General features: G+C 44.6%; 181 protein-coding genes and 2 pseudogenes (1 of these 183 only partly in view). 68 read left to right on the forward strand and 115 right to left on the reverse strand.

All coding sequences use genetic code 11. The annotated features are described in order from the left end of the window. The 12 genes from J6I44_RS00565 to J6I44_RS00620 all read right to left on the reverse strand — a co-directional run. Positions 1-1,993: the 5' portion of a SusC/RagA family TonB-linked outer membrane protein gene (locus J6I44_RS00565; RefSeq protein ID WP_265763979.1), read on the reverse strand. Its footprint begins 1,403 nt before the window's first position; 1,993 of the gene's 3,396 nt are visible here — the first part of the coding sequence; its start codon is at positions 1,991-1,993; its stop codon lies beyond the left edge, outside the window. Positions 1,994-2,007: 14 nt separating this feature from the next. Further along, the gene (locus J6I44_RS00570) at positions 2,008-3,084 is read right to left on the reverse strand and encodes a FecR family protein (RefSeq protein WP_265763980.1); all 1,077 of its coding nucleotides are present in this window, start codon (positions 3,082-3,084) and stop codon (positions 2,008-2,010) included. A 130-nt stretch (positions 3,085-3,214) separates the two neighbouring features. Next, positions 3,215-3,805, reverse strand: coding sequence for an RNA polymerase sigma factor (locus tag J6I44_RS00575; protein WP_265763981.1), 591 nt, complete (start codon positions 3,803-3,805; stop codon positions 3,215-3,217). Between the two features lie 356 nt (positions 3,806-4,161). Then, positions 4,162-6,789 (reverse strand): PQQ-dependent sugar dehydrogenase, encoded by a 2,628-nt coding sequence (locus J6I44_RS00580; protein WP_265763982.1) that lies wholly within the window; start codon positions 6,787-6,789, stop codon positions 4,162-4,164. Between the two features lie 68 nt (positions 6,790-6,857). Continuing rightward, positions 6,858-7,568 carry a 3-keto-disaccharide hydrolase gene (locus J6I44_RS00585; protein WP_265763983.1) on the reverse strand — a complete coding sequence of 237 codons (711 nt, stop codon included), beginning with the start codon at positions 7,566-7,568 and terminating at the stop codon, positions 6,858-6,860. A gap of 14 nt (positions 7,569-7,582) precedes the next feature. Continuing rightward, on the reverse strand, positions 7,583-8,389 hold the full coding sequence (locus J6I44_RS00590) for an alpha/beta fold hydrolase (protein WP_265763984.1): 807 nt from the start codon (positions 8,387-8,389) through the stop codon (positions 7,583-7,585). Between the two features lie 55 nt (positions 8,390-8,444). Beyond that, entirely contained in the window at positions 8,445-9,275 is an 831-nt protein-coding gene (locus J6I44_RS00595) for a sugar phosphate isomerase/epimerase family protein (RefSeq protein ID WP_265763985.1), read from the reverse strand. Between the two features lie 70 nt (positions 9,276-9,345). Continuing rightward, positions 9,346-10,563, reverse strand: a complete 1,218-nt coding sequence (locus tag J6I44_RS00600; protein WP_265763987.1) for a cupin domain-containing protein — start codon at positions 10,561-10,563, stop codon at positions 9,346-9,348. Positions 10,564-10,663: 100 nt separating this feature from the next. After that, on the reverse strand, positions 10,664-11,707 hold the full coding sequence (locus tag J6I44_RS00605) for an aldose 1-epimerase family protein (protein ID WP_265763988.1): 1,044 nt from the start codon (positions 11,705-11,707) through the stop codon (positions 10,664-10,666). A 69-nt stretch (positions 11,708-11,776) separates the two neighbouring features. Further along, the gene (locus J6I44_RS00610; RefSeq protein WP_265763989.1) at positions 11,777-12,931 is read right to left on the reverse strand and encodes a Gfo/Idh/MocA family protein; all 1,155 of its coding nucleotides are present in this window, start codon (positions 12,929-12,931) and stop codon (positions 11,777-11,779) included. Positions 12,932-12,966: 35 nt separating this feature from the next. After that, the gene (locus J6I44_RS00615; RefSeq protein ID WP_265763990.1) at positions 12,967-14,010 is read right to left on the reverse strand and encodes a sugar phosphate isomerase/epimerase family protein; all 1,044 of its coding nucleotides are present in this window, start codon (positions 14,008-14,010) and stop codon (positions 12,967-12,969) included. A gap of 253 nt (positions 14,011-14,263) precedes the next feature. Continuing rightward, complete coding sequence (locus J6I44_RS00620; protein ID WP_265763991.1) at positions 14,264-14,755, reverse strand: RNA polymerase sigma factor; 492 nt, start codon at positions 14,753-14,755, stop codon at positions 14,264-14,266. A 435-nt stretch (positions 14,756-15,190) separates the two neighbouring features. On the opposite strand from J6I44_RS00620, the gene J6I44_RS00625 reads away from it, so the two are divergent. After that, on the forward strand, positions 15,191-16,150 hold the full coding sequence (locus tag J6I44_RS00625) for a sugar-binding transcriptional regulator (protein WP_265763992.1): 960 nt from the start codon (positions 15,191-15,193) through the stop codon (positions 16,148-16,150). 128 nt (positions 16,151-16,278) lie between these two features. On the opposite strand, the gene J6I44_RS00630 is transcribed toward J6I44_RS00625, so the two are convergent. Genes J6I44_RS00630 through J6I44_RS00645 form a run of 4 tightly spaced genes read right to left on the reverse strand, consistent with a single transcriptional unit; the run spans position 16,279 to position 23,205 of the window. Beyond that, positions 16,279-19,794, reverse strand: coding sequence for an efflux RND transporter permease subunit (locus tag J6I44_RS00630; protein ID WP_265763993.1), 3,516 nt, complete (start codon positions 19,792-19,794; stop codon positions 16,279-16,281). A gap of 12 nt (positions 19,795-19,806) precedes the next feature. Beyond that, entirely contained in the window at positions 19,807-20,889 is a 1,083-nt protein-coding gene (locus J6I44_RS00635) for an efflux RND transporter periplasmic adaptor subunit (protein WP_265763994.1), read from the reverse strand. 25 nt (positions 20,890-20,914) lie between these two features. Further along, entirely contained in the window at positions 20,915-22,456 is a 1,542-nt protein-coding gene (locus tag J6I44_RS00640; protein ID WP_265763995.1) for a TolC family protein, read from the reverse strand. Between the two features lie 38 nt (positions 22,457-22,494). Continuing rightward, positions 22,495-23,205, reverse strand: coding sequence for a TetR/AcrR family transcriptional regulator (locus J6I44_RS00645; protein ID WP_265763996.1), 711 nt, complete (start codon positions 23,203-23,205; stop codon positions 22,495-22,497). Between the two features lie 183 nt (positions 23,206-23,388). Between J6I44_RS00645 and J6I44_RS00650 the strand changes: the two genes are divergently transcribed. Beyond that, a complete protein-coding gene (locus tag J6I44_RS00650) occupies positions 23,389-24,327 on the forward strand; it encodes a DMT family transporter (protein WP_265763997.1) in 939 nt (312 codons plus the stop codon). Between the two features lie 21 nt (positions 24,328-24,348). Here the strand turns inward: J6I44_RS00650 and J6I44_RS00655 are convergent, their stop codons facing one another. Next, the gene (locus J6I44_RS00655; protein ID WP_265763998.1) at positions 24,349-25,311 is read right to left on the reverse strand and encodes an aspartate carbamoyltransferase catalytic subunit; all 963 of its coding nucleotides are present in this window, start codon (positions 25,309-25,311) and stop codon (positions 24,349-24,351) included. Positions 25,312-25,313: 2 nt separating this feature from the next. Beyond that, a complete protein-coding gene (gene pyrR, locus J6I44_RS00660; RefSeq protein WP_265763999.1) occupies positions 25,314-25,865 on the reverse strand; it encodes a bifunctional pyr operon transcriptional regulator/uracil phosphoribosyltransferase PyrR in 552 nt (183 codons plus the stop codon). Between the two features lie 195 nt (positions 25,866-26,060). On the opposite strand from pyrR, the gene J6I44_RS00665 reads away from it, so the two are divergent. Continuing rightward, positions 26,061-27,764 (forward strand): capsule assembly Wzi family protein, encoded by a 1,704-nt coding sequence (locus tag J6I44_RS00665; protein ID WP_265764000.1) that lies wholly within the window; start codon positions 26,061-26,063, stop codon positions 27,762-27,764. A 629-nt stretch (positions 27,765-28,393) separates the two neighbouring features. On the opposite strand, the gene J6I44_RS00670 is transcribed toward J6I44_RS00665, so the two are convergent. Further along, entirely contained in the window at positions 28,394-29,263 is an 870-nt protein-coding gene (locus J6I44_RS00670) for a DUF4382 domain-containing protein (protein ID WP_265764001.1), read from the reverse strand. A 224-nt stretch (positions 29,264-29,487) separates the two neighbouring features. On the opposite strand from J6I44_RS00670, the gene J6I44_RS00675 reads away from it, so the two are divergent. After that, entirely contained in the window at positions 29,488-30,033 is a 546-nt protein-coding gene (locus tag J6I44_RS00675) for a D-glycero-alpha-D-manno-heptose-1,7-bisphosphate 7-phosphatase (RefSeq protein WP_265764002.1), read from the forward strand. Between the two features lie 223 nt (positions 30,034-30,256). Here J6I44_RS00675 and J6I44_RS00680 read toward each other — a convergent pair whose 3' ends face one another. The 3 genes from J6I44_RS00680 to J6I44_RS00690 form a co-directional block, all read right to left on the reverse strand. Next, positions 30,257-31,207 (reverse strand): flagellin, encoded by a 951-nt coding sequence (locus tag J6I44_RS00680; protein WP_265764003.1) that lies wholly within the window; start codon positions 31,205-31,207, stop codon positions 30,257-30,259. Between the two features lie 433 nt (positions 31,208-31,640). Next, entirely contained in the window at positions 31,641-32,600 is a 960-nt protein-coding gene (locus tag J6I44_RS00685) for a flagellin (protein WP_265764004.1), read from the reverse strand. Positions 32,601-33,277: 677 nt separating this feature from the next. Beyond that, positions 33,278-37,705, reverse strand: coding sequence for an FkbM family methyltransferase (locus J6I44_RS00690; RefSeq protein ID WP_265764005.1), 4,428 nt, complete (start codon positions 37,703-37,705; stop codon positions 33,278-33,280). A gap of 602 nt (positions 37,706-38,307) precedes the next feature. On the opposite strand from J6I44_RS00690, the gene J6I44_RS00695 reads away from it, so the two are divergent. From J6I44_RS00695 to J6I44_RS00715, 5 genes are all read left to right on the forward strand, one after another. After that, positions 38,308-38,628 carry a flagellar export chaperone FliS gene (locus tag J6I44_RS00695; RefSeq protein ID WP_265764006.1) on the forward strand — a complete coding sequence of 107 codons (321 nt, stop codon included), beginning with the start codon at positions 38,308-38,310 and terminating at the stop codon, positions 38,626-38,628. A gap of 45 nt (positions 38,629-38,673) precedes the next feature. Next, entirely contained in the window at positions 38,674-40,083 is a 1,410-nt protein-coding gene (gene fliD, locus J6I44_RS00700; RefSeq protein ID WP_265764007.1) for a flagellar filament capping protein FliD, read from the forward strand. A 1-nt stretch (position 40,084) separates the two neighbouring features. Beyond that, complete coding sequence (locus J6I44_RS00705; protein WP_265764008.1) at positions 40,085-40,429, forward strand: hypothetical protein; 345 nt, start codon at positions 40,085-40,087, stop codon at positions 40,427-40,429. 40 nt (positions 40,430-40,469) lie between these two features. Next, complete coding sequence (locus J6I44_RS00710; protein ID WP_265764009.1) at positions 40,470-40,820, forward strand: hypothetical protein; 351 nt, start codon at positions 40,470-40,472, stop codon at positions 40,818-40,820. 370 nt (positions 40,821-41,190) lie between these two features. Further along, the gene (locus J6I44_RS00715; protein WP_265764010.1) at positions 41,191-42,618 is read left to right on the forward strand and encodes a sigma-54-dependent transcriptional regulator; all 1,428 of its coding nucleotides are present in this window, start codon (positions 41,191-41,193) and stop codon (positions 42,616-42,618) included. Between the two features lie 100 nt (positions 42,619-42,718). Here J6I44_RS00715 and J6I44_RS00720 read toward each other — a convergent pair whose 3' ends face one another. The 10 genes from J6I44_RS00720 to J6I44_RS00765 all read right to left on the reverse strand — a co-directional run bounded on the left by J6I44_RS00720 (position 42,719) and on the right by J6I44_RS00765 (position 51,440). Continuing rightward, the gene (locus J6I44_RS00720; protein WP_265764011.1) at positions 42,719-44,071 is read right to left on the reverse strand and encodes a tetratricopeptide repeat protein; all 1,353 of its coding nucleotides are present in this window, start codon (positions 44,069-44,071) and stop codon (positions 42,719-42,721) included. Between the two features lie 177 nt (positions 44,072-44,248). Beyond that, the gene (gene flgL / locus J6I44_RS00725; RefSeq protein WP_265764012.1) at positions 44,249-45,133 is read right to left on the reverse strand and encodes a flagellar hook-associated protein FlgL; all 885 of its coding nucleotides are present in this window, start codon (positions 45,131-45,133) and stop codon (positions 44,249-44,251) included. A gap of 3 nt (positions 45,134-45,136) precedes the next feature. Continuing rightward, positions 45,137-46,507, reverse strand: coding sequence for a flagellar hook-associated protein FlgK (gene flgK / locus J6I44_RS00730; protein WP_265764013.1), 1,371 nt, complete (start codon positions 46,505-46,507; stop codon positions 45,137-45,139). A gap of 2 nt (positions 46,508-46,509) precedes the next feature. Beyond that, on the reverse strand, positions 46,510-47,013 hold the full coding sequence (locus J6I44_RS00735) for a hypothetical protein (RefSeq protein ID WP_265764014.1): 504 nt from the start codon (positions 47,011-47,013) through the stop codon (positions 46,510-46,512). A 42-nt stretch (positions 47,014-47,055) separates the two neighbouring features. Further along, positions 47,056-47,340 (reverse strand): hypothetical protein, encoded by a 285-nt coding sequence (locus J6I44_RS00740; RefSeq protein WP_265764015.1) that lies wholly within the window; start codon positions 47,338-47,340, stop codon positions 47,056-47,058. Between the two features lie 45 nt (positions 47,341-47,385). Next, the gene (flgI, locus tag J6I44_RS00745; protein ID WP_265764016.1) at positions 47,386-48,513 is read right to left on the reverse strand and encodes a flagellar basal body P-ring protein FlgI; all 1,128 of its coding nucleotides are present in this window, start codon (positions 48,511-48,513) and stop codon (positions 47,386-47,388) included. Between the two features lie 30 nt (positions 48,514-48,543). Next, positions 48,544-49,167 (reverse strand): flagellar basal body L-ring protein FlgH, encoded by a 624-nt coding sequence (locus tag J6I44_RS00750; RefSeq protein ID WP_265764017.1) that lies wholly within the window; start codon positions 49,165-49,167, stop codon positions 48,544-48,546. Next, positions 49,149-49,871: a flagellar basal body P-ring formation chaperone FlgA gene (gene flgA, locus J6I44_RS00755; protein WP_265764018.1), complete on the reverse strand. Its 723-nt coding sequence runs from the start codon at positions 49,869-49,871 to the stop codon at positions 49,149-49,151. Before flgA ends, J6I44_RS00750 begins: the two co-directional genes overlap by 19 nt. A 12-nt stretch (positions 49,872-49,883) precedes the next feature. Continuing rightward, entirely contained in the window at positions 49,884-50,681 is a 798-nt protein-coding gene (gene flgG / locus J6I44_RS00760; protein ID WP_265764019.1) for a flagellar basal-body rod protein FlgG, read from the reverse strand. A gap of 21 nt (positions 50,682-50,702) precedes the next feature. Next, on the reverse strand, positions 50,703-51,440 hold the full coding sequence (locus tag J6I44_RS00765) for a flagellar hook-basal body protein (protein WP_265764020.1): 738 nt from the start codon (positions 51,438-51,440) through the stop codon (positions 50,703-50,705). Between the two features lie 248 nt (positions 51,441-51,688). Here J6I44_RS00765 and flhB point away from each other — a divergent pair, with 248 nt between their 5' ends. The 5 genes from flhB (at position 51,689) to J6I44_RS00790 (ending at position 57,570) form a co-directional block, all read left to right on the forward strand. After that, positions 51,689-52,879, forward strand: a complete 1,191-nt coding sequence (gene flhB / locus J6I44_RS00770) for a flagellar biosynthesis protein FlhB (RefSeq protein WP_265764021.1) — start codon at positions 51,689-51,691, stop codon at positions 52,877-52,879. Between the two features lie 9 nt (positions 52,880-52,888). Next, positions 52,889-54,991, forward strand: a complete 2,103-nt coding sequence (gene flhA / locus J6I44_RS00775; RefSeq protein ID WP_265764022.1) for a flagellar biosynthesis protein FlhA — start codon at positions 52,889-52,891, stop codon at positions 54,989-54,991. Continuing rightward, the gene (locus J6I44_RS00780; RefSeq protein ID WP_265764023.1) at positions 54,988-56,481 is read left to right on the forward strand and encodes a P-loop NTPase family protein; all 1,494 of its coding nucleotides are present in this window, start codon (positions 54,988-54,990) and stop codon (positions 56,479-56,481) included. The genes flhA and J6I44_RS00780 overlap by 4 nt, the downstream gene beginning before the upstream one ends. Positions 56,482-56,566: 85 nt before the next feature. Continuing rightward, positions 56,567-56,803 (forward strand): hypothetical protein, encoded by a 237-nt coding sequence (locus J6I44_RS00785; RefSeq protein WP_265764024.1) that lies wholly within the window; start codon positions 56,567-56,569, stop codon positions 56,801-56,803. Further along, the gene (locus J6I44_RS00790; RefSeq protein WP_265764025.1) at positions 56,800-57,570 is read left to right on the forward strand and encodes a sigma-70 family RNA polymerase sigma factor; all 771 of its coding nucleotides are present in this window, start codon (positions 56,800-56,802) and stop codon (positions 57,568-57,570) included. Before J6I44_RS00785 ends, J6I44_RS00790 begins: the two co-directional genes overlap by 4 nt. 213 nt (positions 57,571-57,783) lie before the next feature. Here the strand turns inward: J6I44_RS00790 and fliR are convergent, their stop codons facing one another. The 21 genes from fliR to J6I44_RS00895 all read right to left on the reverse strand — a co-directional run bounded on the left by fliR (position 57,784) and on the right by J6I44_RS00895 (position 76,053). After that, positions 57,784-58,560, reverse strand: coding sequence for a flagellar biosynthetic protein FliR (gene fliR / locus J6I44_RS00795; protein WP_265764026.1), 777 nt, complete (start codon positions 58,558-58,560; stop codon positions 57,784-57,786). 31 nt (positions 58,561-58,591) lie between these two features. After that, the gene (locus J6I44_RS00800; protein WP_265764027.1) at positions 58,592-58,864 is read right to left on the reverse strand and encodes a flagellar biosynthetic protein FliQ; all 273 of its coding nucleotides are present in this window, start codon (positions 58,862-58,864) and stop codon (positions 58,592-58,594) included. Between the two features lie 13 nt (positions 58,865-58,877). Then, a complete protein-coding gene (gene fliP, locus J6I44_RS00805) occupies positions 58,878-59,672 on the reverse strand; it encodes a flagellar type III secretion system pore protein FliP (protein ID WP_265764028.1) in 795 nt (264 codons plus the stop codon). A 1-nt stretch (position 59,673) separates the two neighbouring features. Next, entirely contained in the window at positions 59,674-60,234 is a 561-nt protein-coding gene (locus J6I44_RS00810; RefSeq protein ID WP_265764029.1) for a flagellar biosynthetic protein FliO, read from the reverse strand. Further along, a complete protein-coding gene (gene fliN / locus J6I44_RS00815; protein WP_265764030.1) occupies positions 60,218-61,222 on the reverse strand; it encodes a flagellar motor switch protein FliN in 1,005 nt (334 codons plus the stop codon). Before fliN ends, J6I44_RS00810 begins: the two co-directional genes overlap by 17 nt. An 8-nt stretch (positions 61,223-61,230) precedes the next feature. Next, positions 61,231-62,169 (reverse strand): flagellar motor switch protein FliM, encoded by a 939-nt coding sequence (locus tag J6I44_RS00820; RefSeq protein WP_265764031.1) that lies wholly within the window; start codon positions 62,167-62,169, stop codon positions 61,231-61,233. A gap of 31 nt (positions 62,170-62,200) precedes the next feature. After that, positions 62,201-62,686: a flagellar basal body-associated FliL family protein gene (locus J6I44_RS00825; protein WP_265764032.1), complete on the reverse strand. Its 486-nt coding sequence runs from the start codon at positions 62,684-62,686 to the stop codon at positions 62,201-62,203. After that, a complete protein-coding gene (locus J6I44_RS00830) occupies positions 62,676-63,440 on the reverse strand; it encodes an OmpA/MotB family protein (RefSeq protein ID WP_265764033.1) in 765 nt (254 codons plus the stop codon). Before J6I44_RS00830 ends, J6I44_RS00825 begins: the two co-directional genes overlap by 11 nt. Then, positions 63,398-64,282 carry a motility protein A gene (locus tag J6I44_RS00835; RefSeq protein WP_265764034.1) on the reverse strand — a complete coding sequence of 295 codons (885 nt, stop codon included), beginning with the start codon at positions 64,280-64,282 and terminating at the stop codon, positions 63,398-63,400. Before J6I44_RS00835 ends, J6I44_RS00830 begins: the two co-directional genes overlap by 43 nt. Positions 64,283-64,452: 170 nt before the next feature. After that, positions 64,453-66,087, reverse strand: a complete 1,635-nt coding sequence (locus J6I44_RS00840; protein ID WP_265764035.1) for a flagellar hook protein FlgE — start codon at positions 66,085-66,087, stop codon at positions 64,453-64,455. An 84-nt stretch (positions 66,088-66,171) separates the two neighbouring features. Further along, on the reverse strand, positions 66,172-66,855 hold the full coding sequence (locus J6I44_RS00845; protein WP_265764036.1) for a flagellar hook assembly protein FlgD: 684 nt from the start codon (positions 66,853-66,855) through the stop codon (positions 66,172-66,174). Positions 66,856-66,876: 21 nt separating this feature from the next. Continuing rightward, positions 66,877-69,027 (reverse strand): hypothetical protein, encoded by a 2,151-nt coding sequence (locus J6I44_RS00850; protein ID WP_265764037.1) that lies wholly within the window; start codon positions 69,025-69,027, stop codon positions 66,877-66,879. After that, the gene (locus J6I44_RS00855; RefSeq protein ID WP_265764038.1) at positions 69,027-69,629 is read right to left on the reverse strand and encodes a hypothetical protein; all 603 of its coding nucleotides are present in this window, start codon (positions 69,627-69,629) and stop codon (positions 69,027-69,029) included. Before J6I44_RS00855 ends, J6I44_RS00850 begins: the two co-directional genes overlap by 1 nt. A 5-nt stretch (positions 69,630-69,634) precedes the next feature. After that, entirely contained in the window at positions 69,635-70,063 is a 429-nt protein-coding gene (gene fliJ / locus J6I44_RS00860) for a flagellar export protein FliJ (protein WP_265764039.1), read from the reverse strand. Between the two features lie 16 nt (positions 70,064-70,079). Continuing rightward, complete coding sequence (locus J6I44_RS00865; RefSeq protein WP_265764040.1) at positions 70,080-71,408, reverse strand: FliI/YscN family ATPase; 1,329 nt, start codon at positions 71,406-71,408, stop codon at positions 70,080-70,082. Next, positions 71,405-72,106, reverse strand: a complete 702-nt coding sequence (locus tag J6I44_RS00870) for a FliH/SctL family protein (RefSeq protein ID WP_265764041.1) — start codon at positions 72,104-72,106, stop codon at positions 71,405-71,407. Before J6I44_RS00870 ends, J6I44_RS00865 begins: the two co-directional genes overlap by 4 nt. Positions 72,107-72,112: 6 nt before the next feature. Beyond that, positions 72,113-73,150: a flagellar motor switch protein FliG gene (gene fliG / locus J6I44_RS00875; RefSeq protein WP_265764042.1), complete on the reverse strand. Its 1,038-nt coding sequence runs from the start codon at positions 73,148-73,150 to the stop codon at positions 72,113-72,115. Between the two features lie 6 nt (positions 73,151-73,156). Then, positions 73,157-74,803 carry a flagellar basal-body MS-ring/collar protein FliF gene (gene fliF, locus J6I44_RS00880; RefSeq protein WP_265764043.1) on the reverse strand — a complete coding sequence of 549 codons (1,647 nt, stop codon included), beginning with the start codon at positions 74,801-74,803 and terminating at the stop codon, positions 73,157-73,159. A gap of 11 nt (positions 74,804-74,814) precedes the next feature. Further along, positions 74,815-75,132 (reverse strand): flagellar hook-basal body complex protein FliE, encoded by a 318-nt coding sequence (gene fliE, locus J6I44_RS00885; RefSeq protein ID WP_265764044.1) that lies wholly within the window; start codon positions 75,130-75,132, stop codon positions 74,815-74,817. 65 nt (positions 75,133-75,197) lie between these two features. Further along, positions 75,198-75,698 (reverse strand): flagellar basal body rod protein FlgC, encoded by a 501-nt coding sequence (locus J6I44_RS00890; protein WP_265764045.1) that lies wholly within the window; start codon positions 75,696-75,698, stop codon positions 75,198-75,200. A 16-nt stretch (positions 75,699-75,714) separates the two neighbouring features. Further along, positions 75,715-76,053 (reverse strand): flagellar basal body rod protein FlgB, encoded by a 339-nt coding sequence (locus J6I44_RS00895; RefSeq protein WP_265764046.1) that lies wholly within the window; start codon positions 76,051-76,053, stop codon positions 75,715-75,717. Between the two features lie 345 nt (positions 76,054-76,398). Here J6I44_RS00895 and J6I44_RS00900 point away from each other — a divergent pair, with 345 nt between their 5' ends. Beyond that, the gene (locus J6I44_RS00900) at positions 76,399-77,403 is read left to right on the forward strand and encodes a sensor histidine kinase (protein WP_265764047.1); all 1,005 of its coding nucleotides are present in this window, start codon (positions 76,399-76,401) and stop codon (positions 77,401-77,403) included. Positions 77,404-77,566: 163 nt separating this feature from the next. Here the strand turns inward: J6I44_RS00900 and J6I44_RS00905 are convergent, their stop codons facing one another. The 12 genes and pseudogenes from J6I44_RS00905 to J6I44_RS00960 form a co-directional block, all read right to left on the reverse strand. Next, on the reverse strand, positions 77,567-77,965 hold the full coding sequence (locus J6I44_RS00905; RefSeq protein WP_265764048.1) for a response regulator: 399 nt from the start codon (positions 77,963-77,965) through the stop codon (positions 77,567-77,569). A gap of 37 nt (positions 77,966-78,002) precedes the next feature. Further along, positions 78,003-78,410: a hypothetical protein gene (locus J6I44_RS00910; protein WP_265764049.1), complete on the reverse strand. Its 408-nt coding sequence runs from the start codon at positions 78,408-78,410 to the stop codon at positions 78,003-78,005. A 113-nt stretch (positions 78,411-78,523) separates the two neighbouring features. Further along, entirely contained in the window at positions 78,524-78,943 is a 420-nt protein-coding gene (locus J6I44_RS00915; RefSeq protein WP_265764050.1) for an energy transducer TonB, read from the reverse strand. Positions 78,944-79,369: 426 nt separating this feature from the next. Next, positions 79,370-79,708, reverse strand: a pseudogene (locus tag J6I44_RS20990) (methyl-accepting chemotaxis protein); the annotation flags it as partial. A 1,555-nt stretch (positions 79,709-81,263) separates the two neighbouring features. Further along, a complete protein-coding gene (locus tag J6I44_RS00925) occupies positions 81,264-83,285 on the reverse strand; it encodes a methyl-accepting chemotaxis protein (protein WP_265764052.1) in 2,022 nt (673 codons plus the stop codon). 53 nt (positions 83,286-83,338) lie between these two features. Continuing rightward, positions 83,339-83,842, reverse strand: coding sequence for a chemotaxis protein CheW (locus J6I44_RS00930; RefSeq protein ID WP_265764053.1), 504 nt, complete (start codon positions 83,840-83,842; stop codon positions 83,339-83,341). A 404-nt stretch (positions 83,843-84,246) separates the two neighbouring features. After that, a complete protein-coding gene (locus J6I44_RS00935) occupies positions 84,247-85,305 on the reverse strand; it encodes a protein-glutamate methylesterase/protein-glutamine glutaminase (protein WP_265764054.1) in 1,059 nt (352 codons plus the stop codon). Between the two features lie 180 nt (positions 85,306-85,485). Next, positions 85,486-85,968, reverse strand: a complete 483-nt coding sequence (locus tag J6I44_RS00940) for a chemotaxis protein CheD (protein WP_265764055.1) — start codon at positions 85,966-85,968, stop codon at positions 85,486-85,488. An 11-nt stretch (positions 85,969-85,979) separates the two neighbouring features. After that, a complete protein-coding gene (locus tag J6I44_RS00945; RefSeq protein WP_265764056.1) occupies positions 85,980-86,768 on the reverse strand; it encodes a CheR family methyltransferase in 789 nt (262 codons plus the stop codon). A gap of 98 nt (positions 86,769-86,866) precedes the next feature. After that, the gene (locus J6I44_RS00950; protein WP_265764057.1) at positions 86,867-89,308 is read right to left on the reverse strand and encodes a chemotaxis protein CheA; all 2,442 of its coding nucleotides are present in this window, start codon (positions 89,306-89,308) and stop codon (positions 86,867-86,869) included. 12 nt (positions 89,309-89,320) lie between these two features. Next, on the reverse strand, positions 89,321-89,818 hold the full coding sequence (locus tag J6I44_RS00955; RefSeq protein WP_265764058.1) for a chemotaxis protein CheX: 498 nt from the start codon (positions 89,816-89,818) through the stop codon (positions 89,321-89,323). An 11-nt stretch (positions 89,819-89,829) separates the two neighbouring features. Then, positions 89,830-90,282 (reverse strand): response regulator, encoded by a 453-nt coding sequence (locus J6I44_RS00960; protein ID WP_265764059.1) that lies wholly within the window; start codon positions 90,280-90,282, stop codon positions 89,830-89,832. Between the two features lie 401 nt (positions 90,283-90,683). Here J6I44_RS00960 and J6I44_RS00965 point away from each other — a divergent pair, with 401 nt between their 5' ends. Beyond that, positions 90,684-91,133, forward strand: coding sequence for a hypothetical protein (locus tag J6I44_RS00965; RefSeq protein ID WP_265764060.1), 450 nt, complete (start codon positions 90,684-90,686; stop codon positions 91,131-91,133). 78 nt (positions 91,134-91,211) lie between these two features. Here the strand turns inward: J6I44_RS00965 and J6I44_RS00970 are convergent, their stop codons facing one another. After that, complete coding sequence (locus J6I44_RS00970; protein ID WP_265764061.1) at positions 91,212-91,604, reverse strand: hypothetical protein; 393 nt, start codon at positions 91,602-91,604, stop codon at positions 91,212-91,214. Between the two features lie 277 nt (positions 91,605-91,881). Between J6I44_RS00970 and J6I44_RS00975 the strand changes: the two genes are divergently transcribed. From J6I44_RS00975 to J6I44_RS01000, 6 genes are all read left to right on the forward strand, one after another. Beyond that, positions 91,882-93,888, forward strand: coding sequence for an ATP-binding response regulator (locus J6I44_RS00975; RefSeq protein WP_265764062.1), 2,007 nt, complete (start codon positions 91,882-91,884; stop codon positions 93,886-93,888). A 197-nt stretch (positions 93,889-94,085) separates the two neighbouring features. Continuing rightward, complete coding sequence (locus J6I44_RS00980; RefSeq protein WP_265764063.1) at positions 94,086-95,129, forward strand: porin; 1,044 nt, start codon at positions 94,086-94,088, stop codon at positions 95,127-95,129. A gap of 217 nt (positions 95,130-95,346) precedes the next feature. Next, the gene (locus J6I44_RS00985; RefSeq protein WP_265764064.1) at positions 95,347-96,357 is read left to right on the forward strand and encodes a DUF5050 domain-containing protein; all 1,011 of its coding nucleotides are present in this window, start codon (positions 95,347-95,349) and stop codon (positions 96,355-96,357) included. A gap of 301 nt (positions 96,358-96,658) precedes the next feature. Then, positions 96,659-97,867 (forward strand): ADP-forming succinate--CoA ligase subunit beta, encoded by a 1,209-nt coding sequence (gene sucC / locus J6I44_RS00990; RefSeq protein WP_265764065.1) that lies wholly within the window; start codon positions 96,659-96,661, stop codon positions 97,865-97,867. Positions 97,868-98,007: 140 nt separating this feature from the next. Further along, positions 98,008-98,820, forward strand: a complete 813-nt coding sequence (locus tag J6I44_RS00995; RefSeq protein ID WP_265764066.1) for a sulfotransferase — start codon at positions 98,008-98,010, stop codon at positions 98,818-98,820. Between the two features lie 273 nt (positions 98,821-99,093). Continuing rightward, on the forward strand, positions 99,094-99,834 hold the full coding sequence (locus J6I44_RS01000) for a hypothetical protein (protein ID WP_265764067.1): 741 nt from the start codon (positions 99,094-99,096) through the stop codon (positions 99,832-99,834). Positions 99,835-99,856: 22 nt separating this feature from the next. Here the strand turns inward: J6I44_RS01000 and J6I44_RS01005 are convergent, their stop codons facing one another. Then, entirely contained in the window at positions 99,857-100,351 is a 495-nt protein-coding gene (locus J6I44_RS01005) for a hypothetical protein (protein WP_265764068.1), read from the reverse strand. Further along, positions 100,335-100,730 carry a hypothetical protein gene (locus tag J6I44_RS01010; protein ID WP_265764069.1) on the reverse strand — a complete coding sequence of 132 codons (396 nt, stop codon included), beginning with the start codon at positions 100,728-100,730 and terminating at the stop codon, positions 100,335-100,337. The genes J6I44_RS01005 and J6I44_RS01010 overlap by 17 nt, the downstream gene beginning before the upstream one ends. Positions 100,731-100,920: 190 nt before the next feature. Here J6I44_RS01010 and J6I44_RS01015 point away from each other — a divergent pair, with 190 nt between their 5' ends. Then, on the forward strand, positions 100,921-103,182 hold the full coding sequence (locus J6I44_RS01015) for a TonB-dependent receptor (RefSeq protein WP_265764070.1): 2,262 nt from the start codon (positions 100,921-100,923) through the stop codon (positions 103,180-103,182). A gap of 4 nt (positions 103,183-103,186) precedes the next feature. Here J6I44_RS01015 and J6I44_RS01020 read toward each other — a convergent pair whose 3' ends face one another. The 4 genes from J6I44_RS01020 to bshA form a co-directional block, all read right to left on the reverse strand. Then, positions 103,187-104,089 carry a DMT family transporter gene (locus J6I44_RS01020; RefSeq protein WP_265764071.1) on the reverse strand — a complete coding sequence of 301 codons (903 nt, stop codon included), beginning with the start codon at positions 104,087-104,089 and terminating at the stop codon, positions 103,187-103,189. A gap of 62 nt (positions 104,090-104,151) precedes the next feature. Then, positions 104,152-104,958 (reverse strand): MBL fold metallo-hydrolase, encoded by an 807-nt coding sequence (locus tag J6I44_RS01025; protein ID WP_265764072.1) that lies wholly within the window; start codon positions 104,956-104,958, stop codon positions 104,152-104,154. Positions 104,959-104,994: 36 nt separating this feature from the next. Continuing rightward, a complete protein-coding gene (locus J6I44_RS01030; protein WP_265764073.1) occupies positions 104,995-105,342 on the reverse strand; it encodes a VOC family protein in 348 nt (115 codons plus the stop codon). Positions 105,343-105,346: 4 nt separating this feature from the next. Next, a complete protein-coding gene (gene bshA, locus J6I44_RS01035; protein WP_265764074.1) occupies positions 105,347-106,492 on the reverse strand; it encodes an N-acetyl-alpha-D-glucosaminyl L-malate synthase BshA in 1,146 nt (381 codons plus the stop codon). Positions 106,493-106,707: 215 nt separating this feature from the next. Here bshA and J6I44_RS01040 point away from each other — a divergent pair, with 215 nt between their 5' ends. From J6I44_RS01040 to J6I44_RS01065, 6 genes are all read left to right on the forward strand, one after another. Then, a complete protein-coding gene (locus J6I44_RS01040; RefSeq protein ID WP_265764075.1) occupies positions 106,708-107,469 on the forward strand; it encodes a YebC/PmpR family DNA-binding transcriptional regulator in 762 nt (253 codons plus the stop codon). Between the two features lie 62 nt (positions 107,470-107,531). Further along, the gene (locus J6I44_RS01045; protein WP_265764076.1) at positions 107,532-108,275 is read left to right on the forward strand and encodes a tetratricopeptide repeat protein; all 744 of its coding nucleotides are present in this window, start codon (positions 107,532-107,534) and stop codon (positions 108,273-108,275) included. Further along, positions 108,259-110,037: a BatD family protein gene (locus J6I44_RS01050; protein ID WP_265764077.1), complete on the forward strand. Its 1,779-nt coding sequence runs from the start codon at positions 108,259-108,261 to the stop codon at positions 110,035-110,037. Before J6I44_RS01045 ends, J6I44_RS01050 begins: the two co-directional genes overlap by 17 nt. A 2-nt stretch (positions 110,038-110,039) precedes the next feature. After that, positions 110,040-110,819: a hypothetical protein gene (locus J6I44_RS01055; protein WP_265764078.1), complete on the forward strand. Its 780-nt coding sequence runs from the start codon at positions 110,040-110,042 to the stop codon at positions 110,817-110,819. A gap of 78 nt (positions 110,820-110,897) precedes the next feature. Continuing rightward, positions 110,898-112,268: a dipeptidase gene (locus J6I44_RS01060; RefSeq protein WP_265764079.1), complete on the forward strand. Its 1,371-nt coding sequence runs from the start codon at positions 110,898-110,900 to the stop codon at positions 112,266-112,268. Positions 112,269-112,307: 39 nt separating this feature from the next. Further along, complete coding sequence (locus J6I44_RS01065; protein WP_265764080.1) at positions 112,308-113,288, forward strand: glycoside hydrolase family 43 protein; 981 nt, start codon at positions 112,308-112,310, stop codon at positions 113,286-113,288. A 75-nt stretch (positions 113,289-113,363) separates the two neighbouring features. Here J6I44_RS01065 and J6I44_RS01070 read toward each other — a convergent pair whose 3' ends face one another. From J6I44_RS01070 to J6I44_RS01090, 5 genes are all read right to left on the reverse strand, one after another. Next, positions 113,364-114,467, reverse strand: coding sequence for an alkaline phosphatase (locus J6I44_RS01070; RefSeq protein WP_265764081.1), 1,104 nt, complete (start codon positions 114,465-114,467; stop codon positions 113,364-113,366). Between the two features lie 109 nt (positions 114,468-114,576). Then, positions 114,577-116,325 carry a RagB/SusD family nutrient uptake outer membrane protein gene (locus J6I44_RS01075; protein ID WP_265764082.1) on the reverse strand — a complete coding sequence of 583 codons (1,749 nt, stop codon included), beginning with the start codon at positions 116,323-116,325 and terminating at the stop codon, positions 114,577-114,579. A 99-nt stretch (positions 116,326-116,424) separates the two neighbouring features. After that, complete coding sequence (locus J6I44_RS01080; RefSeq protein WP_265764083.1) at positions 116,425-119,445, reverse strand: SusC/RagA family TonB-linked outer membrane protein; 3,021 nt, start codon at positions 119,443-119,445, stop codon at positions 116,425-116,427. Positions 119,446-120,118: 673 nt separating this feature from the next. Then, positions 120,119-123,799, reverse strand: a complete 3,681-nt coding sequence (locus J6I44_RS01085) for a porin family protein (RefSeq protein ID WP_265764084.1) — start codon at positions 123,797-123,799, stop codon at positions 120,119-120,121. Between the two features lie 62 nt (positions 123,800-123,861). Then, the gene (locus J6I44_RS01090; protein WP_265764085.1) at positions 123,862-135,048 is read right to left on the reverse strand and encodes a CshA/CshB family fibrillar adhesin-related protein; all 11,187 of its coding nucleotides are present in this window, start codon (positions 135,046-135,048) and stop codon (positions 123,862-123,864) included. A 382-nt stretch (positions 135,049-135,430) separates the two neighbouring features. Here J6I44_RS01090 and J6I44_RS01095 point away from each other — a divergent pair, with 382 nt between their 5' ends. Further along, the gene (locus J6I44_RS01095; protein ID WP_265764086.1) at positions 135,431-139,390 is read left to right on the forward strand and encodes an ATP-binding protein; all 3,960 of its coding nucleotides are present in this window, start codon (positions 135,431-135,433) and stop codon (positions 139,388-139,390) included. Positions 139,391-139,695: 305 nt separating this feature from the next. On the opposite strand, the gene J6I44_RS01100 is transcribed toward J6I44_RS01095, so the two are convergent. The 4 genes from J6I44_RS01100 to J6I44_RS01115 form a co-directional block, all read right to left on the reverse strand. After that, on the reverse strand, positions 139,696-141,090 hold the full coding sequence (locus tag J6I44_RS01100; protein ID WP_265764087.1) for a Gfo/Idh/MocA family protein: 1,395 nt from the start codon (positions 141,088-141,090) through the stop codon (positions 139,696-139,698). Positions 141,091-141,394: 304 nt separating this feature from the next. After that, the gene (locus J6I44_RS01105; protein ID WP_265764088.1) at positions 141,395-142,882 is read right to left on the reverse strand and encodes a TolC family protein; all 1,488 of its coding nucleotides are present in this window, start codon (positions 142,880-142,882) and stop codon (positions 141,395-141,397) included. Further along, positions 142,875-144,236, reverse strand: a complete 1,362-nt coding sequence (locus J6I44_RS01110) for an ABC transporter permease (protein WP_265764089.1) — start codon at positions 144,234-144,236, stop codon at positions 142,875-142,877. Before J6I44_RS01110 ends, J6I44_RS01105 begins: the two co-directional genes overlap by 8 nt. A 63-nt stretch (positions 144,237-144,299) precedes the next feature. After that, on the reverse strand, positions 144,300-145,694 hold the full coding sequence (locus tag J6I44_RS01115; protein WP_265764090.1) for an efflux RND transporter periplasmic adaptor subunit: 1,395 nt from the start codon (positions 145,692-145,694) through the stop codon (positions 144,300-144,302). A 434-nt stretch (positions 145,695-146,128) separates the two neighbouring features. On the opposite strand from J6I44_RS01115, the gene J6I44_RS01120 reads away from it, so the two are divergent. Beyond that, positions 146,129-146,335 (forward strand): hypothetical protein, encoded by a 207-nt coding sequence (locus tag J6I44_RS01120; RefSeq protein ID WP_265764091.1) that lies wholly within the window; start codon positions 146,129-146,131, stop codon positions 146,333-146,335. Positions 146,336-146,429: 94 nt separating this feature from the next. Here J6I44_RS01120 and panD read toward each other — a convergent pair whose 3' ends face one another. From panD to J6I44_RS01170, 10 genes are all read right to left on the reverse strand, one after another. Continuing rightward, complete coding sequence (gene panD, locus J6I44_RS01125) at positions 146,430-146,849, reverse strand: aspartate 1-decarboxylase (protein WP_265764092.1); 420 nt, start codon at positions 146,847-146,849, stop codon at positions 146,430-146,432. 9 nt (positions 146,850-146,858) lie between these two features. After that, positions 146,859-147,710 (reverse strand): pantoate--beta-alanine ligase, encoded by an 852-nt coding sequence (panC, locus tag J6I44_RS01130; RefSeq protein WP_265764093.1) that lies wholly within the window; start codon positions 147,708-147,710, stop codon positions 146,859-146,861. Positions 147,711-147,821: 111 nt separating this feature from the next. Continuing rightward, a complete protein-coding gene (sucB, locus tag J6I44_RS01135) occupies positions 147,822-149,582 on the reverse strand; it encodes a 2-oxoglutarate dehydrogenase, E2 component, dihydrolipoamide succinyltransferase (RefSeq protein WP_265764094.1) in 1,761 nt (586 codons plus the stop codon). A gap of 145 nt (positions 149,583-149,727) precedes the next feature. Next, on the reverse strand, positions 149,728-150,321 hold the full coding sequence (locus J6I44_RS01140) for a TlpA disulfide reductase family protein (RefSeq protein ID WP_265764095.1): 594 nt from the start codon (positions 150,319-150,321) through the stop codon (positions 149,728-149,730). Positions 150,322-150,335: 14 nt separating this feature from the next. Continuing rightward, on the reverse strand, positions 150,336-150,824 hold the full coding sequence (locus J6I44_RS01145; protein WP_265764096.1) for a DUF411 domain-containing protein: 489 nt from the start codon (positions 150,822-150,824) through the stop codon (positions 150,336-150,338). A gap of 82 nt (positions 150,825-150,906) precedes the next feature. Then, the gene (locus J6I44_RS01150) at positions 150,907-151,392 is read right to left on the reverse strand and encodes a hypothetical protein (protein WP_265764097.1); all 486 of its coding nucleotides are present in this window, start codon (positions 151,390-151,392) and stop codon (positions 150,907-150,909) included. A 25-nt stretch (positions 151,393-151,417) separates the two neighbouring features. After that, a complete protein-coding gene (locus J6I44_RS01155; RefSeq protein ID WP_265764098.1) occupies positions 151,418-152,542 on the reverse strand; it encodes a trans-sulfuration enzyme family protein in 1,125 nt (374 codons plus the stop codon). 304 nt (positions 152,543-152,846) lie between these two features. Next, on the reverse strand, positions 152,847-153,356 hold the full coding sequence (locus J6I44_RS01160) for a hypothetical protein (RefSeq protein ID WP_265764099.1): 510 nt from the start codon (positions 153,354-153,356) through the stop codon (positions 152,847-152,849). 59 nt (positions 153,357-153,415) lie between these two features. Beyond that, a complete protein-coding gene (locus tag J6I44_RS01165; protein WP_265764100.1) occupies positions 153,416-153,994 on the reverse strand; it encodes a porin family protein in 579 nt (192 codons plus the stop codon). A gap of 293 nt (positions 153,995-154,287) precedes the next feature. Further along, on the reverse strand, positions 154,288-155,517 hold the full coding sequence (locus J6I44_RS01170) for a M48 family metallopeptidase (RefSeq protein WP_265764101.1): 1,230 nt from the start codon (positions 155,515-155,517) through the stop codon (positions 154,288-154,290). Positions 155,518-155,832: 315 nt separating this feature from the next. On the opposite strand from J6I44_RS01170, the gene J6I44_RS01175 reads away from it, so the two are divergent. From J6I44_RS01175 to J6I44_RS01185, 3 genes are all read left to right on the forward strand, one after another. Further along, on the forward strand, positions 155,833-158,178 hold the full coding sequence (locus J6I44_RS01175) for an amino acid permease (RefSeq protein ID WP_265764102.1): 2,346 nt from the start codon (positions 155,833-155,835) through the stop codon (positions 158,176-158,178). Positions 158,179-158,446: 268 nt separating this feature from the next. Beyond that, positions 158,447-160,843 (forward strand): TonB-dependent receptor, encoded by a 2,397-nt coding sequence (locus J6I44_RS01180; protein WP_265764103.1) that lies wholly within the window; start codon positions 158,447-158,449, stop codon positions 160,841-160,843. A gap of 41 nt (positions 160,844-160,884) precedes the next feature. Further along, positions 160,885-162,162, forward strand: coding sequence for a DUF4374 domain-containing protein (locus J6I44_RS01185; RefSeq protein ID WP_265764104.1), 1,278 nt, complete (start codon positions 160,885-160,887; stop codon positions 162,160-162,162). A 148-nt stretch (positions 162,163-162,310) separates the two neighbouring features. Here the strand turns inward: J6I44_RS01185 and J6I44_RS20725 are convergent. Then, a pseudogene (locus tag J6I44_RS20725) lies at positions 162,311-162,412 on the reverse strand (GxxExxY protein); the annotation flags it as partial. 16 nt (positions 162,413-162,428) lie between these two features. Here J6I44_RS20725 and J6I44_RS01190 point away from each other — a divergent pair. After that, a complete protein-coding gene (locus J6I44_RS01190) occupies positions 162,429-163,658 on the forward strand; it encodes a PepSY-associated TM helix domain-containing protein (RefSeq protein WP_265764105.1) in 1,230 nt (409 codons plus the stop codon). A gap of 154 nt (positions 163,659-163,812) precedes the next feature. Here the strand turns inward: J6I44_RS01190 and J6I44_RS01195 are convergent, their stop codons facing one another. From J6I44_RS01195 to J6I44_RS01205, 3 genes are read right to left on the reverse strand one after another with little or no spacing between them, the layout of a single operon-like run. After that, a complete protein-coding gene (locus J6I44_RS01195; protein ID WP_265764106.1) occupies positions 163,813-165,429 on the reverse strand; it encodes a PepSY-associated TM helix domain-containing protein in 1,617 nt (538 codons plus the stop codon). A gap of 1 nt (position 165,430) precedes the next feature. After that, complete coding sequence (locus tag J6I44_RS01200; RefSeq protein WP_265764107.1) at positions 165,431-165,712, reverse strand: hypothetical protein; 282 nt, start codon at positions 165,710-165,712, stop codon at positions 165,431-165,433. After that, the gene (locus tag J6I44_RS01205) at positions 165,702-166,022 is read right to left on the reverse strand and encodes a hypothetical protein (RefSeq protein WP_265764108.1); all 321 of its coding nucleotides are present in this window, start codon (positions 166,020-166,022) and stop codon (positions 165,702-165,704) included. Before J6I44_RS01205 ends, J6I44_RS01200 begins: the two co-directional genes overlap by 11 nt. Positions 166,023-166,291: 269 nt before the next feature. Between J6I44_RS01205 and J6I44_RS01210 the strand changes: the two genes are divergently transcribed. The 8 genes from J6I44_RS01210 to J6I44_RS01245 all read left to right on the forward strand — a co-directional run bounded on the left by J6I44_RS01210 (position 166,292) and on the right by J6I44_RS01245 (position 174,284). Beyond that, a complete protein-coding gene (locus tag J6I44_RS01210; RefSeq protein WP_265764109.1) occupies positions 166,292-166,702 on the forward strand; it encodes an Rrf2 family transcriptional regulator in 411 nt (136 codons plus the stop codon). Positions 166,703-166,765: 63 nt separating this feature from the next. Further along, positions 166,766-167,419 (forward strand): NAD(P)-dependent oxidoreductase, encoded by a 654-nt coding sequence (locus J6I44_RS01215; RefSeq protein ID WP_265764110.1) that lies wholly within the window; start codon positions 166,766-166,768, stop codon positions 167,417-167,419. 111 nt (positions 167,420-167,530) lie between these two features. After that, a complete protein-coding gene (locus tag J6I44_RS01220; protein WP_265764111.1) occupies positions 167,531-168,253 on the forward strand; it encodes an SDR family NAD(P)-dependent oxidoreductase in 723 nt (240 codons plus the stop codon). 18 nt (positions 168,254-168,271) lie between these two features. Further along, on the forward strand, positions 168,272-169,567 hold the full coding sequence (locus tag J6I44_RS20730; protein ID WP_265764112.1) for an FAD-binding protein: 1,296 nt from the start codon (positions 168,272-168,274) through the stop codon (positions 169,565-169,567). A 205-nt stretch (positions 169,568-169,772) separates the two neighbouring features. Continuing rightward, entirely contained in the window at positions 169,773-170,699 is a 927-nt protein-coding gene (locus J6I44_RS01230) for a ring-cleaving dioxygenase (protein WP_265764113.1), read from the forward strand. Between the two features lie 262 nt (positions 170,700-170,961). Further along, positions 170,962-172,533 carry a cation:proton antiporter family protein gene (locus J6I44_RS01235; RefSeq protein WP_265764114.1) on the forward strand — a complete coding sequence of 524 codons (1,572 nt, stop codon included), beginning with the start codon at positions 170,962-170,964 and terminating at the stop codon, positions 172,531-172,533. 6 nt (positions 172,534-172,539) lie between these two features. Then, entirely contained in the window at positions 172,540-172,821 is a 282-nt protein-coding gene (locus J6I44_RS01240; protein ID WP_265764115.1) for a UBP-type zinc finger domain-containing protein, read from the forward strand. Positions 172,822-172,910: 89 nt separating this feature from the next. Next, a complete protein-coding gene (locus J6I44_RS01245; RefSeq protein WP_265764116.1) occupies positions 172,911-174,284 on the forward strand; it encodes an amidohydrolase family protein in 1,374 nt (457 codons plus the stop codon). 266 nt (positions 174,285-174,550) lie between these two features. On the opposite strand, the gene J6I44_RS01250 is transcribed toward J6I44_RS01245, so the two are convergent. Further along, positions 174,551-175,069 carry a GNAT family N-acetyltransferase gene (locus J6I44_RS01250; RefSeq protein ID WP_265764117.1) on the reverse strand — a complete coding sequence of 173 codons (519 nt, stop codon included), beginning with the start codon at positions 175,067-175,069 and terminating at the stop codon, positions 174,551-174,553. Positions 175,070-175,168: 99 nt separating this feature from the next. Further along, positions 175,169-175,621: a MarR family winged helix-turn-helix transcriptional regulator gene (locus J6I44_RS01255; RefSeq protein ID WP_265764118.1), complete on the reverse strand. Its 453-nt coding sequence runs from the start codon at positions 175,619-175,621 to the stop codon at positions 175,169-175,171. 103 nt (positions 175,622-175,724) lie between these two features. Here J6I44_RS01255 and J6I44_RS01260 point away from each other — a divergent pair, with 103 nt between their 5' ends. Beyond that, positions 175,725-176,321: a YczE/YyaS/YitT family protein gene (locus J6I44_RS01260; RefSeq protein ID WP_265764119.1), complete on the forward strand. Its 597-nt coding sequence runs from the start codon at positions 175,725-175,727 to the stop codon at positions 176,319-176,321. Between the two features lie 38 nt (positions 176,322-176,359). On the opposite strand, the gene J6I44_RS01265 is transcribed toward J6I44_RS01260, so the two are convergent. The 5 genes from J6I44_RS01265 to J6I44_RS20735 form a co-directional block, all read right to left on the reverse strand. Continuing rightward, entirely contained in the window at positions 176,360-176,710 is a 351-nt protein-coding gene (locus J6I44_RS01265) for an antibiotic biosynthesis monooxygenase family protein (protein ID WP_265764120.1), read from the reverse strand. Between the two features lie 67 nt (positions 176,711-176,777). Further along, complete coding sequence (locus tag J6I44_RS01270; protein ID WP_265764122.1) at positions 176,778-177,203, reverse strand: MarR family winged helix-turn-helix transcriptional regulator; 426 nt, start codon at positions 177,201-177,203, stop codon at positions 176,778-176,780. A gap of 102 nt (positions 177,204-177,305) precedes the next feature. After that, positions 177,306-179,771, reverse strand: coding sequence for a glycogen/starch/alpha-glucan phosphorylase (locus tag J6I44_RS01275; protein ID WP_265764123.1), 2,466 nt, complete (start codon positions 179,769-179,771; stop codon positions 177,306-177,308). Between the two features lie 423 nt (positions 179,772-180,194). Then, positions 180,195-181,067, reverse strand: coding sequence for a 4-(cytidine 5'-diphospho)-2-C-methyl-D-erythritol kinase (ispE, locus tag J6I44_RS01280; RefSeq protein WP_265764124.1), 873 nt, complete (start codon positions 181,065-181,067; stop codon positions 180,195-180,197). An 89-nt stretch (positions 181,068-181,156) separates the two neighbouring features. Then, positions 181,157-182,590 (reverse strand): CCA tRNA nucleotidyltransferase, encoded by a 1,434-nt coding sequence (locus J6I44_RS20735; RefSeq protein WP_265764125.1) that lies wholly within the window; start codon positions 182,588-182,590, stop codon positions 181,157-181,159. 147 nt (positions 182,591-182,737) lie between these two features. Between J6I44_RS20735 and J6I44_RS01290 the strand changes: the two genes are divergently transcribed. Further along, positions 182,738-183,670, forward strand: a complete 933-nt coding sequence (locus J6I44_RS01290) for a cation diffusion facilitator family transporter (protein ID WP_265764126.1) — start codon at positions 182,738-182,740, stop codon at positions 183,668-183,670. A gap of 163 nt (positions 183,671-183,833) precedes the next feature. Here J6I44_RS01290 and J6I44_RS01295 read toward each other — a convergent pair whose 3' ends face one another. Further along, on the reverse strand, positions 183,834-184,841 hold the full coding sequence (locus J6I44_RS01295) for a sugar phosphate nucleotidyltransferase (protein WP_265764127.1): 1,008 nt from the start codon (positions 184,839-184,841) through the stop codon (positions 183,834-183,836). A gap of 125 nt (positions 184,842-184,966) precedes the next feature. On the opposite strand from J6I44_RS01295, the gene J6I44_RS01300 reads away from it, so the two are divergent. Next, positions 184,967-186,631: a UDP-N-acetylmuramoyl-tripeptide--D-alanyl-D-alanine ligase gene (locus J6I44_RS01300; RefSeq protein ID WP_265764128.1), complete on the forward strand. Its 1,665-nt coding sequence runs from the start codon at positions 184,967-184,969 to the stop codon at positions 186,629-186,631. 226 nt (positions 186,632-186,857) lie between these two features. Continuing rightward, a complete protein-coding gene (locus J6I44_RS01305; protein WP_350356664.1) occupies positions 186,858-187,691 on the forward strand; it encodes a TolB family protein in 834 nt (277 codons plus the stop codon). 79 nt (positions 187,692-187,770) lie between these two features. On the opposite strand, the gene J6I44_RS01310 is transcribed toward J6I44_RS01305, so the two are convergent. From J6I44_RS01310 to rpmH, 6 genes are all read right to left on the reverse strand, one after another. Beyond that, positions 187,771-189,102 carry an aminopeptidase P family protein gene (locus J6I44_RS01310; protein ID WP_265764130.1) on the reverse strand — a complete coding sequence of 444 codons (1,332 nt, stop codon included), beginning with the start codon at positions 189,100-189,102 and terminating at the stop codon, positions 187,771-187,773. 75 nt (positions 189,103-189,177) lie between these two features. Continuing rightward, positions 189,178-190,005 carry a type I restriction enzyme HsdR N-terminal domain-containing protein gene (locus J6I44_RS01315; protein ID WP_265764131.1) on the reverse strand — a complete coding sequence of 276 codons (828 nt, stop codon included), beginning with the start codon at positions 190,003-190,005 and terminating at the stop codon, positions 189,178-189,180. Between the two features lie 394 nt (positions 190,006-190,399). Continuing rightward, positions 190,400-192,205, reverse strand: coding sequence for a membrane protein insertase YidC (yidC, locus tag J6I44_RS01320; protein WP_265764132.1), 1,806 nt, complete (start codon positions 192,203-192,205; stop codon positions 190,400-190,402). Positions 192,206-192,219: 14 nt separating this feature from the next. Next, positions 192,220-192,447: a membrane protein insertion efficiency factor YidD gene (gene yidD, locus J6I44_RS01325; RefSeq protein WP_265764133.1), complete on the reverse strand. Its 228-nt coding sequence runs from the start codon at positions 192,445-192,447 to the stop codon at positions 192,220-192,222. Next, positions 192,444-192,878, reverse strand: a complete 435-nt coding sequence (locus J6I44_RS01330) for a ribonuclease P protein component (protein ID WP_265764134.1) — start codon at positions 192,876-192,878, stop codon at positions 192,444-192,446. The genes yidD and J6I44_RS01330 overlap by 4 nt, the downstream gene beginning before the upstream one ends. Next, complete coding sequence (rpmH, locus tag J6I44_RS01335) at positions 192,859-193,014, reverse strand: 50S ribosomal protein L34 (RefSeq protein ID WP_265764135.1); 156 nt, start codon at positions 193,012-193,014, stop codon at positions 192,859-192,861. The genes J6I44_RS01330 and rpmH overlap by 20 nt, the downstream gene beginning before the upstream one ends. Before the next feature lie 232 nt (positions 193,015-193,246). Between rpmH and secA the strand changes: the two genes are divergently transcribed. Further along, the gene (secA, locus tag J6I44_RS01340; RefSeq protein WP_434084222.1) at positions 193,247-196,630 is read left to right on the forward strand and encodes a preprotein translocase subunit SecA; all 3,384 of its coding nucleotides are present in this window, start codon (positions 193,247-193,249) and stop codon (positions 196,628-196,630) included. A gap of 69 nt (positions 196,631-196,699) precedes the next feature. Continuing rightward, positions 196,700-197,464: a polyphosphate--glucose phosphotransferase gene (gene ppgK / locus J6I44_RS01345; protein WP_265764137.1), complete on the forward strand. Its 765-nt coding sequence runs from the start codon at positions 196,700-196,702 to the stop codon at positions 197,462-197,464. A 5-nt stretch (positions 197,465-197,469) separates the two neighbouring features. On the opposite strand, the gene J6I44_RS01350 is transcribed toward ppgK, so the two are convergent. Next, complete coding sequence (locus J6I44_RS01350) at positions 197,470-198,144, reverse strand: class I SAM-dependent methyltransferase (protein WP_265764138.1); 675 nt, start codon at positions 198,142-198,144, stop codon at positions 197,470-197,472. A 142-nt stretch (positions 198,145-198,286) separates the two neighbouring features. Between J6I44_RS01350 and mtgA the strand changes: the two genes are divergently transcribed. From mtgA to J6I44_RS01365, 3 genes are all read left to right on the forward strand, one after another. Then, on the forward strand, positions 198,287-199,027 hold the full coding sequence (gene mtgA / locus J6I44_RS01355) for a monofunctional biosynthetic peptidoglycan transglycosylase (RefSeq protein WP_265764139.1): 741 nt from the start codon (positions 198,287-198,289) through the stop codon (positions 199,025-199,027). Positions 199,028-199,159: 132 nt separating this feature from the next. Beyond that, entirely contained in the window at positions 199,160-200,446 is a 1,287-nt protein-coding gene (locus J6I44_RS01360) for a serine hydrolase domain-containing protein (protein WP_265764140.1), read from the forward strand. 159 nt (positions 200,447-200,605) lie between these two features. Further along, the gene (locus J6I44_RS01365; protein WP_265764141.1) at positions 200,606-203,053 is read left to right on the forward strand and encodes a TIR domain-containing protein; all 2,448 of its coding nucleotides are present in this window, start codon (positions 200,606-200,608) and stop codon (positions 203,051-203,053) included. A 79-nt stretch (positions 203,054-203,132) separates the two neighbouring features. On the opposite strand, the gene J6I44_RS01370 is transcribed toward J6I44_RS01365, so the two are convergent. After that, positions 203,133-204,197 (reverse strand): MBL fold metallo-hydrolase, encoded by a 1,065-nt coding sequence (locus J6I44_RS01370; protein ID WP_265764142.1) that lies wholly within the window; start codon positions 204,195-204,197, stop codon positions 203,133-203,135. 316 nt (positions 204,198-204,513) lie between these two features. Between J6I44_RS01370 and J6I44_RS01375 the strand changes: the two genes are divergently transcribed. Both J6I44_RS01375 and J6I44_RS01380 read left to right on the forward strand, forming a co-directional pair. After that, complete coding sequence (locus tag J6I44_RS01375; RefSeq protein ID WP_265764143.1) at positions 204,514-207,234, forward strand: TonB-dependent receptor; 2,721 nt, start codon at positions 204,514-204,516, stop codon at positions 207,232-207,234. A gap of 54 nt (positions 207,235-207,288) precedes the next feature. Further along, the gene (locus J6I44_RS01380) at positions 207,289-208,626 is read left to right on the forward strand and encodes an APC family permease (protein WP_265764144.1); all 1,338 of its coding nucleotides are present in this window, start codon (positions 207,289-207,291) and stop codon (positions 208,624-208,626) included. 31 nt (positions 208,627-208,657) lie between these two features. Here J6I44_RS01380 and J6I44_RS01385 read toward each other — a convergent pair whose 3' ends face one another. Together J6I44_RS01385 and J6I44_RS01390 are read right to left on the reverse strand one after the other, a co-directional pair. After that, entirely contained in the window at positions 208,658-209,530 is an 873-nt protein-coding gene (locus tag J6I44_RS01385; RefSeq protein WP_265764145.1) for a MerR family transcriptional regulator, read from the reverse strand. A 225-nt stretch (positions 209,531-209,755) separates the two neighbouring features. Then, complete coding sequence (locus J6I44_RS01390; protein WP_265764146.1) at positions 209,756-210,670, reverse strand: fasciclin domain-containing protein; 915 nt, start codon at positions 210,668-210,670, stop codon at positions 209,756-209,758. A gap of 193 nt (positions 210,671-210,863) precedes the next feature. Between J6I44_RS01390 and J6I44_RS01395 the strand changes: the two genes are divergently transcribed. Then, positions 210,864-213,278: a TonB-dependent receptor gene (locus J6I44_RS01395; RefSeq protein ID WP_265764147.1), complete on the forward strand. Its 2,415-nt coding sequence runs from the start codon at positions 210,864-210,866 to the stop codon at positions 213,276-213,278. A gap of 24 nt (positions 213,279-213,302) precedes the next feature. On the opposite strand, the gene J6I44_RS01400 is transcribed toward J6I44_RS01395, so the two are convergent. After that, a complete protein-coding gene (locus tag J6I44_RS01400) occupies positions 213,303-215,387 on the reverse strand; it encodes an alpha/beta hydrolase family protein (protein ID WP_265764148.1) in 2,085 nt (694 codons plus the stop codon). 746 nt (positions 215,388-216,133) lie between these two features. Between J6I44_RS01400 and J6I44_RS01405 the strand changes: the two genes are divergently transcribed. From J6I44_RS01405 to J6I44_RS01465, 13 genes are all read left to right on the forward strand, one after another. Beyond that, positions 216,134-218,272, forward strand: coding sequence for a M3 family metallopeptidase (locus tag J6I44_RS01405; RefSeq protein WP_434084218.1), 2,139 nt, complete (start codon positions 216,134-216,136; stop codon positions 218,270-218,272). Positions 218,273-218,783: 511 nt separating this feature from the next. After that, positions 218,784-220,751: a DNA polymerase III subunit gamma/tau gene (gene dnaX / locus J6I44_RS01410; protein WP_265764150.1), complete on the forward strand. Its 1,968-nt coding sequence runs from the start codon at positions 218,784-218,786 to the stop codon at positions 220,749-220,751. A 69-nt stretch (positions 220,752-220,820) separates the two neighbouring features. Continuing rightward, the gene (locus J6I44_RS01415; protein WP_265764151.1) at positions 220,821-221,162 is read left to right on the forward strand and encodes a YbaB/EbfC family nucleoid-associated protein; all 342 of its coding nucleotides are present in this window, start codon (positions 220,821-220,823) and stop codon (positions 221,160-221,162) included. 72 nt (positions 221,163-221,234) lie between these two features. After that, entirely contained in the window at positions 221,235-221,843 is a 609-nt protein-coding gene (gene recR / locus J6I44_RS01420; RefSeq protein WP_265764152.1) for a recombination mediator RecR, read from the forward strand. 84 nt (positions 221,844-221,927) lie between these two features. Then, positions 221,928-223,814 carry a M1 family metallopeptidase gene (locus tag J6I44_RS01425; RefSeq protein ID WP_265764153.1) on the forward strand — a complete coding sequence of 629 codons (1,887 nt, stop codon included), beginning with the start codon at positions 221,928-221,930 and terminating at the stop codon, positions 223,812-223,814. A 153-nt stretch (positions 223,815-223,967) separates the two neighbouring features. Continuing rightward, positions 223,968-224,780 (forward strand): helix-turn-helix domain-containing protein, encoded by an 813-nt coding sequence (locus tag J6I44_RS01430; protein ID WP_265764154.1) that lies wholly within the window; start codon positions 223,968-223,970, stop codon positions 224,778-224,780. A 94-nt stretch (positions 224,781-224,874) separates the two neighbouring features. Continuing rightward, positions 224,875-225,222, forward strand: a complete 348-nt coding sequence (locus J6I44_RS01435; RefSeq protein WP_265764155.1) for a VOC family protein — start codon at positions 224,875-224,877, stop codon at positions 225,220-225,222. Between the two features lie 253 nt (positions 225,223-225,475). Next, a complete protein-coding gene (locus tag J6I44_RS01440) occupies positions 225,476-225,856 on the forward strand; it encodes a VOC family protein (RefSeq protein WP_265764156.1) in 381 nt (126 codons plus the stop codon). Between the two features lie 131 nt (positions 225,857-225,987). Beyond that, positions 225,988-226,689 (forward strand): HAD family hydrolase, encoded by a 702-nt coding sequence (locus J6I44_RS01445; RefSeq protein WP_265764157.1) that lies wholly within the window; start codon positions 225,988-225,990, stop codon positions 226,687-226,689. A gap of 1 nt (position 226,690) precedes the next feature. Continuing rightward, the gene (locus J6I44_RS01450; RefSeq protein ID WP_265764158.1) at positions 226,691-227,188 is read left to right on the forward strand and encodes an NUDIX hydrolase; all 498 of its coding nucleotides are present in this window, start codon (positions 226,691-226,693) and stop codon (positions 227,186-227,188) included. A 219-nt stretch (positions 227,189-227,407) separates the two neighbouring features. Continuing rightward, entirely contained in the window at positions 227,408-228,214 is an 807-nt protein-coding gene (locus tag J6I44_RS01455; RefSeq protein ID WP_265764159.1) for a helix-turn-helix domain-containing protein, read from the forward strand. Positions 228,215-228,294: 80 nt separating this feature from the next. Beyond that, on the forward strand, positions 228,295-228,678 hold the full coding sequence (locus tag J6I44_RS01460) for a VOC family protein (RefSeq protein WP_265764160.1): 384 nt from the start codon (positions 228,295-228,297) through the stop codon (positions 228,676-228,678). A 328-nt stretch (positions 228,679-229,006) separates the two neighbouring features. Further along, positions 229,007-229,477 (forward strand): VOC family protein, encoded by a 471-nt coding sequence (locus tag J6I44_RS01465; protein ID WP_265764161.1) that lies wholly within the window; start codon positions 229,007-229,009, stop codon positions 229,475-229,477. Positions 229,478-229,968: 491 nt separating this feature from the next. Here the strand turns inward: J6I44_RS01465 and J6I44_RS01470 are convergent, their stop codons facing one another. After that, entirely contained in the window at positions 229,969-230,667 is a 699-nt protein-coding gene (locus tag J6I44_RS01470; protein ID WP_265764162.1) for a DNA-binding domain-containing protein, read from the reverse strand. Between the last annotated feature and the right edge of the window lie 19 nt (positions 230,668-230,686).

Below are 230,686 nucleotides of genomic sequence, written 5' to 3' on the forward strand. Positions count from 1 at the left end.
TTCCCAGATTATTGTACTCAAAATAGTCATCCAAAAAGCCTTGTGTAGATGCCGTTGAAATTTGAGCTGAGGAAACCTGTATTGATTGTCCTAACAAAGCATTAATGGAATGGACATCATTAAAATCGTTGGTATAATTCAATGTATTTTCGAATTGCCAGTCTTCATTATTTTCACCGGTAATACTGGCCGTCCCATTCGCATTACGTGATAAATAGGGAATCGTTCGCCCATTATAAGTCCGTACATCCTGATTGACAATATTCGCACCAACTAATGTTTTCAGATTCAGCTTCTCTGAAAAAGTAATATTCGTATGAAAACTGGCAACAATATTTTTAGTCGTGTAATTATTGATGGCTTCTTGCGACACCCGCTGCTGGTTGGGTCCCCCCTCCATTCCGGGATAATCTTCATTGCCGGCCCATGTACCATCCGGATATTTTACAGGTACAATGGGTATCGATTCATATAACATTCTCATGGACCATCCATGAAGTCTCTTTTGCTCTTGATTACTATAGTTAAGGCTACCTCCTGCACTTAACCAGTCATTCACTTTTGTTTGCAAATTAAACTTGCCCGAATAACGCTTAAGCCAAGAATCGGTCATTACCCCTTCCTCATCTCTATAGGATAGGAAAGCACCATAGGTGGTTGCTTTATCTCCTCCGGAAATGGACAACCCATGATCCTGTGTAATAGCTTCTCTAAAGGCTACATCCTGCCAGTCTGTATTATATATGGGATTTCCGTTTTCATCGAAAAGTCGGGGATCATCTCGTTTGGTAGTTGGATTTGTATATTTACCGGCCGCAAATCCCGATGGATCGTATTTGGCAGCGTTTTCATAGGCAATCTCTTCAACCCGCAAGAATTCTTCAGCATTTAAGACATCAATTTTTTTAGAAACCGTTCCCACACTGACGGACCCGTTATAGTTCACTCGTACCCCTTCCTGTCCCTGCTTGGTTGTAATAATCACCACCCCGTTGGCTCCACGAGCTCCATAAATGGCGGTTGCTGAGGCATCTTTGAGCACTTCTATAGACTCAATACTACCCGGGGGTATGGAATTGATCGGACTTATCCCACCCTGCATATCCTCTACATTCATGATCACCCCATCGACGACATACAGCGGACTGTTGGTATTACTTACCGAGCTACTACCGCGTATTCTAATGGTCGGTTGTCCCCCGGGGGCACCAGAGCTTAAGGAAATATCCACTCCTGATACCTTACCAGCCAAGGCTTCAGAAATATTTGTTGCCGACTGTTGTTCTATAGCATCAGCGTCTACTGTACCTACCGAGCCCGTCAGGTCCGATTTTTGCAAGGTACCATACCCGACCACAACCATTTCTTCGCCTTGGATTGCCTGAGACTGTAACTCAATGTTTATCTCTGTTCTGCCGTTAACAGGTAGCTCTTGCGTTTGATAGCCTACAAATGAAACGATCAGTGTATCTTGGAGCGTAGAAACATCAATCTCATATTGGCCCTCGCTATCCGTAGATGTTCCCATCGTAGTTCCTTTGACTATCACATTAACACCAGGCAGTGGCATGCCATCCTGAGCATCCGTTACCGTTCCTGTTATAGTTTCATCCTGGGTCACAAAACTGGAAAGAGAAGGTTGCTTTTTTTCAACAAGAACATAGGTCTCTTCATCGATCTGCCAATAATTGATATTAAGCATTGTTAGAATATGCGCCAGATCATTACCTGTTGAATTTTCACCAAAAGACAGCTGTTCTAAATCTACATATTTGTCAGCAATGACTTTATCTTCATAAAGAAATGTAACATTGTAGTCAGCTTTGATATCATCAAGCACTTCTTCAAGAGATACAACTTGTCCCTTTAGCTCTAAAGCTGAACTGGCTAATAACGGTTTTTCAATATCCTGTCCATATATCTCTCCCGTTGATACTAAGGGGATAAAAACTAATACAAGTAAAAGGTGCCATATGCTTTGTCGTTTTTTCATAATTATAATCCCTTTTATTTTTTCGTTTCTGTGCGACCTATTTCAATTGTACTATCTGCTTGCTGTACAACTGGCTCATCCAATATTTTGGACAATGCTCTTTTTAAAATGTTGAGGTTGGTGCTTTTTATTGATCCCGATAGAACCCTTTGTTTTAGTTCAGTTCTACGGAAAATAACTCTTACGCCATAGATATCTTCTATACGTTGAGCGATCTCTTTTAATGGTGTCTTATCGAAATGCCATTCATCGTTTACCCATGAGGTATAAACCGAGGCTTTGACCCTTTGCAGATCTGCTTTAAGATTTCCTGATACATAATGAGCCATTTCATTTGGCTTCATAACAAATGATGTATCAGATTGTGTAGAATCACTGCCGATCTTTATCCTTATCTTTCCCTCACTGAGAACGGTCCGGGTTCCTAAAGAAGAAGATTTGACGACAAATTCAGTCCCCACAACTTCCACCGTTCCATCAGATGTATGCACCCTGAATAATCGTTGGTCATCACCTGTCAGTTGAGTAATATCAAAATAGGCTTCTCCTTTCAGCCAAACATCTATACTCTGTTCTGACCGGGCAGAAGAAGTATACTCTAAACTGGAATTTGCATTTAAAATGATGACAGATCCATCACTGAGTCTAAATGATTTTTTCTCTCCATAAGCAGTACTAAACGCCCCGTTGACGGCCTGCTGCTCATTTAAATGATCAGCACTGTTGGTATTGAAGGCCGAGTAAAAACCGACTGATACAACCAAAATTATCAAGGCGGTGGCTACTGCTCCCAAAAAAACCTTGGGGGAATATATTGAGGTTATATTGCTTCCTCGTTTTGTATGTTGTTGGCTCCCTGAATATATAGAAGTCTCAAACTTCTTGAGTTCGGCCTGTACATCCGGTACTGTCAACTCATCCGATCGGGTTAAACGAATCAGTTCTTCTGCCTGATGCACTATTTTTTCCCGCTCTTTATGCTCTGACATCCAGTTTTCCCAATATGCTGCCTCTGCCACTGAGCTCTTTCCTTTTATCCACCGGACAAAAGAATCGTTTGTTAATAATTTTTCTATTTTCGTATCGGGCATCACGGAAAAATTTCTGGCTGTTTTCTACAATAGACACAGCCAAAACTCCTTTGTACCGGATTTTCTATTATTTAATACGAAATTATTTCTGTAGCAGGTAAACTGGACAGTATGATAAAGCCTAAATGCTCTACGAGAGGTGACTTTTTAACCTTTTAGTAGCCTCATATATAAGATTACGTACTCGTTGATGAGACAAAGCCATTACATCAGCAATCTCCTTATTCCGTAAGCCATGCTGCAGTCGCAAGAAAAGAGCCTCTTTTTGTTTATCTGTCAACACCTTATAGGCTTTCTCCAAACGCTCTTTTTGTTCTACTTTTCGTTCTGCTACAACAATTTCATCTTCAATTGTTCGGGGTAAAGAAATAAAGTTCTGCATGTATTCTTTATTTCTCCGACGACGAGATTTCAACTGTTTCTTTTTTCGGAATAAAATCCTTCTCAATGACTTAAGAAGATAAAATGTAACAGATTCTGCCCGCCCAATATCCGCCCTATTATTCCATAGCTTCAAAAAAAGTTGTTGAATACCATCTTTGGCAGCTTCTTCATCAGATAGAAGTTTCATCCCATATCGGTATAACTTGGCATAATATCGTACAAAAAGCTCCGATAACGCCTTCTCATCTCCGCCGCGAAACGCCTCCCATAACTCTTCCCGGGAACATTCGTCTCGGCTATCAATGTAACTCGATTGTATATACCTAGCTTCTTGCATTATTACCTTTAAACAGTTTCTCTTCCGTTGAAAACCGGAATAGCCAATTGACTGTAACCGGAAAAATCACCCTTTTCCACTAATTTTCCGAGCTACTATGCTGTAAAAAAACAGCCATGACATGTAACTGATCTGATAAACTGAATCATATATCCATTATCCTCCCTAATCATTACTAAAGAGACAGCGGAATAATAGATCTACTTGATTTATTATTTTATTTCGACATTCAATATTTATGGATATATAAAAAGGTTTTGAAGATATATACCTTTCATTTTGGCTTATTAATAAAAAAGCCCACTACCCTCAATTTTGAGGGAGCAGGCTTATGGTGTAAGGAAATCGTTTTCTCGCTATTCTTCTGTTTTCTGAAACATATCGTCATCAGGATTTCCACCAGATTCCAGATAAGCCACCAAATCTCTTAGCTCTTCTTCATTGAGCGTATTAATGAGTCCGGCCGGCATTTGGGAAACGTCCATCGGTTCTACAGACGTTACCTGTTTTCGTGGAATGATCCTGGGTTCCTGATCCGGATTTCTGCTATAGACTTTTAGCTGGTTCTCTTCTTCTATAATTAGGCCAAATACCGTACTTCCATCCTTAAGGGTGACTTCAGAACTACTATACTGATCTGAAATAAGTGCACTGGGTTTGATTACCGCTTCCAGTAACCCTTCGGTTGAAAATCGATTACTCACCGTACCCAAATCCGGGCCAATGTTTCCTCCATAACCATCAAACCGATGGCAGGTAGCACAGCTTACGGCGAAAAAGGCATTGCGGCCGTTTTCAAAATCCCTGTTTTCGAGGTGGCCCTCTACCGCTTCTTTAGCTTTAGCAACTGTCCACTCTCGTCCGGGACCTTCTGGTGGTTGAATTTCAAAGTCCGGTTCTTTCGATAAGCTGACGCCTGTCAAATCTGAAACCGCTTCTCGCTCTTTTTCGGAGGCATTGCTTAAGGCTTCCGCCCTCATATTGGTAAGGAAACCGGTATAACTTTCTCCTCCCATACTGTCGGCCGCCTGATTGATGAAGGTAAAATATTCGCGCCGTTGATCGATAGACCAACCGTTACGAAGATTCCGCAACATAAACGCATATTCCAGCTTATGGGTTGGCGGAGGATTATCAATCATCTCCTGGATAGTGCCCCCATAATCCTCATTTCGATCCAACAGCCCACCCCAATCCGGGGGAGGGGTATTCCCCTCTTTTTGCATCAGCGTCAGTGCTTTTTCAATAACGCGATCATCTTTCAGGTAAACCAATACCCGTATCAATTCGGTATTAAGCCGTTTGTCATCACTGGGCAATTGCTCCTGCAAGACATCAACTATTTTGCTTCGTTCCTCTTCATTTGGATCACCCAATCGCATAAATATGAGCGCCATCGCCCGTAAATAACCGAGCTTTTCTTCCGTATTCAGTGACGGGAGGTCAAGTTCCAGCAGTGCATTTATAGCCTCAGAGCGCTGTTCTTCAGACCCGGTGCGAGCCAGCGCAACCAAACTGGTTATACGTGCCTGTGGCCGCTCTTCTGCCAATGCTTTATCAACCCAACTGCTCGTGGATTGCGACTCGATGGCTACCCGAGCTGCGTTTCGCAACAGCCGATCTTCACTATCCAGGTAGGGCCAGGCCGTTGCAATAGCCTCGGGATCTTCATTCCCATGGAACGATTCCAGTTGATGACGCAGCTCGCGTTGCTTTTCTGCTTCGGGATGACTCTCAGGCTCAGCGGGAGCTGTCGATTCATCTCCGGTATATTTCACCCGGTATAGTTTGGAATCCTGCTCTCGCCCACCGGTGATAAAATACATGGCTCCATCTTTGCCAATGACGGCATCCGTCAAAGGCAATGGACTACCAGATAAAAATTCTTCGGCTTCGGCCGTATAGCCTGCTCCCTCGGCCGTCAGGTGAAAGGCATACATGGTGCCGAAGGTCCAGTCGAGTCCAAAAAGAGCTCGCTGATAGCGCGCCGGGAACTTCGCACCCTTACCGAATAATAGTCCGGTAGGTGAGCCCGGCCCAATATTAAGCAGCGGAGGCAAGCTATCTTCATAATACGGTTTCCACTTTCCACTTCCACCGCGCCATCCGTAATCGCTACCGCTTACAACGTGTACCAGCCGAGTGGGGCGATACCAGGGCAGCCCCATATCCCATTCCATATCTGAATCATAAGTAAACAATTCGCCATCCGGATTGATCGCAGCGTCATAAATATTACGATATCCCATGCTTATCATTTCCCACTGGCTGGCATCAGCGTTGATGCGAGCGATATATCCACCGGGCGCCATAATACCACGCGCATGCCCCCGAGCATCCCACTGGCGGGGCAACAGGATATCTTCTTCCCAATTGGCGACTCGGCTTTTCGTCAACTCTGGGGGCGGGGTATGGTTTCCATTAACCACGTACAATCCTTCACCATCGGGAGTGGGCACAAGCGCATGATTTCCATGCTCTCCTCCTTCTCTGGGACCTCCCAGATACTCCATGACATCAAAGATGCTGTCATTTTGGGTATCCTTTAACCGAAAAACACCTTTTCCATTTAGATTCGTATAAAAGTGATCGAAAGCCCAAACCATACCCTGTGCTCCTGAAACAGGCATTGTCAATTCTTCGACTTTAACATTCGTCGTACCGGAACTATCTTCTACCGTCACTTCATACATGCCCTTTCCCTGCTGGTCAGACGCATACAGTTGTCCTTCAGGTCCTACCGACAAACTGACCCAAGAGCCCTGGCTATTTCGTGGAACGCTGTAGACGAGCTCTACCTCAAAACCAGATAGCGTTGTAATCTCTTCAGGATTAGCGGATTCTTTTTGCTCTTCGCTTTCCTCCTCCGCCCCCTCTTGTTGTTTTTGTTTACACGCAAATAATAGAAATCCCGATAAAAAAAGGATGGCCAACGACTGGACGCTTATTGGGGCTGGGAACCATTGATTTATTTTAATACTCATTTCGCAGAGGCTGAAATTAATATTTAAACACTTTTAGTGGCGATCCTACAACACTTTTCCTTTATCTCTTAAAGTTCTTTTAGACGAAGGTTACGATATTCAACCTTCATGGCGGGACCTTGATGAATTTGGAGCCCCAGCAATCCCTTACCTGCTGCTTTTGATCCATCATCCGTGGTTACGCTCATCACCTGGCCGTTCAGAATATGGATCAATGTATTCCCCCGCGCAATCAGATGAAATTCATTCCAGCCATCTTGGTTAATAACCTTTCCCAGTTCTTCCTTTTCTCCCAATGACCCTATTTCATCCGGCACATTATCTTTACCAACATGTGTTATTTGTCCACGCAACGCCAGAAATGCACGACCTTTTTCCTCATAAAGCTGACCGCTCCATTTATTGGGACCGTCTAAATCGGCCTGGTAACCTTTTAAGATATCTTCTTGGCCATTCACGGTTTTACTCCGGTAATTGATGCCGCTGTTTCCTTCCGGCGAAATCCGGTATTCCACCTTAAGTTCAAAATCTTCAATCTCCTGCTCCCAAACTAAAAAGGTGTTCTCATCCAAGAGACCATCTTCTTTCACCTCGCCAACCAAAACGCCATCTTCAAACCGCCAGTAATCCAGTTTACCATTCCAATTGTCAAAAGTTTCTTCGGTTAGTATCTGCTTAAAACCTGCATCCTCATCGGCGGCCGGCTCTGGAAACTGAGCATATAAAGAAGAGCTGGAGATAAAGATGATTCCAAATACGATTAAAATAAATTGCTTCATAATATCTTTATTGATTACCCATTATTATTTAGCCACTCACAGACGCGGGGATTAAAATCTTCTATATTTTCCCAGTGAAATGCATGACCAGATTTTTCATATAAAAAAAGTTCAGAATTAGGCATTGCTTCGGCCACTTCATGAGCCATCCACGCAGGAGTAAACATGTCTTCCTCTCCGCCAATCACCAGGCACGGCTGTTCAATATCTGGCAGTTCATCCAATACGTCATGATTGATACATGCTTCGGCCTGACCTTCCAGCCCGTGCAGAGGTTGCGGTTCGGGATCTGTGGCAGCCTCCTGCTGTCCATCGACCATATCCTGGTAAAATTCATCGTCATCCCAGCTCGTTTTGTCGAAAATGAGCAGCTGAATAAAATGCTGAAAGTGCTCGGGCCTTAAACGAGCTTTGGCCCGCACCATATGCTCGAAAATAGCTTTAGCTTTGCGATCACACCGGGCCCAGGGACACATCTGTACCATACAGCTCACTTTTTCCGGATGCCGCAACGCTAACTGCTGGGCAATAGGACTGCCCATAGAAACACCAACAACTCGTGCCTCAGGGATCTCTAATGCGTCCAGAAGGCCCGCATAATCATCGGCCATCTGGGCCATGGCATAAGGCGGTTCCGGCTTGTCAGAACGGCCGACCCCCCGGTTGTCTACGAGGATGCACCGAAAATGCTCTTCCCAATAGGCTGCATGATCTTCCCACACTGAACCCGGCGCTGTAATCCCCATGATCAGCAATAAAGGATCACCGCTGCCACGCTCTTCATAGTGAATTTTTATTCCATTTGAATTGACATAAGGCATAAAAAAAGTGTTTAATTAATGCTTTTCTGATATCAGGGATTTCCCAAGGTTCATACTATTCAATAGCCGGGAGCAGGCTGTTGGTTATCCATTCACCGTCATGTAAGGTTACCTTGTCAGGATTTTCTACTGCCAGGGGCGCCTCGTCCTCACAAATGATCCAGCCGTCGTAGCCTATATCTTTAAGCCACTGCGTAATCCCAACGAAATCCACTTTGCCTTCCCCCATGAGAGCAAACTCATGTTCCCCGGCCCAGTCTTTGTAATGCACCAGGTTAATTAAGGACTCGTATTCCTTCATCTTGGTCAATGGATCCATCCCGCCATTAATGATATGACCAACATCCGGGGTCCATCCGGTAGCTTCAGGATCTAATCCCTGCAATATGATATCATAATCTTCTTCGGTTCGGGTGATGGAAGAGGCCGGAGAGTTCGGATGAAACGTGCATTCCACTCTTTTTTCTGCTGCTCGTCTCGATACGCGATTCACATTTTTGATTAAATTCTGTCTTCTTTCGACAATATTATGGCGCCCCACCGGATTATGAACCGTACAAAGCAAGGCATCGGGGAACTGCTGCAGCAGTTCAATAATTTGATCCGCCTTTTCCCGCTCCTCTTCAGTTTCCCGGGGGTTATTCCAGTCTAACGTCAGGGCAATGGCAGCCAATTCAATATTCTGCTCTTTCAACTTAGGCTCAAGACGATTGGGATCTTCAAGCTCTCCCATCCAGAAAGCAATCGGCTCAATACTTGAAAAGCCAGCCCGGGCCGTTACTTCAATCATGTGCCCAAGCTGTCCCTCGTTCCCTTTGCCATTGCCGTCCATAAACCAAGTATAAACTTCAGCACCAAAGCGAAAAGAGTAGTCGTTTTCTATCATATATTGTTATGAGTTAAAATTTTCTGATCGGATTCGCATATTATTCTTCGACCGTATGCATTACATACTGTTATAAATTCAAGTCAGGGTTATTGGGACCGAAATGCTTGAGCATCACGATCGGATCGGTTTGCGAGTGATTTACAATTTTAACGCCCTCGGCTGCCGCTTTTTCACTGACAAAGTACTCATCGTGCGTCAGCTGATCGAACCGAATCAGGGATGGGGTTTCGATATCCCAAACACCCATTTTCCCATGGCCTTGCATCATAATCATGCCATAGGCTGCCGCATCTTCGATGACTACCGATTCACCGGGAAGTACCGTCAATTCTTTGGCGCTAAAGGCTTCCGATTTGTAGCAAATCCATTTCTCGACGTAGCCTTCAGTTTCCATTTGGTCAACTGGCTTCACAGGCTTTGGATCCATAAAACATTTTTCCTGAAGGTTAGGATCCACATTTAGATCCCAATCTAGCACATCTATTAAATGTTGATAGTTACCCACGCGATCTTCAGGAGTATCTTTCCACAGAAGTTCTTCCGGCACAATAGCATCGCCCACCAGTGATTGATACATGGCAAAAACATCCGAAGCTTTTTGGGGCTCATAAGTACAGAGGCTTCCGGGCGCGTGAAGCAGTCCAGGAGGAACATTCCAGCCTGTCCCCGGCTGCAAGCGTTGGGCGGAGGAGAGATTCGTAATTTTATTGTCGCCCTCGGTAAAATTTTTCAAGCATTCCAGCACTTGCTCTTTCGTCGTCCCGGGATTCAAGCCAAAAAAGGTATATGGAAAGTCTCCGCCGTGATTATTGACCTGCGGTGGAAAATAATAGGCTTCCGGCTTCCCGTTTTGGCCCGTTAATTTTGCATGTTCATCGCGATGATGTACGTGATGCGGCAGGGCGCCTTTGTTGTCAAAAAATTTGGAATACATGGGCCACGACTCATATTCATCCCAAATGCGATCGCCGAGCAACTCACCTTTCAACTCGCTGACTGCCTCCTTCAACAAGATGCGTTCCGTCGTTCCGTTGTGTTCGAAAATGACTTCGCTCAGACCCTCGATCTCGCCGGTCAATGGACCATTATCAGCAGGTGTAGTAGAAGAAAACCACCGTTCGTCGATCCCTCCTCGTTCGCCTCCCAGCGCATAATAATCATCGGGGTGTAGCTTAATTCTGCGTCCCGGCACACAAAAAGAGCGAGGCACCCAGTTTGGTGCCAACCGTAAAATTCCTTCTCCCTGTTCAAATGCCTGCTTTGCTATGCTTGAATTGTTACTCATTGTCTTCCTAATCTATTTAGTTATGTATAATCTTATTGCGAAAAACTCCACTATTTTTTCCGTTGACTAAACACCTATTAACTATTAACAAGTAACTAATTTAGTCCTCCACGGTTAATGTAATATCATAGGTTCTGGTTTCACCCACATTGAGCTCGATGAGGGTTCCTTCTTCGCGCGCTTTTGATTGCCCAATGGGCGGATGGGTACAAGGTTCGAGCGCGGTAACATACTCCTTCTTACCCCAGTGTTGCCAGTTGGTTAGCCAAGGGAGCTGCTCTTTCTCAAACTCCATCGAAAGCCTCAAACCCAAGTTTGTATTTTGGATTCCACACCGGCAGATTCCCTCCTCATCAGTTTTAGCATCAATAAAAGCCACGGCCTCGGCGCTTCCGCTATGTGTGTCCAAAGGAGGACTGCATTTTTTAAAGTCATTAAATTGATTAAATATCTGTCGACTTTGTTCATTCGGAGCTTCCCAGTCGCCTTCCCAAAGTAGCTTAGCCCCTTCATCAACCAGTGGCCAACCAAAATTACAGTGATATAGAATCATATGTGGCGCCGGCTCATTTCCGAGGTTGGTCACCTCATCATGGATATAAATGGATGATTCGCCAAGCCTGGCCGAAATTGTTCTTTTAAGTTCCAGATGGGGACCAAAAACCGTACTCTGTACCATCCGGCCCGTAATACTCATTTCCGGTTGCTCGGCTTTCAGGTCAGGTTGTAGAATAGACTCTATCGTTGCAGGGGTATGGCTGATAGTATCGTGAAGCCCCCGTACACCGTGCTCGTCTTCTTCCGGTCCGCCCACGTGGGTAAGTCCGCAGGTGGTGAGCAACCCTCCTCCAAAAGAATCGAGCCAGGTTGCTCCCTCTACAGCTGCCGGATTGGGAGGCGTTACCCCCGAATGACTGATCCAGGCTAAGCTGTGGGCACCGTAAAAAGCCCCGGCAATATCCATGGCCCGGTCTAACACTACCTTAAAACGAAGACCGCTCCCCGTATTGATCCAGGCTACCCTTGTTCCTTTGCCTTGCCCATTATCAAGGATCGCTGTTTCAATACCACCCACCTGTTGATGATTTGATACTTTTTGTCTCCATCCTGTCGAGGCAAAGCGGGGTTTCTGAGGATCTGACATCAAGAGTAATTAAATTAAGGTTATCACTAAACTAATCATGTGTTTCATTAATCCTAATGAGCACAAAATCTACCACTCAACGCCTGTTTCTTTCCAGCTTCCCGAAGCGGCAGAATCGAGGATAGCTTCACATACTTTCTGCGTCTCCTGGGCATCCTTAAATGTTGGATGACAAGGCTCGCCTGTCTCCAGGCTTTCCAAAAATTCAGCTACCTGGTGCAAGAAGGTGTGCTCGTACCCAATTGAGGTCCCGGGTATCCACCATCGATCCATATACGGATGCTCACTCTCCGAGACATGGATTGACCGCCATCCGTGCACTTTGTCATCATCCTCGTAATCAAAAAACTCCAGGCGATTCATATCATGCAGGTTCCAGCGGAGCGATGCATTTTCTCCGTTGATTTCCAGGGTAAATAGTGCTTTATGACCTCGGGCATAACGTGTAGCTTCAAACAAACCCAAAGAACCATTTCCAAAATGGCACTGGAAGGAACAGGCATCGTCAATTTTGACTTCTTTCTCTTCGCCTGTCTCCTGGTGAACCCGTTCCTTGACAAACGTTTCGGTCATCGCTGACACATCGTCGATGCTTCCGTTAAGCCACATAGCGGTATCTATGCAGTGGGCTAACAGGTCGCCCGTTACGCCCGATCCGGCCACCTCCTTATCCAGACGCCATAAGGCTTCTCCGCCCTGGGGCACATCCGGACTAATGGTGAAATCCTGCAAGAAATTAGAACGATAATGAAATATGCGCCCCAGCTTACCTGAATCAATAATATTTTTGATTAAGGTGACCGCCGGAACACGACGGTAGTTATACCAAACGGTATTCGGAACCCCTGCTTCTTCAACGGCCTCCAGCATTCGCTTTCCTTCCTCAACAGTACGTGCCAGTGGCTTTTCGCAGAGAATCATCTTCCCTGCCTCGGCCGCTGCAATAGCAATTTCGGCATGCATATTGTTGGGCGTACAAATATCAATGGCATCAATATCATCCCTGGAGACCAGTTTTCGCCAGTCGGTTTCGATAGACTCATATCCCCATTGATCCGCAAAAGACTTAAGCTTATCCTCAGATCGAGCGCTTACGGCCTTGAGTACGGGTTTATATTCCAGCTCTGGGAAAAAATTGTTAACGTTTTTATATCCATTGGTATGAATTCTGCCCATAAGGCCATATCCAATCATGCCAATTCGCAGTTCTTTCTTTTCTGCCATCGTATTCAGGTATTTAATTTGATATGTATTTCAATTTATTCTGACCAGCCGTGCTGTTCGCGCACCGAAATCATTGCCGCTAAAATGTCATTCCAGGTTTGTTGCTTCTTCATAACCTCGTTGGGAAACATGCAGCCGTCCCAGCAGATATGCTTAAATGCTTTGGTCAGCTCACCATCCTCATCCCGGAGCCAATGGCCTGCATCTTTGGCGATGTCAAGCCGTCCGTTGGGATCATCAGGCAAACAGTGCCGACCCGTTTTGTCGTGCGTTCCGGAGCCGAAGACCGATCCATCGTTCTGGGCCACATGGAAGTCGATGGTCCACGGACGCAGGGCTGCCGTCATTTTTTTCAATCCCTTCTCAAGCTCATCACGATGATCCCACTCAAAATCTTCCGGCAGGATGCGATCATCGGGCTTGTTATATCCAAGCAGGTACAACAGCGTATGGGCCATATCGGCCTGGAAACCAATATTAGGTCGATCAACGGCTTCCAGGGTATTGACCATCGTCTTCCAACTTTGCATGCCGCCCCAGCAGATTTCACCTTCAGCAGCAAGTTGTTCCCCATAGTCAGCTGCTACATCACAGGCTCGGCGCCATGTTTGAGCAATGCGCTTCGTATTCTCCACCGGATCTTCAGCCCAGCTCGCTGGGTCAGTAGCTGAATCAATTCGGACTACCCCGTGTGGACGAATGCCATGATCGCGCAATGTCTTCCCGATCTTGCACGACTTTTCTACTTGCTTCACAAAGTTATCCCGATCCTCCTTGCTTCCCATTGCCGATCCGCCACCAATATCCGGCCAAACGGGGGCTACCAAACTTCCCACCTCTAAATTTCTGCCTGCAATACTGTCGGCCAATTTTTTTATTTCACTTTCCGTACTGTCAATATCTATATGAGGATCGAAAAGAAAGAGGTCGATTCCATCGAACTTTACACCATCGACTTCTACAGCTGCGGTAAAATCAAGAAGAGTATCGAGCCCAATAGGTGGTTCCGAATCAGGACCTTTGCCTACTACGCCCGGCCATGCTGCATTATGTAGTTTCGGATAAGTATGTTCTTGCATAGGTAATAAGTTGAAAGGTTCAAGAGCTTGTTCTTATTCTAATAGAAAAAAGCCTCCCTTTATTAAGAGACCCTAATCCCTATTTTCTACTATAACAATTTTCTTAAAATATTTCCCTTTTAAAAAATACCAGGCCCTGACCATGAGAATATCATAGCCCTGGGAGCCTGGCATAATTAGCTATAACCCAAAGGGGGATAAGAAAAGGTTATAGCAAATTTAAATCCTTATTGCAGTTCACTGTAGCTATTATTTATTGCTCTACTACATTCTGCATTTTGATAATAGCCTTTGACACATGATTATAAACACTCTGCTTATTAATGCTCATCACCTCGGCAATCTCATTATTTGATAATCCCCTATAATATTTGAGGTGTATAGCCTGCCGCTGTCGTTTACTTAGTGCCTCAATAGCTATTTTCAGCTGTTCCTTTTGGCTGTTCGAACATTCATGGCTAATGATTGACTGCTCAATATTTTTTTCGTCTTCAAGGAAAGACTCCCGATAATCATAATTTCGTTCGGATCGGTTTCTCTGCTTTTCAAGCCTCCTGAAAATTATTCTTCGCAATGACGTTATGAGATAAGACCTTACCGACCGAGCCTCATTAATAGTATCCCGTTTATTCCAGATAACTAAGAACAGTTCCTGGATAGCATCTTTTACTAAAGACCGCTTGGGAATAATGCGGTATCCATACTTAAATAACCATGAATACGAAGTGTTGAATAACTGGGACAAGGCTAACTTATTTGATCCTCGAATACCAGACCACAACTCATCTAGATTCGATCCCCTATTATTCGTTCTTCCCGATAAACCTTGGGCCATCCCTACACTCAAAGACATATATACAAAAAGTTTATTGCAAAAAAATTAAAAATAAATATCAATAAATCCCCCTGCTTCATCCGCCAAAATAAATTGCTTATAGCATTTTAATGGCCTTATCACTATGTTTTGAACATATGTTCAGTCATTGAACTTTTGTTCTGCTAGTAATTTATAAAAATATTTTCCAATATCAACAGAATTTTTTTACCCTGCTTTCAAAACACCTTTATGTTTGCATCGGGATATAAAATCGCAACCCTGTATTGAAAGTTTTTCATTACTGAATCATGCCTGTTTGGTATAACAGTGTGTGTTTTGAGTATTTATTAATTTACGTTGCTTATGAAATCATCAAACAAAACAATTGACAACAGGCTGTTAGCCAAAGTGAGCTCAATGTATTATGAACAAGATTTTAATCAGCAGGAAATCGCTAACCGATTGCACCTTTCGCGTCCAAAAGTCTCTCGCTTGCTCAAAAAGGCCCGGGAGGAAGGAGTCGTACAAATATCTGTTGTAAAACCTGATGGCAATTTTTTAACTCTCGAGCAATCGATTGAAAAACGATTTGGGCTGACAGAGGTTGTAGTCGTTGAGAATGAATCTCATGTTTCATCTGAATTAACCAAACAACAGATAGGTGTTGCAGCGGCTCAGTACTTACATCGGACCATTGCTAATGGAGATACCATAGGCGTTACCTGGGGGACCACTCTTCAGGCCATGGTCGATGCTATGACTCCCAAAGCAATCGAGGACTCTCATGTTGTACAGGCCTTGGGAGGGGTCGGGCCACCTGAGGCCAAAGCCCATGCTACGGATATTTCCCGGAGGTTATCACAACTTCTTCACAGTCAGCTCACCCTGCTGCCGGCGCCGGGCATTGTGGGAAGCAAAGAGGCTAAAAAAGTGTTACTCGCAGATCGACAGGTCAAGGGTGCGTTGGATATGTTCTCCGCAATTGACATTCTCTGTGTTGGCCTGGGTGCCTTAAAAACGAACCCTGTGTTAGACCGGAATAGCCAAGAGCTTCCTCCTCATCTCTATGAAGAAATGATCAATTCCAATGCAGTGGGAGACATTGCGTTACGATTTTTTGACATTCATGGAGAAGAGATTAATTCCAGCCTTAAAGACTTGATCATTGGCATTTCCATTGAAGAGCTCAAATCAATAGAGAATGTAGTGGGAATTGCGGGTGGGGGTCAAAAAGTTGATGTAATCAAAGGGGCTTTAAATGGGAACCTCATCGATGTATTAATTACCGATAGCCAAGTTGCTCAAACGCTTATTGAAGGTTGAGTATACGTATGATTACTACGCTATACTTACGCATAAAAATTAGAAAAACGACGCTCCAAAAGAAAAAGTGTAGCACACCAGCGAGATGTACTACACTTTTATAGAAATAACGACGCCCTGTTATAATTCTAAGAAGGAGAAACCGGACTTTCCGTGGTATGATACTCCTGCTCCTCTTCGGCCGCCCCATTTCCTCCGGGAGCGGATGCGAGAATCCCCGGATCTCTTTCATCATAAAAGAAGATATTAACCTTGCGTCTTCCTTTCTCAAAGAGATAATATAGTACAGGTACCAGAATTAAGGTAAGGAAGGTAGCAAAAATAAGTCCATTGATAACAGCAATGGCCATGGGTCCCCACCAAGCCGCCTGAACACCTCCCCAGTAGAGATATTCCCCAATATTCATGAAAAACTCAGCCGGATCACTCACCAGTGTAATAAAATCGAGGTTAAACCCTATGGCAAGCGGCACCAGCCCCAGCGTGGTTGTCAAAGCAGTAAGAATAACAGGGCGAAAACGAACTTTCCCACCTTCAACCAAAGCCTCAAAAAGTGGCATATTATCACGTGTACGCAAAATATCGATATAGTCGATCAATACAATGGCATTATTCACTACTACCCCCGCCAATGAAATTACCCCGATACCGGTCATGATAATGACGAACGGCATCTGGAAAATAACCAATCCAAACAGCACGCCGGCTGTCGACATCACAACTGAAGTCATGACGATAAACGGCTTACTTATGGAGTTAAATTGCGATATCAGGATAAATGAAATCAGGAAGAGTGCAATCAAGAAGGCCATAGACAAGAAATCAATTGCTTCTTGTTGATCCTCCTGCTGGCCAGTCCATCGGGCCGTATATCCTGAGGGTAACTCATTACTGATATAGTCATCCAGTACCGTCTGTACTTCCTGGAGCACAGCATTAGCGTTGTAATTGGATCGCACATCCGCCATGACCGTAACAACCCGGTCCTGATCTTTATGCTTAATACTCCCCAAGCCTTCTCCAATCTCCCAGGAGGCAACGCTGGATAAAGGAATCTGACGTCCCTCATCAACAATAGTAAGATCTTCGAGTGCGCTTAAGTTGTTTCGGAACTGTTCATCCAGGCGCACGGTAATATCATACTCGTCTTTACCGTCACGATATTCAGAAGCTTCAACACCATTAATAGCCTGCCTGACCGTACTTCCGATCTGTTGGGTTGAAAGCCCGTACACGGCAGCTTTTTCACGATCTACATTAACTTTAATCTCCGGACGTGCTTCCGACACATCCGACTCCAGCCCATCCAATTTGCCATAAACGGCGTTATTTTCGAGCTGGATGACTACTTCATTGGCTATCGTCTCCAGCCGTTCCATATCTTTCCCGGCAATTTCCAGGTTAATAGGCGGTCCGGATGGAGGTCCACTCTGCTCTTTTTCTACCGTTATTTCAGCTCCTGCAATTCCTTTGGCAAAATTGCTGCGAGCATATTCTATAGCATCAAAGGTGGTTCCCTGACGCTCCTGATAATCCTTAAAATTCAAGACAATAGTTCCCAGATGCGAAGAATTCCCTTCACTCGACATGGGGTTAGATGAAATAGCGGAACCCGAGGTGCTGAGAACAGACTCAACATCTTCGTTGTTTGGTATATCCGGGACCTTCCGCTCCAGTTCATCAACCACAGACTTGGTAAAATCTACATTAGTGCCTACCGGTGCCTCTACCTGCACGTAAGCTCGCGCCGGCGGAATGCTTTCAGGGAAATATTCAACTCCTGAATTAAACAATCCAAACACTACAAAACTTGAAAAAAGAGTCAGTATAGAAATACCCAATACCGTTTTCCCATGATTGAGCGACCAGCGCAAAAATTGCTCATATTTCTCCAGGAAGTTGCCGAGTCCCTCTTTTTGCCACCAATCACCCAGTGGACTAAGAACAAAATGATTCAACAGGTAGAGCAAAATTCCGCTAACCAGCAGCATGGTCCAGGTAAGCACACTGCTTAACAGGCCAAATAATAAAATCACACCGGCTACTATCAACATAAACCTTTTACCTCTTGAGGTCATCGTCGGCCCATCCGCCCCTTCGGCTTGATCCAGGTTCATAAACAAAGCACATAATACCGGATTAATAATCAGCGCTACAAAAAGAGAACTGCTCAGTGTTATGATTAGCGTCTGGGGCAGAAAACCCATAAACTCTCCGGTTACCCCTGGCCAGAAAAGCAGCGGAAAGAAAGCCCCGAGCGTGGTCAATGTTCCCGAAATAATAGGAATGGCTACTTCTCCCGTTCCTTTTTTGGCAGCAGTAAAATTATCATATCCCTCTTCGAGATATCGATAGATATTTTCCACCACCACAATGGCATTATCCACAAGCATCCCAAGGGCCAGAATCAATGAGAAGAGCACAATCATATTCATGGTTATGCCCATAGCACTGATGATAATGAAAGAAAGAAACATGGACATGGGTATAGCAATGCCCACAAAAGAAGCATTTCGTACGCCCAGAAAGAACAGAAGTACTCCAACAACCAGCAGCAGACCAGAAATAATATTATTCTCTAAACTGCTAACCATGTTATTAATATTCTTACTCTGGTCAGAGGTAATCTCATACTTTGTTGTCGGAGGTAGCTGTGGCAGCTCTTCTTCTAAGATGCTCTTGACGGCGGATGAGGTCTCTAAAATATTTTCTCCGCTTCGTTTCACAACACCCAGCGAAATCACCGGATCGTTATTTAACTCGGCATAGGTCTCCCGATCTTTGAAGCCAAAGGTTACCTTGGCCACATCCCGGATGTAAATCGGCCGATCTTCGGGGGCATCAATAACGATGTCTTCAATGGGATTCACCGACTCAAACTCGCCCGGCACACGCAGCAAAAACTTTTTAATACCCACATCAATATTACCGCCCGGTATGGTCACATTTTCCCGCTGGATGGCTGCAATAATATCACCAAAGGTTAGCCCATAATACTTAAGCTTGGGCAAGTTGACATCCACTTTCACTTCGCGCTCAAGTCCACCGGCCAAATTCACCTCAAGTACCGAAGGAATCGTTTCTATCTGGTCCTGCAGATCCTCGGCAATTTCTTTAAGCTGTACCACACCATACTGACCGGAAAGGTTTACCTGCATGATGGGAAACTCAGAGAAATTAATCTCCTGTATAATCGGATCTTCGGACTCCTCGGGTAACTCCGGCTTAGCTAAATCAACCTTCTCCCGTACCTTCTGGAGGGCATCATCAATATTGACGTCGGAGTTAAACTCCATGTTGATGTTTGAATATCCCTCGGCTGAAGTAGAATTCATCTCTTTAATATCCGAGATACCGCTTAACTCATCCTCCAGCTTCCGCGTCACCAAACTTTCCATATCCTCTGGCGAAACCCCGGGATAGGTGGTGATGACCATTACATTCGGAATAGTAATATCCGGGGAAGCTTCTTTGGGAATTGACAGGTATGACTGAATCCCCATAATCGCAACCAGCAGCACCAGTACAAGTACGCTGATGCGATTATCAATAGAAAAAGACGACAGCCCAAACTCTTTTTGGCTATCACTTCCCCTGGCTCCGTTCCCGGAAAGGTTCTTATTGTCTATATTTGAATTATCCATTGATGAAATACTTTACGAATTTTCTTGAACAAGATTCTTTTTCTTCTCTTCTACGACTTCTATACGCATCGCATCCTGCAAAAATGAAGAGCCTATGGTTATCAACTGCTCGCCACTGCCAAGACCATCAGCAATGACCACCTTATTCTGATAAGAGGCGCCCAATTGGACCGGTTTCACTTGTGCAACCGTATGTCCACTGCTGTCCTCAGAAACTACATAAACCACATTTTGTTCACCATTCTGATACAGGAACTCCTTACCTATAACAACTGCATTCTCCTGCCGCAGCGTCTGCACCTTTATATTGCTAACCATATCTACTTTGTAGTCTTCGCCACCAGCCGGCAAATTCACCTCTATTTCAAAAGTACGATCTTCCGGATTAATTGACTTGCCTACAAACGAAATAGGCAGCTTCAAGGTATCCGCCTGCTGGTAGTCGAACCATACTTCGGCACTATCTCCTCTGTTAACTACATTTGAATAGTTAGAGGGTACCCCGGCTGAAACTTTGAGTCGATTATTGCCAATAAGACGGACCAACATAGCACCCGGGCTTGCCATCTCACCTTCCTCCATCATGATATCCTCAACTGTAGCATCGAAGGGGGCACGAACCGTGGTATTTTGCAAATCAACTTCAACCGACTCAAGAGCCGCCCGACTCTGTTCGTATGCTGTTTTCGCATTGATGACATCTATCTCAGAACCAATGCTATCCTGCTCAAAGACTCGACTTAATCGCTCATACTGTTCTTTCGTTTGCTGAGTCTGAGCCTGCAGACGGGCTTTCTCGCGTTGCAGCTTGCTGTCATCAATTTTCAGCAAGGGGGTTCCCTTACTGACTGCATCACCCTGTTCTACATAATACTGTTCCACTCTTCCGGAAACCTCAGCAGAGATACGCACATCATTTTGTGCCTCTACGGAACCCACCAACTTGAGATGCCGTTCGAAGAGCTGCGGCTGCACCTTCTTGGTTTCTACCGTCACACTTTTGACTGTTTCCTCTTCTGGTGCCTGCTGGGTCTCTGCACACCCAACCAACAGCAACATCATTACGATTCCTAAAACTGTAAATTGTTTATCCATCCTACTCTTAATATACCTTTTGTATTTAATCATTTAACGTTGGTCGACTTTCATCCACGAAGGGTACTATTCCCACCGCCCGATCGTATTGTGCCTTTGCAGACAAATAGTTTGATACCATCTGTGCATAATTCGCTTCGGCTTGTCGCAACTGTAATTCTGCATTTGTCACATCCAGTTGCGATCCAAGCCCATTTTCCAGCCTTGTCCTTGCCCGATCATACCCTTCCTGGGCCAGTTCAAGTGCTTTTTCACGCGCCGGAGCTGTTTCTATAGCCTGATCTAACGACTCTCTGGCCGATTGGATCTCATTTTTTGCCGATCGGACAGCAGCACGCCTTTGTTCTTCAAGATCCTTTTTCTCAATTTGTGCGATACTTAAATTCGCCGAACGCTCAAAGCCTTCAAAAATCGGCAAACTTAAGGTGAAGCCAAGCGTCTGAGATCGAGCCCGACTATCCTCGCGCCCAAAGAATACGGGATTTCCTGCCTGAGAAGCCGTCCAATTCAAATTATAATTGGCAGAAAGCGTGGGTAAAAACCGACTCTTGATTGCCTTAATTTCTCTGTTCTTCAGCGCATTCTGTTTTTCAAGTACCCGGATATCGCCCCGCATATCAGTAGCCTGCTCCATCGGCATAGCAGGTCCTGTGTATTGGTAAGGGGTCATACTATCTACTTTCTTAAGTACTTCATTTACCTTCTCCGAGGCCTGTTGGCTCTTAACATTAAAAGCATTCAAGTTACCCTGGACGTTAAAATCAATTTCTAAGGGAATTCCCAATACCACCGATAATTCCCGATAGGCTTGCTCCACCGTATATTTTGCCTGTGTCAATTGCGGCTGTTGGTTCCCCAGCTGTACTTGAACCTGTAGCACATCATATTGATCAATCAACCCTGCTTCTTGTCGAGCTTTGTTCTCCTCCAGGTTCTGTTGCAATCGGTCTACCGTTTCTTTTTGGAGGCGATACTGCTCTTCGGCTGCAAGCACATTGTAATAGGCAATTCGGGTCTGGGTAACAATCTGTTGTGCCGTGGCACGGAGATTTTCTGATTGAACGGCCTTATAAACCTTCGAGCTACCAATACCTACGATAGCTTCTCCCCGAAAAAGGGTTTGACTTACGGAAAGACCACCCTGCCAGTTATTGTCAGTACCAAACTGCAGGGGCACCAACTCTCCGGATGGTGCCTCAGGATCAAAAAACTGCGCCGGCACAAAGTTAACCGGTATCTCCAGGTTCCGGGTGTAGGTAGCCAAAGCAGAAATATCCGGTAGCACCTCACTCCATGCCAGCCGTACCTGCTCATCTGCGTTTCTCAGGCTCAGCAACGAACGCTTTACCTGCGAATTATTTGCCATTGCTACATGAATGGCTTCTGTTAGTGTCAATATTTTTTCGTTGCCAATCGCATCAGAGACGGAAACCGTGTCAGCTTGCTGACTTACAGCCGGTGTAGCCGTATACGAAAATATTACAGCGATTAAAATAATGGCTTTGCCAAGTGCGGTGAAGCTAATTCGAGAATACTTATCCATATCCAGTTTAGAATTCTTGTGCATCAATAATTTTATTTTAGTCAAGAAGATCGTTGTGTACGTCATCCATCTACGGATGTTTCATTTTTCTGACCATCAGTCACCCATTCTTTTCGAGCCTCCTCTGTGGCAATACCGACTCCTATAAGCCGTAAGAAATCTTCATAGAGGCTCTCGACTTTAATTTCCATTTCGTCAAGCATTTTAAAATAATGACCAACTTCTTTCATATGGCTCATCGTTGTAATGCCTCGTGTGCTTGACCATAAAATAATGGCAAGTTGTTTCGGATCGTAATTATCATCAATGGTACCATCTTGCATTCCTATCTGCAGGGCCCGCACCATATAGTTTAGCGCTTCCCTTCTATTTGTTTCACACGTCTCGGCAATCTCACTTTTCTGGAGTTCTTTAACATCGTTTATGGACTCGTAGTACTGGAATGCGTGAAAATAATCGGGATTTTCGCGTACGAATGACAGGTAGGTTTCTCCTATCATCCGGATCAGCTCAATGCCGGTATGGTCACCCGCAAACACCTTGGAAAACTGGTCATTCAAATAATCCGAACCCCGCTTTGCAATCGCAATATACAACTCATTCTTATTCTTAAAATACAGATAGAGCGTGCCCTTACTGAGCTCGGCCTCCTCCGCAATCTCTTTCATGGTAGCCTGCTCAATACCTTTGGCAAATATTACCTTTTCAGCGGCATCAATGATCACATTTTTCCGATGTTGCCGCTCTCGTTTTTTTCGTTCTTCAATTCCCATATAAATTTCAATATAAAATGACCGTTAGTCATAAAGTGACTGAAGTTAAGAATTCAAACCTTCTTATCCAATCATTTTGTGTTAGAAACATTCTATCAGCAGGTTAAATAATTGTTAACAACCCTTCTCCAAAATTAGCTTTACCTTAGTGGCTGCTGTTTATCTAAAGCCTTTATATTTTTTATGAATACTTCCAAACGATCACTTGTCGAACTCTCTTTATTTCTGGTTGCATTAATATGGGCTTTGAATTTTACGGTGGTCAAAAGTGCGCTCTCCGAAATCGATCCTCTCAGCTTTAACGGTCTTCGATTTATTTTTGCTGCAGCTGCTGTATGGGCCGTATTGGTTTACAGAAACCAGTTATTTACGATCCCAAAAGAGGATTGGCTTCCCTTGCTGGGGATGGGCATTCTTGGCAACCTCATTTACCAGGGACTGTTTATCATTGGCATTGACTATACCTACGCTGCTAATGCTGCCGTCATGTTAGGTACCATTCCCATCTGGGTGGCCCTGTTTAGCCACTTTTTTAATCTCGAACAGATGAATGTGCTCAAAACGCTGGGCGTTCTCTTCGCATTTGGAGGCATCGTTTTCATTGTGTCAGGAGGCGAAAATCCTTTCTCTTTTGCATCAGATACGTTCCTGGGAGATCTTATCATTATCGGTGCAGCCGTTGTCTGGGGCGGATTTACCATCCTCTCCAAACCTTTCCTGGATCGCTATACTCCGATTCAGTTTTCGACGATTATGGCAACGATTGGGGCTGTTCTTCTTTTTCTTATTGGACTTCCGAATATACTGATGCTCGAGTGGACCAGTATTTCTCCGGCAGCTTATGGCGGCGTAGTATACAGCGGACTCCTCTCAATAGGGATTGCGTATGTAATCTGGAACTATGGGCTTCAAACGGTAGGAGCAGTCCACACGGCTACCTATCAAAATCTCGTTCCCGTATTGGGACTTATCTTTGGAGTGGTCTTACTGAATGAACAGCTTAGCCTGCTGCAATATGGAGGAGCTAGTTTAGTCATAGCCGGCATTATACTGGCCCGCTGGAAGAAAGGTGACAAGAATCAAAAGCCTAAAGACCCGCAAAAAGCCGCAGTAGAAGCATAAATCTACGCTGCCTCAAAAAAACTATACTCGGGTACCGCCGCTCAGCAGATAAAGAACGGCCATCCGTACGGCTACTCCATTGGTTACCTGGCTTAGGATGATGGATCGATCACTATCGGCGACTCTGCTCTCCAGCTCTACTCCACGATTTACCGGGCCGGGATGCATAATGGTAAAGTCGGGATATTTTTCCAGGTGCTTCATGGTAATTCCAAACAGCTGATGATACTCCCGGATGCTTGGAAAGAGCTCCGTTCCTTCATCCTGGCGTTCAAGTTGAATACGCAGTGCCATAGCGATATCGCACCATGCAAGGGTTTCATCAATATTGTAAGAGACGTTGGCTCCTAACTCTTCTACATAGGCCGGCATCATAGTTTTTGGGCCACAAACAGTGACATCAGCGCCCAGCTTAAGCAATCCTATGATGTTGGACCGAACCACCCGACTATGAGCAATATCCCCGATAATAGCGACATGCTTTCCGCTCAGGTCCGGATATATCTGCTGCATGGAAAACAAATCCAGCAAGGCTTGCGTGGGATGCTCATGAGCACCGTCTCCGGCATTAATAATGGCAGCATCTACACATCGGGTAAGGAAATGCGGCACACCGGGACTTTCGTGCCGAACCACGACCATATCAATTTTCATAGAACTGATATTGCGGATCGTATCCTTCAATGACTCTCCCTTCTTTACACTCGAAGAACTTGCCGAGAAGTTGACTACATCGGCCCCCATCCTCTTTTGTGCAAGCTCAAAGGAGAGCCGGGTCCGGGTACTGTTTTCATAAAACAGGTTGACGATCGTCTTATCCCGAAGGGTCGGCACCTTGGGTACCGGACGATCTAAAATTTCACGGAAATTCTGAGCCTGATCCAAGATAAACTGAATGTCGCTGCCGGAATAATCGGTCAACCCAAGTAAATGTTTGTGGGGAAAATCATAATCGTCGTTTCCTAACTCCAACTCTTTACTCATGATTATTCTTCCTCCTCATCCGAATTTTGTACGACGTACACCGCATCTTCCTCATCCAGCTCTTTAACTTTTACGCGTACCTCCTCCTGCACATGGGTAGGTAGTGTTGTTCCCACGTAGTCAGCCGCCATGGGGAGCTCGCGATGCCCCCGGTCAACCATACAACAAAACTTGATACTTCGTGGGCGTCCATAATCCATGATCGCATCCATAGCAGACCGGAGCGTCCGTCCGGTGTAGAGCACATCATCAATCAGGATGATGTCGCGTTCGTATAGATCGAAAGGAATTTCAGTCACCTTTACTTCGGGCATCTTAAGTTTGGATCGAAAGTCATCGCGATAAAAGGTAACATCAAGCACGCCAAAATCCAGCTTATGCCCAAACTCCTCTTCAACATGCTTTAAAATCCGCTTACCCATATACACACCTCGTGTTTGCATACCGATAAGTGCTGGCAATGTAGAATCATCATACGGCTCTAAAAACTGATGGGCAAACCGCAGGTACGTGCGGTTTAAATCTTCGGCCGACATTATTTTTACTGTATTCAAACGGGACTCCTCGTTTGGTGTTTTTAGAAAAAGAATGTAGGGAATGATAAGTACGAACTCAATTCTTTTAAAAGAAAAATATCGTTGGTTTTAATCTCTCAAAATTATTCTCATAGCTCCAAAGGTGGAACAAAAAACGTCAAATCTGCCTATAACCCGTACCCTTTTTATAAAATTGTTACCCTCGATATTTCCATGCTTGCCAAAATTATTGACGCCCCATTGCCGAAGCTTACCCACAAGTCGATTCCTGTTGTAATTATTGCTGCTATTTCGATCTGTTTTTGCTCTTTATCCCAAAGCTATGGACAACGACTGAATGTTAACGATCCCTATCTCGATTATCTTGACATACTCACAATCGAAGGAAGTTTCTCTCCTCCCCACGGGATATTTTCATTTTCCAATGCCGACCATTCGCTCTACCAAAGAATCGATACTCTAAAAGGCCATCCCTGGGCAGACCTATCATTGGCTTTGCCTAAACCAATTATAGAAATGGGCAAGCTTCGTGTTACCCCACATAACCCAACGTTCCGAATGTACTGGCAATCATTGGAACCAGGTGGACAACATGATGGACCGGTCTGGCAGGGCCGAGGATTTACTAATGATATTTCCGGCGGGCTATTTATCCGATACGGTATTCTATCAGCGGCATTTCGCCCACACTTGATGTTTAATCAGAATCGGAGCTTCACTCTTTCTCCCTATCAGAATATAGCAGAAAAATCAGCATATGCTTATCCCTTAGATCGAATAGATTGGCCGCAACGCTTTGGAGATGGTACGTTCTGGACCGCCGACTGGGGCAACTCTTATATCCGGGCAGATTACCGGGGATGGGCGGCTGGTATTTCCAATGAACAAATGCGATGGGGACCTGCAAGGCACAACGCCATATTGATGGATAGTAATGCCCCGGGATTCCGCCACTTTTTCCTTGGCACTTCCAATCCAAAAGATATTTACATTGGATACCTAAAGGCGAAGATACTATGGGGTAAACTGCATGAATCAAATTATTTCGATTCGAACCCAACTAATGATGAACGTTATATAAGCGGACTCACCTTATCCATAAATCCCAAACCGGTACCGGGACTTACTCTCGGTGTTAACAGAATCTTTTATAAGTCGATCCCACCTGAAGGCATTCCGCCCGGTGATCTGCTTAAAATTTTTGAGTCGTTTACCAAAATTAATCTTACCAAAGACACTAATTTGGGCGGGAATGACCTCTCGGATCAGCTGGTATCCCTTTTTGGACGCTGGACATTCCCTAAGAGTGGTTTTGAAATTTATGGAGAGTGGGCTCGAACAGACCACAGTTGGAACTGGCGGGACTTCATCGTTGAACCCGGACACAGTCGAGGCTATACAATAGGCTTAGAAAAAACATTTAACTTAGATAATCGACAAATCTTGTCCGTGAATGCCGAATTAACCCAGCTTGAAACAACCAGGACAGGAGAATTCAGACCTAACCCGCCTTTTTACGTACATAGTTTTGCTAACCAGGGATATACTAACCGTGGGCAACTACTGGGAGCCGCCATAGGTCCGGGTGGTAACAGTCAATATATTGGAAGCTCTCTATTTTTTGACAAAGGCAAGATTAAAATATTTGCGCAGCGGGCCACACTGAATAATGACTTTCTGTATGCATCTGATGACATGCTTAACGAAAACCTGCAAAGCCCCGACAATCCGAAATACCTGTTACACAATACAGAACTACGCTTTGGCGCTTCTCTTCTGTATTTCTACAAACAGTTTGAGACTGATATTGGCTTTGTTTATCGCAGAGAGATGAATGATGACTACATCTATAAAAATGATTTAAACCATTTGGGGATCAATCTATCTCTACGCTACCACCTTCCGAAACAAAACTAAAAAGAAAGGTATTGAGTGGCTCAGGTTCCACGCAGAAACTATGAATTTAGGCTTCCTAATGGTCTGTATACCTCCAAATATACTTAGCTAAGGTGTTTTTACGGTTGAAAAGTAATAATGGATGATAGATTCAATTATGGCAACTAACACACCCTTCGAATTCTCGGAGCAGGCTCTTAATAAGGCTGTCCCCAAAAGCCCAAACTGGGGAATTGGTGCCAAAATAATTAAGGTATATAAATCTCCCTAAACCCTCTTCTCCAAAGCCTGCCCCGACCACTGTCGGGGAGGTACTTTAAAGCACCCTGAGCGATATCGTAATCTAAGAGTTCCTCCTTGCGTGTCCCGAGCCATTCGGGGGAGAAGGAGGACAGGAGGATTGACCGATCGATTGAACCATAGGCTTTATTTGCTTAGGAATCTGATATGTTGACTATGACTTTTAGGACAGCCTCAGACGAATTCTCCCCTCCTCGGGAAGGGTGAAGAGGTGGGGGCTATACATGCCAAGAATGCTGTCCAGAATCGTTTAACCTGACTGGTAAACGGGTTTAGCTAATATAAAAAAGCCCCAGCTCATTGATACATGAACTGGGGCTTATGCTTTTTATATATGGACCAAAAATTGCTTAGTTATTCTCGCCCAGCATGATTTCACCCACATTCGTTTCCGTGTCATCCTCTACAAGGACTCCATTAACTTCTCCTTCCAAGTACTCATCACTCCCAGGCTGGACAGACAAGTCATACAACCCTTCTTCCAGCCCTCGCAATAAAAAGCTTCCTAATGTATCGACTTGGGTTGAAGTTACAGTATCCCCATCCATAATGGCAAAAACATAGGACTCCGAATCTGCTGGTAACACCGTACCTGCAACAGAACCAACATCCGACTCTTCACCATCTTCAACAAATGCCTTCAATACGGGCTTGAGTATATATTTGCCACTTCTACCAGCTTTATGCACAGAACGCGCAGCATCAAAGTCGACAATCAGGTCCAGCTCTTCGCCCGATTCAAGATCCGTTTTAAACTTTATTTTATAGCCAGATTGTTGCCCACTGGGTACTTTCAATGTGTGAGTATTGCCATCAATAACGACCGTATTGTCTTTGCCCAGTATCAGCCTTAATTCTTTATAATGGCCAGGGTCCAAGTCCGCAGAAGATAGCAATTCCTCTACTCCATTAGTCAAATCAAGTAAATTTATAACCTTAGGATCTACGGGCAGATCAATCCATTTACCGTCCTTTTCATCCGCTTCTACGGTATCGCTGTCGAACGGAGTATAATGGATCCGCAACCCTTGAACGTCAACATTGACCTCCTCATAGTCTCCCGGCGCATCTGTTAGATACACATTTAGATGACCTTTCGGATTTTGTGGTCCATCCATGTTGATATCATCGCAGGAGATTGCTAAAAAGCTTATCAGTCCTAATACAAAAAGACTCTGGAAAAATCGTTGAGATATAATTGTTATTTTAGATTTATTCATAATGCCCTTCCAAAAAATTTAGAGATAAAATATTATTGTTGTAGCCGCATTATTTTTATACTCGGGATACCTGATTTGTTCCGGGATATATTAGAATTATTTAATGAATGTTAAATTTTGTAGTACTCCCATCCACCTTCTCAGCATTTAAACCTTATCTTTTTGATACTTAACCCAATGAGCCTTTTGGGGATAGCAAATTATTGAAACAAACTTTTGTAGACATGAATAAAGCTTTTTTCTTAGATCGCGACGGTACCATCAATGTGGATTATAATTTTGTTCATACCCCGGAAGAGTGGACGTGGTGCGACGGAGCGATAGAAGCCTTACAATGGATGCAAGCAGAAAACTTTAAAATTATCGTCGTTACTAATCAATCGGGAATTGCTCGCGGGCGATATACCAAAGATCATGTACAGTCTTTACACCAATGGGTGGATCAAGAATTACACGCCCATAAGGTGACTATCGATGGCTGGTATTATGCCCCGCACCATCCAGAGCATGACACCGACGGCCTGTATGCCCCGGAAGACCGCAAGCCCGGCATCGGAATGTTTGAGAAGGCCGCCCAAAAGCACCAAATTGATTTCAGCCAGTCTTATATGGCCGGAGATAAGATCACAGACCTAAAACCAGCCATTACCCTGGGCATGCAGCCCTTTTTCATTCGCTCACGGCATGAACCCAAGCAGGATAAATCCTGGCTTCAAGAGCATGGGCTATCTACTTACGACAATATCAAAGAGGTGGTAGAGACTCTGTGAACCACTGCACGGCGAGGACCTAATTCTCATCCAGCTTCTGGGTTGAAGTCGGACGAATGAGAGAGGCAGAGAATTTTCAATCACCGAATGACGAATCCAGATGCCCAATGAAGATAGAAGCTGAAATAAAATCAGCTGCCTGTTAAAATAAAAAAGCCACGCTACCCAATGGTAGCATGGCTTTATAAGCTTTCGGTTTGTAACCGAAATGTCTACGTACCTATTAGCCGATGAATCCGAGCACCGACTGCGGTCCGTTATTGGCCTGCGCCAGTGCTGAGGTCGCCGTCTGCTGCAAGATCTGCAGTCGTACAGATTCACTTTGTGCCTTCGCAAAGTCCGTGTCCATGATACGAGACTTCGCTGATTCATTCGCACTGATCGACTCCGAAAGCGTCTGCTCTCGTACCGACAGTGACGACTGCGTAATACCAATGTCATTTACGTTATTCGACATTGTCGTTATTGCATCGTCAACATTACTAATAAAACGACGATATGCTGTAGCGTCGGCAACAGTATTATTAAAGTTCAATGATCCGCCAGCTGTTGATGAAGCAGCGCCTACAGTAATTGCCGATGTAGCATTACTATTAGTAATATCTGTTCCAGAACCAAACAATGCATCAACATTCACGGCATTAATCGTGGCCGTAATGGTATCTTCTGCTCGTTCTCCCACTTGAAACTCAAGACTCAATGAACCAGTTTTTGTGGCAGCAGCTGAAGTATTATGACCTCCATTCAACAGCTCGTAATCCTGATAGACCGTCTGATCAGCAATCTTATTGATATCATTTCCAAGGGCTTCAATCTGATCTCCGATAAATCCCCGCTCTTCATCGCCCAGTGTATCGTTGGCTGCCTGTGTGGCCAAGCCTTTCATTTCTACCAGGTTATCCATCACCGTTCCATAACTGGATTCGGTAATATCGAGCACCGACTTTGCATCACCGACGTTCTGCATTGCCTGGTTGAGCCCGCCAACGCGACTGCGCAGCTTCGTTGCAATCGAAAACCCAGCAGAATCGTCTTCGGCACGGTTAATCCGCTTACCGGTAGACATCTTCATCTGGTTCTCGGCCATCTGCTTGTTTACCTGGTTCAGCGACAGCTGGGAGTCCAGGGACTGTATGTTTGTATTTACTCTGTTTAAATCTCCAAAACTTGCCATAATGTATTCTTTTTTTGTTGCAAATAAATTGTTGACTACCTGCGTCTGTAGTGGTTATCGTTGCCCGGCAGCCGTTCTTAAATATTTTTTTAATTTTCTTTTGGAGCCAAAGATCTACACTGATTATTACTGACACACATCCCACCTTACCGAAAATACTATTGAACATAATTGAAGGTGCTGTCAAAATCATCTATCAGAATTGGTTTATAAAAGTAGAGCGAGATTTATCTCACTTACTCAAAATAAATTTCGAGCTACCACCTTGCTGTAGTCTTGATACCTAATCATAAACTATTCCGTAAAATTCTGCTCTACCCGTATCATCAGTCTTCTATTATTCCCCTAACATAAAAAAGCCACACTACCCTGAAGGTAGCATGGCTTTGTATTCCTTCTCTGGCTATAGGCCAGAATATCTTGGCTGCTATAATTATCCGCCAATAAATCCGAGTACCGACTGTGGACCGTTATTGGCCTGTGCCAGTGCCGAGGTCGCCGTCTGCTGCAAGATCTGCAGGCGGACCGACTCACTTTGGGCCTTTGCAAAGTCGGTATCCATAATACGAGACTTCGCCGATTCGTTGGCACTTACCGATTCCGAAAGCGTCTGCTCACGTACCGACAGCGATGACTGGGTAATACCAATATCGTTTACGTTATTCGACATTTCCGTGATCGCACTGTCTACTGCACCAATAAAGGAACGATAATCTGCAGAAGTAGCATTAGTATTATTAATATTTAATGCCCCCCCATTATCAGTTGCCGCAGTTGCCGCAGAAATTGCAGTTCCAGAAGCATTTGTAATAGAAAGATTGCCTCCTGCTGTATTAAATAATGCATCAACATTCACGGCATTAATCGTGGCCGTAATGGTATCTTCTGCTCGTTCTCCCACTTGAAACTCAAGACTCAACGAACCCACTTTTGAATTTGCAGAAGTAGCATTATGATCGCCATTCAACAGCTCATAGTCTTGGTACACCGTCTGGTCGGCAATATTGTTAATATCTTCGCCCAGGGCTTCCAGCTGATCCCCGATAAATCCCCGCTCTTCATCTCCCAGCGTATCGTTGGCTGCCTGTGTGGCCAAACCTTTCATTTCCACCAGGTTATCCATAATCGTACCATAGCTGGACTCGGTAATATCGAGCACCGACTTTGCATCACCGACGTTCTGCATTGCCTGGTTGAGCCCGCCAACGCGACTGCGCAGCTTCGTTGCAATCGAAAACCCAGCAGAATCGTCTTCGGCACGGTTAATCCGCTTACCGGTAGACATCTTCATCTGGTTCTCGGCCATCTGCTTGTTTACCTGGTTCAGCGACAGCTGGGAGTCCAGGGACTGTATGTTTGTATTTACTCTGTTTAAATCTCCAAAACTTGCCATAATGTATTCTTTTTTTGTTGCAAATAAATTGTTGACTACCTGCGTCTGTAGTGGTTATCGTTGCCCGGCAGCCGTTCTTAAATATTTTTTTAATTTTCTTTTGGAGCCAAAGATCTACACAGATTACAGCTGATAAATAAGCAGTCATTGCTCAGGTAGGAGACTTATCGACCGACGTAATCTCCTTGACATAGCTCGCAAGTGCACCGAAATGCCACACTTCGCTCAATACATTCGTTCGTTGCAATGACGGGTATTGCCCCCCCCATTAACTCTATAGCAATGCCCCAGGGCTATTATACTAATTATTCTGAACCAGCTTTTTAAAAAGCGCTACACAACCAAGGTCTCATACTTTTCTACGGCCTCTTCACTAAGGAGCTTAGACATCGCGAACAGTGGCTTTGTAATTTTCAAAAGTTAGTACTCAAGTTAACCTGTTTTCTAATTCATAGCTTAGGAATTAATTCCGTACCATCTTTTAGCTAATCTTGAAGTTTCGGCCTATGAGTAAAATAGAACTATTAGCTACTCCCAAATGGCTTTTTGACCTGTCTTTACGGCCTTGATAACCGGGATAACGAAACCCCTGTCGATCAAGGGCTTCATCATTTGTAAAAAATGTTTCCTGAATAGAGGTTGTGCCGATTTTATAAGAACCGATATGTAAATGCAATTTATTCACTGAGTAGCTGTTTATTAATATACTTTACTGTTCCTACTCCCCCTAAACCGGGTACTTCGGCATCATAAATGCAAAAGTCATCCAACAACTCATCAATATCACGACGATCTTCCTCTGAATGATACTCAAGCATTATTATTTTTGTATCTACTAATAATTCTTCCATCCCCTTAAGAATAGGTATTTCTGCCCCTTCCGTATCAATTTTTAGCACATCGATTCCTTTTATTCCTTTCTCTTTCAATGCTTCACTGGCCTTCTTTACTTCAACATTGACTTCATTTGCCCCGGGAACTTTGTGAGATGTAGTTGTCGCACCCGTATTATATGGATGCTGAAATAATGTGAGTTCACCCTCACTTTCACCTAAAGCACAAAACTCTGTTGTTACCCTCGCTATATTTTCAGTATTAGCTTTAAGCATGGATCTAACCAATGGATTCGGCTCAAAACAATATATATCAGCCAATTGGTTCCACTGCCTTGCATAAAGAGCAAAAGCCCCAATATTCGCTCCGATATCAACAATCACTGCGTTATCTTGCAATCCATAATTTCCCGGCAATGAATATTCATGATCATCAAAAATATTCCGCAACCGAAACAGCTCTTTCTCAGGAATTCTAAATTTGGTGGTTCTTCCACCACCTAAATAGTCATAATTTAATGATACTTCAATAACTTGAGAAGGCGTATTATCTTCAGCATTTACTGTTTCTCCTTTGGTAATGCCTTTTTGTTCTTCTGCTATTCTATTCCAAAACCATCCATTTCTTCCTTTCCAATTTATTTTGGAAATTCCATCTTTTTCACCATTCAATCGTTTTATAAGGAGTATTCTCTTCTCAACTTTATTCAAAATTTCAGGATTATCTTCCAAGGCCTTTAACATTTGCTGCTCCTCTTTACTACTTTCATGAGTAGTATCATTTTTTAGCATTATCCATGCCTCCACCACCCGCACCGTCAACCAATTTGGAAATGTAGTTTTAACAACGGTTTGGTCTTGCTCGGGTAGTGGCGGCAAAAATGGAAGTTGTACAGAAATATCTTTTCCTGAATTAACTGTTTCCATCAGCTGCTTCATCATTTCCATAGCCTGTCTTTGCTTTCCCAGCTGACTCATTACACGTACGTAGGTCAGGGCAGCTGCAATACCAGCCTGTCCACTGTTGAACAACCCAATTAACTTTTGAGCAGCAGTAAGCATCATCGCTCCTTTGCGTGATCTTGATTTTGAATCCTTTTCTGAAATCTCTATTTGCTCAGCAGTACAAACCAAGTTCAGTGCTTTTATATATTCTTCATTAGTGCCAGCCAATACCTTGTCAGCCCATTCATCAATTTTATGTTCAGCCCAAGGCTGGCTTTCCAGCATCTGCTTCCATCTGTGTTGATCAGTGGCCTCTAAATTTACATCCTCATCAAAAATCCACCCGGCCTCTTTAAACTCTTGCACCCTGTCTTCAGCAATTGCAACCAAATTCATCCGGTAAGGATCGATGCCCGTTTCGGAGTCGTACTCAGCCAACACACCGGGACCGGGGATATACTCATACAATCTATAGTCCTGTTGTAAAAAATCTTCTTGTAGTTTGTCAAGACAACCTTCACTGTTCTCGGCAGAAGCAATCACTACAGGCTTAACCCCAGCCAACATTTCTGAAGCCCCTTTCAATACATCAGCCTCCATACCGTTAACATCAACCTTAATCATTTCCACTTCTGGTTGACCCGCAAAATTCCACCAGCCATCAAGCGTGGTTACACTAATTTTTTGCTCTCCCTCTTTACTCACCTGGTTCAGCTCCGGCGACTCTCCTTCCTTAAAAGAAAGGCTCCCTGTCTTAGAAGACACCCCACGACCAATAACCTCCAATTGGCTTAATTTGTTTTCCAGCTTACTTTTCTCCAGGTAACTCCGACTTCTGGCTGAAGGTTCAAAGGCAGTAATCATACCCTTTTTCCCTACTGCTTTTGCCATGGATAAAGCATAACCACCAAAACAGGCCCCTACATCCAAAGCATACATCCCCGGCTGCAAATACGACTGCACAAAATCCAGCTCAGGCTCAAACCATTCCTCTTTTTCCAAAAAGACATACGTTGATAATACCTCCAAGTCTGCTGGTACAATAATTGAGAGGTCGCCTTTTATTTCTATCGTATGCTGTTCCTCCTCTTTATCTGTTTCTGCTGCGAAAGAATGAACCTTGTTTTCTTCCCCACCACTATCCTGTTCTGGCGTTAAAAGAGGCATTTCTTCTGGCCCATCAGTTAACGCCTTTACTTTCGCTGGGGTTAGAGGTTCAATATTGATTTTTTGCTGCCAGTTATTAGTATCATTTTTATGCCCTTCAACCCATTGCTTCCACATTTCTCGAAAGGCAACTGACAAATGAGCTCCAAAACGTTTTCCATCACAAACGGGAGAATTACGTATTTTCTTTCTTAGTTGTTTCCGTTCTTGTGCTAACCTCTTACAATCTTGAGCTAAAGCGACCGTTTTTTCAATATATTCATCCCAATTATCTGCGACCCAATTACCTAAGCCAGCATTCATTAAATGAGTTGCGGAATGGCGACCCGCAAAAGTAGGGCCCGGCATCGTTATGACCGGCACCCCCATATAAAGGGCTTCGCAGGTCGTGAGACCACCTGAGTAGGGCCAGGGATCAAGGGCAATATCAATTTTATTATATTCATTTAAGTGATTGGTATGTGAGGTTTGCCCTTCAAATAGTAATCGCTCTTTTTCTATACCCTGATCTGCAAACATGTTGATTACCCTCTCCCGAAAAGAAGCCGTATCATATTGTTTGCTTTTTAAGTAGAGCTTACTGTTTCCAACTCTTAACATGGCTTTGGCCCACTGTTCAATAATCTTTTCATTCACTTTCGTTGGATTATTGAAACAGCCAAAAGTAATGTAGTCATTCTCCAACACAGGTAAATCACCAACCTCAGGAGCATAACCTGGCGGGGTAAAAACAATATAATCATCAGGCATACGTACTAACTTTTCAGTATAGTATTGGTCCTCTCCTTCGGGGCTTTCAAACCTATCGGTAATCAGGTAGTCAAAAGCCTCGATACCGGTCGTATTAAAAAGTCCACCAACCCACTTTACAATAATAGGAGCTGGTTCTCCAGCCATAACATCAAAACTGCTGTGGCTTGCATGCCCAGATAAATCAACCAGAATATCTATTTCATCATCTCTGATGATCTCTTCCACTACTTTTGAATCATAACCTACAATAGAACGCCACACATCTATATTTTTATGAATACGTCGAGTTACGAAATCAAATTTATTATCTGCCGTATAACCATAAAGTTCAAACCTCCCAGAGGACAACTGCTCTAAAGCCCCCACTATCATAAAACCAACCGGATGACGCTTAAAGCTTCCTGAAACAAACCCGACCTTTAATTTCTTATTCTTAGATTTGTTTGAAGGCACAGACCTTCCATTCTGATTAAACTTTTTAAACCTTTCTCCTAACCTAACATGTTCTTCAAAAATGTATTCCCTTTCATTTTGGGGATTATAATGTAGTCCCATGAGGTAGTTTGAAATGGGATTCGTATGGTCAGGCAGCAGTTCAATAGCATGCCTGTAATTTTTTTCCGATTCATCAAACCGCCCCACCTCTTGTAAACAAATGGCATAGTTTACGTATAATAATCCATTCTCCGCTCCATCCCGGACCAACTCTTCATATATAGAAATAGCCCTATCATAATCTCCTTTTCCTTTACAAATTTCTGCTAATGCTACATCCGCTGCCGTACTACTGCCATATTTTTCTTTAGCTTCATTGATTAGCTCTTCTGCCTTCTCAAGCCTTCTTGTATCTTTGTAAACATCTGCCTTTCCCAAAAAAGCCTTGCAATGATCCTCATCCACTTCTAAGGCATAGTCAAATAATTTGTGAGCCTGCTTAAAGTCTCCTAAATCCTTATAAATATTTCCGATATGATATGCTACATCCGCATTTTTGGGATCTAACTTGTTAACTTTTTTATAACAACGTAATGCCTCCTCAAGTTTTGCTTGTTCCCGATAAACTTTTGCCAGATTTAGCCAAGCCTCTAAAAAACTGGACTTCATTGATACAGCTTCCTGACCATATTTTTCTGCTTCATTATATTTGCCAAGATTATAATAGTTTACAGAAAGCATATGATACGTCTCAGGCTGATCCGAATCATAATTTACTGCCTCAGCTAAATGATTGGCTGAACTTTCATGCTCGCCTTTGAGTGACAAAGCAATACCCATCATATGATGGGGCAACCATGCAAACTCCTTTTGGATTTGGTCACTATCTAAGGTCGGCTTCAATTCAGCAATCGCCTGATCCGGCTTTTGCCACTCTAAATATTTTTGGGCTTGCTTGATCTTTTTCTGCAAGGTTTGTTGCGTTCGTTGACATTTTATTGCTGTCCTGCACTTTTTATCAGAACAAATAAAATGCCACAGGCTGATTCTTAGGAGATATGCTATTTAAAAAGAGATTGACCGCTTTACCCTCTTTCGATCAACGGAAATTATTTCTTTTGAAGGGAATATTTGGCGGTTGGAAAGCATCTATACCTTTCTTCTATTATTTTTGTCCATCTCCCCTGTGCCTTTGCTCCATTCTATTGCTGGAACGAGTCAAATATGTAACAATATACTGTCAACAGTATGCAAATTTTTAGCCGACAACAAGTTCGGTATACCTCCGTACCTCCATCATACCAACTCCTACAAATTACGGAGCAGGTACGGAGAAGACACGGAGGAGGTAGGACGATGGTATCGATAAAACACGATCCAAAAAGCAGCTTATTGTCATGGAGATCAAAATGCTTATCGCTGGAGAATGATTCATCCAAATTTGGCACATTATTTGAATAAATGTGTGATAGGGAGATGATTAGAAAGGTCTAATCTTAGTGTCCTTAAGTAATTTCTGTTTTGGCCGATAATACCAGATAGGCAAGACTAAATTTTATCGAAATAACAAAGCTATGCAGAATCCACAACAGGTTTATCAGCAACAAGCGGTCATGAATGCATCGCCGCTGCAGCTGGTCGTAAAATTATATGACCTTCTGCTACAGGCGACCTACCGTAAAGATCAAAACCGAGTACGCGAAGTGTTAAATACACTTACCGAAAGCCTTAATTTTGATCACGAACCTGCCGAAGAGCTTTTTCAACTTTACCAGTATTGCCAGGATTTAGCCCGCGATGAAAACTATGAGGAGATTCGTGAAGTGCTGGAACCCTTGCGTGATGCCTGGGAACAAGCGGCCAAAGGGAAAACCGGAGAGCAGGCAGCCGGCTAATTATAGAATATAGAATACTGACCAAATTATTGATAAGGTAACACTATGAATTCTATTAGTAACCTAATACAATCATCAAACCCCTATTCACAATTTGTTGATCAGCTGGTACTGCTCGAAAGTCAAAAAAAGTTCCGGCTTGAAGATCAGCAAAGTCAACTGAATGATAAGCAATCTGCCCTAAGTAAAGTTAGTTCTGTCATTTCTGATTTTACTTCTCAGGTTGATGAATTAACCAGTAATACATCCGATAGCTTCAACCCGCTTACCTCTTCTTCCAGTAATGAAGAGGCCATTCGAGTGGATTCCATATCAGGGTTAAAAGATCCCAATACCTATGATATATCGGTAAGCCGCAAAGCCAGTAAAGATATCATGCTCTCGAATGTGATGGATGGTACGGCTACCAACCTCGCGGGCAGCGGAGATGGATCTGTAGACATTACGATTGGGGATAAGACAGAAACCATATCCATTTCAGCCACTAATGGGGACGGCACAGACAAAACGAATAAAGAAATTTTAGAATCGTTTTCCACCGCTATCAATGATATGCTGGGAGAAGAGTCTGACAGCGATGTTTTTGAAATAGATAATGATGGAAATGTTCAACTATCAGTAAAGAGTGCCCAAACCGGTTATGATGAGCGTGTGCAATTTGCCAATGCCACTGGAGCTTTGACTGATATCACTAACAACATGGGTCACAAAGTTGTGGATGACGGCGGCACGCTAAATGATCTTGATGCTGAATTTACGGTTGATGGCATCACCTTTACTCGCGGGGAAAATACGGTAGATGATGCAATATCAGGGATGACTTTTTCACTTCTGGGCTCTACAACAGAGCAAGAACAGATCACTATTGATAAAGATGTTGAAACGGCTGACAGTAATATTGATGATTTCATTAGCAAATTCAATGAAATGAACAAACAGATCCGCCAGCAAACTTTTATTAATGGCGAAACGGGGAATAAGGGTCCGTTGCAAGATATGCGTTCTATTCGCAACCTGACCATTAATTTGCGCCAAACGGCACTTACTGATATGGCTTCTGCCGGAGCTGATGAATTCAACAACCTTTCTGAAATTGGTATTGGGTTTGAAAACAATGGAAATATGAAGGTGGAAGATTCCGAATTACTAAAAGAGGCCTTGACAGAAAGGCCAAATGAGGTAAAAAACCTGTTTACCAATGATGATTCACCGGTCACCAAGATGTATGAACGAGCTAATACATTTACCGAAACGGGCGGTACTATTTCATCACTGGAAAGTGGACTGGACCAAAAAATAGATTTTCTTGGTAATCGTATAGAATCAGAGAGTAAATACCTGGAAAAGTATGAAGAACGCCAGCGCGAAACGTTTGCCGAAATTTATCAAATGCAACAAGAAGGCCAGCGCCAACTTAACGCCGTAATGAGTCAACAATCTTCGTTAGGACTGTAATATGAATGCAATTGCCAATCAGCTTTTGAAGCTGATAAAAGTAAATAGAAAAATCATAAACCAGTTTCATAAAGATGAAGCTGATGTAGCACTGTTACAGAAACGGTTCAATGAACGAGGAAGACATGTTACAAAGCTGGCTTCGGTAACGGAAGTTTATGATGCATCTTCGTTATCAAACAGTCAAAAAAAACGCCTGACATCACTATTTGAACGATTTGAAGATCAACAACGTAGTATTCAAGAAGCCCTTGATTATATTTTAGAGAAATCAAAAGAGCGACTTGACGATGCCATAAAAAAGAATAAAGCCGAAAAGAGCTATAAACAAGTTTTAAAACGGTAGAACAATTTATACTTTTTTATAAAATTCTCACTATAAGACTATGGATATCAATAAACTAAACAATATAGGTGGTAGTAACGTAAATAGAACCAATGAATCCACGCAGGGTGAAGCTTCTGAAAAAAACTCGAATGCTTCGGTAGATACACCTGTTGATAAAGTTTCCTTAAGGGATTACCCCTTTCGAAATAATGATCAACTTTTTGCTAAACTCGAACTGGAAAAGCTCAACCAATCTTCATCACAACAGTTTAAGAAAATGAAAGGCCAGGTATCTGCCTATCTGGAGGCTTCCGATAATCCAGATGCTGATGTTCAACAAACAGAGTTGGGGCAAAAATTAAATGATCCGTCCGTCTGGGGCAATATCGCTAATAAAATAATTAAGTAATTTATATTTCATCAGACATCCATAGACCTTTTACAAAAATTGCTTCTCAAGATATTGACGAACAATTCTATTCTTCGACCTCCTTTTAAGCTGTTACAAAAACCTCTACCGTACAAACAAATCAGGAAATTGACCTTTTCTTAAAGTGTTCAATAGTTCAAAAAAGTACTTCCCTTCTACAGATCTCATACGTACAGTAATCACCTTGCTTTTAAGCTTTCTGAATTTACGATAACCGCGTAATATTGTTGAAGTTTTCGACAAAAAAGCTTTTTATATTCGTGTAATATATTGGGTCAAAAAATACCCTTATTAAATCCATTCAAATATATTTACCCCAACGAAGTAAACCATCATCAAAAACATATTTATGAAAGAGCGTGTTGTAATAGTTGAAGATGATAAGATGCTGCTCGAATTTTTAGTCGAAAATTTGGGCATGAATGGCTACGAGGTTGAAGCTTTTGAATCACCAATTAAGTGCATTGACTATCTCAAAGATAATGAAGCTCACGTGGTGCTCACCGATGTTAAAATGGATGATATGACCGGAGATGAGGTATTAGCTCATGTGAGAAAAAATTATCCTGACACGGGTGTCATCATGATGACCAGTTTCGGCAATATCACGCACGCTGTACACGCTTTGCAAAAGGGAGCTTTTGACTATGTTACCAAGCCTTTTAAGGCTAAAGAAATTACGTATCGGATTAATCGGTTTTTTGAAGCAGATAATATCGACTTCAATAGAAAACAAAAAATCCAACCCCTTTCAGAGGATCATCAAGGCGAAAGAAAACAGTCTGTTGACTCAAAAAATAGTGGCAACATTGTCCAACCCACTGACAAAAAATTTATTGGACAAGCTACCGAAATAAAAAAACTGATGGAAATTCTTCCACAAATTGCTGAAAGTACTGCTCCTGTGATGATTCAAGGAGAAAGTGGAACTGGGAAAGAAGTATTCGCCAACCTGATCCATCAAAACAGCAACCGATCTGATCAACCCTATGTCAAAATAAACTGTGCCAACTTGCCTAAAGAGTTGGTTGAAAGCACCCTTTTTGGCCATGTTAAAGGAGCATTTACAGGAGCTATCTCAGACAAAATTGGAGCTTTTGAAAAAGCCAACGGTGGTACTATTTTGCTGGATGAGATTACAGAGATTAACATCAATATACAGGCCAAACTGCTCCGTGTACTGCAAGAAAATGAGTTTCATCGCGTAGGTAGCCAAGAAGCCATTGAAAGTGATGTCCGCGTACTGGCTACTTCCAATCGGAATATTGCCGATGCTATTGCCGACGAGGAATTCCGTGAAGATCTCTATTATCGTCTCAATGTCTTTCCGATATCCATTCCTCCACTCCGTGAGCGTAAAGAGGATATTCCATTGCTCGTTAATTATTTTGTGAATCGATATACTGAACAGTATGGGATGGAAGCGAAGGAAGTATCCGATAATCTGATGGAGCACCTGGTCAATAAAAAATGGCAGGGGAACGTTCGTGAGCTGGAAAACAAGATCCACCGAGGCGTCATTTTATCAACGGATAAAGATACTATTACTCTTGATCATATTGAGAACAATCTCTTTTCTAAAGTGGACCTTGAAGTGAGTAAAGAAGTTCTCTCCGACCTACCTTTGATGTCAATTGAGGACATGGAGCTTCAGCTTATCAAAAAAGCCCTGGAGCATACGCAAGGCAATCAAAAAGAGGCTGCTAAAATTTTGGGCATTACAGATCGAACCATCCGTAACAAAATTAAAAAAGCCCAGGCCAACGAAGTACAATAATAGATTGGGCAAATAGTGCAACATAAAACAGCTACCTGGGAGTGTCTGTTCCTGACAACTGTTTTTATCAGAACAATATTTCTCTCCTGAATGCTGAAATCTAAATAATATTTGCGACCATTTTTTTTGCTTGTTCCAACCTGTTCGTTTTGGTGAGCGATACTATAAGCTTGCGCTTATATACCTGGTCCCCGGGGTGTGCATCATATAGCTTTTTATAAACAGTAGAGACATAACCATACCAATTCTGTGTCATAAAAAGAGTCATCACTTCATCAATTTCTTCCCTTATACCTTCCTCCATCTCATTCGGCGGCAACTGGTCTCCAAACATCTGTTCAAACAGATATGTCGACCGCTCAAAATCATCTAACTCAATGGAAAGCATCAAGGCTTTTTCCAGCATCGCTCGATCGCTGTTTCCACGTTTAAACGTAAAGAGCTTATCAAAATACTCGTTAGCTTTGGCACGGCGACCAGCTTTGAGTGCTACATTAGCCAGGTTTACAAAGGTCTTTTCTTCATCAATTTTTCGGTCAAAACTGGCTCCAGAAAATAGCGCCAGTCGATCGTAATATTGCTTAAGTACCTCAAAGGCTCGTTGCCACTGTTTACGCAATTCGTGGATACGAAACTGTATCAGATAGGGTAATCGCTGCAATGATTCGGCTTCGAGCGACTGCGTACATAGTGATAATGCCCTTTCCCACTTATGCTGCTCCGCCAAGCAGCTGGCCAACCCATTTACGGCCGCCAATCGATCAAAGGGCAAGAGTTTCTCTTGTTTCAGCAACTGACGAAACTGAGCGGAGGCCCGCACATACTTTTTTGCTTTCAGGTATCTATTTCCCTGTACCAGGTATAGCTTGGGAGCCTGTTTTTTCAACGAAAGTTCTTCTTCGATATCAATATGTGAATATAGACTTGTGTCTCGTTCAATAATAATTGGCTTGCTACTCAAATTGATCTTGTTAGAACGCACAAACTCCGTAGCATCTGCTAACTGATGGCCTTGGAAAATATGCCCCTCATCCATCGATACGTTTACCAAGCGCATCTGATAGTAATGATGCGTGGTACTGTTCCTTTGAATATTGATAATAGCCGGAGCCCACTCTGTTTTATCTAAACTCTGCGCATTCGGAAAACTGCTGAACTGAAGCTGTTCATCATCCTCTAAAAAAAGTGCCCAAGAACCAGTAACCTTTTCGGTGATAGTATTCCATACTTTTGAACGACTACTTTCAGCGTCATATTGATACCACCGTACCCCCTCCGGCAAGCTTTGAGGAGCTTCTCCCTTTCCCGCAACAATCAACTCAGAAAAATATCCTTGCCACTGCCGAAGCTTCTTGGTGTTATAAAATGCTGAATCAGAAAGAAAAAGTACGCCTGTTAGCCAATCTGACCTTGTATTCTCTCCATCTGATATTGATGAGATCCCCGATTCCATAATAACCTCTTTATTTTGTGCAAAAACTCTGTTTTTATTTGAATATTGTTCTCAATCCCATATTTAATCCTGTAACAGGTTGCCGATGATGTTGAAGATTAATCATTCTAAACGGAGGCTTTGCCAAACCCTCTAAACGAAACAAACAGCTCTTGGGAAGCCCGAAGAATTCTTTGATTATATGTAGTTCAATAATGTGTTTTCAAACATTTTGCTGTGTACGGCCATCGCCGATTCGTAGGCCACCTGGGTACGCTGCATATCAGAAAAAGCTTGAGCATAGTCGGTATCTACCAGCTCACTAACATCTGATTCTTGTGTAATCTTGGTCGATTCGTACTGTTCAAACATGAAATCCATGCGATTGATATTATCCCCCAGCTTGGAGGTTAAATCTGTTGTGTGGTTAATTACATCATCAGCATCAGTTAATAAGTTATTCAGCTGGCCATTGTTGTTATCGCGCAGGGCATTTTCTGTATCTTCAAGAAAGGTAAAGATATCTCCTGCGGGAGTATCAACAATTTCTTGGCCTGTAACACTGATGTCAATTTCTACACCATCACCCGCTACAACATGAGGGGCTTTATCATTACTATTATTGGTAACCCCAGTGCCCGTTTCATTAAAGGGTTTATTACCACTATTGGTCCCGGCAAACAGATATCGATCTCCATACTTAATATTTAAACTATCGACAATCTGACTGCGAATGCCTGCCACCTCATCAGCTAAACTTTCGCGTTCCTGGGCTCCTAAGGAATCCGAAGATCCTTTAACCATGGAGTTTTTAATTTTGATGAGATTATCAATCACCCCATCCATTGTATCCTGGGCAAGCCGTCCCTGCCGTAATCCACTGCTAATATTACTTTGGAACTGCTCCACTTTACTGAGGTCAGCTTCTAACACCCGACTACTTTGGAAATTAACGGGGCCCTGCGATGGAACACGAATTTCCTTTCCACTTGATAAATTTGACTGTATTTCAGCCATTTCGCTGCGGTTCTTATTTACATCCCGCATAAAATTATCGAAGATAATCTTTTGTGTAACGCGCATATATTACCTCACTATACTAATTAATGTGTCATACATTTCTTGAGCAGAACTCATCACTTTGGCGGCTCCCTGGTACGCATTTTGGAACTTCATCATGTTACTGAGCTCCTCATCAATATTAACCCCTGCCGTTTCTTCCTGCTGTGTTTTCAACATTTGAATTTCTGAATCTCGTGTACTCATCTTATTGGTAACCGCATCCAGATTTACCCCCGGCTCACTAATAGTACTAATGGTATAATTCGACAAGGTTTGATTCTGAGATGTTCCTCCAATCACTTTCTGGTTGCGCAAGCTGGCAATCGCTGAAGCAACCTCTCCATTTCCTGCTTCTCCATCAGTGTCAGATGCTGCAATATGCTTGGGGTTATCGATCAAGTCTTGGTTGATAGTAATACTTTCGGCCGTTGTACCTGCAGAATTGAAGAAATCACGCTGAATATTATCCTCCAGCCCATACCCACTGTTATGGATGTTATTGACCTCCGAAACAATGGTGGAAGCAATATTATCAAGACGTTTTTTCATTTCAGGGATACCTTCTTCATACATTTCAATCTCGGCTCCAATTTTACCGCTTTCGGGCTCTATGACGTGCCCATTTTCGAGCCGAAGACGAAACTTTTTATTCGCATCATCAACTTCAGAGGTAATGTTGTACGCCTTATTTTCGTCCACCACACTATGCCCATCGATCTGAATCTCCATAGCGCCGGTACTGGTTTTTCGGCTTTCAAAATCAACCAACTCCGATAGTTCGTTCATCTTAGCCACTCGCTTATCAAGGCTGGAAAAGTCAGGATTACCCTTCGCCTGGGCCTGCTTAATCGATCCATTGAGCTCATTAATATCGTTGAGCAGACTATTGATGGAGTCAAGCGTTTTGCCGGCAAAATTCTTAACAAGATCACTATTTTCATCCACATTCAAGCTCGTTGACCGCAACTTGCTCGTCAACTGTTGCGTTTCGCTAATTAAATTGTTGCGAACGCTTACATCCTGAGGATTACTTGCTAAATCAGCAAAATTATCAAACAGACTGCCTACCTGCGTATCCAAATCGTCTCCATAATCGGTAACCATCGATGCCTCTAACTTCTCATATACATCGGCTTTCTTTTGCAGGTAGCCCATGTCATGCTGTTTTTTATTCAGCAATTTATCATTGATATCATCCCGCAACCGGGTTACCTGCTCAATATTTACTCCCAGTCCTCCATGGTACTGATCCATCTGCATACCATCAGGCGTTTTCTCAACACGTTGACGGCTATAGCCCGGCGTGTCCGCATTAACAATATTGTTAGAAGTAACCGACATGGATCGCTGAGAGCCACGAAGGCCGCTCTTTGCTATTTCAAATAATGATTTCATATCTATGCTTCTTTATTAAGTGCTATTCCGGAAGAAATTTCCTCTTTTCTTCCACCGGCACTGTACCGTGTATTTTTATTATTGTGCAAACTGTAAATTGAGCGCATCAGCTGCATGTTCTTTTCGACCGCAAATTCCAGCAGGCTATTTAGTTTATCATGTTTCTTCCTAAGCCTTATCATCTGTTGCTCAAGATTCATTTGCCAACCAGAAATAGTATCGCCCTTATTGGGGTAGACTTCTTTAAGATTCTCAAGACGAACCTCTACATTACTGATGCCAGCATTGTTTAACATCATTCGCAGGTGTCCTACAAGCTTATGCTCTTGTTCCTTGAATACCTCTCTTAGCTGGGTGTAATCCTCAACGTTTTGTTCAATATCATCTCCATTGGATGAGACAACGGCCTCTACCTGTTTACTAATAACGTCCTGCAGAGCATCAGACAGTTTACTAAGACGATCAACAATTTGCCCCAACTCTGTAAAAGCTTCATTTGATTCCATACCTACCCTTCCTTACAGCATCTCATTATTAATTGATTGACATCACACTTTATGATATTTCGAGATCATATCAGCCATTCCTAATTTCCGTTGTTCTGCAATTTCTGTAGCAAGTGTCTCTGTGATATGATGCCGGTACATGCTATTGGCCCGTCCAGCAACACCATTTTTATCGCCCATTTTAAAAGAATCTTTAGTCATTTCATTAACCAGCTGCTTAGCAAACATTTTTTCAAACTGCATGGCAACTTCTTCCTTCTTTTCCAGAGCAATATTTTTCTTGTCCAGATCCACTGGCATTGATTCTACTATGCTACTGACATCCATAATTATCTTTCTTTATGAGATTATGCTTTTCAAGTTTATTTTATCCTACATCACAATGAGTTCGCCCTGCAAAGCACCAGCACGGTCAAGGGCCTGGAAAATTGAAATAATATCACGGGGACTAAGTCCCAACGAATCCAGTGCACCAGCCAGCTGTTGTACATTGGTATTCGGTTCCAAAACAATATTTTGAGCTGACTCCTCGCTAATCCCTACTTCTGGTACCGGCAGAGTCACGGTTTCTCCCCCACTAAATGCCGGAGGCTGACTTACAAAAGGCGTTACTTGTGTCCGCACCTGCACACTTCCGTGCGAAACCATCGCATCATCAATCGTGACGCCGCCGCCCGCTACAATGGTTCCAGTACGTTCGTTGATGACAACACGAGCCGGCTTCTCCAGCTCAACCTGTTGATCCATAATCGTGCTAACAAACAAATTCCTCATACCAGGCGCTTGGAATGCTTCCGGCCATTCTACCTGTACAATCCCAGGGTTGTATACGGTAGCTAATTCTTCATCAAAACTTTCGTTAATTGCTTCCACCACCTGTCGCGCATTTGTATATCCGGGTTGCGTTAAACTTAGCTGTAACGGTTGGTCAGCATTTAATTGAAAGTTATTATCATACTCTACAATACCACCACCGGGAATGGTAGCCGTAAGAGAGCTATTGCGAGAAAAGCGGGAACTTCCGATTTCTTCATTGATCCCACCGACCACCAATGGCCCTTGAGCCAATGCATAAATTTCTTTTGTTTCAGGATTTAAAAGCGGCGTTTCCAGCAAAACTCCTCCTTCAAGACTACTGGCATCCCCCATTGATGAAATAGTGACATCGATTTCACTGCCAGATGCGTGATAAGGTCCAATATCTGCAGTAACAATAACCGCGGCCACGTTCCGGGTTCGAAGACGCTCAGAATCAACATTAATACCAAAATTATCCAGCATATTGGCGATAGAGCGGACAGTAAATTGGGCCCCTCGTCTACTAATCGTTCGATCGCCGCTACGATCTAACCCTACAACCAATCCATATCCTACTACTTTGGTAGCATTGGCCCCTTTAACTTTTAACAATCGACTCAGTGGCGTTTGAGCTTCACTTTGGGTGGGAAACAGGACGGCCACCACAAACACTGCTATAAATATGTTTAATTGCTTCTTCATTGTTGTAATCTTCTGAAACCTCAATAGGTTCTATTTCATTGCTTTTAACACTGCTACCGCACTTAAACCAAGGCCCGCTACGGTTAATATTGCTCGTTTTAAAAATCCTTCTTTTTTTGTCACACCTTTTATACCTCCCTCCTTCTCATAATTAATCTGGGCATTGGCCAATCGGAACGAAAAGACTTCGTTCCGACCATTGATATCATTGGGACGAACCGTGCCGCTTAATTCAATTTGATGCTTTTCGCCATTTATTTCGGTCGTTCGTGATCCTTCGACAATAAGATTTCCTGAGGGTGATCTATCCGTAACTTCTACGCTCATATATCCCTCCAATAACTGTCCCTGATTCGTAGATACCTGTTCATCAGACTCATAATTTACTTCCGCGTCTGCTCCAAAAGTGGGCTTAAACGGCATAAAGTTCCCCCCCACTGATCCGCCCGCGCCGCTGCCTGCATTTGAAGAGTTTTGAGCATCGGCACTGGTACTCCCAGAAATATTTTCCTGTAAGATAACCGTCAAGACATCGCCCACCTGCATTGCTTTATTATCTTTATACAGTGAACGCTGTGCATAGGTGGTACTTGTGATTCCTGCGACCAATAATAATGCCACAGTGTATGTTCCAATCAAAGTGTATTTTTCCATAGAATTACTCCCGGACGAATAACTTCGCCCACATATTTTCGGTTGGTTTTGTTACAAAAAATCGTAATTCGATCTCCTTTCGCTCCATCCTCACGTGCTTCTCCAGATACCTGAACCTGTACCCCATTACGCTTAACAAAAACTTGTACCTCGTCTCCGGCCTTGATAATCAAATCTCTGCTCACATAAGACTTGCGGATGGGCTGTCCTGACAGTAGGGTCTGACGGAGTGTCTTGCCGATTAGCTCTTTGGTATCGGCATAATATGCGGCCCTATTTTTCAATATTGATACCCATTGCATAGCAAGATCGTCCGCTTTTAGCTTCGATCCTTTTCGGACCCGGCCAACAACAACAGGCAACTTTTGCTCAACCTTGACTTTAAGCTGAACTTCTACACGCTGACGATTGCCTCGATGGCTATATGTCACCTCAAAATTGGTGTATCTTCGCAGTTGTCCCAGTATCTGAATGTCAGTAATCTGAGCGGGAGATTGCCGTAAAAGCTGATCAGGAATCCATCGGGGTTGAATTTCGAACCGAACCTCACCATTTGCCAAACGCTGGGCTAACTTCTTTTGGGCCTGATCAAGAATAAACGATTTCATTTCGTCATCCTCGCCCCTATCTATGCCTGCCTGCAAAGGCAGCTCACCCAGGCTGACAAAAATAAGCAGAAAAAAAATAGTCGCACGTAATTTCAAGATAAGCCGTATTTATCGCTTAATAGAATTGGTTACTGACATCATATCTTCGGCTGATTGTACCATCTTCGAATTAGTCTCATATGCCCGCTGTGCTTCAATGAGCTGAACCATCTCGGTCACTACATCTACATTAGATCCTTCAAGGTATCCTTGCCGTACATTCCCAAACCCTTCGGCGCCGGGACGGTCTATAAAAGGCATTCCCGAAGCTTGGGTTTCGCTAAATAGGTTCCCACCCTCGGCATCAAGTCCGGCGGGATTAGAAAATCGAGCCAGCTCAATTTGCCCGAGCTCAATCTCACGATTATCACCGCCCATGAGAGCCGTTACCGTACCATCCTGCGAAACCTCCACGGCTTTTGCCTCCATAGGCACTTCAATCAATTCAGCAAGCGGCAACCCAGAGCTATTCACCAACATTCCAGTTGAGTCACGCGTAAAGTTTCCGTCCCGAGTATAACCAATTGAGCCATCCGGCTTTTCAACACGAAAAAATCCATCGCCGCTAATGGCCATATCCAGTGGATTACCCGTTTCCGAGATAGAGCCCTGGGTAAAATTCCGAATTGTTGAGACCGCCTGAGAACCGTGGCCAATCTGTAGACGTGGACTGTCATTTGACAACCTATTCGCCGCTCCACCAGACTTTGAAACGGCAATATCCTCATAAAACAGATCTTGGAAGGCGATATTACTCTTCTTAAATCCGGTTGTACTAACATTCGAGAGATTATTAGCAATATTGTCGACTGATTTCTGCTGAGCGCTCATTCCAAGCGAAGCAGTTGTTAAAGCTCTAAAAGGCATAGTGTTTATCTGTTTGTTAGATTAAAATTTCCCTAATTGCTGTGTAGCTCGGCCCATCATTTGATCAGTTGTTGTCATGGCTCGCTGCTGTGACTCAAACATTTTAGTCGTTTTCATCATATCCACCATTTCGGTTAGTGGATCAACGTTCGACGATTCATAATACCCCTGCATAACTTTGCTTGACGAATCATCTGCCATCGCCTCTTCAGGGGCACTTAAATAGTTGTTCCCTCTACGTTCTAACTTCGACGTATCCTCTACTTGAACAATTCGAAGTCGATCAAAAACTTCACCGTCCAAACGAATCGTCCCGTCATCGGCAACATCCAACGTTGCCTCATCGCCATCACGGCCCGTTGCCTTCAGATACTCCGGCATATAAATAGGACCAGAATCGCCCATTACACGCGATCCATTTTCATCCACCAAGAACCCGTTACTGTTAAAATGCATGCGGCCGTCACGCGATAGGTGAGCTCCCTCCCCATTTTCTACCACAAAAAAGCCCTTCCCTTTGATACCAAAATCAAGCGGATTTCCTGTAGGTTCAAGCACCCCTTGCTGCATATCAACCTGCTGCTGAGGAACAGCTTGGGTCACCATTTTGCCATCAATACGTTTCTGCACCATGTTTTGAAAAGTATTACTGCCCTTAAACCCCGGTGTATTAATATTTGCAAGGTTATTGGCCGTAACATCCTGCATCTTCATCAGCATCTGCATGGCCTGCATTTGAGCCTGTAATCGATCTATCATGTTTTGGGGACCTCCATTTTCCTGTTGACTAAAAATCCGGTTGCTCCGGCCGAGGTATGAGACGTTCAAATTCTATGCCACCAATAATTGACCTCACCAAAATTCCAGCTTTCTAAGCCGTGATAATCCACCTGTAAGATCACTCCTTAATATATAATGATGTATAAATTGCTCTTTTATATAGCCTAAAAACTTATTTAGAAGCCATTTATAGAGGTGTAACTGTAATCCCGAGAAATACTGCACAAATGGAAATGTTTTCCGTCATCGTGGATTATTTCTCCCTCACCAGCGCTAATGCCATCCCCAAAACACTTAAATCAATTATTCCGGAAATGGTACCATATTTGAATTATCAACACGTTATGGCGGATAACAAATCAGACCAAGAAAAAACAGAAGACCCCACACAGCGGAAGCTTGAGAAAGCACGTGAGGAGGGGCAAGTGGCCATCAGCACCGAAATTTCATCCGTGATGATTATGGTGGTTTCGGTATTAACTATCGTGGGTATGGGCGGATTTATGTATGGTCGGGTTGAAGCGCTTTTTGAAACATTTTTTTTAAACGCCCAAATGGCTGTCAATAATCAAAATCACGGGGTGGCTTATGTGGGACTTGCGTTCCGATACGGTATTGAAGCTATGACCCCTATTCTGATTGTCCTGATGGCTACCGCCTTGGTCGTTAACCTGATACAAACCAAAGGCGCTTTTTCGCTTAAAGCTATTCAGCCAAAATTCGAGAAGCTAAATCCCATTACCGGCATTCAAAATATCTTTTCCATGAAGGGGCTTGTAGAGCTCGGGAAGGGATTCTTCAAGTTGTTAATCATAGCTATTGTTGTTTACGTCACGGTCTTTTTTAATGTAGATCATTTCGTCTCTTTTACCGTAATGCCTTTGGAATACAACATTAGTGAGACTGGCACTTATGTACTCCTTTTTTTAGGCAGGACGTTAGTTGCTCTTTCTATCCTTGCCATTGTGGATGCCATTTACCAGCAGTATCAGCACAAAGAAGACCTTAAGATGAGTAAAAAAGAAGTAAAAGACGAACATAAAGAGTCCGAAGGCGACCCCCACATGAAAAATAAGCGAAAGGAGATGGGCCGGTCGCTGGTACAAAAACGCCTCGATCATGCGGTCATGGATTCGGATGTGGTCGTAACTAATCCAACGCACTATGCTATTGCGCTACAATACGACCCTGAAGAAAATAGCGCGCCGCTGGTTATGGCCAAGGGACAGCGACTGCGAGCTCAAAAGATTAAAGAATATGCCAAAGAATTTGATATTCCCATTGTAGAAAACAAACCCGTCGCCCAAGCGCTGTTTGCCTCGGCTGAGGTTGATCAGCATATCCCCGAAGATCTATATCGGGCAGTGGCCGAAATTCTTGCTTACGTTTATAAGCTTAAAAACAAACACAACATTTAACTGTAGGAAATGGCTTTTACAAATATTTCAACAAGCAAAATAAAGAACAGGTTTCTACAAACTGATGTTCTTATTTCATCAAGCATCATTATCATTTTGCTGATAATGATTATCCCATTTCCACCAATGCTGATGGACTTTTTCCTGGCATTAAATGTGTCGCTATCTATTATTGTCATGCTGGTAGCCTTTTACACACTCAAACCGCTTGAATTTGCCGTTTTCCCGGGCATGTTACTTATTCTAACCTTATTCCGTCTTTCACTAAACATCGCCTCTACACGACTGATCCTGAGTGAAGGGTATGCCGGATCTATCATTGAATCGTTTGGAGGATTTATTGTACAGGGCAATTATGTTATTGGGATCATTATTTTTGCTGTTCTCATCATTATTAACTTTGTAGTCATTACAAAAGGTGCCACGCGTATTGCCGAGGTGGGGGCACGTTTCACGTTGGATGCCATGCCGGGAAAACAAATGTCCATCGATGCCGATTTAAGTGCCGGACTCATTACCGATCAGGAGGCTAAAAAACGTCGTGAAGAAATTGCCCGTGAAGCTGATTTCTATGGCGCCATGGATGGTGCCAGCAAATTTGTTCGTGGTGATGTTATAGCTGGCCTGCTTATCACCTGCATCAACATTATAGGTGGATTGGTAATTGGCACGGTTCAAAATGGGATGGAACTGGCTGAAGCTGCTAAACTGTACACTTTGCTTACTATTGGTGATGGCTTGGTTTCACAAATTCCTGCACTACTTATATCTACCGCTGCCGGTATTATTGTTTCACGTACAGCTTCAAAAGGAAACCTAAGTAAAGAACTAACGAGCCAACTTTTAGGAGATCCCAAAATTCTTATACTGGGCGCCTGCTTTGTACTTTTTTTAGGCGCTATGCCAGGCATGCCTTTCATCCCCTTTGCACTAATGGGTGGTCTCTTCATTTTTCTTGCTTATAAACGACACCAAGCTGAAGAAGAAGCGAAGCAAGCCGAGGCTCAAGAACTACAAGAGTTACCCAAAGGCGAAACTGATACCGTCGAAGATTACTTGCTAATGGATACGCTTGAACTCGAAATTGGCTACAGCCTTATTTCAATGGTTGAGGAGCAACAAGATGGTGACCTGCTGGACCGTATCACATCGTTGCGCAAGCAGTTGGCTTCAGAGTTGGGCATCATTATTCCATCGGTACGTATCCGTGATAATGTACAGCTCAATGCCAACCGATATATCATTAAAATGCGCGGCATTGAGCAAGGGGACGGTGAACTGTTGCCTGATTACCACTTGGCCCTTGTCCCCTCTGATTTTGATGCCAACATCCAAGGCATTGAAACAAAAGATCCAACTTTTGGAATGGATGCCATCTGGGTAAGCGGAAAAAATAAATCAAAAGCGGAAAAATTTGGTCTTACGGTGATCGAAGCCGGCGCTGTCATTACCACCCACCTTATGGAAGTGCTCAAGAAAAATGCACACAAGCTTATTGATCGACAGATGGTAAAGCGATTGGTTGATAACATTGAAGAACAGTCACCTGCTCTTGTTGAAGAGCTTGTTCCTGAGGGCATGCGCATTGGGGAGATACAAAAAGTGCTTAAGCGCCTGCTGTGTGAGCGTATCCCCATCAACAACCTGGTTACCATTTTAGAAACCCTTGCTGATTACTGTCAACAGACTCAAAACACCGATGTGCTTACGGAATACTGCCGTGCATCGCTATCAGAGATTATCACAGAACGCTTTGTTGGGGACGAGAATGAAATTGTAGTTGTAATGATGAATTCCAATCTGGAATCGCGACTCATAAAACAAGCTCAACAGGGGGGGCTCAACGCTAATACGCTTGGGCTTGGACCCAATGTGGTAGAGCAACTCTACAAAAGTGCTTCAAGTACTTTTGAGAATATGATTCACCAAGGATATGACCCGGTTTTACTAACTTCCCCAGTGTTGCGACATACCCTTTTTGAGTTTTTGGCACCAATTTTGCCTGAAATAAATGTGTTGTCGTATAACGATATCAGCCAAAATGTGCAATTCCAAACGTTCGATCGACTGCGCATTGAACAAGCAGAATTAAATGAAGCTGCAACTGTATGATACTTAACAAATTCATAGACAAAACATTTAAAGCTGCCAAGCAAAGTGCACTGCAAATCTACAGGGATGACTATTCAATGCTGAAAAGCATCATACCCAAAGGGAAAAGCCACAAGGATGGGAAGGACACTTTCTCGCAACAGAAACAGCAAACTAAATCCAGGGATGAAAAAGACACGACAACCAAAAGAGCAACGGGGGGCGTTGTGTATGAGCGATCTGGAGAAAAAAAATCGCAAAATGACGACTCATCCGACAAGCAATTAAATAAAAAACTGGAATCTATTCGTAATTATGCCGCGCAGCAATCAATGGATGATAATAGCGAATCTATTGATCAGAAAGATACTTCCACTGATGCTGAACCATCCCCAACAAAATCCCAAGAGGAAGCTACCTCTCTGCAGTCGACAAATAATGTTTACAGTAGAAAAGATATCCGAAATCAATCGTCAGCAGGGAAGAAAGAGAATACAAAGCAGCAACCTCCGAGACAAGATTTTGATATCCTAACATTGAATAGTATGAATCCTTCTTCAGCGACAGAGAAGGTGCCACTGTACAATAAATTTGTCAAAGAGCTGCCAAACGGTGTGTCGCCAGCTCCTGGCAATAAAGAAGAAAATGGAAAAAACAGTGCTACTGACATTCACAAACGCTTAGACCGGCTGGAATCACTGATGCATTTGGCCCTTTCCACACCCGATACGGCTTATTCTGAACATCCCCTTTTTCACAGGCTGCTACACAAAGGCGTATCTCAAAAATTGATTCACAAGTGCTTTGAGCGTATCACCGAGCAAGGCATTCAACCACATCAGCAGCCTGAGCTGTTTCATTCTAAACTACTGCACCATATTGATGAGTTACTGCGGCAATCAAAAGCAGGAAAGCCTAAACAAGTTTTGCTATTTGCTGGTCGATCCGGAGCGGGTAAAACCCACTTAATTATGAAACTGGCATCGTTACCTGATTTGGGGACTGATAAAAATATAGCTATTGCATCTTTTGCACCAACGAATGGCAGCGCAAAAAATAAATATAGCATTTTAGAACCATTTTGCGATGATCAAGGCATCGATTTTTTCTGGACAAGAAATAAAGAACAGGTCAAAGATTCCATCCCAAAGTGGAAAAAGTACGACCACGTCCTGATCGATACCCCTGCCCTTGAAATGGAAGAACAAACACTGATTGGAGACATCATGGTCTTAAAAGAACTTCTAGAAAAAAAGATGGAAATAGAAACGCACTACTTGATTAATACGGCGGTCAATGGTACAGCTTTTAACGATCCGCTGGCAAAAGATATTGATACAGATCACATTGCATTTACCCACATTGATCAATCTCTTAAATGGGGAAAAACAGTCCAACTTTTAGCCAACACTGATTATAAATTGCGGTACATCAGCAGTGGTCCTACTATTTCGGACAACCTTTTTGTATTTGATCCTGAAAAATTTGCCCATAAACTTTTACAAGCGTAATTATAACCGAAATAATAATTACAAGCATGCCTTGCAAATATCGTGCTACACATGAAATTATAAGGAATAATAAAATATTAGGAATATGTTACTACGAATTATAGCAGTTATATCTCTTATCCAATTTCTATTGCTCATGGTATCGGGTAAAAGCATGAACATTGCTCTTTACCGTGGTTTAGTGGTATTCCTGATTTTATTTTCCCTGATATATATCTCGATATTCTTGCTGAATATCGTACAAAATAATACCAACGCAATGTCTAAGGGATCAGCTGCAGCAGAAGGCAGTGATAAATCACAGAACGAAAGTGGAAAATGATGATGAGTGACAAATCACTACAAGAGCTTGCCGAGCTTTACTGCGAAGAACCATCCGATGGATTGCGGAATTCGATTATCAGCAAATCGATGCCGCTTATCCGCAGCATTATTGGCAAGGTTAACATCCCTGACCAACCGTTAACGCAAAAAGAAGATATTGAAAGTGCCGGTATAAGCGGACTCATCCAAGCGATGGATTCGTATGATAGCAGTCGCAACATCAAGTTTAATACCTTTGTCTACTATCGAATTCGTGGTAATATCATCGATTACCTCCGTAAAATAGACCAGCTTCCTCGGCAAAAACGCAAGGATTATGGTATTGTCAAAAGAGTTATCAAAAAACTTTCTCAAAAGCTTGGCCGTAAACCCAGCGACGAAGAGGTAGCCCGCGAGCTGGATATGGATTTAAAGGATTATCGTCAACTTCTTTCCAACGTACAGACGCGCAATGCCCTTTCGCTCGACAGCAGCTTCAATAACGATGACTCGAACTCCTTTTATGAGGTGCACAAAAATGCTGATGCGGAAATACCTGACCAAAACCTTCTGAACAAGGAGCGGAATCAGATCCTTAAAGAAAAGATTGGTGAGCTTGAAGAGCGTGACCGACTCATTCTCACACTCTACTATTATGAGGATATGACCATGCAAGAAGTTGCTATGCTACTTGAACTTTCAGAAGCACGCATCTCACAACTTATTGGCAAAATTCTTATTCAACTGAAAGATGATTTGATTAAAGAAAAAGTCACAGTTGGCTAACCTCTTCCCCACTGATTGGCTATACTTACTGCTTATCCCGCCTATTATATTTTGGTTAGGATCACAACTCTTAGCGCTATGCTCGCCAGATAAGCATTATCTCTTCTCTAAACAGTACTTTGAAGCTCGTATTTTAGCCCCCCACATTTTTTCATCTCAACCGTCTTACACATTACGAAACTGATGGTTGTAAAACAAAACCCATTCATACTATCAGGCCATGGTACCCAATAAGTTAACCAGATATTGAAACAAACGCTCAAACATTTTTCCGAAAGCGTCTGGCATGTATGGAAGCAACCAAGAAAGCAACGTAAAGCCCAATAATAGCTTAATAGGAATAGCGATAAAGAGAATATTGGCCTGAGGCATAATACGAGCAAAAATTGCCAGAGAAAGATCTAAAATAAAAAGCACAACTAAGAATGGGGCTGCAATCTGTACGGCTATAACAAAGAGGTAGTTGGCCACCTCAAGCATGAAAGGACCTGCCTGCTTCAGGTTTGCCTGATTAAGTGGTATCACCTCGAAACTCTTAACCAGTCCATTAATAAAAATTTTGTCTCCATCCATCGATAAAAAAACAAAGATGGCCAGCAAGCTAAATAGATTCCCCACTACATCAGTCTTTTGCTGGGTCATCGTGTTTACAATTTGGGCAAAACTCAATGTAATCTTAAGACTAATTAATCGCCCTGCCATTTCGATGCCTGCAAAAATTAATTGCCCAACTAATCCCATTGCAACACCCACAAGTAACTCTAACACAATAGCTGAAGCCACAAAAGGAAGCGTAGGCCTTAATAGCCCCATGACACTTTCTTCGGGAATCACAAAAGACAAAATAAAGGTTAAGATGAGCGATAGAAACAGCTTAACTCGACGTGGAAAAGCGGCCGAATTAAAATAAGGCGCTGTCATTATTAGGCTACTAATCCGCACGAATATAAGGAATAGTCCCAGTATATACGTTGATGATAACAGCGTCATTATAACATTATTAGCCTCTTAGTTATCTCGGTTATGAATTTATCAGTTCGGGAATTATTTCAATGACACGTTCGGTAAAACCGATGGCATATTGTAGCATAAAACCAAAGGAGAAGAATAGGATAAGAGCCACAACAATCATCTTTGGTACATAGCTAAGCGTAAGCTCCTGAATTGATGTAGCCGCTTGAAAGATAGCAACACCCAAGCCAATAACCACAGCACCGATCAATGGGGGGGCAGATAGTGTTACAACTGCTGTTAACATTTCCTGTAACCAAAATAAGGCCGTTTCTGTATTCATAATTTTCCATCTTTTAATTAAAACTTTGTACCAGTGATTGTACCAGCAGATACCATCCGTCGGTAAGCACAAATACCAGAATTTTAAACGGCAGAGACACCAATACCGGGGGCAAAAACATGATACCCATCGAAAGTAGTACCGCTGATACCACTAAATCAATAACGACAAACGGCAGATAGATCATAAAACCAATCTGAAAAGCTACCCGAAGTTCGCTCATTACAAAAGAGGGAACCACAATATAAAAGGGCATTTCTTCTACGCTGTCTACGGATTCTATTTCCACCATATCCATAAAAAAGAGCAGCTCCTTTTCACGCGTCTGTTTAACCATGAACTCCTTTAAGGGCGTCGAAGCCTCTCCCAGTGCCTCCATCTGCGTGATCTCTTCGTTCAGGTATGGTTGTACGGCATCATCATTCACCTGTTGAAAGGTAGGCATCATGATAAAAATGGTGAGAAACAGCGCCAGCCCTATTAATACTTTATTAGGAGGCGACTGTTGGGTGCCAAGACCCATCCGTAAAAAGAAAAAGACAATGACAATACGCGTAAAGCTCGTCATCATTGTAATAAAGGCAGATCCGAACGACAAAACGGTAACCAAAATTAATGCTTGTATAGCTACCGAAAGGTCTTCGCCTTCCATCCCCAAATCGATGGTGGGAGCAGCTTGCAAGAATGCGGGCACACCTAATCCAGTATAGGAGAGAGAACTTGCCCATCCACTAACAGGTAACAGTAGTACCAACAAGCTGCCGATAATCCCAATTTTTTTCCAAGAAAAAATTCCGGACATGTTCATGTTATGACATCTGCCTTTTCAAGAGCTTCCTAAATACATCCTTCTTTTTAGAGTCCTGCTCTTGCGATTTCTCTTTCCATTCTTCCCGGGGATATCGGTGTAGCAAATTCACTGTGCTGGAAGTCACGCCTACAACCCATACCTCTTGGTTTATTTCGACAATTTTGAGCTTTGCCCCTTCTCCCAACACATGGCTGTCTAATTCTCGCCCCCTCCGCCCGGAACGTCCTGATTGCTTACGGTCGACCCAAAACCAGACCATCACCAAAACAACCAGCAGCACTAAAAAGGTAATAAGTCCATTGGTAAATACGCCCGATGGCTGTTTATATGACTGTATATCATCAGCTTTATCCTCAACATTGGAGGAAGAAGAAATAACCTGCTCCGTAGAATCCGTTTCTGCCTTAATATATTCTTTAGCACTGGAGCCTTGACTGTAATCGATGTGTGACAAGGTAAATAGCCACATCAGCAGTAATACGACCGCAAGGCCGAGAACAATTTTTAAAATCTTGCTGGGGGGGGCATCCAGCGAAGAAAGCTTATCCCTCAGATCCATCTTTAATTTTAGCCAATCGTTTTTTGGTTGTCACAAGACTTGAAATACGGACCCCGAAATGTTCATCAATGACAACAACTTCGCCAAGGGCAATGCGGTTGCCGTTTACTAACACATCTACCGGTTCACCGGCCAATTTTTCAAGCTCAATGACTGAGCCCTTTGCCAGCTCCAACACTTTACCCAACGGTAATTCAATACGTCCAAGCTCAACCGAGACATCCAATTCCACATCTTTCAACAGATCCATACTGTGTGCTTCGCCATTGCCATTGTCATTTTCATCCGAAAATTCAGCAAATTCAATGTGTCGGGCTGAGATTACTTTTTCTTTCTTTCTTTCTTTAGGCTCAGCCTTAGCGTCAATTGTTGAAAAATCGTCCTCATCATCACTTTGCTCAAGCGAACTTAATTCGTCGATAGAACTCTTGCTCTTGCTATCGTCTTCTTCTGCCTCATCAGTACTTTCTTCTTCATCAACCTCGATTTCAGTATCAGGGTCGCCCATTAAAAATTCAGCTCGCACTACATCGTCAGCAATCCCTTCAATATCAAGTTTAGACCAACCATATTCTTCGTGTCTTAACTCCTTTTTCAGTTCTTCTTTTGAGAGAACCCGCACCTCTCCAAAATCAAGATCTAACTCATTGGAGCTGGCTTCCTCTTTAATTGCTGCTGCCAAATCATCTGCAAAATCTTCAAGCAGTCCAATTGTTTGTTCATTCTTTTCTTTTTCTTCAATACCCAACATAATGCTCGACAGCAGCCCAAACCATTCTTGATCGAGCACCACGATAACATCAGTACTAACATTTTGTTCACGCGCATAAAGATATACATCCGTATTGTTTAAGTGCTCCTGAACAAACTCTTGGTCAACATCTTTAAAAGCATCAATACTAATATCGGTCTCCTCAAGTAAAATCGAGGTCAAAAACTCTTCTATTGTCGGCAGGTACTGCTCTAAAGTTTCTTGTGGAATATCCATAACTGAATTTATATAACTTCCTGTTCGTTAATCTCTTCTATCAAATCGTAAATTTTCACAGCTCGGCGACCATGTATGACGCCTGGATAGGCTGACATCTTATGTACATTATTTACTTTTACCTTCAGGGGTTGATCGGTCCGCTGTTCAAGTGGTATTACATCACCTTCTTTTAGACCAATAATATCTTGTACCGATATTGTGGTTTCTCCCAGCAATGGTTTAATGCTAACAGCGGCATCTGAAAGCGTATATTTGTATGATTTCAACTGTTCGTCAGTAAGCTCAACAGTTTCGGTTTTTTTACCCTTTTTCAAGACCGAATTATTCATCGCTTCTTTTAAAAGACTGTACGGATAAGAAAGGTGGAAATTGGCTTTTTTATCCCCAAATGAAACAGAAATCTGTACCACAATGGTGGGATCAACCGAAGCCATATGAATATTTTCGGGCTTACTCTCAAAGGTTGATGACTGAATTTCGAATTCCATATAGGGTTCCCAAGCCATCAAAATTTCATCAGTGATATTATTTACAATACGAGAAACAATTTTTTCCTCGATCGTAGTAAGCGTTCTTCGCTCCGAAATATCGCCTCCATAGCCACCGCTTTGGCGCTCTACCAGATGTATGCAAAACCCTGGCGGCATCACCATAATAATATTACCGGATGATGAATCATCAACCGATAACAAATAGATAACACTCGGACTTTTTATTTTGTTGATAAATTTACTTGAAGAGAGCTGATCAATTTTTTCAAGACTCACATCAACCTTTTTACGTAGCGCGCTACCAAATATTCGGCTTATGCTTCGAGCAAAAATATCATGCAATGAACGAAGGTTACGCATGATCTCTTTACTAAACAGCTTAGGCTGCTTAAAGTCATAGGTCTCTACATATTTAACATTCCCAAGCTGTTGCCCGGGCTCTTGCGATTCCATAAATACTGTTTCGTTCGGATATTTATTAACATCATTGCATTACGTATTTAGAATAATACAAATTGCGTACCGAACGAGAATTGATGGCCTGGTTAATTAACCGGACCAGTTCAATCCGTAAATCCTCTTTACCCTGAACACCAATCAAATCAGAGACTGTTTTGGCAGAAAGGTACTTAATGATATTGTTCCGAATCTTTGACCTGTTGTCTTCAATTAGCTGTTGATCCTCTATACTATCCAGTTCAAGAGATAATTGAACCAATAAGTAACGCTGGCCGTTAGTCCCGGCCGGATTTACGATAATCTCTTTTAGTTCAGCCTTTCCTCGTTCTTCGGGCATTAGACTTTTCGTATAGCTATAAATAGCCTCATAATTTTTATTAATGATAGAATATGCAGCAAAAAACTGGCCCAGAACTAAAGCCAATATTAGGAAATATTTTCCAAATCTTAGAAAAATTGACTGCTTCAATTTCTTCTTATTTTTTATAGGTCCTTTCTTTTTATTCGCCATACCGACCTCTTTTCTTCATTACTTCATGTAGCACAATACCCTCAAGTGAATCAGGATTTATGCCTGAAGCATCAATTTGTATGGTTTCCTTTTCTTGCTCATAATTGATATAAATTTCCACCCTTCGATTTCGTCGGCGCCCTTCCGAGTTATTGTTTGATGCTACTGGTCGAAATTCTCCATAACTGCTTGCTTCAAACTTCTCTGATGCAAGAGTTGCCTCACGATTTAAAAATAACACCACCGAGACAGCTCGAGCAGCCCCTAAATGCCAGTTGGTACGATATATTGAACTATCTGAAATCGGCACATTATCAGTATGTCCATGCGTTTTCACTTCACTCACTTCACCATCGATGGCCAGAGCAATACGCTCTAAAACAATTTCTGAGCGTTTTAACAATTGTGCAGAACCACTCTCAAACGTAAGAGAATCATTAAGTGTAACCTTAACGCCTTCATCTGTTTTTTCGATATCAACTTCTTGTGAATACCCTTGCTCTTCCAAAAAACTTTGCACCTGTTGCCACTCCTTGCGTAGTGTTCCATCATCTTTTTGCTCACTGGCGCTATCTTTTGTAAAAACGACACTGCTCGAATTTTGGAAATAAGCCATGATATCATTAAAGGTAGATTCGTCAATACCCGGTGTTAACACATACAATAACACAAAGAAAACCAACAACAGCGTAACAAGGTCGCTGTAAGTTGTCATCCAGTTTCCACTTCCAGATCTTCGTTCAATTTCTCCCATTCTTCACTCTGATATTTAGGCCATTTTTGAAAAAGTCTATCTTCACGATCAGTACCATACGGCAATTTCTCATGGAATTTTTTATACTCTGCGCGCTGCTTAGGGGCGAGATAAATCAACATTTTATTTTCCATAATGCGTGGATTTTCTTCCTCAACCATCGACAGGATACCTACGCGAAACATTTCTTTACGGTTTAAATCCAGCTTGCTCAAATACTCTAATTTTCCGGCCAATGGACCCAATACCATATTTGCCAAAATAGTACCATAAAGCGTTGTGATAAGGGCTACAGCCAATCCAGAACCAAGAGATTCGGGGTCCTGAATATTTTGAAGCATCAGAATCATTCCTATCAATGTCCCGATCATCCCAAAAGCTGGTGAATACTCCGACATCGAGTCCAATACTTTAACCGATATCGATAACTGGCGCTCTTGGCTTTGAATTTCATCATCTAAAATATTGCTTAAACTTTCTTTGTTATATCCATCAACAGCCAACTGCAAACCATTCTGTAAAAAATCATTATCAATATTACCGATCTCATCATCGATAACCAGCAATCCTTTGGTACGTACTTTCTTAGCAAACATCCGCATTAATTCCATATCGGTTCGTAGGTCTACCGATTTAGCTCCCATCATCCTACCAATTGTCAAGAAGCTGTATTTGATATTTTCATAGCTATAGTTCACCAAAGTTGCTGCTAAGACACCACCGGCAACAATTAAAAATGCTGACAAACTCGCAAATACTATTAAGCTACCTTGCAGCACAATAGCCATTAAAATCAAGGTAAACCCAGAAACAAATCCTATTATTGTTGATCTATCTAACATAGATATGGTTATCGTCAACTGAGCTAATTTCTTAACATCAAATTTGCAATAAATGACAGGATCAATACGGCTTATCAACTAAATAAAAAACGCCCCAATCTTGTACCTACTAATACAAGACCAGAGCGTTAACCTACCCTGCTAATTATAAAATCAGCTTGTCAGACTCATTATCGTTTTAAATTTACAGCCTCGGTAAGCATTTCATCAGAAGTACTGATTACTCGTGCACTTGATTGATAAGCCCGCTGTGAGGTAATCATTTCCGTAAACTGTTGAGCCAAATCAACATTGGATCCCTCAAGAGCTCCAGATCGGATATTGCTGTTGGCAACATTATCGGCACCATCTACAAAAACTTCACCAGCCGCTGAGGTTGCCCGGAATAATCCGCCGCCAACCATTTCAAGACCGTCTTCGTTTTGTACATCGCCCAGGGCCAATTGTGCCAGGTCTTGGTTTTCACCATTGTCATAGACACCCTGTACTCGTCCATCTCCGTTAATACGTACATCAACTAAAGATCCCTGCGTATAACCATCCTGGTTCAATACCTTAGCAGTATTTGCACCAGAGTATTGGGTAAAGTCGGTGCCCTCAGATCCACCAAGACTTACATTAAAATTAACGTTACTGCCTCCATTACTGGGATCAAACTCGATGTTAAAATTACTGTTTCCATCAATCTGTCCAGCTTCATCAAAGTTTATAGTCCCCGTTGCTGAACCTCCCGTGATACTCTCACCATCAGCGAACTTAGCCTCATAATCCCACTGACCTTCGCCCGTTTGAGTAAAATCAACTAAGAGGGAATGCTCATTACCAAGCCCGTCATACACGGTCGTACTCATCGTTTGGGTCCCTGTATCTCCTTCTTGAGATACTTTAAAGCCAGGGAAGTTAACTGAATCAGTTCCATCTCCACTACCATCAGTTATAGCAACAGAATCAACATTAAGTTCGCTATCACCGACGGTATCAGACTTTAGCCTCAACATCCCGTCAACCAAGGCAAATTCTCCTTCTCCACTAATATCACTATTAAGGGCACTAACCATGTCATTAAGAGTTGTACCATCAGTACCGTACTCAAAATCTGCCGTTGCTGCCGTGCCATCATTTTGTGTATATGAGACCTCAATAACATCCGTTGCTTCAAGGTCTTCCGCAGTCTGACTCAAATCATTGATATCGGTACTACCGCCGGCCAGATTACCACTGTCATCGGTAAATGCACTTTGAGAAGAAACAATTTGCCGTGAACTTGTGCTGGCATCCAAGTTTCCACCCAGATTCACTTCGCTTGTTTGCTTAGGTTCAAGGACATTTTCAAAATCTACGCGTACATTGTCGGTTGCACCGCCGCCCAGAATATTTCCTGAGTCGTTAGCATTATATCCCTGCACGAAATTCCCGGCCTGATCAACAAGCTGACCATTTTTATTGAACGTAAAATTGCCTGCACGGGTCATCAGATCCTGCGAGCCGTTGTTGACTACAAAATATCCATCGCCTTCGATAGCCAAGTCCGTAGTTTTACCTGTATTCTCGATCGTACCAGAACTAAAATCACGATCGACCGAGGCTACGCGCACTCCCAAACCAACCTGATTACTTTGTGAGGGGGCCGATTCACCGCCTCCGGCACCACCAATGTTTTCATTCATCAATTCCGAAAAGGTTACCCGCGAAGATTTAAATCCGTTGGTATCCACATTCGCAATATTGTTTCCAATGGTATCCATCTTCGTTTGGAAACTCTTTAATCCACTTACTCCTGAATTTAACGACTTAATTAACGACATAACTTACTCCTTTTTTTATGAGTACAGCTTTCGATTGCTACTGCTTACTGTATTATTGTTAAACTGATTATTTATGAGTTAAAACTACTCTTCACTTTCTGCTACGGTTTCGATATCGCCGATGGGTACTTCTACCCCATCAATTGATATTTTAACGCCTTCTCCGGTAAACCGAACCTTATTGGCCGTTCCTTCAATGAAGGTACGTGCCTTTACGTTTTCATCGCCATTCGTGGCATTAATTTCTACACGATATTCTCCATCAGGCACATCAATTCCATCATTGCTTTTGCCATCCCAACTCCAGTTATTTTCTCCTTTTGAAGCGCCTTCAATGGTTTCGCGGCGAACTTCGTTACCAGAAGCATCACGAATAACAATCTCTACTTCACTGGCAGCATTATTGAGATCATAACTTACATTAGCATCCTTGCCGCTCTCTAATTGTACCTTATCACTCAAGGCCCGGATATTCTTACCTGTTAGTGAAGAAGCCATAGAATTCGTCAATTCGGTACGCATCAACTGCTGACTTTGCGACAGTTGCTCCAGCCCATTATTAACACCAATCAACTGTTCAACAGAGTTAAATTGAGCCAACTGTGAAGCCATCTGTTTACCATCCATGGGATTAAGCGGATCCTGATTCTGCATTTGTGTTACCAGGAGCTGCAAAAACTGCTCTTGCCCAAGTTTACTATTCCCGGTTAGCGATTGACTGTTCTGAGATGTTGCCTGCGATTGTGCACTTACTTGTCCTATATCCATAACACTGTCATTTTCATTAATTTATGCGGTCCATTCCATTTGGTTGTATCCAAAATTACGGACGGTTTTTGTACGTACTTCTTCTGCGTGTTCTGCTGCCAAGCTCTCACCGGCAAAGTTATTGCGATAGTTTCTTTTCTGATTCGAACGGTCGGTATTTTCTGAAAGCTCTGACTCCTCACCCTGCTGCTGATTTTCAAACTGCAGATCAATTTCAGAGTCAAATTCTTGCCTCAAATGCTCACGAATCTGCTGCAAATTCTGCTGCAAAAATTTACTCAAATCAAGATTCATCGATCCCATTTTAATCTGCACCACGCCCTTCGATTCACGTACCGAAAGCTGAATATTTTTTCCATCATCCAGCGTAAACGTGTGTTTTTGCCAATTTCCTGCATTTTCTTTCGCTGATGAGGCCGCCTTTTGAACACGCTGTGTTAAACCTGGCATAATCTTCTTGCGGAGCGATACATTTGTTACTGGCATCTGTCCAAGCCGCATAGAACTGGCGCTCGAACTTGCATTAGATTCTTTATTGCAGGACGAATCCATAGCCTTTGTCATTTGCTCTTCCCAGTTTATCTTCTGCTCACTCAAACTCCCATTTGAGTCTCCAACCGAAACTCCCGTAAAGTTCTGTAGCTTTAACGGTTTCGCCTGTTTTTGTGCATTTGATCCAGTGATCCCCAAGCGACTCAAAAATTTATTTCTATCCTCTAAGGATTGTTTACCAAATCCTCTGAGGCTGTTTTCCGTCTCAGTCTTTTCGTTGCTACTCTTCTTTACTTTTTGATTTTGTACGGCCTTCATCGAAATATTGGTCGTACCCTTTTTCTGGAAGAATGAATTCATCATATTCTTCTGCTGCTCAGTCGATTCGGTCTTTGCCGACTGCCCAGCTTGTAATGGTTCTGACACCTGATTATTTCCAGATGATACCTTCGGATTGTCAGGCCTTTTCCGCACTTTGTCGTGCTGCTTCATTGAATCCCTTAGTACTTGGCGACTGCCATTATTTTGACGCTTTTCAAATGATAAACCTTCACGGTTCGACAATGGAGACTGCTTGTCACTACCTTGGCTTACAGAAGCATTTTCTTTTATTTCTGGGGCCTTTTGTAGAGGCACGTTCTCATTTTTCGGTTTTATAACCGAATCACTTTGCCCCGCTCCCTTTTTACCTCCAGCACCGCCCTTCGTTTCATTTGACGATTCTGGATTCCGCAATACGGATTTCTTTTGCTTGTTGCTCGTAGAAGTCGATGCTATATTATTCCTTTCATTTGGCAACTCATTCTGAATATTGGTAGCTGAAACCTTTTGACCGTCTATCTTATTATTCCTTATCTGATTTTTACCACTCGTTTCATCTACATTTTTAGCTGCTTTATTTACTTCCTCATCAATATTTTTTTGATCTGCAACTGCCTTATTGTTTTGGACATCTACTAATTTTTCAGCATTCTGCTTTAGACGATGCTTCTTTTGGGTTCTATCTCCCTTATTATTACGCGCAGATACTTTTTCTGAATCACCTTTTTGGGATTCTCCATTTTTCTGTCTTTTATCTTGTGGAGTAATACTAACCTTATCCGCTATCTTTTGGACAGCCTGAGTTTCTGCAGAATTAGATTCCTTCTGTTTTTCACCCTCAACTTTTGATTCCCCATTTAGTTGCGTGTCATCTGATTCAGCATCAACATTTTTGTCCGAAACAGTTTCTTTATTACCCTCAGCACTTTTCGCTGATACCTCTTCTATCAATTGCTCTGTATTTACTTTCGGGTCACTATTTAAAGATTCAGTACTCTTACCCCCTGTAAGTTCACTTTTAGTATTCTGAAATTCTTTCTTTAGCTCTTTCAGGATACCCTTTTTAGCCTTTAGCAAATTCTTATCATCATTTCCCGACGTTGCTATAAACGATCCACCTAATATATTATGGGTCGCTTTGTCACCTGCTGCTTCTTTTTGTTTTGAGGATTCCCCTGCCAGCGTTAACAAATGCTGTTTAGCCTTATTGGAAACACCCTCACTTTTTAATGAATACAATAGTGACTTAAAATCATGCTCAGAAGAGCTTATTCCATCCTTATTGCCACTACCATTTCCAGTGTCTTCAACAGAAGCTGAGCTTCCCGACCTAATATTTGATAATAGCTTGCTTAACATTATAGTACCTCAGTCATCAATTTTGCTGCCCGATCTGCCGTCAGTGATCGCAAAAGTTTTTTCTGCTGCAACCCTGATCCCGCCTTGAACATCCGTACCAGCTGTTCATTGCTCATCTTACTGAGAATAGGAGTCAAATTTTCGACATCAAGATCAAGGAGACTTTTAATGTTTTTCGAAAATTGTTCCTGGGATATTACCGTATCTTTTCCCTGTGTCTCGCCTTCATATTCAGTACTACCCTTGAGCTTTTCCTTAAGTGAATCCTTAGCTGTTGTCAATGAATCAATTTCTTTCTGCAGGCTGTCAATATCTTGTTGATAAGATTGTGATTTTTCTTTCAAGCGAGCTAGACTCTCACCAATATCCTTTACATTTCCAGCCCTTCCGGTTGCTTCCCTATCCCCCTCTATCGTTGGTGAAAAGAAGGAAGTCGTCATATTCGTCGTATCCCCAACTACAAAATCATCACTATACTTTTTGGCCACTTGTTGATGTTTCTCTTCATTGAGGTACGGAAATAAAAAGTAGATCGCTATCGTCAATATCAGGATTGGCGCAAAAATATATCCCAGAATTTTTATAATTCTCTTTACTGACATAACCCTTATTTACTAAACGTTTGCGTTGCAACTTCATCCATAACTTTGCGTTGCTGCTTGTTCATTTCTTCCAAAAACAACTCCCGCTCGCCTTCTTTTACTTTTTCCATGATATGTCGCTTTTTATGAACTTCGGCTAATTTATCACGCTGCTGCTCTACAGCAGCCTTTATACTGTCAAGACTATTATTCACTTTCTTGACTTTTTCATGCAGTTCGTTGATATATTGTTGTTGCCGTTGCAGGTCGTGCAGATTAACAAATTTAATGCTATCGGCGCCACTAATGTGATTTTCCAATTTTTTTGCTAATCGTTCTTTAAGCTCATTTAGATCCTTTTTCTTATTTAGCTTTTCAGCAAGCTTCTGCTTCTGGACCTTTTCTTCATGCTTTCGAACTTTTAATACCGATTCTAACGAAAATTCAAAGGTCATAATGTTTCAATATCTTCTATTGAATTATCTTCCGTAACGAATCCCACAAACTATCATCAAAATCCGCTTCATTCATATCTTGTATCAAAAATGATTCCAAATCCTCACGTTTTTCTATCGCTTTATCAATTTTAGGGTTTGATCCTTCCACATAAGCCCCAATATTAATCAAGTTTTCGGCCTCTCGATATGTGGTTATCATATCCCGAACCCGGCCTGCCAATTCCCGCTGTTCAGCCGTCACCAGGTTTGGCATAACTCGAGAAATACTTCCGGGGACATCAATAGCCGGATAGTGGTTTTTATGTGCTAGTCGTCTTGAAAGTACGATATGACCATCTAAAATAGATCGCACGGCATCCGCAATTGGCTCATTCATATCGTCACTGTCAACCAGTACAGTATAAATCCCAGTAATGCTTCCTTTCGATGTTTTACCTACACGCTCAAGAAATTTCGGCAACATCGAAAAGACACTTGGGGTATATCCTTTCGTAGTTGGAGGTTCGCCCGTTGCCAATCCTACCTCGCGCTGAGCCATAGCCACACGTGTGACCGAATCCATCATCAAAAGGACATTTTTTCCTCTATCACGGAAATATTCTGCTATAGATGTAGCAGTGTACGCTGCCTTAATTCTACTCATGGCCGATTTATCTGAAGTTTCAGCTACAACAATTGACCGTTCAAGCAGATCATCATCAAGCGTATCATCAATAAATTCCTGCACCTCTCGCCCTCGTTCTCCAATAAGAGCGATCACATTGATATCAGCATCCGAATGGCGGGCAACCATCCCCAACAGCACACTTTTACCAACCCCTGAACCTGCAAAAAGCCCAATACGTTGCCCCTTGCCAATGGTATTTAAAGCATCAATAGCTCGGATTCCTGTATTCATAGGATCATCAATTGGCTCACGCTCAACTGGTGAGGGAGGATCGTTATGAACAGGGGCCTGATGTCCACACAAAATGGGGCCCTTTTTGTCGATGGGGTCGCCATTGGCATCAACAACGCGCCCCAGCATTTCCACACCTACTGAAACCGTCAGTGACTGTCCCATATACTCAACCTTGCATCCCGATCGCATTCCCTTGATACTTTCATAGGGCATCAGCAGTGCGTAAATATCCTCAAGTCCTACCACCTCGGCAGGAATCACAGTATCCATAATCGTTTCAATGCCATACACTTCACCAACACTGGCTTGCAAGCCCGTACATTTAATAATAGTACCCACGATTGATGATACCTTCCCGTATCGCTTACTACCACCAGAATAATCATCAAGATGGTTCCGAATCTGGTCGATATGTGTACGCAAATCAGTAGTTTCAGTCATTTCCAGGAAGGTAATGTCATACTATCCTTCAGATCAGCAAGCTTTTCTCTAAACCGGTGGACGACCGTCTCATTTTGGGTCTCAAACTCAAACTCACCGGTATTACAATCGACACTTACACGTATAGAAAGCGAAAGCTCGGGAGCATACCTTTCAACCAACTCTTCCACAAAATGATAATCTTGTTCACTGACCCAAAGCTGAGGCTTAATTTCATCGTCAGTTTCATGCAACAGTACCGATAATTTCTCTTCTAACTGCTTTCGTATTTCGGGATTTTCAACGGGTAGGCCAACAATATTTTCTACAATATCAAACACTAAATCTAGCAGTCCCGGATTTAATAACTGGTGGCGGTAATTCCAATCCTCATGGGCCTTTTCCACCAACTCCTCCAACCGAGATATCTTCTCATCAACCTGTTGTTCAGCTTTTTCAAAACCTTCTTTATATCCACATTGCCATCCTTTCTCAAATGCTTCCTCACGGGCTCTCTCCAATCGCTGTTTCCATTTCCCATCTCGCTTCTCGATAAGCTTTTTTATATCTACCTTAGGTTCTGAGTAAACCTGTGGTGAATTATTTTTCTGCGTTTTTTTATACCCATCATCACCAAACGCTACTTCATAATCAAGACGATTTTCTTCCTCATTGTACCAGTTAATTTCTTCGGTATGTAAAATCTTTTGATCTTCCATAGAGGTCTACTCAACAATTTCTTCTTCGTCCATCTTACGGGTTGTAATTTGTCCCTCTTCTTCAAGCTGCTTTATTTTCCGGATGATTCGAGACTGTGCTTCTTTCACATCCTTAAGCGGTACCGGTCCGAGGGCATCCATATCTTCTTGAAGCATAGCTCCAGCTCGATCCGACATGTTGTTCAAGAAGGTTTTCTTAACCTGTTCATCTACGCCCTTTAAACCCATTACAAGATCCGTTTTTTCCATCTCATTGATGATGGTTTGAACCGTGCGATCGTTAAAGTGGATGATATCTTCGAAAAGGAACATTTGTTGTTTGATATCATCAGCCATTTGTGCATCGCGCTCTTCAATCTGAGCCAAGATGTGTCGCTCAACAGCGATTTCAGCTTCATTGAGAATTTGAGCCACGGCATCCGTACCGCTTTTGATCCGATCACCAACCGTATACATACCCCCCATTTGCTCTTCGATGACTTCCTCAATTTCTTCAATGACCTCAGTCGATATTTTTTCCATCGTGGTAAGACGATAGATTACCTCAGCTTGTAAATCACCATCCAAATGAGCCAATATCTCAGCAGTGCGTTTCTCATTAAGCTGAGAAAAAATGAGCGCAATAACCTGTGGATGTTCATTTTTAAGAAAATTCGTAATCTGTGTAATTTTACTCTCTTGAAAGTCATCAAATGCTGTACTTTCCGAATTGGCCTTGAGCTTCTGGCGCACCTTATCAGAATTGATCGAATCCCCCAGCTCATCTAATAACTGATTGGCATAATCCTCCCCGCCTTCCAGAAGCAACTCATCGTTCGACATCATTCGGTAGTACTCACCCATCACTGCATCCACTACACCGGGCTTAATATTATCCATCCCGGCAATAGCAAGGGTTATAGCTTCAATCTCATCTTCTTTCATATAATTAAAAAGCGGAGTGGCATATTTAGTACCAATATTGGTAATAAAAACAGCTGCTTTTTCAGCTCCTTTTAATTGCGACACATCACTGATTACGCGCTTTTTATTCTGCTTTGCCATACTGTTTTATTCGTCATCATCTGTTGAAATTAACATTGAACGTATGATTTTAGCTGCTTTATCAGGTTTCATATCGACCATATTTATAATCTCTTCCATATCGTAACTCTTCCCTTTTAATGCTTTGACTCCTTCTTCGTCTTGATCACCCATAAGATTTTCCATCTCCTCTTTATTCTTACTTTCTAATCCGAAATCCATCTGCCCTTCAGAAAAGACTTGCTGCTGATCTCCAAATGCAGACTGCAGTGCAAGCCCAGGCTGGCCTCCACGCATCTGTCGGCGAATACCAAACAGCAACCAGATAATTAACCCAAGTGTCATTATCATAACGACCCCCCGTATAACACGGGACCAAGGCCAATACCCATCAACAATTTGTCCGGCCGGGGGTTGCTGCTCTGGACTCCAAAACTCAACTTGCCGGATTGTAATATCATCACCGCGTTCATCCCTAACCCCCAAGGCAGAAGCAATCACGTCACGAAACTCTTGTAGTTCTTCTTCAGTATAAGGTTCGGTTTCATATACCGTTTCCCCTTGATCATTTACGGTTTCAATCTTCTTGTGATTTACCAATATCGAAGCAGTAATATTCGTTATTTCGCCCTGTGCTTTTTTATATACCTCTTTTATTTCGCTTACATCATAGTTTCGCGTTCGTGATGTACTCTCATTCTCATTTGTGGTTATGACAGATGTTTCACCGCGGTTTTCCACCGGTGTAAACTCATCAACGGGTACCATTTCTGATCCTTCTTCCGTTTCTACCTGCTCATCACGCTGCTCCGAAATTAATGTTCTGCTCTCCGGATCTATATTATTCGACTCTCGAACCAGGCTGTCAAAATTTTGATCAACAGAAACCCGAACGATACTATTGCCGGGGCCCAATACGCGGTCCAACATCGTTTGTCCACGCCGGGCCAAGTAGTTTTCCGTCTTCTTTTCCGACTTCAACCATCCATTTTCGGATGCGAAGCCCCCCTCATTTTGATGGTCATCGGTTAATCGATTCCCTGCATGATCAACAATAGTTACATTTTTGGCTTCCAACCCTTCAACACTACCACTTATTAAAGACGTAATACCATCCACACGTGATTTTTCCAGTTTTTCACCCCGCTTAAGCGTTAACAACACAGAGGCAGAGGCTTTAACCATTGACTCTTGAAACGGAGAACGCTCAGGCAACACCAAATGCACGCGTGAAGATTCGACCTGCTGCAAGCTATTCACTGAACGCGAAAGTTCTCCTTCCAACGCCCGCTTGTTATTTAACTGCTGCATATAATCTGTCATCCCCAGCGAGTTATTATCAAAAAGCTCATAGCCTTTCATATCAGATTTGGGTGCTCCCATTGGTGCCAACTCCAACCGAAGCTGATCTACCTGTTCATTGGATACATAAATAGAGCTACCTCCATTATCCAGCTCATAATTAATGCCCCGTTCATCCAGTTCGGTAACAATCTGCTGGGCCGCCTCTTGCTCAAGTGATCCAAATAACAGCGTATAGCTGGGACTCAACCCCCAATAGAATACTGTTCCAGTAAAAATCAGGATAGCCCCAATTAATCCAAAAAATAGCGTTTGTTGAGCAGTCGATAACGGATCGAGAAATTCTTTAACTTTTTCTACAAATGAACTCATTTAATCAGCTTCTATATTTGCATGCGGCTTATTTCTTGATACGTCTCCACTACCTTATTTCGTACTTCTACCATTAAATCAAAACTTAATTTGGCACGCTGCATTGATATCATCGTGTCGTGCACATTGTCCGTATTGCCAGCTATAAAATCTCGAACTTTGGCATCCGAAGTTTTCATCGTCTGATCTACTCCATTGATAGCGTCAGAAAGCACCTCCGAAAATGATTGCTCATTTTCTTTTTCAGTGACTATTTCACGCTCGGGTGAAGCCTGCTCAATGTCATTCACCTGTTCTAATAGGCCGCTTGCTTCAATTCCTTCAATCATAATGTGGTGAGTCTTTTAGCTTTCTAATTCCTTACTGCTTTGTTGAATCGAAATTTGATGTTGGATTAAATTTTCAGTGCTTGCTTTATAATCTGTTTTTCAGCTTCAATGCTGCTTAGATTAGCTTCATACATTTGATTGGCACTTACCATGCGAGTCATCTCCTCAACCATATCGATATCGGGATACCGGACCATACCTTCTTCATTGGCATCAGGATGGTTGGGCTCATATTCATAGCGGAAGCTATCTTCTTCAGCAATCGTATGGTTGGGCCCCAGTGATTGGCTGCCCAAAGCCCTGCCATTACCAAGCACCTTGGGAGACATATGTTGCTCACGTGTCTTTTTCAAACCTCCCAAGCTTTGGCTTAACATCTCTTTAAAGTCAGTGGGCTGGGGAGCAGATGAACGTACGGACTGTGGCCGGTATCCGTTACCACTGCCCTCAGTAGAACTTGTATTAACATTTGCAATATTTCGGGAGGCTACATTAATACGTTCTCGCTGTACGGCCAAGCCCTTAGCTGCCGTCTGAAAAGCTGTAGAAAGTCTGTCAGGTATCATTATATATGTTCTTTAATTATCGTGTAGTACTTGTAATACCAGTTTGTAGAGTATCAAAATGATGGCGTAGCGACCGGGTTACCAGCTGTACTCTCATTTGGGTATCTGCCATCTCAAGAAGTTCATTTTCTAACACCACCTTATCCCCTGTTTCTTGAATATGGGGATTAACCTGATGCATAGTTTTACCTGATTTTTGCGCTTCCTGCAATGCTTTTTCAAACTCAACGTTATGCCGGCTATAACCCGGCGTATCAATATTGGCAATATTTGAAGCGGTAATTTCCTGCCGCAATGAATAACTATCCATCGCTTTTGCCAATAACTGACTGTGTCCACTATCGATTATCTGCATAGCAATTAAAAATTATTTTAGATTCTCACATTTTATTCGGAACAAAACATTTTTACCTAAGTATAAGCCTGCGTAAATACTACAGGCAATTGCTGTGCCAGATATCAATATTCTTAACACGGCGGTACAAATACATTATAATTTTCTTTCTTAGACAGGGAACTGCATAAATAACCGCTCCGAAGGTAATTTTTTCCTGACTAATATTAATATGTTGGCGGTGAAACCATCCAATGCTTAAGTATCCATAATCACAGCTGATAACTTGATCAGTTCAAGGATAAAAGTAGACGTATATAGATGGTTGCATAGTAGATTCTTTTTATTCTTACAAGACAATATACTATGATTATTCAAAATCAACAGGGAAGCGGGGGTACAGCTGAGATGACACTTTTCGATAGTATAGAACCCACCTTCATTGTTAAGATGGGTAGCAAAATAATATGTAAAGCTAACGATGCAGCTATTACTAGGCTCGGAAAACTTAATCCCGTTGGGAAAGAACTTAAAAAGATTGTTCATACTATACCCAGTGCCGGACCAAATATTACTCCAGCTTATTTTGATGGAGGATGGTATGAATTAAAACAAGAAACATTCCTTTGGGAAGGAAGCCAACATTTAAAAATACAACTCAAACAGCGTGATGGCGTGCCCGGCTTTGATGTTATGCAATCCCTGAAAAAAATGATTGGCTTTTTACTTCACCGGGTTCGATCTCCTTTAACAGGTATTCAGGGTTATGCTGAGCTGGTGAAGTCAAACACCGATATTGTACAGTCCTCTAAATATCTCAATAAAATTAATGAAGGGATTGAGGAGCTCTTTGATTTACTTGACGAGTTGGATACTCTACAGAAAATTTCGTTAACCCATGTGGACCTTAATAACTTCTCTGCAGATCCCAAAGAAATTGTAGCAGATATTCTTACTAACTATTCAGCTGATATCAACCAAAATATCAGTTACCATAACAAAGGGCACAACTCACCACTCCGATGCAACCCAGGAGATTTACGTAGAATATTAGCTTTATTAATTGATAATGCCGTAGAATTTTCGCCCATTGAAGAATATCAGGTCCAAATTTCGCGACCTACCGCCAATACTATCAAAGTAGCTCATAATGGCAATCCGATTCCAAAACCTATTTCGGACCAACTCTTTTATCCTTTCGTGACTACAACCGCCCGCAAGTTGGGAATTGGTTTAACGATGGCCCTCCTTTATGCCAAACGGTATCATGGGTCTATTTTTGTAACGGATAACAATCCATTTCAGGAGACCTCATTTCTACTTTGCCTACCCCCTACTGGAAATCCTAAAGCAGTTTCATTAATTAAATAAATTGGGCCCAGCCACTGAATCATCAGTATGATCTTTATCAGTATATTAAGATCTCAACATACTGATAAATTAGAATCTAGGATGGCTGAGCAATTATTAACCTAAGAATGGGTATCCCTACTTATGGTTTGGGTTTGAAGACGGGTACTAAAAAGCTTTGTTACTAATTGGTTTCAGCAACTTTGCCTAACATATTAACTATTTGGTCCTTCAACAATACATTGGTCAACGGCTTGGGTACAAAACCCAGTCCTTTACGAAGAATTGCATCAATTCGTTGCTCATCATTTTCGGTAGATACAACAATAGCTGGAATGTGTTGAAAGTCAGGATGATCATGGACATAGTCGAGCATATCAAGTCCATCCATCACCGGCATATAAATATCCACCAACATCAGGTCTATCTGATGTTGCTCTTTAAGTACCTTTATTCCTTCCTGTCCATTTTCAGCCTCATATATTTTGTCAATTTCTATATCCATATCCACTGATTGAATCGTATTTTTGAGTACAACTCTCATTGTTGGATCATCTTCAACAATCAATACACTAATTTTCATCTTACCTACACTTAAACGATTAGTTTTGGAAATTACATTATACAAAAAAAGCAACTAATAGCGACACAATAGAAATGACAACTGCGATAGCAACTAACAACAAAATGGTTTCGTATTTCTTTTTTTCATCATATTTATCAGCCAATACCGATGCCACTAATGGAAAGTTTACACTTAACCCTTCAAACTTTTCTGTTGAAAAGAATGACGTTACTTCACCATCGGTATTGGTATAACTATAGTTCTTGTTAAAGTGATAAAAAATACGTCCGAAAATCATATCCTCTTCAACCCCACACGCTTCTGCCACATCTTCTACCTCAATGGGAACCCGAATCCGTGCAATTCTATCGGGATCTTTTTTAGCATACTTACGAAAATCTTTGTGATACCGATAATAAATATCTTCGAGTATTTCTAAATCACTGGGTATATTGCCTTCCATACTGTCTTCATTTCAATATATTAAATGGTATCAACCTTTTGCCATCCCTCCTTCTCCATCAACAGACTTTGTCATTTTGTAAGGTCGACTATCATCACACAGCGCTAATAACCTTACTTCTCTAATCGAAATATTACAGGCAATGAATATTTAACCCGAACAGCTTTTCCTTTATTCTTGCCAGGTTTAAACTGAATTTCTTTAATCGCTTTTTTAGCTGCCTCACCGCATCCTCCACCAATACCTTTAAGCACTTTAGGATTCTCAGTTGTACCATCTTTGTTTACAATTACTTGCAGATACACTCGTCCTGAGATATTTTTTCTACGAGCTTCTTCTGGATATGTGATTTCCTTATATAAAGCAGACAAGCCCCCTTTAATTTCAGGCATCTGATCTACAACCGTGTAGACTTTAGGCTTAGATTCTTGAGCCAAAGCAGTAGATGACAACAGAACCGAACAAAATATCCCAGCAGCTAATAATCCAATAATTTTAACATACTTATCCTTTTTAGTGTATTGGTCTTTCATAATGAGTATTTATTTACAATTATTATTTCAAAATTAGAGGTAATGTTATTTTAACATGTTGATTGCAACAGTTATACAACCTTATCCCCTATATCCATTTGTATTATTTTCTGCCGGCACAAGTTTATCATTCCTGTAATCCCTATCATTGCCATAAGATGAATAAGTTTCGTCATCATCGATACCATTTGACGGTGAACTAGAATCCTCCTTGCGGTTATTCAGATTATTCACCTCTGAGGTATTACCCAGACCAGCTAAGTCAATCAAATTATCTACAATATTGGTGAGCTCATTGGCCTGCGATGAAAGTTGCTCGGCAGAACTGGCAAACTCTTCAGAATTGGAAGCATCATTCTGCACATTTTGATCAAGATTATTCATCACAGAATTCATTTCTTCAATTCCCTTTTGCTGCTCAGATGATGCCGCTGATATTTCGACAACAAGAGTATTAACACTTTGAACACTGTCTTGTATCTTCTCCAGGTTTTCAGCAACCTCACCGGCTACCTTGGCTCCTCGCTCAGAGCTTTCCTGTGAACTTTCGATAAGTTCAGAAGTATTTTGGGCTGCCTCAGCACTTCGCTGAGCCAAATTCCGTACCTCCTCAGCTACAACCGCAAAACCCTTTCCGGCTTCTCCGGCCCGTGCCGCCTCAACTGCTGCATTCAACGCCAACAAGTTCGTCTGGAAGGCAATATCATCAATCGTTTTAATAATCTTAGACGTTTCAAGCGAAGATTCTTTAATTTCTTCCATAGCCTTATCCATCCGCTTCATAGCCTCCACTCCGCTTTCTACACGCGGCCTAGCCTCCTTCATTGCCACTTCGGCTTGTTTGGCATTTTGCGCAGTTTGTTTAGACTGGGCCGACATCTCTTCCAGCGAAGCCGTGGTTTCCTGCAAACCGGCGGCCTGTTGATTTGTACTTTCCGCCAACCCCTGACTTCCACCGCTCATCTGAACAGCTGAATCATTGACCTGACGGGCACCGGCTGATAAACGCTCAATAATATCACCAAGTACATGCGTAACCGATTCACTCATGATGAACCCAAATACTATTGCTCCTATAACAGCAATAATGACTCCAATAGCTAATATCCACATTGCATTACTAACTGTAGCATTCGTCAAAGCTCCCTGTTCATTGGCCCAAGTCCTTGACTGCTCAGCCAGTGTTCCCGCATTGCTAATTATCTTATCATAAGCTGCCAACCGTACCTGTTCTTGTTTATCCACTGTTTTTCGGGCAGATATCATTGCTTTAATTGCAGCCACATTATCGTTAAGTACAGCAAGCGCGATATTTAATAACATATCTCCTTCAGGGTCAGAAACCCCTTTATATAGTTCTCCCAAATCTGTACGCAACTCATTAAAATTCGTTTCTAACCCAGTTAACTTCTCAGCATTATTTAAAGCCTCAGACTGCCATAACTTACTTGTATTATTTAAAAACCCTTTCGTTATCTCATCAGCTTTAGCCAATTTTTGTTGTGTCTGCTGAATTTTTTGGGCATCAGTAGAATTTTGGATATTCGATGAGGCAATGGCAGCATATTCATCCATACTGCTTACAAACTCCCCTGATGCTGACCCCGTATTTTGCCGATACTGAGATAGTTCTTGTATAGCCTGGTGAAATAGTTGTACCGATTTCCTATAATTTCCATAAGCAAGCTTCATGTTCTTGAGTTCTTGCTCAAATTCATCTATTTCATACTTCTTGGCTAAGGTACTTCCGGTTTCAATTTCCTTTTTGACAGTATCTAATTGACTAACCGCTCTTTTATAAAGTGTATCTTTGTAAGTGGCACTATACCTGGTTAAATTGTAACCAACTGCCCACATGTTTTTTTCAATAGAGTTTGCTATATCCCATTCTGATATATTAACATCCGTTAATTGATTAGTATAATTGTTAATAGTATTCAGATAGAAAATAGCCGCAATACCTACAAGCAATGTCATCAGTGAACCTCCACCAACAATCATTAATATACGCTTGCCTATGGTCTGATTATTATTGCCATATTTTGTAACCAGTTTGCGTACTATATTTCTAATATAATCCATACTATTTAAACTGCTTAGAGTAGTTGGTTAATAATACCCGGTATTAGAACCTGCCCAAAAAACCGACTGATACCATATAATTTCTCCTATAGACTATATTATCGGTCTCTTGATAACTTTCTTAAGAAAATTCTTGCATAAAATATGCTAACCAGATATTTAGCTAAAAAGAAAATGTCCCTTCAGTTATGAAGGGATACTTTAACGTTATAAGATCTTTTTTCAACAGTAGACTAAATCAGAAACTGCTAAAATCATCTTCATGTTCATCAAAAGGAATCAGTTCAGTATCATTTGCAAATTCCTGGTTCTGAAACTGGTTCTTGATAGATTCATCCGACCTATTACTATTGGCAGAATGTGAACCCCTATTATAATTATTGCCATTTGAATTCACACTATTGGAGTCATTTGTCCAAGAATCTTGAGGACTGCCGTTCTTAGTCTTCTCATTTACGTTGCCAACCAGTGCAGTCAACTCATCAACCACATTATTTAGTTCAGCAGCCTGTGATGATAACTCTTCAGCAGAACTGGCTGACTCTTCTGAAACCGAAGCATTACCTTGTACTACGTTATCCATTTCGGACATCGCTGAGTTGATTTCTTGCACTCCATTGGTTTGTTCTTTGGAAGCCGCAGAAATCTCGACAACCAGTGTACTTACATTTGCTACCTTATCTTCAATTTTCTGTAAGTATTCCGATACTTCTTCTGCTACTTTGGCCCCACGCTCTGAATTTTCCTGGGAGCTCTCTATCAAGTCCGAAGTATTTTGTGCAGCTTCAGCACTTCGCTGTGCCAAGTTGCGTACTTCCTCAGCTACAACTGCAAATCCTTTGCCAGCCTCCCCGGCCCGCGCCGCCTCAACTGCTGCATTAAGTGCTAACAAGTTGGTCTGAAAGGCAATATCATCAATCGTATTAATAATCTTGGAGGTTTCATCCGAAGATTCTCGAATATCTTCCATGGCTCCCTGCATTCGTTCCATCGCATCAACCCCTTTTTCGACCAATGGCTTGGCTTCTTTCATCACGGTTTCAGCTTCGGCTGAATTCTCATCGGTTTGCTTAAGCTGCGAGGATATCTCTTCGAGCGAAGAAGTTGTCTCTTCCAAACTGGCGGCCTGCTCACTTGAGCTTTCTGCCAACTCTTGACTCGACTGCGACAACTGTTCTGCCGAGGCATCAACTTGCTTTGCCCCCCCACTCAGTTTAAAAATCACCTTTTTGAGCACTGAGATAATCGACCTCTCCATGAAGAGACCAAAGATAACAGCTCCAATAACAGACACGCCTGCCACAATAAGGATAATCCATAAGTATTGGTCGGCCGTTGCACTGGTTAACGAAACCTGATCGCGCGTACCCTGCTCAGCGGCTTCTGTTGCTGTAATCACATCCAGCATAAGACTTTCAAACACCTTCAACGCTTGCTGTTCCTGCGCCATCATAACCTGATTAGCTTGACGAATCTCTTTAATCAATGATATATTTTCATTAATCAAATCAGAGGCTTTACTCAATTGGTCTCTTCGATCTGTATCCTGATCAACTTCATTAGCAAGCGCACCTACATCTTCAGCTATGTTTTGATAACCATTTTCAATAGTATCCCAATCTTTTAAACCCGACTTATCAGTCCGGCCAGCATAAAGCATTCGCTGATAGACGCTACGTAAATTCGTCATCAGATCGATCTTTACACTTTGTACTTTTTGCACATATTCTGCATCAGGGTTATTGATGTATTCCTCAAGAGCTGTAATGGCTTTACTTGTAGCCACCTCTGTTTTATTATCACTGGAATTAAGCCCTTCTGCTGCTTCATAGTACTTATCTATATTCTCTCGATAATCAGGGATGCCACTTTCCAATTCAGGCAATACACTCTTAAGTGCAGGCAAGTCATACGCCTTCACATATTCCTGGAATTCACTCAGCTCCTGATTAATCTTACTAAATCGTTCAATGGCGGCCTCATATTCTTCCTTCTCCCTGTATGTGATATAAGTTCGAAAATGGCTATCTGCCGTACGAACTGCCCGTTCCATAGCCGTACCTGTACCCCACTGATTAACGTATACTTCATCAACAGTTGCAGAGTATCCATCAATAATATAAAATGCATAACTGGCTAAAGCACCCACTAAGAGCACTACTGTAGCCCCACCGAAAGCAAGTATTTTTATTCTTTTTCCGATTGTCCATGGTTTATTCTTCTCGGCCCCATCACCTTTATTATTTCCAAACGCTGCCATAACTATCCTTCTTTTATATTTACTGTATTAATCTTTTACTATCCTTTGCTATTCTAAGACTTATTGAGAACGGCTTCGGGCACATCAAATAATACTTTATGTACTTCTACAATCATTTTAACCGAATCATCGACCTTCCCTATACCGGAAAGATATTCACTTTGCTCACCGGCACCTACTGAAGGCACTTCTTCAATATCTGATGTGCTTATATCTACAACCTCAGATACCTTGTCTACCAATACTCCCATTAAATACCCTTCATGTTGGATCACAATGATGCATGTCTCGTCAGTATTTTCAACCTCCTCAAGACCAAACCGTGTCCGCAAATTCATAATGGGAACAATTTTACCCCGAAGATTTAATACCCCCCGTATGTAGCCAGGCATCTTGGGCACGGGTGTAATTTTCATTAACCCTATGATTTCTTGCACCTTCATAATTTCGATCGCATATTCTTCTTCACCTAAAAAGAATGTAAGAAACTTGCCACCATCTACTTCTACATTCGAACTACTATCGGCTTCTTGCCCTAAAACTTTTGTATCACTCATAGCTAAAATGGTCTATTAAGATAATCTGAGCCTATTGACTTTGTTTTTATAAATCAATCAGATCTTATTTATCGTCTCACTGAAAAGTTTCTTAAATTATTTTTAATGTGAATGTCACTTCTATTTCTTAGATAAATCCTTCTATTTCCATCATTAACTTTTAACTCTCTTTTATTAATCTTCACCGATACATATAAAAATACCACTGAGCTATTTTCCTCCCTCCTTTTAACTTCTTACAACACCCGCACTTAATCCATGATAGGTATGTTGAGTCCCACTCAAACAGGCCACCTATGCTCTTCCAAAAATGCAAGCCCTTCCATGCTCCCGTGCCATTACCGGCCTCAAATATTGAGGCGCTGTCGTAGCCACAGATATTGTATGCGTGTTCTTTTTCTCAATTACACCATTTTTTCCTTTGTTCTGTTCATGATAGCTTTTGCAATCTTAGGTAGCGGCAATGATTCAATAACAGCCCCCATCTCATGGGCTTGTTTGGGCATACCATACACGACACAGGTATCTTCATTTTGTCCGATTGTATGCGCTCCTTTATCTCTCATCTTTTTGAGTCCTTTAGCACCGTCCGATCCCATTCCAGTTAAAATAACTCCCGTAGCATTTACGCCTGCTGCTTCTGCTACAGAATTAAACATGACGTCCACACTGGGGCGATGGTGATGAACGGGCGGCCCTTTCTTAATTCGGGAATAATATTTTGCCCCCTCTTTCTGAACCAACATATGATAATTGCCGGGGGCAATCAGGATTTGACCAGGCTGAATCCAATCTCCATTTTCGGCCTCTTTCACATTAACCTTACACACTGTATTCAATCGTTCAGCAAAGCTTTTTGTGAATACCGGCGGCATGTGCTGTACAATTACCATACCTGGTAATCGTGGTGGCAGTGCAGGCAGTATTTCTTCAAGAGCTTTTGTTCCTCCGGTCGATGCACCCACCGCAATAAGCTTTTTTGTCGTCTGTTTCAAGCGGGCTCCCCTGCTTCCATTTTGATTAATTTTAACTGACTTCTTTTTCTTTTGTAGCTTTCTTATCCCAGACTTTATATTGGCCTTCGAAGCCACACGTACCGCTTTTATAATTTTTTGGGATATCTCTTTAGTCGAATAAGCGGAGCCCGGTTTGCAGATAACATCCACAGCTCCTAACCGAAGTGCGGTTAATGCGTTTTCACTGTTTTTAGGCGTTAGTGAACTTACGACCACTACCGGCATAGGATGATACTTCATAACCTTAGACAAAAATGAAAGCCCATCCATCCGAGGCATTTCTAAATCCAGCGTTAACACATCCGGTTTAAGCTGGGCAATTTTTTTCCTTGCCACATAGGGATTAATCGCCGATCCCACAACCTCAATATCTTTCTGCTTACCCAGCTCCTTGGATAATAGCTTTCTCACTAACGCTGAATCGTCTATAACTAATACTTTTGTCATAATATCTCCTGTATTTGACCATATACTTCCACATCCTTTTCGATGACTGTTCCATAAATTTTTTGGCTGTATGATATGCTGGGTGTCCCCATTGTTAAATGTTCTTATAGGTTTAATTTCATCAAAATACAGTCGATTTAATATATTCTGGCAACTATCAGACTAATTTAATAATTACACTTATCTTTGTGATCCAAGCGGTTTTTTATTAATAGTGATGTAGCCATCAGCAACTCGCAGTGCCATAGTACGAGAAATATTCCCTCCCACATCACCGCTACTAATCATAAACTTATTTTTCCACAGTAATTTTCGGAGTACCGTAATATTCCGCTTTCCAATTTTGAAATAATCTTTCTTGCCCTTGGGCTTCATACTTGCGCCGCCGGCCACCGTAACTTTTAGATTTCTCTTTTTAGCGCCCAGTGCATATAACTCCTTAAGTAGTAACTCAAATCCGGTATCAACATACATGGCTGGTTTTTTTGCAGCCTTGTCAGGGTCGGCCTTGGATAAGGGTAACATTACATGCAACAGTCCCCCCACGTTTATAGTAGGATCATACGCGGCAATGCCAAGGCAGCTGCCCAATGCATACGTAATGATAGTCTCGTTAGTATTGGATGAGACCCTAAAATCACTAACCCCTACCACTGTTTTCATGCCAAGGCTCACTATTTTTTCCGGTACACAGCCGGACTTATATTTTCAAAATTTCGATCTGCACTTGCGATACTCTCTGAGTGTCCCAAAAATAGATAACCCCCTGGCTCTAAGATCTCCCAAAAGCGGGAAACGAGCTCCTTCTGGGTTTTACGATTAAAATAAATCATCACATTCCGACACATAATTACCTGAAATGGTCCATTTAACGGCCATTTCTTCTTTAAATTTAATCGTCCATAAGTAATCATCTTTCTCACTTTCTTTTTTATCTGGCACTGCCCGTTAGCACCACTGTTAAAATACTTTTTAACAATACTGGGCGAAATATTTTTAATCCTGTTGGCTGGATAAATTCCTCGTTTAGCTTTACGTATTACATCGCGTGAGATATCGGTTCCTAAAATTTTAACGGCCCGTGCATTTATATTTTGCTCTTGGAGCACTATTGAACAGCTAACCGGTTCTTCACCCGAAGAACAACCAGCTGACCACCACTTCACCTGTCGACCGTTAATCTTGGGCAGTACATTTTCAACGATAAAATCAAAATGCTGACTCTCTCTAAAAAAGCTGGTTTTATTAGTTGTCAATACATCAACTAATGCCAAAAATTCTTCGCCCGAAGTATCCCTTTCCAGAAATTCAATATAGTGGCTAAAACCTCTGAGCTCTAGCTTACGAATACGTTTCATCAACCGCGAACGAACCAAGGCCTGCTTACCCTCATGAAGGTTTATACCGCAATAATCATAAATCTTAGACTGTATCGTCTCGAAATCTGTCTGTTTTAACTTCATGCTTATAACCATTTATTCGGTAGATCCACATATCTACCAAGGGGCTTTCGTAATTCCTGCTGTGTAAATAGGCTAAAAGAAGTTGATATCATTGACATCTAATTCTTGATCAATGCCGCAGTATCCAAAATCAAGCCAACAGTCCCATCACCCAAGACCGCCCCTCCAGAAATGTGGTCCATCTCGGCAACCATATTGATAGATTTCCCTACCAATTGCTGCTGACCTACAACTTCATCGACCAGCAACGCATACTTTTTATTCGCATTTTTAATTGCCAACAATGTACCTTCTGTAAGATCTTCCTCCCCGTCATTAATATTAAAATGATTGTGCAATCGAATGACCGGCACGGTTTCTCCTCTGATGGAAACTTTTTCTGATTTACCCATCACCGTAAACAGGTCATCGTTCTGAGCCCGAAAGGCCCGATCAATATTTAATGTAGGTACAATAAATCGTTGTGCCCCAACCCGAACGAGCATGCCATCCGTAATAGCCAGTGTAAAGGGAAGCTCAATAATTATTTTTGTTCCTTTCCCTTCTTCCGACTCGATATCAACCTTGCCTTTCAGATCTTCAATTGATTTTCGAACTACATCCATACCTACGCCACGCCCTGATAAATCAGTCACTTCATCCGTAGAAGAAAAACCCGGCAAAAAAATGAGATGATGAATCTCGTTATCCGTCAAGTTTTCATCATGATCTACGAGCCCCTTCGAAACTGCTTTTTCCAAGACCTTTTCTTTATTGATTCCACGTCCATCATCCTCAATTTCGATAACTACCTTGCCTCCTTCTTGGGATGCGCGCAACCACACCTTCGCTTGCTCGGATTTTCCAGCATCAAGGCGTTCTTCTGGAGTCTCAATACCATGATCTATGGCATTTCGCACCATATGAACCAACGGCTCATTGATGATATCCACCATATTTCGATCGATCTCTGTATCTTCACCATAGGTTGAAAGGTTTACCTTTTTACCCGCCTTGCGCGAAAGGTCACGAACCAAACGATTCATTTTATGGAACGTTCCCTTCAGCGGTACCATCCGAAGAGCAAGACTTGTATCCTGTAGCTCTCGTAAAATTTTGCTGGTATGACTTATTTTCTTCTGAAGCTCGGAATGGTCGGGAATACTTTCATCTTGCGCTACCACCGAATGGGCAATTACCAATTCACCCACCATATCAATAAGCTGATCTAACCGACTGACGTTTACACGCACCGAAGATTCTGCTTGACTCTCATCAGAACCACTTTTGGCTTCGCCATTATTTTTTGCCTCTCCATTTTCAGCTAGTATTGGATCGGCCTCTGGATCCTCATACTGGATACCTCCAGCCTGTTCCAAAGCTTTTGCCGGAGCAATTTGCTCATCCGCCACGCGATGTAATACCCCCGTTAACCGATCAAAGTTTAATGGCTTGGGCAGATGGTCACCTCCATCAGCCACCTCAACAACATCCAGCATGCTATAAATAATATCAATAGCCTCCAGCGAAATATCGGCGGAAGCCACATCAAAATCGATATCTCCGTCGCGTACCATACTTAACACCGTTTCAAGGTGGTGCGTAAAGTCCGATACAGGGTCCAACCCCATAAAAGCAGAGGTCCCCTTAATGGTATGAAAGGCCCGAAAAACCTTATTGACCAACTCATCATCATTGGGGTTTTCTTCCAGATCCAGCAGGGCGCCCTCAGCCATTTCCAGCAGCTCGGAACATTCGGTAATGAATTCCCCGATCATAGCGGGGTCAATATCTTCCGGGATATAAAACTCCTCTGATGCTACCTGTTCAGATTGATTCTGGTTGGGTTCTGTATTCTCAGCTTCAACAATTTCCTGCCCTTCTACTTCTTGATGGTCTACAGAATTGCTTTGTTCAAATGCAATTGCTTTTTCCGTAATCGAAGAAATGGTTGACAGCCAGTCAGAGTGGCCCTCCATACCCTCTTCTGAAATTTTCTCCAGTTTATGTTTTGCCTCTTTAATGATTACAGCAACATCAGAACGCACATCACCAATAACAGCATTGATGACGTCATAAAGGCTTTTTATTTCTTCAGGCGTAACACTTTCTTCATCCAACTCCATAATATAGGAAGCAAGATCATTCAATGATTTCGAATCCTCAATCTCATCTTCTCTGGCAGTAATTTCAATCATCTCGTCGGCAGACTCCTTTTCACCAGCTAAGGCATCGTCAAGATCATCATAGGCCCTTTCAAATACCTCAACCCCTATATCACCTTCATTGAGCAAATATTCACGAATGGTGTTAATAGCCTGCATGGTAGCTGTCTTAACACTGATAAAATAATCGTCTTCTTCAAACAGATATTTCAACCCTTTCCAGGCTATATTTATCAGTCGCTGTAGCTGGCCGGGATCATCTTCAAAAGTAGAGATAAACTCTTCGAACCGGGCACCCGCAATCGCTACATTATCACGATCCGCCGGCCAGACCTCAGCCAGAGCTCGTATTATCTTCTCAAGATCCTCTATACGTTCTTTTTTTTGACTACTCATCCCACCAATTATTTAGTTAGATTCGCTTAAAACCATTGTTAAAAGAAATGACGTATTGTCGCTGGCAAATTTCATTTTTTTTGTTGGAGGTTTACTGGGCATAAAAAGAGTTAGATCACTCCCTCTGGTCGCCGTTGGTAACGATGACTGCCCCCGGAACCCTACCTTTTCAACATTTGCTGCCACATCACCGGCTAAAATATTTGATACCTCTCCAACCAAGTCTCCCATATCATCACTTTCAAAAGGAAGCTCAATGCCGATAAAAACTTTTGAGAGGAAGAGAGCGGTATCTTTTGGAATTGCCAACATCAGTGATATCGTATGCTCGGCATTAAATACGGTCACATTCCCGATAATCCCATTAAGCGGCCCATCAGCGTTCTCTTCTTTTACATATTCCAGCTTTTCGCTGAGAATGGATTCAAACGTATTTAAAACCGACTCTCTTACTTTCTCTTCGAGCTCTACAGGTATCCTATCTAATTGGTCTATCTGTGCTAATTTCATCCTCTAATTTATTATGAGTTCAGAATGCCTTTAAAAAAACTTTTTTCCTCTTCATCATCCCCGTCATCGCTGCCGGCAATAGCTCCATCATCATCAAAATAGCCGCTAATAGCCTTATGCATCTTATCGGCCGTAAATGGCTTCGTAATATACTCATTGGCACCACCTTCGTTCAGCGCCTTATCAACCTTACCCATCGACTTTTCAGCCGTTACCATAATAATGGGGATATGGTCATACCCTTCTTCCCGAATGGCCTGTGAAAATTCCACTCCGGTCATGTTGGGCATATTCCAATCCACAAACATGATTTCTATCTCTTCGTTGAATTTTTCAAATGCATCTTCACCATCTTTGGCTTCCACATACTCAAATTCAGCCAACATTAAATTATTTAATGCCCGTTTGACGGCACTTCTCATAATTTTCGAATCATCAACAACTAATGCTTTTATTTTAGCCATTATTAACTCCAGTCTGCTTTTAAATTTTTAGGACGGCAATACCATTAATAACTATAAGTTACCCTTTGCAATATTAGGTATAACTAAATACCAGATCCATTTAACTATAAACTATGTCTTTATGTTTATCGGTCTTTTGGGAAGCTACTTAAGTATTTTTTATTTCATGAGAAACTTAAAGACAGGCAAGTCAAATCCTTTTATTTTATTAACTATTTTCAGCAATTATCAGACGAACCGTTAGACCTATGTAATTTTGAGAGTTAGGTTTCTAGTTGTATCATAACCCATAACTGTTTTCGGTACTTAAGAGGTAAGCCATTAAAGTTTATACCTCTAAAACCGATAATTAGTAAAACGAAATCTTATTATAAGAGTACTATATCAAAGAAGGGTCGTTCATGTTACCACGTTCATCCCAAACAAGATATGCATCTGGAATTTTATCTCCAGAAAATGTGCATCCCCTACAAAACTATGTTTCAGATCTGCAAACTAACCACTTTTCGTTTCCTTCCCTGGGAAACGATGAACAAGAGAAGGAAGGGCAAGAAAGCTCACCATCCCAAAAAGAGAGCTTAAGGGCTGAAGAAAAATCTTCTGATATCACAAATATTATTTCCGGTGATGATTTTCAAGAAATGCTAAGCTGCTTTTTTGTGACCAGCCATAACAAGCTGAGACTTCTACAGTCTCAGTTGCAGAATGAAATTAACATCGACAACAACACTCTCTTTGATATAACGGACCTAAACAACCACAAAATTCAAGAAATGCGCCGACATTACTACCAGCTTCAAATGGTATTATTCCAATCCCCTAAAGGCCAACAACACGATACTCTTCTATAAATATGAAATGATAAAAAATTGAAACCAACTCAATTTGACATACTGTAAACTTAATTGAGGTGGCGACTTCTACCAAAATTAAGTTCTGTTATCTAAGATAATTTGGGTATAATTCTCCTCTTCTTCATCAAAAACATCATGCAACTCTTCTATAATTTCACCCAGCTCATCAACCCCCTCTTCAATTCTTGAACGATAATGTTCAATTTTGCTACTTTTAGCATCATTCTGTAGAAATATTTTCATCAGTTCCAAATAACCAGAAATAGCACTAATAGGAGACATGGCCTTGTGCATGTTTTGCCGAATCATCTTTTTTTGCAGATCATGGATCTCCCTGAGGCAATGATACCGTGTATCATTAATAACTGGTTTAGATACAGGGTATGAAAACTGGGTAATACTTTGCTCTGCCTTTTTTATTTGCCAGCCTTCTATCCCCTGACGGCCAGAACTTCCTTCCTTATACATAATACATATATTTAAACCAACGTTTTTTTGTAATACCCTTGAAAAAGCAAAGACAAAATATTAAAAAATTATAATATTAAAAATTTCTAATGTTAATGTTGATTGTTTTAAAGGCACTTGTTTTATTCATCAAAAGAAGATAGTGCTACAATCAGAATTGTATTTGACAGGTAGACTTTTCTCACATTTCAGGTTGTAGAAGTTAAATCACACTCTTCCTGTTATAGTTGCTTTGAGTCCATGCAAATTTTGTATAATTAGTTGCCAAAACCTTTTTATGGATGCACAACTAAAATTACTTTTCATAAACACTCCACAAAATTATTTATCCTCCATATTGAGGGTGTTTGGCGAAAGAGATATTGACATTGACTATATAAGTTTACAAGATGAGAAAAAGATACAAGATGCCCTCAAGGAAAGCGTATATTGGGATACAATCATTTTATCAGGTCAGGAAAGTCCTCCTCTATATAAGCTGTTAAATCGTATTTCTATAAAGCATGAATATACTCCACTTATATTTCTACCTGAAAATTATAATAGCAGTATAGCAGCAATAGCCATGCAAAATGGAGCTGATGATTGCATTTCTATAAATGGCCTCGAGCGATTAATTCCAATTATAGAAAGAGAATTAAAACACCATAACCTAAAGAACAAACATCTTGATCTTTTCAAATTTAAGCATATCCTGTCTAACCTGACAGACAAAAGCCAAGAAGAGGTTTTTTTGTTTGACGGGGAAACATTTAAATGCCTATATACAAGCCTTGCCCCCATAGGTAAGGGAGAAAAATATTCTGAAAAAAAAATATTAGCGCTAAAACCAGGTGATATATATTCAGAATATAGCACAGAATCTTTCAGGCTACTCATAACCCCCCTACTGGAAGGTCAACGGAAGGAACTTTCCATCTGTACATTTGTCACTACAAGATTAGGTACTGTATATCCGGCTGAAATCCATCTTAGAAAGGTAGTACAACATGAATCATCCTATATAATTGCTATCAATAAGGACATAAGCAGTTTGTGGTTTAAGGTACAAAAATTGCAGCGGCAACGAAGCTTAACAAAAAAACATACCCTGCAAAGCAAACGAAAAGATATCTTCCTTGCCAATGCAGCTCATGATATGCGAACAAGCATAAATTCTATCATACTCTCTGCTAAACTCCTTAACCAAAAAAATAATGACCAGTTAACGGATAGCTGTAAAAAGCTTACAAATGCTATACTTTATTCCGGTAAACATTTAATGAAATACATTGAAGAGTTTTTTAATTCAACAGACAAGCAAATAGCAAATCTAAAATTTAATACAACAACAGTCTCAATAGATACCTTGGGTAAAGAGTTGTACTATATTTTTGATCCAATTGCTACCAAACAGGGCCTCACCTTCACCTATCAAGTCCAACAACTTGACCAGTATACAATTCCCACAAACCCTACCTACCTGAAAATTATCTTAAAAAACTTACTATCTAATGCGTTTAAATATACCCCAAAAGGAGACGTTTCTTTAACCATATATTCCCCCTCAAACGAAGAGCTTCAAAATATTAATACCGGTTTGGATCAAGCTATTGCGTTCCAGGTTAAAGACACTGGGGTCGGGATTCCACAATCGAAATTAAATCATATATTTGAACGGTTTACACGCATAAAACAAAACCGCTCGTGCAATATCAGTGGCTCTGGATTAGGATTAGATATTTCCCAAAAGTTGACAAAAGTCCTTGGGGGAATACTTCATATTGATAGTGAACTAAATATTGGCAGTACTATCACCTTATATTTGCCGAGCGATAGCGAACCGAAAATCCACCAGTCGAACCGACAGGATTCTACGATTCTGTCTAAATCAACAAAAGACAACGCCGATGGCAAAACGATCCTTGTCATTGACGATAGTAAAATACACAACTTGGCAATCAAAGAATTTTTGGGCTATTCCTTTGCAAACTGCCTAACTACTTCTTCAATAGCTAATGCGTATAAAATACTCAGCCAGCAGTCAATAGACTGTATTATATTGGATTATATTCTCTTTGATACCACCAGTGAAAAGATTCTACAAAATTTAAAATCACACAAAAAATATGCTAACATTCCTATTATAATTTACACTGGAAAGAAGATAACCGATAAAAAAGAGGAAAAAATTTCAAGCAAAGTTGATGCCATTATCCAAAAAAGAACCGGGAGCCATAGCAAACTGCTTAGCACAATAAAAGCTTGCTTGCATTCCAAACCTCCGATAAACCTAACAACCTGACTTTGAGGGTTAATATTTTTCTGTAAGTTTGTTCTCAATACCAGGCTTTCTTGTCCCTTCTTTCAATACCCAACTCGTACATTTCTCCACATCTTTTTTAGAATTATCTATTTAAGGTCAGGTAGATCAATACGATAACCTTACTTATTACTAATAAAAAGAAGTAATATTTTAATAATTCTAAAAAAGCTACAACCATGAAATTAGCATACAGGGCTATAAAACACCTCTTTCCATTTGCACTCTTACTCATTGTAACCGCTACTTCTGTTTACGCACAAGACCAATCGAAATTCAACAAGCAGGCTGATAAACTTCAGCAGCACTTAAAAAACGATTTTTTCTCACTGAGTTTTTTGGTCCAAGGTCTTGCAGACTTCCGTCCAGAAAGAGTAGCCGGACATAATGGATTTAATATCAATTATGGACGATTCAAACTATCCGGAATATTCGATAACAAATTCGGATATAACCTGCAGGCTACAATGTTAAAAAGCCCTTCCGTCATTGATGCCAACATCTATTTTAAGCCTATTTCCAACTTATCTATAAAAACAGGGCTCTTTAAATCTCCCTTCACCCATGAATATTTAACCGGAGCAAGTTCGATTCTGTTTATAGACCGCTCCGTTGTTGTAAACCAGTTGGGAACTAAACGACAGTTAGGCATTCAAGTTGATACTTATACCTCTAACCAAAGATTCCGGTTTACTGGTGGGGTTTTTAACGGTAATAATTATGGAGGCAACAACAATGCTGACGGTCACTTCCAATATATAGGCCGTGCAGAAGCATATCTGGGACAGAACAGTACCTCAACTGCCAAAGTTGGTGTCAGTATTTCCCACGAACAAAAAGATACTCCGGCTACTTCTGGCAATTTACAGTCTACATTCCAGGGCAAACAAACCTTAATAGGCTCATATTTTAGCATTAACCAAAACAAGCTTCTACTTGATGGTGAAATTATTTACGGGTGGATGGAATCTCCCAACGACCAAGAGTATAATCCGTATGGATACTATTTTACGGCAGGATACGATGTAACGCCGGTCAGCCAACTTTTACTCCGATGGGACTCTTTCTCTGGAGAATCCTTAACAGGAGATATGGATTCCATTGTTGCTGGCTTCAATTATGTGCCTAATAAATTTACCAAGCTTAAGTTGAATTATATTCTACCCACCGATAGAGCAGCAGAATATTCTAACTTCTTAGCAGCAATACAGATCGGTTTCTAAAAAAATAAGAAAATTTTCAGGCCTCTTCTAACAAAAGGGGCCTGATCCTTTTCAGAACTTGCAGACAAGAAATATTTCATCCTTCCACTTCTCAAAATATAGTGGAATTGTCAAGAAATCTGATCCCCAATAGGTATTAAAAGAATTTCACTACACATTTATCCAACGGTGCATTAAATTACTTATGTTATTTGTATAAGAAAAAGGGGAGGGTACCGTGAAACGCATACTCATCATTATATTAGGCTTGTTTTTTTTAGAAGTCACAATAAGTTCAGCCCAAGTTGACAGCACCTCGCATATGCAGCCCTACTGGTCGCCGGAAGGGGATCAGATTGCCTTTGCCTCATCAATGAGCGGCAACTTTGAAATTTATGTAATCAACCTGAATACGAATGCTGTTCAGCAGATGAGCGAGCATCCCGCTAATGACTTCTACCCGGCCTGGTCGCCTAACGGCAAATATGTAGCTTTCTTCTCAGAACGAGAACGGGAACATCATTACAATATAAAATATGCCGGTAACGAAGAGCAGCAATTTCCGATCAGCTCTGCCCGTGATGGTGACCTACCCTCATGGTCGCCCGATAGTCGAAATCTGCTTTACCACTCAAGCGAAGATGGAGATATGGAGATCTATATGCGCAGCTATCGAAGCAAGGATATCCGGAAACTTACGTTCAATGACGCTACCGATGTATATCCCTTCTTTTCACCCAGTGGTAAGGATATCCTCTTTCTCTCTGACCGGGATGACAATATGGAGATCTATAAAATGGATCCTGATGGACGTAATCAAAAACGGCTGACCTTTTCCCCCCATTCCTATGAGGTCGATCCGATCTGGTCGCCCGATGGGCAAAAGATTGCCTTTGCCTCCGACCGGAATCAAAATTTTGATATTTTTGTCATGAATGCCGATGGTTCAGATCAGATCCAACTTACCACGGATCAACACTTCGACCTGGGTCCCCAGTGGTCGCCAGACGGCAAGAAGCTGGTTTTTGTTTCTAACCGATACGGAGACGCCGATATTTTTACCATACATAGCGATGGCAGTAACCTCAAACGTCTTACCGGTCATCCGGCAAAAGATTTTTATGCTTCATGGTCGCCCAGTGGTCAAAGAATCATCTTCTGTTCCAATCGAGATGGACAAAATAAAATCTACATCATGGATAGTGATGGTAGTAATATGAAGAGGATTAATATCAGGCATAATAGATAGCTTTGCTCATATTATTTACTGAAGTACTTCATCCTCATTGGATGAATGGAGAGCCTATAAATGTAACTGAAACCTGTATCTCTAAAACCCCTCGCCCAGCAACAATATCCAAGCGCTAATAATAGCATTAAAAGCCTCTGTGAGTAATTCTTGATCTGACTGAATTTCTTCCTATTCATTTATTATATTAACCGCTCGATATTTGGCATAATTCAAAATAAATGACTTCGATCAGCGTGTTTTTTACTGATCGTTCCAGGAATTCAACTTGCAGTAACTATTAACCTTACAGATTGTCGTTATGAAAATTCATGAGTATCAAGCCAAGGAGCTTCTAAAAGAACACGGTGTTGCCGTGCCAGCTGGCGTATCAGCTACAAACACCGAAAATGCTGTTAAAGCCGCAGAAGAAATGAAAGAAAACGGGGCTACATTATTTGTAGTTAAGGCACAGATTCATGCCGGTGGCCGTGGAAAAGGGAAAACCAAAAACAGTGGTGTAAGTGGTGTTATTCTTTGCGATACCATTGATGAAGTACGCGATGCAGCTGATTCCCTTTTGGGCGACACCCTGGTGACGGTACAAACAGGCGAAGAAGGCCAAAAAGTGCAGCGCATATACGTCACGGATGGCGTCGATATTGAACAGGAATTCTATCTTGGTATTCTGCTCGACCGCTCCAAGAGTAAAAATGTGATCATGGTTTCTACCGAGGGTGGCGTAGAAATTGAAAAAGTAGCTGAAGAGACCCCCGAAAAAATTGTCAAGGAATGGGTAGAGCCGGGCATGGAGCTGCAGCATAACCAAGCACGCCGTCTGGCTTTTGCACTTGGACTTGAAGGCGATGCTTTCAAAAAGGCGGTCAAGTTTATTATAGCCCTATACAACTTCTATCAGAAAACGGATTCTAACATGGTTGAAATCAATCCGTTGGTGCTCACTCCCGGCGGTGATGTTATGGCACTGGATGCTAAAGTCACCTTCGATGACAATGCCCTGTTCCGTCATAAAGATATTACAGATCTGCGCGACAAGTCGGAAGAAAACCCTGTTGAGCTGGAAGCTTCAAAATATGGCTTAAATTACATTAAACTGGATGGCAACGTCGGCTGCATGGTAAACGGTGCCGGTCTTGCCATGGCAACGATGGATATCATTAAGCTTTCCGGCGGCGACCCTGCCAACTTCCTGGATGTCGGCGGTAGTGCCAATGTGGAGACGGTCAAAAATGGCTTCCGTATTATTCTTGAAGACGAAAATGTAAAGGCCATCCTTATCAATATCTTTGGAGGTATCGTACGCTGCGACCGGGTAGCCAACGGTGTTATCGAAGCCGTTAAAGATCCCGAGATTGCGGAAAAAGTTCAGGATGTACCCATTATCGTCCGTCTGCAGGGAACTAATGCTGAAGAAGCAAAAGAGATCATTGACAATTCTGATCTTAATGTCATCTCTGCGGTTCTGTTGAAAGATGCTGCGGACGAAGTTTCCAAAGTGCTGGCGGCGTAGATCAATTCGATGCTTTTTGTCATCCCCAGGCATTCCCTTCGGGTGGATTCGGGATGACAGTCACAGCGTATCAGACTTGCTGAGTGAGATGCTTGGCAAGTCTTTTTTATTGGAACATTCTAGAGAAAGAGCTTTTTCTTATGAAGCGAATTCATATCGTAGGGGTGAGTCCCCGGACCGGCACCACCCTGATGGCCGAAGCCATGAAAACGTGCTACAAGATTGATTGCTACACTTCGCATGAAGACCGCTTATTTTCCCGGGCGTCCGGTCAACCGGATATCTTTTTAACCAAAAGCCCAAAGGACATTATGATTGTCGGGCCGAGCCTGAAAGTCGATCCCGACCTGTATGTCATCTGCATGCTCCGCGATCCGCGGGATATTATCTGCAGTAAGCACAAAAAAGATCCCGACCGGTATTGGGCCAGCCTGCGATATTGGAAGCTATATAGCAAGCAAGTTCTAAAATTAGAAGCCCATCCACGGTTTATCCTTGTCCGTTATGAAGACTTTGTCTCAGATCCGGATCACATCCAGCAAAAACTCTCAAGCAGTATTCCCTTTTTGGAGGAGATCACTACCTTCAGCAACTACCATAATGAGGCGGCGGTATCCAGCTCATCGACGAAGGCACTTAGTGGCGTACGCCCCATCAAACCCACAAGCGTGGGACGATGGCGTAATCATAAAGCGCGTATTGCCGGACAGATAGAGCTACACGGAAATATCTCCAACGATTTGATCCAATTCGGTTATGAACAGGATAACCAGTGGCTCGAAGAGCTACAGGGCGTAGAACCCGATCTCAGTCCCAGTCACTTTCCGGAATATATGACGACCTCAAAAAAAGCTTTTTCAAAGTTTGGCAAATATCTTGAGGCTGGCCGGCGTGCCATTGAACAACGGATAGGCCGGAGGATTCGGATTACGCATCCCAAGAAATGGGTTTGATTCATCCGGAGATATTTTACATACATACCTATTAAGATTCTAAGAAAGATGGTATCAGCACCTCTTTTTTATTTTTCTTTCATTTGTAATGAGCAACGGTTTATTTAATTCATCTGATGGCCTGACAAATAATGAGATAACTCCTTGAAAATATTTTCCTCCATATACATTCGATCAATCTACTTCTACTGCCTGTTGACTTGCCTATTATTACTCTCAGGTTGTAACCCATCCTTTGACCCTCTCCAAGAGAACGATCAGTATTACTTCTCTATGTACGGTTATCTGGATGCCTCCGCCGATACCCAATGGGTCCGCATAATGCCCGTACGCGACTCTCTTTTCTATAATCCAAAAGAAATAGATGCCACCGTCACGCTGCAAGAACTTGAAAGCGGGGAAACCGTAACGCTCAACGACTCCCTTTTTCACTTTTCTAATAATCGGTATGCCCATAACTTCTGGACCACCCACCCCCTGAAACCGTCCGGAACCTATCGCCTTGAGGCAGAACGATCTGACGGCGCTGCAAGCCATGTTTCCGTCGCCCTACCCGCCGATTTTCCTATCCCCATCGCCTATATTTGGGAGCCGGACGATTTCACGCCCGATAGAATAGAAGTTGAAGGTATTGAACAACTCGCAGATGTGCAGGTTATTTATCGAAATCAAGGGCGACATTTCCCCATCAATCATATAGAAGACACGGTGATAGTGCCCGATGGCTCCTATAAAGTTTACATTCGACCGTGGGAAGATATTGAAACGATCAACACTGACCTCGGGGAACAACTTGAAATACCCAACGAGAATCGAGAAATATTCGTAGCTGCCGCAACCGATGATTTTCCGGATTTTGCAACCATTGATGACATCATTTCTACCCTGCCAGAGGGCATATCCAATGTGGAAAGCGGGGTGGGTTATGTGGGAGGTATCCTCAGCAAGACCATTCCATATAAAAGTTGTTTCGACGACAACCTGAATCGTATTCCGTGTTCTCCAACCAACTGAGTCGTTACACTTTTGAGGTTTTTTACCACGGGGCAGGTTCTAATGGACATGGAACCAACACATCATCTTCATCATAACAGCTTTTGTAGGGCACCGTTTTACTTACAATCCCGGCCAGGTATCCGACGCCATTGGTTACATTGGAGACTCCTTCCGGAAGAGCAGTAACATTCTCGTTTATTGCACCAAAATCATGAAAACCCGGGCCTGCAGCGGCTACATAAACTTGCCTTTTATAGACCGGTGGAAACGTACTTAATGCTGTTTCATGTTCCTCGGTATTGATGGAAATTCTAAAGTCGTGAATAGCAGTATTAACAGTGTCCTGGCGATGGCCAATGCCCAAAATCCGTCCCTTACTGGCAGGTAAACTTCTCCCATAATAAACGGCTTGTACATCGGCTAAATCCTCTACTCCATCAACATATACAAAGTCAGGTGCTCTCGAGTTCTCATCTATTTTTACAACGGGTGTGGGAAAATCGGGAGGAAGCGTAACTTCAGCATAGCTTCTCACGATTTTTCGGATCTGTTGTGTGCCGGGCCGTTAACCGATAGGTCTGCTCGGGCTCCAACTTCATTTTCGTCCAAAAATTATAAACATAAACCCCTTGAAGAGGGGAAAACAAGGAATCATTCATTACAACCGACTGTCCGGTAGCTACATTTTCTAAGGTTACCTCTGCATCAAGCGGGCGAGGAGAAAAATAAAGGCTGTCTCGTACCGGCATAACACGAACCCATTGGGTATCGGCAGAGGCATCGAGGTAGCCATAGATAGAAAAATGGTACTGGTCATTTTCCTGTAGTGGTTCGAAGGTGTTACTACAGCCGATAACAACCGAAAAAGCTATAGCAGCAAATAATACGGCACTTTTTAACCCAAGTATTTGCAAATTGTATTTTAATAACCCTTAATCTATTAAAAATAACATTCTCAACTATTTTTAGTTATTGAAATATTTTTTAAAAGACAAATAAATTGATTTATTGCAGTAATTTAATCAAGAAAAGTACAGCTGATAACTCTGATTCCATACCTATTGAATAGAATCCTCAAAACATTTTTTGACCAAGTGTCGGCCAATGCAGGGAATAATTAAAAGCTTACCCATTTTATTATGTTGTGCTTTAACACTGTGGAAAGCAAATCATGCCCGAGCGCAGCAAGCCTCCATCCAGGGTATCATAACCGATGCCGCCAGTGGACAGCCGCTTGAAGCAGCAAATGTCTTCCTAAAAAATCTTGCAGATGAGACCGCCCGGGGGATGGCTACCGACGGAAATGGCTTCTACCAAATCAGCAATATCCGACCTGGTACGTACCTGTTTCGTATTACTTTTGTAGGGCACATACCCTACCAAGATACCCTTACTCTTAAAGCAAACAGTCGCCAAAATATAAATATTGGCCTGCAGACGGATACTGAAGAACTTGATGAAGTGGTTGTATCACTTAAGCAAACCACACAGGTAGAGGCAGGGCGACAGCGACTTTCCGCAAGCGATTTAGGGCGGGTCCCCACGCCGGGCGGGAGCGGAGACCTGGCTGGATATCTTCAGACGCTTCCAGGCGTAGTTTCTACCGGAGACCGTGGGGGACAGCTCTTTATACGGGGCGGCACGCCGGCTCAAAATATGGTACTCATTGACGGTACCTTAATCTATAAACCTTTCCACATACTCGGTTTCTTCTCGGCTTTCCCGGAGGACCTGGTCTCTGGAGCCGACTTTTATGCCGGGGGATTTGGTCCGGAATACACCGGACAAATTTCTTCGGTCATTGACGTTAAGATGAGGGATGGGGACCGAAACCAAACCAAAGGGTCGGCCTCTCTGAGTCCTTTCCTGGGAGAAGTAACGATTGAAGGACCGCTCAAAAAGGGCAAGTCTTCCTGGATCGCCTCCACACGGCGATCCTTAGTTGAGCAAACAAGCTCAACAATATTGGGAGAGAAACAACCCCTTCACTTTGAAAGCCAATACTTAAAAATGAGCTTCTTCGGTGAAGGCAACTCTCGCTGCTCAATGATGGGTATGCGTACTTATGACCGGGGGAGACTCGATCCGGTTGAAGATAATGTCTTTAAATGGCGAAACCTGGTGTTAGGTGGTCGCTGTGTGGTGCTCCCCGAAGGATCGGATCTTCTTTTCGATATGAATGCGGGCATTTCTCATATAACAAATAGTGCCGGCAGCGCCAATAACCCGGAACGCTCTGCCAGGGCTACCCGCTTTAACCTCGATGTGAAGCTCACACAATATTCCGGTTCTATTCGGTTTGACTACGGCGGATTCCTGCACGTCAATTCACTCAACTATGACATGAGTGAGCGGTTTGGCGGACCTCAAACTGATTCTGAGCACCTGCCAAGTTTAGGTACTTTTATACAATCAACCATTCCCATCGGGGATAAAATGCAAATAAAACCCGGTCTCGCTCTCTCCTATCACAGAAATAACTACCCCGTGAGTTTAGAACCCCGTCTTCGGCTTTCCTGGCACCCCTGGGGTAACGACCAGCAATCGTTTCATGCAGCAGTCGGGCGTTATCTACAACCCATTTCAGGAATTACGGATCGGCGAGATGCCGGCTCGGTCTTTACGGCCTGGATGCCCTCTCCCCTGGGCAGCTCCCAGATGGAAGCCATTCATGTATTGGGAGGATGGAATCAATCTTTGGACAATGGCCTTAATATTTCTGTAGAAACGTACTACAAAAAGCTTGACCACCTGCCAGTGTCAGCATGGAGCAGTATCGCCCGATTTACTACCGACTTAGCATTAGCAGATGGGATGTCTTACGGCAGCGATATCCGCTTAGAATATGCCGGTAATTCGTGGAATGCTTTCCTTGGATATGGCTATTCACATACGGAATATGAAACCAGCCAAGGACATTTCGATGAATGGTTTGGATCTTCAACTCAGCAATACCACCCCACTCACGACCGCCGGCACCAGCTTAGCAGCCAACTAAATGTTGATCTCCGCTCGTTTACAGTGGGACTCAGCTGGCAGTTCGGCAGCGGACTCCCTTACACCCGTCCACTGGGTTTTGATGACCTCCTCCGGTTCAAAGAAAAGCTGCCCAATGTCAAGGAGGAATACGGCACACCTCGCGTTATCATGAACAAACCATACAACGGGCGCATGCCACCATTCCATCGCCTTGATATTTCTCTGGAACGCAGCTTCCGGTTTGCTAACAGCCAGCTTACGGTTAAAGGCGGGGCCATGAATACCTACAACCGTACCAATCTATTTTATTACGATGTATATGATCATGAACAGTTTAACCAACTCCCGATTGCCCCCTATCTTTCCTTAAAGTTCGAAACTCATTGATGCTTTAAGAAGTCTTCCCTTTAACTGATCCCAAATAGATGGCTGCTAATACGATAACACCTCCTACATATTCCAATGGGGTTGTCGGGCGGTCAAAAAAGAGGATATCCCACATGAAGGCCAGCGCTGGCTGCATCAAAATCGCAAGTCCGCCTATGGAAGCATCAACATCCGGAAGGCCTTTGGAGATAAGCACCCATCCACAAACCTGTCCCATAATCCCCAACCCTAACAGGGCGCCCCAGGTCTGTACATCTGGAATTATAAAGCTGGTATTGGGTTCTACCCATGCGCTGACGCCCAACAACAAGGCTGCCAAGAGGCTTATCCAACCCATATTGGCAAATATTGAAAAGGATTGCTGGTTGTGCCCCGCTCGGGATCTCCGCAAGATCAATACATAACCGGCATAAGAAATGGCTGTTAGCAGCCCATATAAGACTCCTAATTTAGTGGCTCCGTCGTGCTCCCCCCATCCTGTGCGAACAATCAGAAATAAGCCGAATACCGCTACCGGTATGGCGGTCATTAGTTGCCAGCTGAGCTTCTCTTTGAGAAACCAAACTGCAAAAAGAGCCACAAAAAATACCTGCATATTACCCAGAATCGTTGCCAAACCCGGCCCGACAAATTCAATACTCCGATGCCAGAAAAACAGGTCCAGGCTGAAGAACAGAGCACAGCCAAAAGGCAGCGCCAGATTTTTAATCCCCAGCCATAACTGGTCTCTCCGGATAAGCGAAATGGCTAATAAAATAACGCCACCAAATAAAACCCGATAAAAAGCCGATACGGTAGGACCGACATGGGCAAGCTCTACAAAAACGGAGGTAAAGCTCACCATTGATGAACCTGTGATGATATATAAAAGTGCTCGAGCTGAGGAGGAAAGTGAAGCCTTATTCATGAGGGCGGAAAATAGGCTCTTCCTTCACGACTTGCAAAGCATGTAATGACCATTGTTCTGCTTTATTCCAAGGCAGCAATATATCGCTGTACGGAACGCTCAACAGCGCTTTCTGCATCCTGTAAAATATTACGATTCCAGAAGGCCCCATAAATGCAATCATAAGAATAGCCATCCAAACGATCGGCAATCTGCTGCACTTTCAAGGCACTCAGTGGAATCTGGTTGGGATAGCTGTACATGAAGCTCAGGTGCTTACGATCGGCTACCACCTGCAGGATGTCACCGGATAACAATACCCCTTTACTATCAGCCCCGGAAGGCCAGTGCAAGACCGTTCCGCCTTCAAAATGTCCACCGACCCGAATCAGGGTTAGATCATCCAATAATGGATAGGTATCTCCTTCCCAAAAATGGATGCGTTTATCCGGACGCATCACCCATTCCTGATCAGCGGCATGGAGGTAAATGGGAATATCGCCAAAGGCTTTACTCCATTCAACCATGGTGGTATAGTAATGGGGATGTGAAATGGCAATCGCTTCCAGACCTCCCAGTGCCTTGATGATATCGACGGTGGCTTCATCAAGAAATGTCAGACAATCCCATAACACATTTCCGGCTGCCGTCTGGATCAAAAGAGCTCGCTGTCCTATACCTACTGTGGGAGTGGTTCCGATGCCATATAATCCATCTTCTTTCTTCTGAAAGGTATTTCGATAGCTGCCCTGTAGCTTCTCAAGGGTGGTCCATTGCTGTCCGCTGGCAGGTACGTACTGGCGTTCATCTTCACAGATGGGGCATGATTCAGGCACTTGATTACTTTGCTCAAATTGCGATCCACAAGTAGTACAGACGTAATGTTCCATAGCAATTCGTATCTTTTCACTTTCAAATGACACCCCTTATTCAGACCATACCGCCAATTCATTGCCCGAAGGATCCTGGAAGTGAAACCGTCGTCCGCCCGGGAAGCTAAAAATATCTTTAACGATTGTTCCCTCGCTCTCTTTAATTTGTCTGAAAATGGCTTCCAAATCATCAGTATAGATAACGACTAACGGATTACCACCGGGAGGGATATCAGTCGTGAAGCCACCGCCCAGTTGTCCATCATGAAAGCTGGTATACGTTGGACCATAGTCGGTAAACTGCCAACCCAAAATAGTGTTGTAAAACCTTTTGAGCTCCTCAATATTCGTAGCCCCAAACTCTATATAATCAATTTGGAAGTTGCGGCCTGGAGATTCCATATGACTATATTACCTGTTTATCCAATTCCTGACGGCAGGACTCATAATACTCCTCATACCGGCTGACAATATCACCAAGCTCATACTTTTCAGCTTGGTGACGGGCTTGCTTAGATATCTGCTTATGTTTTTCCGGATTGGAAAGAAGTTCTACCGCATATTTGCCCATCTCTTCTGTATCTCCCAAATCACAGAGGTAGCCCGTTTCTCCATGAATATTTACTTCGGGCAATCCTCCAATATTGGAACTGATAACCGGCACACCACATCCCATGGCCTCGAGGGCAGCCAGACCGAAGGTCTCAGATCCGGAAGGAATTAAAAACAGGTCAGCGATGGAAAGCACTTCCTCTACCTGCTCCTGTTTGCCTAAAAATCGAACCTGCCCGCAAATGCCTAAATCACGGCACCGCTGTTCGGCCCGATTTCGGTCGGGACCGTCGCCGACCAGCAGCAGCTTGGCCTTAACATCATGTTTTAAGATGTAATCAAATACAGATACCACATCCGGCACTCGTTTCACTTCCCGGAAATTAGAAACATGTACAATTATTTTTTCATCTTCCGGGCTAATAGCTTTCCGAAAATGATCTTTGTCGGAACGCTTGAAACGATCCAGGTCGATAAAATTGGGAATCACTTCGATATCTTTTTTTATATCAAATCGCCGGTAGGTCTCGTCTTTCAAATATTCCGACACCGCCGTTACTCCATCACTTTGGTTGATGGAAAAATCGACCACCGACTTATAACTGGGGTCGCTGCCCACCAGTGTAATATCAGTTCCATGAAGCGTCGTGATAATCGGCACATGTGCCGCCTGTTCACCCAAAATTTGTTTGGCAAGATAGGCACTGGTGGCATGAGGTATGGCATAATGTACATGCAACACCTCAATACCTTCGTAATCGATAAGGCTGGCCATTTGATTGGCAAGAGCCAAATCATAAGGAGGATACTCAAACAGGGGGTAAGAATTTAGATTTACCTCGTGATAAGAAATATTTGTTTGAAAGGTATCGAGCCGGGCTGGTTTGGCATAACTCAAAATATGAACATTATGATTTCGCTGGGCTAACCCCTTTGCCAGCTCGGTAGCTACAACTCCACTCCCCCCGAAGGTAGGATAACAAACTATTCCTATATTCATCTTATAATATCTTACTACAGTTTATATTACAACGCCTTAGCAATACGGTTATTACGATATGATGATAGACTAACAAAAAAAATTGACGGTCCATTTCCGGCTTTTGGGCATTAGGTGTAAAGCCAGCAATCTATTATATTATAGCCTTTTGAAGGCTTGTACAAAAGCACTTTATTTTATCAATGTCATACATTTACTAATAAGCATATAATCTTATGGCAGGACATTCCAAATGGTCAAATATAAAGCATAAAAAGGCCAAAGAAGACAAGAAAAGAGCAAAGATATTTAACAAACACCTCCGCGAAATTGCTGTAGCGGCTCGCGAGGGAGGTGGAGATCCGGATATGAATCCCCGGCTCGATACAGCCATTGATAATGCCAAGAGTGATAATGTTCCAAAGGATAATATTGAGCGGGCTGTCAAGAAGGGGACCGGCGAGCTTGACGAGGGTGATGGGCGTTACGAAGATGCCACTTATGAAGGCTATGGACCCGGTGGCATTGCCTACTTTATTGAGGTAACAACCAATAACTACAACCGTACCGTAAGCGAAATCCGCCATATCTTCTCTTCTCACGGAGGCAACCTGGGCACTGACGGATCGGTCGGATATCTCTTTGAACAAAAAGGCATGATTCGTGTAAAGGCGGAAAATCACGACGAAGAAGAATTTATGCTTAATGCCATTGATGCCGGTGCCGAGGAAATTGATACGGAAGGTGATTTCTTTAATGTCACCACGGGTCGGGAGACCATGTACGATGTACGTGACGAGCTCGAGGAAATGGACTATGAAATTGAATCAGCCGAACTCATCCGGATCCCAATGACGGAAGTAAAAGTGGAAGCGGGGGTGGCAGAATCTAATTTTAAGCTGATGGACAAGTTCGAAGACAGCGACGATGTTTCCAATGTATTTACCAATATGAAAATGGATGACGAGACCCTGGCCATCGCCGAACAGATGGATTAATGCCTTACAATTTACCGGCGGCTATTTCGTTATCTTTTCTGAAATCCTAATGGACTAATTTTATGCGATATCTTCTTATCACCACACTGTCTGTCTTTCTGTTGATGGGAGCTTCTATCGAGGATGCCCGTAAAGCAAATGAAGCTTATGAGCACGGTAATTACGAAAAGGCCATATCCCTTTACAAGAAAGCAATCGACGCTGAGCCCAAAAATCCAAAACTCTACTATAACCTGGCCAGTGCCCAAGCTAAAGCCGGGCAGTCTGAACAAGCCATTCGTACGTTTGAGCAGTTCAAAAGCATGTCGGATGATGCGGAGCGCAAAGCCATGAGCGACTATAACATTGGCAACATTCTCTCTAAGGCAAAAAAATGGGACCAAGCTGTTGATTACTATAAAAAATCACTGCGGTATATTGCCAACGATGAAGACGCCAAACACAATTACGAGTTAGCCAAGCAAAAGCAGCAAGAACAGAAGAAAAAACAGCAGAAGAATAAAAATCAACAGAATCAACAGGATAAGAAGAACCAAGACCAGCAGGACCAGAAGCAGCAAAACAAACAGGATCAACAGCAGAAAAAACAAAATCAGGATCAGCAAAAGCAACAACAACAGCAACAAAACCAGCAGCAGAAACAACAAAATCAGCAAGAGCAACAGCAGCAGCGTAAAAGTAAAATAAGCAAGGCTGAAGCCGAAAAGATTTTAAAAGCGCTGGAGCAGAAAGAGAAAAACCTGCTTAAGGAATTCAAGAAACAGAAAATGGAGTCCAGTAAAAGTAAGAATGAAAAGGATTGGTAGTTTTTTCTGTGTCATTTGTTCTGCCTTCTTGTTGGCTGGCTTCCTTCCGCTGCAAGCCATTGGCCAATCGAATGTATCTGTAAAGAGCACGGTCACTCAAACAACGATTTACACCGGGGAACGCATCCAGCTTACCGTTGAGATAAGTGGTGATTTTAATGACGTTTCTCGTCCTGAATTACCCAATTTCCAAGGGTTTCGCCTGCTGAGCAACACGCCTTCAACCTCCCGCAGCTTTCGATATGTCAATGGTCAAAGCAGCACTACCTACAGCTACAGCTACCAGCTCATTGCCCAGCAACAGGGCGACTTCCGGATACCTCCGGTTACCGTCACAATTGATGGAGAGGACTATCAGACAGAGCCCATTGATGTATCCATTGTTGATCGCAATGATGCGGCACAGTCGGGCGGCTCCCAGCGGCCCGATATCTTTCTACAGCTTGAAGTATCGGATGAGCAGCCGATCACCGGACAGCAAATCATCTCTGATGTAGTGCTCTATTTTCAGGATGGGCTGGAGGTCAACTCCTATCAGCCGGTTCCGGGGTGGAAAGCGGAGGGGTTTTGGAAAGAAGAACTGGAAAACACTCAACGCCCGCAGGCTACTTCTACGATTATTGATGGGGTTCGATATCGCAAAGCAAGACTTTTACAATTTGCCCTCTTCCCCACCAAAAGTGGTGAGCTGCAAATTAGTCCCTATGAGATTGTTGTATCAGTGCGATCAACCCGCTCGCGTGGCGATTCATTCAGTAGCTTCTTTGGGGGATTTGGAGGTAACCAACGGCAGGTAGAACTTAAAAGCGATCCCGTAACCCTGAATGTACAATCGCTTCCGGCTGCTGAGGACAGCTACTATTTCGGAGCGGTTGGGAATTACAATATTAGTCGCGATGTAAGCGCTCAGAAAGCTACTGAAGGAGAATCCATTGAAATTAAAACCCGGATTAACGGTACCGGCAACATCCCGCTTATCACCAAGCCCGAGTATGAGCTTCCGGATGGGCTGGAAGTCTATGAGCCGCAGGAAAATTCACAACTTAACAGGCGCAACCATCAGATTAGTGGCAACAAGACGTTTACGGATGTTATCATTGCTCGTAAAGCCGGCCATTATACCATCCCCGAGCAGAAAATTGCCTACTTTGATCCCAGTCAAAACCGTTATGTATCCCAAACACTGCCGGCCCTTAATTTTAAAGTAGCTCGCAACCCGAATACGGTAGCTAACGGACCTTCAGCCGGAACCATGCCAGTGAGCCCGGTAACAGGCCTGGCGGCATGGACTACTCCCGCTCCCACAGACTTACTATCGCATTGGTGGTTCTGGATAGGCTTGCTCTTGCCCATTGGACTTCTGGTGGTGGCATACTGGCAAAAAAGATATACGGATCGTATGTCTAATGATCGCGCTTTTGCACGCTCACAAAAAGCAGCAGATACTTCCAATGATCGACTGAAGCGTGCCGTTGAGCTTTCGGAGAAGGGGAAAGTAAAAGAGGCGTACAATATGTTGCAAAAGGCTATCACCGGCTTCATTGGAGACCGCCTCAACCTTTCGGAAGCCGGGCTATCAAATAAGGATTATATTCAAGCACTGGAGCAGCAGAATATTGATGCGGAGCTCATCAAAAATATCCGTATGCTGTTGGATAAATGCGATTCCATCAGCTATGCTCCTACCACCACACCAGAATATTTGAAATCGCATGTGGGATTAGCGCAAAGCACGCTCGAGAAATTGAAAAAAGTACTGTAGCAGTGAAAAACATTAAGCGACTATTCTTTTGGATCATACTGTGTGTCCTCATATTACCCACCCACGGCTTGGGCCAACAAAGTCCACAAGCAACCTTCGACCAAGCCAATGAACTGCTCAACTCCGGAGAGTATGAACGGGCTATCACACACTATCAGCAACTTGAAAAGCAAAAACAATGGTCCGGGGCCCTTTTCCTTAATTTGGGTATCAGTTACCAACGACTCGATTCGCTTGGCAAAGCAAAATATTATTACCTGAAAGCATCTGACTTTGAAGAAACCGCCTCCAAAGCTCAACAGGCTCTTTCGTACGTCAACAGTCAGTTCAGCCATCAATCTGCCGTATTGCCCAAACTGCCCTGGGATGTGGCAACCACCTGGCTGCAAAAAAATATTGGCGCTTCAACCCTGTTAGCGGCGGCAATCATTGTGCTGAATATCGGCATTTTACTATTTATAGCCCGCTGGTTTATCCCATGGATTCCATCTTATTTTCGGATGGGAAGCTTCGTCGTCATTGGGATTTCATTACTGATTATGGCTACCGCTTTTTACACCCAATATATAAGTGATCGTTATCGGGAAGCCGTTATGGTTACCGAAGAAGCCTCCATTGTAGAAAATCCACAGGCAGAGACTTCGCTTGTGAGTCAGGCATTTGAAGGCTATACCTTTACCGTGGATCACAGGCGCAGCGGTCGGCACCCGAACTGGAGTTACGTACGGATGAGTAACGGGCTGTACGGATGGATTCCAACAGAAAATATCCTCATACTCTAACTTTTGCGTATTCCGTAGTGCGTATTGATATCCTCAAACGGAATACGAAATAAGCAACATCAATCTAATATTACCATTATGTCTACTGTATCCAATTATATTGATGCCAACAAGGAGCAGTTCAAAGAAGAACTATTCGAACTGCTTCGCATCCCCAGCATCAGCACCAGTTCCGAGCATAAAGGAGATATCAAAGAAGCGGCCCAGTTCTGGATTAACAAACTGAAGGAACTGGATCTGGACCGGGTTGAACTTTTTGAAACCGAAGGTAACCCCATTGTATATGGAGAGCTTGTCACTGACGAAAGCAAGCCCACCGTTTTGGTCTATGGGCACTACGATGTACAGCCGCCAGACCCGCTGGATCTCTGGGAGACTGAACCCTTTGAACCTACCGTACGCGACGGCGATATTTACGCCCGGGGAGCCAGTGATGATAAAGGACAATCGTACACGCACCTAAAGGCGGTGGAATCGTACCTGAAATCCGGTGAAGATTTTCCCGTCAATATAAAGTTTATCCTGGAGGGGGAAGAAGAGATCGGCTCCCCCAATCTGGTGCCTTTTATTAACGAGCATAAAGAGCTACTCGACTGCGATATGGTGCTTATCTCTGATACGGCCATGTTTGCTGAAGATACGCCCTCTATCACTTACGGTCTTCGCGGACTCGCATATATGGAAGTAGAAGTGGTTGGCCCTAACCGGGATCTCCATTCAGGAGTCTATGGGGGTGCCGTTGAAAATCCCGCTAATGCCCTTGCCGAAATTATTGCCAAGCTAAAAGATGAAGACGGTGTGATTCAGATCCCCGGGTTTTATGAGGATGTCAAACCCTTAAGTAAAGAAGACCGGGAAGCATATGAAAAGCTGCCGTTTGATGAAGAAAAGTATAAAAAAGATTTAGGGCTCCAAACGGTGAGCGGAGAAAAAGGATACAGTACGCTGGAACGTGCTTCGGCCCGTCCGACTCTGGACGTCAACGGCCTGTGGAGCGGCTACCAGGGAGAAGGTGCCAAAACCGTGCTCCCATCCAAAGCAAATGCCAAAATAAGCATGCGGCTGGTGCCCGACCAAGATCCCAAAACCATTGCTAGGCAGTTTAAGGAATATGTGGAATCCCTGGCCCCGGAGTCTGTGTCGGTGACAGTGACTGAACATCACGGCGGGCATCCGGCCATCACGGACCTCTCATTCTATGGTCTGCAAGCAGCAGCCCAGGCCTTTGAGAATGTCTATGATAAAGAGCCCTTTTTTGCACGCGAAGGCGGTTCTATTCCTATTGTCGCAGACTTCCAAAAAATCCTGGGAGCTCAGTCGATCCTGATGGGTTTTGGCCTGAACAGCGATGCCATTCATTCTCCCAATGAGAAGTTTGCCCTAAAGGACTTTTACCGCGGTATCCATACCTCGGCTAAATTCTTTGAGCTTCTGCCTGATTACAGCTAAGTCCGTCCAATTCAACAAACAACCAAGCGAAAAGCCATTATGAAAAATATTTGCCTTCTTCTGATAATACTCCTGAGTTCAGGATCTTTATTTGCCCAGCAACAAGACCCTGAACGAGCCGGAAACCCGGTATTTGAGGGATGGTATGCCGATCCAGAAGGGATAGTATTTGGCGATGAGTACTGGATCTTTCCCACTTTTTCGGCACCTTACGCCGAACAGGTACATATGGATGCCTTCTCCTCCCCAAACCTTGTTGACTGGACTAAGCACGATCAGATTATTGATACAGCAGCTGTAGCCTGGGCCGACAGTGCCATGTGGGCGCCATCCATCATCCAGAATAATGACAAATATTTTCTCTTTTTTGCCGCAAATGATATCCAAAATAATGAGCAATACGGTGGAATTGGTATCGGTGTTTCTGACAAACCGGGCGGTCCCTACAAAGATTATTTAGGCAAACCGTTGCTGGATAAATTCCATAATGGAGCGCAGCCTATCGACCAGTTTGTCTTCCAGGATAAAGATGGCCAGTTTTACATGATTTATGGTGGCTGGGGCCATTGCAACATCGTTAAACTCAAGGATGATTTTACCGGCTTTGAACCTTATGAGGATGGTACCATTTTCAAAGAGATTACCCCCGAAGGTTATGTGGAAGGTTCCTTTATGTTTACCAGAGATGGCCAATACTATTTTATGTGGTCGGAAGGGGGCTGGGGCGGCCCCAATTACCAGGTGGCCTATGCCATCGCAGATTCTCCATTCGGACCTTTCGAACGGATTGGCGTGGTCTTAAAACAGGATCCTTCAGTAGCCACCGGTGCCGGACATCATTCGCTGATTAAAGTCCCGGAGGAAGACGAGTGGTACATCGTGTATCACCGGCGACCGCTGGGCGAAACTGATCCCAATCACCGGGTGACTTCCATTGACAAGCTGGAGTTTGATGAAAATGGATACATCAAGCCGGTGACCATCACCTTCGAGGGCGTTGAGAAGCGAAGCTTGAAATAAACAGATGCGGTCGACTTAGCGAGTGGGCTGCACTTTCACAAAAACGAGGCCTCAAACTCCCAACGGATATCAGCTTCAATCAGGAAGCTTGCAGACCTCCATTAGTTTATGGTAAATCTGGTTATTTGCATAAACCCCTGAAAATAGCTCCTCTTTGTAGCCTTTGGCAAAGACTGGTACCATCGACGCCGTATGTTGATCCGTATTAAATTGGATCCCAAGGGTATCGGGGACTTCAATACGATTTCCCACCTCATCTTCTTCGTAATATTTACCGATGGCCACGCCTCCGGTCTCATGATCCGCGGTCACCACCAGCAATGTGTTATCATCTGTTTTCGTTTTATCCATGACTGTTCCGATTGTGTGATCAAAATCCACAGACTCCTGAATCATCATTTCAGCATCTTCGGCATGTCCTCCCCAGTCGATGTACGAGCCTTCAACCATCAGAAAATAGGGCTTGTCGCTTTTCTTAAAATATTCGATGGCTGAAGAAGCAGCTCTTTGCAGGAAATCCACCCTGCCCTGCACTTTTGATGGGAGGGAGCCCTCAGCTATCAAAGATCCGTATTTCTTACTGCCATCCAGTTTTGAAGGAAGAGCCAGGGAATCCATCTCATACCCCTTTTCCCCCAGCTCATGGAACAGGTTTCGATTATCTTTACGCTCAAGAAAATACTTCCAACCCCCGCCTGCGAAGAAATCAAGATCCGCATCTACAAGTTGCGAAGCGATCTCTTCATGCATATCTCGGTCGGTCACATGGGCATAAAAGCTGGCAGGTGTAGCGTGAGTAATAGAGGTAAGGCTGATCAGTCCGGTTTGATAACCCTGGTCATGAAGCTCTTCCAGAATCGTTTTCAGATGTGTGCTATCCGACGCTACACCTATTGCTCTTTTATATGTTTTTTCGCCGGTGGACATAGCCGTAGCTCCGGAAGCTGAATCGGTTACCTTATGACTGGTACTGGATGTTTCCATCAGTCCAACGGTCTTAAAGTTGTAGTAGTTTGACTTTTGGGGATTCCAATAGTTGGCAGCTGTAACCTGTGCTACCCCCATTCCATCCCCAACCATGAGTATAATATTGGGTTTCTCGTTTGTGGATTTTTCGTGCTCACAGCCAACTGCGAGAAGCAAAAATGTGGATAAGAATATTAGTACAAACTTAGGCATATAAAAGTAACGTTCTTTTAAATATTTAAATTTTTAGATCGAAAAAAAAGGCTGCCCCTAAAGGTTTAAGCCTTTGAAACAGCCTCTGAACAGGGTTTAGAAACCTTAATTAATAGCCGGTATTTTGTTCAAGGTAGCCTTCTTCAAGAGATGCCCCATCGATAGCACTTTGTGGAATGGGGAACAACCTTTTCTCGACGTCACTGGCTGTTTTTTCGGTCCAGGAATCCTCATATTTGCCAAAACGGATTTGATTGGTTCTTCTGAGTCCTTCCCAATAAAGTTCAAATCCTAACTCCCGGTATAAGATGTCAAGATCGATGGATGATAAAGCAGGTGGCGTTTGGTCAGGCCGGGCATTCCTCGCAGCTCTGAGCGCATTCACATCCTCCAAAGCGCCAGCGGCATCTCCATTTCTAAGTTTTGCTTCGGCCCGCATCAGGTACACTTCGCCTAGGCGGAGCAGGACAATATCCACACTACTGTAGTTGTTGCAATCATCAGAAGTGCGGCTGCATTGATATTTGGAGAAACGGTAGCCTGTGTTATGTAATCGTCCTTCGTTGGTAAAATCAACGTTCAATGTATGATCAACATATTCCGTTTCTCCCTCCCCTCTTGTTCTTGTATTTATGACTGGATAAATCCGAACCCTTCCATCGTCACAGGTAAGAATATTGCCATCGTCTCCTTTTCGAGGCCCCCAAATGATTCCCCGAAGAATACCTTTGTCCACCTCAAACTCAGTGGCTTCGATGCAAAAGTAGTGATCTTGGTCATTAGCAGGAGATACTCCGCTCAGGTCCTGCAAATCAGCGGGTACGGGGGTCTCAACCTTGTAGAACCGGGCATCTGCTTCTGCGGGATCTTCATTACCATACGCATCTTCCCAATTTTGGTAAAAATCCGGAGTCGCTGCCGGACCATCAGTCCCATCCGCTCCCGGAAATTCAGGCCTTGGGTACAAGTCCCCTGAAAGCGACCAATACGCCCAGCGGTTATGCTCGTTGTTCAAGACTCCTCGCTGATCAATGGCAAATATCAACTCAGGGTTACTGCTGTTTGTGTCATTGAAAAGATCAAAATATTCGGAAGAAAGAGCATAATTGCCAGAATTTATAATGTTGTCCGTGTATTCGATCACCTTATCCATATCTTCGGTTGTAAAATCTGGTGTACCATAAGGATCCCGATACACCGCCGCATTCAGGTGTAGCCGTGCCAACAATCCCCAGACCGCTCCCTGCGTTAACCGGCCCGGACCTTTATCTGTGTTGATGACATCGACCACCGATTCCAGCTCGCTCTGTATATAGTCAATGGCCTCTTGCCCCCTCAGGATACGTGAAGTCTCATCCGTTGACTCTTTTTCAAAGGCAAGTCCCCAACTGTCCAACATTAACATGTTTAAATAAGCCCGCAAGGCAATCATTTCATGTAATGCGCCTGTGGCTTCCGTATCTCCAGCCTCTGAAAGTGGTCTTAATACTTCAATGGCTGCCACCGTTCTTGAAATATTTTTCGTGACCTCATTCCATGAGCTTGTTATCAGGTCATTGCTGGGCGTCATTAAATGCTGGTGGACCGCAATGAACTTACCCCCATCATACCAGTCGGTTCCTCCCCGATAAGGAAGAATAGCTTCATCTGAAGCGAGCTGCTGAAGCCCAAAATAGTTAGTATGTCTCCATGTCCAGGCAAGCTGTCCGTAAGCAGGAGCAATAGCTCCACTCACGGTTTCAGCTTCTCCCGCTCCGGTCAGTGATTCGTCAATGACCTGTTCATCCAGGACGTCACATCCCGAGATAGTTACGATAAGCACACCTATGATCAATGTGATTAAAGATCGATTTTTCATTTTGAATATGGTTTAATGTTTAGAAAAAATATTTTTTTGTCTTGATGTCGGGTTATTTCATTGGGAGTCAAAACCCCCTGCGAACAACCTCTCGGCATTTTAGAATGAAAGATTTACCCCTAATTGAAAGGTTCTGGCCGAAGGATAGGTGAAATGGTCGATACCAAAGGTCTGTATACCACTCATTGTTGTACCGGTATTTACCTCAGGATCGTAGCCTGAATAATTGGTGAGCACGAACAGATTTTGCCCCGTTAACGTCAGCTGTAAGTTCCTGATCACGCCTTCAAGACCAATCAGTTCCGGTCTCATCTGGTAAGATAAAGTGGCATTATTCAGCCTTATATAATCTCCATCCTCAAGGTATCGAGTGGATACCGTGTTTGAGTTGGTGGCGGCTTCATCAGGATATTCGGTGGCAAAGTCTGTGGTATTAAAGCTTGATGCCAGATTCCCCTTGTTGAAGATGGACATTGCTGTGTGATTATAAATCTTGTGTCCCGAAGCCCCGTTAAAGTTCAGGCCCAGCCCCAGGTTTTTATAATTCATGTTGAATTGAACTCCGTAAATCAGGTTTGGAAGCGCGCTACCTACAACAGTGCGGTCATCTTCCAGCACCTCTCCATCGTTGTTGGTATCCACAAACTGGTTCAGTCCATCTTCGCCAATTCCATCAAACTCCAGCATATAGAACGATCCGATAGGCTCTTCATTGATGTAACCATTGATCGTAGCCCCGGTTTGTCCCGCTCCCTGGGCTGCACCTGTGGTCAATACCGAATACGGTGAATTTACAACCTCATTATTTATAGTAGAAACATTACCGCCGATGCTGTACTGAAAATCCTTTGAAGCTGCACTCCTGTACTCAAGGGTCAGTTCAACACCTGAGTTACGAATCTCCATGTCGGAAATATTGGTCCAATAGGTTGACGTAGGCTGGACAGGATCAGCCGGGACTACTTCCAACAAAATGTTGTCAGACACCTTGTTATAGTAGTCCAATGTACCTGACAGGCGGTTATTGAAGAGCTCAAAGTCAACACCTACATCGGTCTGAGTGGAAACCTCCCACTGGAGGTCTGGATTAGCCAGCCGTGTAAATATGGTCCCATAGGGATATCCATCCAGATTGCTGGCATCAGGACTTAAAGGATAGGTATTATTACCGTCTCGGCTCTCGCTGTAGCTTAGCTTTGTAATCTTACTCGGGATTTCCTGGTTCCCAGTCTGTCCCCAGCTGGCCCGTAACTTGAGATTATCAATAAAAGAACTGTTGAAGAAGTTTTCCTCGGTTATGTTCCATCCCAGGGCAAAAGACGGGAAGTAGCCATACTTGTTGTTTTCTCCAAACTTGGAAGAACCATCTGCCCGCATCGTAGCAGTAAGCATGTATTTACTATCATAGCTATAATCTATCCTCCCAAAGAACGACTGTAGTTTATTTTTCTCCGCAGAGGAGTTTATAGAGGTTGGCGTAATTTCAGTACTTGTTTGATCCTGGTACCGAGGCTCAATGCCGTTGTCACTGAAACCCTCCATCGATAACGCTCTTGACTCGTTGTAGAAGTGTTGGTAAGAATGTCCTGCGAGAAGAGTAGCAGAGTGAACATCCGTATCTATACTGTATGTAAGAGTATTTTCTACAAGAGTATTGGTATTTTTAGTATTGAAAGTAGATAAAGTACCATTTTCATAACCTTCCAGCTGTGCATAGGGAGAGGTTTGTACATCTCTGTCGGTTACTGAGTAATCTATCCCGAGGTTAAGCTTATAGAGAAGCCCATCGAAGATTTCCAATGTAGGCGCAATATTTGCAAGGATGCGATTATTTGCGGCCTCATCTAAATATATATCGTATCGCTGAACCGGGTTTAGCATTTCATCCAACTGGGTGGGAGAACCGTCGGTATAAACAGGTATCGTTGGATTGAGCTGCAGCATATCCACAACCATCGCTCCGTTGTTTGGCCTTAGGTTTTCAGTATGTACAGCATTGATGTGGTAGTCTACATCCAACCGGCCGTTTAGCGCAGACTGATTCATATTTAACCTTCCGGAATAGCGTTCAAGGTTATTTTCTTTTAAAATACCTTCTTGTTCTTGTACACCAAGTGATGCGAAATAGTTAAACTTATCGGTAGCAGCACCACTCAAAGAGAAATTGATGTCATGCGACTGAGCCGTCTGCGTCAGCTCATCCTGCCAATCAGTGCTTCCTCCAAAATCATCCAATGTACCACCTACTTCAGAGACTCGGTTTCGAAATTCCTCGGCGCCAAATACATCAATTTTATTGGCCATGGTGGATAAGGAAGTAGAAGTGGAAAGGCTCATTCGAGTATTGCCTTCTTGGCCTTTCTTAGTCGTGATTACCACCACGCCATTAGAAGCTCTTGCACCATAAAGAGCGGTAGCTGACGCATCCTTTAGCACTTCCATACTTTGGATATCATTAGGATTGATGAAATTTAGTGGATTGTTGGCAACTCCTATAGATGAATTGTCTAACACAAAACCATCGATTACATAAAGCGGTGTGGTACCCGATCGCAAACTACCGACTCCCCGGATAATAACGTCTTGTGAAGCCCCCGGTTCACCACTGGCACTGGTAACATTTACACCGGCTGTCACACCTTGCAGCATCTCTCCGGGATTTGCAACGACCCCGGCATTAAAATCTTCGGCTTCTACTGAGGATATAGCCCCCGTTATATCTGATTTTCTCTGCTCTCCGTAAGCGACAACCACGAGCTCTTCGCCCGAAATGGCCTGTGGCTGTAAAACCACATCTATCTGGGTTCGTTCCTGTATGGGTACCTCCCGCGTTTGGTATCCGATAAAAGAAAACACCAGAGTGTCCGAAAGGGATGGAACATTCAGTTCATAACGTCCTTTTATACCACTGGAGGTACCTGTTGTAGTTCCTTTCAGAGATATATTCACTCCGGGCAGCGGATTTCCTGTTTCAGCATCAACAACGGTTCCGGTGATGGTTCCGTCAACTGCCTGAACAGCATTCTCCATTGTAGATCCCGAAGCAGGGTTGGCCGACACAAACTGAAAAGCAACGGCCTGAATTATAAATACATATAGAAGTTGTTTGAATAATAGCATCAAAAATTTTCGTAACCTTAAATACATTATGAAATTTTAAGTGGTTAATAATTTGAGTTTACCCATTTCTGTTACAGAGACCCTTCTAAAAACTATCGTATCTTGTCACTCCGGACCCTGAATAGGCCGGGAGAGGTTTTTTTAGAGTCTGATTTACCTTGGCAACCTTTCTAAAGGAGAATATGACAAGCCCGGTTTTATAAAGGCCTCTTACAGTAAAGAATAGATTCTTTTTTAGTAGCACCGTTGAGTATTTATCTGCTCCTAAAAATTAGGAAGCCCTAACATATATAACCTCAAAGACGGAAGTGTTAAGGAACTTTTAAGACTTTGTGATGGTATTATTTTCGACTAATAAACAGATCAGCTTTTATGATGCCTTAAGCTTTTTCTTTAGAATCAAAGGGTTAGTTATAGATGACTTTTTATAGAAAGGGAGTTCTTGAGTATAGTCTTTTTGGGATGCAGGATTTGAGGATCTGCTGCTTGTCTGGGTGTAGCCATTTGACTGGGATATAGAACTGCTCGGCAATGGCTTCAATGAGCTCCACATTATCTTTCAGATGGGACCCTCAAATAAGATCCCCTTAAATTATCACTACCCTGAAACAAAAAAGCCCGGCACTTTTAAAGTGCCGGGCTTTTTTAATCAATACGTATTACCATTTATCCGTTAATAAATGCCAACAATGTTGATGAACCAGCCGCGGTCATCATAGTCCAGGTCCGTCAGCCGGTCGCTGAAGTCCGTAAAGTTATACCCTGCCCCTATATGCAGGAAATCCGTAATCCGCCGGTCAACCCCCACCAGCACCCCGCGGCGGGCATCATCGGACTCCAGGTTCTCCCGCCAGCGTCCTTCCGCCAGTGCATCCCACCGGCCCCACACCTGGTAGCGTAACTGTAGCGCTGCAAATCGGGTGGTGCTGGTAAACCACTGGTCAAAAGGCCCGGCGCTTCTATTGCGAATCTCCCCCACCCGAAGGGCGCCTTTGGCCGTCAATTCAACTCGCTGGTGCGGCCGGTAGATGGCCTCCAGTGCCCCCACCAACGATCGCTGGTCAAAGTTGCTGCCGGTTAACGCCTGCGCGTCGCTGCCCAACTGACCAACAGACTGCCGGTCATACAGGTAGGTCACCTTCCCAAGCAGTCCCCATCGGGTGCTGTTCCACGGTCGCAGCGACACCCCGAAGTTTGACTCCAAAAAGCGCGCATCCGCCACCGCCGTGGCCTTGTCATCGGTATCGGCATAATTCAGCCGCGTGGCCAGTCGCCAGGATTCATTGATCTTATGACGAATCCGCTGGGTGGTCACCAGCTGGGTCCGCTCCTCGGCGCCAAGATCCCCCCGGTATTCAAACTTGCTGCTCCAGTTGGTCTGCCCGTCCCGGGCCCCTACCGTAGCCGTCACCGACCGACGGTCTACCCGGCCACTCTGGGCTTGCAGGCGCGCCCCGCCCAGCCGAAGCCCCAGCTGCCAATGTTCGGCCGGCATAAAATCCAGCCCCAAGCTGTGCCCCAGACCCGTGTCCGATCCGGACTGGATCTGCTGGCTCTCATGGAACACATTCAGCCGGTCGGTCGCCCGCCAGCGCTGCCCCACCGAGAATCCATCCTGCTGGGTCGGCCCAAACAGGGCGTTGCCCCGGTAGTCCGGCGACCAGCCGTACCGACCGTACACATCGTAGTTTTGGGTGATCTGGTGGCTGGCGTTGACGCTAAAAGACTCCCCGCGCCCCCCCCGGCTGTACTCTCCGCCCAGGCTCGTGCGGTCTCTCCACAGGTACCGGGCCCCGCCCGTCAGCCGGTCATTATCCCGGTAGTCGTCCCCCGACCACAGGTCGGTTTGGCCAATACCATATAGCTCAAGTCCGGCCGCCAGGCGAGCCTCATAGCCTACGGCAGCCAAGAGCGCTTCCCCTTCCGGCCCGCCCAGCGACTCACGCACCTGCCGAACCTCACCGGTCACCGTATGATGATCGTTTATCCGGTAGTCCCCAATCAACTGGGCCTGGGAACGCTCCCGGGCGGCCGTACCGGGTAGCGGTGTGCTGGTCGGCGCTCCACCGGTGGGGGCCGTTACCTGCTGGTGACTCACTTGTCCGCGAAGCTGAAGGCCCTCGCTCACCTGCCCGTCCACTTCGGCGCCCCACTCGCGGATATCATAGCCAAAGTCCCGGCGGGTCACCGAGAACCCTCCGTCCCGTTTGCTCCACCAACTGCTGATCGTCCAGGGATTTCGGTCCCAATATCCGCTGCTATCGCCCCCAAAAACCGTGCCCAGGCTGGCCTGCCCTTCCACACGGTAGGCCTGGCCAGATCGTGACCCGGCCACGCCCTCCGGAATCGTTTCCGTGAAGGTCAAACCACCGTTATCGGAGAAAAAGACCGGCGCCTGAGTCTTATCACTTTGGGCGGCCTCCATCTTCAGATAGGTCCCGCGGCCGGCCCGCAGGGTCAGGTCGCCACCAGCCAGCTGGTAAGCATCGGCGGATCCACGCCCTTCATTAACATAGGTTCCGCCCACGCCTACGTGCTCTCCAAGCCACGCTTTTCCGCGGGCACCGGCGGTAATATTATCGGCGGCCAGCCCGCTCGGGATATATTCGTAATCAATCAGCAACACATTCTGCAGGTCGGCCTGCGGGGTATCGCGTATCAGCTCCTGTCCCTGCTCCTGAACCATCTGGGCTACGGGACGCTTCAAAATAAGCCGTCCCTGCAGGTAATCAATTTCGTAGTCCACGTCTGGTTGCAAGGTCAGCTGCCGGGTGGTCTGACCGGTCGTCACATCGCGCAGCTCCACAGTTATTTGCTCGGACCCAGCCAGCACATCCGTATGCCGCAGGTAGTAGACGCTGGCCCCGGTAGCCACAAATTCGTTGTGCCCATAGACGGTTTGTGCATCCGAGCCAAAACCGGCCAGCTGTAGTTTACTTTGTCCCCATTGGGTGGTGGCCGGCGAATTATACCGCAGGGCTCCACCATACAGTCCGCGCTGGTACCGGGCCGTTTCAGTACCGGTAAACCGGGTCGAGTAATTGCCCCAAAGCGCCTCACTTTTATCCCAGTTCACCCGCACGTAGAACTTCCCCTGAGAATTAATATCCCGGTGGGTGCTTCCATCATCGCCGTATACCGGGTAATACCGGTCGGGGTCAATCCGACGGAACAGATCCTGCGGGTTTTTGCCAAAAAAGCCATCAAACATATGCTGCAGCTCCTCCTCCCGGGTATCGGCCTGGGCGGTAATTAAATACTTACCCTTCACTTTTGCTTTCAGATAGAAGGCCATTCGTCCTTCCACCAACAGATCCTCCTGGAAGTTTTCGCTGCCTTCAATGGGTTCCAAATTGCCATGCAGGCCGTTCTTGGAGGCCGTCACGTCGGCAATACCCACCATAAAAAAGTGGCTCCGGGAGGCCTGCACCTGCAGCGTCCGTTTGATAGGTTCTCCGGATCCGGTCAGCTGGATCTCAAACTGGTGGGACCCGGCCGGCAACAGGTACTCGGCCACAAACCGCTGGTCGCGGTCGACCGGAATAGATCGTCCATTGATGGTTACCTGGTTGACCGCAATCGGAATATTCTGCCCCTGCACCCGAATCGCCGATCCGACAATCGGGATGTTTTGGATGCGAAGATTACTGCGACCAAACACGCTCTCGGTGGCCGCAGCCTGCCCGGAAGCATTCCCTTCTGAGGAGGTTTCGGACCCATCGTAGGCCCGCTGATTGCCAGATCCTGTCTGGCTGTTCATTTGGTTGCCGGTGCGGCGCTGCTGCATCTGTTGCGGGGACAGCAGTTCAATACTCCGGGGATAGGTTTCATCCATCTGCCCGCCCGGACCATATACGCGCATCACATACAGCAAAGAACCACCCTGCTGGAGCCCATGGCCGTCCGGCAGCTGGCCTTCCCACGGAATCTCCATCGACAAACCGGGCTCGACCGGCAGGGTCACCAACGGATTATTCAGGGTTTCATCGCGGCCGCGGTAAATCAATAGTTCCGCCCGCTGGATAAAGGGCGCATAGTTCGCATAGCCCCGGAAGGTGATCGGCTCGGTCAGCTGCTGGCCCTGCAGAGCTGCCACCGAGGTCCCAGATACATTCAGCACTGGGTCCCCCATGGACGGATCTTCGGTGGCCCAGATGCGCCCGCCGCCCGGCAGGTTCACAAACCAGCGACCTCCCTGAGAGGCCGTCAGGGTTGTATCCGATGGGGCCAGACTGCCAGAGGCCTGCCCGGAGGCCCCGGAAGGCCATAGCATCAGCCAAACGCCGATGCACACACAGGCTGCTGCTCTCGTTATGATGCCGGCTCGCTTATAATAGTGTGTAGTCGTATGCATAAAACGATTAAGGTCTAACATTGGAATCAAAAATCGGAGGTTGCGTCAAAAATAAACCGGCGTTAGTCGGCTTGGCCGGAGGCGCTGCCCGCGGTGCGTAGCACACCCGTTGGGGGATTCCCCAACAACGGGCTATCCCGGCGGCCTTCCAGCAGCCGCAAGGCTTTCTGCAGCAGCGGGCGGTATCGCTCGTCGCCGGCCAGCCGGACATCATCAGCCTGCCCCACTAGAATAAGATTATCATCAGGTGTATAGCTGATTCTCACTGGCCCGGAACTCGCCCCGGAAGCTGCGATACGATATCGGTCAGTCGACAGTCCGGACTCAGCCAAGGTCTGTTGCAGGGTTTCTTTCCGACGCTCATTAAGCCCGGCATCACTTGAAGCAGGAATCCCGAACCTCACAGTGACATCGGAATACTCGGCCAAGGCCAAGCTAATGCGTTGCACTATGTACTCGCTTACGAAGTTCAGCTCCGCCGATCCCGCCGGGAAGTGCAGCCGCGTCGGCACCGCGTTATGACGGAAGTCAAATACGTAATCCCAGGCCCGCGGCTCCGGATCAACCTGCAAGTCTTCGATTTGGGGCAGGAGCATGGCAGCTGAGTCTCCGGGCTGCAGGGTAAAGCTGGTCCGACGATTTTGAGCTTTATCCAGTACATCTTTTTCTTCAACAGCCGGATTATCGTAGCTGGCGCCCGTATAGGTTATACGCTCCGCCGGCACGCCTGCTTCTTTAAGATAGGCTGCGATAGCCTCTGCCCGGCGTTCTGACAGATCCTGATTATAATCGTGGCCCAGGTCGTGGTCGGTATGCCCCGCTATTTGGAGGGTACACTCCGGGCGGTCGGCCAAGAACACCGCCAACTGATCCAACAGCTGTGCTGAGGTGGAAATAATGGTCGCCTGGTCCGTCTCAAAATGGACGGCCTTGGGCAGTACTTCGGCTCCCGCACACGGAGGAGGTGGAACCGGAGCAGGCGGGGTAACAGTATCGGCTGTAGCTACGGCGCGCACCCGGTCCTTGTTATTATCCGGCGCAGGATCAGGTTGCTCTGCCCAAGCTGTGGCCGTATTGGTGAATGCGCCAGCGGTATCAATGCGGACCTTCACCATCAGCTGCCGCTGCTGGCCGGGCGCCAGCGGCCCCGGAAGGACGCAGGGCAAGGTATCGCAGCCGGCCCCGCGCACATCGGTCATCTTCAGATTATCGGACCGGTCGCTCAGGCGAATGCCCTCAGCCACGGTCGGCCCGTCGTTGGCCACCGTCAGCCGGTAAGTGACCTGCTGGCCTGGGTGATACGAACTGTCGGCCACCAGAGTCTTGGTAATCGACACATCCGCTGAGGGCCACCAGATCCCAAAATCAAAGCGCACGGGAAGCCCCTGCGTCACCCGGCGTACCAGCGGATTTTCAGTGGTATAAGTGCTGCTTCGTGGCAGGGAGGATCCGTCCACCTTGACCACATAGTTGCGGCCCCGGCGCCAGCTATCCACCTGAATTGCCTCGATATGGTAGCGGCCGTAGCCGTCGGTCTCAATCATCAGCCCACGGGGGGTCGCCAGCCGGGCACCCGGCAGTCCCCAGTCGCTGTAGCCGGCATTGCTTATCCGGTAGATCAACTCGTACTCCCCGTTATCTAATTCATTCAGGGTTCGCTCAACTTCCAGACGTTGGCTGTTAGCTCCCCGTTTCAGCGCTCCTTTCGGATCGCGGCTGATTACCCCGGAACCATCCATCCGTAACTGAGTGCCTTCGTCGCTGGTCAGGCTGAAATCTCCGGTCAAATCAGGGGTGCGCAGTCGCTGGCGAATCACAATTTCGGCCGGTTCTGCCCCCACTGATTCCCGACCGCCCAGATCGCCCAGCTCCAATCCTTTCAGCAGTGGTGCACTGCCGTCGGGGACGGCCTCAGGGCCCGTTCCTCGGTCAATGGCGGTGCTGCCCGGCACGTAGGCATCCGGTGTGAAACCGCCCTGTGCGTGCAGATCCGTAGCGGTCGCCTTATCCTGCCAGCCGTCGCGATCGTGGTCGCGGAAAACCGTACCAAGCACGCGTGTCTCATCCATCATCGGATCCCCTTCCAGCATAACAGAGGCTTCATCTTCCCCGCTCACAGGAGAGCCATTCCGCGCGGCATAAGCCACATTGCGCAGCGCCCCGGGCAGGGCCGTCGCGCCCACCCGCATCACGTAGCTGACGGTGGCTTGTCCACCCGCGGGTACATCTATTTGACCGATCCTCAGGGGACGGAGCCCTTCCACCAGCCCCGCATTATCCATGTCGGTAACCCCCAGGCTCTGCTCCACATAGGAGAGCCCCGGGGGCGGAGTATCGACCAGCTGCACGCCCTTCACCGGCACCTCCGAGAGATTATCAATAGTAACCGTATAGGGGACAAAGCCGCCTGCCCGGGCCGTCAGGTTCTGGGCCTGTTTGGTGATGCGAAGCTCGGGAGCCTGAGCCGTCGCACTCACCGCATCATTGTTATTCTCCAAATCCGTATCCTCTTCGGCCCCATTTGCGGATGCGGTGTTATCAAAGGAACCAGCGGCCTGGATGGTGGCCAGTACCGTGATATTTGCTTGATCTTCTGCTGGCAAAGAGGGTATCGTACAGGGGAAGCTACTGCAGCCCGCCCCGCTGGCCTCATCAATCCTCAGATTCGTCGGAGTGTCTTCCACCACCACCCCCGTGGCCTCGGAGGGACCATTATTAGTGACCGTAATCACATACTCCAGCTGCTGGCCCGCCACATATGGACCTTCGGTCTCCAGGGTCTTTTTAACGGAGACGTCCGTTAACTTTTGAGCCGTCCCACTGTTATTTTGATCATCGTCCGTATTGTTGGTGAGTTCTGGATCCTCGATGCTTTCACTTTCAGCGGTTGCGATATTATCAAATTGTCCTCCTCCATCAATGGTAGCCGTCACATCGATCGTTGTTTGTGCACCGACGGCCAGCGACGAAATAGTACAAGGTAATTCGGAGCAAGCTCCTACTACGCCGGTAATAGTCAAATTTTGGGGCGTATCCGTTATCTCAACATCCCTTGCAACGGAAGGTCCCTCATTATCTACAACTAATCTATAGGATACTTCCTGGCCTGCTTTGTAAGGGCCTGCGGTTTGAAGGGATTTCGCTATCGAGACATCTGCGAGGGTATTAGCCGTTCCTCCATCGCTGTCCGTATTATCCGAATTATCGCCATCATTTTCTGACGGGGTCGCCGTAGCCGTGTTATTAAAATCACCAGAGGCATCAATCGTTGCTGTAACGTTAATAGAAGTTTGTCCCCCAGCGGACAGTGAAGGGATGGTACAGGGAAAGCTGCTACAGTCGGTGCCACTGACTCCCACAATGGTAAGATTTTCAGGCGTATCGGTTATAACGATATCCGTCGCTTCCGAGGGGCCATCATTGGCTATAAACAAGGTGTATCTCACTTTTTGATCGACCTTATACGGACCACTTGTGCTTAAGATCTTATCCAGGGAAACATCCACCGAAGCATTTGCTGACCCACCGTTTTCCGGATCATCATCGGTATTATCCGATGGATTCGGATCATCCACCGATGAGGTAACGGTGACGGAATTATTAAATGCACCCTCTTCATCAATGGTTGCCGTTATGGTAACGGTTGTTTGCCCGTCGGCTGCCAAAGAGGTTATGGTACAGGGGAAGTTGCTGCAACCGGCCCCGCTCACATTAGTGATGGTCAAATTCGTGGGTGATTCCGTTATTTCTATCTCCTTTACCGCCGATGGACCATCATTCGATACGACAAGCTCATATTCTATCTGTTGGCCGGCACTATAAGGGCCTGTGGTTATAAGCGTCTTATTTACGGACAGATCGGCCGAAGCATTTGCTGATCCTCCATTTTCCGGGTCACCATCAGTATTATCCGATGGATCCGGATCATCTTCGGTCGGGGTAGCCGTTGCTTTGTTGTCAAAAGCGCCGGATTCTTCTATTGTGGCCATAACGGTCACCTGTCTCTCTTCACCATCCGGAATGGAAGCGATCGTGCACGGCAGCGTGGTACAAGCGCCGCTGACATTGTCGATACTCAGATTCGTCGGCGTATCCTCCACCAAGACACCGGTGGCTTCAGAGGGACCGCTATTGGAAATTGTCAGGGTATATTCTATTTGCTGGCCATCAACATACGGCGCCGGGGTAACCAACGTTTTCGTCAGGGCAACATCGGCAGATTGTTGCCCGCTGTCTCCATCCCTTCCGGTGTTATTTTCCGGATTAGGGTCGTCTTCGTTCGGTGTGGCCGTAGCAGTATTACCAAACGAACCGGCACTATTGATCGTGGCGGTTACCGTAATAGACGTTTCATTTCCGGAAGCCAGCGATGGAATGGTACAAGGGAAGCTGCTACATCCACTGCCACTAACATTGGTAATCGTCAGATTCGTCGGCGTGTCCGTCACCTCAATGCCCGTAGCCTCGGAGGGACCGTTGTTATTAATCGCGATGGTATAGTCCACCTGCTGACCTGCCGCATAAGGGCCACCCGTATTCAGGGTTTTGGTTACAGCAACATCCGCAGACGGGTTCGGATTGGGCGTAGATCCGCCTGTATTATCATTCGGATCCGGATCGGGGGTATCACTGTCAACGGTAGTGGTATTCGCGTAGTCCCCGTCATCCAGCACGGTTGCGGTCAGATCCAGGCTTGCATTAGCGCCATCGGCTAAACTGCCGACGGTCCATATGCCCGAGCTCTCATCATAGCTGCCGGCCGTAGCTTGTGCACCCACAAAATCATAACCGCTGGGCAGCTGGTCGGTTACCGTTACTCCTGTGGCCTCTGATGGTCCGGCATTGGATATTGACAACGTAAAGGTGACTTGCTTACCTACATCAGGAGTTGCATTATCAACAGACTTGCTCATCGAAAGATCGGCCGAAGCATCAGCAGAACCTCCGTTCTCCGTATCATCCGTATTATTCGACGGTTCGGAATCCTCCTCAGCAGGCGTTACCGTAACCGTGTTGTCGAATGCCCCCGGACTATCAATCGTGGCCATGACCGTTACACTGGTTTTTGCACCGGAGGCCAGGGAAGCAATGGTACAGGGCAGGGTAGTACAAGCTCCACTGACGTTGTCTATGCTCAGGTTCGTCGGGGTATCTGTTACTTCGATATTGGTTGCTTCCGAGGGCCCATCGTTGGAAATGTCCAGCGTGTACCGTACCTGTTGACCATCAACATACGAGCCAGGCGTATCCAGTGTTTTATCCACAGAAACATCTACCAGGGCTGAGCCACTGCTTCCATCGTTGTCGGTGTTATTTTCCGGAGTCGGATCATCCTGTGCGGCATTGATGGTCGCCGTATTATCAAACGATCCCGGGGTATCGATGGTAGCCAGAAGCGTAATTTCTCTCTGGTCGCTGGCAGGTATCGAAGACAGGTCGCATGGCAGGCTGGAACAGGCCCCGCTCACATTGTTTACGGTAAGGTTTGTGGGCGTATCGATGACCAGCGCGCCCGTTGCCTCCGATGGACCGGCGTTGGAAACGGTAATCGTATATTGAACCTCCTCCCCATCCACATAGGGACCCGGGGTATCCAATGTTTTGGTCAGCGACAAATCAGCCAACAGATCACCACTGTCACCATCACTTCCGGTGTTGTTTCCAGGATTGGGATCATTTTCACTGGGCGTAGCGGTAGCCGTATTCCTAAATGAACCGGCCTCATCTATCGTAGCTTGTACCGTCATAGTCGTCTCATCGCCTGAAGCCAGCGACGGAATTGTACACGGCAGTGTGGTACAGGCACCACTGACATTGTCAATAATGATGTTCGTCGGGGTATCCGTTACGTTAATGCTGGTTGCCTCCGACGGGCCCGCATTGGAAATCAGAATCTCAAAGGTAACCGTTTCGCCAGCATTGTAGGGACCATCGGTAACGAGGGTCTTCGTCAGAGCGACATCCGCTGAAGGATCGGCTGATCCACCGTTTCCATCGTCGTCGGTATTGTTATCTGGCGTCGGATCATCTTCGTTCGGGGTCGCCGTGGCGACATTGTCAAAGGATCCTTCCTGCTCAATTGTAGCCGTCACATCAATCGTAGTCTCATCTCCGCTGGCCAGGGACGGAATAGTGCAGGGGAAACTGCTGCAGCCGCTACCCGATACATTAGCAATGCTCAGGTTCGTTGGCGTGTCCGTTACCTCGATCCCCGTCGCCTCTGAAGGACCCGTATTGGCTACCGTCAGGGTATAACTGATCTCTTGTCCCGCTACATACGAACCTTCCGTATCCAGGGTCTTGTCTATCGATACATCGGCCGAGGGATCAGCGTTGCCGCCGGTGCCGGGATCTTCATTATTGTTCGGATCCGGATCCGGCGTATCGGAGGTGACCGTGGCCGTATTCTGGAAATCTCCGGCTTCGTCAATGGTGGTCGTCACCGTAATCGTGGTCGAGCCGTCGGCCGCCAAGCTTGGGATCGTACACGGTAGCTCCGTACACGCACCCGAGACGTCCGTGATCGTCAGGTTCTCCGGAGTATCGGTCACGTCAATATTCGTGGCTTCCGAAGGACCGGCATTGGTTATCTTCAGCGTATAATTAACCTCTTGTCCTGCCGCATAGGGACCTTCCGTATCCAGGGTCTTAGTTATGGAAATATCAGACGAAGTCCCGGCCTCGCCGCCGTTTTCCGGATCGTCATCGTCGTTATCGCTGGGATCCGGATCATCGGTATCGGAGGTCACGGTAACACCATTCTGAAAGGGCCCTTCCGCGTCGATTGTAGCCGTTACGCTAAGCACCTGCTGATCGCCGCTGGTCACCGTCGGAATGATACACGGAAAGCTGCTGCAACCACCTCCGCTCACCTCCGTGATTGTCAGATTTGTCGGCGTTTCGGTAATTTCTACATTTTGGGCATCCGAGGGACCCGCATTCGCAACCGTGACCGTGTACTGTACTTCCTGACCAGCGCTGTAGGGTCCGGCCGTATCCAACGTCTTGTCTATTGAGACATCCGCTGACGGATCGGCGGAACCGCCATCCGTGCTTGTATTATTATCTTCATTGGGATCGTTTTCTGTAGGCGTAGCAGTAACCTCATTATCAAAATCACCCTCCGCATCAACCGTCGCTGTTACCGAAATGGTCGTTTGGCTTCCCTCCGCCAAATTCGGGACGGTACAGGGAAAGCTACTACAGCCGGAACCACTGACACCGGTAATCGTCAGATTCGTCGGATTTTCTTCCACCAAAATACCGGTCGCATCCGAAGGGCCATTATTACTGAGCGTTATGGTGTAGGCTACTTCCTGCCCGGCATTGTATGGGCCCGCAGTGTCCAGCACCTTCGTAATCGCAACATCAGCAGAAGCATCGCCGCTATCGCCGTCGTTGTCCCTATTGTCATCCGGATTTGGATCCTCTTCACTTGGCGTAGCCGTTGCAGTGTTACCAAAGGCCCCTTCTTCCTGCACGGTACCTGTCACCGATATAGTCGTTGTGCTACTGTTAGCCAGGTTGGGAATGGTACAAGGAAAGGACGTGCATCCACTACCCGATACATTATCGATAGTCAGGTTTGTAGGTGTATCCGTAACCTCAATATTGGTTGCGTCGGAGGGACCATTATTCGTGATGGCAATTTGATAGTCAACGGACTGCCCGGCTACATACGGTCCGGACGTATCCAAATTCTTTGTCAATGTTATATCTGCCTGCGGAACAGGATTTGGTGTAGACGTCCCCGTCTCATTGCCTGGATTGGGATCATCCTCATCGCCGGTAACCGACGCCGTATTTTCATAGTCGCCGTCAGCCAGTACTGTGGCTGTAATGTCAAGAGTGGCATTGGTCCCATCAGCCAAGGTGCCAATCGTCCATGTGCCGCTTCCTGAATCATAGCTGCCCATGCTAGGTGTTGCGCTCACGAAGCTATAGCCGCTCGGCAGCTGGTCGATCACGCTGACGCCCGTCGCTTCCGAGGGACCCGCGTTGGTCGCCGTGATGGTAAAGATCACATCTTGACCCACATCCGGATTGGCATTGTTAACGGTCTTGGTCAACGACAAGTCTGCTTCGGGATCTGCCGTGCCGCCATTCCCGGAACCGTCGGTATTATTATCCTCATTTGGATCATATTCATCCGCATTTGCTGTCGCCTCATTGTCAAAGGCCCCGGCCGCATCAATGGTAGCCGTTATATTGATGGTTGTTGAACCACCGCTGGCCAGGCTGGGGATGGTACAAGGAAAACTGCTACAGCCACTGCCCGATACGTTATCCATGGTTAAATTAGTCGGCGTATCTTCCACTACAATATTTGTGGCCTGCGAGGGACCGTAGTTACTTATCTCCAGCGTGTACTGTATCTGCTGATCTACTTTAAAAGGTCCATTTGTATCCAGGGTTTTGATCACTTCTACATCAGCTGAAGCACTGGGATTGGGTTCGCTGGTATCCTCATCATTATTGGGATCCGGATCTTCCTGGTCGGAATTACTGACCGATGCCGTATTCTCATAAGGACCAGACGGCTCTACCGTAGCTGTAATATCTAACGTGACTGCAGCCCCGTTTGCTACGGTTCCAATAGTCCAAATTCCGGTACCATCGCTATAATTGCCCTGGCTTGCCGTCGCACTAACAAAACTAAAACCAGAAGGCAATTGGTCTGTAATGCTCACATTCGTCGCCTCTGCCGTACCGTTATTGGTGACACTTACGGTAAAGATTACATCTTCGCCTACATTAGGTGTTGCATTGTCAACGGACTTACTCACCGCTAAATCTGCAACAGGAATGGGTTCTGTAACCTGATCCTCCTCCTCCACGGGATCTCCTGCAGGGTCATCCCCCGTTGCGGTGGCCGTATTCACCACTTCTTCGGCATCTACATCGGATGAAGTGACAGTATAGGTTCCGGTTAGTGTACAGCCATCACCGACATTAAGTGTTCCACACGATTCTGTATCGGGTGTTAACATCGGATCGGTAATTGCTACATTCGCAAGCGTTACATTGCCCGAGTTCGTGGCCGTAATAGTATATTCCAGCTCACTACCCTCCACTATGGGCGAAGGCACATTTGTCAATCCCTTCTCAACGGTCAGTTCCGGAGTTTGATCGGCTGTCACCGTTGCCTCGTCGGTTTCTCCAATCACTGTTCCGCCTGGATCCTCCCCAGAAGCTGTCGCTGTATTCGTAATTTCGCCATTATCCACGTCCTGCTGGGTGACTGTGTATTCAACCGGACCACAATCGGTGCTCTCGCCCGGCGCCAGGGTGGTTAAACTACAGGGCACTGTTCCGCCCAGCATAGGATCTTCCACCTCGATATTTTCCATCGTTACATTACCAGTGTTCATCACGGCAAAGCTGTATTCAATGGTTTCGCCGGATGCTCCATACGTCACCGGATCTGTACTTTTGACCAAATCTAAAGCGGCATTCTGTTCAACTGTTACCATATAGTCATCACAGTGCTCCGCATCGGTGCAAGAGGGGCCGGGAGCAGGAGTATTTCCATCGTTAAAAGGATCGCGCCCACCGGCAATACTGGCATAGTTTGTTTGCTGACCAATAGCATCTTCCGTAACCTGAACAGGCAGCTCTATTACCGATGTATCCCCAGCTTGGCCAGCCGCTTCTATGACTTCAGAAGTTTCACAAGTCACTTCCTGGCCCGCATAAGTACAACTCCAGCCATTAGTAGTATATGTGCCGGTCCAGTCGGGCTCAATACCGGTGGGTAACTGATCACGGACCGTTACTGGCTCTACTGGTGTATCAGGGAGATCACCGGTACCAACCGGACCGTTGTTGGTTACTGTCAAGTCATATCGGGCGTTTTGCTCCCCTACATCCCAGGTACCACCGGTAGCGTTACTGCTTTTAGTTACAGACAGCTCAGGAGCAGTAATCTCCATTACATGGTCCTCGGCCTCTCCATCACTGGCCGTTCCTGCTGGGCCAGTGATTTCTGTACTATTTGTGCTGAATCTCAGGCGTACATAACTGGTACCCGCCGTTAGATCTGAAGAGATCGTCCACGACAGGTTTGCCGTCCCTCCTGAACAGAGCGATTCCGCACGTTCTGTCGGACTATCAAATGTTCCATTTCTATCAAAGTCAATCCAACCGGCTACCGAACCACTGCCTGTACAAGGGATAGTCTCTGACAAGGTTTCTCCTTCCTGAAGGACCGTAATGGTGTAGTTATCGGGCCAGGCATCTTCTTCGCTATTACCATTATCATCAGTCGCAGCATTGGTATCATAGTCCTGCTCAAGCTCTGTATCGGGTCCCTGACTACCAACGAAATTATCCATCGAAGGTGCCAGACCACCTGGTTGATAACCGGAATCATTTAGATCATACTGATTTCCATCCGCCGGCAAATTATCATCTTGGAATTGTAAATCATTAACCAAATGCATAGCATCTCCATAACTGGCCGGTGCATCCCCGAAATCCGCATATGGCACCAATAGACCAATGGCGATGGCTGTTGTCCCTCCACCCTCAATGCTAAAGTCCATGCTTATACTGTTACTGGGGTTGGTAAAAGATAGAAAAGTTACGGCGGCTGTTTCATCATCTGTGCCAGGGCCGAAACGGATAGTTTGCAGGCTTCCATTATTAGTTTTTACTGCATTATAGACTCCTGCACCAGGATTTTGTGCCATCTCTACTACATTCCAGGTACCTTCGGCCGTCGCCTCCACATATTCGGTACCAGTATTAATCGCCTCTGCATCAGCCATAACCAGCCCCTTAAGGTTATAAGCCTGCCCGCCTAATGTTGCGGTACACCCAATCGTAAAATCGGCAACTCCACCTGATCGACTAATCCCATTAATTAATTGATTATTTCCACCAGTACCTCCAATATTATACAAATCATCCAATATGTCACCTTGCCAATCACCAGGACGGTAACTTTGTAATTGAGGAGTCCCCCCACCTGAATGTGAAACGGCGTCGATACTACATTGAATGTTCAGCTGTGATCCTCCTGCTACCTGAATACTCGCTGAGGATAAAGAACCTACATTCAAGGGCTGATTGGGCGTTCCATTTTCACCTCCTCCCCATGTTAGCCAGAGAACCTGGTCACGATAGGGGCTGCTGCCCCCTGTGGCATATTGTGCATGGGCAATGCTTCCCAGCAACATGAATAAGCAGAAAAGTAGAAATGCCTTAAAAGCCTGTTTATGATCGTAGGCAGTTGAATATATATGCATGCCTGTAGTATGATAGTTGTTAGGTAATAATGGCTATCTATAAAGAGGGTCTATCTTGATATATCCTTATCAATTAGATTGCGCTAATGTCTGATAAACACAGACTCAACGCTCTAATCTGAAAGGATACTCCAATGATGATGTCCCATAAAAAGATGAGATGATAATCCGTTATAACTTTAAATATTATCTCATCTTTGACCCGATCACCCAATCACTTGAATGATCAGTGCGAATGTAGCCTGTTGTGCCCCAAAGGTGTTTGAACTTATTTGTAGTAATATTTGAAACTATATGTTATTTTAGCACCTTTTGATTAAAACCCGTGTTATTTAATTAACAGGATAGTATTCATTTCTTTTTGGAAGCCTACTAACTATTCATGATGAAGTGGATTCGTTACATCGTTTTTTCTTTCTTCTTGGGTCTGACTCTTTCTTCTTTTACGGAAGTTTATGCACAATCTCTGCCTGATATCGAAGGACTTCAGCCCTTCATCCGTACCTTTCAACCGTCTGACTATCAGGCCCGTCCACAAAACTGGGATGTAGTCCAGGACCCCGACGGACTGATCTATGCTGCCAATACGGGTGGAGTTTTACAATACGACGGCTACCGGTGGGAGAAGATATCAATGCCTAAGCATAATGTTGTCAGGCAGGTGGAGTTCTATCGTGATACGCTATTTGTGGGCGGCAGAGGTACCTGGGGTTACATTAAAAAGGACTCGACCGGGCAGGCGACCTACATTCCATTGGTTAAAAAAACCGAAGAAGCGGGCATCAGAGTCGATAAAATAAGGATGATGGCAAGCACCCCTAAAGGGCTTTATTTTAACACTGGAGCTCGTCTCCTGCGATGGTACCAGGGAAAGATCTATCCATTTCCCGACTCTTTGAAGATTAAAAGAATGTTCAAAGTGCCAAACAAAGGGTTGTTGGCCTTTCTCCAGAATGGAAAAATTATGGCCATTAACGGGCAAGAGATTAATCCTGTTTACACAGGAACAGCCCTAAAAAAAAGGGGTGTCAGGAACGCCTATGATATTGGAGGCAGCCGCCTGGCGCTTTTTACTCTTAATGGCACCTATATTTTACAAAACAACCGCGTTACTCCGTGGATCACAGAAGCCCAGAGTTTGATTAAGGAGACCAAGATTACTCATACCAAACGCCTTCCCGGTGGTAACTTTGCATTAGCCACAAGAAAAGGGCTTATTGTTATTTCCCCTTCCGGCCATTTGATTGCCAATATAAACAAAGCGAACGGTCTGCCAACGGATTTTATCATAAACATTTTCGTTGACCAAGCGGAGAATGTATGGCTTTCAATGAACAACGGCTTAGCTGTTATGAATCTAAATTCTCCGGTCAGCCATTTTGCAAAAGATACGTTTGCAGGTAGAGTTAACGACATTGCTTTCTACAACCATCACCTGTATATCGCCACCACACAAAATGCCTATAAACTCATCTCATCCAAACACCAAGCAATATTTAAAAGGCTACATCAAACGAATAATCAATGCTGGTCGCTGCTTCCTACCCGCCAGGAATTATTCCTGAACTGTACACGCAACATCCAGTTGATAAAAAATAACAGCAACCACTCCCGGGAGATTTTAATTCGCCGTCCTGCATACGGCTTAACAACACCGTCTCAATATGATTCAACAACCATATATGCCCACTCTAATAACGGGTTATTCCCGATTCATCTGGTAGACGGGCAATGGGAAGCCGGAAAATTTCTCTACAGGGGACGGTTTGGCTCAACCTATGTTATAGGGAAGAACGAGCTTATCACAAGGTCAGCAAGAAAAGGGGTATTACGTATTAAAATGGCCAAAGATACCGTTATTACACAACCCTTTGCCGAACAAAAAGTATCTCCGTCAAGCAGAATAAGGATTTACAAAATGGGGCGCTTGTTTGCGTTCCCAACGGATACCAGTCTCGTCTGGTTCAAAGTTAAGAAAAAGGGAATTCAGATTGTGCCCGATCCGGTTCCGAACCTGGCTCTCAAAAGAGTTCAGCCTCTGGATAGCACAACGGCCTGGGGTTGGGATGGCAAAACTTTCTTTAAGTTAACAAAAGACAATACGGGTTGGCACGGAGAACCCCTCAATACCGGAATATACCATCCATATAACCTGGATGGGATATTTCCAACCAAAGAGCATGGTTTATGGATCAGCGGTGATGGCAAGCTCGTTCATATTCGGACGAAAAAGCCTGCAGGTAAAGTTGAACCACCCCAAACACCCGTCGTCCGAAGTATTACAGGCATAAACGGAAAGCCTGTCCCCTTTAATAAAAGTAAGGGAGCGGTCGTTGGGAACCAATTTAAGGGATTTCGGATAAACTATTCATCCTTGCCTTATTTATCATCAGATAGAGTACAATATCAGACGCGGCTGACGGGATTTAGTGACCAATGGTCTCCCTGGACCCAAGAGCCCTTTGTGAATTACAGCAACCTTTCTCCCGGTGATCATACCCTACATGTACGTGCCAGAAATCAGGCTAACCTTATTAGTCCTACAGCCACTTTACAACTGTATATTGAGCCCCACTGGTATCAAACCTGGTGGGCCAGGCTGATATTTTCAGTCATACTGCTAATGATCCTTGCAGGGGTTATTTATTTGATCACCAATCGTTATCGCTTGCAAAACTACCGGCTCCGGCGTCGTGTGGCTGAGCGGACAAGGGAACTTTCCCTCAGCAGAGATAAGATTTCCCGGCAGGCCAACCGGCTGGAGGAACTTAACCAGCTCAGAACACAGTTTTATACAAATATTAGTCATGAACTGCGAACACCTCTGACCCTTATTGCCGGGCCCATTAAACATATTTTAACCGATAATATCCGGGATCCCCAAAAAATACGGACAACGCTTAAATCTACACTGCAAAACAGCCAGCGCCTGCACCGCCTGGTGACCCAGCTGCTTGATTTAGAAAAAACAGATTCTGACAATCTAAACATCCATGTTTCCAAGAATGATCTGACTGATTTTATCAGGAAAGTGATGAGCTCTTTTGAATCGTTTGCTGATAGCAGGGAGATAACATTAACGGCAAACCTCCCGGATCATCCCTGTTATATCTATTACGACGCCGAACAGCTCGAAAAAGTGCTGACAAATTTACTATCCAATGCAATAAAATTCACCTCCGAAGGTGGAAAAGTATCAGTTACATTAATGAAGAACGACGATACGGTTGCCATTGAAGTAAAAGACAACGGGATTGGAATAAATGAAGAGGACCTGGATCACATATTTAGTCGTTTTTACCAGGTTGACTCCTCGATGACGCGAGAGGAAGGCATAGGGATTGGGCTTTCGCTCTCCTATCAATTAGTTGAGCTGCATCATGGTAAGCTGAGTGTTCAAAGTGAACACGGTGAAGGTAGCACCTTTACAATCCGTCTGTTAAAAGGCAGCGCCCACTTTAGCAGCGAACGGATTGAAGATCACCCCGAAGATGTTTCCTCAGAGAACGAGTCAGCGACGACTCCTGAATTGGCCGGCCTTAAACAACAAGACAACGGAAAGTCAAAACCAACCTCAGGCGACCGGGACAAGAAAACATTGCTTATCATTGATGATAATGAAGATATGTGCCGGTATATACGGGATGTCATGGAAGCCGACTACTGTGTCGTCGAAGCCCATAATGGGAGGGCCGGGCTTAGGATTGCCCGAAAAAAACTGCCGGATATGATCCTTTGCGATGTGATGATGCCGAAAATGGACGGATTTACCTTTACAGATCGACTTAAAAAGGATCCGATGACTGCAGCTATTCCGATTATCTTCTTAACCGGCCGGGCTGATAAAGCGGGCCGGCTTGAAGGCCTGGAAACCGGCGCTGACGATTATCTCACGAAACCGTTTGATGCCGATATTCTTCAGGTCCGCATAAGGAACATGATTGAACAACGCATGCGGCTGAGAAAGTTATTACAAGATGATCCACCTGAACCGGAATCAGAAAATGGCCGGATCCAAACCCCGTTCGAGAAACGTGTACGGACTGTGATTATGGAGAATATGACTGATGAACAATTTGGTGTGCAAGAGCTGGCTGAGGCTTTACAACTAAGTAATTCATATCTTACACACAAGTTAAAAAAGGAAACTGATATGTCCGCCTCTGTCTATATCCGAAACTTACGCCTTGAACAAGCAGCCAAAATGCTTAAAAACAGTCAGGGGAATGTCTCCGAGATTGCCTATAGTGTTGGTTTTAACAGTCTTTCATATTTCAGCCGGAGTTTTAAGGAGCAATTTGGCTCTTCTCCTTCTAAACTGATCCCTGCCAAGGATTCGTAAAACACGAGCTTCACTTCTCACTTGAGGTCCATCTCTGCCCACTCGTTTGCATAATATTTTAAAAAAGTAAACTCATGTAGTCTTTTATTCTGCTTAGGACAATAATCTGGTTTATTTGTTATCCTGTTGGTTGCTATCAATGCAGCCGCTCAGGAACCCGCCGAAAAGGTAAAGGTTTGTATGAGTGGGTTAAAAATTTGTGAGCCCTAAACGACTTACTTCATAACAGCTTATTACGCTAAAAAAGAAACCCTGAAAGGAATTGGAATCCTTCCAGGTTATAAGCTTAAGAGATGACTGTTGTGTTAGCCGATAATTTCGCGCCAGCCGGTACGGAAATTATTGCGTTCATCCAGCCAGGCGTTAGCCTCTTGCAAGTTCTTAACGCTCATATTTTCGGCATCCCACTGCAGCTTTTTATTGGAATCGCTGAAGCGGATGGCCAGGTTCCCAATCAGCATTGTTTCAGTGAGCGCAGCACCATATTGAAAGTTAGACGAGGTTTCACTATTTCCTTTGGCTGCCTGTACCCATTCCTCGTGAATACCAGGGGATCGGTCCATCGTTTTGTCGGGCTGGCCAAATTTATCAATGTCTGACTCAGGAATAAAACGGGCATTTTGTCCATAGACATCGGCCATGAGCTTTCCTTCTGTTCCATGGAAAATCATTCCTCCGCCCCCGGCGCCCATCTGCTTGCCGTCAGCTAATTCAGCCGGACGGGGTGGCAACAATCCACCGTCGTACCAATTTAATTTTACTTCACCACGATCTCCCTTGGCCGGAAATGTATAATGAACGGAAGATCCGAGCGGAAATGCTTCACCATTGAACGGTGTAGAGCTGGCATGCACCTGCTCCGGCATCCCCAAATCAAGGGCCCAGTACGGCTGATCCATGATGTGAGCGCCCATATCGCCCAGCGATCCGGAACCAAAGTCCCAGCGACCTCGCCAGGCAAAAGGCGCATAATCCGGATGATACGGACGATAAGGGGATGGTCCTACCCAGAGATCCCAGTGCATGGTGTATGGAACGACTGGCATTTCATCTGCCTCATTTACTTGTGCGCCCTGCGGCCAGTACCCTTTGGGACGGTTCGTCCAGCAGTCTACTTCAGAGACTTCTCCAATAACTCCCTGGCGAATATATTCTACAATCTTGTATGTACTTTCATAGGCGTGCCCCTGGTTTCCCATCTGAGTGGCAACCCCGGTCTCTTCTGCAACCTCTGCCATACGGCGGGCTTCGTAAATCGTTCGTGTCAATGGTTTTTGTACAAAGGCGTGCTTGCCTCGTTCCATTGCATAAATGGCAATAGCAGCGTGGGTATTATCGGGGGTGGCCACCATTACGGCATCGATCTCGTCTTCCTTGTCGAGCATTTCCCGGAAATCAACATAGCGTTTTGCTTTGGGATAGCTGTAGAGGGTTTCTGCGGCATATTCCTCATCTACATCACAAAGTGCATAAATGTTTTCGCCAAGCTCTGCCAGCGAACGAGTGTTACTGGCCCCCATACCTCCTACACCAATACAGGCAATATTTAGTTTATCACTGGGGGCAGTATAACCCGGCCCACCTAATACATGCCGGGGCACTACAAAAAATCCAGCTGCTGCTGTTGCCGAAGTGCTTAGAAAATCCTTGCGTGATAGGCCCTTTTTCTTTTCCACTTCATCTTCCTTTTTTTCACTCATCAGTTCACCTCTTTTAATCCTTATTATTTGTGACTAACCAATTTAGAGAAATGCAAAGAAATTGCAAGCCTACCAAATTATTTTTACAAATCTATTATGAGCTAAGGTGCAGCTAATTGGTCTAAGTTATTTATCGGATGAGTAACAGGGTTTACAATTAGGTATTTGGCTCATCCGATGAATAGATCAAGGGGGGCCTTAACTCATCCGGCTTCAATCCCAGAATTCGGATGAGAAGACCGCTTTTAGGATAACAAAATTGCATAATCCTTGTTAAAAGCAACCGTATAATGCGTTTCTTTGATTAAAGATCGTACGTAATGGGGCGGTTATACTGGAAATCGTATAGCGTTAGCTGTCGCAGCTCGTACCAGCCGGTCCAGAACGTTCGAAGAGCCCGGATATACGCCTGACGGGCCGAATCTTTTTCGTCCTGTGCTATATAAAGGTTGGTGATATCAATTTTGCCAATCAGGTAACGATTTTGGGCAACTTGGTATCGCCGCTGGGCAATGGTATCTGCTTTCGCAGCGAGTAACACTTGTCCCCGTAATTGCAAAAACTGACTTACGGTATATTCCACCTGTTGCATAAACTGCCGGCGTTGAAATTGAATACTATTGGCAACTTCGCGCTGTTGGTTACGCGCCGCGTTGATTTGAGCCCGTTGTTTACCCCAGTTAAAAATGGGTACTTCAAATCCTAAGCTAAAGAATTGCCGATTCTGAGGATTGTTATACAGATCTGCAAAATCTGTGGAAGTCTGATTTAATCCATACTGTGCATTAAGCGACAAACCAAAACTGGCCTCACTTTTAGCTTGGTCTAACTGGCGATCTGCCTGCATTTCATTTAGGCGATAATTCAATGATTCACTATTATTTTGCAAGGCCAACTGTCTCGCCTTATCTATATTGACGCTTATTTCCGGGAGCTCTTCCGGAGCTTCCAAATCCAGTTGTACATCCGTTGGATATCCCAGCAGAATTTTAAACTCGTTGAGCAGACGGTCGTAATCTATCTGTGCATTGGTCAGGTCTGACTCCGCATTACGGAGTGCCAGCTCACTTTGCAGCAAATCATTTTCTGCAATACTTCCCACATTATAACGCCCCTGTGATATTTGATAAATAGAATCATTTCGGGCAACATTAAATTCTGCATTCTCAAGATTGATTTTCGCCAAATACACATCGAAAAAACTCTGTGTTACCGTCTGGGCGATATCCTCCATCTCCTCCACATATTCCTTTTGAGCAATTTTATACTGCAACGGCTCTACACGATTACGCCATTTGAGGTTATTATATTGAAAGAGTGGCTGATTAATTCCGACCACCAGTGGTGTGCTTTGCCAAAGGTAGGTATTCTCCCCATTAAATATTCCCAGCCTGGTTAACCCCGAAGACAGAGATAAGGTACCGCCGGTTGGTAAAATATTTTGATTGATACTAAGCTCAGCCTCCGCTTCGGACTGCGTCCGGGAAGAAAAAGTTACCTGCCCATTGTCCAATACATTCGAAAAAATGGATTTATTATAGTTCGGAGCATCTCCTGATAGCGACAGGCTGGGCAACAGGTCGGCCTTAAATGACTTGTACTGCCATCGGCTGGCTATTAACGCATAACGGGCGGCATTAGCCACCGCGCTTTGATCCTGCGCAACGGTGATACAGTCATCTAATGAAAGGATGCCCAGGTTTTCATTGCTGGACTGCTGCCCCCTGGCAGGTAAAGTGGTTAGTAATATGATGATGAAGTAAGCAGATGCGGTTTTAAATACTTTATTCATGTCGCAAAGCATGTACAGGGTCTTGCTCGGCGGCTCTCTTGGCCGGAAAGAATCCAAAAATAACGCCTATCGCAATAGCGACCCCGAAAGAGATTAGAATTGAAGTGATGGTGACAATCGTCAATATGCCGGCTGATAGTTCAATGATGTAACTGAGTGAAATACCCAAAATAATTCCAATAATTCCGCCTGAAATACTGATTGCTAACGCCTCGGTCAAAAATTGCAGATGAATGTCTCTTTTATGAGCACCAACGGCCAATCGAACGCCAATTTCGCGATATCGTTCTACTACTGAAGCCAGCATAATATTCATGATCCCAATGCCACCTACAATGAGCGAAATGGAGGCAATACATGATAATACAATATTAAAAATCTCTTGGGTACGCCGCTCTTGCTGGAGCAACAGTTCCGGGACAATGACCTCAAAATCAATAACGGTATTATGGCGGCGCTGCAGCATCCGGCGGATAATATCAGCCACCGGAACACTATAATCCGTATTACTTACCTGCACGACCATACGGTCAATCTGATGGTAGTTGTTAACCTGAGACGAACGTTGATTATTCTGTTCATTTTGACCATTTCCGTTATCATTATTCTGGGCGGCCGCTTGCTGTATCTCTTGTTCGGTAACCAACGCCCGGTTTTTGTACCGTAGAATAGCCGATGTGGCCGGCACATAGATATCCAGGTTGTAATTTCGGATGCCTAAATTTTGAATATTTTCGGTGCTCAATTCCCGTTTTTCCAGAACCCCCACCACCGTCAGCCAAATATTTCCGGCCTTAATCTCTTTTCCAATTGGATTGGATCCGGCAAAAAATTTGGCTTTTACATCAGACCCAATAATACAGACACGCTCGGCATCCCGCATTTGTTTTGAGGTAAAGTTAGCCCCCTGTTCCAGGCTAAAATTATTGATATTAAAATAGTGATGATTTACGCCGACCAGCTTTCCACTACGGAGGCGACCCCCTCGTATAAAGGAGGTTTCATAAATGATTTCCGGGCTGGCATATTCTACCTGGGGTACCTTCTCTATGATACTCTGCATATCACTGAGCCTAAGTCCGGGCGAATACTTATTCTGGTCTTGGTTGGTTGACGCTTGAGAGGTGATTTCTTCATCAACCTGGTTAATGATGGGCTCAACAATAACATTATTTGTACCCAACAACTTCATTTGATTTAATACCTCTTCCTGTGCTCCCCGTCCAATAGCAAGCATAGCAATGACAGAAGCTACCCCGAAAATAATACCTAAAGAGGTGAGAAAAGAACGCATTTTATTTTGCTGAATAGCATCAAGTGCAATATCCAGATTGTATAAAATTATTTGCAGCAAAATATTAGTCCCCGATTCTTAAGTAAAAATGGTTTACCAACGATATCATATTTTTAAAAGCGGCTAACGATTACTTCGATTTGCAGGAGGTCCGTTCTCGCCCCTTCTGGTACTCTCAAGCTCTCTTTCAGGCGTCATATTCTCTGAGGGATCTGCTTCGATCTTTTTTTCATTCTCTTGGTTTTGATACTTCTGCAATACCTCCGGGGACAAAAGATTCTTTTCAATATTGGCCGTATCGGGCGGTGTTGACAAGTATAGCTGGTCATTCATCCCCAATCCCTCTTTAATGATCACATCATTATCATTCATTAAGCCCAGCACAACCTGTTGCATAACCGGCTCAAGGCCGTCTCGTTTAAAAACAAAATCTACCGAATCCTGAGAATGAATGGCCTCCAGTGGCACATACAAAGCACTATCGACCGAACTAATATGGATGGTATTACTGGTCGTCATGGCCGGCCGCAGAGTGGTATCGGCTTCATTCACTTCTATAACCACCTGAAACACTTTGGAATCAGAGTTTGGATGCTGTTCACCAATATTAGCCACATCCGTTATTACCCCCGTTAGTTGTTTGTCCGGCATAGCATCCAGTCCAATATCTGCCAGCTGCCCCTTCCGGATATTTTGTATATCTACTTCATTGACATACGTTACCGAGTTCATCACGCTGAAATCGGGTAGTTGAGCGACCACAGGATCCCAGGCGCTTATAGAACTCGCCTCCGTCACCTTGGTTCCATCGCGGTTACGTTTGTAAATAACCATCCCATTTTCAGGAGCATAAATGGTAAACTGCTTAATAACCTCTTGAATACGCTGAACCTCTCGGCGCTGCTGGGTTAAATCGGTTTCAATTTCACGAAGCGTAACTTCAGCTTTACGGACTTCCGTCTTATAGTTTTTACGGGCCTGTTCCAGCTCCCGCTTTGCCCGCTCCATATCAATTTTAACCTGACGTTGTGTAGCAGGAGATTCATACTGCGACTGTTCAACCGCAATTTCGGCTTCCTCCAAGGAATATTCCAGGTTTATCAAATTATCACGAGCTTGTGACAACGTAAGGGTGCTATCAAGTTGAGCACTCTCATATTGTGATTTTTCTTCTTCCAGCTCCAACTGAGCATCCTGCAGCGAACTGGTTATTTCCGATCGATCGAGCTCTGCTACAAAATCGCCCTTTTGCACTACGGTTCCTTCCGGTACAAGCCGCTGGATGGGAACATTAAAAATTCGAAACTCCCGGATTCCTTCGGGCCCCCGGATGCTCGTTGAATTTTTAGCTCTGAGCTCTCCTGTTGTCGTTACTTCAACTTTAAAAGTGCCCTGCTTCGGCGTCGTATATATCGCTGGATTATCTTCTGATTCACTCCCGAAAGCCAACCAAAAAATAAGGATAAGAATTACAGTAACTCCCGATGCAACATACTTTTTATTCTTTAAAAAACTCATATCTGTAATTAGTGATAAAAATTATTCTACCATTTATACTATCAGTAATATTCAAAAACAATATCGGTATAAAAACTGAATCAAATTTGAAGCTGCCAACATCCCTTGAATTCCGTTCAATCCCATATTACTGTTTAGATAGTAGGATGTCAATCTATTACTATACCATTTCAACGAAAAACAATAACAAAAGTTACGTTGAATACTTACTTAGAAATTATTTTGCAATTTTTAACACTAAATTTACATAAATAGCATAGATAGATATGCGACCTTCTTTATTGCTTTCCAGACCTTTTCCCCTCTCCTTTGATCAAATTATGAAAAGAGACCTCTGATACAACTATCACGCCGCATTTTACCTGTTTGTTGAAGACAATACAGATCATCCAACGATCCTGAAGGGCATCCAAAATGATATCGAATCAATACGAGTGGTAAATTCAGGTACTGAGGGGCCATTTAATCGTAAAGGGGCCATCGACTGGGCTCATTACCCCGGTATTATCTACATCGATATCCCCAAGGAAGAACGAGATAAATACCTGGCTGTATTAGAAGTAAAACTGGATTCCCTTGTCGAACTTTTCAAAAAGTATGGCAAGAATGCTGACAAAGAAGTTGTTACGCAAAGTGATTGATGAATGAAGAACTTAGGCGATTTCAAGAATGCCTGAGAAAGGATTCTTGAAATTATGCCAACGAGAAATTCTTTCAAAAGAAAGGAAAATAGACTCAGACGATGGAGTTATCTAACAAACCGGACTTTTCATCATACTTCGTACCGTAGGTTGTCTCGTCTGTAGTGGTTTTGGGATTATTATTTTCATCCACAATAACCACCTTGGGCTTAAACGATTCGGCTTCTTCGGGCGTCATTTCGGCATAAGAGATAACGATAATTCGATCTCCGACCTGTGTTTTGCGCGCCGCTGCACCGTTTAAACAACATATGCGCGAGCCGGCATCACCAGGAATAGTATAAGTTTCGAGACGTGCACCATTGGTGATATTTACTACCTGAACTTTTTCGTAAGGTAATATCCCAGCCTCATCCAGCAATTCCTTGTCAATCGTAATACTCCCCTCATAATGAAGGTTCGCCTCAGTAACCTTCATCTGGTGTAGTTTCGATTTGAACATCGTTACAGTCATAACTGCTACCTACGGTCTTTCTACAATTAAATTATCAATTAAGCGCGTGTCTCCTAAATAAACGGCCCCGGCCAATATATATTTGGAGCTGTTCTTCACTTCATTGACCGGCACCATCGTATCGAATGAAAACAGCTTAAGATAATCAATTTTAAACCCTTTTGCTTGTAATTCGCTTCGCTGATGGTCTAAAAGCAAGTGCACATCGGTTACCCCGTTGCCAATCTGTTTTTGCACATACTGCAGACAACGATACAGTCCCGGAGCCCTTTTACGCTGTTCCTCATCCAGATAGGCATTCCGGCTGCTTAAAGCCAGTCCATCATTGGCCCGCTTAATCGACCCCATAACCAGTTCTATATTGTGATTAAACTCACTGACCATCTGCTGAAGAATACGAAACTGCTGGATATCCTTTTGCCCAAATACGGCAAAATCAGGCTCAATAATGTTAAAAAGCTTATTGACGATCAGCAAAATGCCCTCGAAAAAACCGGGCCGTGATCCTCCATCCATATGCATATTAAGCTCATCCACCTCAATATGCAGATACTGTTTCGATGGATACATGATCTTATCAGAAGGCGCAAAAACGGCGGCGATGCCTTCTTCTGCACAGACTTTCAGATCCGCTTCCAATTGTCGTGGATATTCATCAAAATCCTCATCCGGACCAAACTGCTCAGGATTTACATAAATGGAGGCTACCACTTCATCCGCATGCTGTTTTGCAAGACGAAAGAGGGAAAAGTGCCCTTCATGAAGGGCACCCATCGTCGGCACAAAAGCTACAGTCTTTCCCCCCTTCTTGAGGGATGCAACTTTATCCCGGATGTCTTCAATGGTTGTAATTGCTTCCATATAATCTTGAATAGAACACAGACTTAATGAATTGAGCGGACTGCCGCAGAAAAGGACTTATATAAATCCCAATCTGCGATTATTTACAATATCCGCTTAATCCGCGCTCAATTAAACTGCACGGTCGGTGTCAAATCCTTCAAGCAACTGTTTCACCCGATTCAGGAAGGCTCCACCGTGTGCACCGTCAATGATGCGATGGTCGTAGCTCATCGACAGGTACATCATATGGCGAATGGCAATCACATCTCCTTCTTCGGTTTCTTTTACAACAGGGCGTTTTTCAATAGCTCCGGTTCCCAGGATAGCTACCTGAGGCTGGTTAATGATAGGAGTACCCATCAGGTTGCCAACACTGCCGTAATTGGTCAGCGTAATGGTGCCACCTACAAGGTCGTCCGGACTTAAGTTTTTATTTCGTGCCTTTATCGCAAGGTCATGCACAGCGCTTGCCAGGCCTACCAGGTTTTTCTGCTGGGCATTCTTGATGACCGGAACAATAAGTCCGCCTTTTCCTCCTTCACCCAGCGCAACGGCCAGGCCGAGGTTAATGGCCTTCTTCAATAAGATCTGATCGTTTTCGGTATCTACTGAACTGTTAATCAGCGGGAATTCCCGAATCGCCTGGATGATTTTTTCAATAAACAGCGGCGTATAGGTCAGTTTAACACCGGCTCGTTCGGTAAACTCTTCTTTATTTTGCTCTCGCCAGCGTACCAAGTTGGTTACATCTACTTCTGCAAAAGTTGTGACATGAGCCGAGGTCTGCTTCGATTCGACCATATGCTTGGCAATCATCTTACGCATGCGATCCATCTTAATGGTTTCCACATTTTCAGATGGTCGCTGAATATCAAGCTCCCCGGCCGAAATCGATCGCTCCTTAGCCTGAACCGGAGTATCTTGCTGGGCCGCAGGCTTACTTAATCCTGCAGCAGCCTGCTTCTGGGTATCGGCAGCCGCCACCGCCTCACCGGATGCACGATCTTCCAGGTAACTCATAATGTCCTCTTTGGAAACCCGGCCGCCCTGTCCGGACCCTTCAATATTTTCAAGCTCTTGCTGCGAAATACCTTCTTCTTTAGCAATGGAGCGGACCAACGGTGAATAAAAACGGCCGTCACTGCCAATACGCTGAGGCTCAGCACCATTATCTGATGTACTGCTTGAAACGGCTGAAGCCGGAGCCTCTTCTTCCTCAGAGCTATCTGCAGTCGGTGTCGATTCTTGTTCCGCCGATGCAGAAGCGCCGGCAGCGGCCTTTCCGGTTGCAATAATAGCAATGGTTTGGCCTACTTCTATCGTTTCGCCCTCTTCAGCCAGCGTCTCAACCAGGATCCCGGCTTGTGGAGAGGGAACTTCTGAGTCTACTTTATCCGTAGAAATTTCGAGTAGCGTTTCATCTTCTTCTACCCTATCACCTACCGACTTAACCCATTCGATGACCGTACCTTCCATTACGGATTCGCCCATCTTCGGCATCTGTACTTCAACACGCTCGCCCTCTTCTTCAGAAGCATCACCTTGATCCGAGTCGGCATCCTCATCAGTGGCCTCATTTTCTACCGGCTCACTTACCGTTTCTTCCACCTGGCCATCAGAAGCTTCTTTACTCTCCCCGGCGGCATCAGGATCTGTTTCGATAACAGCAATCACCTGGCCCACTTCGATTGTTTCATCTTCTTCTGCTAAAATTTCGACAAGAATTCCGGCTTGGGGCGAGGGGACTTCAGTGTCAACCTTATCGGTTGCAATTTCTAAAAGTGTTTCATCTTCTTCTACACTGTCACCGATATTTTTGGTCCACTCAATGACGGTTCCTTCCATCACGGACTCACCCATCTGGGGCATTTCTACTTCAACTCGGGCCATCGTTACTCCAATTAGATCGTTAAAAATTTAAATAGAAAATCATATACAAAAAGACTGCCTCCAACCTTCGGCGAGCAGCCCTCAAAGATCTTAATAAATGCGATTAGATCAAAATATATACCTTTTTGGTGTTGGGATGACTACATCAACTTTTGGAACCCACATCTTCATCCAAAAGAGCTTTGATGCGGGGTTCAAGCTCCTTGGATGTAACTGCTCCAACTGCGAAATAGCGCAAATTCCCCCTTTTATCAATAATATAGGTTGTCGGGACTCCCATAGTAGGGCCATATTTATCCATAATTGTGCCGTCATCAATTACCATTGGATAATTTACTTCATACTCTTCAATAAAAGGCTTAACTACCGACATGCCCTGCTCATCGATTGAAACACCCAAAATTACGAACCCCTTCTCCTTGTATTTCTCATAAAGATCTACCAGTTCGGGTGTTTCCTCACGACAGGGGGCACACCAAGTAGCCCAAATATTCAAAAGCACCACTTGACCTTGCTTTTCGGCAAGCTGAAACTGTTCGCCGCCCACCAGTTTTACACTAAAATTTTTGGCTTCCGCTTCGTTTTGAGCAGCATATAATGGCGCAGAATAGGGATCCAACTGCTCTACCGTCGTTGGCTTAGCCTTTTGCTGCTCATTGCCTCCCTCTGATGTGCAGCCCCAGCCGACCAGCAACATCAGCATTAGGAATAGGAAAAAATCGAATTTTTGGATGTTCATAACAGTATTTCGGGTTAATAGCTGGCAAAGGTACTTTTCTCATTTTCTTCACCAAAAAGTAAAACATCATAGGGCTCGGTTCTGTTCCCCTGCTCCATGCCGGGCGATCCAACAGGCATTCCGGGAACGGCCAGCCCAATGGCATCAGGTCGCTCTTTAAGCAATCGCTTAACTTCTTTGGCCGGCACATGCCCTTCTATAACATATCCATCAACAATTGCGGTATGGCAGGATCCCATATTATAGGGAACCTTGTAGTTGGCTTTTACCGCACTCATCTGCTGCGTTGGCTGTTCGGATACGGTAAATCCCGCCTCTTCCAGATGTGCTGCCCACTTCGTACAACACTGGCAATTGGGATTTTTATACATCACCACCTGATTTTCTACGGATTGCTGTACAGGCTCCTGGCGAGCATAATAATCACTAATGATATACCAAATAACTCCACCAGCGGCTAAAACAATTATAGCAGCGTAACTAAAAAATCGAGAAGGTTTCATAAAAAAAGTTATTGATCAAAAGTAAATGTAACAGAGGCAAAAGATAAGAATTTTGACGAACGATTAGAACTTAAATGCAGCTTTACTTTTCAATTTTCTGTTCAGTCATTGGGTGCCTCAAGGTCGGCTCCTCAGAAGCTGTCTTCTCAAAGATACCGTTGGCGACCACCCCATATCCGAATCCACAGCCTGCGGTATAATTATCTGCTTCTTCTTTGACCGTTACGTTCTCGCCTGTGAATTCAAATGTAATAATGCAGCTTGGGTCAATTGCGGGATCAGCCCTGTAAACTGCCCGATTATTCTGATAAGCTAAAGTATCCACAAAGCTCCCGGAATTATAGTTTGGCGCTCCCTCATTGATCCCAAAGGTCATCAAGATTTTGTTTACTGTAACTCTCTTAACCTGAATGCGGCCAGTATACCCATACACTTCGTCCCCTTCCTCCCGGGTATCGCTCTCAAGCTCATAGGTTCCGGTCGGATCAACATAGTTAGGCTGATTTATCACTGCGCTGGAGCAACCAACCACGATTATTAAAACGGATAGATAAAACAGCTTCTTCATTTGGTACAAAACCTACACTGTGAGCCTATATTTGCTTTAAAGCCTGCTCTAAATCTTCCAGCAAATCATCCGGATGCTCCAGCCCCACGCTGATGCGGATAAGGTTCTCCGGTGTATCAGAATCCGGACCTTCACTACTTCGACGCTGTTCCCAGGTGCTCTCCACACCGCCCAAGCTGGTTGCTTGCGTAATAATCCTAGATCCACCGGTTACTTTCAATGTCTCTTCCCTGCCTCCATTGACCAGGAAAGAGATCATGCCGCCAAATCCACTCATCTGCTTTTGGGCAATTTCATGACCCGGATGGGTTTCCAATCCCGGGTAAAAGACCTTCTTTACATTAGAATGATTATCTAAAAAGCTCGCCAGTTTAGCCGCATTTTCATTATGTCCCCGCATGCGGTAGGGTAGCGTCCGAATGCTTCGCGACAACAGCCAGCAGTCTTCCGGCGAGGGGACGGCTCCCATCGTTATCTGGATATTCCGGATACGTTCCATAATGCCATCAGCCGCAGGAGCAATCACCGCGCCGCCCAGGATGTCACTGTGTCCGCCAAAGTATTTGGTAGTGGAGTGCAACACTAAATCGGCTCCCAACTTTAACGGGAGTTGGTTCACCGGCGATGGCCAGGTGTTATCCACACAGGTAATGGCACTGTACTCATGGGCCAGCTCGCTGACCGCCGCAATATCGGTAATATTCAGCATTGGATTGGAGGGCGTCTCGATCCAGATAAGCTTGGTGCTGTCCTGGATGGTATCTTCAATCACTTCCAGATCATCCATCGGAATGTAGTCGACATCCAATCCCCATGGAATAAGAATCTCATTGAGCAACTTGCTATTCCCGGCATAGACATCGGCCGGCATAATCACGTGGTCGCCCGGTTCCAGTGCCTGAAAAACGGCTGTAGCAGCGGCAACACCAGAAGCAAAGGTGGCGCAAGCTTCGCCCTCTTCCAACTGAGCCAAAAGGTGCTCAAGTCTCAGCCGATTAGGGTTGACGGCCCGGGTGTAATTCATATCGCCTTCCTGGTAGCCGCCTTCACGATGTTCAAAAACGGTACTCCTGTGGATGGGGGGCACCACATCAGCATTGGGATTTTCAACGTCAATACCTGCGTGGATAGCCTTGGTCTCAAAATGCATTGCTAAACTCTTGTCTTCGTTAATCTGACTTTAAAAATTCATGCTTAAAATAGCCACAGATTTGCACGGATGGAAACAGATTTTCCGAAAACATTTCAATCCTCCCCACTTCGCCTTAACAGGCTTCGTAGAACGTGCCTGCCGTCCTTTTCTTCTGAACCAACTCGGACTTACTACATTGATTTTTACTCAATCTTTCTGACTTCCTTCTCCAAGAAAGAACTCCTTGATGACGTTATTAACCTAAAATCCGTGGTGAATGACTAAGTTCCCGTATTGCCCTAATGCGCTGTATTTACGAGTGTCAGTTGATTACAAAGCCAAAACTAAGGCCTATTGCGGGATGAATCCCTTCCCGATCATATCCGGCACCAAGGTTAACCCGAAATAAAAATCCATTACCCAAAGGTTGATGACGATATCCAACAAAAAGGGAAGGCACCACCGTGAATTCGCTTTCTCTCTTCGCACCCGATCCTGCTCCCCAAAGATAGGTTGGCGTGATGCCACCGGTTATCTCAAAAAAGTTGTTATCACCACCCATTAAATAGCTTGCCTGCATAGGCAGGGAAACGAGATAATTGTGGTCGAGAATTTCTATATCACCCACAGCATACGAATATCCCAAACCCACACGTCCCTGCAATGGCCCTGCAAGGGTTCGATCGTAATTAAGGCTTACTATCGTGATACCGTCGCCACCAATTTGAAAATAGGCCGCCTCCCTCCCAGGGGTTTTATTTTGTGCCGTAGCAAAATCTTGGGTCAAACCCATGATCATTACAGTAATAAAAAGGATAGTCGATTCTTTCATTCTATCGAATTAGCTTAAAAAAGACGGCTCAGAACAGTTTACAATAAATAGTCACCAAATTAGAACTGATATCCCGCGACAATAGAAATAGCCGTATTTCTTGCCCCTTCTATTTTAAAGACTTCCTCAAGACCATAACTATAACGTAAACCAATATTGATACTGTTCATGTCAATCCCGCCGCCAACGGTCAGGCCATAAACAAAATCATTAGCCCTCTCTTCTGCGAGAGGTATGTCGCCTTGTGCAGGTGGGTTTTCTTCAGCATTAACGTTAATTCCCGCATAGGGTCCTAAATATAGGTGTGGGGTAAGATTACGTTCAGTAGCAAAATCAATTCGTGCCAAGACCGGAATTTCTATATAACTGAACTTAATTTCCACATCATTTATCTCAGCTCCTTTTTGTGTGTAGAGTACTTCTGGCTGAATAGAAAAAGACGTCCCGGATATGGGAACAACCGCATAGGCCCCAGCCAAAAGTCCGACGCGACGCGAATCTACTTCCTGCTTAGAATTGCTGAAAGAAGCAAAGTTGATGCCGCCCCTAATGCCAAATTCAGGCGAAGTTTGCGCTTTTACCTGATTAGCAATAACTCCAGTAATAAATAGCGTAAGTGTTAGTAATAATTTTTTCATACTTCTCTTTTTGATGGCAAATTTTTCGCAAAAATATAAATTGAATACTAAAAATATAAATAACCCTGAAAGAAGATTCGGTTTCTGCCTGAGATGAACAAAAGTACAATCAATCCTCCTGGCCTCCTTTTCTAAGGAGGAACTCTTTGTTTAAAATTATGGGCGTTTAAGTCCCTCTTGGAGAAGAGGGATTTAGGAAGATTGATTAGCCATTAAGTGCTCAATTATTCATCGGACGACAAACCCAGTCGTCAGATGAAAATCTTATTTATCCTCTCTGTATGTGATCGCAATTATCCTTTTTTGATCGCCTTAATACGTCGCAGTACAGGGGGATGCGAATAGTTTAGAAATACATAAAACGGATGCGGCGTGAGGTTGGATAGGTTATCTTTAGATAGCTTTTTTAGTCCGGCTACCATGGGCTCTGGTCGGTAGGTTGTGGAAGCAAAAGCATCGGCCTCAAATTCATACTTCCGCGATAGCACCTGCATAATGATAGAAGTAATCATATCGATAGGCGCATAGAGCATGCCGAAGAAAATGAGTCCCGTATACACCGAAACCTGTTCCATATAAAAGGCATCGTACAGCCCCTGCGAATTCAGGAAAACAGATAACAGCAGGAACATAACACCGGTTTGGGCGATGCTCGCTACCATATTTTTAATGATGTGCTTTTTCTTATAATGACCGATTTCATGCGCCAGTACGGCCACCAGCTCCTCGTCCGTATGGTTTTCAATGAGCGTATCGTAGAGCGCAATCCGTTTATTCTTGCCAAAGCCGGTAAAGAAAGCATTGGATTTACTACTGCGCTTAGAGCCATCAATCACATAAATACCTTCCAAGGCAAAGCTAACGCTATCGGCATAGTCGCGGATCTTCTGACGCAGATCTCCTTCTTCAAGCGGCTCAAATTTGTTAAAGATAGGCATAATCCATGTAGGTGCTATAAACTGTATAACCAACGTAAAGGCCGTGACAGCTCCCCAGGCATAGAGCCACGCATATTGATCGATAAAGGTGAAGAAGGCCAGGATACCTGCCAAAAGCGGACCACCAAGCACAATGCCCAGCGCCAATCCCTTCAGCATATCCAACACAAAGGTTTTGGGTGTCGTTTTATTGAACCCAAATCGCTCTTCAATCACAAACGTAGAATAAATGCTGAAGGGTAACGACAGGATACTCTTACCCAAAATTAGAACTCCGATATACGTCAACCCAGTCCAAATCGCACCTAATTCCCAGCTGCGGATAATTTCATCCAGCCAATTAAAACCGCCGGCAAACCAAAAGACCAATAAAACAATCAGATTAAAGGCTGAAGTCAGAATCCCAAACTTTGTCCGGACCTGGGTATAGCGCTGTGACTTATCGTAGGTTTCTTCATCATAAACATCATCGAATTCAGCCGGTAACCCCTTGTCAAGCGACTGCAGGTTGTAAAAGTCAGCCACCAGATTAAGAATAAAATCAATGGCCAGGGTAAGCAGAATGATGATTCCAAAAATATTCATGCAACAGGTATTTGGTGATGTTATTTTTTTGCCTTCCCAAAGTACAGGTATTGCTTATTTTTTTAAAACAAGTTATTTCTGTATACGCGATCCTCAGCGATATGCTTTAATAATTCATGATGATCTGCGTAATTTTTCTTTTTCTAAAGGAAAAATTACTATAATAAGCATATAACTACTTTGGGTAGTTGAGTTAAGGTTCATAGGTTACGTATAATTTTTAGATTTATTGTGATCTTCAACGGCTAATCGGCGACCATAAAATTGATCAAAAACAAAAACATTCAAATCTTTAACTGACCAACGTAATATTCAATGGCTGATCTTAGAAGGGAGTTAGGGTTTTGGGATGCACTGACAATCGGGGCCGGTACCATGATTGGAGCCGGCATTTTTTTATTGGCAGGCGTTGCACTCGAGCTGACAGGACCAGCAGCCATTTTCGCGTATCTTTTTTCGGGCGTCATCTGTATTATTACGGCCTCCAGTGCCGCAGAACTGGCTACAGGCATGCCCACTTCCGGAGGTGATTATTTCTTTGTTTCGCGTTCTTTGGGACCCGCATTCGGGGCGATTTCAGGAGTGGGAATCTGGCTAAGCCTGACCTTTGCCATCTCTTTTTACCTGTTTGGGCTGGGAGAATACCTAAGCCAATTTCTTCCGCTTACCCCCTTTTGGGGTGCCTTTTTGGGTGGGGTGTTACTTATTGCACTTAATATCATAGGTGCCAAGGAGTCTGGCCGCACCCAGGTGGTAGTAGTTTTAACGCTCCTGTTCATTTTGGGGGGATTCAGCCTGACAGGCTTCTTTCATATTGATACAGCAAACCTAAATCCTTTCTTTCCACTGGGGACAGATCCGATTTACTCTACAACCGCCCTGGTCTTTGTATCCTTTTTGGGATTCGTCAAGATTGCTGCCGTTGCCGAAGAGATTAAAAACCCTTCCAAAAACCTGCCCCGGGCTCTCATCGGTTCTGTGGCACTTGTCACTCTTCTATACGTTATTATTCTACTTGTCATTGCTGGTATCTTCCCGCAGTCAACCATACGCGATGTAAAGGATCCACTTACCACGGCCGCCCGACAGATGTTGGGAGGCTTTGGGGGTATTGCCATTATCTTTGCTGGACTACTGGCTACGCTTTCATCGGCTAACGCCAGCATCATGGCCTCCTCACGTATCAATCTCGCTATGGCCCGCGATCGCATGGTGCCCAACTGGCTGAGTAAGATCCATAAAAAACTATTAACACCCTACCGGGCCATATTGCTAACCGGCTTCCTGGCCCTTTGCTTTTTACTAATTGAAAGTCTCGAAAGTTTGGCCAAGATAGCCAGCGTGTTGCAACTGTACAGTTATGCGGCGCTTAACATTGGCTGTATCGTACTGCGTGCGGCCGACCCTGACTGGTATAAGCCGAGTTACCGCACCCCGGGAAATCCTTTTGGACAAGTTTTGGCAGCTTTAGGATGCCTGGCCGTAATTCTTTATTCCGGCCCTTTTGCCCAGGTTGCCGTGGTGGTTCTTATCGTGGTAAGTTTGGCCTGGTATATGATATGGGGACGGGACAAAGTATCGATTGATCACGCCATGCCGGAATTCAGGAAACGATGGCAAGAATATGGCTGGAGCTTGTTCACTCAACCCGCTGAAAAAGCTGCAGAAGAAGAAGTTGAGAAGGTGGCCCCGGCCTCACGTCCCTTGGATGCCACCCCTCCCCTGCACCTTATTGCTGCCTTGGCCAATCCCGAACATGAAACTGACCTGTTAAGACTTGCTCAATTTATCTCGACTGGCAAAAGCGAAGCAGGTACCGTTGAGGGTATGCACATCCTGCATGTCCCCTACCAAACTCCTATCACCTCTATCAGAGAAACCCTTGAGCAGAAACCTTCCATTCAGCAAAAAATTGATAATATCCTTCAGCAGTCTAAGGCTGAAGCACAACAAATCGACAACGGTTATAGAAACATATTGGCGCAAACTGACTTCCGTACGGTTACGGAAGCAGCACATAATGTATTTGGGGCCATCATCAGTGAAACCCAGAACCGTCGCGCAGACATGTTATTGATGGGCTGGCAAGGGGGATTCAGTGTTGGGCGCATTTATAACTCCCCGGTACAGCGTATCATCAAAGAGCTTAAAACCGATGTGGGCATTCTCAAAGATCGTGGCTTTGACAAGTTAGAATCAATCTTATTGCCTTGGGGGGGAGGCCACCATGCTCAGCTGGGCCTTGAGCTGGCCGTACGTATCGCTCGCGTGCAAAATGCAGATCTAAAAATTTTGCGCCTCGTAAAACCGGGTATTAATGTTAAAAATGAGCGAGAATCGCTGCATAATAGAATCGCCCCCGTACTGGGAGATTTCGACCGGGCTCAAATCCTCATCCGGGAAGCCCCTGAGGTAACGACCGGTATTACAGAAGAATTTGAGAGCAGTGACCATGACCTGGTCATTATCGGGGCCTCCCATGAGTGGAGTATACGCAACGTCTTATTTGGTACCATTCCTGATATTGTAGCGGACCGAGCACCCTGTTCAGTACTGATGGTTCGCCGGTACCTTCCCAAAAATTGGTCTGTCAAAGCCAGTGAGAGTCTCAAAAGAGCTAAAGAGAACCTCGGATTGACCTCCTCCCCGGATACCGGCTGAATTTCCCACCCCCTGGAGGTCTCGGATAGTCATGATAAATTGCTGTTAGAATTACAGATGCCCCTGTGCATGAGCATCCTTCTTTCCCTCCGAAAATAAGATAATAGATCAAATAAAAGGTAATGTAAAAAACTATTTATTCCCGGAATAGCTATTGCTATTTATACATGATCTAAATAAGTTCTGCCCTTCTACTATATAGACTTAGTTTAAATAACTATTGCATCTGCATTAACGTCCATCAAAGAAAACTCACTGTCTTAGTTCTATGACGCTCCCTGCCCGCTATTCGTACCCACTATCTGGCCTACTCCTGCTGACCTTGTTATTAGCATTTCCCTTTTTATCCTCTGCCCAACAACAGGCCACTATCGAAGGACGTGTGGTTAATGAATCCGCTGAACCGCTGACGGGTATTAATGTAGCATTAGAGGGTACGCGGTGGGGCGCAACTACCAATGCCAATGGACGGTACAGCATCCGTAATATAGCAGCTGGTAACTATACGATTGTTGCTTCTTCGATCGGCTTCCAAACCCGGAAAGAAGAACTATCGCTCAACGCAGGACAAACGCACACCTGGAACATCACCCTACAGCAAGCAGCCTACAACCTGGATGCCGTGACCGTCTCCGGCAAGAGCGAACTGCGCGAAGTGGAAGAAAAAGCATTTAATGTGGATGTGGTTAATGCCAAAAAGCTACATGCAACCACCCTGGATTTAGGCCATGCTCTGGACCGTGTTTCCGGAGTGCGTGTTCGCGAAAGTGGAGGCGTGGGCTCGCGCATGAATTTTTCGATGAACGGCTTTACCGGTAACCAAGTCAAGTTTTTTGTGGATGGTATTCCCATCGACAACTTTGGTTCCTCCTTCCAGCTCAACAATATTCCGGTCAATTACGCAGAACGGATCGAGGTATACAAAGGGGTTGTGCCGGTCGGACTGGGCGCCGATGCCCTGGGCGGAGCCGTCAACGTTATTACCAATCGCTATCAGCAAACCCATGCGGATGTCTCTTACTCATATGGTTCGTTCAATACCCACCGCACTAATGCAAATTTGGTATATGTAGCTGAGTCAGGTTTTACAGCCCAAATTAATGCTTTTCAAAACTACTCTGACAACAACTACGACATTACAGTGGATGTCGCTGATATTGAGACTGGTGCCTATGATAAGAACCGTGAAGTCGAACGATTTAACGATACCTACCACAACGAGACCGTCATTGCCAATCTGGGGGTCGTCAATAAGTCCTTTGCCGACCGGCTGTTGGTAGGAATCACATTAGGACAGAATTATGATGAAATCCAGACCGGGGCCCGACAGGTAAGTGTCTTTGGTGACTGGCACCGCAAGGGCAACCTCATCATGCCCACCCTGAAATATCAGAAAAGCGATCTGTTTACCGAAAATCTGGATGTAAGCCTTAATGCCAACTACAACTTTGGCGAAGAGCAAAATATTGACACCTCTCATCGTCGCTATAACTGGCTTGGCGATTATGTAGAATACGAAGGCCCCGGCGGCGAGCGCTCCTATTCAAAATACAAATATCAAAACAATAATGGTTTGGTGACCACCAACTGGAATTACCAGATAAACGGACGCCATGCACTCTCGCTGGGTAATACCTTCAACACCTTTAGCCGTGAGGGACACGATCCGCTGAATCCGGATGACATAACCAACGACCAGCCCAAGAAAACCCGCAAGAATGTTGCAGGGCTGTCATACCAATACAGCCGCGAAGATTGGAACGTATCGCTCTTTACCAAACACTATTTCCAAAAAAATATTTACGTACAGTCCTATAATCCATCGGGCGATTATGGCGATGTGGCCTATCGCGATCGAACCAGCAACTTTAGCAAAATGGGCTACGGCGCGGCTGCCACCTATTTTGCCACGGACAACCTCCAGCTGAAGGCTTCTTATGAAAAAAGCTACCGGCTACCCAACAGTAATGAATTGTTTGGAAACCTGGTGAACCTGGAGGGGAATATCGAACTCGATCCGGAGAAGAGTCACAATTACAACCTGGGAGGTAGCTATTGGATGGATTTAGGCTCCGGACATCGCCTGAACGTTAACCAAACCGTTTTTTATCGTGATGCCAGCGACTTTATCCGTACCAAATTAAATACCAATCAAACACAGCAGGTAAAGGATAACCTGGGAAGTGTAACCAACTTGGGGCTCGAATCACAGGTGTATTACCAGTACCAGGACAAATTGGCCGCCGGCTTCAATCTGACCTACCAGGATTTACGCAACAATACCAAGTATGTAGACGGGCGAACAACCGAGAGCGTGGTCTATCGCGATCGTATTCCCAACATGCCCTACTTCTATGGAAATGCCAATGCGGAGTACACCTTCAATAATTTGTGGCAAAATAACCACTCTCTCAGCATTGGATACAACCTGCTCTATGTGCATGACTTTTACCTCTACTGGCCCAGTCTGGGTACAAACAGCGAAAAGCTGGCCATCCCTCAACAAATTTCCCACGATATCACGATTACCTATAACCTTGGGCCAACCAACCGATTTCAATTTACGCTGGAAGCGCGGAATATCACCGACGAAAGACGATACGACAACTTTAGCCTTCAAAAGCCCGGGCGTAACTTCTCCGGCAAAGTTCGCTACAGTTTTTAATAAACCAATACCAACAATCAATAAATCCAACATTAATAATTATGAAGTTTCTACACCGATACATATATATCTTCATGACTGCCTTGCTTGTAACAAGCTGTAGCGACCCCAGTTCAGTAGACTCGTGTGAGGAGTCTGGTAACTTTATCATTGCTGCCACGCCTCAAGCGCTTGACGGCGTAGCTGATTACCTTTTGACCACTGAAAGTCTTGAATCCGGCTCGATTAGCACGGTCGGATGCGGCCAAGAGCAAGACGGAACCTACCGCTACTATGTTACCAACAATAATAAATACTTTAGCCTGCTTTATGGCCAAGGTAACCCGGGCGCCGTTACAACCTATCAACTTAACAGCAATGGCAAACTCGATGAGCTTTCGGACTTTCAATCTGAGACGGTACAGGCATTTGCCCCCATTGAGGATGATGTTTTAATGGTGAAAGCTCCCCGGAGCATTAATGATCCCACCGCTTACTGGTATCGCTTAAACACAGAAAATTCCCAGTTCACAGATGAAGGCCAGATTGATATCATCGAACTCGCCGGCAACGGAGAAGGTGCTTTCCCTTCCTGGCTTACCCAAGTCGATGATCAAGTATTTATGCCCTTCTCTACCATTACGGGGCAAGGCAATAATTCATTTAGCACCTCTTATCCCGACAGCGCATGGGTTGCAGTGTATTCGTATCCGGAGATGGCACTGCAAACAGTCATCAAAGACGACCGCACCAGTTTTATCGGACGTTACTTTACCAAGGGGCTTTCCGTGGATGAAAATGGAGATGTCTATGCCTTTTCATCAGCTATTGCTACTGATGATAATGGCCAGATGATTTCTACAAAGCCTTCCGCCATCACCCGTATCAACGGTGGCGCAATGGAATTCGATCAAAGCTACTTCTTTAACATCCAAGAAGCTTCCGATGGATTTTACCTTACCGACCATGTATACGCCGGCGATGGCAATGTTTTGTTGATGATGAGAGACGCCGACGAAAAAGCACCTTACACGACCGGTCATAATTTCGCTATCGTCAACGTACATAATCAAACCTTTACCTGGGTAAATGGATTACCGGACGCTTCATCCATTCTCAATGTTACCAGCATGAATAATTATGTATCGGAAGATGGCAGCACTGTTTACACCGGTATTACCATCGGCAACACCATCGAGAACGAGGAAGGGGAAAAGGAAACCGTCTTTGAAGGCAGTTATGTGTATGCCATTGATATAGCCTCGGCTACCGCTACCCGGGGACTTGAAGTGAAAGGCGGTGCCATTACCTCCATTAACAAGCTGGAACCTGCAGAATAATTTAACCTTTTGCATAGTCTCGTTTGACCGCGGGGCTGTGGCTTATCTGCGGGCTAATTTCCCGCGAATTACGCTGATTGCGCAGATAGCATCTTCTCCTGCACCACAAAATCTGCGTCATCTGCGCGATCCGCGGGAGCCCTAACGATAACCCATTAACTTTACGAAATATGGACTTAGAAATATCATCTGAATTGAAATTGACCAGAAGTCCAAGTTTAAGATTCGTGAGCTTCAAATAGGTCAACACAATTAAACAACCAGTCATGTTTAGCTTTAAACCACAGAAAAAGAGAAATCGCTCGCTTTTATATAAAGTATCAGCCTGGTTACACCTCTGGCTGGGACTCCTTTCGGGCATTGTCGTTTTTATCGTTAGCATAACCGGGGCTATTTATACCTTCAAAGATGAAATCAGAACGCTTATTGAGCCTTTTCAAACGGTAGAAGTGCCTCAGGATGCTACCATGCTGCCTCCTTCTCAGCTATCGAATGCCGTACAGGATGCCTATGACTACCCTTCCGTCTGGGGCGTACACTACCGTGGAGAAGGCAAGAGCGCGGTCGTGCCCTATTATTCCGACCCTTCTGAATACCAGGTAGGCTATGTGAATCCCTACACGGCCGAGCCCCTGCACAATCGATACCTCGATGGGGATTTTTTCCGGTTTATTCTTGGAGGCCATTATAACTTGTGGCTGCCGCGTTGGATTGGAAAACCGGTGGTAGCCTATGGTACGCTTATTTTTGTGATTCTGCTTATCAGTGGACTGGTCCTCTGGTGGCCTAAACGATGGTCTATGCGTTATCTCAAAAAAGGACTGAAGATTAGCTGGAAGTCCAGCTGGCGCCGCATCAACCTCGACCTGCATAATGTGGTAGGCTTTTATGCACTGCTCATTGCACTTATACTGGGATTAACCGGCATGGTGTACGGTATGAGCTGGTTTAAGACGGCGGTTTACTGGACAGGCTCCGGCGGTGAATTCCCCAGCCAAGAGCGGGTCACATCCGATACTACGCTGGTAGCATCATCAGATGCAAGACCGGATCAAGATCGGCTATATGATAATCTCTTGCAGTCTGGATTTAATACTGAAGACAGCCAGGTCTGGTTCTTTTATCCCCGTGGCAAAGAAGGCGTCTGGGACGTGCAGGTAAATCCCAATCTGCATAACAGGTATCTCCAACGGAGTACCTATTACGAACAGCATTCGCTCAAGCAGCTTAGAAAAGATCCTACGTTTTCTGAAGCCAATGGAGGGGAACAGCTGAGCCGCCTTAACTACGACCTGCATATTGGCGCCATCGGCGGCATATGGACAAAGATTATTGCCTTCCTGGCCTGTATTGTATCTGCAAGTTTGCCCATCAGCGGCTTTATCTTCTGGTATGACCGCGAGCGCAGAAAATCCAAGCGGGATAAACAAAAAAGAGCCAAACCTTGGAAAAGATCAGGCGGAAAGAAAAGAAGGGAGCCCAAGCCGGTGTCTTAGTCCCACAAAACAGCATTGTCGCAACTTTATAAAGGGTACAGAAAAAACGGGAAGCTCTCAGCTTCCCGTTCTTTTATTTTAACTGCACAATTAATTATTCCTTTACTCCACAATCTATTCAACAGTTTATACCTGAGACTACCTTTGGAGAGCCTCAGACCACTGACCTTTGTAACTTAGCTTTGGATTCAGCCTCTTGCTCATCTACAGTATCCTCATGAACCGTGATCTTTGTCGCAGTCCAGATAGCCAAACAGCCGGTAAGCAGCCACAAGATATCAATACCGGCTACAGCAGGCAGCGTTCGCCAACTTTGCCATATCCAGTCGCCGGTAACTACTCCGTTTAAAAGAGGTATTAAAAAGGAAAGTGCGCCACCAAGTAGAAAATAATTCCGGTTCATACGTCCATAGTTATCCCACTTCCAACCGATTGCAGCCAGTACCAACCAGGCAATGAAAAAGATTTGTTCCACCAATATGCCCCGGCCTTCATAATCCATAGGGACTAACTTATTGGTAATAAACAGGATTGCAACGGCCGGAAAGAGTCCCATGCAAACCGTCAGGTTCAGCTTGGTAATCCGATGGTGGAACCTTTTCTGCTTTTCCGAATAGCGGCTGCGGTCGCGCGCCGTTTGCCAAATCAGTATTCCACTGATGATCATAAAGCAGGTCAGCATAGCCAACAAAAAATAAATAACTTTCAATACCCAGTTTCCGTAGGTTGCATAATGAAGCTTTACCAATACGGCATATACCGATTGTCCGTATGATTTATCATATGGTATATGACTATGTTCTTTGATCAACGTACCGTCCGTCATCCCATAAGCAACGCTTCCGCTTCCCATTAATCCAGTCTCATCATCAAGATAAAAGGAGGCAATGGCACCTTTGTGACCATAGTTACTTAATGTAATACGACTTATGCTATGATCGGGGAAGTCTTGCTTTACATTTGAAGTTAGCTCATTGACAGACAGCGCTGGATCCGTGGGAGCTTCTTCGTTCGATTCGATTCCATAGGGCGGCTGGATCGTTGAAAGCACGGGCGCCTGATCTCCTCCGAACATCACCATAACGCTGGGCAATAACAGGAAAATTGATAAACAAAAAAGGGCTCCCGTTATAGCATACATCACCTGGAAAGGTAAGCTAATGACCCCTATCACGGTATGGGCATCCGTCCAAATTTGTTTCCAGCGTTTACCGACAAAAAAGGCGTAAAATTTCTGAAAAATATTACGCCAGTGAATTAGCACTCCGGTTACAGTGGCTAACAGAAAGAACAGGGCCGCAAAACCAGAAATATATGCCCCTAAGACCGGTATTTGATACAAAAAATGGAGGTAATAAAGCGTTTGGCCCACCGTAGTTTTCGGACCGGCCTCCTCATCTTCGAGCTCAATCTGATAGCTTGCCTGGTCTACATGACCATGTATGTGATCGTGGGTGCCACCCTCATTCTTGACGGAAGCGTACAGCTCTACATCTGGATGACCGGTACGGGGCGGATAAATGCGGACCGGATCATGCATATCGAGTTCATAGGATGCCGTCAGATTTTCAATCGCCCGATCATAGTCAAAATTCTGCGGCATTTCCGTTCGGGCTGCCGGATTGGCCCATTGATCAATTTCCGCACGAAATAAGGTATAGGCCCCTGCAAAGAAAATTACAAACAGTACCAAGCTGATCATCATCCCTGTTACCGTATGGGCATGATGCATTACATTATAGGCTCGACTTCCCAATCCCTTTAATCTCATATCAACGAAATAGATAAATTAAAACCGAACAACTAACGATAATGGATCCATATATAGCCCAAACCTGCCAGGCCTTTTTGAAGAGTAATGCTACTATTATTGCGGCAATCCATACCGCGAAAGAACTGTAGGTTGTTGTCTGGATCCAGCCGGGGCTACTTCCCCAGAAAATTCCAATTGCCAAATGAAAGGCCATTGCAATGAGATATCCACCGACAATGCCAGCCAGCGTTTTTGAGATACGCTGCATTCTGCTCCCCAGGTGACGTTTGTTAGCTGGCATAATAAAACAGATCTATAATGGTAATTACAGTTATAACAACTAACCAGCCGATCCAGCTTTTGGGATAGGCAGAAAGTGACAACACAAGCAGTGGAATCAGGGTCATCATCATAACCAGTGCTGCTACGATGGCTGTGGCTGTATCCATATCCTGGGTCATCAAAATGATTCCGAATACTACCAATATCATTGCCGCTCCATTGCGCATCCTCTTACCTACGGCCAAGCCCTTCGGTATGGTAAAAGGAAAGTATTTTGATGTACTGTAAAACAGCAAAGCAGAAATTGTGAATAGTAATAACACCATCATTCTTTTTTTAAACCAAGTTGAACATCAACCCTGTTGCCCCAAAACCATATGACATACTTGAATCACGTTTTATGCGAACTGAAAATAAAATAGTAATAAGAGATCTTCAATTTTTATTTAGAACAAATACAAATAAAGGCGTGGGTAACTTTAAATGTCAAGCGAGAGCATAAACATTTCTAACTTTTTTCTCCGATAGAGTTTGACAACCATATTTTATAATCAAAGAAATATTCACTACCTTAACTGTAAGTTAATTTATTACAGTTATGAATAATACACGTTTTGCAATAGCCATCCATATTCTTACGCTTCTGGACCATTCGGGCAAAGAACGACTGTCTTCCAAGTATCTTGCCGGCAGTATTAACGCCAATGCGGCCATGGTGCGCAAAGAATTGAGTAATCTTAATGCACACGGATTGGTGGAAAGCAAAGCCGGAAAATATGGAGGGAGCAGCCTGGCCAAACCTGCTGATGCCATAAAATTATCGGATGTTTATCGAGCGGTCCGCCAGACGCCGGCACTGGGTTCAAAACGGGATCATCCCAATCCTCACTGTCCGGTGGGGAAAGAAATAAATGACCATCTCTCGGACTTATACCAAGAGACTGAGGATATTCTAATGTCGAGACTTGGCGAACGAACCCTGGCCGAATTTAGCCGGCAGTTCGCCTAATTTTTTTACCCATAACTGTAACATTAACTATTACAATTAATTCTTAATTTAACTTAGATTGTTATGAAAATTGCTATCATTGGAGCTTCAGGATTTGTAGGCTCTGCTCTTGTTCAAGAAGCCATCCGACGAAATCACAAAATCACCGCTATAGCACGTAATGCGGATAAAATTGATGACAAAAATGAACTTGTTACGGCTGTATCGGTGGATGCTACCAATGTTGATGACCTCGCCGACGTGTTGGAAGGTCATGACGCGGTCCTAAGCTCTTTTAATGCCGGGTGGGAAAATCCGAATTTATATGAGGATTATCTCAGCGGCTCCAAAGCCATCCAGGAAGCAACAAAAAAAGCGAACGTAAAACGATACCTTGTCATTGGCGGGGCCGGTAGCCTGTATAATGAGTCCGGTGAACAGCTGGTCGATCAGCCCGACTTCCCGGAAGAATGGAAAGAAGGAGCAAAATCTGCGCGTGATTACCTCACCTATCTTCGTAAAGAAGAGCAACTTAAATGGACGTTTCTGAGTCCTGCTATCCTGATGCACCCGGGTATCGACACGGGCCGAACCGGAAACTATCGTATAGGGACGGAACATCCGGTATTTGATGACAACGGAGAAAGCAAAATTTCGGCCGAAGATCTTGCTGTTGCTTTTCTCGACGAATTAAAAAATGAGGACTACATTAATGACCGATTTACGGTAGCATACTAATACGGAGCTATCTTTGGGCCGGGATTATCCATCCTCTTTTAGGATGATTGCAACAAACGATTTCGTTAGGTTTGTCCTTATACCATTACATCTCCAAATAAATGCTTTGTTATGCAACCTGATTTAAAGGATAAACATGTCGTTGTTACCGGGGGCGCCGGTGCACTTGGAACAGCCGTCGTAAAACTGTTACAGGATTCCGGAGCTAGCTGTAGTGTGCCCTGCTATAATGACGATGAGTTGAAATCATTCACATTCAAAAATAATGAGGACGCCTTCTGTCAAGCAGGGATCGATCTTACTGATGAAGAGCAGACCCAAACATTTTATGCCGAAGCTGTTGAGCAGCAGGGATCGCTGTGGGCCTCCATCCATATTGCCGGTGGCTTTGGGATGGGCAACATAGCCGATACCCCGCTGAACGATTTCAACAAACAGTTGCAGATGAATACCGTTACTTGCTACAATGCCTGCCGGGCGGCTGTGCACTGGATACGCGAGTCTGACCAGGGAGGTGGACGTATTGTCAATATTGCTTCTCGCCCGGGTATAGAACCCCGACAGGGCAAAGGCATGACGGCCTACACCGTTGCCAAAGCCGGGGTGGCGGCACTTACGGAATCCCTGGCCGCGGAGGTGGTGGATGAGAACATCCTGGTCAATGCTATTGCTCCTTCTATTATTGATACTCCTCAAAACCGGGACTCTATGCCCGATGCCGACTACACCCAGTGGCCCAAAACTGGTGATCTGGCCCAACAAATAGCCTATCTTATTTCTCCTGTCAATCAGGTTACACGCGGCGGAATTATCCCCGTATACGGCAAATCCTAATCCGCTAAAAAGACATACGTGAATTCCGACATTCCCAAGCATTCTATAGGCAAAAACTGGGCGAAGAACTATCAGTATCAGGCCCGTCGTCTTTATCAACCGGATACAACCGATCAGGTCCGGGAGCTCATCCAACAGAGTAATCACATGCGGGTGCTCGGCTCACGGCACTCCTTTAACGGCATAGCGGATTGTGAACACGATTTGCTTTCGCTCGCTAATATCAACGATGTTATACAATTGGATGAAGAGAAGCGCCAGGCGACCGTAGGCGGCGGCATGAACTATGGTGAGCTGGCTGTTTATCTCCAGGATAAAGGATATGCCCTGCATAACCTGGCCTCGCTTCCTCATATTTCAATTCCGGGCGCCTGTGCCACGGCCACCCATGGATCGGGCATCCACAATGGTAATTTGGCAACGGCTGTTTCAGCTATGGAGATTGTTACGGCAAATGGTAATCTGGTTACCTTTAGTGCGAAAAAAAATGAAGAGGCATTTAAAGGAGCAGTTGTTGGACTTGGTGGACTGGGAGCCGTGGTGGCAATCACACTGGATATCAAGCCCACCTACAAGGTTAAACAAAATGTCTACCTGGATCTTTCTGCAAAACACCTGGAGCAGCATTTTGATGACATCATGTCCAGTGGATACAGCGTCAGTTTCTTTACCGATTGGCGAAATGAAACAATTAATCAAGTTTGGATAAAGGAACAGGTTGAAGAGGGGAACACTACTCAAGCTGAACCTACCCTTTTTGATGCTGCACTGGCTGACAAAAATATGCATCCCATTGATGGGGTATCCGCGGAACATTGCACGCCACAGTTAGGCATTCCCGGTCCCTGGCATCAGCGACTGCCTCATTTCCGCATGGATTTTACGCCCAGTGCCGGCGAGGAGCTGCAATCCGAATTTTTCGTTCCCCGAGAGCATGCTTACGAGGCCATGAAGAAACTTTTTGCCCTTGGGGACCAAATAACGCCACATCTGCTTACGTCAGAAATCAGAACCATTGCCGGCGATAACCTTTGGATGAGTCCCTGCTACAAACGTCCCTCTGTTGCTTTCCATTTTACCTGGAAACAAAAACCAAAAGCCGTAAAGAAGATACTGCCGGTCATTGAAGAAACGCTTGCTCCCTATGAAGTACGTCCTCACTGGGGAAAAGTTTTTACGATGAATGCTTTAACTATCGCCAGCCGATATCCAAAAATAGCCCACTTCAAAGAACTTTTAATGCAGTATGATCCCAATGGCAAATTTCGCAATTCGTACCTCCAAAAGTATATCTTTGCTAGTTATGAGCAGTAGTTGTTCCTTATAACTATAATATGTTTATCCTTATAACTATAAGGAGCTTATCCTTACTACTATAAGGTGTTTATACTTATAACTATGAACAGTATATACTTACAGGAGGCTCTAAACGGCACTTTATGGCATAAAATTGGATTTGTCACCGAATATATTAGTAACCATTAACTAAATAAAAGCATTTTTAATCAACCTATTTAATATGGCACCTTCAGGCATACACCATATCACAGCTGTTGCAGGCGATGCTCAGCGAAACTATCGTTTCTATGCCCAATTATTGGGACTACGACTCGTAAAGAAGACCGTTAATTTCGATGATCCTACAGTCTATCATTTATATTATGGAGACGAGTCTGGTCAACCGGGTACGATCCTTACCTTTTTTCCCTGGGAAGAGCTACAGAGTGGCCAACCAGATCGGGGACAAGCGGTAGCTGTATCCTTTTTGGTGCCAACAGAATCCAAAGCGTTTTGGACAGACTACCTAAGGAAGCACAATATCAATTTTGGCTCTACCTTTGAACGATTTGGCAAAGAGATCATTGGCTTGCAAGATCCCGATGGACTGCATCTTGAGCTCGTTTTTGATCCAAAAGCTGATACACTGGATGGCTGGAGCGGCGGCCCTGTTCCGGCCGAACATGCTATTCGGGGCATCCACGGCGTAACCCTTGCTGAAAAGAGTTATCAGCAAACCGGACGTTTACTGGAAGAAGACCTCGGCTTTACACTAACCAATCAGTTAGATAGTAGGTATCTGTATGAAGCAGAAGGTGATTTCGGTGCCGTTGTTGAAATCATTGACCAGTTTGAACCCAATGGGCGATCGGGCAGGGGCACCGTCCATCATGTGGCTTTCCGGGCAGAAGATGAAAACCACCAGCAATCCATCCGCAGGCGCTTGGCTGAGAAGGGATATTATTTGACCGAGGTGAAAGACCGTGGGTACTTTAAGTCCGTTTATTTTCACGAACCCGGAGGAGTCCTTTTTGAAATAGCAACGGATCCACCGGGCTTTACAAAAGATGAAGCGCTTGATGCTCTCGGCACGGAACTAAAACTGCCTGGCTGGCTGGAAGAGCAACGCCATCGTATTGAAGCAGAACTTAAAGAACTAACAAGTTAGTTAAACTATTTTTTATTTTGGCAGATAAGGCGCCCCAAGGATTTAAATAGCATATCCTGATAAGTTTCATTCGGTATTTGACTTAGCAATTGCAAAGAAAAGTCAAGGTTCTCAATCACGAGCCTTGACTTTTAAATGTTACTATTGGATTAGTAAACGAAAGTTCACTACTATCAATAAAACCGGGTTCAATCATAGGATAATGCGACTCTACACCCTGTGGTTGCCTACAATGTAATTGCCTGAATGGGATATTGATAGTATGGACATTCTCTGGATTGGTATGGCCTTTATATTTGGGATGCTGTTCTCTCAAATCAAACTACCGCCTTTGGTTGGATACCTGGCGGCAGGTGGAATGCTGTCAGCTTATGGGTATGAAGCCGGGACCGCCCTTCATGAAATTGCTCATCTCGGCGTGCTCTTTCTTCTTTTTACCGTAGGATTACACCTCAGGCTTAAGAATATCATCCAAATCGAAGTTCTTGGTACCGGTGGCATCCATTTGCTTATAAGCACCGCTATCTTTGTGCCCATTGCGCTAAGCTTTGGATATCCTTTTTCGGCTTCACTCATCATCGCCATTGTGTTAGGCTTTTCAAGCACCGTGCTTACGGCTAAGAACCTGGAGCGACGCGATGAACTGGGAGCTTACCACGGACGGGTTGCCATAGGCATCCTTATCCTGCAGGATATCGTAGCTATTATTTTATTGGGATTAACCAGTGGTGCCGCGCCATCACCCTGGAGCATAGCCTTGCTTCTACTTCCACTACTGCGTCCTGTAGCTATAAAACTGGTTGAATTAAGCAGTGAAGAAGAACTTAAGCTACTCTTTGCCCTGATGCTGGCCGTCGGTGGGGGAGCGCTTTTTGAGTCCTTGGGGTTATCATCAGAGCTGGGCGCCCTGGTGGCTGGCATGCTTTTATCCGGACATACCGCTGCAGATGAATTAGCCAAAAAATTATGGGGCTTAAAAGAAGCGTTCCTCGTGGGATTTTTCCTCGAAGTAGGACTGGCAGGCCTCCCCGGCTTACAGGATTTATATCTGGCATTAGCTGCGATGGCCCTCTTACCGCTAAAATCGGTCCTATTCTTTGCCCTGATGCTGACGTTTAAACTCCGTGCGCGCACCTCTTTTATTGCAACAACCTCGCTGACTTCCTATAGCGAATTTACCCTAATCGCTGGGTCTGTTGCAGCCTCTGCTGGTTTTATCCCGGAGGGCGTCGTTGTGGCCTTTGCCCTCCTTACAGCCGTTTCCTTTGCACTGAATGCGCCCTTGTCGATCTGGGAAGAAGATCTTTGGCAAAAGCTTGAGACATCCCTTGTTAAATACGAACGTGATGTCCGTCACCCGGAACATCAAACGTTGTCTTTGGGTACAGCTGAGTACCTGGTTATTGGGATGGGCAGTGCAGGCCAAGCCGCCTACGATCGCCTAAGAAAGGCTGATAAACACGTTGTGGGCATGGATATTGATCCTGCTCGAATCCAACAAAATATTGCTAATGGCAGACGTGTCATTTATGGAGATATGCAAGATGTAGAACTTTGGCAAAATATGGATTTGGGGAATATACAATCCGTTATTTTAGCCATTGGGACACCGGAGGCTAAAATAAATGCCACCCAATTCATGCGTGCTAATAGCTATCAGGGAGCTATCTTAGCTCTGACCATGCAAGAAGCTGAACATCAGGCATTGAGCAAGGCAGGGGCAAGTGCCGTATGTTTACCAATTACCCAGGCTGGCCGTAAGTTAGCCGAATTAAGCCTGGGTGATGATGGTTCGCCAAGTGACATCATTTTAAATCCAGAACTAACATCTTGACAAGCTATGAACTGTACACATCTTAACCTGATCGAAACTACTAAAACGGATACAAATGTTTGTGAGGATTGCCTTGAGGAAGGGGATAGGTGGGTCCACCTGCGAATGTGTCTCATTTGTGGGTATGTGGGTTGTTGCGATTCATCCAAAAACAAACATGCCCGGCAGCATTACCAGCAAACCGGTCATCCGCTCATACGTTCAATCGAACCGAAAGAAACCTGGCGATACTGCTATGAAGACCACCTTTACCTTAACTCTCAAAACAAAGTAGTTCGCAAGGGATAAGGCCCCTGTGGCGAAAAATTAATTTGGGAAACTGACCATATTTTCCAACTATACCTTAGTCTGTTAAAATAAATAAGAGGGATAAAGTTATGGTATACCGATTAGCATTTCTGATAGTAACGGGATTATTCATAGGCTGTTCATCACAAGAAATTCTGGATGTGGATAAAGTGATAGAGAACGTCCATGTAATCTCTATGGGGGATGAAGAAATACAACAAGACCGTTCAGTACTGATTAAAGATGATCGCATCCAACAAGTTATTAAGAGAGGAGAGGTAGCGGTGGCAGACACCGTTGAACGCATTGATGGTAATGGCGGATACCTGATCCCCGGACTCGCTGAGATGCATGCTCACATTCCATCCAGAGATGCTAGCCGTGAATATATTGACGATGTATTGTTTCTTTATCTTGCCAATGGCATCACGACTATACGCGGTATGCTCGGGGACCCGCTTCATCTTAAATTACGAGAGCAAGCCGCACAAAATGAACTTCTGAGTCCACATATTTACACTTCGGGCCCCGGCTTTGGCGGTAACATAGAAAGTACTGAACAAGCACGTCAAAGAGTACGTGACCAACATGAAGCAGGCTATAATTTTCTAAAAATATTTCCGGGTCCCTCTTTGGAAGAATATAATGCCATTGCTGATGAGGCGAATGCGGCAGGCATTGAGTTTTCGGGTCACATCCCAGCCTCTGTAGGACTCCAGCGAGCACTGGAAGCGGGCCAAACCACCATCGACCACCTGGATAAATATGTCGAGGCTTTGGTTACCGATAGTTCCAGCATACAAGAGGTAGAAGATCCCGGTGTTATTTATTTCGGGATGCATCTAACGCCCTATATAAATCGTGACAGGATACAAGAAGTAGCCCAAATGACGGCAGAGGCTAGTACATGGAATGTGCCTACCCAGGCTTTGTCAGAGCACGTGCTGGGCCCCGATTCTCCCGAAGAACTGTCCCAACGACCTGAATTTCAGTATATGCCTGATGAAATGGTCAACAACTGGATTGGCAGCAAACAGTCGATCACCGGCCATGAAGGCTTTACCACCGAACTGGCTGAGCAGTACCTGCAGCTTCGGCGGGATATTCTAAAAACCCTGCATGAGGCCGATGCCGGACTTCTGCTCGGTTCTGATGCCCCACAAATCTTTAATGTACCGGGTTTCTCAGTGCATCACGAGTTGCGCTATATTGTCGAAGCCGGACTCACCCCGTATGAAGCAATTCAAACCGGTACCGTAAATCCTGCAGAATATCTTGGTAAAACGCAAGATCGAGGTACTATCGCCGAAGGCAAAGTGGCAGACATGGTGCTGCTTGAAGAAAATCCATTGGACGACATATCCAATTCAAGTTCAATTGCAGGAGTCATGTACCGCGGAAACTGGCTCTCCAAAGAAGAAATTGACAAACGATTATCAGAGATAGCAGCTAAGTATGAATAGACGACAGCTCTTTGCGATAAATGCTAATAGAGACCTTTGCAAAACCAATATATACTAATGGCTGTGCTAAGCGTCCATGCTTAGCACCTTGCAAACATTTATTTCAAGCGTGAACGCTTGAAAAGCCCAATAAAAAGGAAGTTTTACAAAGCCCTCTAATACTTAGTTAGTGATTTATATTATTCTTAAGTGGCAATACAACATTGAAAAAACAAATAGAAATTAATCCTCCTGTCCTTATCGACAGCGGTCGTTATATCCAATTTTCAGTTAAGCTCTTTTCGCATTATGTAATCTATCTGTTGCTCTTCACCCATTAAGAACGTATGGCTCCCGGTTTTCGCAAAACCCTTGTGTTCATAAAAAGAAATAGCCTTTTCATTATGCTCCCATACTCCCAACCAGACATATTTTTTATTTCGGTCAGTAGCGATAGAAATAGCTTTTTCCAATAGTGAGCTACCGAGGCCTTGGCCTTGAAACTCTTTTCTGAGGTATATCCGCTCTATTTCTAACCCGTCCTTTTCCTGGAATTCTGTCTGTGCATCCTTTTCATTGACCTTAAGATACCCAGCCAGTTCTCCATTGCTATATAGAAATAAAAAAAGGGAATTGTGATTTCTTATTTCTTTTTTAAGTTGCTCTTTATTAAATGAAGATTCCAGATATGCATTCATTGTTTCGGAGCTATTCGTATCCGCAAATGTTTCATGGAATGTTTCTTTAGCTACTTCAGAAAGAAGTTCAACATCAGATAATGTACAAGTCTTAAAATCCAGATCCATTGATAGGGTTAGTATTTTAATTAGCAGTTTTTATTTAAAGGATTATCTATGTAACGAAACCATTTCGCTTCATCAGTTGGCTGGAGCATGCTTTAATAATCAGTAGGTGCGCTTGTTTCCTTTTTTCACAAATTCCCAGTCCTTTTCTATATTTTTTCTTACTCTTTGAAGGAGGTAAAAAAGAGTTTTAGCCTCATCTTTGGTAAGTCCCTCCAATGCAACGTCTTCAGAATAATCATTTTCCTTTTTTATGAAGGAATAAACATCTTCTCCTTTCTCGGTAGGGAAGAGCCTGTTTATTTTTCTATTATGTTTATCCCCTCTTTTCTCGATAAAGCCATTCATTTCAAGCTTTTTGATTGCCCGGGCAGCGGTTGTTCGATCTACTTTTATCATCTTAGCTACCTCTCCCTGGATGATGCCGGGATGTTCACATATCCGAACAAGATATAAATATTGCCCTTTTGCCAGATCAAGTTCCTTAAACTCAATATTGCTTATCGAATCTAACGCTCGTGCAATCATTCCAATTTCTCGGAGAATTGTACTCATAATACCGTTGCGCCTTAATGTTGTAATTGCAACAAAATGCCATTACTCTAATATAAATTTTAAATGTTGCATTTGCAACAAAAATAAATGGAGGACGATTAATATGAAGTATTTCTTTTATGTATTAGGAATTTTAATCCTAACACTTGGCATTTCTTTAACTATACAATCCAACCTTGGAACTTCCCCATTTGATGCTCTTTTGGTCGGACTGGCAAAGAACATCGGCCTTACGGTGGGAAGTTGGGAAATAATAATATCATCCTTATTAATAGGTTGTGATTCATTGCTAAAAAGAGACAAGCCAGAAATACTGGGGTTAGTAACAGCTTTTGTAACGGGGGTTGGGATTGATATGTGGCTTTTTCTATTTCACAATACGATCACACCTAACCTGTGGTTTAGCCAAGCAATTTGTTTTGGTATTGGATTAGTTGTTATAGGATTAGGAACGGCAATGTACTTGCAAACAAATTTTGTCCCCATACCTATCGATCGATTAACATTGACCATACAGGAATTAGCCAGAACAAGCCTATTTTTTTCAAGAACATTCATTTATCTGGTATTCCTGATATTGGCATTGGCTTTAAATGGACCAATTGGCATCGGAACGTTATTAACCGTTTGTTTAGGTGGGCTAATCCTCGATTGGTTTATGCCATTTACTAAAAAAATGGTGGGCTGCGTATTGTACTAATCTATTATAACATCAGCTTGTGATAAAAGCACAACCAGTTATAGACCATCATCAGATTTAACTGTTATTACTTTTGAAATGATAACTTCATAGCCGCTATACCACTTTTTGTACTTTTGTTTCGCTTTCTGATGGTCGGGATAATTTGAAAACCTTTTTAAGGCATCTAAGCTATACCAGTAGTAAACGACCGATCTTTTGTTTTCTTCGTTGTTCGACCATCCCTCTTTACCCAAAAATCCCGGATTAGCGTTGGCAACCTGGTCTATGATATCATTCAAGCGCTCAAACTCTGAATCCTGATTCTTCAATCGGAAAATAAATGTAGCTGAATAAACAGAGGATTTATTATTCAATAGCTCACTTATCTGTTGAGTACTTCTTTTCATATGTTCTATCTATTTTGAAATGTAAATGAGTGTAACATAATCTTATAGCAGGCTTTGCAAAGCCTGCTTATACTTCCTCTATAGCTTTACTTATCATTTCCGACAGAACAGCCACATAGCGTTCGCCGAGTTCAGCCTCTTTTTGCTTCAACAACTGCTGCCAGGTTTTCTCCACCTCGACAGCCAGCTCTTCTCCTTTACTTGTACACACAATTGACTTTTCTCGCCCTTCAGCTTCTTTCGTTACCAGTTCGCGCCGTTCCAGCTTCTGTACCAAGCGGGTGATGGTTGAAGGCTTTAGGTAAAGCTTTTGTGCCAACTGGCTTGGGCGCACTCCAGGCTCATTGTCAACCAGCACCAGAATGAGAGCATGAGAGGAGGACAAGCCGAGAGTCGCAAAGGCTTCATCCGCCTGTCCTGAAAGCTTCCGTGACAGCGCTGAAGTTAAAAAATAGATATTCTCTGATAAAACAGTTGTATTTTTACCTTCCATAACAACTTAAATTTTGCTTGAGCATACAATTAAATATACAAAATTTAAGGAATAGGGGTATAAAGCAGCTTATTCCCTTTATACCCTATTCCCTAAAACGCCTTAAACTTCAACATCCCATATCCGCTCGCAGTAATCCTGAATGGAACGGTCTGAAGAAAAGTGTCCCATGTTCGCAGTATTAACAATCGCTCTGCGGAACCACTCGTCTTTATCTTTAAAGACCTGCTCTACCTCGCCTTGCTTGTCTACATAGGCACGATAGTCGCCCAAGACCATAAAATAATCTTTCTCCTTCAACAAAGCGTTGGTTATCGGGTGGAAAAGGTCGGGCTGCTCGGGGCTAAAGTATCCTTTATGAATTTGATCAATGACCTTCTTTAACTCTTTGTCAGCCTCACAAATCTTTTCGGGATCATACCCATTCTGCCGTATCTCTTCTATTTCATCTACTGTTAGACCAAAGATAAAGATATTTTCCGGACCCACTTGCTCCCGGATTTCAATATTGGCTCCATCCAGGGTGCCAATAGTTAAGGCACCGTTAAGGGCAAACTTCATATTGCCCGTTCCGGATGCCTCCATTCCGGCCGTGGATATCTGTTCCGACAAGTCCGCCGCGGGAATCATTTTCTCAGCCAAAGTTACGCTGTAGTTTGGCAAGAAGAGCAAACGAAGAGTATCCGCTACCTCCGGGTCGTTGTTGATCATCTCTGCCACATTACTAATTAACTTTATATGCAGCTTGGCCATCGTATATCCCGGCGCAGCTTTACCTGCAAAAAGCAGGGTTCGTGGCTCTATATCCGCATTGGGATTCTCCTTCAACCTATTATAAAGCGTAATCATATGGAAGACCGCCATCAGTTGACGCTTGTACTCATGGATACGCTTAATCTGGATATCAAAAATGGAGTGAGGATCGACAGTCACGCCCTCCGTTTTCTTAATATAGTCTGCCAGCTTCTGCTTGTTCTCAAGCTTAATCTGCTCAAACGATTCCTTGAATTCAGGATCATCAGCAAACTGCTCTACTTGCTTCAGCTGACTCAAATGCGTTACCCAATCATCTCCAATACGATCCGAAATCAGGTCCGCCAGTTTACGATTGCACTGTCGGAGCCAGCGGCGGGGCGTAATTCCATTCGTTACGTTCGTAAATTTATCGGGATACTCCTGGGCAAAATCTTTAAAGATGGTCTTTTTCATCAAATTACTGTGCAGCTCAGAAACGCCATTCACCTTTTTAGCACCTACAATACCCAGACGCCCCATTCGAACACGGGCATTCATCTCGTTGCTTATGATGCGCATACGATCTTTTTTATCCGATTGACTGCTTTTATCACTCTCTACTTCAATGGACTGCAGGAAACGACGATCAATCTCGCGAATAATTTGGGTATGTCGCGGCAACAGGTTCGACATCAGTGACAGGGGCCACTTTTCCAGTGCCTCGGGCATCAGCGTATGATTAGTATAACTGATGGTCTCCGTTACGATATCCCATGCCGGCTCCCATTCCAGCCCTTCCTGATCCATCAGCATGCGCATAAATTCAGGGATCGCTAAGTTCGGATGGGTATCATTACACTGGATGGCCATCTGGTCCGGAATTTTTCGGAAATCATCAAACTGCTTTTTGAACCGACTCATGGCGTCCTGCAACGAAGCTGACACCAAGAAGTACTCTTGCTTGAGTCGCAACTCCTGACCTTTAAAAACCTTGTCATTAGGATATAACACGCGCGAAATATTTTCTTCAAGCATATTATTCCGCACCGCATTGATATAATCGCCCTGGTTAAAACTTTTCAGGTCAAAACCTTCATCCGAGGTAGCCTTCCAGAGCCGCAGATTATTAACGATGCCATTCTGGAAACCCGGAACGGGTGTATCATAAGCAAGGGCATTGACGTTATGCGTATTGGTCCAGTCGAAGTGAAGACGCCCGCTACTATCTTTAGTAGCCGTCGTATCTCCATAAAACTGTACGGTATACTTTTTCTTTAATGGGCGTGCAACGCCCCAGGGATATCCATACTGCAGCCACTGGTCGGGCTTTTCGATCTGCCAGCCATCTTTAATATCCTGGTCGAAAATCCCGTAATCATACCGGATCCCGTAGCCAATAGCCGGAACGCCCAGTGTAGCCATTGAGTCGAGGAAGCAGGCTGCCAGACGTCCTAATCCGCCATTGCCCAGACCGGCATCCACTTCGGCTGCGCGAATTTTGTCATAGTCGAAGCCAAGTTCTTCAATAGCTTCGGCCGCCACATCCTGCACGCCCAGGTTGATGAGCATATTATCCAGAAGCCGTCCAATCAGGTACTCCATGGACAAGTAGTAAACCCGCTTGGACTTTTCGTTATAATAACGCTGCTGTGTATCGATCCATCGGTCATGCAAACGATCCATCACCGCCAACACCACGCTTTGGTAGCTATCCCATTCGGTTAACGAATATTGATCTTTTGCCAGGGTGTAATGCAGGTGCTGCTTAATATCTTCCCGGAAGGCATCTACATCCATACCTGTTCGGGGATTCGTAACTGTGCCCGTGCTCATATTATTTACCTATTTCTTATAAAAAGATTAAAAACCAAAGGTCAAGGATGAGTAATTATTAACAAAATTGCTAATTATTAATTTGTTAATTTTTTTGATGTTTTTTCGATTTTGCCTCTGGAGCAGGCCTGAATATTGTTTAAAGTATGAATAGAATCAATGGTAAAGATAGTGAACATAAACAGATAAAATAGTGGTAGACAATACGTTTTTGGGGCCTCAAGTAGGGACTTTGCCAAACTACACTTGTCATCCTGAATTCAGTTCAGGATCTCCTTGAAAAGATTGACATGGATCGTTGAGAGTCTGAAACCCCGAATGGTCGGAGGAGAAGGAAGACAGGCCCTGTGGAATGCCACTCTGTAAGCTTTACTAAACTTCGAAAGTTTAGTAAAGCTTAAGTTTAAAACACTCTCAACTCCTTCACCCTTTACGATAGATTCCATAGTCGGGCGTAAAACCCGCAGGGGTAAGACTGCAAGGTAGCTCCAGCTCCAACAATCCCTTGTAGGCCTCTGTTGCTACAAACTCCTGTTCAAAAACACCATAAACGGCGGAACCGCTGCCCGTCATGGATGCGTAAAGCGCTCCAAATTCATACATCTGGTCTTTCAGATTCCCCGCCACATGGATCCGGGGGAAGACGGTCTGCTCCAAATCATTGACCAGCTCATACCGCCATTCATCGAGCTCCGTTTGGGTCAGTGTCTTCTTGAGGTCGAAATCAGGTTCAGGGTTCGGCTGGCAGTACCGATACGCCTCGGGCGTACTACTCGACTCGTCTGGAAAACAAGTTACAATGGGATAGTCTGGCTGGATATCCAGCTCCTCAATTTCATGGCCTATGCCGTGCCCAATCCCGGTTTTCCCTTTGATAAAGAAGGGAACATCAGCGCCCAAATCGCGACTCAGATCAATAAGCTCATCATCACTAAGACCTAAGTCTTCGATTTTATTGAACATACGAAGGGTCAGGGCGGCGTTACTACTGCCCCCGCCAAGACCTGCGCCCGCCGGAATGCGTTTCTCCACGCGGATCAGGTAATTGTGCTGCAGTCCCACATAGCGATCCAGGGCAGCAATAGCTTTGTTGATCAGGTTGCTCTCATCGGTGGGAATATCCTGATCGCCGGAACTATCAATTTCGAGCTTCATCTCGGGTGCCTGCTCAACCTCAAAGTGGTCGCGCCAATCCAAAAAACAGAAGCCTGTTTCTATGCGATGGTAGCCAGTTGGCAGCCGCTCTAACACATGAAGTCCCAGGTTTATTTTGGCGTACGAATCAGCTATCCACATGGTTTGGTGATTAGTTATTTGAAAATTTGTTATTGGTTAATAGTTATCAGGCAACTCATTGAAGGAGTGAAACAAATAACCATTAACGATTAACCAATATACTCGTCTTTAATACTCATCATATACTCGAAGGCCGCATCGTGCTCATTGGGAATTTTGCCGTCCAGAATGGCTTCTTTGATGGCATCTTTAATATCACCGATAACCGGTCCGGGCGATATATCCAGCGCCTCCATAATTTCGTCTCCCTTTATTGGATTTTTCCACTTCCGCAGCCGATCCTTCGCTTCCACTTCTTCGATCTTCTGTTCTACGTAATCGAAGTTTCGGTTGTACTGCTTCACCTTGTAATCATTTTTGCTGGTGATATCGGCCCGGCAGAGCAGCATCAGGTCGTCGATGTCATCTCCAGCCTCATAAATAAGCCGGCGTACGGCACTGTCGGTCACTTCATCAGAGACCAACGCAATGGGACGCAGGTGCAGGCGGACCAGCTTTCGAACGTAGCGCATCCGTTCATCCAGTGGAAGCCCCAGACGACGGAAAATCCGCTTTACCCAGTGAGCTCCCAAAGCATCATGCCCATGAAAGGTCCAGCCGGTTCCCTGCACAAACTTTTGGGTGGCCGGCTTGGCGATATCGTGCATCACTGCCGCCCAACGTAACCACAGGTCGCCACCCATATCGGCTACATTATCCAGCACCTTGAGGGTATGCCAAAAGTTGTCCTTATGACGAACACCGCGCACTTCATCAACTCCGTGCAGCTTAACCATTTCCGGGAAAAAGTGGTGCAGCAAGCCGGTCTTAAACAGATGGGCAAAGCCGATGGAAGGCTTGGGAGCAAGCACAATCTTATTCAGTTCTTCGATAATGCGCTCTTTGGATATAATTTCAATACGATCAGCCATCTCTTCGATGCCCTGATAGGTTTGCTCCTCAATATCGAACTGGAGCTGAGTCGCAAACCGGATCGCCCGCATCATCCGCAGCGGATCGTCATCAAAGGTTTGTAGGGGATCTACGGGCGTTCGAACAAGCTGCTTTTTGAGATCCTGAATTCCGTGAAAGGGATCCATCAGTTCGCCATATCCCTCCTCATTAAGCGACCAGGAAAGAGCATTAATGGTAAAGTCGCGGCGTAGCTGATCGTCTTCGAGTGTACCGTCTTCAACAATAGGCTTCCGCGAATTGCGGCGGTAGCTCTCTTTGCGTGCACCGACGAATTCCAGATCCATATCCCGGTATTTGATATGGGCCGTCCCAAACTGTTTAAATACTGAAAGGCGATCGGTGCCAAGCAGCTCAGCTACCTTTTCCGCCAAGCCAATACCGGAGCCGATGGTTACAAAATCGATATCCAGATCCTCTTCTTTCTTGGTACGGTTCAGATAAAAATCACGCACATAGCCGCCGACCACAAACACATCCTGGTCGATGGCTGCACCTGCTTCTGAGATTGTTTCAAATACTTTTTTATGTTTTGGAGGGATATCTTGCACAATGCTTATTCCTTTTGCCACAAATCACGTAACACGGACCTTTACCTTATTTGGTATCACCGCGTCTATGTTCGTCTTTTAAAATGAGCGTAAAAATAAGAACAAATATACTTGCTTTCAGAAATTCTTTGCCTAATCTTTTAGCCTGTTTACTTTAATTTTATGACTGTGAAATCATCCTCTGCAAAAACGGCTCTACGTATTAGCCTCTTGGTCTCCGTAGTATCCCTGTGTCTGAAGCTAAGTGGATTCTGGGTAACCAGTTCTACCACAGCCCTGTCTGATGCCGCTGAGTCCATTATTCATCTGCTCGCCGTTTCTTTTGTGTATTATGGGTTGTTGCTGAGCACGAAGCCTGCTGACGAAAAGCACCTGTATGGCCATGAACGGGTAGAATTCCTTTCTGTAGGTATTGAGGGAGCAGTAATTATCCTTGCCGGACTTACTATTATTTATCAGTCTGTCGACAACTACCTGTTCGGCTACAACTTAACACAATTAATGAGCGGCGTATACCTTATTGGTGGTGCAGGACTGATTAACCTCGCATTAGGCAGCTACCTGATTAAAGTCGGGAAGCGCGAAGACAACATGATTGTCATTAGCAACGGTAAACATACCTTAACCGATGTCTGGACCAGCGCAGGTGCTGTCATAACCCTGCTGATCATCAGGTTTACTGACTTTACCCTGCTCGACTCTATCGTCGCGGCCTTGCTGGCCCTGTACATCATGTACGAGGGGTTCAAGCTGCTCAAATATTCGGTTGATGGCCTGATGGATTCCCGCAACCCGGAAGTAGATGAAGCCATTCGCCACGTTCTTTCCACTGATCTACCAGGTGCCATGCTCAATGTTCATAACCTGAGGCACCGCACAACGGGCAATACCACATGGATTGAGCTCCACGCTATTTTTAAAAAGGGAGTAAGTCTCAAATCCGCTCACAATGACGCGACCCTGTTAGAAAAAAAGCTTATCAATGCCGTTAAGGACGATGTCATTGTTACCATTCACCTGGAACCGGAGGGAGAACACGAAGATGTTCATCATCCGCTTCATGATGCCGACCAGAATCGCCCGCTGCAGGATTTTATTTGAGTGAGTTGTGAGCCTTGAGTGGTGAATAGAAATTAGAAATTTACCTCCCAGGAAGTAGCAGTAGAGTATCTCGTGTTGCTTATTTCGTGCAAGGCAACGTTAATACGCACTACGAAATACGGATTCTAACTACTCACCACTCATAGCTCACAACTCAAGACTATTACACCTCAACCCCAATTTTGGAATGATCACCCAGGTGCACTTCCTGGTCAACGCCCTTCAGCTCAGCATGGCGGCCAATGGTACAGCCTCTGATTTCACAATCTTCCAGTGTAGTATTTTCCTGTATCAAGCTATTTTCTACGGTACTTCCTGTTAGTTTAGATCCGGCTGCGATACTGGCAAAGGGACCAATGGTACAATTTTCCAGCTCCACATCATCGCCGATATAGACCGGGGGATTAATAGTCGTTCCTTCAAACTGTGCCTCATCAACCTCTTCGTATTCTTTCTCCACAATCTTACCGGAAGTATCCAGCCATGCCGGAAGCGTACCGCAATCCATCCATTCGTCCACGGTAGCTTTTTTAAAGACGTTATCATTTTTCAGGAGGCGATCCAGTGCATCTGTTAGCTGAAACTCCCGGCCATGACCACGAATATCATGCTCTAAGAGGTATTCAATCTCTGTTTTCAGTTTTTCAGCTTGTTTAAAGTAGTAGACTCCAATGATTGCCAGATTTGAAATAGGCTCACTGGGTTTTTCCACGAAGTCCGTAATTTGTCCATCCTTCTCCACAGCTACGCCAAAACGGGATGGATCTTCTACCTCCTTCAGCCAAATTACGCTGTCAGCATCGCCAATCGTTACCGAACCTTCCATATCAAAAATAGTATCGGCAAATACGATGATACACTCCCCGCTTAAATCCTGCTCTGCACAATATACGGCATGCGCTGTACCTTGTGCTTCTTCCTGAACACGAAAGGTTGCTTTCGCATCCTGCCGATCGCTCATTGCTTTCAGTGCATCCTTAATTTCCTGGCCAAAATCAGGGCCTAAAATAAATACGATTTCATCAATTTTTCGATCTAAAGTACGTGCAAACGTCTCTACAATGCGTTCCACAATCATTTTGCCCGCTACCGGAAGCAGTGGTTTCGGGATGGTATGAGAGTGAGGCCGGACCCTTGTTCCGCGGCCTGCCATTGGGATGATTAATTTCATATATTTGAGCCAATTTAGATGAAAGATTTTCGTAACTAATTGTAAAGCGGCGTTAATATAACAGAACTTCTATACTTTAGCGACCATAACGCCTTATTTAATCTTTAAAAACTGGTACGACACTATTGAGCTGGTATTTAAACATTCTTAACGGCCTTATCATTTTATTTGTGATCGTCATGCTCCGCCATACGGTCCTGCGCGCACGTTACTTTCTGCACATTTTTCAACAAAATGGATATAAGCTGAATGAGTTCTGGCACTGGATGATTTCCCATTGGGCGCAACGGGTGATTACTACCGAGCACGTGCTGTATAACATTGTTATAGCCGTACTCTTATTCTTTGTTTCAAATACGATCACCGGCAGCTCTGCAATTATCGTTTTAGGACTTTTTGGGCTTTTCTGGTTTGTGCCCTTCAACTACTACCGGGGAGAGTCTCCCAAAAAACCACTGGCCTTTACTCCGCGGATGATCCGCCTGACCATTCCCTTTGCCATTCTTGTTTTCGTAATTCCTTTTTTAAGCACCTATATCGCTTTTACCGGCCGATGGGTAGCCCTGATAAATAAAGATGTATTATATATAGCCGAGATGTACATTTTATCTTTTGGATGGGTGCTCGGTAATATAGCGGTTCCCTTTTTCATTTTTATTGCTGCCCTGCTTACCAAGCCATATGAAAGCTATGTGCACCGGTATTTTATTAAACTGGCCAAGAAAAAACTGGAGCGTATGCCCGACCTCACGGTTATCGCTATTACGGGCAGCTACGGGAAAACCAGTACTAAATTTATGATCCGGGACCTGCTCAGCGAGCGCTTTTCCGTTTGTTCGACTCCCGGCAGCTACAACACGCCGATGGGCATTTGCAAGGTCATCAATAACGATCTGGAAGCACACCACCAAGTTTTGGTGCTTGAGATGGGCGCCCGCTACGAAGGCAATATCGACGAGCTGTGTGACATTGCAGAGCCCGACATCTCGGTGATCACCAATGTAGGCCTTGCACATTTGGAGACTTTTGGCTCCCAAGATGCCATTGCCCGTACGAAATCCACCCTTGTTAAACGAACGAAACCTCATGGCAAAGCAGTCTTAAATGCTGACGACAAGCGCGTTGATGCAATGGGGGACCTCCGGGATGACATCGATATTATTCGTATTGGTCTTGAAAATGGAGAAATCCGGGCTTCGGATATCCAATACAACCAGGAAGGAATGCAATTTACGGCTTCAACCAACAACGAGTCGGTAACCTTCAATATGAGATTACTCGGCGCCCACAACGTGCAAAATATGCTACTGGCTATTGGGGTTGCCCAAACGTTTGATGTACGCTTAACGACTATGGCAATGGCGGCCAAACATATGGAGCCGGTTGAACATCGCCTTGAGTTAAAACAACAGGGTAGCCTGACGGTTATCGATGATGCCTTCAACTCCAACCCTACAGGCGCTAAAAATGCGGTCGACATTCTTGCTCAATTTAACAGCGGGCGGCGCATTATTATTACGCCGGGAATGATTGAGCTCGGCGACATCCAGGAAGAGAAAAATCGTGAATTTGGTCGACAAATTGGACAGGCAGCATTGGATTTGGTCATCCTGGTCGGACAAAATCAAACTGAGCCCATCAAACAGGGCATTCTTTCAACTGACTTTGACCCATCTAAGCTGAATACCGTTGCCAGTCTTTCCGAAGCAAATAGTCTGGCGCAGGAGTTTGCTCAGCCGGGAGATATTGTGCTCTATGAAAACGATTTGCCCGATAGCTTTGATGAGTAATATAGCAAAAGCAATATTATAAACAGTTAAGCTTGCATAAGCTCTTTAATTTTCCAACTATAGTTACATAATGTATAGGAGGCTTTTACAAAGTCTCCGTATAAATGTAACCTATTGGATTATGAATTTCATGAAACCCAGCTCTCCTTATCTTAACATCGTCCTATCGCTGGTTTGCATTATGTACCTTCTTCCGCTCCAAACTGTTGGGCAGGCGGACAGCATTCTGGTAAGTAAGCTTGAAACCTATAATATTGAAACCGGAGAGCGAAAGGTTATCTATCGTACCGAAGGACATGTTGAAGCGCCCAACTGGTCGCCCGATGGAAGCTACTTCCTCTTCAACAGTGGAGGCAATCTCTACACCATTCCAACAGCAGGAGGAACGCCTAAAAAACTTGACACCGGCTTTGCCACCAACTGTAATAATGATCACGGCTTCTCTTTCGACGGCGAACAGCTGGCTATCAGTCACGCTCCGGAAGGCGAAGGCTCCAAAATTTATGTAATGCCGGCAGAAGGCGGTACCCCCAAATTAGTTACGGACAACGCTCCATCCTACTGGCACGGCTGGTCTCCAGACGGCGATACCTTGGTCTATCCCGCCCAGCGAGATGGTGAGTTCGACATTTATGCTATCCCCGTGGATGGCGGCCATGAAATCAAGCTCACCGATACCCCTGGGCTTGATGACGGGGCAGAATATACGCCGGATGGTCGTTGGATTTATTTTAACTCGGTGCGTACGGGAGTGATGAAAATTTTCCGTATGCATCCAGATGGCTCCAATGTGGAACAGATTACGTCGAACAAACAATATGCCGACTGGTTTCCACATATTTCTCCGGACGGCAAACAGATTGTCTTCCTTTCTTATGATGCCGGTGTAGAAGGGCATCCGCCGTTTAAAGACGTAACACTCCGACTAATGTCTGCTGAAGGCGCACCCGAAGTCGTTGTCGATCTTTATGGCGGACAGGGGACCATCAACGTTCCCTCATGGGCGCCCGACAGCAAACGATTTGCCTTCGTCAGCTATGAGTTTATAACTCAAGAGTGAACAAGATACAGGCAAAATTAGCTCACTAAAACGAGCCCTTACTTCTGCCGATTCACTCACAGATGTACAGGGAGAAGCATTAGCTCATTACCTTCTCAATCTCATCGCGTTCTTTGGGCACATCGGTGATATTTTCATAGCCGTCTTCGGTAATGATGAGATTATCTTCAATACGTACACCACCAAAACTCATCATATCCTGAAGTTTCGAAGCATTTAAAAACTCCGAAACCTTATCATCTTCCAGCGCCGGTTTTAGAAGAGCCGGTACAAAGTACAGCCCGGGCTCGATGGTCAGTACCATTCCCGGTTGCAGCGTACGACGCATCCGCAAATACTTAACCCCGGGACGTTCAATACGTTCAACTCCTTTGGGATAACCTCCTACATCATGCGTATCCATACCTAAGAAATGACCCAATCCATGGGGGAAAAAGAGGGCAAAGACATCCTTTTCCATTAAATCATCAATACTGCCGGAAACAATGTCGGCATCTTTCAGGCCCTGCATCATGACGCGGGCAGCCAGAATATGCACATCCTCCATCTTGGCATCCGGCACACACGCCTCAATAGCCTGCTTTTGGGCTTCGAGCACAGCTTCATAGACCGTGGCCTGCAGCGAAGTAAATTCTCCATTAGCCGGATAGGTCCGCGTAAAATCGGAGGCATAACCATTGCATTCATAGCCGGCATCAATCAAAAAGAGATCTCCATCTTTAACCTGCCGGTTGTTCTCCACATAGTGCAAGATGGCACTATTTTCTCCAGCTGCGTAAATGCCGTTATAGGCATCCTGCATAAGTCCGTTTTCAATCTGGTGATAATCGAATACCGCTTTTAATTCGTATTCATACTTTCCGGGTTCCAGAGCTTCTAAGACGCCACGGTGGGCAATATTATTTACTCGTGCCGCTTCTCTCATTTGGTCAAGTTCCCAGTCGGTTTTAAAAACCCGGCAGTGGGTTACAGCTTCGGGCAGAGCATCCAGATCGATAGACGTTTTACGGTCAAACTCTTCGATAAACTCGGCCTGCTTCTCGTCGATGCAGTATATTTTTTGGGGATCGAGTTCTTTGAGTATTTGCGGAAGCTTACCCTCATAATGCAGATGGTCGGGGTTATACTCCTGCTGATACTGCTCCTTCGTCTTTACCCGTCCATGCCAAACTGCATATTGCGCATCCCGTTTGGGTGCAAACAGATGGTACTCCTGACGCTCAAGATCCAGGATAAGGTGAAAGTCGGGCTCATTTACACCGGTCAAATACCAAAAATTGGATTCCTGCCGAAAGGGGAACTCGTAATCCGTATCATAGCGATACATGAGATCAGCCCCCTTCATATAAACGATGGCATTTTCTTCTTCATCAAATAGTGAAAATAATTTGTCGCGATGTAAATGGTGCATAAGAGATTTTGTTGATGAAAATGAGTCTGGAACTTACGATAAAATTGTGGTTCAAAAAACTATGGGAAACTAAATCTAACCGATGGTTTCAGCGATCAGCTCATATAGCTGTTCGGCTGTTTTAGCCGTATCCGATGTTAGGCTTTCAACGACCTCACTACCATCAACAGCATGCATCCCGGCCCCTGAGTAGATGGTTGCATTCTGTGCCTGGCTGTCAAATAACAAGTCCAGGTTAACTACCAGCACTGCTTTATTGTGACTATTTTCATTGAGGATAGCCACCAGTCGGCTTCCCCCAAAGGCCGTTGTTAATATTGAGAACGCAAGTCGTTCGTGATCAGAGATGCCCTGTAGTATATAGTAATGACTGAGGTCCAGATCTGACAGCCTTTGGCTAAACGACAAGAACTGAATCGCTGAAGAGTTTTGGGAGTGCCAGAGGGCAGGGAGGAGCTCTCCCAGCCATTTTCTTAACGCCGGTGCCGCTTCGGATCCCGCAAAGCCCCGCTTTTGCCAATCTACATACTCATAATCGGGAGATGGGGATTTATTATCCAATAATTCCGGCTGTTGCTCCAAGCTCTTAACCCCTTCATTTTTCACCTCGTACCAGAAATCAGCTACGCCGTTGGTCAGCAATAAAAATGGAGCACCAACATTCTGATTGTACCGCGCAACCTGCTCAGCCGTATTGTTTGATAACGATATATATTCCGCTTTACATTCGACCAGGATCTGTGGATTAAACTGCTGGTTGTAGCAAATAATATCGGTCCTCATCTTGCTGTCGGCTAATTTGCCAATCGCTTCTTCGGTGGATATCCGATGCCGTGACCATCCCGCTAAGAGAAGTGCTTCAATGATGCGCAAACGTACTCGCTCTTCAGGTCGGTTTTTCAAAGGCTTTCGATGGATTGGATTCCACAACCTTTTCTCGCCTTCCCTCCAAACGATCTGAGGATATGTGTACTTCGCAATGCTATCCATAAGCGGTAAATATAGCTTTAAATGGTTACCAAATAAAAAAGGCCCCGAATTTACGGAGCCTTTTTCTTCAAAACTACTTTTCACTCTGGCTGCTTCAAGGTCAAGCGCCCATGTTTGAAACTAAGTATTAGAGGCCTATGCAAAACTGGGCATGTCACCCTGTCCCGAATTCATGGGATCAGGATCTCCTTAGAAAGACTGCCAAAGGCATATAAGATTCTGAAACAAATCAGAATGACAAGATGGTGTAGCTTTGCAAAGCTCCCATTGATAATAAGCGCAGAGCTTATCACAGCAAAAGCTTTTACTAAGCAGCCACCGCTTCTTTGGCCTCTTTTTCGTTATCAATTTGGCGATAAATTAACAGCTGCTGACCGATTGATACTAAGTTATAAATGAGATAATAGAGGCTAAGCCCTGCTGCAAAATTGTTGAAGATGAACAACAGCATGAAGGGGAATACGTACTTCATCGCACTCATATCCGGTCCGGCGCCTCCGCCTCCACCACCGGGACCCATGCCGCCGGTCAGTTTACTTTGCAGGAACATGGCTCCCGTCATCAGTAAAACAAAACCTGCTATTTGATCGCCCATAAATGGAATACTGAATGGGAGGTTCAAAATATAGTCAGGAGCCGAAAGGTCACTGGCCCAAAGAAATTCCTGCTGGCGTATAAGAATAGAATTCTGGAAAAACCTCCAAAGTGTAATCAGAATAGGTAGCTGAAGCAGGTTCGGCAGACATCCCCCCAACGGATTGACCCCTGATTCTTTATACAGTTTCATGGTGGCTTTCTGCTGCTTTTCAGGATCATCCGCGTACTTTTCTTTAATCTCTTTCATTTCTGGCTGCAACTCTTTCATCGCCGCCATACTACTATAACTCTTCTTGGTCAGTGGGTAGAGGACCATCTTAATCAAAATGGCGAATAAGATAATCGCCAGCCCTACATTCATATAATCCTCAACAAAGCCGAAGTAGGGAATGATAATATATTTTACCAGTGGATCGGATATCCAGCTCAACCACGAGTAACCCGTATCCACCATATCATAGGCTTGTTCGTTGTATACCTTGAGAGCATGGTATGACATCGGCCCAATATACATCTGAAAAGAAGCATTTTGCTGGGCAATTTCCGCGGTTATAGAAGACTTATAGTGGTGGGTAGTAGATGGCAGATCCGAGGCCCCGCTTTGCTCACCAACAAGTCTTGCAGATTGTGTGGGATTATCCGTTTTGATAATCTGAGAGAAAAACTTCGTTCGGGTTGCCACCCAGTCAATGGTTCCATTATAGGTCTGTTCATTCTCTCCTGCTTCGCTCAGTTTTAACCGCTCTAACTCTCCTCCGGTATGAACATAAGCAGACGCATGCGTCGCTTCTCCATCGATATTCTTTTCCGTAAAGTTTAGCCGTGACTCCCATCCAAAATCAACGGTTCCCCCGATTATAGTCTGATCAAGCCCCTCGAAACTGATATCCAGATCAATTTCATAGGAGTCACCATTGAGGGTATAAGTGTACACCATGCGCTGTGAATCACTGAGATTGAATGCATATTGCAGCGTCTTGGTTTCTCCTTCTTCGAGCCTGAGATTTTGGCCCGATGTAAGCGGCTCAAAAACAAGCTCGTCGGTCTCAACGTTGTAATTCTGATTGGTCAGGAAACCCAAAGAGTACGCAGACTGTGTGGTATCTCTGATCATGCGTATGGGCTTATGGTCCCAGGTTTCATGCTCTTTGAGCACAAACTGGGAAGGGCCGGCCCCAACATTGGTGAAGGTAGCTTTGTAGAGCGGAGTTTCTACGATAGTTTCTGTAGTATCTCCAGCGCTGGCGGCAGAAAAGGCCCCCATCTCAACCTGCTCATCCTGAGGTTCTGACCTTGAGGCGGTATCAGGCTGGTTGTTGTTACTGCTGCTATCAACGGTGGGATCCGCTTGCTGCTGTGTGGGCAAGCTGTCTGTTTGAGCAGCCGCAATGCTATCCTGGCGGGCTTGCTCTGCTTTGCGTTGTTGCAGTTCTTGCTCCGAGGGCATGGTAAAATAACTCCATGCCACCATTACAATTAATATTAGTACTAATCCGGTTACGGTATTACGATCCAAGAGAAATCCTCAGTCTAAAATTTTGTTTTGGGTTCTGGTACAGGGTCGTGACCTTCATCACCCCAGGGATGACAGCGACTTATACGCTTGACGGTAAGCCATAGTCCTTTCATTGCACCATGCTTTTGAAACGCTTCAATGCTATAGGCGCTACAGGTAGGATGGTATCGACAGCTTTTGGGCATCCATGGGGAGATGACCAGCTGATACAATCGAACAAAACCTATTAATAGATACTTCATGAATGACCAGGCGAAATGGTAGGAAGTTGGCCTTGAACTTGTTCGAGCAATGCAACTACCTCTTGCTCAATCTCTGTATATGGTACATCAACGTCGTATGCTATTAATGCTCCATGAAATGTTCGTTGAAGCTGACGCAGAGGGTCATACAGCATATGTTGATGAAGCCGATAGGCTTCTCGCAGAAGCCGTTTCATATGATTGCGTTTATGGGCCTTACCCAAGCTTTTTTTTACGATAAATCCCATAAGGCAGCCGAAAGAAGAAAAATCTGGAATATAATATCGCAGACCAACGTGCTTTTTACGATGTATAAAAACGTCTTGTTCGAAAAGACGCTGGAAATTCTTTCGGCCCCTCAGGATCTTTGCTCTGGGTAAGCTAAAATCACCGTTTGAGCGCGAAGATTGGTTACTTCGGTCCTTTGTCATCACTAATAGTCAAACGATGGCGTCCTTTCTTACGACGCTTTTTCAATACTTTCTTTCCGTTTTTACTGCTATTGCGCTTACGGAAGCCATGCTTATTCTTACGTTTACGTTTACTTGGTTGATAAGTACGTTTCATCGGTAAATCGGTTAATGAAAAACTTCAATTCTTTGATAGTCCCGAAAGATAAAAATAAATTTAGACAATAAGAACCGGAATTTATGGGTTATCTTAAATGCAAAAACCTGCAAGAAAACTCAAAAACTGGCTTAACTTCCCTAATTAATTTGAACAGGCTCTGTGTAAGCTGTAACTTTAGTAAATCCTATAAATTATAGACAGGTAAGTAATACGTTCTATGTTCGATAAAATAAGCGACATTTTAGCAAGCATTTTCGGGACAAAAAGTGAACGTGATCTCAAGAAAATTTGGCCTATCGTTGATGAGATCAACGAGCACTATGAAAAAATGGAAGAACTCTCGGATGAAGAGCTCAAACAGAAAACCGAATCTTTCCGTCAACAAATATCTGATGCCACCCAGCAAGTCGGCGAAGAAATTGAATCTATCAGAAAAACCCTGAACAGTGACGAACAGCTATCCGTTGATCGTCGACGTCAGTTGGCAGAAGAACTGGATGAACTCGAACAGGAAGAAACTGATATTATTGAAGACGTTCTGGATGAGATTCTCCCCGAGGCCTTTGCCGTTATGAAAGATACCTGCCGGCGTTTTCTGGGCCAAAAGTGGAAAGTGGGCGGCAGCATGAACGAATGGGGCATGGTACCTTATGATGTGCAGTTGGCCGGAGCTATTGCCATGCACCAAGGTAAAATTTCCGAGATGAAAACCGGTGAAGGTAAAACACTGGCGGCTATTATGCCGGCCTACCTGAATGCCCTGAGCGGGCGCGGCGTACATATAGTAACGGTTAACAATTACCTGGCCAAGCGTGATGCCGAATGGAACGAGCCGTTATTTAACTTCCACGGGCTGGAAGTAGACTGCGTTGATCTGTACGACCCTAACTCAGAAGGCCGCCGCAAAGCTTACCGTGCAGATATTACCTATGGTACCAACAACGAGTTTGGCTTTGACTACCTGCGGGACAACATGGTGAGCAGTGCCGACCAGCTGGTGCAACGCGATCATAACTTTGCCATTATTGATGAAATTGACTCCATCCTGATTGACGAAGCGCGTACACCACTTATTATTTCTGGTCCGGTGCCCGAAGATACTAAGTCCCAAAAGTTTGAAGAACTTAAACCACGCGTTGAATCGCTGGTTAATGCCCAGAAAAAGCTGGTAGCCTCTTTTGTGAAAGAAGCCCAGGAAGAGCTGGAAAAAGGGAATGAAGACAAGGCCGGCCTGGCACTTTATCGGGCCCAGCGAGGATTCCCAAAAAATAAGCAGTTCCGTAAGATGATGCAGGTCCCCGGCAATCAAAAACTGCTGCAGCGTACAGAATCTTTTTACCTGCAGGATAATGCCCGTCGCCTCCCCGAGGTTGACAAAGAGCTGTACTACTCGGTGGATATGAAAATGAATAACATTGAGATGACGGAAAAGGGGCAGGAGTTCATCACCCGCGCCAATGAAGAGCCCGAATTCTTTATTATCCCGGATCTTGGAACCGAAACTTCTCAAATTGAGGAAGAAATTGAGGAATTAAGGGAAGAAAAAATCCAGGAGGTTAAGGAGAATGAGGAGTTTAGTGACGAGTATAAAGAGAAAAAAATTAAGGAGGCTAAACAGGAAGTAGAGCAGGAGCGAGAGCGTCGTTTCAGTGAACTCCACCGTCTGTTTGCCGAACGCAGTGATCGTATCCATACCGTTAACCAGCTGCTTAAAGCTTATTCCCTATTCGAACGCGAAGCAGAATACATCGTTCAGGAAGGCAAGGTTCAAATTGTAGACGAACATACCGGCCGTGTTATGTCCGGAAGGCGTTATTCTGATGGCCTTCACCAGGCAATTGAAGCCAAAGAGAATGTAAGCGTAGAAGCAGCCACACAGACTTACGCAACCATTACCCTCCAAAATTTCTTCCGGATGTACAGCAAGCTTTCCGGCATGACGGGTACCGCTGCAACAGAAGAGGGTGAATTCAGCGAAATTTACGACCTCGATGTGGTGATCATACCTACCAACAAGCCGGTTATTCGCGATGATAAGGAGGACCTTGTTTTCCGCACCAAACGCGAAAAATATAACGCTACCGTTGATACAATCCGTGAGTACCATGAAAAAGGACAGCCTGTACTTGTAGGTACCACCAGTGTTGATGTTTCTGAGACGGTCAGCCGTATGCTCAAGCGAGCGAAAATTCCACATAACGTATTGAACGCCAAACACCACGCCGAAGAAAGTGACATTGTAGCTGCTGCCGGTCAGCCGGGCGCCGTTACGGTAGCCACTAACATGGCTGGTCGCGGTACTGATATTAAGCTGGCTCCGGGCGTCAAAGAGAAAGGCGGACTCGCTATTTTAGGAACGGAACGACACGATTCCCGCCGTATTGACCTTCAGCTTCGCGGTCGATCCGGACGACAGGGGGATCCCGGGGAATCTCAATTCTATGTTTCGCTCGAAGATGACTTGATGCAGCTATTTGGATCCGATCGGGTTGCCAAAGTCATGGACCGCCTCAACTTTGAAGAAGGCGAAGTGATTACGCACTCATGGATCACGAAATCGTTGGAACGAGCCCAGTCGAAGGTTGAACAGAATAACTTCAGCATCCGTAAGAAACAGCTGGAGTATGATGATGTGCTAAACAACCAACGTGAGGTTATCTACAAGCGCCGCAAGCATGCCCTTGCCGGGGATGAACTGCGCAGCGATCTCTACGACATGCTCGAAGATCTGGTAGAGAACATCGTAGAACAGCATTACCCGAATGGCGAGCTGGATGAACTTCGCAATACCATCCTGCGGTTTTTAGCCGTCGATATTGACCTTGAAAATGACGAGATGGGCCGCATGGGTCCAGACGTGCTGATAGACCATATCATAGAACGTGCTTATGAAGTCTATCGCAAAAAAGAGAAAATGATTTCAGAACCACTCTTTGAAGTCATTAAAAACATTGAAGCCTCGGATGCCGAAGAAGACGAAAAACCGACCAAAGTACAGGTTATCTTCACCGATGGTATCCGGCGTATGCGCGTTGTTGTTGACGTAGAAAATGCCCTTGAAAATGAGGGACACGAAGTAGCGCGGGCCCTTGAACGGACGGCTGTGCTTTCTATTATCGACGACAAATGGATGGATCATCTGCGAGAGCTTGACTCAGTGAAAGAAGGAATTGGGCTCCGTGCTTTTGGCCAGAAAGATCCTCTGCTTGAATACAAGCGCGAAGCTTTTGAGATGTTCAAACAGCTGCTGAATGAGATCAACCAGGAGGCTATTTCGCTGATCTGGAAAGCCATTCCCGAGATGCAGGCCGATCAACAGCGATTACAGCAAGCTCCAGAGCAACGGGCCAAAGTCAATATGAACAAGGCTAAGACCCAACATTCCGATGCTACCAACATGGGCTTTAAATCGGGTGCTGCACAAAGCCAAAATGGAGGCCAGCAGCAAAAACGAAGTGATCAGAAGCCGCAACCCATTACTGTTGAAGAAGAACCCGGACGTAATGACTACGTAAAAATCCAGAATATGAGTAGTGGTGAAGTCATCGACATCAAATGGAAAAAAGCCAAACGTATGATCGATGAAGATAGCTGGGTACTTATTGAAAAATAGTTAATAGTTATTTGTTATTGGCACCTTGGTGTCATCCTAAACAAGTGACTACTAACTAAAAACTAAACCATGGAAGTTTTAGGAATCGACATTGGGAGTTATGGTATCAAGGGGGCTACTGTGGATACCCAGCAGGGCAAAATCCTGTCTGACCGTATCAGCACTCCGCCACTGGAAGACACGACTCCGCATAAGGTATTGGCTCAAATACACCAGGTGGTGAGGAAAGAGTTTCAGTGGAATGGCCCCGTAGGCTGTGCTTTCCCTGCTGCCGTAAGCAAAGGCATTGTACTTTCCGGCAAGCGTATTAACGATTCCTGGGTCGACGCTAATGCCGAACAGCTGTTTGCCGAAATTACTGATAACCCCGTGTCGGTTATTAATGACACCGATGCAACCGGACTTGCTGAGATCTATTTCGGAGCTGGTAAGCACCAAACAGGATCAACTATTGTACTTACCGTAGGTGCCGAAATTGGCTCCTCTCTTTTTATCGGCCAGCAATTGGTTCCAAATACTGAATTAGGACTTATAGAAATCCAGGGGCAGACGGTCGAGAAACACGCTTCCAACGAAACACGAGAAAAGGGAGGCTTTCCCAAAAAGACATGGGCCAGCCGCTTGCAGGTTGTGCTCGAACATTTTGAGAAGATCTTCCATCCGGATTTATTTATCATCGGGGGGGAGATCAGCCGCAAAACGAACAAAATATTTCCTTTTATAAAAATTAATACCCCTTTTAAGCCAACCAGCTTTCAAAATGATGCCAGCATTGTTGGCGCAGCCATGGTAGCAGCCCAAAAGAAGAAAGAAGGTGTACTTTTTGGACAGTAGTCAACCTATTCCATTTTCTGAACTACCACATAGATATCCCCGCCTGAGCGTTCTTCTGCGCTCACCAATTGAAATCCAGCATTCTTGAGTTCTTCCACAACGGTCTCCTTCGTTACGCCATGGTGTTCAAAGGAACTGCAGTCTCTCTCCTCAGGATCACTGCGCTCCGTTCCGCTCGGTGCAAAATCAATAATAGCTACCCGGCCACCGGGTTTCAGCGACTGCCAGATGCTTTTATTCATGGCAGCAGGATCATCAAAATGGTGATACACCCGGCGCATAAAGAGAACATTACAGCATTCTTTTGGGAGGTTAGTCTTTGTAGGGTGACCTTCAACAACCGTTACATTGGATACTTCAGCCTTATTTACCACATCCTGTAGGTATTGAACTGAATCAGCCCCCAGCTCTGAGCTGTAAACGTGTCCAGAAGGACCAACATGGCGTGCCACCTCCATCGTAAGGCGTCCATTGCCCGAGCCCATCTCTGCCACCACATCCTCTTGCTGAATGTTGAGTTCCTCAATCAGCCATTTTGCATCTTCATCAACACTTTGGGCGCATGAAATAGTCGTTGTCGTCATAATAAGCAAGAAAACGCCCAGATAGGGTCTCACTATTCTCAATAAAAGCCACTTTCCCTTTCTTAAACTCTCCATGTGATTCTTTGTAAGCGACATATCAATCCTTATTACATTAAATTTGCTGGCATCAAATATTTCCCTTTCAGTGGTTACGAATTATCAAATTTAATATATAAACTGGGATCAAACTTATCTATTTTATCAATTTGTTATAGAAATAATATCCAAAGGCTTTAAAATGATGGTTGCCGATTCATCTCCTTTATGGTATAAACTTAAAAACCATACGTCACAGGTTCTGCAGTGGATAGGACGAGCAATCGGCGGAATCATACTCATTAGCCTGCTTTTTATCTTGCTGCTCCGATGGATTAATCCACCCACAAGTGCTTTTATGATGCAGCGTTCGGTTGCAGCCTGGTGGAATGGGGAGGAAAACTTTGAGTTATATCAGAGCTGGACGGACTGGGAAGACATCTCGCCCCATATAAAGATGGCAGCGATTACTTCCGAGGATCAAAATTTTGCCAATCACTGGGGAATCGACTTTGGATCAGTACAAAAAGCCCTCGAGGAATATGAACGCGGCCAAGGTCTGAGAGGAGCCAGTACCATCACGCAACAAACAGCCAAGAATCTTTTCTTATGGCCCGCTCAGTCGTATATTCGCAAAGGTATTGAAGCCTATACCGCTTTCTTGCTTGAACTCTTATGGTCCAAAGAACGTATCCTGGAAGTCTATCTGAATATTGTAGAGTTTGGCAACGGAGTTTATGGCGTACAAGCAGCATCAGAGCGCTACTTTAATACCCCTCCAGGTCTACTGTCAAAATCCCAAAGTGCGCTGATGGTCACGGCCCTCCCCGCCCCTAAACGCTATAACCTGGCGGCCCCTTCTTCTTACATGAGAGAACGCCAACGATGGGTCATGCAATACATGGATCTGCTGGGGAATTCGTATTACCTCGACAAATTATAGTTTTATCAACCAGTAAACGATCTATTTCTAATTTTACCTATATCCTGTTACATTGGATGGGATTAAGGGATTTGAAACTTTGATAATGCCATTCATTATTTAATTTATCTTTATATCAATATTATGAACACCATGCGCACTAAAAAACAATTTGTTGCAATACGACTGCTGGCTTCCTTTCTGATTGCTATCTGCTTTATCTCCGGATTTTCTGCGATCACCTATGGACAGTTCTCCACGGTTGAGCCGGAAGAAGTGGGATTTTCTTCCGAACGCTTTGAAAGGCTTGACCAGCTGGTACAGCAGCAGATTGATGAACAGAAGATGGCTGGCATCAATACACTCGTACTTCGCCACGGAAAGGCGGCCTATTTCAAGTCAGCCGGCATGATGAACATTGAAGAACAGTTTCCCATGCAGAAGGATGCCATTTTCAGGATTGCCTCTATGAGTAAAGCCGTGACCAGTGTGGCCGTAATGATGCTCTATGAGGAGGGGAAATTTATACTCAACGACCCGGTTGCCGATTATATCCCGGCGTTTGAAGATCCTGTGGTAGCCGTCCCTGACTCTTCCGATAAGGGGTATCATACCGTATCTGCAGAACGACCAATAACCGTTCGTCACCTGCTGACCCACACCTCGGGCCTAACATATGGCTACGGCATCTCACAGGATGTGCATGAAGAGGCAGGGCTGACGGGCTGGTACTTTGCGGATCGCGAGCAACCCATCGGCGAACTGGTGAACCGTCTGGCCGAGCTGCCGCTGAATTCTCAGCCCGGAGAGGAATGGCACTATGGCTATTCAACGGATGTACTGGGCTATTTTGTGGAGGTGGTGTCCGGCATGCCGCTGGACGAGTTTTTCAGAAAGCGCATCTTTGATCCGCTGGGCATGAAGGATACTCATTTTTACCTACCGCCTGAAAAGTCAGATCGACTGGCGCCGGTCTACGGCTTTAACGATCAGGGTTCGCTGGAGCTCATGGAGCCTACCAGCAGCACCGACTACATCCATGGACCCAGAACGACCTTCTCCGGGGGCGCAGGCCTGCTTTCGACGATCTCCGATTACGGGGTGTTCCTGCAGATGTTGCTCAACGGCGGCGAATTTAACGGCACACGGCTGCTAAGTCCCCAAACGGTAAAGCTGATGCATGCGAATCACACCGGCGATAAATATGTGTGGGAGGATCTGGGCTTTGGTCTCGGTTTTAAGGTGGTAGAAGATCTTGGTGAATACGGGGAGTTGAGCTCGGTTGGGGCCTATGGCTGGGGTAGCGCCTACTACCCGATTTACTGGGTCGATCCCAAAACTGACATGGTCTGCCTGTTCCTGACCCAGCTGGTGCCAGCCGGTGACCTGCCCTTCCGGGATCTGTTTAAGAATATGGTCTACCAGGCGATAGTGGAATAATTTTTTTCTTATAATTAGCTTTTTGATTGATCGCGTGAATTTTCAAACATGACGTTAAACATAATGCATTTTATTTTTTAAAGTTTATAGTTACATACTGGAAAATTGGTAAGTAATATTTAATCGGGTTTAAACAAATTTCAATCTCAATATTGAATCATGTCAAGAGCATTTCTTTCTCATAGTAGTCACGATAAAGGTTTTATTGATGAGGTGGCCGATGAATTAGGAAGGGACAATATAGTGTATGATAAATATAGTTTTGAGGCAGGGGAGAAAACATTAGACGAGATTATTGAAGGAATGTCTTCCTCAGATATATTTATTCTTTTTTTAAGTGACAAATCACTTCAATCGACATGGGTGAGAAGAGAAATCTTAATTGCGAAAACTTATTTTGATAGTGAAAAAATCGATAAGATATATCCTTTAATAATTGATCGTGATGTTGATCACAAAGATAAAAGAATTCCGAATTGGTTAAATAAAGAATACAACTTAAAATTAGTGGCAAGGCCAGGAAAGGTTAAGAGTTTAATCAAGCAAAGGTTAAAGGAAATTTCTTGGAAAAAGCATCCAATATTGCGAGAAAAGGAAAATATCTTCGTTGGCAGAAATGATTTAGTAAAAGAATTTGAATTAAGGGTCGATAACATAAATAGGCCAATACCTAAAGCTGCAATTGCTTCGGGATTAAAAAATATTGGGAGGAAGTCTTTTCTGAATTACAGCCTCGTAAAATCAAGTATATTGACGAAGGATTCTTACGCTCCTTCTATAATTGATATTGATCCACATGAAAGCATTGAAGATTTTATACTTAAAGTATATGATCTAGGATTCTCTAAAAAAAGAGACTTTAAATCTTTCATGTCAATGACAATCGAGGAAAAACAGGACTTGGCCGCTGATTTAGTAAGGGAAATTCAAGAAATAAATGAAATTTTATTTATTGAAGATGTTGGAGGTATTGTAAGACCCGGAGGTAGACTTGTTGATTGGTTTAGAGATTTATTGACAAATAATAAGTTGATAAATAATAAATTTACTTTTGGAATAGCCTCAAAATTCAGAAGTAAAAAGCATATAATCGGGGATAAGGATAATATTTTTTATGTAGAAGTACCTGAATTATCCATTAATGAAAGAACGGGTTTATTTAGAAGATATTTAGACATTTTAGATGTGAACTTGTTAAGAGAAGATTTAAATATCTTTTTAGAAAGATTAACAGGGTTTCCAGAACAAATATTTTTTGCGGCAGATCTTATAGCTGAAGAAGGAAAAAGATATGCAAAAGAACATATCAACCTAATATCTGATTATAGCTCAGAGAAAGTTTCAACGATAATATCCAAATATGAAGATAATGATGAAGCATTAGAACTTTTAAGATTATTAGCTGAGTTTGATTTTGTAAGCTATGAATTTTTATTCCAATTATTGGATAATGAAAAGAACTACACTGAATTAATTAATGAATTTATTAATATAGCAATTTGTGAGAATTTAGGGAGGGGGAAGGAATATATTCGATTAAATGATACAGTCAAAGATTATATCATTCGGGGAGAGGGTTCTATTCTTCATAAGTATCGAGATAAATTAAAAAAGCACTTACAAGAATTTGTAAATAACGAAGATTTGTGGGTTGAGGATATATCAAACTTCTTTTATTCAATGAAAGAAGCGCTTAATAACGGTTTTAGTCCACCGGATAAATATCTGATACCTTCACACTTCTTGAAAACAATGGTCGATAAATATCAGCGAGAAAGCCAATATGGAGAAGTAATACAATTAGCCGATAGGGTATTAAAGAATACCAAAAATTTAGATGAATCTATCAAAAGAGAGATAATTTATTGGTTATGTCTCTCTCTAGCCCGATTAAGAGATGATCGATTTTTAGAAGAAGTACAATATTTTCAAGGAAAAGAATACAATTTTTTACTGGGTTTCTATTATAGAATGATAGGTAAGCATAGCTATTCAATTGATAGACATCTAAGTGTTTTAGATGAAGATCCAAATTTTCAACGATCAAAAAGGGAGTTGGTTCAATCCTATATAAACATGGAAGATTATGAGGCAGCATTGACCCACGCAAAATCCAATTATGAAGGGGATAGAAATAATCCCTTTCATATTCAAGCATATTTCAAATGCCTAGTACATCAAGTAGATGAAAATACACATTCACTTAAAGTCTTAGAGAGATTAGTCGAAGAATTAAATGGTATAAAAACTAAAAAAGCAAGAGAGATGTATTTGACAATGAAATGCACATATGAATTAAAGGTTTTAGACGATCCCGATAAAGCACTTGCTACTATAGAACAGGCCATAAACCAATTTCCTTATAGCAAATACCCACTTTTTAGGAAATTTGATGTTTTAGAAAAGCTGGAAGATACTGAAGGCATGAGTAGAATTATTAGAACATTAAAAAACATGTCTATTGATTACGGGCATTTATCCGTATTGAATGCTAGGGTTTTAGCAAATAGAGGTCAATATGATGCAGCTATTCTAGAAATTGATAACTTGAATTATTATCCAGATAAGACTAAAGAAAGATTAAAGGAGCGGATGAAAAGTGGATAATTAGTCTCATAAAGTCTTTTCAGGAATCTTAATAGTACACATTGGTAGTGCTAAAAGGGAAAAGTGATAGATAAGAGAATCAGGCTTTGACTGCCTCTTTCTTGACGATTTCCGTTTGACCTTCTTTAGGAATGATAAAATCGGCTTTCGGGATCCTGAGCTCTTTTCGGGCTGCTGTTAAATCTATTTTTGGGTCTTTCATGCCGTCATCAGCCATTGGAAAGGTGCCAAAATGCATGGCAAAACTTTGCTCGGAGTTGACATCCTGATGCACTTGAAGAGCTTCTTCCGGTGAAATATGAATCGGGGCCATAAACCAACGCGGCTTGTAAGCACCAATAGGAATAAAGGAAGCATGCATAGGACCGAACTTTTCTCCGATCTTCTCGAAAAAATCTCCATAGCCGCTGTCGCCCGCAAAATAGATGTTGCCCAACGGTGTATGGAGCACATAGCCACACCAAAGGGTTTTGTTACGGTCGAACAGGCCACGACCCGAAAAATGGCGGGCCGGAACGGCGGTCAATGAAAACTGGTCATCCAGCTGGTGGTAATCCCACCAATCCAGGCGAACGGTTCTGGAGATACCCTGATCATGCAGGAACTGCTCAACGCCCAGCGGGACCACAAATAAAGGATCATGAACCCGTTGCAAATCTTTCACCGTCTGCAGGTCCAGGTGATCGTAGTGATTGTGGCTGATAAGCACGGTGTCAATAGATGGCAGATCCTTAAACCTAATACCCGGCGGACGCATTCGTTTGGGGCCAATCCACTGGTAGGGGCTGGCTCTGTCGCTCCAGATGGGATCTGTAAGAATATTCTGCCCCTCCATTTGCAGCAGAAAAGTAGAGTGATTGACAAAAGTAACCTTGAGATCTTCTCCGCTAACCCTTTCATCCGGCTTGGGATTATTTGGAAAGTCTTTTTCGGTAAAGGTATACCATGGCCCCTTTTCATTGCCCGAGAACCACCATTTGAGGACATCAAGATAATGATGCCCGTTAAGTTCTCCGGGATTAACAAACTTTTTACCGTCAAAATGATTGGACTGATTTTCCGAATAGTGAGGAGCGCCAATAAGCTGTTCTACCACAAATAAAGCAATGGGAAGTACAGTAAATCCTAAAAATATCCAGACCATAGCAGCTTATCGTTATAACTTGTTCAATGCTTTATTTTAAAAGATAAGAACGAAAGAAAAAAATGAATGGTTTCAATTCAAAGTAAATATTGCAGAATTATGTTTTATAAGTCGTTGGATTCTGTGGGCTAAAATTGGTAACATTGCGCCCGTTTATTGATTACACCATACAATAAGTAAAGTTGGATTAATATTGTAAAAAATAGTGGAATAATTAACAGAGAACCCGCTCTAATTATAAGCGGATTCTTTATTAGTTAACATTATGTGACAATATTTTATCACAATCTATAATTAATCACTTGTCAAAAGTTTTATGCTTTCGAGGAATCAATTTTCGGGATATCTATTCATAGCATTTCTATTTCTTTTTGTTCCGCTTACGACTTGGGCCCAGCAAGACGCTACGGTAAACGGAACTGTCATTGACCAGGCAAGCGGTGAGGTATTGCCAGGCGTCAACATACGACTTGTTGGCACTTCTACGGGTACGGTTACCAATCGTGATGGCTATTATGAATTGAACGTACCGACGGGTGACCTCCAGCTGCAATTCAGTTATATCGGATATGAAAGCCGGACCGAAACGATCTCAGGATTAACCGCCGGCGAGGAGCAAACGCTGGATATAGAACTCGCTTCTTCCCTGTTATCCGGAGGCGAAATTGTAGTCACCGGTTCTCGTACCGGTGGACGCAGCAACCTGGAGTCGGCGGTGCCGGTTGATGTCATCACGGTTGAAGACCTAAATATCCAGGCTCCGCAAGTAGATGTCAGCCAGCTGCTGACCTATGTAGCACCTTCGTTTCAATCCAACCGGCAGTCGGCAGCAGACGAGGCCGAACATATAGCACCTGCTTCCTTGCGAGGCATGGGACCCGACCAGGTGCTGGTGCTCATCAACGGTAAGCGTCGGCACCCAAGTTCCATTATTAACCTAATCGGTGGAAAACGGGGGACCGTAGGCACGGATCTTTCGGTCATTCCCACCGCCTCTATTGATCGGATTGAAATTCTGCGCGATGGGGCCGCCGCCCAATACGGATCGGATGCGATTGCCGGAGTCATCAACATCATCCTTAAGCAGGATACCGGCACGCTAACGGCCAGTGCCACGGCCGGCGTTTACCAGGAAGGCGATGGCGAGACGGCCAAGGCTGACCTTAACTATGGCTTTAATGTAGGAGATGACGGCTACGTGAATATTACCGGCTCTTTTGTGAACCGGGAGTCAACCAATCGCACGGGAAATCATGACCTGCATGTCTTCACGCCGGGCTTTGCTTATGGTTCAGAAGAAGCCCGCGCCGAGGATAACGAAGAAATCCAGGAACGTGGTCTTACACGGGATGACTTCAAATTTCATATTGGGGATGCGGGCATTCAGACGGCTTCTACCTTCTTTAACGCCGCTGTTCCGGTGGGTGACCAGGGGGCAGAACTCTACGCCTTTGGTGGACTGAGTAATAAGCAGGGCACCGGCTATCCATTCCGCCGGCTGCCGGTCGAATCAAATAATGTGGAGGCCATTTATCCCAATGGGTTCCAGCCGCTGACGGAATCATCTATCGATGACCAGTCACTGGCGCTCGGTATCCGTGGACAGCTTGGCGACTGGAACGTGGACTTCAGCAACAGCTACGGCCGCAATGCTTTTGACTTCCGCCTGGAAAACAGCGTAAATGCCAGTATGCTGGCGGCCTCGCCCACCTCTTTTGATGTCGGCGGATTTGCCTTCAGCCAGAATGTGACGAACCTGACCTTTTCACGGCTCTTTGACCAGGCGCTATCCGGCATTAACGTAGCACTGGGCTCAGAGTTTCGGGTGGACAGTTACCAAATTAACGCCGGGGAGGAAGCCTCCTACAGGAATTATGGCATCGGTCAGGTAATCGTCGACGGCGAGATCGTCCAGCGCGATACCTTGGGCCGTCCCGGCGGATCGCAGGGCTATCCCGGGTTCCGACCTTCTGATGAAGTGAGTGCCGATCGAACCAATATTGCGGCTTTTGCCGATGTAGAAGTGAATTTGACCCCGCAACTGCTGGTGGCAGCCGCTGGTCGTTTTGAGCGATACAGTGACTTTGGCAACACCTTGAACGGCAAGCTCGCTGCCCGCTATTTATTTGGCGATGTGCTGACCCTGCGCGGGGCGATCAATACCGGTTTCCGGGCACCATCACTCCACCAGGTGTACTACAACAAGGTTTCCAGTGACTTTAATGACAATAACGAATTAGTGGAAGTTGGCACTTTCAGCAACGATAGTCGCCCCGCCGAACTGCTGGGCATCCCTGAGCTGGAAGAAGAAACCTCTACCAACTACAGCCTCGGCTTTACCCTAAGGCCGATCAAAAACGTGAAAGTAACCGCTGATCTTTACCAGATTAATGTTGAAGACCGCATCATTTTGACCAGCGAGTTTGACGTCGCCGATCTGCCGTCGGACATTTCAGCCGAATTCCGTGATCTGGGCGTACAGGCGGCCAACTTTTTCACCAACGCTATCGACACACGAACGCGAGGTGTTGATGTGGTGGCCACCTATAATCAACCTTTTTCCAACGGCAACCAACTGAATCTCTCTCTGGGCGCAAATATTAATGACGTGCAGGTGCAGGGGGCCGTGCAGACGTCTCCGGAACTGCAGAACCAGGCAGATCTGTACCTGCAGCCGTGGGATCGGCTGGAGCTGGAGGACGGCGACCCGCAGAGCAAAATCACCGCTACGGCCCAATATGATATCGGTCGCCTGTCGGCCATGGTTCGCGGTGTTCGATTTGGAGAAGTCAGCCTAAATACGGGCGGGGCCTTTGGTGAGCCGCAGACGTATAGCGCTAAATTCGTAACCGATGTAAGCCTGACCTATGAAATCTTTGATGAGGTAGATCTCACAGCCGGGGCCAATAATATTTTTGATATCTATCCCGACGAGCACCTGTATGCCAACAGCTATTTTAATGTCTTCAAGTATCCACCATCTCAACAAGGCTTTAATGGGGCTTACTACTTTACGAAGCTGACGTTTCGATATTAATTGGGAGGGCAGCGAAGAGACTTAACGTAGACAATATGTCGGCAAAATAACTTTATGGTCGAGACAAGCTCCGGTGCAAAAAAATCAGTGGGACTATTCACCGCAATTTCTATTGCGGTGGCCAATATGGTAGGAACCGGGGTCTTTACCAGCCTCGGCTACCAAGTGGTGGATATTAAGTCCATCTTTGCGCTTATTATGCTCTGGATTGTAGGAGGCATCGTTGCGCTCTGTGGAGCCTTGTCGTATGGAGAACTGGGGGCTGCCCTTCCGCGCTCGGGTGGTGAGTACCATCTGTTATCGGAAATCTATCACCCTTCTCTCGGATTTCTATCGGGCTGGGTATCCCTGACTGCAGGATTTGCTGCCCCTACGGCTATAGCGGCCATTGCCTTGGGCGAATACACCCATGCGGTCTATCCATCCGTACCAGTCACCCACGCCGGTGCGTTGGCCGTTGTGCTGATAACAGCTGTGCATGGCAGTAGTATCCGGTGGGGAAACTACCTGCAGAATATCTCCACAGCTATTAAGGTGGCGGTTGTTCTCCTGTTTATCGTTCTGGGCTTCATGGCATCCGACCACCAACCCATCAGCTTGATGCCCACGCTTTCTGATTGGGAGATTTTGGCCAGCCCCTTTTTCGCGGTGGCCCTGGTGTACGTCTCTTATGCCTATACCGGCTGGAATGCAGCAGTATACATCGTAGGGGAAATAAAAAATCCACAAAAGAATCTGCCATGGGCCTTATTTATTGCAACCATCATGGTGACGGCACTCTATGCCGTGCTCAACTATGTATTCCTTCTGTTGGTACCCATTCCGGAGCTGGTGGGGAAGGTGGAAGTCGGCTTTGTGGCCGCAGAACATATGCTAGGTCCGGCAGCTGCGGATGTGCTGTCCATCCTTATCTCCGTATTGATGATTTCTACCATCAGTGCTATGGTTTTTATTGGCGGACGTATTACACAGGTGATGGGGGAAGACTACCACGTGCTTAGTAAGCTGAGCAAACGTAATAAAAAACATATCCCCGTTAATGGGCTGTTATTTCAAGGAGTCTTGACCCTGCTTTTTCTCTATACTTCTTCGTTTGAGCAGGTGATGGTCTATGCTACCTTTTTGATGATCGGGATGAGCAGCCTGACCGTAGCCGGCGTGTATGTAATGCGATGGCGCCGACCCGACATGGAGCGTCCCTATAAAACGTGGGGCTACCCGGTAACCCCCGCACTATTCTTGTTGGCAAACACCTTTATCATGGGCTATGTGGTTGTCGAACGCCCCTTTGAGTCGCTCGTAGGCCTGGGCATTATGATTGTTGGCATTTTTCTATACATGGCCAACAGAAAGTGGGGCTCATTTGGTGAAGATGTATTGTATGAGGAGTAGTGAAAGCCTTTAACAGCTTAATAAATATTTTCTACAAAAGCTTTTCCAGATCTTCGATCCACTTAACCCATTGCACATCACGTAGTTCTAATTGATCAATCAGGTGGCTATTACCGGACAGTAATAAATTTATATTAGGAAAAGAGGTCCGTAATTGATCGAGGTACTCCTGCGTATTTTCGGGTAAATCGTTATGGATCAAAAAGAAAAACAGGTGCTCGGGTTGGATATCTGCAACCGCGGACTTTAATGATTCCATTGGGACATTGGCACCCAGAAAAATTACTTTTTGGCCGGAAAGTCGGATGAGATGGTTAGCAAAAAGTAAACCGATATCGTGAAATTCATTTTCAGGAAGGAAAAGTACCCAAGTATCCCCTTCCGGTGGTGATGGAGGAAGAGCATCAATGGCCGTAAAGAGTTTTTGCCGAACCAGATTGCTAATAAAATGTTCGCAAGCAGGGGGGATTCTATTACTTGTCCACAAAAGGCCCAAACGCTTCAACATTGGATGAATTACCATCATGTAAGCGCTTTTTATATCATATCGAAGCAAACAATGAGAAAATATCTTCTCAAAGTAGGCTTCATCATAATTGATACCTGCAGATATTAACTGAGAAACAAAATAGTTGTCCGTCTCGTCTTCGTTTTTTTCTTGTTGGCGTTTTAAAACCAGCTCGAAAAGTTTTTCATCGGAGTAGGAGCATAACTCTGATATCTTATGGCTCTCTTTGATGCTTACAATATTCAGTAATCTCCGTAATTGGGAGTTATCGTAATATCTCGTATTCCCTTCTGACCGATTGGGTTCTACAGCGTTATAACGATTTTCCCATGCCCTTAAAGTATTAGGCTTAATACCCGTGAACTGAGATATTTGAGATATAGAGAATTTATCCATCTGTATAAGTTTTGACTAAAGTATTTATACCTTATCAATAATCCAAAACCTTCAGCATGCTCCGTTTATGGCATTGCCACTAAAAAGCATGTATATATCCCTTCTCCATTTTTTTATCAGACGGCCTGAAAGCAGAAGGAATGGGCAAAAAATATTAAAATGAGCAGCCTTCACAAGGAAAACTGCTCATATCTGTCGTTAGATGTGTATAAAAGTGCTTATAATTTATGGCATTAATACACCATCAATAACATGTATGACCCCATTCGTTCCCTCCTGATCTGCTTCGACTACCTGGAAAGTATTACCTTGCTGATCGGTAAGAGAAACAGTACCACTGCCATCCACTTCGATCGTCAGCTCAGTGCCATTAACCGTCTCAACCGATTGGCTCGACATTAAATCTCCAGAAAGAACCTTACCCGGAATTACGTGGTAGGTTAACACATTCTGCAATTCTTCCTGAGAAAGACCAGATAAATCTACCCCTTCAAAAGAAGCATTGTTTGGAGCAAAAACGGTGAATGGACCGTCGCCTTGAAGAGTAGATGCTAATCCGGCTTGCACGACCGCATCCTCAACAGTTTGCAAATCATATCGTTTGGCGACAATGCCAACTAAATCCAAATAGCTATCAGGTAAGACTACCTGGTCAATGACATGAATAACTCCGTTTGAGGCCTCTACATCAGCAGCCACAACCGAAGCACTACCGTTGACCATCACACTACCATCTGCAGCGGTAACAAATAAGTTACCGCCTGCAACGGCCTCAACGGATTGTTCAGCCGACAAGTCGGCAGCCCTTATTTCAGATCCGGCAATAACATGATAACTTAAAATTTCAGCCAGCTGCTCATTAGATAAACTTTCTAATAAGCCTTCTGGCAAGGCTTCAAAAGCATCATTGGTAGGAGCAAAGACAGTAAAAGGTCCGTTGCCCTGCAGGGTAGAAGCCAGTCCCGCATCCGTAACAGCTGAGACGAGAATGCTGAAATCATCATTGGATTGTGCGACTTCAACGATATTTCCAGGTCCTTGCGGAGCTGTAGGGCCATCGTCATCACCGCAGGCTTGAAATACCAGTATTGAAAGAAGTAAGACAAAGCCATTTAAAAGATATTTTTGAAAAGATTGCATAGTTGTATAGGTTTATTTAAAATTATCTATACAATAATTAACTCTTATTCTCAGGACTATCGTTCCATAACAGAAGATTTGTTTCAACCTTGTTACTTTTCGATAGGTCAGAGGAACACTTTCTCTTGCACATCGGCGTGAATAATTTTTGTAGTAACAGAAAGCTCAATACCATTTTTAAAACAGACAATCAGTGATCAAAAAAGATAACCTTATTTCAACTAAGCTGGGCATCATAACAATATTTAAAATACTGGTTGTTACAGTAGCATTTCTTATCCCAAAAGATGTAACTGCTCAAAGTTCAGCCTCTCTCTCTGGTTTTATTACCGACCAACAAACAGGGCAGGTTCTGCCCGGAGCAACCGTTCAGCTTAAAGAAACAAATAAGGGGACAGCCTCGGATAGCAGTGGGTATTTCCAATTAAATAATATCCGTCCGGGTTCCTACACCTTAGTAGTCAGTTATATTGGCTATCAATCGGTCAGCAAATACAATGTGATAGTAAATTCGGGCAGTAACCCGGATATGAATATCAGCCTGAAGCCCTCGGTCAATGAGCTTGGAAAGATCAGCGTGGCAGCAGATCCATATGAACAACCTCCTGAAACCCCACTTTCCCGGCGAAAACTATCGCGGGTAGAAATTGCTTCCTACCCCGGTGGTAATAATGATATTGCTAAAGTCGTGCAGTCATTGCCGGGGGTATCAGGTTCAGTCGGAGGCTTTCGTAACGATGTGATCATTCGGGGTGGGGCTCCCAGTGAAAATGTGTATTATCTGGATGATATAGAAATTCCCGTCATTAATCACTTTGCAACACAGGGAAGCGCAGGTGGGCCTGTTGGGCTGCTTAATGTATCTTTCTTTGAGGGCGTAAACCTCAGCACCAGCTCTTTTCCGGCTAACTATGATAATGTACTCTCCGGGGTGTTGCAGTTTAACCAACGCAATGGGAATACCCGAGACTTTGGTGCCAACATGCGTATAGGGGCCAGCGAAGCAGCGCTCACGCTCGAAGGACCTCTATTCAAGTCCGATAAAGAAAAATATTCTAACACCACCTTTATTGCATCAGTGCGGCGTTCCTACCTACAGCTTTTATTTCAGTTAATCGACTTACCTTTTTTACCGGACTACTGGGACTATCAATATAAGGTCAATCATAAAATCGATAAGTATAATGAAATTTATATAACGGGGATCGGGGCTATTGATGATTTCAGGATTAACAAGCCAGATAATATAACCGCCGAGCAGCAGTCCACGCTTGATCAGGTGCCGGTTATAAAGCAGTGGAGCAGTACTGGCGGAATTAGCTGGAAACACCGGTTTAGAAGTAGCGACGGATACCTGCAAACGAGCCTGAGTACCAGCGCTTTTGATAATGATTTTAGACGCTACAGAGACAATGAGAATAAGAAGGGCTTGTTGCAACGTACTGAAAGTCGCGAATGGACAACCGCGATCAGGAGTCAGTACAAGCAATTTTGGGGAGACTGGACCGCATCAGCTGGCCTCGTTGCTGAGCACAATAACTATTCAGCGCAAAGTTTACGTGTTGTAGACGACGTTCAATTTCATACCAAACTCAATTTTCTACGATATGGGCTGTCGGGCCAACTTACCCGTAAATGGTACGATGAACGGCTATCAACCTCTCTGGGTATGCGAGTAGATGGCAATACATTTATGGTTGGGGGCAAGGAGTTCTGGAAGAACTTCTCCCCACGCCTGGCAATATCATATAACCTCGATCCTGCTGGTCGGTGGAGCATCAACAGTTCAGTTGGTCGATATTTTAAAATTCCACCAAGCACTATTTTAGGCTTTAAAAACAGTTCAGGCGATTTCGTCAACCAACACACAAAATATATTCGCAGCGACCACTTGGTTGCAGGCGTCACTTACAGTCCGCGAACATCCACACAGTTTTCTCTGGAAGGGTTCTGGAAACGCTATGACGACTACCCGGTGTCGATTGCCGATAGCGTATCACTGGCAAATTTGGGTGCAAACTTTGAAATCTTTGGCAACGAATCGGTTAAGAGTGTTGGCAAAGGCCGTTCCTACGGTCTCGAATTCACCTACCAGCAGAAACTTCGCGATAATTTTTATGGATTGTTGGCTTACACCTTGTACTGGAGTGAATTTACCGGTTTCAATACTGATCGCTACTATCCTTCGCGCTGGGATAACCGCCACCTGCTTACTTTTACCGGTGGATATAAACTCCCCAAAAATTGGGAGATAGGAACACGTATTCGCGTTTTAGGTGGAGCACCCTATCCCTCCCTGAATAGAGAAGCCACTGAAGTGACTTACCCCACCCTTTCCTTTGATTATAGCTCCTTGAATGAAAATCGTCTGGATATGTTTAACACATTAGATGTGCGCATAGACAAAAAATGGAATTTTAAGAAGTGGTCACTAAATGTCTTCCTGGAAGTCACGAATGTGTTGGGCAGTAACATTCCCAAGCCGCCGGAGTTCGGCCTCCAACGCAACCAAATGGGCAGGCCTGTTGAACCCCGGAAGATTGTTCAAATCAAGGATCTTGATAACAGCAGTACTTTGCCGACTATTGGGGTTGTTATTGATATTTAGATTGCAACTGGAAATTATAAGGTTCTACCGGGATTGCAGATGCTCTTCAAAAAAGTCGAAAATACGACTATATTCGTCGTACCAGGCATCCGGATCTTCGAAACTGTGCCGTTCATCCGGGTACATCATCATGTCAAAATCCTTGTTTCCAGCTTCAATAAGCTCGTGAATATATTGAGCTACATCCTGGAATCCGACGTTGTTATCCTCAAGTCCGTGAAGCAGCAAAACGGGCTTTTTAAGCTGATCAACATAAGTGATCGGAGAACTGCGGGCATAGTTGGTAGAGTCAGTCTCGGGCTTACCCAACCGCGGCAGGGTATACCAGGGATTGGTGTAGTAGTAATTATCCCAGTTGGTGACAGATCGTAGCGCAGCGGCAGCGTCAAAATAATCGGGAGCTACGCTGGTGGCATAAAGCGACATAAATCCACCGTAACTGCCGCCATAAATGCCAACTTGGGATGTGTCGGCCTGGGCGTAGTGCCCGGCCAGGTAGTTGATTCCATCCACAATATCCTGGGTTTCGTATTTGCCCATCCAGTTGGTGACATCTTCGCGAAATTTGCGTCCATAGCCCGTGCTGTGTCGGTAATCTACCTCAATAACGTAATATCCCCGGGCTGTGAGGTACTGGTGGAACATATATTCCCGGTGATAGTTATTGGACCATCCTTTGTAGACATTTTGCAGGGATCCTGCGCCATGGACAAAGACAACGACCGGGTATTTTTTGCCAGCCTGTTTGTTAAGAGGCTCCAGTACCGACATGGAGAGCTGCGTATCGCCATCCCGGCCGGTAAAACGGATATAATCTTCCTGCTGCCAGTCGATGGCATTAAAACGATCGGGAATGGTATGGGTCAGGCGGGTTTCTTTCTTTGGATTCCTGAGATCAAGAGCATGAAGCTCCGAAGGCTGATTGAAATAGGTATAATTGTACACTAAGTGCCGATGATTTCGGCTCAGCTGGAAATCCTGCCGGTATCCGGTCTTCGACGTAAGTTTTTCGATATTGTCATCGGAAATATCGAGGGTGTAGACATGCCGTTCACCCGGATCAACTTCCGTGGAAGCAAAAACGATATGGTCTTTTCCGGTCCAGGCAGCCCAAGGTACCTCAAAATTACCCTTGGTATGCTGCTGCAGCTCACTGCCATCCGGATTGACGGTATAAATATGGTTCCACCCATCTTGCTCGGACTGAAACATCAGCTTATTTCCTTCGGGGGCAAAAGCGAGATCCGTGCCGTAGATCCATCCCTCGGTAGAATCTTCAAAAACGGTAGTGCTATCATGCTCCTCCAGATTAAAGACCAAAATGGATCGCTGTTTCATCGGCGCATCCCGTTGATCCACCGCCAGGTATTGTCCATCCGCGCTGATGCTGGTGCTCAAATAGCCCTTCTGCTGGTGTAATTTCTCCGTTTTATTAGAATCCAGGTAGGCTACCGAAAGTAGTCGTGTAGCTACTCCGCGTCGAGTGGCACCTGTTTCCACATACTGATCCACATATTCCGGGAAGTAATATTCCTTGTAATCCGAAGTATCCCACTGCGAAAGCACCAGCTTATTATCACCGGCCCAGTCGACAATTGAATAGCCTGGTTCATCACTCTCCTTGCCTGTTACCTGTGTTAACATAGAAGTCTGAATATTTATGATCCATACATCACCATCTTGAACATAAGCAATGCGCCGGCTTTGCGGTCCCCAGGTGGGATCATATTCAGAGGTTTTAGACTTCACGAGCCGGGTTTTATTGCTGAAATCTGGGTTAGCTATCCAAAGGTCTCCATCTTGGGCATAAACAACCCTCCTGTTATTGGGTGCAAGAGCAAAATCAGCCTTAAATTGATCGTCAGCTTTTTGCTTGTCATTTCCTTTTAGACTCACACTGTAATGCTCTTCCTCAATATAGGCTGAGTCGTTAGATTGGTAATAAACCCGGCGCATGTTGGGTGAAAAAGTCGAGAAGTCCGGGCGATTGCCTGCCAAAAGGGGCTCATAAAAAATGGACTTCAGGCTGAGGGTGTCTACACCGGCTTGTCCCTGGGATAATGATGGAATCAGGACAAACAGCAGCAGAAAAAATTTAAAACGTTTCATCGATGTAATCATTGGTTTTGGATGGTATTGCCTTGGAAGTAAATAAAGGCCATCCAGAAGGGCAAGCGTTCTCCTGTCGATTTTATGAGGTTTAACAGGGAGGGTTATCTATGGGATGCTCCTTTAAGTTCTAATCCTAAAATTTGCAGAAACTTCGGACCCGCGCCATGGCTCACCTTTCTTAGACCAGAGATTTGAGTCTCCCTTAACAAAGGGAGTGCCGCCTAAGACGGGAGGGATGTGTTTTCCGGATACCAGAAGGTTCTGGGCTTAGAAGATTAGCATCTTTGCTTGTAATGGATTGTATGCTGTTTTGACTTCCCTACAAGCAGGGAAGGGAGGTCGCAAGCTGCTTTAATATACGACCAGGATCATTTCCAGTCGTCTGCAGGAATTTTTTACAGAGAGGATGAAGGATAGGAAATAGCCTGTGAATACAAGACACTTACGGCCTTAAATTTTTGGCGGAACCAAGCGAGTGGGGCGAGGTGCGCCCGCAGAAATTCACACCGGTCGGGTCTTGACTTGAGGCCGAAGGAGTAGAAGGACCATTGAATTTATGCAGCACCGAAACGAATGAGCACCGCCAAGAAGTTTTCAGCCTTGAGTTTTTACTAGGCTTTTGGGTCAAACCAAAAGGTGGAAAAGCATCTATTGATAAAATCAAACGATTCTTTGGTTCTATTTTTGACCATAACTTTCCGTATATTACTCGTTAAATTTTTAAGCATTTATCTCACAAAGCCATGAGATTACAATCTCTTCTATTGATACTGATGGCAGGTAGCCTTATGCTATCGGCCTGTAACAAATCCCAGAGTCAAAGTAGCGACATGAGCGACAACCCATTTTTTTCTGAAAGCGCCCTTCCCTTTCACGCCCCTGACTTCGACGCCATAAAGATTGAGCATTACCGCCCGGCTTTTGAAGCGGGTATAGGGGAAGAGCTCAAGGAAATGGAGAAAATTGCGACTAATCCCGAAGCACCTACTTTTGAGAATACCATCGTAGCGATGGAAAAAAGCGGGCGTCTGCTAAGCCGAACTTCTTCGGTCTTTTATAATCTTACCTCCTCTCATACTAACGACCAAATTCAGGAAATCCAGAAGGAGATGGCCCCAAAACTGGCGGCTCATTCTGATAACATCCTGCTCAATGCCGAACTCTACGACCGTGTAAAGTCCCTTTACGAGAAGCGCGATGAGCTGGATCTGAATGAGGCACAAATGAAGCTTCTCAAAGATACCCATCGCGATTTTGTACGCGCCGGTGCACAACTTACAGAAAAAGAGCAGCAACGGATGCGCGAAATTAATGAACGCATCTCTTCGCTGACCACCGAATTCCAGGAAAACCTGCTGGCCCTGACCAAAGAACGATCGGTGTTGGTGGATGATGCCAATAAATTGGATGGATTCAGTGATGATCGTATTGCTGCAGCCAAAGAAGCGGCTACTGAACGGGGGTATGAAGATCAGTACCTGTTAAGCATCTCCAATACCACGCGCGTTCCGGTGCTGAAGGAACTGAATAACCGCGACTTGCGCGAACGCCTCTGGAAAGCCTCTGCTTACCGGGGCATTGGCAAGGAGGGCGGTATTGACAATCAACCGATCATCCTGGAGCTGGTAAAACTACGCGCCGAACAGGCCAAGCTGCTGGGATATGAAAATTATGCGGCCTATAAACTGGATCCCCAAACCGCCCAAACACCGGAAAACGCGCTGGACATGCTGAAAGATCTCGTTCCCCCGGTGATAGCCAATTCCACGGAAGAACAGTCAGCCATTAAGGAAATGATGGAGAAGGATGGTATTGAAAGTGAAGTACAGCCGTGGGACTGGAATTATTATGCCGAAAAGGTGCGTCAGGATAGGTATAATATCGATCAATCGAAGGTGCGTCCCTACTTCGAACTGAACCGGGTGCTGAAAGACGGGGTCTTCTATACCATGAACAAGCTGTTCGGCATCACTCTCGAGGAACGCAATGATCTGCCGGTTTACCATCCGGATGTGCGTGTCTTCAACGTCTATGACGAAGACGGCTCACAGATCGGCCTCTTTTATGCCGACTTCTTTGAACGCGAGTCCAAGCGCGGCGGGGCGTGGATGAACTCTTTTGTGTCGCAGTCGCACCTGTTGGACCATAAACCGGTAATCGTCAATGTGCTGAATATCCCGAAACCGGCCGAAGGCGACCCTGCGCTTATCAGCTTCGACAATGTAACAACGATGTTCCATGAAATGGGTCACGCGGTACACGGGTTGCTCTCTGACGTTGAGTATCCTTCGCAGGGCGGTACCTCGGTACCCCGGGACTTTGTAGAGTTCCCCTCGACTTTCGAGGAAGACTGGGCCATCCAGCCGGGAGTACTTGAAAACTATGCCGTACATTATGAAACGAGGGAACAAATTCCACAGGAATTGCTGGATAAGGTAATTGAAGCCAGCAACTTTAACCAAGGCTTTGATACCCAAGAGTACCTGGCAGCCACTTTGCTGGATATGGAGTGGCATCTGCTGGGAACAGAAGAAATTCCAGAGGACGTGCAAAACTTTGAACAGCAGGCCTTGGCCAAATATAATTTGGATATGGAAGCCATTCATCCGCGATATAAATCACCCTATTTCGCGCATATTTTTTCCGGCGGTTACGCGGCTAATTACTATGCTTACATCTGGAGTGAAGTCCTGGCCGCCGATGCCTTTGCCTATATGCAAGAGAACGGAGGACTGGAAAGTGAAAACGGTGATCGTTTCCGCAAGTATATTCTTTCGCAGGGCGGCAGCGACGAAGCGATGGAGCTTTACCAGGAGTACCGCGGTCAAGAGCCCGAAGTGAAGCACCTGCTCAAACGACGGGGCCTCGACGCCGGGGAATAATTTCCCCCTCTCCCCTTTAGGGAAATCCTCTCAGTTCCTGGCAACAGTCGGGACGAGAGGGGGAGGGCTGTTTTCATTACAAAACAGCCACCTCTCATTCCCAATTCGAAGGTACTACTTGCCCCAGAGGCTGTCCCAAAAGTCACATTCAACAATCAGATTCCTAAAAGATAAGGCCTATGGTTCCAATCGATCAATCCTCCTGTCCTCCTTCTCCAAGGAGGAATTCTTAGATTACTATCTCTGCCATAAAATCCCTCTTGGAGAAGAGGGATTTAGGGAGATTGATATACCTTAATTATTTAGGCTCCAATTTCCTCGATTCAAATTTTTAAGACAGTCTCATATTTTCCGAGCCCTGTTATAACTTTCCTTTTATACCAAATGTACGCTACATTGTAATCGCAAAACATCGAAGCTCTTCCTCAAATTTTTACACGCATTTGGCCTTCACTTTTTGTAGGTTTAAGACTTGATTTTATATGTAACTTAAGCGTAAGAAAAGCTCTACATGTCTGACAATTACCGCGCACTTACTCGCACATACCGACCGACCTCATTCGATGATATTGTTTCGCAGAAGCATGTAAGCAATACGCTTAAAAATGCCATCAAACAGAACCGACTGGCCCATGCTTATATGTTTTGCGGTCCCCGGGGCGTTGGCAAAACAACCATGGCTCGGGTACTGGCACGGACCGTAAATGAAATCGGTCAACAGGTAGATGGTGAATCGCTCAATAAGACGTTGAACGTTGTTGAGATTGATGCTGCTTCCAATAACAGCGTGGATGACATCCGTGATCTCCGGGAACGGGTTCGCATTCCGCCTCAGAATGGCCGCTACAAGGTGTACATCATTGATGAGGTGCATATGCTCAGTAAGTCGGCCTTCAACGCCCTGTTGAAGACGCTGGAAGAGCCCCCCGACCACATTATCTTTATTTTTGCGACTACGGAACCACACAAAGTGTTGCCGACAATTCTTTCGCGCGTGCAACGGTTCGATTTTAAGCGCATCGGCATCGATAATATTGTAGAGCACCTCAGCAAAGTCGCCGATGATGAAGGCATTAATATCGACAATGAGTCGTTGCATGTAATTGCTAAAAAAGCCGATGGAGCCCTCCGGGATGCTCTCGGCCTGCTGGACCAGGCAATTTCGTTCTGTGGAGATGACATCCAGCATGAGGAGTTGCTGCGTGCCCTGAATGTGGTAAGCACCGAGCGGATGTTTGATTTCATGAAGGCTGTAGAACAGCAGGATGCCAGCCAAGGACTGGAGCTGATCAATGACTTGCTCCACGAAGGCTATGACATCCAGGAATACCTGGTGGGCCTTACCGAACATATTCGCAATCTCTACGTAGCCCAGAAATCCGATAAGATGCACCTGGTGGAAGCCTCACCGGATACGAAAAGACGATACAAAGAAGCTGCTACAGCTTTTTCAGAGGATGACCTGATGCGTATGCTTCACTTAGTGAGTGAAGCCCAGTATAAAATCAGAGATGCTCACCAACCCAAAATCCAGTTCGAAATTACGCTGCTGAAGCTCATTCATATGGAACGCAGCCAAAAACTCGATACGCTGGTCAATGAGCTGCAGCAGTTAAAAAAAAAGCTCAGTAGTCACGACGAGCTGACCATTGAAGCAGAGCCTGTAGAAGGAGAATCCTCTTCTGAGGCTCCACCTTCTACCAACGGTACATCATCTTCACAGAGCCATCCAACAGAAGAAACCAAAGCTGCGGAAAAGCCTGAACCAACGGCCCAAGAAGAACCGGACCCTGAGCCTGAAGCTCCACAGCCTGTTGATATTGAAAGTAATGGCCAGGCTCCCAAAGTTCAGGAAGAAGTTGGGCAGACGGAAGAGCAACCACAAGAGGACACTCAGCCTGATGTTTCCGAAGCGGGTAACACTCCAGCACCTCCGCCCCAGGATGCGCCTGCTACAAATGAGACACAACAGGAAGAAGAAAGCTTTGACCAGATCTTCGACGGCGCTTCTTTGGGAAATCGATCATCTTCGGGCAGTACCTCAGCGGCCGTATCACAAACAGAAACCGCCGTTGAAGAAGCACCAAAGCGAGCGCCCAAAGATGTCACACTTGATGAAATAAATGAACATTGGGAAGCTTTCATTGGCGATCTCAGGAAAGAAGTTCCACAAATGCTCTACTTCCAGATGCAGCGCGTAAAGCCTGTGAAACTCCAAAATGGAGACTTATTGCTGCGCTGCAATGATGATTTTGCTAAAAAAATTGTGGAAGAAAATAAACGACAGCTGGGTAAAATATTAGCCCAACAGGTAGATGCATTTTTGAATATTGACTGCAAGGTGCACAAAACCGAAAAAGATCCCGAAAAATCGATGAGTCCATACGAGCGATTCAAAAAGTTACAGGAACGGGATCCCACCATAAAAACACTGGTTGAGCTTTTTGGTGCCGAACTCGATTACAACTTAAATCAATAACGAACAGAATGAACGGAAGGGTATTTCCGTTTAATGAATACGAATTTAAACTCAAAACAGCATATTCTTATGAATAACATGGCAGATATGTTCGGGAAGTTTTCCGAACTTCAATCAAAAGTAGAAGAAGCAAAGCAAGAGCTCTCCAAGTTAGAAGTAGAAGCCGAAGCTGGTGGCGGCATGGTGAAAGTGAAAGCCAACGGTGACCGAAAAATCCTGAGCATTGAACTGGATAAGGATGTCATCGACCCTGAAGATGCCGAAATGCTTGAAGATCTCGTAGTTGCAGGAGTTAACAAAGCGCTGGATAAAGCCGAAGAAGCAGCCCAGGAGCGCATGCAGGATACGTACAAAGACATGATTCCCGGCGGCGGCATCCCAGGAATGGATCTAAGCAAATTGGGACTTTAATCAATTGTTGAATGATGAATGTTGGATTTACGATTCATTCATCATTCAAAATTCATAATTCAACATTCATAAATGGAAGGTACGTCTGAAATACTTGAGCAGGCTATCGAGCAGTTAGCCAAATTACCCGGGACCGGCCGAAAGTCGGCTCGCCGCATTGCTCTTTATCTGCTCAAACAAAATGAAGAATCCGTCGTTAAGCTCGCCGATGCCCTGGTAAGTCTTAAACAGTCTATTACCCGCTGTTCTTCCTGTGGCGTCATCAGCGATGGCGATCCCTGTTCCATTTGCAGCAATGTCAAACGCGAGACGGGCAAGATCTGCGTAGTTGAAGAATCCCAGGATGTCTTCCTGATTGAAAAAACCAACGAATTTCGGGGACGATATCACGTACTGGGTGGGGTTATCTCTCCACTGGATAACATCGGTCCTGACGATATCCGTATAAAATCCTTAATGCATCGAATCAATGATGAGGATGAATCTATCGACGAAATTATCCTTGCCTTAAATCCGGATTCCGAAGGTGAGGCTACCGCCTATTACATTAACAAGCTGCTGAAGCCTTACGAGGAAATTGAGGTTACCCGCATTGCTTATGGCATTCCCATGGGAACTGAACTCGAATTTATCGATGAAGCAACCCTTAGCCGCGCTTTTGCCAGCCGGAATACTTTTTAAAAATTGAAAACTCTACGCTGAGCATTAGGAATTATCATCTTATTTCCTAATGCTTGGGTTTAATTCCTAATTAATTTATCATCTATGAAGATTAAAGCCACGATTCTCTGTATCCTCTTCTTATCTGTTGCACTAACCGGCTACAGCCAGGGCAAGGACTACTGGCAACAAGAAGCTGAGTATAAAATGGATATTGACGTAGATGCAGAAGCCCATCAGTTTTCAGGAACCCAGGAACTCACCTACCATAATAATTCCCCGGATACCCTTCGGCGTGTGTTTTATCACCTGTACTTTAATGCTTTTCAGCCCGGCAGCATGATGGACGTCCGCTCCCGAACCATAGAAGATCCCGACAGCCGGGTTGGTGACCGCATCTCCAAACTTCCCAAAGATGAAATCGGCTATCATCATATCAACAGCCTAACCCAGGATGGTGAAGTGGTAGACTATACGGTGGATGGCACGATACTGGAAGTAACGCTTGACCAGCCTATTCTTCCCGGTGAGGAAACGACTTTCAATATGGCATTTGAAAGCCAGGTTCCACGACAAATTCGTCGTTCAGGATGGGCCAACAAGGAAGGTGTGGAGTTTTCGATGAGTCAGTGGTATCCAAAACTCTCGGAGTATGATAACGATGGCTGGCATCCGAATCCTTATATCGGGCGCGAATTTCACGGCGTGTGGGGTAGTTTTGATGTAAAGATTTCTATTGACAGTTCCTACGTGATGGGCGCCACCGGCCATTTGCAGAATGCCGATGAAATTGGTCATGGCTACGCAGAAGAGTATGAACGCCCCGACGATGGCAAACTTACCTGGCACTGGCAGGCCGACAAGGTACACGATTTTATGTGGGGCGCCGATCCTGATTTTACCCACACTACGGCCCAGGTACCAAACGGACCCAAACTGCACTTCCTTTATCAACAGGATACGGTAGCGGTGAATGCCGATCGATATTCACAGCAGCAATTGACCCAAAACTGGGAACAGCTGCCCGAATACACGGTTAAGGCGTTCCAGTTTATGAGCGAAAACTTCGGGAAGTATCCCTATGATAAGTTTACGGTTATCCAGGGTGGAGACGGCGGCATGGAGTATCCCATGGGAACGCTGATTACCGGAAACCGTTCGCTGGGCAGCCTGGTAGGTGTGACGGTTCACGAATTTGTTCATATGTGGTACTATGGCGTACTTGCCACGAATGAAAGCCGCTATCCCTGGATGGACGAAGGCTTCACTACCTACACTTCAGCACTAACGATGGATCACCTGTTCAATAATGGTCAGAGTGAAAACCCTCACGAAGGATCCTACAGCAGATATTTGGGGATGCAACGGGCTGAACGTTTCGAAGCCCTCGATACGCATGCAGATCATTACGAAACGAATGCAGCTTATGGTGCCGCTTCTTACTCCACCGGATCGGTATTCTTAAATCAGCTCCGTTATATCGTTGGTACCGAAGCCTTTAACAAAGGGATGAAGCGCTACTTTCATACCTGGAAATTCAAGCATCCGGATGGTCGCGATTTCCTGCGGACAATGGAAAAAGAATCGGATATGGTGCTTGACTGGTATTACCAATACTTTATTGAGACAACAAAGACCATCGATTACGGCATTAGCTCCGTGCTGTCCAACGGCAATGAGACCTTTGTAACGCTCGAACGCCACGACCTCACGCCCATGCCCATCGACTTGATGGTAACTTATGAGGATGGTAGCCAAGAGCTCTTTTACATCCCGCTTCGCATTATGCGGAACGAAAAAATGGCTGAATCCGACACGCCCCGTACGGTCAAGGCAGACTGGCCCTGGGTGAATCCCACTTACACACTGGGCATTGATGGGGCTGCCTCCCAGATTAAAACTATTGAGATTGACCCATCCATGCGGTTAGCCGATATCAACCGGGAAAATAATGTTATCAACATGGAAGAACGTATGAACGTGGCCGAATAGCTTCCATACCCGCATATTTTAGACTCAAAAAAAGCCTCGCAGAAGTTATGCGGGGCTTTTCTTTTTGATATACGCTCTTGTTCGATAGCTGGTAAAATAAGGAAAAAAGTAGCATATTAGTTATTCATAAAAGAGAATTTTACTGTTTTTCAGATGGAAATGGTTTTTACACCCAAAGGGCGACTTTCCACGTATGTGAGGATGATGTGGCTCAATGATGGATATACTCCGTCCAGTTCCAAAGAACGCGTTCTTCCATCGACGGCCTGTCAACTTATCATCAATCTTGCGGGTGCTCCATTCCGTCATTTTGATAAAAGCAATCCTGACAAGGAGTATTGTTACGATTCCGCCGTTCTTACGGGCATCCGCTCTCACCATATCTTCCTGGATTCGTATTCACGGATTTCAACAATCGGTGTAATCTTTAGAACCGGGGCTATACCCGCCTTGTTTGGTATTCCTGCGTATGAGTTGCATAATCAAGTAGTGTCGTTAAAAAATGTGCTCAATACAGAAACGAGCAGGCTATTGGGAACGCTGGAAGAGGCCGCCGATCCAAACCAAAAGATTCGCATTGTTGCCAACTTTTTAATGGACTTGCTGGATAAAGACGTTAAACCTAATCCGGCGATTCAGCACTCCGTTCATCTGATCAGCAAGACTCATGGCACAACTCCCATTGCAGAAATTCGGGATCACATTGGATATAGCCGCCGGCATTTTTCCCACCTTTTCAAAAAACTAATCGGCCTTACGCCCAAGCAGTACGCCCGGCTATCTCGCTTTCAGCATGCCCTTGATATAATCCATCAGTGTAATATTTCGGACTGGACTCGCTTCGCTCTTGGGCTGGGTTATTACGACCAATCGCACTTTATCCATGATTTTCAGTCTTTTTCCGACCTCTCTCCGGACGAATATCGACGTTATAAGCCTAAACAAAAGAATCATATCCCGATGTAGGGTAGCAATATCACATTTTTACAATACTCTTTGGTGTCGGTATGTTATTCTGAGTATACAATCACAGAATAATAGCAAATAAGAAGATAAAGTAATGTCGATCCGAAGAATTGTACCCAATACTGCCTCCGATCATCCGGCCCAAAACAAAGAGTTCTATACTTCATTTCTCGGCCTGGATATCGCGATGAAAAGAGAAGAAATCATCATCTTTGCTGAGCCGGGGAGTCCAACAACCCAGATTAGCTTAATCCGTCCCCAAACCGATATTCCTCATCCGGATGTAAGTATAGAGGTGGACAATGTGGATGCTATGTTTGAACGTGCGGTAAACCAAGGCCGAGAAGTGATCTATCCCATAACCGATGAACCATGGGGTGTTCGTCGCTTTTTTGTAGAGGATCCGAATGGAACTGTTATTAATATTTTGAGCCATTTATAAAAATGAACAAAGTGTTTTGAGTATGTGCGAAGGAAAAACCAATATCGATCCAAATGATTAAGTAAATAAATGGGATCCGGTAATCATGGGAAAAACAATTTGAAAATACCAGGGATTCAAAGCAAAGAAGAAGTAATAGTTTTAACCAGAACAATATCTTCGATTCCCCGGTGACTTTTTTTGTGCGTTTTTTTGTCATTAAAAAAAATGCACAAATCAATAATGATAAAATTAACATAACTCACAATTTGCTATGAACAACCCAGCTATGAGATATATCGTCAATAATGTGGATGAAGCCATCAAATTCTATACCCAACTGCTGGGCTTTGAGGTACAAATGCATCCCGCACCGGGTTTTGCAGCGCTTAGCAAGGATGGTCTTAGACTACTGCTCAATCAGCCGGGAGCTGGTGGGGCAGGCCGTGATATGCCCGATGGACAGTCGCCGGAGCCCGGGGGCTGGAACCGAATACAGCTGTCGGTTGATGATTTGGAAGCATTATGTTCGAAGCTAAAGTCGGAGGGCGCTACTTTTCGAAATGAAATCGTCGAAGGGAAAGGGGGAAAGCAGGTATTATTGCAAGATCCCTCGGGTAACTTGGTCGAACTCTTTGAGGCCGTCGTTCAATAAAGTGAGTTACGAAGTTGTTCAGTCCTGTATCTACCACACAGGCTAATCTATCTAAATAGCCCTGTTTCATAAGCAGCCTCAGATCAGTATATTTGTTTTTGCAATAGACGATTGAACAAGCAAGAGCAGATATGGACAATATTAAGGTTATCGCTTTTGATGCAGATGATACCCTGTGGGCTAATGAGCCTATCTTCCAGAGTGCAGAAGAGCAGTGCAAACAACTTTTGGAAGAATATGTGGAGCCCAAGGTGCTATCAGAGAAGCTCTATGAAACCGAAATTAAAAACCTTAACCTGTTTGGTTATGGTATCAAGGGATTTACGTTATCGCTCATTGAGACGGCCATAGAGCTATCCGGTGACAAGGTGAACGGCGAAGAAATTCAAAAAATTATTGATCTCGGCAAAGAGATGATTCAACACCCGGTAGAACTGTTGCCGGGCGTTGAAGAAACGTTGAAAACACTGGAAGAAGACTATACCCTGATGATCCTGACCAAAGGCGATCTTTTCGACCAGGAGAGCAAGATTGCCCGCTCGGGACTGGATCCACATTTCCGGTGGATAGAAATAGTCAGTGAAAAAAATGAATCGGTCTACAACCAAATTCTCAGACGCTATGACCTCCATCCCTCTGAATTCCTGATGGTGGGCAACTCCCTTAAATCAGATGTTTTACCGGTCAAAGGGGTCGGGGCACACGCTATCCATATTCCCTTTCATGTAACGTGGGACCACGAGTCGGTGGACCTTTCCGAGACCGAGTCCAACGGTTACCACCAGCTGGATGACATTTCACTCGTTCCGAAATTTATAAAGTCAGAAAGTTAGTATGGAAGTGGATGAGGGAATTAAACGGAATGCCGTACTTTGTGTATTAGCTTGCGATCAACAGTATTTGCTACTAAAACGATTCCGAAATCCCAACAAAGGACTATTTACCCCCATCGGCGGTAAGTTGGATCCCCATGAAAATCCCCGGCAGGCCGCCATCCGGGAAACCTACGAAGAGACCGGCATCGAACTGGTTGATCTGACCTACTGCGGTACGCTGGTCGAGACCTCACCCACTGACTACAACTGGAACAGCTATGTGTATACCTCCGAAATTAGCTTCCGGGAACCCCCTGATTGTGATGAAGGCATACTGCATTGGATTAGCCGTGGGGAACTTACGGAGATACCCACACCGGTAACAGATCGGTATATCTACCAGTTTATAGCGGATGACCGTCCGTTTATGCTTAATGCTGATTACGATGAGAACCTGCAGATGCTGTCGCTACGTGAAGAAATTCAAACCGAACTTCTAATCAGCAATAGTTTATAAAGAGGTTTCGCAAAACCACCTCATCTTGTCATTCTGGACTCGTTTCAGAATCTCATTTACCTATGACAGCCTTCCAAAGGAGATCCTGAATCCCGAATTCTCGGGAAGATGACAAGTCAAGCTTTGCAAAGCCTTCGTCAATTATCTCTTGAAGCTTATGCGGTTTTTGTTAATTTGCTACCAGTTGCTGAACCATGACTGCAACCCGCAAACCCTTTTATGGCTGTAACCTACACTACCATACCGCCACCGGATCATTTGTCAACCTACGTACGGTTCTTCTGGATTTTAGAGAGTAATGGACCCTATGTTCATCGCCAGTTGGCGGATATCTCCCCTGAGCTTATATTCCACTACAAAGGTAAGTTTGACAAAATTGGACCTGAAGGAGCACGAACGCCCAGCTTCCGTTCTGGCATACACGGACAATCCAATACTATAAGTCGCTTTACCATTGACCGGGAGTTTGGGATCTTCGGAGTATATTTGTATCCCTATGCCATACCGCCGCTGCTACAGATGGAGAGCACGGAAATTATCGGCCGGATGCCAGACTTATCGACGTTATGGAGTAAAGAAGGCTCCCTTCTGGAAGAACAAATGTGCACGGCTGCCGACAATCAGCAGCGACTTCAGATTATTACCGATTTTTTGAGTCAGAAGCTTCTAAACAGGGAGAATAACCATCCTGCCATATTTAACTCCGTACAATATATTCTTAAAACCAAAGGAATCCTCACGGTGGAAACATTAGCCTCTAAGTGCGGACTTTCCCAACGACAGTTTGGCCGGTTATTTAAGCAGTATACAGGCTTCACTCCTAAGCTTTTTTCAAGGATCACCCGATTCCATGCGGCCACTAAGCGTTATGAAAACGGTTATAACCAGTCGCTTACTGAAGTAGCTTTGGATTGCGGGTATTACGATCAGTCCCATTTTATACAGGACTTTAAAACATTTGCGGGCTGCCTGCCCAGCGTCTTCTTTTCCGGAGAAGCTGAGGGCACGGAATGGCGCGATGCATAAGAAATGTCGGATTTTTACAATTGTGTTACTTCCCTATGGGACATTTTTTACCAAACGAAACGCTAAAAAAACTCAACGTTATGGCCAGCAAAAACCAAAATCCTGAATATTATCGCACGGTTATGCCTTACCTGATACTAGAAAATGCGGAGGCATTCTTAGATTTCACACAAACGGTATTTGATGCAGAAATAAAAATGAAGCATGAAGATGAGAAAGGGCTCAGGCATGCCGAAATCGTGATGGGCGACAGCACCATTATGGTAGGGCAGAGTGGTGGTCCCTGGGATCCACAGCCGGCTGGGCTCTATATCAATGTATCCTCGGCTGATGATACCTACCAAAAAGCATTGGATGCAGGAGCTACTACGGTTATGGAGCTTTCCAACGAAAACTACGGCCGATCCGGTGGAGTGTTAGATCCTTTTGGAAATACCTGGTGGATCACCTCTGTGCAAGACTGAGCAGTTAACTAATTGATTAATAACCCTTTCTGGGGTTAAAATCGTGTCATACTATAAAATATAGAAGACTACGGTCAATCCTCCTGACCTTACCGACAGTAGTCGGTACAAGCTATTCTCCAAGGAAGAACTTGTTGCTGAGGAAGGGGTGCTGTATACTGCCAAAGGAGCAGCTACTGGAAGTCCTTCCCCGACAGTCGTCGGGACAGGCTTTGGCGAAGCGGGATTCAGGGAGATTGACTTACTTCAATAGGCTACTGTATATAAAGAAGCTAATCCTATTCTAACCCCTAAAAGCGTAAATTAAAATATTGAAGGGATAAATATTATGAATGATGCTAATAAAAAACCAATAGTTACTATTCATGAAGTGTTCATCTACTTATGTGTGGATGATCCCCAGGCAGCAATCGACTTTTACCGCACCGTATTTGGAGCTGAGGAGCAGTTTCGCCTGACGGAACCCAGTGGTAAGATAGGACATGCCGAGCTTAAGTTAGGTCCCGCAACTATTATGCTGGCTGGAGAGTATCCCGAATATGATATCCATAGTCCCAGGCACTATGGAGGTACCGGAGTTAGGATCCACCTGCATGTGGATGATGTGGACTCCCTGGCTCAACGCGCCGTTGACGCCGGGGCCGAGATGCTCCGGGAGCCGACCGATGAACCTCATGGCGAGCGTCAGTGCAAGCTGCGCGATCCCTTTGGCCACGAGTGGCTGCTGGGGCACTCCATCGAAGAGGTTTCTCCGGAAGAGATGCAGCGCCGCTTTACCGAATCCTTTCAAAATGTATGACCTCTTGTCTTTCAAAAGAGTGAGAAATTCCATTGCTTGCTCATGCAACTATATAATGAAAGTCCTCCACACACCATAAATACTTCTTTTAATATATTTAGTTGCACACATAAATAAATTGACCCTACTTCTTTTTTAATTCTTTCGGCCCACTATAAGGTAGAGCTTCTTTGTATTCGGGGTAAAAACACGTTGTTAAAGTTATTGGTGAATCATCATGCAGAGACTGACCCCATTTTTGAAAAGCGCGAGAACTGCGAACATCAATGACGCATGCCGAAAAGCTCATGGATACGTATCTACAATAGACAAAACCGCCGTTTAGAGCACGCTGTAACTATATACTGTTTATAGTTATAACTATGAACACCTTATACTTATAAGGGTAAGCACCTTATAGTTACAACTATCTACTCCTTATACTTATAACTATAAAAGGGCTATACACCTAAGGATTGACATATAGCCCTGATAGTTTATTTAATTGAGGGTTATGGTACAACAACGGTAGAGTTTAACCGTCCACTTCGTACCGATTTGGTATTTTGGAGTATCGTCCGCACTTCTACCGAATATTCCCCGCTGGGCAGGCTTTCGGGGATCATCACGATGAGGTTGGCAGGCTTGTTACGGATATAGGTATCCGAACGGGTAGAAGTGCCATCATCTGCAATAAAGAAGACGCCCTGGTCGGTAGCTTCCGGATCGACCTTTAGCAGGCGGCCCGTAATTTTAGCCACGCCCCCTGGTGTCAGGGTCTCGTTGGTGGTATCGCTGGCGACATCCTCAAAAAGCTTAAGTGCTGGTTCGGGACGGTCGGCCTCAATCTTCTCGACCTCGATATTCTGGGCGGCCCGTTTTACACGCGGCCCCGGATTCATGTTGAGCCGCACGTAATGGCGCGACTCATCATAGCGGTCAGTCAAATCATTAAACACGCCAGGCATAGAACCGGTTACCCGCATGATGGAGGTATTGACGCTGTCTCCGCCCTCAAGCACTTTTTCAATTGCAGCTTCGTATTCTTCAATCACCGAAAGGGCTTCAGCCTTGGTTACCGTTGATCCCCGGCTAATCATGAGATCAATGATATCTTCAATCTCGTGGCTCTCCTGATCCTGCACAATAGCCATATAATCATTAGGGTCTGTAGTTAAGTAGTTCGGATATAGAGCATATTTTAAGCTCATAGCTTTCTTGATTTAGTTA

It is taken from the genome of Fodinibius salsisoli, from assembly GCF_026229185.1.
GTDB lineage: Bacteria > Bacteroidota > Rhodothermia > Balneolales > Balneolaceae > Fodinibius > Fodinibius salsisoli.

Coding starts and splice junctions, on each gene's coding strand:
- J6I44_RS00570 (WP_265763980.1), bottom strand. CDS start 3,084: ATGCCCGATACGAAAATAGAAAAATTATTAACAAACGATTCTTTTGTC.
- J6I44_RS00575 (WP_265763981.1), bottom strand. CDS start 3,805: ATGCAAGAAGCTAGGTATATACAATCGAGTTACATTGATAGCCGAGAC.
- J6I44_RS00580 (WP_265763982.1), bottom strand. CDS start 6,789: ATGAGTATTAAAATAAATCAATGGTTCCCAGCCCCAATAAGCGTCCAG.
- J6I44_RS00585 (WP_265763983.1), bottom strand. CDS start 7,568: ATGAAGCAATTTATTTTAATCGTATTTGGAATCATCTTTATCTCCAGC.
- J6I44_RS00590 (WP_265763984.1), bottom strand. CDS start 8,389: ATGCCTTATGTCAATTCAAATGGAATAAAAATTCACTATGAAGAGCGT.
- J6I44_RS00595 (WP_265763985.1), bottom strand. CDS start 9,275: ATGATAGAAAACGACTACTCTTTTCGCTTTGGTGCTGAAGTTTATACT.
- J6I44_RS00600 (WP_265763987.1), bottom strand. CDS start 10,563: ATGAGTAACAATTCAAGCATAGCAAAGCAGGCATTTGAACAGGGAGAA.
- J6I44_RS00605 (WP_265763988.1), bottom strand. CDS start 11,707: ATGTCAGATCCTCAGAAACCCCGCTTTGCCTCGACAGGATGGAGACAA.
- J6I44_RS00610 (WP_265763989.1), bottom strand. CDS start 12,931: ATGGCAGAAAAGAAAGAACTGCGAATTGGCATGATTGGATATGGCCTT.
- J6I44_RS00615 (WP_265763990.1), bottom strand. CDS start 14,010: ATGCAAGAACATACTTATCCGAAACTACATAATGCAGCATGGCCGGGC.
- J6I44_RS00625 (WP_265763992.1), top strand. CDS start 15,191: ATGAAATCATCAAACAAAACAATTGACAACAGGCTGTTAGCCAAAGTG.
- J6I44_RS00630 (WP_265763993.1), bottom strand. CDS start 19,794: ATGGATAATTCAAATATAGACAATAAGAACCTTTCCGGGAACGGAGCC.
- J6I44_RS00635 (WP_265763994.1), bottom strand. CDS start 20,889: ATGGATAAACAATTTACAGTTTTAGGAATCGTAATGATGTTGCTGTTG.
- J6I44_RS00640 (WP_265763995.1), bottom strand. CDS start 22,456: ATGCACAAGAATTCTAAACTGGATATGGATAAGTATTCTCGAATTAGC.
- J6I44_RS00645 (WP_265763996.1), bottom strand. CDS start 23,205: ATGGGAATTGAAGAACGAAAAAAACGAGAGCGGCAACATCGGAAAAAT.
- J6I44_RS00650 (WP_265763997.1), top strand. CDS start 23,389: ATGAATACTTCCAAACGATCACTTGTCGAACTCTCTTTATTTCTGGTT.
- J6I44_RS00655 (WP_265763998.1), bottom strand. CDS start 25,311: ATGAGTAAAGAGTTGGAGTTAGGAAACGACGATTATGATTTTCCCCAC.
- J6I44_RS00665 (WP_265764000.1), top strand. CDS start 26,061: ATGCTTGCCAAAATTATTGACGCCCCATTGCCGAAGCTTACCCACAAG.
- J6I44_RS00670 (WP_265764001.1), bottom strand. CDS start 29,263: ATGAATAAATCTAAAATAACAATTATATCTCAACGATTTTTCCAGAGT.
- J6I44_RS00675 (WP_265764002.1), top strand. CDS start 29,488: ATGAATAAAGCTTTTTTCTTAGATCGCGACGGTACCATCAATGTGGAT.
- J6I44_RS00680 (WP_265764003.1), bottom strand. CDS start 31,207: ATGGCAAGTTTTGGAGATTTAAACAGAGTAAATACAAACATACAGTCC.
- J6I44_RS00685 (WP_265764004.1), bottom strand. CDS start 32,600: ATGGCAAGTTTTGGAGATTTAAACAGAGTAAATACAAACATACAGTCC.
- J6I44_RS00695 (WP_265764006.1), top strand. CDS start 38,308: ATGCAGAATCCACAACAGGTTTATCAGCAACAAGCGGTCATGAATGCA.
- fliD (WP_265764007.1), top strand. CDS start 38,674: ATGAATTCTATTAGTAACCTAATACAATCATCAAACCCCTATTCACAA.
- J6I44_RS00705 (WP_265764008.1), top strand. CDS start 40,085: ATGAATGCAATTGCCAATCAGCTTTTGAAGCTGATAAAAGTAAATAGA.
- J6I44_RS00710 (WP_265764009.1), top strand. CDS start 40,470: ATGGATATCAATAAACTAAACAATATAGGTGGTAGTAACGTAAATAGA.
- J6I44_RS00715 (WP_265764010.1), top strand. CDS start 41,191: ATGAAAGAGCGTGTTGTAATAGTTGAAGATGATAAGATGCTGCTCGAA.
- J6I44_RS00720 (WP_265764011.1), bottom strand. CDS start 44,071: ATGGAATCGGGGATCTCATCAATATCAGATGGAGAGAATACAAGGTCA.
- flgL (WP_265764012.1), bottom strand. CDS start 45,133: ATGCGCGTTACACAAAAGATTATCTTCGATAATTTTATGCGGGATGTA.
- flgK (WP_265764013.1), bottom strand. CDS start 46,507: ATGAAATCATTATTTGAAATAGCAAAGAGCGGCCTTCGTGGCTCTCAG.
- J6I44_RS00735 (WP_265764014.1), bottom strand. CDS start 47,013: ATGGAATCAAATGAAGCTTTTACAGAGTTGGGGCAAATTGTTGATCGT.
- J6I44_RS00740 (WP_265764015.1), bottom strand. CDS start 47,340: ATGGATGTCAGTAGCATAGTAGAATCAATGCCAGTGGATCTGGACAAG.
- flgI (WP_265764016.1), bottom strand. CDS start 48,513: ATGAAGAAGCAATTAAACATATTTATAGCAGTGTTTGTGGTGGCCGTC.
- J6I44_RS00750 (WP_265764017.1), bottom strand. CDS start 49,167: ATGGAAAAATACACTTTGATTGGAACATACACTGTGGCATTATTATTG.
- flgG (WP_265764019.1), bottom strand. CDS start 50,681: ATGCCTTTTAGAGCTTTAACAACTGCTTCGCTTGGAATGAGCGCTCAG.
- J6I44_RS00765 (WP_265764020.1), bottom strand. CDS start 51,440: ATGATAGATCGATTACAGGCTCAAATGCAGGCCATGCAGATGCTGATG.
- flhB (WP_265764021.1), top strand. CDS start 51,689: ATGGAAATGTTTTCCGTCATCGTGGATTATTTCTCCCTCACCAGCGCT.
- flhA (WP_265764022.1), top strand. CDS start 52,889: ATGGCTTTTACAAATATTTCAACAAGCAAAATAAAGAACAGGTTTCTA.
- J6I44_RS00780 (WP_265764023.1), top strand. CDS start 54,988: ATGATACTTAACAAATTCATAGACAAAACATTTAAAGCTGCCAAGCAA.
- J6I44_RS00785 (WP_265764024.1), top strand. CDS start 56,567: ATGTTACTACGAATTATAGCAGTTATATCTCTTATCCAATTTCTATTG.
- J6I44_RS00790 (WP_265764025.1), top strand. CDS start 56,800: ATGATGATGAGTGACAAATCACTACAAGAGCTTGCCGAGCTTTACTGC.
- fliR (WP_265764026.1), bottom strand. CDS start 58,560: ATGACGCTGTTATCATCAACGTATATACTGGGACTATTCCTTATATTC.
- J6I44_RS00800 (WP_265764027.1), bottom strand. CDS start 58,864: ATGAATACAGAAACGGCCTTATTTTGGTTACAGGAAATGTTAACAGCA.
- fliP (WP_265764028.1), bottom strand. CDS start 59,672: ATGAACATGTCCGGAATTTTTTCTTGGAAAAAAATTGGGATTATCGGC.
- J6I44_RS00810 (WP_265764029.1), bottom strand. CDS start 60,234: ATGGATCTGAGGGATAAGCTTTCTTCGCTGGATGCCCCCCCCAGCAAG.
- fliN (WP_265764030.1), bottom strand. CDS start 61,222: ATGGATATTCCACAAGAAACTTTAGAGCAGTACCTGCCGACAATAGAA.
- J6I44_RS00820 (WP_265764031.1), bottom strand. CDS start 62,169: ATGGAATCGCAAGAGCCCGGGCAACAGCTTGGGAATGTTAAATATGTA.
- J6I44_RS00825 (WP_265764032.1), bottom strand. CDS start 62,686: ATGGCGAATAAAAAGAAAGGACCTATAAAAAATAAGAAGAAATTGAAG.
- J6I44_RS00830 (WP_265764033.1), bottom strand. CDS start 63,440: ATGGGAGAAATTGAACGAAGATCTGGAAGTGGAAACTGGATGACAACT.
- J6I44_RS00835 (WP_265764034.1), bottom strand. CDS start 64,282: ATGTTAGATAGATCAACAATAATAGGATTTGTTTCTGGGTTTACCTTG.
- J6I44_RS00840 (WP_265764035.1), bottom strand. CDS start 66,087: ATGTCGTTAATTAAGTCGTTAAATTCAGGAGTAAGTGGATTAAAGAGT.
- J6I44_RS00845 (WP_265764036.1), bottom strand. CDS start 66,855: ATGGATATAGGACAAGTAAGTGCACAATCGCAGGCAACATCTCAGAAC.
- J6I44_RS00850 (WP_265764037.1), bottom strand. CDS start 69,027: ATGTTAAGCAAGCTATTATCAAATATTAGGTCGGGAAGCTCAGCTTCT.
- J6I44_RS00855 (WP_265764038.1), bottom strand. CDS start 69,629: ATGTCAGTAAAGAGAATTATAAAAATTCTGGGATATATTTTTGCGCCA.
- fliJ (WP_265764039.1), bottom strand. CDS start 70,063: ATGACCTTTGAATTTTCGTTAGAATCGGTATTAAAAGTTCGAAAGCAT.
- J6I44_RS00865 (WP_265764040.1), bottom strand. CDS start 71,408: ATGACTGAAACTACTGATTTGCGTACACATATCGACCAGATTCGGAAC.
- J6I44_RS00870 (WP_265764041.1), bottom strand. CDS start 72,106: ATGGAAGATCAAAAGATTTTACATACCGAAGAAATTAACTGGTACAAT.
- fliG (WP_265764042.1), bottom strand. CDS start 73,150: ATGGCAAAGCAGAATAAAAAGCGCGTAATCAGTGATGTGTCGCAATTA.
- fliF (WP_265764043.1), bottom strand. CDS start 74,803: ATGAGTTCATTTGTAGAAAAAGTTAAAGAATTTCTCGATCCGTTATCG.
- fliE (WP_265764044.1), bottom strand. CDS start 75,132: ATGATTGAAGGAATTGAAGCAAGCGGCCTATTAGAACAGGTGAATGAC.
- J6I44_RS00890 (WP_265764045.1), bottom strand. CDS start 75,698: ATGATACCTGACAGACTTTCTACAGCTTTTCAGACGGCAGCTAAGGGC.
- J6I44_RS00895 (WP_265764046.1), bottom strand. CDS start 76,053: ATGCAGATAATCGATAGTGGACACAGTCAGTTATTGGCAAAAGCGATG.
- J6I44_RS00900 (WP_265764047.1), top strand. CDS start 76,399: ATGATTATTCAAAATCAACAGGGAAGCGGGGGTACAGCTGAGATGACA.
- J6I44_RS00905 (WP_265764048.1), bottom strand. CDS start 77,965: ATGAAAATTAGTGTATTGATTGTTGAAGATGATCCAACAATGAGAGTT.
- J6I44_RS00910 (WP_265764049.1), bottom strand. CDS start 78,410: ATGGAAGGCAATATACCCAGTGATTTAGAAATACTCGAAGATATTTAT.
- J6I44_RS00915 (WP_265764050.1), bottom strand. CDS start 78,943: ATGAAAGACCAATACACTAAAAAGGATAAGTATGTTAAAATTATTGGA.
- J6I44_RS00925 (WP_265764052.1), bottom strand. CDS start 83,285: ATGGCAGCGTTTGGAAATAATAAAGGTGATGGGGCCGAGAAGAATAAA.
- J6I44_RS00930 (WP_265764053.1), bottom strand. CDS start 83,842: ATGAGTGATACAAAAGTTTTAGGGCAAGAAGCCGATAGTAGTTCGAAT.
- J6I44_RS00935 (WP_265764054.1), bottom strand. CDS start 85,305: ATGACAAAAGTATTAGTTATAGACGATTCAGCGTTAGTGAGAAAGCTA.
- J6I44_RS00940 (WP_265764055.1), bottom strand. CDS start 85,968: ATGAAAACAGTGGTAGGGGTTAGTGATTTTAGGGTCTCATCCAATACT.
- J6I44_RS00945 (WP_265764056.1), bottom strand. CDS start 86,768: ATGAAGTTAAAACAGACAGATTTCGAGACGATACAGTCTAAGATTTAT.
- J6I44_RS00950 (WP_265764057.1), bottom strand. CDS start 89,308: ATGAGTAGTCAAAAAAAAGAACGTATAGAGGATCTTGAGAAGATAATA.
- J6I44_RS00955 (WP_265764058.1), bottom strand. CDS start 89,818: ATGAAATTAGCACAGATAGACCAATTAGATAGGATACCTGTAGAGCTC.
- J6I44_RS00960 (WP_265764059.1), bottom strand. CDS start 90,282: ATGGCTAAAATAAAAGCATTAGTTGTTGATGATTCGAAAATTATGAGA.
- J6I44_RS00965 (WP_265764060.1), top strand. CDS start 90,684: ATGTTACCACGTTCATCCCAAACAAGATATGCATCTGGAATTTTATCT.
- J6I44_RS00970 (WP_265764061.1), bottom strand. CDS start 91,604: ATGTATAAGGAAGGAAGTTCTGGCCGTCAGGGGATAGAAGGCTGGCAA.
- J6I44_RS00975 (WP_265764062.1), top strand. CDS start 91,882: ATGGATGCACAACTAAAATTACTTTTCATAAACACTCCACAAAATTAT.
- J6I44_RS00980 (WP_265764063.1), top strand. CDS start 94,086: ATGAAATTAGCATACAGGGCTATAAAACACCTCTTTCCATTTGCACTC.
- sucC (WP_265764065.1), top strand. CDS start 96,659: ATGAAAATTCATGAGTATCAAGCCAAGGAGCTTCTAAAAGAACACGGT.
- J6I44_RS00995 (WP_265764066.1), top strand. CDS start 98,008: ATGAAGCGAATTCATATCGTAGGGGTGAGTCCCCGGACCGGCACCACC.
- J6I44_RS01000 (WP_265764067.1), top strand. CDS start 99,094: ATGTACGGTTATCTGGATGCCTCCGCCGATACCCAATGGGTCCGCATA.
- J6I44_RS01015 (WP_265764070.1), top strand. CDS start 100,921: ATGCAGGGAATAATTAAAAGCTTACCCATTTTATTATGTTGTGCTTTA.
- J6I44_RS01020 (WP_265764071.1), bottom strand. CDS start 104,089: ATGAATAAGGCTTCACTTTCCTCCTCAGCTCGAGCACTTTTATATATC.
- J6I44_RS01025 (WP_265764072.1), bottom strand. CDS start 104,958: ATGGAACATTACGTCTGTACTACTTGTGGATCGCAATTTGAGCAAAGT.
- J6I44_RS01030 (WP_265764073.1), bottom strand. CDS start 105,342: ATGGAATCTCCAGGCCGCAACTTCCAAATTGATTATATAGAGTTTGGG.
- bshA (WP_265764074.1), bottom strand. CDS start 106,492: ATGAATATAGGAATAGTTTGTTATCCTACCTTCGGGGGGAGTGGAGTT.
- J6I44_RS01040 (WP_265764075.1), top strand. CDS start 106,708: ATGGCAGGACATTCCAAATGGTCAAATATAAAGCATAAAAAGGCCAAA.
- J6I44_RS01045 (WP_265764076.1), top strand. CDS start 107,532: ATGCGATATCTTCTTATCACCACACTGTCTGTCTTTCTGTTGATGGGA.
- J6I44_RS01050 (WP_265764077.1), top strand. CDS start 108,259: ATGAAAAGGATTGGTAGTTTTTTCTGTGTCATTTGTTCTGCCTTCTTG.
- J6I44_RS01060 (WP_265764079.1), top strand. CDS start 110,898: ATGTCTACTGTATCCAATTATATTGATGCCAACAAGGAGCAGTTCAAA.
- J6I44_RS01065 (WP_265764080.1), top strand. CDS start 112,308: ATGAAAAATATTTGCCTTCTTCTGATAATACTCCTGAGTTCAGGATCT.
- J6I44_RS01070 (WP_265764081.1), bottom strand. CDS start 114,467: ATGCCTAAGTTTGTACTAATATTCTTATCCACATTTTTGCTTCTCGCA.
- J6I44_RS01075 (WP_265764082.1), bottom strand. CDS start 116,325: ATGAAAAATCGATCTTTAATCACATTGATCATAGGTGTGCTTATCGTA.
- J6I44_RS01080 (WP_265764083.1), bottom strand. CDS start 119,445: ATGCTATTATTCAAACAACTTCTATATGTATTTATAATTCAGGCCGTT.
- J6I44_RS01085 (WP_265764084.1), bottom strand. CDS start 123,799: ATGCATACGACTACACACTATTATAAGCGAGCCGGCATCATAACGAGA.
- J6I44_RS01090 (WP_265764085.1), bottom strand. CDS start 135,048: ATGCATATATATTCAACTGCCTACGATCATAAACAGGCTTTTAAGGCA.
- J6I44_RS01095 (WP_265764086.1), top strand. CDS start 135,431: ATGATGAAGTGGATTCGTTACATCGTTTTTTCTTTCTTCTTGGGTCTG.
- J6I44_RS01100 (WP_265764087.1), bottom strand. CDS start 141,090: ATGAGTGAAAAAAAGGAAGATGAAGTGGAAAAGAAAAAGGGCCTATCA.
- J6I44_RS01105 (WP_265764088.1), bottom strand. CDS start 142,882: ATGAATAAAGTATTTAAAACCGCATCTGCTTACTTCATCATCATATTA.
- J6I44_RS01115 (WP_265764090.1), bottom strand. CDS start 145,694: ATGAGTTTTTTAAAGAATAAAAAGTATGTTGCATCGGGAGTTACTGTA.
- panD (WP_265764092.1), bottom strand. CDS start 146,849: ATGACTGTAACGATGTTCAAATCGAAACTACACCAGATGAAGGTTACT.
- panC (WP_265764093.1), bottom strand. CDS start 147,710: ATGGAAGCAATTACAACCATTGAAGACATCCGGGATAAAGTTGCATCC.
- sucB (WP_265764094.1), bottom strand. CDS start 149,582: ATGGCCCGAGTTGAAGTAGAAATGCCCCAGATGGGTGAGTCCGTGATG.
- J6I44_RS01140 (WP_265764095.1), bottom strand. CDS start 150,321: ATGAACATCCAAAAATTCGATTTTTTCCTATTCCTAATGCTGATGTTG.
- J6I44_RS01145 (WP_265764096.1), bottom strand. CDS start 150,824: ATGAAACCTTCTCGATTTTTTAGTTACGCTGCTATAATTGTTTTAGCC.
- J6I44_RS01150 (WP_265764097.1), bottom strand. CDS start 151,392: ATGAAGAAGCTGTTTTATCTATCCGTTTTAATAATCGTGGTTGGTTGC.
- J6I44_RS01155 (WP_265764098.1), bottom strand. CDS start 152,542: ATGCATTTTGAGACCAAGGCTATCCACGCAGGTATTGACGTTGAAAAT.
- J6I44_RS01160 (WP_265764099.1), bottom strand. CDS start 153,356: ATGAAAGAATCGACTATCCTTTTTATTACTGTAATGATCATGGGTTTG.
- J6I44_RS01165 (WP_265764100.1), bottom strand. CDS start 153,994: ATGAAAAAATTATTACTAACACTTACGCTATTTATTACTGGAGTTATT.
- J6I44_RS01170 (WP_265764101.1), bottom strand. CDS start 155,517: ATGAATATTTTTGGAATCATCATTCTGCTTACCCTGGCCATTGATTTT.
- J6I44_RS01175 (WP_265764102.1), top strand. CDS start 155,833: ATGGCTGATCTTAGAAGGGAGTTAGGGTTTTGGGATGCACTGACAATC.
- J6I44_RS01180 (WP_265764103.1), top strand. CDS start 158,447: ATGACGCTCCCTGCCCGCTATTCGTACCCACTATCTGGCCTACTCCTG.
- J6I44_RS01185 (WP_265764104.1), top strand. CDS start 160,885: ATGAAGTTTCTACACCGATACATATATATCTTCATGACTGCCTTGCTT.
- J6I44_RS01190 (WP_265764105.1), top strand. CDS start 162,429: ATGTTTAGCTTTAAACCACAGAAAAAGAGAAATCGCTCGCTTTTATAT.
- J6I44_RS01195 (WP_265764106.1), bottom strand. CDS start 165,429: ATGAGATTAAAGGGATTGGGAAGTCGAGCCTATAATGTAATGCATCAT.
- J6I44_RS01200 (WP_265764107.1), bottom strand. CDS start 165,712: ATGCCAGCTAACAAACGTCACCTGGGGAGCAGAATGCAGCGTATCTCA.
- J6I44_RS01205 (WP_265764108.1), bottom strand. CDS start 166,022: ATGATGGTGTTATTACTATTCACAATTTCTGCTTTGCTGTTTTACAGT.
- J6I44_RS01210 (WP_265764109.1), top strand. CDS start 166,292: ATGAATAATACACGTTTTGCAATAGCCATCCATATTCTTACGCTTCTG.
- J6I44_RS01215 (WP_265764110.1), top strand. CDS start 166,766: ATGAAAATTGCTATCATTGGAGCTTCAGGATTTGTAGGCTCTGCTCTT.
- J6I44_RS01220 (WP_265764111.1), top strand. CDS start 167,531: ATGCAACCTGATTTAAAGGATAAACATGTCGTTGTTACCGGGGGCGCC.
- J6I44_RS01230 (WP_265764113.1), top strand. CDS start 169,773: ATGGCACCTTCAGGCATACACCATATCACAGCTGTTGCAGGCGATGCT.
- J6I44_RS01235 (WP_265764114.1), top strand. CDS start 170,962: ATGGACATTCTCTGGATTGGTATGGCCTTTATATTTGGGATGCTGTTC.
- J6I44_RS01240 (WP_265764115.1), top strand. CDS start 172,540: ATGAACTGTACACATCTTAACCTGATCGAAACTACTAAAACGGATACA.
- J6I44_RS01245 (WP_265764116.1), top strand. CDS start 172,911: ATGGTATACCGATTAGCATTTCTGATAGTAACGGGATTATTCATAGGC.
- J6I44_RS01250 (WP_265764117.1), bottom strand. CDS start 175,069: ATGGATCTGGATTTTAAGACTTGTACATTATCTGATGTTGAACTTCTT.
- J6I44_RS01255 (WP_265764118.1), bottom strand. CDS start 175,621: ATGAGTACAATTCTCCGAGAAATTGGAATGATTGCACGAGCGTTAGAT.
- J6I44_RS01260 (WP_265764119.1), top strand. CDS start 175,725: ATGAAGTATTTCTTTTATGTATTAGGAATTTTAATCCTAACACTTGGC.
- J6I44_RS01265 (WP_265764120.1), bottom strand. CDS start 176,710: ATGAAAAGAAGTACTCAACAGATAAGTGAGCTATTGAATAATAAATCC.
- J6I44_RS01270 (WP_265764122.1), bottom strand. CDS start 177,203: ATGGAAGGTAAAAATACAACTGTTTTATCAGAGAATATCTATTTTTTA.
- J6I44_RS01275 (WP_265764123.1), bottom strand. CDS start 179,771: ATGAGCACGGGCACAGTTACGAATCCCCGAACAGGTATGGATGTAGAT.
- ispE (WP_265764124.1), bottom strand. CDS start 181,067: ATGTGGATAGCTGATTCGTACGCCAAAATAAACCTGGGACTTCATGTG.
- J6I44_RS01295 (WP_265764127.1), bottom strand. CDS start 184,841: ATGAAATTAATCATCCCAATGGCAGGCCGCGGAACAAGGGTCCGGCCT.
- J6I44_RS01310 (WP_265764130.1), bottom strand. CDS start 189,102: ATGCACCATTTACATCGCGACAAATTATTTTCACTATTTGATGAAGAA.
- yidD (WP_265764133.1), bottom strand. CDS start 192,447: ATGAAGTATCTATTAATAGGTTTTGTTCGATTGTATCAGCTGGTCATC.
- J6I44_RS01330 (WP_265764134.1), bottom strand. CDS start 192,878: ATGACAAAGGACCGAAGTAACCAATCTTCGCGCTCAAACGGTGATTTT.
- rpmH (WP_265764135.1), bottom strand. CDS start 193,014: ATGAAACGTACTTATCAACCAAGTAAACGTAAACGTAAGAATAAGCAT.
- ppgK (WP_265764137.1), top strand. CDS start 196,700: ATGGAAGTTTTAGGAATCGACATTGGGAGTTATGGTATCAAGGGGGCT.
- J6I44_RS01350 (WP_265764138.1), bottom strand. CDS start 198,144: ATGTCGCTTACAAAGAATCACATGGAGAGTTTAAGAAAGGGAAAGTGG.
- mtgA (WP_265764139.1), top strand. CDS start 198,287: ATGATGGTTGCCGATTCATCTCCTTTATGGTATAAACTTAAAAACCAT.
- J6I44_RS01360 (WP_265764140.1), top strand. CDS start 199,160: ATGCGCACTAAAAAACAATTTGTTGCAATACGACTGCTGGCTTCCTTT.
- J6I44_RS01365 (WP_265764141.1), top strand. CDS start 200,606: ATGTCAAGAGCATTTCTTTCTCATAGTAGTCACGATAAAGGTTTTATT.
- J6I44_RS01370 (WP_265764142.1), bottom strand. CDS start 204,197: ATGGTCTGGATATTTTTAGGATTTACTGTACTTCCCATTGCTTTATTT.
- J6I44_RS01375 (WP_265764143.1), top strand. CDS start 204,514: ATGCTTTCGAGGAATCAATTTTCGGGATATCTATTCATAGCATTTCTA.
- J6I44_RS01380 (WP_265764144.1), top strand. CDS start 207,289: ATGGTCGAGACAAGCTCCGGTGCAAAAAAATCAGTGGGACTATTCACC.
- J6I44_RS01385 (WP_265764145.1), bottom strand. CDS start 209,530: ATGGATAAATTCTCTATATCTCAAATATCTCAGTTCACGGGTATTAAG.
- J6I44_RS01390 (WP_265764146.1), bottom strand. CDS start 210,670: ATGCAATCTTTTCAAAAATATCTTTTAAATGGCTTTGTCTTACTTCTT.
- J6I44_RS01400 (WP_265764148.1), bottom strand. CDS start 215,387: ATGAAACGTTTTAAATTTTTTCTGCTGCTGTTTGTCCTGATTCCATCA.
- J6I44_RS01405 (WP_434084218.1), top strand. CDS start 216,134: ATGAGATTACAATCTCTTCTATTGATACTGATGGCAGGTAGCCTTATG.
- dnaX (WP_265764150.1), top strand. CDS start 218,784: ATGTCTGACAATTACCGCGCACTTACTCGCACATACCGACCGACCTCA.
- J6I44_RS01415 (WP_265764151.1), top strand. CDS start 220,821: ATGAATAACATGGCAGATATGTTCGGGAAGTTTTCCGAACTTCAATCA.
- recR (WP_265764152.1), top strand. CDS start 221,235: ATGGAAGGTACGTCTGAAATACTTGAGCAGGCTATCGAGCAGTTAGCC.
- J6I44_RS01425 (WP_265764153.1), top strand. CDS start 221,928: ATGAAGATTAAAGCCACGATTCTCTGTATCCTCTTCTTATCTGTTGCA.
- J6I44_RS01430 (WP_265764154.1), top strand. CDS start 223,968: ATGGAAATGGTTTTTACACCCAAAGGGCGACTTTCCACGTATGTGAGG.
- J6I44_RS01435 (WP_265764155.1), top strand. CDS start 224,875: ATGTCGATCCGAAGAATTGTACCCAATACTGCCTCCGATCATCCGGCC.
- J6I44_RS01440 (WP_265764156.1), top strand. CDS start 225,476: ATGAACAACCCAGCTATGAGATATATCGTCAATAATGTGGATGAAGCC.
- J6I44_RS01445 (WP_265764157.1), top strand. CDS start 225,988: ATGGACAATATTAAGGTTATCGCTTTTGATGCAGATGATACCCTGTGG.
- J6I44_RS01450 (WP_265764158.1), top strand. CDS start 226,691: ATGGAAGTGGATGAGGGAATTAAACGGAATGCCGTACTTTGTGTATTA.
- J6I44_RS01455 (WP_265764159.1), top strand. CDS start 227,408: ATGGCTGTAACCTACACTACCATACCGCCACCGGATCATTTGTCAACC.
- J6I44_RS01460 (WP_265764160.1), top strand. CDS start 228,295: ATGGCCAGCAAAAACCAAAATCCTGAATATTATCGCACGGTTATGCCT.
- J6I44_RS01465 (WP_265764161.1), top strand. CDS start 229,007: ATGAATGATGCTAATAAAAAACCAATAGTTACTATTCATGAAGTGTTC.
- J6I44_RS01470 (WP_265764162.1), bottom strand. CDS start 230,667: ATGAGCTTAAAATATGCTCTATATCCGAACTACTTAACTACAGACCCT.